At 72.9% G+C, this 225238-nt stretch carries 218 protein-coding genes and 2 pseudogenes (2 of these 220 cut by a window edge); 103 read left to right on the top strand and 117 right to left on the bottom strand.

The features are described from left to right. Positions 1-382 carry the 3' portion of an SDR family NAD(P)-dependent oxidoreductase gene (locus ACFPM7_RS12420; protein ID WP_378247203.1) on the top strand. Its footprint begins 362 nt before the window's first position, so the window shows 382 of its 744 coding nt (coding positions 363-744); its start codon lies beyond the left edge, outside the window; its stop codon occupies positions 380-382. 234 nt (positions 383-616) lie between these two features. Here ACFPM7_RS12420 and ACFPM7_RS12415 read toward each other — a convergent pair whose 3' ends face one another. The 4 genes from ACFPM7_RS12415 to ACFPM7_RS12400 form a co-directional block, all read right to left on the bottom strand. After that, positions 617-2320: an ABC transporter ATP-binding protein gene (locus tag ACFPM7_RS12415; protein WP_378247201.1), complete on the bottom strand. Its 1704-nt coding sequence runs from the start codon at positions 2318-2320 to the stop codon at positions 617-619. Further along, the gene (locus ACFPM7_RS12410) at positions 2317-3945 is read right to left on the bottom strand and encodes an ABC transporter transmembrane domain-containing protein (RefSeq protein WP_378247199.1); all 1629 of its coding nucleotides are present in this window, start codon (positions 3943-3945) and stop codon (positions 2317-2319) included. Before ACFPM7_RS12410 ends, ACFPM7_RS12415 begins: the two co-directional genes overlap by 4 nt. A 145-nt stretch (positions 3946-4090) precedes the next feature. After that, entirely contained in the window at positions 4091-4294 is a 204-nt protein-coding gene (locus tag ACFPM7_RS12405) for a DUF397 domain-containing protein (RefSeq protein WP_378247197.1), read from the bottom strand. A 5-nt stretch (positions 4295-4299) separates the two neighbouring features. Next, a complete protein-coding gene (locus ACFPM7_RS12400; RefSeq protein WP_378247195.1) occupies positions 4300-5160 on the bottom strand; it encodes a DUF5753 domain-containing protein in 861 nt (286 codons plus the stop codon). Positions 5161-5378: 218 nt separating this feature from the next. Between ACFPM7_RS12400 and ACFPM7_RS12395 the strand changes: the two genes are divergently transcribed. From ACFPM7_RS12395 to ACFPM7_RS12380, 4 genes and pseudogenes are all read left to right on the top strand, one after another. Beyond that, a complete protein-coding gene (locus ACFPM7_RS12395) occupies positions 5379-5843 on the top strand; it encodes a hypothetical protein (RefSeq protein ID WP_378247193.1) in 465 nt (154 codons plus the stop codon). A 99-nt stretch (positions 5844-5942) separates the two neighbouring features. Continuing rightward, a pseudogene (locus ACFPM7_RS12390) lies at positions 5943-6345 on the top strand (glycosyl hydrolase family 18 protein); the annotation flags it as partial. Positions 6346-6399: 54 nt separating this feature from the next. Next, the gene (locus ACFPM7_RS12385) at positions 6400-6732 is read left to right on the top strand and encodes an ArsR/SmtB family transcription factor (RefSeq protein WP_378247191.1); all 333 of its coding nucleotides are present in this window, start codon (positions 6400-6402) and stop codon (positions 6730-6732) included. Continuing rightward, positions 6729-7358, top strand: a complete 630-nt coding sequence (locus ACFPM7_RS12380) for an SRPBCC family protein (protein WP_378247189.1) — start codon at positions 6729-6731, stop codon at positions 7356-7358. The genes ACFPM7_RS12385 and ACFPM7_RS12380 overlap by 4 nt, the downstream gene beginning before the upstream one ends. Positions 7359-7407: 49 nt before the next feature. On the opposite strand, the gene ACFPM7_RS12375 is transcribed toward ACFPM7_RS12380, so the two are convergent. The 4 genes from ACFPM7_RS12375 to ACFPM7_RS12360 form a co-directional block, all read right to left on the bottom strand. Next, positions 7408-7791, bottom strand: coding sequence for a VOC family protein (locus ACFPM7_RS12375; protein WP_378247187.1), 384 nt, complete (start codon positions 7789-7791; stop codon positions 7408-7410). A gap of 119 nt (positions 7792-7910) precedes the next feature. Then, the gene (locus ACFPM7_RS12370; protein WP_378247185.1) at positions 7911-9494 is read right to left on the bottom strand and encodes a glycoside hydrolase family 13 protein; all 1584 of its coding nucleotides are present in this window, start codon (positions 9492-9494) and stop codon (positions 7911-7913) included. 202 nt (positions 9495-9696) lie between these two features. Beyond that, positions 9697-10704, bottom strand: coding sequence for a LacI family DNA-binding transcriptional regulator (locus tag ACFPM7_RS12365; RefSeq protein ID WP_378247184.1), 1008 nt, complete (start codon positions 10702-10704; stop codon positions 9697-9699). 73 nt (positions 10705-10777) lie between these two features. Beyond that, positions 10778-12385, bottom strand: coding sequence for an ABC-F family ATP-binding cassette domain-containing protein (locus tag ACFPM7_RS12360; protein WP_378247182.1), 1608 nt, complete (start codon positions 12383-12385; stop codon positions 10778-10780). 54 nt (positions 12386-12439) lie between these two features. Here ACFPM7_RS12360 and ACFPM7_RS12355 point away from each other — a divergent pair, with 54 nt between their 5' ends. Then, on the top strand, positions 12440-13024 hold the full coding sequence (locus ACFPM7_RS12355) for a phosphatase PAP2 family protein (protein WP_378247180.1): 585 nt from the start codon (positions 12440-12442) through the stop codon (positions 13022-13024). A gap of 106 nt (positions 13025-13130) precedes the next feature. After that, entirely contained in the window at positions 13131-13286 is a 156-nt protein-coding gene (locus tag ACFPM7_RS12350; protein WP_378247178.1) for a hypothetical protein, read from the top strand. On the opposite strand, the gene zapE is transcribed toward ACFPM7_RS12350, so the two are convergent. Further along, complete coding sequence (gene zapE, locus ACFPM7_RS12345; protein WP_378247176.1) at positions 13276-14298, bottom strand: cell division protein ZapE; 1023 nt, start codon at positions 14296-14298, stop codon at positions 13276-13278. The genes ACFPM7_RS12350 and zapE overlap by 11 nt on opposite strands. Before the next feature lie 87 nt (positions 14299-14385). Here zapE and ACFPM7_RS12340 point away from each other — a divergent pair, with 87 nt between their 5' ends. From ACFPM7_RS12340 to ACFPM7_RS12285, 12 genes are all read left to right on the top strand, one after another. Continuing rightward, positions 14386-15102, top strand: a complete 717-nt coding sequence (locus ACFPM7_RS12340) for a pyrimidine reductase family protein (protein WP_378247174.1) — start codon at positions 14386-14388, stop codon at positions 15100-15102. Further along, a complete protein-coding gene (locus ACFPM7_RS12335; protein ID WP_378247172.1) occupies positions 15103-15630 on the top strand; it encodes an RNA polymerase sigma factor in 528 nt (175 codons plus the stop codon). It begins immediately after the preceding gene. After that, positions 15627-16157 (top strand): hypothetical protein, encoded by a 531-nt coding sequence (locus ACFPM7_RS12330; RefSeq protein WP_378247170.1) that lies wholly within the window; start codon positions 15627-15629, stop codon positions 16155-16157. The genes ACFPM7_RS12335 and ACFPM7_RS12330 overlap by 4 nt, the downstream gene beginning before the upstream one ends. 100 nt (positions 16158-16257) lie before the next feature. After that, the gene (locus ACFPM7_RS12325) at positions 16258-16743 is read left to right on the top strand and encodes an Asp23/Gls24 family envelope stress response protein (protein ID WP_378247168.1); all 486 of its coding nucleotides are present in this window, start codon (positions 16258-16260) and stop codon (positions 16741-16743) included. Next, positions 16743-17066, top strand: coding sequence for a hypothetical protein (locus ACFPM7_RS12320; protein ID WP_378247166.1), 324 nt, complete (start codon positions 16743-16745; stop codon positions 17064-17066). The genes ACFPM7_RS12325 and ACFPM7_RS12320 overlap by 1 nt, the downstream gene beginning before the upstream one ends. Next, a complete protein-coding gene (locus tag ACFPM7_RS12315; RefSeq protein WP_378247164.1) occupies positions 17063-17308 on the top strand; it encodes a hypothetical protein in 246 nt (81 codons plus the stop codon). Before ACFPM7_RS12320 ends, ACFPM7_RS12315 begins: the two co-directional genes overlap by 4 nt. 33 nt (positions 17309-17341) lie before the next feature. Beyond that, positions 17342-17521, top strand: a complete 180-nt coding sequence (locus tag ACFPM7_RS12310; RefSeq protein ID WP_378247162.1) for a hypothetical protein — start codon at positions 17342-17344, stop codon at positions 17519-17521. Between the two features lies 1 nt (position 17522). Continuing rightward, a complete protein-coding gene (locus ACFPM7_RS12305) occupies positions 17523-17939 on the top strand; it encodes an Asp23/Gls24 family envelope stress response protein (protein ID WP_378247160.1) in 417 nt (138 codons plus the stop codon). Positions 17940-17942: 3 nt separating this feature from the next. After that, on the top strand, positions 17943-18476 hold the full coding sequence (locus ACFPM7_RS12300) for a DUF6286 domain-containing protein (RefSeq protein WP_378247158.1): 534 nt from the start codon (positions 17943-17945) through the stop codon (positions 18474-18476). Then, positions 18473-18610, top strand: a complete 138-nt coding sequence (locus tag ACFPM7_RS12295; RefSeq protein ID WP_378247156.1) for a hypothetical protein — start codon at positions 18473-18475, stop codon at positions 18608-18610. The genes ACFPM7_RS12300 and ACFPM7_RS12295 overlap by 4 nt, the downstream gene beginning before the upstream one ends. Then, positions 18607-19191 (top strand): alkaline shock response membrane anchor protein AmaP, encoded by a 585-nt coding sequence (locus tag ACFPM7_RS12290; protein ID WP_378247154.1) that lies wholly within the window; start codon positions 18607-18609, stop codon positions 19189-19191. The genes ACFPM7_RS12295 and ACFPM7_RS12290 overlap by 4 nt, the downstream gene beginning before the upstream one ends. A 17-nt stretch (positions 19192-19208) precedes the next feature. Then, positions 19209-20297, top strand: coding sequence for an ATP-dependent DNA ligase (locus ACFPM7_RS12285; protein WP_378247152.1), 1089 nt, complete (start codon positions 19209-19211; stop codon positions 20295-20297). Here the strand turns inward: ACFPM7_RS12285 and ACFPM7_RS12280 are convergent. Further along, a complete protein-coding gene (locus tag ACFPM7_RS12280) occupies positions 20284-21183 on the bottom strand; it encodes an EamA family transporter (RefSeq protein WP_378247150.1) in 900 nt (299 codons plus the stop codon). The genes ACFPM7_RS12285 and ACFPM7_RS12280 overlap by 14 nt on opposite strands. Positions 21184-21275: 92 nt before the next feature. Between ACFPM7_RS12280 and ACFPM7_RS12275 the strand changes: the two genes are divergently transcribed. Together ACFPM7_RS12275 and ACFPM7_RS12270 are read left to right on the top strand one after the other, a co-directional pair. Then, the gene (locus ACFPM7_RS12275; protein WP_378247148.1) at positions 21276-22778 is read left to right on the top strand and encodes an alpha/beta fold hydrolase; all 1503 of its coding nucleotides are present in this window, start codon (positions 21276-21278) and stop codon (positions 22776-22778) included. Further along, entirely contained in the window at positions 22775-23563 is a 789-nt protein-coding gene (locus ACFPM7_RS12270; RefSeq protein WP_378247146.1) for an endonuclease/exonuclease/phosphatase family protein, read from the top strand. Before ACFPM7_RS12275 ends, ACFPM7_RS12270 begins: the two co-directional genes overlap by 4 nt. 1 nt (position 23564) lies before the next feature. Here ACFPM7_RS12270 and ACFPM7_RS12265 read toward each other — a convergent pair whose 3' ends face one another. After that, the gene (locus ACFPM7_RS12265) at positions 23565-23783 is read right to left on the bottom strand and encodes a hypothetical protein (RefSeq protein ID WP_378247144.1); all 219 of its coding nucleotides are present in this window, start codon (positions 23781-23783) and stop codon (positions 23565-23567) included. 83 nt (positions 23784-23866) lie between these two features. Further along, positions 23867-24913, bottom strand: coding sequence for a DNA polymerase domain-containing protein (locus tag ACFPM7_RS12260; protein WP_378247142.1), 1047 nt, complete (start codon positions 24911-24913; stop codon positions 23867-23869). Positions 24914-24986: 73 nt separating this feature from the next. Here ACFPM7_RS12260 and ACFPM7_RS12255 point away from each other — a divergent pair, with 73 nt between their 5' ends. From ACFPM7_RS12255 to ACFPM7_RS12235, 5 genes are all read left to right on the top strand, one after another. Then, entirely contained in the window at positions 24987-25277 is a 291-nt protein-coding gene (locus ACFPM7_RS12255) for an SdpI family protein (RefSeq protein ID WP_378247140.1), read from the top strand. 10 nt (positions 25278-25287) lie between these two features. Continuing rightward, a complete protein-coding gene (msrB, locus tag ACFPM7_RS12250; protein WP_378247138.1) occupies positions 25288-25713 on the top strand; it encodes a peptide-methionine (R)-S-oxide reductase MsrB in 426 nt (141 codons plus the stop codon). A 220-nt stretch (positions 25714-25933) separates the two neighbouring features. Then, a complete protein-coding gene (locus tag ACFPM7_RS12245; protein ID WP_378247136.1) occupies positions 25934-26830 on the top strand; it encodes a TIGR04222 domain-containing membrane protein in 897 nt (298 codons plus the stop codon). A 39-nt stretch (positions 26831-26869) separates the two neighbouring features. Then, positions 26870-27673: an MbnB/TglH/ChrH family RiPP precursor modification enzyme gene (locus ACFPM7_RS12240; protein WP_378247134.1), complete on the top strand. Its 804-nt coding sequence runs from the start codon at positions 26870-26872 to the stop codon at positions 27671-27673. Next, a complete protein-coding gene (locus ACFPM7_RS12235; RefSeq protein WP_378247132.1) occupies positions 27670-27987 on the top strand; it encodes an SCO6045 C-terminal-like domain-containing protein in 318 nt (105 codons plus the stop codon). The genes ACFPM7_RS12240 and ACFPM7_RS12235 overlap by 4 nt, the downstream gene beginning before the upstream one ends. A 258-nt stretch (positions 27988-28245) precedes the next feature. Here ACFPM7_RS12235 and hemQ read toward each other — a convergent pair whose 3' ends face one another. The 3 genes from hemQ to hemE are packed head-to-tail and all read right to left on the bottom strand — an operon-like array spanning position 28246 to position 31415. Next, complete coding sequence (gene hemQ / locus ACFPM7_RS12230) at positions 28246-28938, bottom strand: hydrogen peroxide-dependent heme synthase (protein ID WP_378247130.1); 693 nt, start codon at positions 28936-28938, stop codon at positions 28246-28248. Positions 28939-28956: 18 nt separating this feature from the next. After that, positions 28957-30324 (bottom strand): protoporphyrinogen oxidase, encoded by a 1368-nt coding sequence (gene hemG, locus ACFPM7_RS12225; protein WP_378247128.1) that lies wholly within the window; start codon positions 30322-30324, stop codon positions 28957-28959. Next, on the bottom strand, positions 30324-31415 hold the full coding sequence (gene hemE / locus ACFPM7_RS12220; protein WP_378247126.1) for a uroporphyrinogen decarboxylase: 1092 nt from the start codon (positions 31413-31415) through the stop codon (positions 30324-30326). Before hemE ends, hemG begins: the two co-directional genes overlap by 1 nt. A 116-nt stretch (positions 31416-31531) precedes the next feature. On the opposite strand from hemE, the gene ACFPM7_RS12215 reads away from it, so the two are divergent. Continuing rightward, positions 31532-32092 (top strand): DUF3000 domain-containing protein, encoded by a 561-nt coding sequence (locus tag ACFPM7_RS12215; protein WP_378247124.1) that lies wholly within the window; start codon positions 31532-31534, stop codon positions 32090-32092. Between the two features lie 59 nt (positions 32093-32151). Beyond that, positions 32152-32784 carry a type 1 glutamine amidotransferase family protein gene (locus ACFPM7_RS12210; RefSeq protein WP_378247122.1) on the top strand — a complete coding sequence of 211 codons (633 nt, stop codon included), beginning with the start codon at positions 32152-32154 and terminating at the stop codon, positions 32782-32784. Positions 32785-32828: 44 nt separating this feature from the next. On the opposite strand, the gene ACFPM7_RS12205 is transcribed toward ACFPM7_RS12210, so the two are convergent. From ACFPM7_RS12205 to ACFPM7_RS12195, 3 genes are all read right to left on the bottom strand, one after another. Next, a complete protein-coding gene (locus tag ACFPM7_RS12205) occupies positions 32829-37388 on the bottom strand; it encodes a CshA/CshB family fibrillar adhesin-related protein (protein ID WP_378247120.1) in 4560 nt (1519 codons plus the stop codon). Positions 37389-37482: 94 nt separating this feature from the next. After that, positions 37483-39948 (bottom strand): M14 family zinc carboxypeptidase, encoded by a 2466-nt coding sequence (locus tag ACFPM7_RS12200; protein ID WP_378247118.1) that lies wholly within the window; start codon positions 39946-39948, stop codon positions 37483-37485. Between the two features lie 150 nt (positions 39949-40098). Further along, positions 40099-41160 (bottom strand): dipeptidase, encoded by a 1062-nt coding sequence (locus ACFPM7_RS12195; protein ID WP_378247116.1) that lies wholly within the window; start codon positions 41158-41160, stop codon positions 40099-40101. A 258-nt stretch (positions 41161-41418) separates the two neighbouring features. Here ACFPM7_RS12195 and ACFPM7_RS12190 point away from each other — a divergent pair, with 258 nt between their 5' ends. The 7 genes from ACFPM7_RS12190 (at position 41419) to ACFPM7_RS12160 (ending at position 50286) form a co-directional block, all read left to right on the top strand. Then, a complete protein-coding gene (locus tag ACFPM7_RS12190; RefSeq protein WP_035282988.1) occupies positions 41419-42135 on the top strand; it encodes a response regulator in 717 nt (238 codons plus the stop codon). A 98-nt stretch (positions 42136-42233) separates the two neighbouring features. After that, complete coding sequence (locus tag ACFPM7_RS12185) at positions 42234-43463, top strand: HRDC domain-containing protein (protein ID WP_378247113.1); 1230 nt, start codon at positions 42234-42236, stop codon at positions 43461-43463. Between the two features lie 183 nt (positions 43464-43646). Further along, positions 43647-45032, top strand: coding sequence for a Gfo/Idh/MocA family protein (locus ACFPM7_RS12180; protein ID WP_378247111.1), 1386 nt, complete (start codon positions 43647-43649; stop codon positions 45030-45032). 11 nt (positions 45033-45043) lie between these two features. Next, a complete protein-coding gene (locus ACFPM7_RS12175) occupies positions 45044-46003 on the top strand; it encodes an NEW3 domain-containing protein (protein ID WP_378247109.1) in 960 nt (319 codons plus the stop codon). A gap of 187 nt (positions 46004-46190) precedes the next feature. Further along, positions 46191-46865 carry a TetR/AcrR family transcriptional regulator gene (locus tag ACFPM7_RS12170; RefSeq protein ID WP_378247107.1) on the top strand — a complete coding sequence of 225 codons (675 nt, stop codon included), beginning with the start codon at positions 46191-46193 and terminating at the stop codon, positions 46863-46865. 110 nt (positions 46866-46975) lie between these two features. After that, a complete protein-coding gene (locus tag ACFPM7_RS12165) occupies positions 46976-48187 on the top strand; it encodes a thiolase family protein (protein WP_378247105.1) in 1212 nt (403 codons plus the stop codon). After that, positions 48187-50286, top strand: coding sequence for a 3-hydroxyacyl-CoA dehydrogenase NAD-binding domain-containing protein (locus ACFPM7_RS12160; protein ID WP_378247103.1), 2100 nt, complete (start codon positions 48187-48189; stop codon positions 50284-50286). The genes ACFPM7_RS12165 and ACFPM7_RS12160 overlap by 1 nt, the downstream gene beginning before the upstream one ends. A 59-nt stretch (positions 50287-50345) precedes the next feature. On the opposite strand, the gene ACFPM7_RS12155 is transcribed toward ACFPM7_RS12160, so the two are convergent. After that, the gene (locus ACFPM7_RS12155) at positions 50346-50627 is read right to left on the bottom strand and encodes a PIN domain-containing protein (protein WP_378247101.1); all 282 of its coding nucleotides are present in this window, start codon (positions 50625-50627) and stop codon (positions 50346-50348) included. A gap of 201 nt (positions 50628-50828) precedes the next feature. Between ACFPM7_RS12155 and ACFPM7_RS12150 the strand changes: the two genes are divergently transcribed. Next, the gene (locus tag ACFPM7_RS12150; protein ID WP_378247099.1) at positions 50829-51647 is read left to right on the top strand and encodes a DUF72 domain-containing protein; all 819 of its coding nucleotides are present in this window, start codon (positions 50829-50831) and stop codon (positions 51645-51647) included. On the opposite strand, the gene ACFPM7_RS12145 is transcribed toward ACFPM7_RS12150, so the two are convergent. Both ACFPM7_RS12145 and ACFPM7_RS12140 read right to left on the bottom strand, forming a co-directional pair. Further along, a complete protein-coding gene (locus ACFPM7_RS12145) occupies positions 51628-52731 on the bottom strand; it encodes a sensor histidine kinase (RefSeq protein WP_378247257.1) in 1104 nt (367 codons plus the stop codon). The two genes, ACFPM7_RS12150 and ACFPM7_RS12145, sit on opposite strands and share 20 nt — an antisense overlap. A gap of 36 nt (positions 52732-52767) precedes the next feature. Continuing rightward, entirely contained in the window at positions 52768-53433 is a 666-nt protein-coding gene (locus ACFPM7_RS12140; protein WP_378247097.1) for a response regulator transcription factor, read from the bottom strand. Between the two features lie 55 nt (positions 53434-53488). On the opposite strand from ACFPM7_RS12140, the gene ACFPM7_RS12135 reads away from it, so the two are divergent. After that, positions 53489-54136: a class II aldolase/adducin family protein gene (locus ACFPM7_RS12135; protein ID WP_378247095.1), complete on the top strand. Its 648-nt coding sequence runs from the start codon at positions 53489-53491 to the stop codon at positions 54134-54136. Here the strand turns inward: ACFPM7_RS12135 and dxs are convergent. Further along, on the bottom strand, positions 54131-56053 hold the full coding sequence (dxs, locus tag ACFPM7_RS12130; protein WP_378247093.1) for a 1-deoxy-D-xylulose-5-phosphate synthase: 1923 nt from the start codon (positions 56051-56053) through the stop codon (positions 54131-54133). The two genes, ACFPM7_RS12135 and dxs, sit on opposite strands and share 6 nt — an antisense overlap. A gap of 194 nt (positions 56054-56247) precedes the next feature. On the opposite strand from dxs, the gene ACFPM7_RS12125 reads away from it, so the two are divergent. Continuing rightward, positions 56248-56991: a hypothetical protein gene (locus ACFPM7_RS12125; protein ID WP_378247091.1), complete on the top strand. Its 744-nt coding sequence runs from the start codon at positions 56248-56250 to the stop codon at positions 56989-56991. Here ACFPM7_RS12125 and ACFPM7_RS12120 read toward each other — a convergent pair. Together ACFPM7_RS12120 and ACFPM7_RS12115 are read right to left on the bottom strand one after the other, a co-directional pair. Continuing rightward, positions 56988-58169, bottom strand: a complete 1182-nt coding sequence (locus ACFPM7_RS12120) for a class I SAM-dependent RNA methyltransferase (protein WP_378247089.1) — start codon at positions 58167-58169, stop codon at positions 56988-56990. The two genes, ACFPM7_RS12125 and ACFPM7_RS12120, sit on opposite strands and share 4 nt — an antisense overlap. Continuing rightward, positions 58166-60169 carry an APC family permease gene (locus tag ACFPM7_RS12115; RefSeq protein WP_378247087.1) on the bottom strand — a complete coding sequence of 668 codons (2004 nt, stop codon included), beginning with the start codon at positions 60167-60169 and terminating at the stop codon, positions 58166-58168. Before ACFPM7_RS12115 ends, ACFPM7_RS12120 begins: the two co-directional genes overlap by 4 nt. A gap of 129 nt (positions 60170-60298) precedes the next feature. On the opposite strand from ACFPM7_RS12115, the gene ACFPM7_RS12110 reads away from it, so the two are divergent. Then, positions 60299-60964, top strand: a complete 666-nt coding sequence (locus tag ACFPM7_RS12110) for a potassium channel family protein (RefSeq protein ID WP_378247085.1) — start codon at positions 60299-60301, stop codon at positions 60962-60964. Beyond that, positions 60964-61623: a potassium channel family protein gene (locus ACFPM7_RS12105; RefSeq protein WP_378247083.1), complete on the top strand. Its 660-nt coding sequence runs from the start codon at positions 60964-60966 to the stop codon at positions 61621-61623. Before ACFPM7_RS12110 ends, ACFPM7_RS12105 begins: the two co-directional genes overlap by 1 nt. Here the strand turns inward: ACFPM7_RS12105 and ACFPM7_RS12100 are convergent. From ACFPM7_RS12100 to ACFPM7_RS12090, 3 genes are all read right to left on the bottom strand, one after another. Beyond that, positions 61614-62561, bottom strand: a complete 948-nt coding sequence (locus tag ACFPM7_RS12100; RefSeq protein ID WP_378247081.1) for an acyl-CoA desaturase — start codon at positions 62559-62561, stop codon at positions 61614-61616. The genes ACFPM7_RS12105 and ACFPM7_RS12100 overlap by 10 nt on opposite strands. Before the next feature lie 166 nt (positions 62562-62727). Next, on the bottom strand, positions 62728-63438 hold the full coding sequence (locus ACFPM7_RS12095; RefSeq protein ID WP_378247079.1) for a DUF3159 domain-containing protein: 711 nt from the start codon (positions 63436-63438) through the stop codon (positions 62728-62730). Positions 63439-63452: 14 nt separating this feature from the next. After that, entirely contained in the window at positions 63453-63830 is a 378-nt protein-coding gene (locus ACFPM7_RS12090) for an OB-fold nucleic acid binding domain-containing protein (protein ID WP_378247077.1), read from the bottom strand. A gap of 101 nt (positions 63831-63931) precedes the next feature. Between ACFPM7_RS12090 and ACFPM7_RS12085 the strand changes: the two genes are divergently transcribed. Beyond that, positions 63932-64633 (top strand): alpha/beta fold hydrolase, encoded by a 702-nt coding sequence (locus ACFPM7_RS12085; RefSeq protein WP_378247075.1) that lies wholly within the window; start codon positions 63932-63934, stop codon positions 64631-64633. 139 nt (positions 64634-64772) lie between these two features. Here the strand turns inward: ACFPM7_RS12085 and ACFPM7_RS12080 are convergent, their stop codons facing one another. Both ACFPM7_RS12080 and dut read right to left on the bottom strand, forming a co-directional pair. Further along, positions 64773-65408, bottom strand: a complete 636-nt coding sequence (locus ACFPM7_RS12080) for a DUF3710 domain-containing protein (protein ID WP_378247073.1) — start codon at positions 65406-65408, stop codon at positions 64773-64775. Next, positions 65409-65885 carry a dUTP diphosphatase gene (gene dut / locus ACFPM7_RS12075; RefSeq protein ID WP_378247071.1) on the bottom strand — a complete coding sequence of 159 codons (477 nt, stop codon included), beginning with the start codon at positions 65883-65885 and terminating at the stop codon, positions 65409-65411. Between the two features lie 24 nt (positions 65886-65909). Between dut and ACFPM7_RS12070 the strand changes: the two genes are divergently transcribed. After that, positions 65910-66374, top strand: a complete 465-nt coding sequence (locus ACFPM7_RS12070; protein ID WP_378247069.1) for a DUF3093 domain-containing protein — start codon at positions 65910-65912, stop codon at positions 66372-66374. A 23-nt stretch (positions 66375-66397) separates the two neighbouring features. Here the strand turns inward: ACFPM7_RS12070 and ACFPM7_RS12065 are convergent, their stop codons facing one another. After that, positions 66398-66706: a DUF4193 domain-containing protein gene (locus tag ACFPM7_RS12065; RefSeq protein WP_378247067.1), complete on the bottom strand. Its 309-nt coding sequence runs from the start codon at positions 66704-66706 to the stop codon at positions 66398-66400. 523 nt (positions 66707-67229) lie between these two features. On the opposite strand from ACFPM7_RS12065, the gene cei reads away from it, so the two are divergent. Continuing rightward, positions 67230-67907, top strand: coding sequence for an envelope integrity protein Cei (gene cei / locus ACFPM7_RS12060; RefSeq protein ID WP_378247065.1), 678 nt, complete (start codon positions 67230-67232; stop codon positions 67905-67907). Between the two features lie 19 nt (positions 67908-67926). On the opposite strand, the gene ACFPM7_RS12055 is transcribed toward cei, so the two are convergent. Continuing rightward, positions 67927-68757, bottom strand: coding sequence for an inositol monophosphatase family protein (locus ACFPM7_RS12055; RefSeq protein WP_378247063.1), 831 nt, complete (start codon positions 68755-68757; stop codon positions 67927-67929). A 59-nt stretch (positions 68758-68816) separates the two neighbouring features. Between ACFPM7_RS12055 and ppgK the strand changes: the two genes are divergently transcribed. From ppgK to ACFPM7_RS12035, 4 genes are all read left to right on the top strand, one after another. Continuing rightward, a complete protein-coding gene (gene ppgK, locus ACFPM7_RS12050; RefSeq protein WP_378247061.1) occupies positions 68817-69611 on the top strand; it encodes a polyphosphate--glucose phosphotransferase in 795 nt (264 codons plus the stop codon). 204 nt (positions 69612-69815) lie between these two features. Next, entirely contained in the window at positions 69816-71156 is a 1341-nt protein-coding gene (locus ACFPM7_RS12045) for an RNA polymerase sigma factor (RefSeq protein ID WP_378247059.1), read from the top strand. A 128-nt stretch (positions 71157-71284) separates the two neighbouring features. Beyond that, positions 71285-72988 (top strand): hypothetical protein, encoded by a 1704-nt coding sequence (locus tag ACFPM7_RS12040; protein WP_378247057.1) that lies wholly within the window; start codon positions 71285-71287, stop codon positions 72986-72988. A gap of 278 nt (positions 72989-73266) precedes the next feature. Further along, positions 73267-73446 (top strand): DUF7455 domain-containing protein, encoded by a 180-nt coding sequence (locus ACFPM7_RS12035; RefSeq protein WP_378247055.1) that lies wholly within the window; start codon positions 73267-73269, stop codon positions 73444-73446. Positions 73447-73554: 108 nt separating this feature from the next. Here the strand turns inward: ACFPM7_RS12035 and ACFPM7_RS12030 are convergent, their stop codons facing one another. From ACFPM7_RS12030 to ACFPM7_RS12010, 5 genes are all read right to left on the bottom strand, one after another. Beyond that, a complete protein-coding gene (locus ACFPM7_RS12030; RefSeq protein WP_378247053.1) occupies positions 73555-74730 on the bottom strand; it encodes an ROK family transcriptional regulator in 1176 nt (391 codons plus the stop codon). Positions 74731-74745: 15 nt separating this feature from the next. Further along, entirely contained in the window at positions 74746-76164 is a 1419-nt protein-coding gene (locus ACFPM7_RS12025) for a sugar ABC transporter permease (protein ID WP_378247051.1), read from the bottom strand. Positions 76165-76180: 16 nt separating this feature from the next. Next, positions 76181-76954: an ATP-binding cassette domain-containing protein gene (locus ACFPM7_RS12020; RefSeq protein ID WP_378247049.1), complete on the bottom strand. Its 774-nt coding sequence runs from the start codon at positions 76952-76954 to the stop codon at positions 76181-76183. 73 nt (positions 76955-77027) lie between these two features. Then, on the bottom strand, positions 77028-78158 hold the full coding sequence (locus ACFPM7_RS12015; RefSeq protein ID WP_378247047.1) for a sugar ABC transporter substrate-binding protein: 1131 nt from the start codon (positions 78156-78158) through the stop codon (positions 77028-77030). A gap of 674 nt (positions 78159-78832) precedes the next feature. After that, positions 78833-80566 carry a DEAD/DEAH box helicase gene (locus ACFPM7_RS12010; protein WP_378247045.1) on the bottom strand — a complete coding sequence of 578 codons (1734 nt, stop codon included), beginning with the start codon at positions 80564-80566 and terminating at the stop codon, positions 78833-78835. Between the two features lie 144 nt (positions 80567-80710). Between ACFPM7_RS12010 and ACFPM7_RS12005 the strand changes: the two genes are divergently transcribed. After that, positions 80711-81847 (top strand): YihY/virulence factor BrkB family protein, encoded by a 1137-nt coding sequence (locus ACFPM7_RS12005; protein ID WP_378247043.1) that lies wholly within the window; start codon positions 80711-80713, stop codon positions 81845-81847. On the opposite strand, the gene ACFPM7_RS12000 is transcribed toward ACFPM7_RS12005, so the two are convergent. Continuing rightward, a complete protein-coding gene (locus tag ACFPM7_RS12000) occupies positions 81844-82086 on the bottom strand; it encodes a DUF3039 domain-containing protein (protein ID WP_378247041.1) in 243 nt (80 codons plus the stop codon). The genes ACFPM7_RS12005 and ACFPM7_RS12000 overlap by 4 nt on opposite strands. A 48-nt stretch (positions 82087-82134) precedes the next feature. Between ACFPM7_RS12000 and ACFPM7_RS11995 the strand changes: the two genes are divergently transcribed. Further along, the gene (locus ACFPM7_RS11995; RefSeq protein ID WP_378247255.1) at positions 82135-83046 is read left to right on the top strand and encodes a pseudouridine-5'-phosphate glycosidase; all 912 of its coding nucleotides are present in this window, start codon (positions 82135-82137) and stop codon (positions 83044-83046) included. 70 nt (positions 83047-83116) lie between these two features. Here the strand turns inward: ACFPM7_RS11995 and ACFPM7_RS11990 are convergent, their stop codons facing one another. The 3 genes from ACFPM7_RS11990 to ACFPM7_RS11980 are packed head-to-tail and all read right to left on the bottom strand — an operon-like array spanning position 83117 to position 85648. Further along, entirely contained in the window at positions 83117-84064 is a 948-nt protein-coding gene (locus tag ACFPM7_RS11990; protein ID WP_378247039.1) for an ABC transporter ATP-binding protein, read from the bottom strand. Continuing rightward, positions 84061-84864, bottom strand: a complete 804-nt coding sequence (locus tag ACFPM7_RS11985) for an ABC transporter permease (protein WP_378247037.1) — start codon at positions 84862-84864, stop codon at positions 84061-84063. Before ACFPM7_RS11985 ends, ACFPM7_RS11990 begins: the two co-directional genes overlap by 4 nt. After that, entirely contained in the window at positions 84857-85648 is a 792-nt protein-coding gene (locus tag ACFPM7_RS11980) for an ABC transporter permease (protein WP_378247035.1), read from the bottom strand. The genes ACFPM7_RS11985 and ACFPM7_RS11980 overlap by 8 nt, the downstream gene beginning before the upstream one ends. Positions 85649-85755: 107 nt before the next feature. Here ACFPM7_RS11980 and ACFPM7_RS11975 point away from each other — a divergent pair, with 107 nt between their 5' ends. Beyond that, positions 85756-86643, top strand: coding sequence for a carbohydrate kinase family protein (locus tag ACFPM7_RS11975; RefSeq protein WP_378247033.1), 888 nt, complete (start codon positions 85756-85758; stop codon positions 86641-86643). Here the strand turns inward: ACFPM7_RS11975 and ACFPM7_RS11970 are convergent. Further along, positions 86630-86965, bottom strand: coding sequence for a DUF3099 domain-containing protein (locus ACFPM7_RS11970; RefSeq protein WP_378247031.1), 336 nt, complete (start codon positions 86963-86965; stop codon positions 86630-86632). The genes ACFPM7_RS11975 and ACFPM7_RS11970 overlap by 14 nt on opposite strands. Before the next feature lie 80 nt (positions 86966-87045). On the opposite strand from ACFPM7_RS11970, the gene ACFPM7_RS11965 reads away from it, so the two are divergent. From ACFPM7_RS11965 to ACFPM7_RS11950, 4 genes are all read left to right on the top strand, one after another. After that, entirely contained in the window at positions 87046-87783 is a 738-nt protein-coding gene (locus ACFPM7_RS11965; RefSeq protein WP_378247029.1) for a class I SAM-dependent methyltransferase, read from the top strand. 10 nt (positions 87784-87793) lie between these two features. After that, complete coding sequence (gene dtd, locus ACFPM7_RS11960; protein WP_378247027.1) at positions 87794-88219, top strand: D-aminoacyl-tRNA deacylase; 426 nt, start codon at positions 87794-87796, stop codon at positions 88217-88219. Between the two features lie 180 nt (positions 88220-88399). Continuing rightward, the gene (locus tag ACFPM7_RS11955; protein WP_378247025.1) at positions 88400-89368 is read left to right on the top strand and encodes a sigma-70 family RNA polymerase sigma factor; all 969 of its coding nucleotides are present in this window, start codon (positions 88400-88402) and stop codon (positions 89366-89368) included. A 353-nt stretch (positions 89369-89721) separates the two neighbouring features. Then, the gene (locus ACFPM7_RS11950) at positions 89722-91407 is read left to right on the top strand and encodes a fumarate hydratase (RefSeq protein WP_378247023.1); all 1686 of its coding nucleotides are present in this window, start codon (positions 89722-89724) and stop codon (positions 91405-91407) included. Positions 91408-91462: 55 nt separating this feature from the next. On the opposite strand, the gene ACFPM7_RS11945 is transcribed toward ACFPM7_RS11950, so the two are convergent. The 5 genes from ACFPM7_RS11945 to ACFPM7_RS11925 all read right to left on the bottom strand — a co-directional run bounded on the left by ACFPM7_RS11945 (position 91463) and on the right by ACFPM7_RS11925 (position 96446). Next, entirely contained in the window at positions 91463-92305 is an 843-nt protein-coding gene (locus ACFPM7_RS11945) for a M23 family metallopeptidase (protein ID WP_378247021.1), read from the bottom strand. Between the two features lie 385 nt (positions 92306-92690). Then, positions 92691-93233: a hypothetical protein gene (locus tag ACFPM7_RS11940; RefSeq protein WP_378247019.1), complete on the bottom strand. Its 543-nt coding sequence runs from the start codon at positions 93231-93233 to the stop codon at positions 92691-92693. A 267-nt stretch (positions 93234-93500) separates the two neighbouring features. Then, positions 93501-93968 carry a hypothetical protein gene (locus ACFPM7_RS11935; RefSeq protein WP_378247017.1) on the bottom strand — a complete coding sequence of 156 codons (468 nt, stop codon included), beginning with the start codon at positions 93966-93968 and terminating at the stop codon, positions 93501-93503. 4 nt (positions 93969-93972) lie between these two features. Then, positions 93973-94953, bottom strand: coding sequence for a winged helix-turn-helix transcriptional regulator (locus ACFPM7_RS11930; protein WP_378247015.1), 981 nt, complete (start codon positions 94951-94953; stop codon positions 93973-93975). Then, positions 94950-96446 carry a carotenoid oxygenase family protein gene (locus ACFPM7_RS11925; protein WP_378247013.1) on the bottom strand — a complete coding sequence of 499 codons (1497 nt, stop codon included), beginning with the start codon at positions 96444-96446 and terminating at the stop codon, positions 94950-94952. Before ACFPM7_RS11925 ends, ACFPM7_RS11930 begins: the two co-directional genes overlap by 4 nt. Positions 96447-96529: 83 nt before the next feature. On the opposite strand from ACFPM7_RS11925, the gene ACFPM7_RS11920 reads away from it, so the two are divergent. The 3 genes from ACFPM7_RS11920 to ACFPM7_RS11910 are packed head-to-tail and all read left to right on the top strand — an operon-like array spanning position 96530 to position 98215. Continuing rightward, positions 96530-96793, top strand: coding sequence for a hypothetical protein (locus ACFPM7_RS11920; protein WP_378247011.1), 264 nt, complete (start codon positions 96530-96532; stop codon positions 96791-96793). Further along, positions 96787-97425 (top strand): hypothetical protein, encoded by a 639-nt coding sequence (locus tag ACFPM7_RS11915; RefSeq protein ID WP_378247010.1) that lies wholly within the window; start codon positions 96787-96789, stop codon positions 97423-97425. The genes ACFPM7_RS11920 and ACFPM7_RS11915 overlap by 7 nt, the downstream gene beginning before the upstream one ends. Positions 97426-97456: 31 nt before the next feature. Continuing rightward, complete coding sequence (locus tag ACFPM7_RS11910; RefSeq protein WP_378247008.1) at positions 97457-98215, top strand: hypothetical protein; 759 nt, start codon at positions 97457-97459, stop codon at positions 98213-98215. A 22-nt stretch (positions 98216-98237) separates the two neighbouring features. On the opposite strand, the gene ACFPM7_RS11905 is transcribed toward ACFPM7_RS11910, so the two are convergent. The 3 genes from ACFPM7_RS11905 to ACFPM7_RS11895 are packed head-to-tail and all read right to left on the bottom strand — an operon-like array spanning position 98238 to position 102971. Then, complete coding sequence (locus tag ACFPM7_RS11905) at positions 98238-100901, bottom strand: bifunctional acetate--CoA ligase family protein/GNAT family N-acetyltransferase (RefSeq protein ID WP_378247006.1); 2664 nt, start codon at positions 100899-100901, stop codon at positions 98238-98240. Beyond that, positions 100901-102076 carry an acetoin utilization protein AcuC gene (locus ACFPM7_RS11900; protein ID WP_378247004.1) on the bottom strand — a complete coding sequence of 392 codons (1176 nt, stop codon included), beginning with the start codon at positions 102074-102076 and terminating at the stop codon, positions 100901-100903. The genes ACFPM7_RS11905 and ACFPM7_RS11900 overlap by 1 nt, the downstream gene beginning before the upstream one ends. A 46-nt stretch (positions 102077-102122) precedes the next feature. Further along, on the bottom strand, positions 102123-102971 hold the full coding sequence (locus ACFPM7_RS11895; RefSeq protein ID WP_378247002.1) for a sulfurtransferase: 849 nt from the start codon (positions 102969-102971) through the stop codon (positions 102123-102125). A gap of 77 nt (positions 102972-103048) precedes the next feature. Here ACFPM7_RS11895 and ACFPM7_RS11890 point away from each other — a divergent pair, with 77 nt between their 5' ends. Genes ACFPM7_RS11890 through galE form a run of 3 tightly spaced genes read left to right on the top strand, consistent with a single transcriptional unit; the run spans position 103049 to position 105913 of the window. Next, the gene (locus ACFPM7_RS11890) at positions 103049-103744 is read left to right on the top strand and encodes a metal-dependent transcriptional regulator (RefSeq protein ID WP_378247000.1); all 696 of its coding nucleotides are present in this window, start codon (positions 103049-103051) and stop codon (positions 103742-103744) included. A gap of 14 nt (positions 103745-103758) precedes the next feature. Further along, positions 103759-104937, top strand: coding sequence for a galactokinase (galK, locus tag ACFPM7_RS11885; RefSeq protein ID WP_378247253.1), 1179 nt, complete (start codon positions 103759-103761; stop codon positions 104935-104937). 16 nt (positions 104938-104953) lie between these two features. Next, complete coding sequence (galE, locus tag ACFPM7_RS11880; RefSeq protein WP_378246998.1) at positions 104954-105913, top strand: UDP-glucose 4-epimerase GalE; 960 nt, start codon at positions 104954-104956, stop codon at positions 105911-105913. A gap of 501 nt (positions 105914-106414) precedes the next feature. On the opposite strand, the gene ACFPM7_RS11875 is transcribed toward galE, so the two are convergent. From ACFPM7_RS11875 to ACFPM7_RS11865, 3 genes are all read right to left on the bottom strand, one after another. Further along, positions 106415-107470: a DUF4192 domain-containing protein gene (locus tag ACFPM7_RS11875; protein WP_378246996.1), complete on the bottom strand. Its 1056-nt coding sequence runs from the start codon at positions 107468-107470 to the stop codon at positions 106415-106417. Positions 107471-107594: 124 nt separating this feature from the next. Next, entirely contained in the window at positions 107595-108434 is an 840-nt protein-coding gene (locus tag ACFPM7_RS11870) for a M23 family metallopeptidase (RefSeq protein ID WP_378246994.1), read from the bottom strand. 104 nt (positions 108435-108538) lie between these two features. After that, positions 108539-110335: a Xaa-Pro dipeptidyl-peptidase gene (locus tag ACFPM7_RS11865; RefSeq protein ID WP_378246992.1), complete on the bottom strand. Its 1797-nt coding sequence runs from the start codon at positions 110333-110335 to the stop codon at positions 108539-108541. Positions 110336-110458: 123 nt separating this feature from the next. Here ACFPM7_RS11865 and ACFPM7_RS11860 point away from each other — a divergent pair, with 123 nt between their 5' ends. Beyond that, the gene (locus tag ACFPM7_RS11860; RefSeq protein ID WP_378246990.1) at positions 110459-111985 is read left to right on the top strand and encodes a DUF4139 domain-containing protein; all 1527 of its coding nucleotides are present in this window, start codon (positions 110459-110461) and stop codon (positions 111983-111985) included. Positions 111986-112020: 35 nt separating this feature from the next. On the opposite strand, the gene ACFPM7_RS11855 is transcribed toward ACFPM7_RS11860, so the two are convergent. Both ACFPM7_RS11855 and ACFPM7_RS11850 read right to left on the bottom strand, forming a co-directional pair. After that, complete coding sequence (locus tag ACFPM7_RS11855; protein ID WP_378246988.1) at positions 112021-113490, bottom strand: FG-GAP repeat domain-containing protein; 1470 nt, start codon at positions 113488-113490, stop codon at positions 112021-112023. 73 nt (positions 113491-113563) lie between these two features. Continuing rightward, entirely contained in the window at positions 113564-114457 is an 894-nt protein-coding gene (locus tag ACFPM7_RS11850) for an LLM class flavin-dependent oxidoreductase (RefSeq protein WP_378246986.1), read from the bottom strand. 53 nt (positions 114458-114510) lie between these two features. On the opposite strand from ACFPM7_RS11850, the gene ACFPM7_RS11845 reads away from it, so the two are divergent. From ACFPM7_RS11845 to ACFPM7_RS11830, 4 genes are all read left to right on the top strand, one after another. Further along, positions 114511-116517, top strand: a complete 2007-nt coding sequence (locus tag ACFPM7_RS11845; RefSeq protein WP_378246984.1) for a prolyl oligopeptidase family serine peptidase — start codon at positions 114511-114513, stop codon at positions 116515-116517. A gap of 112 nt (positions 116518-116629) precedes the next feature. Then, positions 116630-119596: an SNF2-related protein gene (locus ACFPM7_RS11840; protein WP_378246982.1), complete on the top strand. Its 2967-nt coding sequence runs from the start codon at positions 116630-116632 to the stop codon at positions 119594-119596. Beyond that, a complete protein-coding gene (locus tag ACFPM7_RS11835; RefSeq protein WP_378246980.1) occupies positions 119589-120404 on the top strand; it encodes an SWIM zinc finger family protein in 816 nt (271 codons plus the stop codon). The genes ACFPM7_RS11840 and ACFPM7_RS11835 overlap by 8 nt, the downstream gene beginning before the upstream one ends. Then, positions 120401-121432, top strand: a complete 1032-nt coding sequence (locus tag ACFPM7_RS11830; protein ID WP_378246978.1) for a DUF2293 domain-containing protein — start codon at positions 120401-120403, stop codon at positions 121430-121432. The genes ACFPM7_RS11835 and ACFPM7_RS11830 overlap by 4 nt, the downstream gene beginning before the upstream one ends. Here ACFPM7_RS11830 and ACFPM7_RS11825 read toward each other — a convergent pair. From ACFPM7_RS11825 to ACFPM7_RS11805, 5 genes are all read right to left on the bottom strand, one after another. Next, positions 121425-122351 carry a neutral zinc metallopeptidase gene (locus ACFPM7_RS11825; RefSeq protein WP_378246976.1) on the bottom strand — a complete coding sequence of 309 codons (927 nt, stop codon included), beginning with the start codon at positions 122349-122351 and terminating at the stop codon, positions 121425-121427. The two genes, ACFPM7_RS11830 and ACFPM7_RS11825, sit on opposite strands and share 8 nt — an antisense overlap. A gap of 26 nt (positions 122352-122377) precedes the next feature. Beyond that, positions 122378-123325 carry a hypothetical protein gene (locus ACFPM7_RS11820; RefSeq protein ID WP_378246974.1) on the bottom strand — a complete coding sequence of 316 codons (948 nt, stop codon included), beginning with the start codon at positions 123323-123325 and terminating at the stop codon, positions 122378-122380. 117 nt (positions 123326-123442) lie between these two features. Further along, a complete protein-coding gene (locus tag ACFPM7_RS11815; RefSeq protein WP_378246972.1) occupies positions 123443-126244 on the bottom strand; it encodes a vitamin B12-dependent ribonucleotide reductase in 2802 nt (933 codons plus the stop codon). Positions 126245-126332: 88 nt separating this feature from the next. Next, positions 126333-126818 carry a transcriptional regulator NrdR gene (gene nrdR, locus ACFPM7_RS11810; protein ID WP_378246970.1) on the bottom strand — a complete coding sequence of 162 codons (486 nt, stop codon included), beginning with the start codon at positions 126816-126818 and terminating at the stop codon, positions 126333-126335. 415 nt (positions 126819-127233) lie between these two features. Then, positions 127234-127680, bottom strand: a complete 447-nt coding sequence (locus tag ACFPM7_RS11805; protein WP_378246968.1) for a LysM peptidoglycan-binding domain-containing protein — start codon at positions 127678-127680, stop codon at positions 127234-127236. A gap of 183 nt (positions 127681-127863) precedes the next feature. On the opposite strand from ACFPM7_RS11805, the gene lexA reads away from it, so the two are divergent. Continuing rightward, entirely contained in the window at positions 127864-128598 is a 735-nt protein-coding gene (gene lexA / locus ACFPM7_RS11800) for a transcriptional repressor LexA (protein WP_378246966.1), read from the top strand. A 6-nt stretch (positions 128599-128604) separates the two neighbouring features. On the opposite strand, the gene ACFPM7_RS11795 is transcribed toward lexA, so the two are convergent. The 3 genes from ACFPM7_RS11795 to ACFPM7_RS11785 form a co-directional block, all read right to left on the bottom strand. Further along, positions 128605-129591, bottom strand: coding sequence for a hypothetical protein (locus ACFPM7_RS11795; RefSeq protein ID WP_378247251.1), 987 nt, complete (start codon positions 129589-129591; stop codon positions 128605-128607). Between the two features lie 118 nt (positions 129592-129709). Further along, positions 129710-131161 carry a GTPase HflX gene (hflX, locus tag ACFPM7_RS11790; RefSeq protein ID WP_378246964.1) on the bottom strand — a complete coding sequence of 484 codons (1452 nt, stop codon included), beginning with the start codon at positions 131159-131161 and terminating at the stop codon, positions 129710-129712. An 88-nt stretch (positions 131162-131249) separates the two neighbouring features. After that, positions 131250-131738: an ArsR/SmtB family transcription factor gene (locus tag ACFPM7_RS11785; protein ID WP_378247249.1), complete on the bottom strand. Its 489-nt coding sequence runs from the start codon at positions 131736-131738 to the stop codon at positions 131250-131252. A 108-nt stretch (positions 131739-131846) separates the two neighbouring features. Between ACFPM7_RS11785 and ACFPM7_RS11780 the strand changes: the two genes are divergently transcribed. After that, complete coding sequence (locus ACFPM7_RS11780) at positions 131847-133103, top strand: MFS transporter (protein ID WP_378246962.1); 1257 nt, start codon at positions 131847-131849, stop codon at positions 133101-133103. Between the two features lie 59 nt (positions 133104-133162). Here ACFPM7_RS11780 and ACFPM7_RS11775 read toward each other — a convergent pair whose 3' ends face one another. After that, positions 133163-134710 carry a DUF349 domain-containing protein gene (locus tag ACFPM7_RS11775; protein ID WP_378246960.1) on the bottom strand — a complete coding sequence of 516 codons (1548 nt, stop codon included), beginning with the start codon at positions 134708-134710 and terminating at the stop codon, positions 133163-133165. A 228-nt stretch (positions 134711-134938) separates the two neighbouring features. On the opposite strand from ACFPM7_RS11775, the gene ACFPM7_RS11770 reads away from it, so the two are divergent. The 3 genes from ACFPM7_RS11770 to dapF all read left to right on the top strand — a co-directional run bounded on the left by ACFPM7_RS11770 (position 134939) and on the right by dapF (position 137438). Further along, positions 134939-135625: a class III extradiol dioxygenase subunit B-like domain-containing protein gene (locus tag ACFPM7_RS11770; RefSeq protein WP_378246958.1), complete on the top strand. Its 687-nt coding sequence runs from the start codon at positions 134939-134941 to the stop codon at positions 135623-135625. Next, positions 135622-136515 (top strand): tRNA (adenosine(37)-N6)-dimethylallyltransferase MiaA, encoded by an 894-nt coding sequence (miaA, locus tag ACFPM7_RS11765; protein WP_378246956.1) that lies wholly within the window; start codon positions 135622-135624, stop codon positions 136513-136515. The genes ACFPM7_RS11770 and miaA overlap by 4 nt, the downstream gene beginning before the upstream one ends. Before the next feature lie 104 nt (positions 136516-136619). Next, positions 136620-137438: a diaminopimelate epimerase gene (dapF, locus tag ACFPM7_RS11760; protein ID WP_378246954.1), complete on the top strand. Its 819-nt coding sequence runs from the start codon at positions 136620-136622 to the stop codon at positions 137436-137438. A 36-nt stretch (positions 137439-137474) separates the two neighbouring features. On the opposite strand, the gene ACFPM7_RS11755 is transcribed toward dapF, so the two are convergent. Together ACFPM7_RS11755 and miaB are read right to left on the bottom strand one after the other, a co-directional pair. After that, positions 137475-138020 carry an Rv2732c family membrane protein gene (locus tag ACFPM7_RS11755; RefSeq protein WP_378246952.1) on the bottom strand — a complete coding sequence of 182 codons (546 nt, stop codon included), beginning with the start codon at positions 138018-138020 and terminating at the stop codon, positions 137475-137477. Beyond that, entirely contained in the window at positions 138017-139510 is a 1494-nt protein-coding gene (gene miaB, locus ACFPM7_RS11750) for a tRNA (N6-isopentenyl adenosine(37)-C2)-methylthiotransferase MiaB (protein WP_378246950.1), read from the bottom strand. Before miaB ends, ACFPM7_RS11755 begins: the two co-directional genes overlap by 4 nt. A gap of 39 nt (positions 139511-139549) precedes the next feature. Here miaB and ACFPM7_RS11745 point away from each other — a divergent pair, with 39 nt between their 5' ends. Beyond that, positions 139550-140494, top strand: a complete 945-nt coding sequence (locus ACFPM7_RS11745; protein WP_378246948.1) for a TAXI family TRAP transporter solute-binding subunit — start codon at positions 139550-139552, stop codon at positions 140492-140494. Here ACFPM7_RS11745 and ACFPM7_RS11740 read toward each other — a convergent pair. Both ACFPM7_RS11740 and ACFPM7_RS11735 read right to left on the bottom strand, forming a co-directional pair. Then, positions 140491-141891, bottom strand: a complete 1401-nt coding sequence (locus ACFPM7_RS11740; RefSeq protein ID WP_378246946.1) for a sensor histidine kinase — start codon at positions 141889-141891, stop codon at positions 140491-140493. The two genes, ACFPM7_RS11745 and ACFPM7_RS11740, sit on opposite strands and share 4 nt — an antisense overlap. 44 nt (positions 141892-141935) lie before the next feature. Continuing rightward, positions 141936-142613 carry a response regulator transcription factor gene (locus ACFPM7_RS11735; RefSeq protein WP_378246944.1) on the bottom strand — a complete coding sequence of 226 codons (678 nt, stop codon included), beginning with the start codon at positions 142611-142613 and terminating at the stop codon, positions 141936-141938. Positions 142614-142789: 176 nt separating this feature from the next. On the opposite strand from ACFPM7_RS11735, the gene ACFPM7_RS11730 reads away from it, so the two are divergent. The 4 genes from ACFPM7_RS11730 (at position 142790) to ACFPM7_RS11715 (ending at position 146026) form a co-directional block, all read left to right on the top strand. After that, on the top strand, positions 142790-143518 hold the full coding sequence (locus tag ACFPM7_RS11730; protein WP_378247247.1) for an amino acid ABC transporter ATP-binding protein: 729 nt from the start codon (positions 142790-142792) through the stop codon (positions 143516-143518). A 53-nt stretch (positions 143519-143571) separates the two neighbouring features. Next, entirely contained in the window at positions 143572-144459 is an 888-nt protein-coding gene (locus ACFPM7_RS11725; protein ID WP_378246942.1) for a glutamate ABC transporter substrate-binding protein, read from the top strand. A 65-nt stretch (positions 144460-144524) separates the two neighbouring features. Continuing rightward, on the top strand, positions 144525-145181 hold the full coding sequence (locus ACFPM7_RS11720) for an amino acid ABC transporter permease (protein ID WP_378246940.1): 657 nt from the start codon (positions 144525-144527) through the stop codon (positions 145179-145181). Positions 145182-145183: 2 nt separating this feature from the next. Next, positions 145184-146026 carry an amino acid ABC transporter permease gene (locus ACFPM7_RS11715; RefSeq protein ID WP_378247245.1) on the top strand — a complete coding sequence of 281 codons (843 nt, stop codon included), beginning with the start codon at positions 145184-145186 and terminating at the stop codon, positions 146024-146026. A gap of 54 nt (positions 146027-146080) precedes the next feature. Here ACFPM7_RS11715 and ACFPM7_RS11710 read toward each other — a convergent pair whose 3' ends face one another. From ACFPM7_RS11710 to ACFPM7_RS11680, 7 genes are all read right to left on the bottom strand, one after another. Then, positions 146081-146827, bottom strand: coding sequence for a succinate dehydrogenase/fumarate reductase iron-sulfur subunit (locus ACFPM7_RS11710; RefSeq protein ID WP_378246938.1), 747 nt, complete (start codon positions 146825-146827; stop codon positions 146081-146083). Between the two features lies 1 nt (position 146828). Continuing rightward, positions 146829-148733, bottom strand: a complete 1905-nt coding sequence (locus ACFPM7_RS11705; RefSeq protein ID WP_378246936.1) for a fumarate reductase/succinate dehydrogenase flavoprotein subunit — start codon at positions 148731-148733, stop codon at positions 146829-146831. A gap of 38 nt (positions 148734-148771) precedes the next feature. Further along, positions 148772-149557, bottom strand: a complete 786-nt coding sequence (locus tag ACFPM7_RS11700) for a hypothetical protein (protein ID WP_378246934.1) — start codon at positions 149555-149557, stop codon at positions 148772-148774. 34 nt (positions 149558-149591) lie between these two features. Then, the gene (locus ACFPM7_RS11695) at positions 149592-149867 is read right to left on the bottom strand and encodes a hypothetical protein (protein WP_378246932.1); all 276 of its coding nucleotides are present in this window, start codon (positions 149865-149867) and stop codon (positions 149592-149594) included. Positions 149868-150085: 218 nt separating this feature from the next. Then, positions 150086-150544: a regulatory protein RecX gene (locus ACFPM7_RS11690; protein WP_378247243.1), complete on the bottom strand. Its 459-nt coding sequence runs from the start codon at positions 150542-150544 to the stop codon at positions 150086-150088. Positions 150545-151173: 629 nt separating this feature from the next. After that, complete coding sequence (gene recA, locus ACFPM7_RS11685) at positions 151174-152217, bottom strand: recombinase RecA (RefSeq protein ID WP_378246930.1); 1044 nt, start codon at positions 152215-152217, stop codon at positions 151174-151176. A 180-nt stretch (positions 152218-152397) separates the two neighbouring features. Continuing rightward, positions 152398-152592 (bottom strand): DUF3046 domain-containing protein, encoded by a 195-nt coding sequence (locus tag ACFPM7_RS11680; RefSeq protein ID WP_378246928.1) that lies wholly within the window; start codon positions 152590-152592, stop codon positions 152398-152400. A 35-nt stretch (positions 152593-152627) separates the two neighbouring features. Between ACFPM7_RS11680 and ACFPM7_RS11675 the strand changes: the two genes are divergently transcribed. Beyond that, positions 152628-152753, top strand: a complete 126-nt coding sequence (locus ACFPM7_RS11675; protein ID WP_378246926.1) for a hypothetical protein — start codon at positions 152628-152630, stop codon at positions 152751-152753. A 6-nt stretch (positions 152754-152759) separates the two neighbouring features. Here the strand turns inward: ACFPM7_RS11675 and ACFPM7_RS11670 are convergent, their stop codons facing one another. Next, positions 152760-154709 (bottom strand): Hsp70 family protein, encoded by a 1950-nt coding sequence (locus tag ACFPM7_RS11670; protein WP_378246924.1) that lies wholly within the window; start codon positions 154707-154709, stop codon positions 152760-152762. Positions 154710-154904: 195 nt separating this feature from the next. Here ACFPM7_RS11670 and ACFPM7_RS11665 point away from each other — a divergent pair, with 195 nt between their 5' ends. Genes ACFPM7_RS11665 through ACFPM7_RS11655 form a run of 3 tightly spaced genes read left to right on the top strand, consistent with a single transcriptional unit; the run spans position 154905 to position 161037 of the window. Then, a complete protein-coding gene (locus tag ACFPM7_RS11665) occupies positions 154905-159488 on the top strand; it encodes an ATP-dependent helicase (RefSeq protein WP_378246922.1) in 4584 nt (1527 codons plus the stop codon). 29 nt (positions 159489-159517) lie between these two features. Next, a complete protein-coding gene (locus tag ACFPM7_RS11660) occupies positions 159518-160234 on the top strand; it encodes a VOC family protein (protein ID WP_378246920.1) in 717 nt (238 codons plus the stop codon). Next, the gene (locus tag ACFPM7_RS11655; protein ID WP_378246918.1) at positions 160231-161037 is read left to right on the top strand and encodes a phosphotransferase family protein; all 807 of its coding nucleotides are present in this window, start codon (positions 160231-160233) and stop codon (positions 161035-161037) included. The genes ACFPM7_RS11660 and ACFPM7_RS11655 overlap by 4 nt, the downstream gene beginning before the upstream one ends. A gap of 283 nt (positions 161038-161320) precedes the next feature. On the opposite strand, the gene ACFPM7_RS11650 is transcribed toward ACFPM7_RS11655, so the two are convergent. Next, positions 161321-162073, bottom strand: coding sequence for a maleylpyruvate isomerase family mycothiol-dependent enzyme (locus ACFPM7_RS11650; protein WP_378246916.1), 753 nt, complete (start codon positions 162071-162073; stop codon positions 161321-161323). Then, positions 162070-162480 (bottom strand): SAV_6107 family HEPN domain-containing protein, encoded by a 411-nt coding sequence (locus ACFPM7_RS11645; protein WP_378246914.1) that lies wholly within the window; start codon positions 162478-162480, stop codon positions 162070-162072. Before ACFPM7_RS11645 ends, ACFPM7_RS11650 begins: the two co-directional genes overlap by 4 nt. 185 nt (positions 162481-162665) lie before the next feature. Between ACFPM7_RS11645 and ACFPM7_RS11640 the strand changes: the two genes are divergently transcribed. Next, entirely contained in the window at positions 162666-163187 is a 522-nt protein-coding gene (locus ACFPM7_RS11640) for a YbaK/EbsC family protein (protein WP_378246912.1), read from the top strand. Then, a complete protein-coding gene (locus ACFPM7_RS11635; protein ID WP_378246910.1) occupies positions 163184-163753 on the top strand; it encodes a GNAT family N-acetyltransferase in 570 nt (189 codons plus the stop codon). The genes ACFPM7_RS11640 and ACFPM7_RS11635 overlap by 4 nt, the downstream gene beginning before the upstream one ends. Here ACFPM7_RS11635 and ACFPM7_RS11630 read toward each other — a convergent pair. Beyond that, complete coding sequence (locus tag ACFPM7_RS11630; protein ID WP_378246909.1) at positions 163750-165414, bottom strand: DUF885 domain-containing protein; 1665 nt, start codon at positions 165412-165414, stop codon at positions 163750-163752. The genes ACFPM7_RS11635 and ACFPM7_RS11630 overlap by 4 nt on opposite strands. Positions 165415-165504: 90 nt before the next feature. Between ACFPM7_RS11630 and ACFPM7_RS11625 the strand changes: the two genes are divergently transcribed. After that, positions 165505-166194, top strand: coding sequence for an LppM family (lipo)protein (locus ACFPM7_RS11625; protein WP_378246907.1), 690 nt, complete (start codon positions 165505-165507; stop codon positions 166192-166194). Between the two features lie 15 nt (positions 166195-166209). On the opposite strand, the gene ACFPM7_RS11620 is transcribed toward ACFPM7_RS11625, so the two are convergent. Continuing rightward, complete coding sequence (locus tag ACFPM7_RS11620) at positions 166210-167094, bottom strand: methylenetetrahydrofolate reductase (protein ID WP_378246905.1); 885 nt, start codon at positions 167092-167094, stop codon at positions 166210-166212. 186 nt (positions 167095-167280) lie between these two features. Between ACFPM7_RS11620 and ACFPM7_RS11615 the strand changes: the two genes are divergently transcribed. From ACFPM7_RS11615 to ACFPM7_RS11600, 4 genes are all read left to right on the top strand, one after another. Beyond that, complete coding sequence (locus tag ACFPM7_RS11615) at positions 167281-168351, top strand: polyprenyl synthetase family protein (RefSeq protein WP_378247241.1); 1071 nt, start codon at positions 167281-167283, stop codon at positions 168349-168351. 1 nt (position 168352) lies between these two features. Further along, on the top strand, positions 168353-169888 hold the full coding sequence (gene crtI, locus ACFPM7_RS11610; RefSeq protein WP_378246903.1) for a phytoene desaturase family protein: 1536 nt from the start codon (positions 168353-168355) through the stop codon (positions 169886-169888). A gap of 86 nt (positions 169889-169974) precedes the next feature. Continuing rightward, on the top strand, positions 169975-171342 hold the full coding sequence (locus tag ACFPM7_RS11605; RefSeq protein ID WP_378246901.1) for a hypothetical protein: 1368 nt from the start codon (positions 169975-169977) through the stop codon (positions 171340-171342). Positions 171343-171390: 48 nt separating this feature from the next. After that, complete coding sequence (locus tag ACFPM7_RS11600) at positions 171391-172320, top strand: phytoene/squalene synthase family protein (protein ID WP_378246899.1); 930 nt, start codon at positions 171391-171393, stop codon at positions 172318-172320. On the opposite strand, the gene ACFPM7_RS11595 is transcribed toward ACFPM7_RS11600, so the two are convergent. Beyond that, positions 172289-172654, bottom strand: coding sequence for an Rv2175c family DNA-binding protein (locus tag ACFPM7_RS11595; RefSeq protein WP_378246897.1), 366 nt, complete (start codon positions 172652-172654; stop codon positions 172289-172291). The genes ACFPM7_RS11600 and ACFPM7_RS11595 overlap by 32 nt on opposite strands. A gap of 140 nt (positions 172655-172794) precedes the next feature. On the opposite strand from ACFPM7_RS11595, the pseudogene ACFPM7_RS11590 reads away from it, so the two are divergent. The 3 genes and pseudogenes from ACFPM7_RS11590 to ACFPM7_RS11580 all read left to right on the top strand — a co-directional run. Further along, a pseudogene (locus ACFPM7_RS11590) lies at positions 172795-173811 on the top strand (protein kinase domain-containing protein); the annotation flags it as partial. Positions 173812-174327: 516 nt separating this feature from the next. Further along, positions 174328-175365, top strand: coding sequence for a PASTA domain-containing protein (locus ACFPM7_RS11585; RefSeq protein WP_378247239.1), 1038 nt, complete (start codon positions 174328-174330; stop codon positions 175363-175365). An 81-nt stretch (positions 175366-175446) separates the two neighbouring features. Then, positions 175447-176715 (top strand): wax ester/triacylglycerol synthase family O-acyltransferase, encoded by a 1269-nt coding sequence (locus ACFPM7_RS11580; protein ID WP_378246895.1) that lies wholly within the window; start codon positions 175447-175449, stop codon positions 176713-176715. Between the two features lie 2 nt (positions 176716-176717). Here ACFPM7_RS11580 and ACFPM7_RS11575 read toward each other — a convergent pair whose 3' ends face one another. Next, positions 176718-176996 carry a hypothetical protein gene (locus ACFPM7_RS11575; RefSeq protein WP_378246893.1) on the bottom strand — a complete coding sequence of 93 codons (279 nt, stop codon included), beginning with the start codon at positions 176994-176996 and terminating at the stop codon, positions 176718-176720. Positions 176997-177155: 159 nt separating this feature from the next. After that, positions 177156-178544 (bottom strand): class II 3-deoxy-7-phosphoheptulonate synthase, encoded by a 1389-nt coding sequence (locus ACFPM7_RS11570; RefSeq protein ID WP_378246891.1) that lies wholly within the window; start codon positions 178542-178544, stop codon positions 177156-177158. A gap of 128 nt (positions 178545-178672) precedes the next feature. Here ACFPM7_RS11570 and ACFPM7_RS11565 point away from each other — a divergent pair, with 128 nt between their 5' ends. Next, positions 178673-179683, top strand: coding sequence for a DUF2891 domain-containing protein (locus tag ACFPM7_RS11565; protein ID WP_378246889.1), 1011 nt, complete (start codon positions 178673-178675; stop codon positions 179681-179683). On the opposite strand, the gene ACFPM7_RS11560 is transcribed toward ACFPM7_RS11565, so the two are convergent. The 5 genes from ACFPM7_RS11560 to ACFPM7_RS11540 all read right to left on the bottom strand — a co-directional run bounded on the left by ACFPM7_RS11560 (position 179653) and on the right by ACFPM7_RS11540 (position 184260). Then, positions 179653-180477: a phosphotransferase gene (locus ACFPM7_RS11560; RefSeq protein ID WP_378246887.1), complete on the bottom strand. Its 825-nt coding sequence runs from the start codon at positions 180475-180477 to the stop codon at positions 179653-179655. The genes ACFPM7_RS11565 and ACFPM7_RS11560 overlap by 31 nt on opposite strands. Further along, positions 180474-181832: an amidase family protein gene (locus ACFPM7_RS11555; protein WP_378246885.1), complete on the bottom strand. Its 1359-nt coding sequence runs from the start codon at positions 181830-181832 to the stop codon at positions 180474-180476. Before ACFPM7_RS11555 ends, ACFPM7_RS11560 begins: the two co-directional genes overlap by 4 nt. A 72-nt stretch (positions 181833-181904) precedes the next feature. Beyond that, a complete protein-coding gene (locus tag ACFPM7_RS11550) occupies positions 181905-182930 on the bottom strand; it encodes a 6-phosphofructokinase (RefSeq protein ID WP_378246883.1) in 1026 nt (341 codons plus the stop codon). A 102-nt stretch (positions 182931-183032) separates the two neighbouring features. After that, entirely contained in the window at positions 183033-183530 is a 498-nt protein-coding gene (locus tag ACFPM7_RS11545) for a polyadenylate-specific 3'-exoribonuclease AS (protein WP_378246881.1), read from the bottom strand. A 16-nt stretch (positions 183531-183546) separates the two neighbouring features. Further along, on the bottom strand, positions 183547-184260 hold the full coding sequence (locus ACFPM7_RS11540) for a lysophospholipid acyltransferase family protein (RefSeq protein WP_378247237.1): 714 nt from the start codon (positions 184258-184260) through the stop codon (positions 183547-183549). A 143-nt stretch (positions 184261-184403) separates the two neighbouring features. Between ACFPM7_RS11540 and ACFPM7_RS11535 the strand changes: the two genes are divergently transcribed. Further along, positions 184404-185165 carry an alpha/beta hydrolase gene (locus ACFPM7_RS11535; RefSeq protein ID WP_378246879.1) on the top strand — a complete coding sequence of 254 codons (762 nt, stop codon included), beginning with the start codon at positions 184404-184406 and terminating at the stop codon, positions 185163-185165. After that, positions 185162-185632: a hypothetical protein gene (locus ACFPM7_RS11530; protein WP_378246877.1), complete on the top strand. Its 471-nt coding sequence runs from the start codon at positions 185162-185164 to the stop codon at positions 185630-185632. The genes ACFPM7_RS11535 and ACFPM7_RS11530 overlap by 4 nt, the downstream gene beginning before the upstream one ends. A 36-nt stretch (positions 185633-185668) precedes the next feature. On the opposite strand, the gene ACFPM7_RS11525 is transcribed toward ACFPM7_RS11530, so the two are convergent. The 7 genes from ACFPM7_RS11525 to ACFPM7_RS11495 all read right to left on the bottom strand — a co-directional run bounded on the left by ACFPM7_RS11525 (position 185669) and on the right by ACFPM7_RS11495 (position 191531). Then, positions 185669-187414 carry an AIPR family protein gene (locus ACFPM7_RS11525; protein WP_378246875.1) on the bottom strand — a complete coding sequence of 582 codons (1746 nt, stop codon included), beginning with the start codon at positions 187412-187414 and terminating at the stop codon, positions 185669-185671. Between the two features lie 101 nt (positions 187415-187515). Further along, the gene (locus ACFPM7_RS11520) at positions 187516-188418 is read right to left on the bottom strand and encodes an ROK family protein (protein WP_378246874.1); all 903 of its coding nucleotides are present in this window, start codon (positions 188416-188418) and stop codon (positions 187516-187518) included. Beyond that, complete coding sequence (locus ACFPM7_RS11515) at positions 188415-188771, bottom strand: hypothetical protein (RefSeq protein ID WP_378246872.1); 357 nt, start codon at positions 188769-188771, stop codon at positions 188415-188417. Before ACFPM7_RS11515 ends, ACFPM7_RS11520 begins: the two co-directional genes overlap by 4 nt. Then, complete coding sequence (locus tag ACFPM7_RS11510; protein ID WP_378246870.1) at positions 188768-189871, bottom strand: ArsA family ATPase; 1104 nt, start codon at positions 189869-189871, stop codon at positions 188768-188770. The genes ACFPM7_RS11515 and ACFPM7_RS11510 overlap by 4 nt, the downstream gene beginning before the upstream one ends. Continuing rightward, a complete protein-coding gene (locus ACFPM7_RS11505; protein ID WP_378246868.1) occupies positions 189871-190308 on the bottom strand; it encodes an SRPBCC family protein in 438 nt (145 codons plus the stop codon). The genes ACFPM7_RS11510 and ACFPM7_RS11505 overlap by 1 nt, the downstream gene beginning before the upstream one ends. 19 nt (positions 190309-190327) lie before the next feature. Then, positions 190328-191116: a metallophosphoesterase family protein gene (locus ACFPM7_RS11500; RefSeq protein WP_378246866.1), complete on the bottom strand. Its 789-nt coding sequence runs from the start codon at positions 191114-191116 to the stop codon at positions 190328-190330. Between the two features lie 10 nt (positions 191117-191126). Then, positions 191127-191531, bottom strand: a complete 405-nt coding sequence (locus tag ACFPM7_RS11495; RefSeq protein WP_378246864.1) for a polyketide cyclase / dehydrase and lipid transport — start codon at positions 191529-191531, stop codon at positions 191127-191129. Positions 191532-191619: 88 nt separating this feature from the next. Here ACFPM7_RS11495 and ACFPM7_RS11490 point away from each other — a divergent pair, with 88 nt between their 5' ends. Further along, complete coding sequence (locus tag ACFPM7_RS11490; RefSeq protein ID WP_378246862.1) at positions 191620-193392, top strand: AMP-dependent synthetase/ligase; 1773 nt, start codon at positions 191620-191622, stop codon at positions 193390-193392. Here ACFPM7_RS11490 and ACFPM7_RS11485 read toward each other — a convergent pair. From ACFPM7_RS11485 to ACFPM7_RS11460, 6 genes are all read right to left on the bottom strand, one after another. Then, positions 193380-194504 (bottom strand): glycosyltransferase family 4 protein, encoded by a 1125-nt coding sequence (locus ACFPM7_RS11485; RefSeq protein ID WP_378246860.1) that lies wholly within the window; start codon positions 194502-194504, stop codon positions 193380-193382. The two genes, ACFPM7_RS11490 and ACFPM7_RS11485, sit on opposite strands and share 13 nt — an antisense overlap. A gap of 172 nt (positions 194505-194676) precedes the next feature. Continuing rightward, on the bottom strand, positions 194677-196023 hold the full coding sequence (locus ACFPM7_RS11480) for a gluzincin family metallopeptidase (RefSeq protein ID WP_378246859.1): 1347 nt from the start codon (positions 196021-196023) through the stop codon (positions 194677-194679). 77 nt (positions 196024-196100) lie between these two features. After that, entirely contained in the window at positions 196101-197108 is a 1008-nt protein-coding gene (locus ACFPM7_RS11475) for a C40 family peptidase (RefSeq protein ID WP_378246857.1), read from the bottom strand. A gap of 385 nt (positions 197109-197493) precedes the next feature. Next, the gene (locus ACFPM7_RS11470) at positions 197494-197682 is read right to left on the bottom strand and encodes a hypothetical protein (RefSeq protein ID WP_378246855.1); all 189 of its coding nucleotides are present in this window, start codon (positions 197680-197682) and stop codon (positions 197494-197496) included. 155 nt (positions 197683-197837) lie between these two features. Next, positions 197838-199589, bottom strand: a complete 1752-nt coding sequence (locus ACFPM7_RS11465) for a D-alanyl-D-alanine carboxypeptidase family protein (RefSeq protein WP_378246853.1) — start codon at positions 199587-199589, stop codon at positions 197838-197840. A gap of 16 nt (positions 199590-199605) precedes the next feature. Further along, entirely contained in the window at positions 199606-200976 is a 1371-nt protein-coding gene (locus tag ACFPM7_RS11460) for an NYN domain-containing protein (protein WP_378246851.1), read from the bottom strand. Positions 200977-201059: 83 nt separating this feature from the next. On the opposite strand from ACFPM7_RS11460, the gene ACFPM7_RS11455 reads away from it, so the two are divergent. Continuing rightward, positions 201060-202760, top strand: coding sequence for a DEDD exonuclease domain-containing protein (locus ACFPM7_RS11455; protein WP_378246849.1), 1701 nt, complete (start codon positions 201060-201062; stop codon positions 202758-202760). Positions 202761-202898: 138 nt separating this feature from the next. On the opposite strand, the gene ACFPM7_RS11450 is transcribed toward ACFPM7_RS11455, so the two are convergent. Beyond that, complete coding sequence (locus ACFPM7_RS11450) at positions 202899-203180, bottom strand: Lrp/AsnC family transcriptional regulator (protein ID WP_378246847.1); 282 nt, start codon at positions 203178-203180, stop codon at positions 202899-202901. A 52-nt stretch (positions 203181-203232) separates the two neighbouring features. Here ACFPM7_RS11450 and ACFPM7_RS11445 point away from each other — a divergent pair, with 52 nt between their 5' ends. After that, positions 203233-203643 carry a YbaB/EbfC family nucleoid-associated protein gene (locus tag ACFPM7_RS11445; RefSeq protein WP_378246845.1) on the top strand — a complete coding sequence of 137 codons (411 nt, stop codon included), beginning with the start codon at positions 203233-203235 and terminating at the stop codon, positions 203641-203643. 1 nt (position 203644) lies between these two features. Here ACFPM7_RS11445 and ACFPM7_RS11440 read toward each other — a convergent pair whose 3' ends face one another. The 5 genes from ACFPM7_RS11440 to ctaE all read right to left on the bottom strand — a co-directional run bounded on the left by ACFPM7_RS11440 (position 203645) and on the right by ctaE (position 208869). Beyond that, positions 203645-204502 (bottom strand): tat pathway signal sequence, encoded by an 858-nt coding sequence (locus ACFPM7_RS11440; RefSeq protein ID WP_378246843.1) that lies wholly within the window; start codon positions 204500-204502, stop codon positions 203645-203647. Positions 204503-204580: 78 nt separating this feature from the next. Beyond that, positions 204581-206260, bottom strand: a complete 1680-nt coding sequence (qcrB, locus tag ACFPM7_RS11435) for a cytochrome bc1 complex cytochrome b subunit (RefSeq protein ID WP_378246841.1) — start codon at positions 206258-206260, stop codon at positions 204581-204583. Then, on the bottom strand, positions 206257-207393 hold the full coding sequence (gene qcrA / locus ACFPM7_RS11430; protein ID WP_378247235.1) for a cytochrome bc1 complex Rieske iron-sulfur subunit: 1137 nt from the start codon (positions 207391-207393) through the stop codon (positions 206257-206259). The genes qcrB and qcrA overlap by 4 nt, the downstream gene beginning before the upstream one ends. Continuing rightward, positions 207387-208184 (bottom strand): cytochrome bc1 complex diheme cytochrome c subunit, encoded by a 798-nt coding sequence (gene qcrC / locus ACFPM7_RS11425; protein ID WP_378246839.1) that lies wholly within the window; start codon positions 208182-208184, stop codon positions 207387-207389. The genes qcrA and qcrC overlap by 7 nt, the downstream gene beginning before the upstream one ends. Positions 208185-208239: 55 nt before the next feature. Further along, entirely contained in the window at positions 208240-208869 is a 630-nt protein-coding gene (ctaE, locus tag ACFPM7_RS11420; protein WP_378246837.1) for an aa3-type cytochrome oxidase subunit III, read from the bottom strand. A gap of 212 nt (positions 208870-209081) precedes the next feature. Between ctaE and ACFPM7_RS11415 the strand changes: the two genes are divergently transcribed. Continuing rightward, positions 209082-209492 carry a hypothetical protein gene (locus tag ACFPM7_RS11415; RefSeq protein WP_378247233.1) on the top strand — a complete coding sequence of 137 codons (411 nt, stop codon included), beginning with the start codon at positions 209082-209084 and terminating at the stop codon, positions 209490-209492. Then, the gene (gene trpD / locus ACFPM7_RS11410) at positions 209489-210538 is read left to right on the top strand and encodes an anthranilate phosphoribosyltransferase (protein ID WP_378247231.1); all 1050 of its coding nucleotides are present in this window, start codon (positions 209489-209491) and stop codon (positions 210536-210538) included. Before ACFPM7_RS11415 ends, trpD begins: the two co-directional genes overlap by 4 nt. On the opposite strand, the gene ACFPM7_RS11405 is transcribed toward trpD, so the two are convergent. From ACFPM7_RS11405 to ACFPM7_RS11380, 6 genes are all read right to left on the bottom strand, one after another. Then, positions 210535-211584 carry a hypothetical protein gene (locus ACFPM7_RS11405; RefSeq protein ID WP_378246835.1) on the bottom strand — a complete coding sequence of 350 codons (1050 nt, stop codon included), beginning with the start codon at positions 211582-211584 and terminating at the stop codon, positions 210535-210537. The two genes, trpD and ACFPM7_RS11405, sit on opposite strands and share 4 nt — an antisense overlap. Positions 211585-211675: 91 nt before the next feature. Beyond that, positions 211676-212677, bottom strand: coding sequence for a 2-hydroxyacid dehydrogenase (locus tag ACFPM7_RS11400; protein WP_378246833.1), 1002 nt, complete (start codon positions 212675-212677; stop codon positions 211676-211678). Then, entirely contained in the window at positions 212670-213842 is a 1173-nt protein-coding gene (locus tag ACFPM7_RS11395) for a pyridoxal phosphate-dependent aminotransferase (protein ID WP_378246831.1), read from the bottom strand. Before ACFPM7_RS11395 ends, ACFPM7_RS11400 begins: the two co-directional genes overlap by 8 nt. Before the next feature lie 241 nt (positions 213843-214083). Next, complete coding sequence (locus ACFPM7_RS11390; protein ID WP_378246829.1) at positions 214084-214482, bottom strand: cytochrome c oxidase subunit 4; 399 nt, start codon at positions 214480-214482, stop codon at positions 214084-214086. A 19-nt stretch (positions 214483-214501) separates the two neighbouring features. Continuing rightward, complete coding sequence (ctaC, locus tag ACFPM7_RS11385; RefSeq protein WP_378246827.1) at positions 214502-215467, bottom strand: aa3-type cytochrome oxidase subunit II; 966 nt, start codon at positions 215465-215467, stop codon at positions 214502-214504. A gap of 137 nt (positions 215468-215604) precedes the next feature. Beyond that, positions 215605-216087 (bottom strand): hypothetical protein, encoded by a 483-nt coding sequence (locus ACFPM7_RS11380; protein WP_378246825.1) that lies wholly within the window; start codon positions 216085-216087, stop codon positions 215605-215607. 117 nt (positions 216088-216204) lie between these two features. On the opposite strand from ACFPM7_RS11380, the gene asnB reads away from it, so the two are divergent. Next, entirely contained in the window at positions 216205-218133 is a 1929-nt protein-coding gene (asnB, locus tag ACFPM7_RS11375) for an asparagine synthase (glutamine-hydrolyzing) (protein ID WP_378246823.1), read from the top strand. 52 nt (positions 218134-218185) lie between these two features. Here asnB and map read toward each other — a convergent pair whose 3' ends face one another. Continuing rightward, complete coding sequence (map, locus tag ACFPM7_RS11370) at positions 218186-218950, bottom strand: type I methionyl aminopeptidase (protein ID WP_378246821.1); 765 nt, start codon at positions 218948-218950, stop codon at positions 218186-218188. A gap of 54 nt (positions 218951-219004) precedes the next feature. On the opposite strand from map, the gene ACFPM7_RS11365 reads away from it, so the two are divergent. After that, on the top strand, positions 219005-219253 hold the full coding sequence (locus ACFPM7_RS11365; RefSeq protein WP_378246819.1) for a helix-turn-helix domain-containing protein: 249 nt from the start codon (positions 219005-219007) through the stop codon (positions 219251-219253). Positions 219254-219314: 61 nt separating this feature from the next. Here ACFPM7_RS11365 and ACFPM7_RS11360 read toward each other — a convergent pair whose 3' ends face one another. Further along, complete coding sequence (locus ACFPM7_RS11360) at positions 219315-220250, bottom strand: carbohydrate kinase family protein (RefSeq protein ID WP_378247229.1); 936 nt, start codon at positions 220248-220250, stop codon at positions 219315-219317. Between the two features lie 170 nt (positions 220251-220420). On the opposite strand from ACFPM7_RS11360, the gene ACFPM7_RS11355 reads away from it, so the two are divergent. Further along, entirely contained in the window at positions 220421-220588 is a 168-nt protein-coding gene (locus tag ACFPM7_RS11355) for a hypothetical protein (protein WP_378246817.1), read from the top strand. 55 nt (positions 220589-220643) lie between these two features. Here the strand turns inward: ACFPM7_RS11355 and ACFPM7_RS11350 are convergent, their stop codons facing one another. Both ACFPM7_RS11350 and ACFPM7_RS11345 read right to left on the bottom strand, forming a co-directional pair. Beyond that, a complete protein-coding gene (locus ACFPM7_RS11350) occupies positions 220644-221006 on the bottom strand; it encodes a HesB/IscA family protein (RefSeq protein ID WP_378246815.1) in 363 nt (120 codons plus the stop codon). Positions 221007-221127: 121 nt separating this feature from the next. Next, the gene (locus tag ACFPM7_RS11345) at positions 221128-222240 is read right to left on the bottom strand and encodes a glycerate kinase family protein (RefSeq protein WP_378246813.1); all 1113 of its coding nucleotides are present in this window, start codon (positions 222238-222240) and stop codon (positions 221128-221130) included. Positions 222241-222285: 45 nt separating this feature from the next. Here ACFPM7_RS11345 and ACFPM7_RS11340 point away from each other — a divergent pair, with 45 nt between their 5' ends. Together ACFPM7_RS11340 and ACFPM7_RS11335 are read left to right on the top strand one after the other, a co-directional pair. Further along, entirely contained in the window at positions 222286-222933 is a 648-nt protein-coding gene (locus ACFPM7_RS11340) for a DUF3043 domain-containing protein (RefSeq protein ID WP_378246811.1), read from the top strand. 49 nt (positions 222934-222982) lie between these two features. Then, entirely contained in the window at positions 222983-223972 is a 990-nt protein-coding gene (locus tag ACFPM7_RS11335; RefSeq protein WP_378246810.1) for an aldo/keto reductase family protein, read from the top strand. Between the two features lie 54 nt (positions 223973-224026). Here the strand turns inward: ACFPM7_RS11335 and ACFPM7_RS11330 are convergent, their stop codons facing one another. Continuing rightward, positions 224027-224857 carry a DUF397 domain-containing protein gene (locus ACFPM7_RS11330; protein WP_378246808.1) on the bottom strand — a complete coding sequence of 277 codons (831 nt, stop codon included), beginning with the start codon at positions 224855-224857 and terminating at the stop codon, positions 224027-224029. Between ACFPM7_RS11330 and ACFPM7_RS11325 the strand changes: the two genes are divergently transcribed. Further along, positions 224856-225238, top strand: the 5' portion of a protein-coding gene (locus tag ACFPM7_RS11325) for a hypothetical protein (protein WP_378246806.1). 91 nt of this gene lie beyond the right edge of the window; only the first 383 of its 474 coding nucleotides appear in the window; it begins with the start codon at positions 224856-224858; its stop codon lies off the right edge, out of view. The two genes, ACFPM7_RS11330 and ACFPM7_RS11325, sit on opposite strands and share 2 nt — an antisense overlap.

The raw sequence follows: 225238 nt of genomic DNA, 5'->3' as shown, positions 1-225238 counted from the left end.
GGCCGCCGCGGGGATCATGGCCCGGCAGGGTGGGGGGTCGGTGACGCATGTGGCGTCGATCCAGGCGCATGCGCCTGCCGAGGGGCATGCGCACTACTGCGCGTCGAAGGCCGCCGTGGTGATGCACGCCCGGTCCGCTGCGTTGGAGTACGGGCGGGTGGGGGTGCGGGTGAACTCGGTGTCGCCTGGGTTGGTGGATCGGGAGGGGTTGGACTGGGAGGAGGGGGTTCGGCGGTGGCGTGAGGTGGTTCCGTTGGGGGAGTTGGTTCCGGCTTCGGCTGTGGGGGATGTTTGTGTGTTCCTGGCTTCGCCGATGGCCGCGTTTGTCACGGGGCAGGATGTTTGTGTTGATGGGGGGATGACCGCTCGTCCGCCGTGGTGATGTTCCGTGGTGGTTGCGTTGGGTGGGCGGGGTCCGGTGGGGTGGACAGGATGAGCAGTGGCCCCCGGGCCAGCTGCCCCGCTCACCTCAGCCTCACCCAGCCCCGCACAACCTCGCCTCATGTGCCCGGCCCCGCCTCGCCATCCTCACCTGTGTCCTGGCCTGCCCTGCCTCGCCTTGCCCTACGTCGCCTTCCTCACCCCGCCCTGCCCTACCTCACCTTCCTTCCCTCACTCAATCCCCCCCATGCCACGAGCGCCACAGTGCCGCGTAGGAGCCACCGGCAGCCAACAGTTCCGCAGGCGTGCCCAACTCAGCGATCCGCCCCCGATCCACCACCGCCACCCGATCAGCGGCGTCCGCAGTGTGAAGCCGGTGGGCGATGGCAATGACCGTCCGTCCGGTAAGGACAGCGGAAAGGGCCCGCTCGGCGGTTCGAGCGGAGTGTGGGTCCATCACCGAGGTTGCCTCGTCCAAGACGACGGTGTGCGGGTCGCGGAGGGCGACTCTGGTCATGGCTATCAGTTGGGCGTGGGCGGGGGGTAGGGCGGCCAGGGGGGTGTCCAGGTCGGGGGTGGTGGGCCAGCCGATGGTGGTGAGGGCGGCGGTGAGGGTGTGGTCGTCGGCGTCCGGGGCGGCGATGGCCAGGTTGTCGCGCAGGGTTCCGCGGAAGATGTGGTGTTCCTGGGAGACCAGGACGACCAGGGCGTTTCGGGTGGCGGGGTCCAGGTCGGCGACCGGAACGCCGCCGAGGAGGACTCGGCCGGCGCGGGGGCGCTCCAGGCCGGCGATCAGTCTGCCTACAGTGGACTTCCCTGCCCCGGACGGGCCGACGATCGCCAGGCGTTCCCCCGGGCGGACCTCCAGGTCGATGCCGTGCAGGACGTCTTTGCCGGGGATGTAGGCGAAGCGCACGCCGCTGAGGGTGACGCGGTCGTCGGCGGGGGTGGTGTCGGTGGTCGGGTCGGGTGGGGTGGCGACGCCCGCGATTCTGGAGAGGGCGGCGGCGCTGCCCTCCACCTGCTCCAGCCATTGGGCGATGCGGCTCAGCGGATCGGCCAGCTGCCAGGCGTACAGGGCGGCGGCGGCCACCTCGCCGACGGTCAGCCTGCCGTGGAAGGCGGCCACGCCGCCCGCGGCGAGCACGAGGACGTGCGCCACCCGGTGGGAGAGGTCAACGCTGAGGAACACGCGCAGGCGCAGGGCGAGGGTGCGCATCCGGGCGTGGTAGACGGTGTCGATGGTGGCGTCGGAGTCGGCGACGCGGGCCTCGGCCAGGCCGAGCGCGCCCACCGTGCGCGCGCCTTCCGCCGTGGCGGACATGCTTTCCGCCACCGACGACGTCGCCTCGCCGTGCGCCAGGTACGCGTTCCTGCCGCGCTTGCGGTACCAGCGGATGCCGAGCACGACCACCGGCAGCGTCACCAGCCCCGCGACCCCGAGCAGCGGATCGACCAGGACGAAGACCGCGGTGAACAGCAGCAGGGCCTCCGCGGCGGCGAGGACCAGGTCCGGGGCGGCGTCGCGCAGGGCCACACCGACGGTGCCGACGTCGACCGTCGACCGGGTCACCAGGTCGCCGGTGCCCGCCCGCTCCACCACCCGGCTCGGCAGCGCCAGGACCCGGTCGAGGAACTGCTCGCGCAGCCGCGCCGTCGCCCGCTCCCCCAGCCGGTGCGCCGCCAGACGCGACGCCCTGACCAGCAGGAGCTGCGCGACGGCGAACCCGGCGACCGCTGCGGCGAGCAGGTCGACCCGCGCCCCGGGCGACCCGGCGGTGTCGATGATCCGCCCGAGCAGCCACGGGCCCGCCAACCCCGCCGCCGTCGCCGCGACCATCAACCCCAGCACGACGGTCAGCGCCCCGCGCTCCCCCCGGACCAGCCCGAGCAGTTCCCCGCGCGTCGCGGCCTCGTCGGCCACGGGAAACGCCGTCACCGGTCCACCGCCTCGCGGTAGGCGGGCAGCGCCATCAGTTCCTCGTGGCGTCCTTCCCGATCGCCGAAGCGGACCCTGTCGGCGTGGCGCAGCAGCAGCGGCGAGGCGGTGAACAGCACTGTCGTGCGCCCCTTGCGGCACGCGGCGATCCCGGCGCCGATGGCGGCCTCGGTGTGCGCGTCCACCGCGGAGGCCGGCTCGACCAGAATGAGCACCTCGGGGTCGGCGTGCAGGGCGCGGGCGAGGCGGACGCGCTGGCGCTGGCCGCCGGAGAGGTCCGAGCCCTGGCCCTGCACGACGGTGTCCAGGCCGTGCGGGAGGCCGTCGACTATGTCCTCGGCCGCCGCCGCCCTGATCGCCTCGCTCGGGTCGCCGCCGCCGAGGACGGCGCGCAGCGGGCCGGGGAACAGGTGGGCGGAGTCGTCGGCCAGCAGCACCCGCGACCGCAGGTCGGCGACGTCGGCCACCGGGACCCCGCCCCAGGTCGCACCGGGCCGGTAGCCCGCGAGGCGCTCGGGCGCGGCGGGGTCGGCGGCCACGACGGCGGTCAGCTCGCCCGGCAGGGCCGTGATCCCCGACCGGTCCACCACGACGGCCCCCTCGGGCACCGGCGTCGTCCCCGGCTCGGGCACCGGGACCGTCAGCACCTCGACCACCCGCGCCGCCGACACCAGGCCCCGCGCGAGGTCGTCGGCTCCTTCGACGAGGAACGCCACCGGGACGACCAGGATCGCCACGTAGCCGTAGACCGCGACGACCTCGCCCGCCGTGACCTCCCCGGACGCGGCCATCCGCGCCGCGATCCAGGTGACGGCCGCCAGGAACAGCGCGGGCAGCCAGGCCGCCGCCGCGTACACCCAGCTGGTGATCGCCCCGACCCGGTACCCGTCGGCGACCAGCTCCCGGGACTCGGCGCGGTAGCGGCTGCTGAACTCCGCGCCGCCGCCGATCCCGCGCAGCACCCGCAGCCCGGCCACGATGTCGGCGGCCCGTGCGGTCAGCGCGCCCTGCCGCTCGCGGTAGCCGACCTCGCGCTCGCGCAGGCCCGCCAGCAGCGGCCCCAGGGACAGCGCGATCACCGGAACGCCCAGCAGGACGACGATGGCGAGCAGCCAGGAGATGCCGAACAGCACCACCGCCGTCAGCGCGTAGGCGGCCACCGCGCCGACACCGGGGCCGGTCAGCGTCATCACCCTGGCGACGCGGAGGATGTCGGTGGCCTGCACGCTCGCCAGGTCGCCCGCCGAGAGCTTGCGCGGGAACTCCGCGCCCAGCCGGGCGGTGTGGCGCACCACGACCTGCACCGTGCGGTACATCGCGTCGCCGCGGGCGAGCGTCATCGTCCGGTGGCGGAGCCAGGCCAGCACCGCGCTCGCCACTCCCGCGGCCAGCAGCGCCGCGATCCACCACGCGAACGCGGCGGTGTCGCGGGCGTCGATCGCGTCCAGCGCGCGGGAGACGAGGTAGGGCGGCAGGATGAGCCCGCACATCCACAGGCTCCCCCAGAGCGAGCCCGCCGCCGTGTGGCGCTTCTGCGCCAGGACCAGCCACCACAGGAAGCGCCCCGGGCTCCGGGCGTCCGGCTCCCCCGGGTCGGCGTAGGGCACCCGATGTCGTTCCCCCATGACCCCAATCTACCGATGGCGACGGTCACTCAGGTGCGGCATCATCGAATCGGGCGTCCGGCGAACGAGTGCCCCGGTCCACGCTGCGTGTGGACCGGGGCACTGTCGTTCACCACACCGGTTCAGCCCGGCGGGCGGTGTTCACTCAGCGGAGTCCGCCGGTGAACGCGGACCACGCCCCGGCCGGGAACACCAGCACCGGGCTCGCCCCGGCCAGCTTCGTGTCCCGCACCCCGACGACGGCGGCGGTGGACGGTCCTACTTCGACACACCCGTTCTCGGCGCTGTAGGTCGACTTGCGCCACGGCGTCCCGGCGGGGAGGCCGCCCGCGACCTCCTGGTACCTCATGGGATTCATAGCTCCTTCGCTATTCGGTGGATGTACGCCGGAGAGTCCGCTGGGCTGATCGCCTGCACCCGCAGCCTGGAGAGGGCGTTGCGGTAGCGGGTGATCTGCTCGGACTCCTCGTAGTAGTAGCCCTGCACCCGCGTCTCCGCGAAGACCACTCCCGAGTCGCTCTCCAGCTCGGCCGGGAACGTCAGCACGCTGAACGCCCCGTCGACCCCCACGTGCGCGCCCGCGGAGAACGGCAGCACCTGAAGCTCGATGTTCGGCCGTTCGGCCAGTTCCAGCAGAGAGCCTAGCTGTGCACGCAGGGTGTCCCGACCGCCTACCTCCCACCGCAACGCGGGCTCGGCGATGATCCGCCAGAGCAGCGGAGGTGACTCTGGGTCCAGCACTTCACGCTGACGGGCGAGGCGGAGATCAACCTGTCGGTCGATCTCCGCCTCGCCCAGTTCCGGCCGCAGCGCGCGGAAGACGGCCCTGGCGTAGTCGGCGGTCTGGAACAGTCCGGGGACCACCTGCGCGTCGAAGCTCTCGACCTGCGCGGCGCTGTGCTCCATACCGAGGAAGAGGGTGAAGTAGTCGGGCACGGCGTCGCCGAACCCGATCCACCAGTCACGCCCCTTCTTGGCCCGCTGCCGCAGCTCCAGCCAGAACTCGATGCGCTCGGCGACGCCGTAGAGCTCCAGCAGCCGCTCCAGCTCCAGCGGCCCCGGCAGCGAGCGCCCCACCTCCATGTGCCCGATATTGGTGACGCTGCCGCGGATCGAGGCCGCGGCCCGCTCCCGGCTGATGCCCGCGCCCTCGCGGAGCTTGCGCAGCTCGAACGCGATCCAGCGCTTCAGCACGGTCGGACTGCTGGCGACCACAGTGGACCTCCCTCGTCTGGCACCCCGGACAGCCTGCCGCATCGGCCGTGTCTGGTAGTTCACCCAATCGAAGGACTCGCCAATGTAGTGGACTACAACTTAGCGTTTCCCGGGTGGGAGTCCGGCTCCCGCCCGGGGAGCCCCGTCCGCTCCCGGACGCCCAGTCGCCGCAGGCGGGCGCTCCCCGGCTGACGACGTCCGGAAAGGGGCAACCGCGAGTGACGTTCCGCAACGCGCCCCAGGCCCGGACGCAGGCGCCGCATCCCCCGAGCGGCGGCGCCCCGTCGGCCGGTCCGCGCGTCGATCCCCCGACCGCCGTCCCGCACGTCGACCCGTCGACCTCCCGGCACGGCGGTGCATCCGCGGACCGGCCACCACACTCCGCCCACGAGCACGAATCCGCCCACCCCGGCGACGTCCGCGACTTCGCCCGGCACCTGCTGTCCACCGGCTGGACCAGGCACCCCGCCGACTTCGCCGCCTTCCTCGCCACCCGGACCTGGGCGGACGACTCCGCCGACACGGTCGCGGTCTTCGACCCCGCCCACGTCCACGCCTTCCGGGAAACCCCCGAGGGCACAGTGGTCTGGCTCTTCGACGGCGACCTGCCGTCGGTCCGCCGAGCCGTCGACGGCCTCGGTCCGCCTGGACGGCACGTGCGCATCCCCGCCCAGAAGACCTGAGCAAGGCCCACACAGCCGAGCCGAGAACAGCCGTCAGAGCTGAGCCTCACTCAGGCTTGTGCATCCGCCCCCCGCCGACGACACCCAGCCCCGACCGCCGCCGACTACGCGCGCCCGTTCTCCGCCGCCCAGTCGGTCGACGGAGTCGCCGATACCGGAGTGGGAACCGTTGCGGGGCAACCTGAACCAGCTGCGCACGCTCAAGGCGCCACACGCTGCTGCCTGCCGAGTTCCGCAAGCAGCTCGACGAGCTGGGCGCCACCACGGGCAAGCGCTACGAGCTGCATGCCTTGACCCGGCCGACCCCGCCGAGGTGGCCTCGGGCCGGGAGGTGCCGGAGACCTTCCAGCACCTCGACGTCGCCATCGTGCAGGGCTACGACTTCCACGGCGCAGGCGGCGACAACTCCTGGGAGCCGAACCGCACCGGCCACCAGGGCAACCCCCACCCGGACGCCGACGACCCGCACCCGACCGAGTTCAGCGTCGAGACCGCCGTCAGCACCAGATTGCGTTAGCGATTGCTTATATAAGTTCCTACTGATAATGTCCCGACCGTGCACGCGTTCGATGTCCTCGGCGACCCCGTCCGACGCCGCATCCTGGAGCTGCTCGCCGACGGCGAGCGGACATCGGGCGCGGTGTCGGCGGTGATCCAGGAGGAGTTCGGCATCACCCAGCCCGCGGTCTCCCAGCACCTGAGGGTGTTGCGGGACAACGGCTTCACCACCGTCCGCCCCGATGGCGCCCGACGGCTCTACTCGGTGAACACCGACCCCCTCCGCGAGGTCGACGCGTGGCTGCACAGGTTCCGGCGGTTCTGGACACCGCACCTGGACGCCCTGGCCACCGAGCTGGCCAGGGGCCGCCGCGAGAGAGGACAACCATGATCGACGTCGACCACCAGATCAGCTCCGTCACCCGCACACTCGGCACCCGGACCCTGGAGGCGGGCGAGGCGCGGGTCTTGACCATCTCCCAGACCTACAAGTCCGACCAGGCCGACGTGTGGGACGCCCTCACCAACCCCGAACGCCTGCCCCGGTGGTTCCTGCCGGTGACCGGCGAGCTGGCCGTGGGCGGCAAGTACCAGCTGGAGGGCAACGCGGGCGGCACCGTCGAGCGCTGCGACGCGCCCCGCTCGTTCGCGGCCACCTGGGAGTTCGGCGGCGAGGTCTCCTGGATCGAGGTCACCCTGACCGAGGTCGACGGCGGGACCCGCTTCGCCTTGGAGCACGTCGCCCACGTCAAGGACGAGCTGTGGGAGACCTACGGGCCGGGCGCGACCGGCGTGGGCTGGGACGGCGCGGTCATGGGCCTGGGGCTGCACCTGGGCGGGGCGAGCCCGCTGGACCCGGCGGACTTCATGGCGTGGGCCGGGTCCGAGGAGGGGCTGCGGTTCAACAAGTCCGCGAGCGACAAGTGGGCCGAGGCGAGCATTGCCGCCGGGACGCCGCCCGAGCAGGCGTGGGCCGCGGCCGAGCGGACGACGGCCTTCTACACGCCCGAGTCCTGACGCGGTCCGGCCTTCCCGCCCCGGCGGGCGGAGCGGGAAGGCCCGCCGGCTACGAGCCGGAGCCGTAGGAGCGGGTCAGGACCTCCATGTTGTGGCCGTCGGGGTCCTCGAAGTAGAAGCCGCGACCGCCGTCGTTGGTGTTGATCTCGTTCTCCTGCCGGTGGTACGGGTCCGCCCAGTAGGTCCGGCCGAGGGCCACCACGCGCGCCAGGACGGCGTCGAAGTCGGCGTCGGGGACCTTGAAGGCGTAGTGCTGCGCGGCGATCTCACCGCCGGACTCGTAGTAGTCCAGAGTCAGGTCGTGGGCCAGCGGCACGGTCAGGAACGGTCCGAACGGCACCGGGGCGGGCAGGCCGAGCACCTCGGTGATGAACGCCGCCGACGCGCTCTTGTCGGTGGCGTGGACGATGGTGTGGTTCAGCTCTACGGGCATTCACTCCCCCTTGATCATGTGTCCCCACCACCGTAGAACCTCCAGTGCGCTGGATGTCCAGGACGCGATGGCGGGCCGGGGGCGCCGCGCGCGGGCAGCGGCGCCCCCGGCCCCGTCTGTCAGCGGGCGACCCAGACCGTGGTGTCCGGCGGGAGCGCGCCGTCCAGCGGCCCGCTGGCCATCAGCACCTCGCCGTCGGGCAGCGCGACCGACTCGGCGGACAGGTTCACCACGCACACCAGGTTCTCCCTGGTGAAGGCGAGCACCCCCGGGGGTTGGTCCACCCAGGTCAGCGCGCCGTCGCCGAGCAGGTCCCGGCGCAGGCGCAGGGCCGCCCGGTAGAACTCCAGCATCGAGGCGGGGTCGCCGTCCTGGGCGGCGGCGGTGAGCGGCCCCCAGTCCCCGGGCTGGGGCAGCCACGGCGCGGCGCCGGTGTCGTTGAACCCGTAGGGCGGGGCGTCCCCCGACCACGGCAGCGGGACGCGGCACCCGTCGCGGCCGATGTCCGCGCCGCCGGTGCGGGCGAACACCGGGTCCTGGCGCACCTCGTCGGGCAGGTCCTCCACGTCGGGCAGGCCCAGTTCCTCGCCCTGGTAGACGTACAGGCCGCCGGGCAGCGCCATGGCCAGCATCGCCGCGGCCCGCGCCCGGCGCACCCCCAGCCCGCGGTCGCTGGGCGCGCCGTGCTGGCGGTCCTCGAAGCCGAAGGAGGTGTTGTCGCGCCCGTAGCGGGTGACGTGCCGGGTGACGTCGTGGTTGGACAGCACCCAGGTGGCGGGCGCGCCGACCGGCGCGTGCGCCGACAGGGTGGCGTCGATGCAGCCGCGCAGCTTCTCCGCGTCCCAGGCGCAGGACAGGAAGTCGAAGTTGAACGCCGAGTGCAGCTCGTCGGCGCGCAGGTAGCGGGCGAAGCGCTCGGGGTCGGGCAGCCACATCTCGCCGACGAAGACCCTGGGCTCCGCGTAGGAGTCGGCGATGCCGCGCCAGCGCCGGTAGACCTCGTGGACGCCGTCCATGTCCGAGAACGGCAGCGGAATCTGCGCGCGGCCGTGCACGTCCGGCAGGTCGGGGTCCTTGACCAGGCCGTCGGCGACGTCGATGCGGAAGCCGTCGACGCCGCGGTCGAACCAGAACCGCAGCACGTCGTCGAACTCCGCGTGCACGCGCGGGTCCTGCCAGTTGAGGTCGGGCTGCTCGGGGGCGTAGAGGTGCAGGTACCACTCGCCGTCGGCCACCCTGGTCCACGCCGGGCCGCCGAAGCGGGACTGCCAGTCATTGGGCGGCTCCGCGCCGTCCTCGCCGCGGCCGGGGCGGAACCAGAACCGCTCGCGCGCGGAGCTGCCCGGACCGGCGGCCAGCGCCTCGGCGAACCACGGGTGCCGGTCGGAGCAGTGGTTCGGGACGATGTCGATGATGACCCGCAGGCCGTGGGCGTGGGCCTCGCCGATGAACAGCTCGGCCTGCTCCAGGGTGCCGAACGCGGGCTCGATGTCGCGGTAGTCGGCGACGTCGTAGCCGGAGTCGGCCATCGGCGACGGGTACCACGGGTTGAGCCAGATGGCGTCGACGCCGAGCGCGGCGATGTGCCCGAGCCGGGCCCGCAGGCCGGTCAGGTCGCCGGTGCCGTCCCCGTCGCCGTCGGCGAAGCTGCGCACGTAGACCTGGTAGATCGCCGCGCCGCGCCACCACGCGTGTCCGCTCACGCGAACCCCCTCCTCGCTGTCGGCCGTGTGGCCGTCCGCTCGACCGGGCGTGCTCTCCCGGAAGTATGTGAGCGGTACCATACGATCAGCCGACATCCTGACGCAAGAACTTGACATGCGTCCGTAAAACTTCCACAAGGTTGGTCTATCGTTCGACAGCGCAAAGGCCGGACGCCACGCGCCCGGCCTTCTCGTGCCACCCTCAGCCGCGCGGCGGCGCCGCGGACCCCCTGACCACCAGCTCCGGCTCGAACAGCAGCTCGCCGGTGGGCACCGGGGCGCCGGCGATCTGCGCGGCGAGCAGGTCGACCGCGGCCCGGCCGATCGCCTCGATCGGCTGGCGGACGGTGGTCAGCGGCGGGTCGGTCGCCGTCATCAGCGCCGAGTCGTCGAACCCGATCACCGAGACGTCGTCGGGGACCGACAGCCCGAGCCTGCGCACCGCGCGCACCGCGCCGAGCGCGATCGGGTCGCTGGCGCAGATGAGCGCGGTGTAACCGCGCTTGACGAGCGCCGTCGCCGCGGCCTGGCCGCTCTCCAGCGAGAACATCGTGTACTCGACAGCGCCGTCGGGGCCGTCCACGACATCGCCCGCGCAGTCGCGCAGCGCGGCGAGCTTGCGCCGCGACGGCACGTGGTCGGGCGTGCCGAGCACCGCCCCGATCCGCTCGTGCCCGAGCGAGACCAGGTGCGCGTAGGCCTGCTCGACGGCGACCCGGTCGTCGCAGGAGACCGTCGGCAGGCCGAGGTCGTCCACCGAGGCGTTCACCAGGACCGTGGGCAGCTTGCGCCGCACGAGCTGCTGGTAGTGGTCGTGCTGGCCGTCGGCCATCGCGTAGAGCCCGCCCGCGAAGACCACGCCGGAGACGTGCTGGTCCAGCAGCAGGGTCAGGTAGTCGGCCTCGGGGACGCCGCCCGCGGTCCTGGTGCACAGCACCGGGGTGAACCCGCGCTGGGCCAGCGCGTTGCCGACCACGTCGGCGAACGCGGGGAAGATCGGGTTCTGCAGTTCGGGCAGCACCAGGCCGACCAGGCGCGCGCGCTCGCCGCGCAGCTGCGTCGGCCTCTCGTAGCCGAGGACGTCCAGGGCGGTGAGGACCGCGCTGCGGGTCACCTCCGACACCCCGGGCTTGCCGTTGAGCACCCGGCTCACCGTCGCCTCGCTGACGCCGACCTTCTCGGCGACCTCGGCCAATCTCCGTCGTGACATGCGCGCAAGCATAGATGCATCAACGCAAGTAGATGACACCGGATTACGGTGATTTGCACCTGCTTGCGCTGGCTTACCGCTTTACCCGGGTCTCGTCCCACACCGGCGCGGCGTGCTCGACCACCGAGCCGTCGGAGCAGAACACCAGGTACCGGTCGAACGACTTGGCGAACCACCGGTCGTGCGTCACCGAGACCACGGTGCCCTCGTAGGCCTCCAGCGCGTCCTGCAGCGCCTCGGCCGAGTGCAGGTCGAGGTTGTCGGTCGGCTCGTCCAGCAGCAGCATCGTCGCCCCGGTCAGCTCCAGCAGCAGCACCTGGAAGCGCGCCTGCTGCCCGCCCGAGAGCGTCTCGAACCGCTGGTCCCCGGCCGCGGCCAGGCCGTAGCGGCTGAGCACGCCCGCCGCGGCGCCCCGGTCGAGGCCCGCGCGGTCGCCGTCGCCGTGCCAGAGGATGTCGGCGAGCGTGCGGCCCAGCCACTCGGGGTGGTGGTGGGTCTGGGCGAACAGCCCCGGCCGCACCCGCGCGCCCAGCCGGAACACCCCGGTGTGCGCGACGGTGTCGCCCGCCAGCAGGCGCAGGAAGTGGCTCTTGCCCGACCCGTTCGCCCCCAGCACCGCGACCCGGTCGCCGAGGAACAGCTCCAGGTCGAACGGCCGCATCAGCCCGCTCAGCTCCAGCCGCTCGCAGGTCAGCGCCCGCACCCCGGTGCGACCGCCGCGCAGGCGCGGCACCACCCGCTGCGGGCGCGGCGGCACCGGCGGCGGACCCGCCTCCTCGAACTTGCGCAGGCGGGTCTGCGCGGCGCGGTAGCGGCTGGCCATGCCGTCGCTCATCGTCGCGGCGCGCTGCAGGCTGCGCACCAGCTCCTTGAGCTTCTCGTGCTCCTCGTCCCAGCGCCGCCGCTGCTCCTCGACGCGCTCCCAGCGGGCTTGCCTTGCCTGGGCCCAGCCGGCGAAGCGCCCGGCGTGCGTCCAGGCCGTCCCCGCCTCGACGGTCACCACGTGCGTGGCGACCGCGTCGAGCAGCTCGCGGTCGTGGCTGATCAGCACGACCGCCTTGTCCGTCTCGGCCAGCCGGGCCTCCAGCCAGCGCTTGCCGGGGACGTCGAGGTAGTTGTCCGGCTCGTCGAGCAGCAGCACCTGTTCGCGCCCGCGCAGCAGCACCTCCAGCACCAAGCGCTTCTGCTCGCCGCCGGAGAGGGTGCGCACCTCGCGCAAGCGCGCGGTGTCCCACGGCCGCCCCATCGCCGCCACGGTGACGGTGTCCCACAGGACCTCGGCGTCGTATCCGCCCGCCTCCTCGTAGGCGATGAGCGCGGAGGCGTAGCGCATCTGGGTGGGCTCGTCGTCGGCCTCCATCAGCGCCAGCTCGACGGCGTCCAGCTCGGCCGCCGCCGAGCGCAGGGCCGGGGGCGCGACGGCGAGCAGCACGTCGCGCACGGTGCGCTCGTCGCGCACCGAGCCGATGAACTGCGGCATCACCGCCAGCCCGCCGCGCACTGTCACGCCGTCTGCGGGCAGGTCGCCGCTGAGCATCCGCAGCAGCGTCGTCTTGCCCGCGCCGTTCTCCCCCACCACGGCCACGACCTGCCCCGCCGACGCGCGGATCGCGACGTCGCCGAACAGCGTCCGTCCGTCGGGCAGCGTGCACGCCAGTCCGGACGCCTCAAGGAAACCCATGCCCCGGATGATCCGCCGGGCACCGGCCGCCGCGCGAGCGGTTTACTGGACGGCATGCTGTGGGCGCTCGCGGGGGCGGCCGCCATGGTCGGCCTCGGCCTGGTGGTCGGCGACGGTCCGACCGCGGCCGACACGTGGGTGGCCCAGCGGATCGGCGGCCCGTCGCCGCTGCTGGACACCCTGAGCCTGACCACGCACCCGGTCGCCGTCATCGCGATCATCACCGTGATCGTGGGGCTGACCGCGCGCGAGCACCCCCGCGTCGCCCTGCTCGCCGTCGCGGGCCCGGCGGTGGCCGTCGCGCTCAACACACTGGTGCTCAAGCCGCTCTTCGGCCGGGTGATCGAGGAGTATTACGCCTACCCGAGCGGCCACACCGCGTCACTGGTGGCCGCCCTCGCCCTGCCGGTGATCGTCGCGGGCGCGCGGTGGATCGCCGTCGTCGTGCCGCTGGTGCTCATCGCCGGGGTCGCGATCGTCGGCATGGGCTACCACCACGCCACCGACGTGCTCGGCGCGGCGCTGTGGTCGACGGCGGTCGTGACCTTCCTGTGGGGGACGCTCACGCGATCCGGACATCGGCGACTTTCCCTCGCGAAACGGCGCTCAGTAGCTGATTCACCCGGCGAGATCACCTGATGTAGCGAAAGGACCACCGTGCGCCGTTACGCACACGAGGGCGTACCGTGCGTAACCTGGGCGAAGCGATCAACGCTGCGGCGATCAACTCGGCGAAAGGACGGCGGTGACCGACACCCCCATCTACGACCAGGTCAGGCGCGAGCTGCGCGAGCGAGGCGAGCCCGAGCGGCCCGCGGGTCGGTCCCGCGAGGACGGTGTCTCGGTGTGGGCGCTGATCGATCAGCACCGCCCCGGCGAGGGCAGGCGCGCTAGGCGGTGACGGCGTCGCGGGAGAGGGCCACGAGCCTGCTCACCGCGCGCAGGTACTTCTTGCGGTAGCCGCCGCGCAGCATCTCCTCGGTGAACAGCTCCGACAGCGGCGCCCCGGACACGACCACGGGGACGGCCCGGTCGTAGAGCCGGTCGGCGAAGGCCACCACCCGCAGCGCCACGTCCTGCCCGTCGAGCGGCCGCACACCCCGCAGGTGCACCGCCGCCACGCCCTCGACCAGCCGCCCGTACTTCGACGGGTGCAGCCTGCCCAGGTGCGCGCAGAGGTCTCCGAAGTCGTCCAAGGTGGACCCCGGCAGCGCGGCGGCGCGCGCGGCCAGCGCGGCGTCGGCGACCGGGTCCGGGGCGTCGGGCAGGCCGCGGTGGCGGTAATCCGGCCCGTCGACGCGCACCACGTCGAAGCGCGCGGAGAGCGCCTGGATCTCGCGGAGGAAGTCGTCGGCGGCGAAGCGGCCTTCGCCGAGCTTGTCCGGCAGGGTGTTGGAGGTGGCGGCCACGCGCACGCCCGCGTCGGTCAGCTGGGCCAGCAGGCGGGTCACCAGCATCGTGTCGCCGGGGTCGTCCAGCTCGAACTCGTCGATGGCCAGCAGCCGGTGCCCGCTGAGGCGTCGCACGGTCTCGCCGAAGCCCAGCGCCCCCACCAGGTGCGTCAGCTCCACGAACGTCCCGTACGCCTTGGGCCCCGGCGCGGCGTGCCACAGCGAGGCCAGCAGGTGCGTCTTGCCGACGCCGAACCCGCCGTCGAGGTAGAGCCCCGGCTTGCCCCCAGACTGCCCGCCGCCGCCGAAGATCCTGCGCACCAGCGACCGCTTCGCCGGGGCGCCGATCCGCGCGGCGAAGGCGCGTCCCGCCGCCACCGCCGCCGCCTGGCTGGGCTCGTCCGGGTTGGGCACGTAGGTGTCGAAGGAGACCGCGCCGAAGCGCGGCGGCGGGGTCAGCGCGGCGACGATCTCCTCGGGCGCGAGCACGGGCTCGCGCTCGGCGAGGCGGGGCGGTGCCATGCGGGCAGCGTAGCGGCGTGCTGGGATTGACCAGTGCACATGCTGTGGCCCCTCCCCCCGGTATCCCCAGGTCAGCCGCCACCGGCTGTGGTGGACGACACCGCGCTGGAAGCCCTCTACGACTACCCGCCCGCGCTGAGCGCGCCGTTCGTGCAGGTCAACTTCGTCGCCAGCGCCGACGGCGGGGCCGAGTTGGCCGGGACGTCGGCGGGGCTGTCCAGCCCCGGCGACCGGGCGATCCTCGCGCTGGGCCGCGACCTGGCCGACGTGGTGCTCGTCGGCTGGGGCACCGCATCGGCCGAGGGCTACCGCGGGATCAAGCGCCGGGAGCTGCGCGACCGCAGGCGCGCGGCGCGCGGGCTCTCCGAGGTGCCGCCCATCGCGGTGGTCAGCGGCCGCTGCTCGGTCCCGGCGGACTCCCCCCTGCTCACCGACACGCTGGTGCCGCCGATCGTGATCACCTGCGGCTCCGCGCCGCCGGAGCGCAGGCGCGCGCTGGCCGACGCGGGCGCGGACGTCGTCGTCGCGGGTGACGACGGGGTCGACCCGGCGGCGGCGCTGGCCGCGCTGGCCGAGCGCGGGCTGCTGCGGGTCTGCTGCGAGGGCGGACCGGTGCTGTTCGGCGCACTGGTCGCCGCCGACCTGGTCGACCAGCTCAACCTGACCGTCTCCCCCGTGCTGGCGGGCGGCGGCGCGACCAGGATCGCCGCGGGCACCCGGCCGGACGCGCCGACCCGGTTGGCGTTGGAGTCGGTCGCCACCGAGAACGGCTTCCTGATGCTGCGCTACCGCAGGAGCGGCTGAGTGGACGACGAGGCGCTGGCCGCTAGGGCCGCCGCGGGCGACGCCGCGGCCTTCGACGCGCTCGTGCGCGCCCACACGGATCTGATGTACCGGGTCGCGCTGCGCGTGTGCGGCGACCCGACCGACGCCGAGGACGTCGTGCAGGAGGCCTGGATCGCCGCGTGGCGGGCGCTGCCGGGCTTCCGCGCCGACGCCAAGGTCTCCACCTGGCTCTACCGGGTGGTCTCCAACACGGCCTTGGCCCACCTGCGGCGCAGGAAGACCGCGGTCTCCCTGACCGAGGTCGACGTGGTGGACGCCCGGCCCACCCCCGAGGGCCAGACCCTGCTGCAGGAGCGCGCCGCCGCCGTGCACCGGGCGATCGCCGCGCTGGAGCCCTCCCAGCGGATTCCCCTGGTCCTGCGCGAGCTGGAGGGCCTGTCCTACGCGGAGGTCGCCGAGGTGCTCGGCGTCGACACCACCGCCTTGCACCGCAGGCTGCACCGGGCGAGGGTGGCCCTGCTGGCGAAGCTGAAGGAGTTGCGATGACGGCATTGCCATGCGGAACCCCGGCGGCCGAGCTGCTGCGCCTGACCGCCGACGGCCGCGAGGCCGACCCCGGGCTGGCGAACCACGCGGCCGGCTGCCCGCACTGCACCGCCGAGCTGGCCGCCTTGGACGCGGACTGGTCCGGGGTGCGCGAGGCCGCGCGCGAGCGGCCCCGGACGCCGCCGGGTCTGGCCGACCGCGCCCTCGGCGCGCTCAGCGGGGTGCGGGCGGCCCCGGGGAGCTACCACGACATCGCCGACGGCGTGCGCGTCGCGGACCGGGTGGTGGTGCTCATCGCCCGGCGGGCCGCGGCCGACGCGCTCGACGGGCTGGGGTCCGTCCGGGACGTCCACACCGGGCAGAACAAGGTCCACATAGGACTTGCCGTGCGCTGGGGCGTGGCGGCCGACACACTGGCCGAGCGGGTGCGGACCGCGGTGCTCGCCGCGCTGGCCAACCAGGTCGGCCCGGTGGTCTCCGCGGTGGACGTGCAGGTCAACGACGTCCTCCCTCCCCCGTTCGGGTGACTTGCCGGGAGATTCCCGGGAGGAGTGGCATCTCAAGGTGTGCAGGCGACGAAGAGGGTTCGTCGTCCAATCACCTCCACGGGGAAGGGAGCTGCCAGACATGGCACAGCCCAGCACCACCAAGGCCCAGCCGACCGAGACCGCGCCGGTCCCGCGCACCGGGGGCGTCCCGGCGCGGCTCGCCGACGAGCAGGCGCAGGGCAAGACCACCATCGCCTCCGGTGTGGTGCAGAAGATCGCGGGCATGGCCGCCCGCGAGGTGTCCGGAGTGCACGCCCTCGGCGGCGGCGTCTCCCGGGCGTTCGGGGCGATCCGCGAGCGCATCCCGGGCGCGGGCACGGTGTCCACTTCGGGCGTCGCGGTCGAGGTGGGCGAGAAGCAGGCCGCCATCGACCTCGACGTCGTCGTGGAGTACGGCGCCGGGATCGTGGAACTGGCCCGCGCCGTCCGGCGCAACGTGATCACCGCGGTCGAGCGGATGACCGGCCTGGAGGTCATCGAGGTCAACATCGCGGTCAACGACATCCACCTGCCCGACGAGAACGGCGGCGCGGAGGAGACCCCGCAGCAGTCTCGGGTGGAGTGATGCCCGGTCTCGCCGACCGGATCGGCGCGGCGGTCCGCGCGCACCCCTCGGTGACCCGGCTCGACGGCGGTCCCTTCGGGACCGTCTCGACCGCGCTGCCGGGACGGCGCGTCATCGGCGTCGCGGTCCGCGGTGCGGTCGGCGGGCCGGACGAGGGCGAGGTCAGCAGCGGCGGCCAGGGGGTCACCGGGGTGGAGGTGTCGGTCGTGCTGCGCGCCGACCGTCCCATCCCCCCGGTGCTGGCCGAGCTGCGCGACCTGGTGCGTGCGGAGGCGGGCCCGGTGGCCGTCGACGTCCACGTGTCCGATGTGGAGGAATCGTGAGCGGTGGGCGGCGGGAGAACGACGAGTACCGGGCCTTCATCCGCGCGCACCACCCCGACCGCGGCGGCGACCCCGCCGCGTTCGCCGAACGGCTCGCCGAGCTGCGGGCCCGCCGCGGCCGAGACCCGCGCTTCGAGGCGCCCGTCGTCGGCGGCGCGGGTCCCCGGCGCGGGCTCCGCGGCATCACCGACAAGCTGCACCGCTGGTACCTGCGCCGCTACCGCAAACCCAGGGTTCGTTGACGAGCCCCAGGACTGGGGCGCTGAAGGGGAGACATGAACGCCACCCAGACCGGGATCATCGCCGGTCTCATCCTCGGCCTGGCCGCCACGCAGGGCTTCCTCGCCTTCCTGGTGACCTTGGCCATCGGCTTCGTCGGCCTGGTCGTCGGCCGGGTCATCGATGGCGAGCTGGACCTGTCCGACGTGTTCGCGGGCAAGGGCAGGGACCGCTGACGTGGCCCCTGTGGACACCGCCGCGGCGCCGGCGCCCGCCGGGACCGCCGCGGCCCCAACGGCCCCAGCGGCCCCAGCGGTCTCCGACGGGGCCGATCGCGGCACGCTCACCATCGCGCCGGTCGTGGTCCGCAAGGTCGCCGAGCACGCCGCCGACAGCACGCCCGGAACCGCCCGCACCACGCGGACCCTCGGCCTCGGGCAGCACGGCGCCACCGCCGAGGTCGACGGCGACGGCCCCGGCGTCGACGTGCGCCTCGAACTCGCCCTGAACTACCCCGCCGCCGTGCGCGCCGTGGCCGACGCCGTCCGGGCGAAGGTCACCGAGGACGTCGAGCGGATCACCGGCTACCGCGTCCGCGGCGTCTCCGTCGTGGTCACCGGCCTGGTGCCGCCGACCCACAACCGAGTGGAGTGAGCCGTGCGCGTGTTCGTGAGGATCGTGGCCGCGCTGCTGGCGCTGGCCCTGGCCGCGGCGGGGACGCTGCTCGCGCTGGAGGTGGGCTGGCTGTGGCTGCGCCCGACCGAGGGCCCGCTGCTGGTGCCGTGGCCGGACTGGCGCGACCGGCTCGCCGAGGTGTCCTGGGAGTCCACGCCGGTGCAGGTCACCGCCTGGATCACCGCCGTGGCCGGGCTGGGGCTGTTAGTGGCCGCGCTCTCGGCGCGCAGGCGAGAAGTCGTGCTGGCCGACCCGGCCCCCGGGGTGAGCGTGCGCACCTCGCCGCGCTCGCTGGCCCGCATCGTCGGGACCAGGGTCCGCGCCGAGGACGGGGTGCGCGGCGCGTCGGTGACCGCCACCGCGAAGAAGATCAGGGTCCGCGCGACGAGCAGGCTGGTGGGCGAGGAGCAGCTGCGGCCCCGGCTCACCGGCGTCGTCGGCGACCTGCTCACCGACCTCCCGCTGGTCCGGGTGCCGCGGGTCAACGTCGTCGTCGACTCCCCGAGGGACCGATGACCGCGCCCGCCACCTCGACCACCGCCGGGCTGCTGGCCTTGGCCCCCGAGCGGGCCGTCAGCGACGCCGTCGCGCTCGCCGCCCCCGGGGTCGCCGACCGCCGGGCGCCAGAGACACCGGAGAAGGACTCGTGAAGCCGCCGTCCGTGCGGGCCGTCGCCCGCTCTTACCGCACCGAGCGCGGCCTGACCGGCCTCGTCGGCGCGCTCGCCCTGCTGGCCGGGGCCAGTGCGCTCGTCGTCGGGGCCGGGCTGCTCGGCCAGGGCAGGGCGCGCAGGCCGGTGCTCGACCCGGTCGCCGTCGACGTGATCACCTCGTGGCCGGTCACCTCCCGCCTCGTCGCCATCGGCGTCGGGCTGCTGTTCCTCCTCGCCGGGGTGCGGCTCGCGCTGCGCGCGCTGCGCCCCGAGCGCCACCCGAACCTGGACCTGACCGACGACCTGACGGTCACCTCCGGCGCGCTGGCCGAGGCCATCGCCGCCGACGCCGAGCGGGTCGACGGGGTCGACCGGGCCAAGGTGACCGTGGTCGGCGACAAGGACCAGCCCGCGCTGCGGCTGAGCCTGTGGCTGGTCGACGGCTGCGACGTCAAGGCCGTCTGGCGCGAGCTGGACGACCCGGTGCTGAGCCGGGCGCGCGAGTCCCTCGGAGTGGCGAGCCTGCCGACGGCGGTGCGTGTGGAGATGGGCGCGGCGAAGCGGACACGGGTGCGGTGATCAGGCAGGATGGGCCCGTGGCCCTCCCGCTGACACCGCCGGTGCAACCGATGCTCGCCAAGGCCGTGCCGTCCATCCCGGACGACCGGGACCTGGTCTTCGAGCCCAAGTACGACGGCTTCCGCTGCCTGGTGTTCCGCGACGGCGACGAGGTCTTCCTGCAGTCGCGCTCGGGCAAGCCGCTCAACCGCTACTTCCCCGAGGCCGAGGCCGCGCTGCGCGAGGCGCTGCCCGAGCGCTCGGTCCTCGACGGGGAGCTGATCGTCGACATCGACGGCAAGCTCGACTTCGATCGCCTCGCCGAGCGCATCCACCCCGCCGCGAGCCGGGTGGCGATGCTCTCGGAGAAGACCCCGTCGCGGTTCATCGCCTTCGACATCCTCGCCGTGGGCGACGAGGTGCTGCTGGAGACCCCGACCGTGCGCAGGCGCGAGGTGCTGGAGGGCGCGCTCACCCTGGGCGAGCGCGTCCACCTGACCCCGGTGACCCGCGACGCCGACCTGGCCCGCCGCTGGTTCGAGATCTTCGAGGGCGCGGGCCTGGACGGGGTCATGGGCAAGCCCGCCGACGGCGAGTACACCCCGAACAAGCGCACCCTGCTCAAGTTCAAGCACTCGCGCACCGCGGACTGCGTCGTGAGCGGGCTGCGCTGGTACAAGGACACCGAGCCGGGCGAGGCCGTCGGGTCGCTGATGCTGGGCCTGCACGACCACGAGGGCACGCTGCACCACGTCGGCGTGGTCGGGTCGTTCCCCGCGGCGCGCAGGCGCGAGCTGGCCGAGGAGATGGCCGAGCTGATCCCCGGCGGCGCGCAGGCGCACCCGTGGGTCGCCGACAACCCCGACCACGAGCTGATGCGCATGCCCGGCGCGGTCAGCCGGTGGCGGACCACAGAGCAGCCGTGGGTGCCGCTGCGGCTGGAGCGGGTCGTCGAGGTCGCCTACGAGCACACCGAGGGCGGATACCCCGGCCGCTTCCGGCACACCGCGCAGTTCCGCCGCTGGCGGCCCGACCGCGAGCCCGCCTCCTGCACCTACGAGCAGCTGGAAGAGCCCGCCCGCTACGACCTGGACGCGGTCCTGCGCGGCGAGGTCAAGGAGCGTTAGCCGACCTGGTCGCGCCCGCCGAGGCCGCCACGACCAGGCAGATCGCCACCCACTGCACGGGCGCGAGCAGCTCGCCGAGCAGCGCCAGCCCGGCCAGCGCGGCGACGGCCGGTTCCATGCTCATGAGCACGCCGAACACCCTCGGCGGGATCTTGCGCAGCGCCTCCAGCTCCAGCGAGTACGGGATCACCGAGGACAGCAGCGCCACCGCGAGCCCGGCGAGCAGCACCGTCGGCGACAGCAGGGCCGTGCCCGCGTCGGCCACGCCGAACGGGACCACCAGCGCCGCGGCCACGACCATGCCCAGCGCCAGACCGGTGCCGTCGCTCGTGCGGCTGCCCAGCTTCGCGCTGGCCAGGATGTAGCCCGCCCAGCAGGCGCCCGCGCCGAGGGCGAGCAGCACGCCGACCGGATCGATGTCGCCGCCGCCCCTGGCCAGCAGCACCACGCCGCCCGCGGCCATCAGCGCCCAGAGGACGTCGCGCAGCCGCCGCGAGCCGAGCAGGGCGACCGCGAGCGGGCCGAGGAACTCGATGGTGACGGCGACGCCCAGCGGGATGCGGGCGAGCGAGAGGTAGAACAGCAGGTTCATGGTGCCGAGCACCACGCCGTACACGACGACGACGCCGAGCGTCTCGCGCTTGATGGTCGGTCGCCAGATCAGCAGCAGGATGAGCGCGCAGAACACCAGCCGCAGCGCCACCACGCCGGTGGCCCCCGCACTGGTGAACAGCGTCTTGGCCACCGCGCCGCCGACCTGCACGCTGATGATGCCGAGCAGCACCTGCACGGTCGGCGGGATCGACCCCGTCAGCCGCGGGGTCGCGGCCAGCCGGCCGAACCACCGCCAGGACCTGCCCGCGTCTTCCATGTGCGCCACGACCACCCGGCCATGCTATGTCGGCTGTTCACGGTGCTCTCACCCCCTGGGAGGCAGGCTGGGGCCCAGGAAGTCAGGCAGCTCTCGGAGGTGGGTGCGTGAGGCGGTTGGTCACCGGGGTCGTGGTGGCCGCGCTGCTCTCGGCGTGCACGGCGGGCCCGTCCACCCGGCCCGCGATCGTGGTCCGCGGCGGCGACGCGTTCACCCCGCCTACCGACGCCCTGCCCGCGCCCGCCCCGGTGCCGCCGCTGGGCGAGCCCGGCCCCGGCTCGGTGCGCTGGAGCGAGTGCCCGCCGGAGACCGAGGCCGCCTTGGCCGCGCTGCCCCAGCCGCCGACGGCGGAGATCTCCTGCGGGCAGGTCAACGGCGTCGTCGACTCCCCCTACTCGCCCGGCCGCGGCACGCTGCGCATCCGGGTGCTGCGCGCGGGCACCGGCGAGATCCCGGTCGCGGTGTTCACCGACGCCGACGGCCTGCCGGGCACCGTCTACGCCGCGCGGCTCGCCTCCCGCATGCCCGAGGACTTCCTCACCCGCTTCTCCCTGATCGGTGTCGACCGCCGGGGCACCGGCGACTCGTCGCCGGTGCGCTGCCTGCCCTCCGACATCCGCGAGGACCTGCTCACCGCCGACCCGCGCGCGCTGGCCGTGGACGAGTGGATCGACCTGGCGCGCAGCTCGGGGCAGAACTGCTCGATCGCGCTGGAGCGCAGGCTGCCCGCCCTGGACACCTGGCGCACCGCGGCCGACGCCGACGCCGTGCGCACGGCGCTGGGCATGGACCACCTGCACGCGATCGGCGTCGGCGAGGGCTCGCGGGTGCTGTCGGTGTACGCCGAGCGCTACCCGGAGCGCGTCGGTCGGATGGTGCTCGACGGGCACCCGGACCCCGACGACGACGCCAGAGCCGTGGCGGCGGGCATCGCCACCGGCGCCGAGGCGGCGCTGGACGCCTTCGCCGCCGACTGCGTCACGAGCGGCTGCCCGCTGGGCGCGACCGCCCGCGAGGCGGTCATCGAGGCGCTGGACGGCCCGGACCCCGGCCTGCTGCTGCGCGGGGTCCACATCGGCCTGCGCGACCGGACGGCCTGGCCGGAACTGGCCGAGGCCGTCGCCGCGGCGCGCGGCGGCTCCTACGACGCCCTGCTGGAGTACACCCGCCCGCTGGTGCAGGACACCGACGAGGTGCCCGCCCGCTTCGACGGGACGCTGGTGCTGCGCTGCAACGACACCAAGTCGCGGCTGGCGACCGAGCAGATCGAGAAGACGGCCTCGGAGCTGAACGAGCGCTACCCGGTGTTCGGCGCGCTGGCCGGGCAGTGGCTGGCGCTGTGCGGGCCGTGGCCAGTGTCGTCCAAGCCGGTCCCGCAGACCACGGCGAAGGCCGCGCCGCCGATCGTGGTGCTGGCCACCGCGAGCGACCCGGTGACGCCGCTGGAGGGCACCGATCGCGCCGTGCGACGCATGGCCACCGCCGTCGGCGTGACGTGGCAGGGCGCGGGCCACGGGGCGCTCGCGGTGTCCCCGTGCGCCACCGACGCCGCGACGGCGTTCCTGCGCGAGGGCACCGTGCCCCGCGACGGGACGGTCTGCCCGCCGTGACCCCGCTGCTGCTGGCGCTGCTGCTGCTGGCGGGCACACCCGTGGGCGCGCGTCCGGTGGACATCACGGTCGCCACCTTCAACATCCACAGCGGTGTGGGCGCCGACGGCGCGCTGGACCTGGCCAGGACGGCGGCGGCGATCCGCGCGAGCGGCGCCGACGTGGTCGGGCTCCAAGAGGTCGACGTGCGCTGGTCGGCGCGCAGCGGATTCGCCGACCAGGCCGGCGAACTGGGCCTGGCGCTGGGGATGCGCGTGCACTTCGCGCCGGTCTACGACCTGCCCGGCCCGCCGCGCAGGCGCTTCGGCGTCGCGGTGCTGAGCAGGCTGCCGGTGGCGGAGGTGGCCAACCACGAGATCACCCGATGGTCCACACAGGACTCCTCGGTCGGGTCGGCGCCGGGCTTCGCCGAGGCGGTCGTGCTGGCGCGCGGGCGACCGGTGCACGTCTGGGTGACACATCTGGACTTCCGGCCCGACCCCGCCGTCCGCGCCCGCCAGGTCGCCGACATGCTCGCCACCGTCGGCGAGCGGGGGACGCACGTGCTGCTGGGCGACTTCAACGCCGAGCCCGGGGCGCCCGAGCTGGACCCGCTCTGGGAGCGCTTCACCGGCGTACAGCCCGGACCCACCTACCCGGCGGACGCCCCCGACCTGCGGCTGGACCACATCGCGGTGTCCGATGACGTCGAGGTGCTCGGGTCCAGGGTGCCCGCGACGGGATCATCGGCGTCGGCGGAGGCCTCGGATCACCGGCCGGTGGTCGCGGACCTGCGGATCGGGTGACTCAGGCCTCGTCGTCCTCGCGGAGCCGGTACTCGCAGCCCAGCTCGACGGCGTAGGAGAGGTCGTAGTGGTGCACGATCTTCGGCCCCTCGTGCAGGTGCACGTGGGTGACCGTCTCGCGGGGCGCGCTCGGCGCCGGGACCGTGTCGACCCGGCCGTCGAGGGGCCCGCCGACGTAGCGCACCAGGTAGTCCGTCACGTCGAGCCTCCTCTCCTCCATCTGCCGAGTGTAGGCACGCGGACTGACGTTTCCGGCTCGCCGAACGGTCGAAATGCCCATCATTCGACCGGATGGAGCAACTTCTAGTCGTCGCGCGCTTTGGAGGGCTGCACGCGCTTGGGCTCGCCCTCCATCTTCGGGTACTCCGGCGGGTACGGCAGGTCGCCCTCGCCGCGGTCGCGCTGGTCGCGCTCGTACATCTCCAGCAGCGGCTCCAGGCCGAAGGCCTGCTCGGCGACGCCCGCGTGCAGGTCCCCCACCTCGGCGAAGCGGGCGGGCATGGTCAGCGCGGAGAAGTCCTCCGGGCGCGCGTCGTCCAGCTCGTCCCAGGTCAGCGGCGCGGACACCAGCGCGCGCGGGGTCGGGCGGATGGAGTAGGCCGAGGCGATCGTGCGGTCGCGGGCCATCTGGTTGTAGTCGAGGAAGATCCGCTCGCCGCGCTCCTCCTTCCACCACTTCGTGGTGATCCGCTCAGGGTTGCGTCGCTCCAGCTCGCGGCCGAGGGCGATGACCGCCCGGCGCGCCTGCACGAACGTCCAGCGCGGCTCCACGGGCACGTAGAGGTGCACGCCGCGGCCGCCGGAGGTCTTCGGGAAGCCGACCATGCCCAGCTCCGCCAGCAGCGCCCTGGCCTCGTGCGCCATGGCGACCGCGTCGGCGAAGTCGGTGCCCGGCTGCGGGTCGAGGTCGATGCGCAGCTGGTCGGGCCGGTCGACGTCGGCGCGGGTGACCGGCCAGGGGTGGAAGGTCAGGGTGCCCAGGTTCGCCGCCCACACGACGACGGCCAGCTCGGTGGGGCAGACCTCGTCGGCCGGGCGGCCGCTGGGGAAGGTGATGCGCGCGGTCTCCACGTAGTCGGGGGCGCCCTTGGGCACGCGCTTCTGGTAGAACGCGTCGCCGCGGTGGTCGGCCCTGGTGGAGAGCTTGGCGCCCTCGACGACCCCGCCCGGCCAGCGCTCCAGCGTCGTCGGCCGATCCCGCAGCGCGCCCAGGATGCCGGGGCCGACGGACAGGAAGTAGCTCACGACGTCGCGCTTGGTGATGCCCAGCTCGGCGAAGTACGGTTTGTCCGGGCTGGACACCCGCACCGCGCGGCCGTCGACGTCGAACTCCTCGGCTGCTGCTGCCACCGGCGCAGCCTACCGCCGGGGCAATCACCGCGCGGCCGACGACATCGGGCCCACGGCGGGCTACCGTGGGGGCATGGCCCAGGACGAACCGCGGGACCGGTTCAGCGACGAGCTGCTGGGACTCGACCGCGACGACCCCGAAGCGCAGGCGTTCGCCGCCCACCTGGACCGCGTCGAGCGGGTCCGCCCCAACTACACCGTCGAGGGATACCTCGGCGGCGTGTCCGACTTCGCCGAGTCCGCCAACCGGCTCGGCGGCCACTACCGGCTGACCGCGGGCATCCTCGTCGCGCTCATCCTCCTCGGCGTGCTCATCGCGGCGTGGGAGTCGCTCGCGTTCATCGTCCTGCTGCTCCTGGGCTAGCGTGGAGACCATGGAACCCGTTGTCGGAGCCACCCCTCCAGTGGTCAAGTCCGAGCAGCAGTGGCGCGCCGAGCTGAACCCGGCCGAGTACCGCGTCCTGCGCGAGGCGGGCACCGAGCCCGCCTTCACCGGCGAGTACACCGACACCAAGACCTCGGGCGCCTACCACTGCCGCGCGTGCGGGGCCGAGCTGTTCCGCAGCGAGACGAAGTTCGACTCGCACTGCGGCTGGCCGTCGTTCTTCTCCCCGCTGGCCGGTGACCGGGTCATCCTGCGCGAGGACCGCGCGTACGGCATGGTGCGCACCGAGGTCATCTGCGCCACCTGCCACAGCCACCTCGGTCACGTCTTCGAGGGCGAGGGCTACCCGACGCCCACCGACCAGCGGTACTGCATCAACTCGATCAGCCTGCGCCTGGTGCCCGACGAGCAGTAGTCGCGCGCTCACGGCCGGCTAACCTAATTCCTCCACAGGGCTTCCCTAAGTCTTGCTCAAGCTGCCTTGTGCTATCGGTCACACCGCAACAGCATTGTCCCCGGACGATCAATCCTGATCGGACGAACGAGGGGATGGGCGGTGCGGTCCGTGACGTGACCAGCGGCGGCGTGAAGCCTCCGGGCGCGCAGGGAACCGCCTGCCCGGTGAGGGGGTACCGATGGAACCGTGGGGCATCAACGGGCCCGACTTCCTGCGGATCTATCTGGTCGGCTTCGTGTTCGTGCTGCTGTTCGCGGCCGCGGTGCGCATCACCGCGCGGGCCGGGGACGCGGTCGGCAGGTCGGCGGCGGGGACCATGTCCGCCGACCTGCTGTCGGTGCACGAACTGGCCTACCTGGCCGGGGGACAGCGGCGTGTCGTGGAGACCGCCGTCGCACGACTGCTCGACCTGGGAAAGCTCAAGGCGGGCAGGCACGGGGCGGTCCGGGTGGTGGCGGGGGCCACGGCGACGGACACGGTCGACCGGGAGGTCATGGCCAACGCCGAGCGCTACCGGGCGATACGCCCACTGGTCGACCGGGTCGGTCGCGGCGATGCCGTTCGAGGGGTGCGGACGTCGCTGACCGCCAAGGGGCTGCTGGTCGACGGAGGAGCGGTGCGGGCGCGGCTTGCCGCGGTGCCCGCCGTGGTGCTCCTCGTGGTGGGTATCGCGCGGTGGGTGAACGGCTTGGCGCAGGGCTTCCCGGTCGGCTGGCTCACGATGGGCCTGCTGATCACCGCACTGGTCACGGTGGTGCTCTACCGGGCCCCGCTCGGCGAGCGGACCTACGCGGGCGAACGGGTGCTCAAGCAGGCCAAGGAAGCACGCAACGACCCGTCGGCCATCGAGGCCGCCGTCCTCGGCGGCGCGACCGTGGCCGTGCTGTTCGGCGGCCTCACGGCCTATCCCGACCCGGAGATCAGCTCAGCGCTGGCGACGGTGAAGGCAAGCAGCGGCGGCGCGTCGTCGGGCGGCGGGACCGGGTACACGTGCGGCCACGCGTCGTCGTGCTCCAGCGGCGGTGGCAGCAGCTGCGGCGGCGGGGGCGGCTGCGGCGGGGGTGGCGGCGGGTGACCGGGGGTTGAGACGGCGAGCGGGGGCATGATGGACGCCATGGGAGCACTGGGAGTGGGCATCGGCTGGCGGTCGGAGATCGACCTGACCGTCGAACGCCTGCCGGGTGTGGATTTCGTGGAGGTCGTGGCGGAGAACATCCCCCACGGCACCCTCCCGGAGTCCCTCCGGATACTCCGCTCCCGAGGCGTCCCCGTGCTCCCGCACGCCGTCTCCCTGTCCCTCGGCGGCGCCGACCCCCTGGACACCACCCGCGTCGAACACCTGGCAGGCGTGGCGAACGCCCTCGACGCCCCGCTGGTCAGCGACCACGTCTGCTTCGTCCGCGCGGGCGACTTCGACTCCGGCCACCTGATGCCGGTCCCCCGAACGCACGAGGCCCTGGACGTGCTGGTGGAGAACGTCAACCAGGCCCAGCGCATCCTCGGGGACGTCCCCCTGGCCCTGGAGAACATCGCGGCCCTGCTGGAATGGCCCGACGCCGAGCTGACCGAGGCGCAGTTCCTCGGGGAGCTGACCTCACGGACGGGCTGCCTGCTGCTGCTCGACGTGGCCAACATGTGGGCCAACGCCCGCAACCTCGGCCACGACACCGATGCCCTGCTGGACGACCTGCCACTGGAGAGAGTGGCCTATGTGCACGTCGCAGGCGGCTACGAACATGACGGCGTCTACCACGACTCCCACGCCCATCCGGTTCCACACCAGGTGCTGGACCTGCTGGCCGACGTGTGCGCGCGGGTGAGCCCTCCCGGCGTACTGCTGGAACGAGACGACCACTACCCAACCGACGACGACCTGGCCGCCGAACTCGCGGCGATCCGCAGGGTTGTGACGGCTTGAGCGCGCGGGAGGAACTGGGGCGGCGGCAGGAGGAACTGCTGCGGGCGCTGCTGGCGGGCGGGGTGGCCCCTGAGGGCTTCGATGGGCGGATGCTCGCGGTGGAGGCCCGGGCCCTGCTGAACAAGCGTCGGCGCGTGAACGCCCTGCTGGACCCGGAGACGGCGGCTGAGCTGGGTGAGCGATACCGAGAACTCTTTGACGAATGGGCAGCGGCCAACCCCCGCAAGACCGGCACCCGGGGACGGGCTGACGCTGCCGCTTTCCGCGCTTGGGCTCTGCCCCCTCAGAAGCGCCGCTGGTGGCAACGGCGCTGAGGCGCCTCCCCAACCACCCACTCGACGCCACCCCGGACTGCCAACCCGGACTGCCAACCTCCGGGCCTAGGCTGCCGACCACCCTCCCAACGCCACGCGCGTCCTGAAGTACGTAACCCACCCTCCCCCATCCCCCTCACCAATCCCCCCGACAGGCCTCTCCCCCACCACATCCAACGTGCGATGCCTCCCCTCACTCCCCGCCGGTTGTCGGTGGACCCGGACGACGCCGGCCCCGCCCACCGACAACCAGGAGGTTCACGGCAGGTTGGTCACCAGCTCCGCCGCGGGCAGCCGAGTCCCGGTGTAGAACGGGATCTCCTCGCGCACGTGCAGACGCGCCTCGGTGCCGCGCAGGTGTCGCATCAGGTCCACGATGCGGTGCAGTTCGTCCGCCTCGAACGCCAGGATCCACTCGTAGTCCCCGAGGGCGAAGGACGCCACGGTGTTCGCCCGGACGTCCGGGTAGTCGCGGGCTTCCTTGCCGTGGTCGGCGAGCATCTTGCGGCGCTCGTCGTCGGGCAGCAGGTACCACTCGTAGGAGCGGACGAACGGGTAGACGCAGATGTACTTGCGCGCGTCCTCGCCCGCCAGGAACGCCGGAATGTGGCTGCGGTTGAACTCGGCCGGGCGGTGCAGGGCGACCTGGCTCCAGACCGGGGTGGAGGCGCGGCCGAGGGCGGTGCGGCGGAAGCCGGTGTAGGCGGCCTGGACTTCCTCGATCGCCTCGGAGTGCCACCAGATCATGTAGTCGGCGTCCGCGCGCAGGCCCGCGACGTCGTAGACGCCCCGGACCTCGACGCCCTTGTCGGGGAGGGCGTCCAGGTAGGACTGGGCCTCGGCGGCGGTGGGGCCGCGGTCGGCGGGCAGGGCTCCGGGGGTGATGCGGAAGACCGACCACATCGTGTAGCGGATCGTGTCGTTCAGTTCGGCGTAGTTCAGGCGGGCCATGCCGTCATCGTCCCACTCTCAGGGCGCGAGGCCGAGGTGGGCGGCGACACGCCGGGCGGCGGTCTCGCCCGTGCCGACGCAGGCCGGGACGCCGACGCCGTGCAGGGTCGCGCCCGCGACGGCCAGGCCGGGGACGGCGGACACCGCGGCCTCGATCCCGGCGACCAGGTCCGCGTGCCCGACGCCGTACTGGGGAAGTCCGCCGCCCCAGCGCTGGACCACCGCGTCGAGCGGTTCGGCGGTGACGCCCGCGAGGTCGGCCAAGTCGGAGCGGACGGCTTTGACCAGCTCGGGGTCGGTGAGGCGCAGCGCGCCGTGGTCGCCGAGCTTGCCGACCGAGCCGCGCAGCAGCACCGGGCCGCCGCGGCCCCACTTCGTGGTGGAGTAGGTGAAGGCCTTCACCGCGAACGGCCTGCCGTCGGAGCGGCGCTCCCCGGCCCCGACCAGCACGCCGGAGGTGCCCGGCAGCTCGGTGCCCTCGGGCAGGGCCAGCGCCACGACCGCCATCGACGCCAGCTCGACCTCGGCGTAGCCGGCGGACGCGGCGGGCACGACATCAGCGAGCAGCCTGCGGGCGCTCGGCGCGGGGACGGCCAGCACGACGGCGTCCGCGGTGACCTCGGGCAGCGCGCGCTCGGGGCTCGCCGCGCCGAGGCTCAGCCGCCAGCCGCCCGCGGCGCGGGCCAGCGAGCGGACCACGGTTCCGGTGCGCACCTCGACCCCCGCGGCGAGGGCGTCGACCAGCGCGCCCATTCCGGCGTCCGGGGTGGCGAACACCGGCTCACCGGTGCTGGGGCGCACGACCGCGCGGGCGGCGGCGGTGAGCGAGGTCGCGCCCGCGTCGAGGGCGGCGGCGACGGGCGGCATGGTGGCACGCAGCCCCAGCCGGTCTACGCGGCCCGCGTAGACCCCGCCCAGCAGCGGATCGACCAGCCGGTCGGTCAACTCGTCGCCGAAGCGCGCGCGCAACAGCGGGCCGAGCGCGGTGTCGCCGTCCAGGCGCAGCGGGGCCAGCGCGGACTCGGCCTCGACGCGGCGCAGGCCGTCGGCGGTGAGCAGGCCGGCGACGGCGGCCGGGTCGGCGGGCAGGCCGAGCATCGTGCCGCCGGGCAGCGGCCGGGTGGACCCGCCGGCGTGGACGGTCGAGCGGGCCGCGGTGGGGTGGCCGGTGGCCAGGCCCAGCTCGGCGGCCAGGGCCGCGGCCTCGGGGCGGCGGTTGAGCCAGGCCTCGGCGCCGACGTCCAGCCTGGTCCCGGCGATGTCGACCGTGCGCAGCTTGCCGCCGAGGCGCTCGGCCTGCTCGAAGACGGTGACCTCGGCGCCGAGGGCGCGCAGCCGGTGGGCCGCGGTGAGCCCGGCGACGCCCCCGCCGACGACGGCGATCATCAGCGCACCGGCAGCCCGTGCAGGTGCTCGACGAGTCGGGTGATGACGGTCGGGTCGGTCTGCGGGAGCACGCCGTGGCCGAGGTTGAAGACGTGGCCGTCGGCGGCCCTGCCCTCGGCGACGATCCGGTCGGCGTGCGCGCGGACGGCCTCGTCGCCCGCGAACAGCACCGCCGGGTCGAGGTTGCCCTGCACGACCGTCGGGGAGCCGTCCCTGGCGACCCGGCTGACGGCCTGGTCGAGCGGGGTGCGCCAGTCGACCCCGACGACGTCGGCGCCCGCGTCGCGCATCGCGCCCAGCAGCGAGCCGGTTCCGACGCCGAAGTGGATGCGCGGGACACCGGCGTCGGCGACGTCGGCGAGCACGCGGGTGGAGTGCGGCAGGACGAACTCGCGGTAGTCGCGCTCGGACAGCGCGCCCGCCCACGAGTCGAACAGCTGCAGCGCGTCGACGCCAGCGGCGAGCTGCGCGCGCAGGAAGCCGGTGGTGATGCCCGCGAGCTTGCCCAGCAGCGCGTGCCAGGTGTCGGGGTCGGAGTACATGAGGGCCTTGGTGTGCTCGTGGTTGCGGCTGGGGCCGCCTTCCACGAGGTAGGAGGCCAGGGTGAACGGCGCGCCCGCGAAACCGATGAGCGGGGTCTCGCCGAGCGCGGCGGTGAGCAGCCGGACGGCCTCGGCGACCGGCGCGACGGCGGCCGGGTCGAGCTCGGAGAGCGCGTCGACGTCGGCGCGGGTGCGCACGGGGTGGGCGACGACGGGACCGGTGCCCGCGACGATGTCCAGGTCGATGCCCGCGGCGACCAGCGGCACGACGATGTCGCTGAACAGGATCGCGGCGTCGACGCCGTGGCGGCGGACCGGCTGCAGCGTCACCTCGCAGACCAGCTCCGGCTCGAAGCAGGCCTTGAGCATCGGGATGCCCGCGCGGATCTCGCGGTACTCCGGCAGCGAGCGGCCGGCCTGGCGCATGAACCACACCGGAACGCGGCTGGGGGTGCCGCCGCGGGCGGCGACCAGGAACGGGGCGTCGGGGAGGTGCCTGCGGGCGCCGGTCTGGATGTCCCCGTGCTGGATGTGCGCTGTCTCAGTCATGGCCTGCCAATCGTGCCACGGGTCCACTGGGAGCGGTCCACTCGCACCGTGGGTTGCGGTATTGGTCGGCGCGCCATCCCCGCTCACCGACTCGGGTGGTCCTACAGTTACCAGTCGTGACCGAGACGCCAGCGCCTGAGATCTTCGTCCGGGCCGTCGCGGCGCTGCGCTCGCTGCGCCCGCGTCGGGAGCTGAGCCTCGCCGAGGTCCGCGCGCCGCAGCGCCTGGCCCCGTTCGCCTACGCCCTGACCGCCGAGGCCGACGGCCCCGGCGACGTCCACGCCACCGGCAGGCTGATCCTGCTGCACGACCCGGACGGCCAGGACTCGTGGGAGGGCGTGCTGCGCCTGGTGGCCTACGTCCGCGCCGAACTCGACGCCGAGCTGGCCGACGACCCGCTGCTGCCCAGTGTCGGCTGGTCCTGGCTGACCGACGCCCTCGCCGCGGCCGCTGCCCCGCACACCGCCCTGGGCGGCACCGTCACCGACACCTCCTCGGCCCGCTTCGGCGACATCGCGGGCCCGGCCCGCACCGACGACCTGGAGCTGCGCGCGTCCTGGACTCCGCTGACGGAGCACCTGGTCCCCCACGGCGAGGCCTTCTGCGACCTGATGGCCAGCGTGGTGGGCCTGCCGCCAGTCGGCGTCGCCCTGTTCAGCCAGCGCCAAGGCGACTGAGCGACGGCGCCCAGGCCAGGACAACCGGGATTGTCGGTGCTCAGCGCTAGCTTTCCGACATGACGAGCGCTCACCTCTACGTTCTGGACACGATGGCCGACTGGGAGGTCGGCTACCTGACCGCCGAACTCAACACCGGCCGCTTCTTCGCCGAGCCGGGCAGCGCGCTGCCGGTCCGCACGGTGGGCGCCACCCGCGAGCCGGTGCGCACGATGGGCGGGCTGACCATCACGCCGGACCTGGCCCTGGACGAGCTGGCCCCCGAGGAGAGCGCGCTGCTGGTCCTGCCCGGCGCCGAGCTGTGGGACACCCCCGAGCACGCCCCGGCGATCACGACCGCGGCCCGCTTCCTCGACGCGGGCGTCCCGGTGGCCGCGATCTGCGGCGCGACCATCGCCCTGGCCGCTGCGGGCCTGCTCGACAGCCGCCCGCACACCAGCAACGACCTGGACGCCCTCAAGCAGCTGGCGCCGGGCTATCGGGGCGAGGGCTACTACTCGACCGACGTCGCGGTCGCCGACGGCGACCTGATCACGGCCAGCTCGGTCGCCCCGGTGGACTTCGCCCGCGCCGCCCTGCGCAGGCTCGGCGTCATGACGCCGCAAGCGCTTGAGGCCTGGTACGGCCTGTTCTCCACCCAGCGGCCGGAGTACTTCCACGCGCTGCTCTCCGCCGTCCCCCACCCGGCCTGACACCGCGGTGACGGGGTCCGATCACGACCCCGTCACCGCCTGCCTCACCCGCGCCTGCGCGAGAGCAGCAGCGCCCACATCCCCATGAGCACCAGCCCGGCCCCGATGCCCAGGCCGACCCCCACCGACGCCCCGGTGTCGGGCAGCGGCGGCACGTCCGGGTCCGGCTTCGGCGGCTTGGGCCTCGGCGGCACCGGCGGCTCCGGCACCACGGCGGGGACCTCGGTGGAGTCCGGCGGCGACACCACGGTCCCGCCGTCGGGTGTCCGCCCGCCCGCGGTCGCGGTGTTGCGGACGACCCCGCCGCGGATGTCGCGGGCCTTCACCACGTACTCCCCGGTGCACACCACGCTCTCCCCGGGCGCGAGCGGCCCGCTCGGACAGCTCGCCGTCACGGCCGGATCGTTGATCACGACGTCGGAGACCGTGACCGCGCCGGTGTTGCGCACGGTGAACGTGTAGGCGATCGTCTCTCCCGGCGTGGCCTTGCCGTCGCCGTCGCGGTCCCGCAGGGACGCGGCCTTGTCGAGGCTTAGGCGGGCCTTCGCCCCCAGCTCCGCGACAGCCGTGGACCGGTCCACGACGACATCGTCGGCGGGTGTCAGCCCGGTGACCACCGCTGTGTTGTCCACCCTGCCCGCATCGATGTCGGCCTGGGTCAGCACGTACGGATCGGCCGTGCACTCCACCGACGCCTTGGGGGCCAGCGGCCCGGCCGGGCACGTCACCGGGCCCAGCTTCGCGTCGGTCACCCGCACGTCGTGCAGCGTGACCGCGCCCGGGTTGGTCACGGTGAGGCGGTAGCGGATCGCGTCCCCGGCGTCGACTCCGCCGCCGTCGCGGTCGACGATCTCCGCGACCGCCTTCTCCAGGCCGATCGCCCCCGACGCGCGGATGGCGGTCTGTGTGGAGTCCTTGGCCGTGACGTCGACCCCGGACGGGTCCGTGCCGGTGGCGGTGGCGGTGTTCTCCACCACGCCCGCGTCGACGTCGGCCTGGGTCAGCGCGTACGGATCGGCCGTGCACTCCACCGACGCCCCCGGGGCCAGCGGCCCGGCCGGGCACGTCACCGGGCCCAGCTTCGGGTCGGCGACCGCCACGGGGTCGAGCGTGACGTTGCCGGTGTTGGTCACGGTCAGCCCGTACCGGATCTCGTCACCGGCGTCCACACCGTCGCCGTCCACATCGACCACCGGCCCGGAGGTCTTGTCCAGCCCGATGTCGCGCACCGCCGGGATCGGGACCGTCGCGCTGTCGTCGCCGGAGACCGTGCCCCCGGACGGGTCGGTGCCGGTCGCCGTGGCCGTGTTGGGAACCTCGCCCGCGTCCACGTCCGCCTGGGTCAGCACAGAGGCGGCGGCCGTGCACTCCACCGACGCCCCTGGGGCCAGCGGCCCATCCGGGCACGTCACCGGACCCACCTTCGGGTCAGCGACCGCGACCGGGTCCAGCGTCACGTTCCCGGCGTTGGTCACGGTGAACCCGTAGGCCACGGTGTCGCCGGCGTCGAGGCCGCCGCCGTCGACGTCCTCGACCGAGTCCACCGACTTGACCAGCGAGATCAGCGGCGCCCGAACCACGGCCACCGTCGCGGTGTCCGAGGCCACCACCGGCACCAGCGAGGGCGGCAGCCCCTCCACCGTCGCCTCGTTGTCCACCCTGCCTGCGTCCACATCGGACTGCTTGAGCACGTAGGGGGCGGCCGTGCACTCCGCGGACGCCCCGGGGGCCAGCGGCCCGGCCGGGCACGTCACCGGGCCCACCTTGGAGTCGGAGACGGTGATCGGGTCCAGCGTCTGGTTGCCGGTGTTGATCACCGTGAACCAGTACCCGACGGTGTCGCCCGCGTCGTGTCCGTTGCCGTCGACGTCCTGCACCGCCGAGGCCATCTTGACGATCCGCACCGACGGCTGCTCCGCGATCGGCACCACGACGCTGTCCTCGGCCGTGACGGGCTCCCCCGACGGCGGGGTCCCGGTCGCGGTGGCCGTGTTCTCCACCTCGGCCGCGTCGACGTCCTCCTGCGTCAGGACGTACGCCGCCGCCGTGCACTCCACCGACGCCCGGGGGGCCAGCGGCCCGGCCGGGCACGTCACCGGACCCGCCTTCGGGTCAGCGACCGTGACCGGGTCGAGCGTCACGTTCCCGGTGTTGGTCACCAGGAACCCGTAGGTCACGGTATCCCCGGCGTCCGGCCCATTGCCGTCTACATCGGACACCGCTGACGGCGACTTCACCAGCGAGAGCGCCGGGAGCGCCACGACCGACGTGCTGGTGTGGTCGGTGCTGGTGGCCTTCCCGCCGTCCGGGGCGGTGCCGGTCGCGGTGGCGGTGTTGGACAGCACGCCCGCGTCGACCTCGGCCTGCGTCAGCGCTCTGGTCACCGGGTCGCACGAGACCGAGGCCCCGGGCGCGAGCGGCCCGGCCGGGCACGTCACCGCGCCCACCACCGGGTCGGACACCACGACCGGGTCCAGCGGCACGTTCCCGGTGTTGGTGACCTGGAAGGAGAACTCCAGCGTGTCACCGGCATCGGGGCCGTTGCCGTCGCCGTCGACCAACTCGCCGACGGACTTGTCGAGCACCAGCGCCCGGGTGACCGGGATCGGCGTGGTGGTCGAGTCCGTGCTGGTCACCGTCTTGCCCGACGGCGCGGTCCCGGTCGCGGTCGCGGTGTTGACGAGCGTGCCCGCGTTGACCTCGTCCTGGGTCACCGGCCGGGCCACCGGGTCGCACACCACCGACGCCCCCGGCGCGAGCGGCCCGGACGGGCAGGTGACCGGACCCACGACCGGGTCGGACACCACGACGGGGTTCAGCGCCACGTTGCCGGAGTTGGTGACGGTGAAGCCGAAGGTGACCGTGTCGCCCGCGTCGGGCCCGTTGCCGTCGACGTCGGTCAGCGGCCCGGCGGTCTTGGTCAGCAGGACCGCCGGCCGCGCGAGGGTGTTCGTCACCGTGCACTGGACCTGGTCGTCGGCGTCCAGCGCGGGCAGCGCCCACTCCGGCGCCGATCCGGTCACCGCGACAGCGTCCCCGGTGATGCCATCCACACAGGACACCGCGGGCACGTAGTCGGCCAGGTTCGCCGACGCGCCGGCCACATCGGCGATCCGGTAGCCCGAGCCCGGCTCGACCGCCACGGCGCCCGAGGTCGCCGAGGTCTGCTCGCCCGCGGTCGTGGCGCTCGCCACCTCGGCCCCGTTCCTGGTGGCCCGCACGGTGAACTGGTCGTCGCCGTCGGCACGCGCGGGCAGCGACTTGGTGACCGTGATCGTGGGCACGGCGACGCGCAGCGCGTGGTCCTCGGCCTCGCCGGAGAGCGCGACACCGCTGGCCGAGGCGAGGTCGGCGGCCGACGAGGCGATGCGCAGCCGCAGGTAAGTGGGCGCGTCGAGGGCGGGGCGGACGTCGGCGGGCACGGTCCACACCAGCTCGGCCGAGCCCGTGCAGGGTGTCAGCCCCGAGCGCTCGCCCGCGCCGAACGCGCCGTCGCGGTTCCAGTCGAGCCAGCCCGCCACCGTCGCGGTTCCCGTGCAGGCGGCCGTGACCGCGTAGGTGCCGCCCGCCACCACCTCGATCGTTCCGGGATCGGTTATCGCGTCCTCGTCGTCGGGCGGGCCGAAGACGCCGTTGCCGGTGGTGTCGTCGCCGGTGGCGCCAGGACCGGCCAGCACCGCGTCCTCCGGGTCGACGGTGGCGCCCAGGCGGACCGGCGGCTGGGCGCTCGCGCCGAGCTGGAGGTCGGGACTGTGCGAGAGCACTGTCGTGCCCGCCGGGATGGTGCCGCCGGAGAAGCCGTACTGCTCCAGGTGCACGGCCTCGCCGTAGCTCGCGGGGGCGTCGCCGCGGTCGAAGGACAGCACGACGCCGAGCGCGATCGCGGTCTGCCCGCCGCCGCGGAACCGGACGTTCGCCGAGGACGCGCCCTCCATGAACCCGACGACGGCCGGACCGGCCGCGCACGTGGCTGTCGAGCGGCCGAAGGTGAGGGTGTTGGCCGCTGAGCGGGTCAGCTCGGTCTGCCCGGAGCAGCCCGCCGAGCGGTAGCGGTCGATCACCCGCCAGGTGGCCGACTGCGGGATGGTCGCCTCGATGAACTCGTTGCCCTGGGTCGCCATCTGCTCGGCGTCGGCCAGCACGAGCCCGCCGAGCGGGAACGGGGTGCCGTTGAGGGTGCCCGAGCAGGAGAAGTCGAAGGTGACGATGCGGTTGGACGTGCCGAGGCCGACAACGAGCTGGTTGGCCCCGCCGGTGCCGCCGACGTTGTACATGTCGTCGAAGCCGTCGCCCTGCCAGGAGCCGGGGCGGTACCCGTAGAGGTTGTTGGCGCCCGCGTTGCCGCTGATGCCCGACACCGAGCAAGTGACGGCGATCGTCTGGTCGCCGACGGTCCGCGTCTGCGTCTTGCTGAACCCGGCGTCGGGCAGCGCCGTCCCGTGCGCGCCCCACGAGAACCAGTCGATGGCGCCGAGGAAGCGGCCCGCGCCGCCGGTGGCGAACTCGGCGTGCGCGGGCCGGACCGAGACCACCGTCAGGACCAGCGCCAGCAGGGCGGTGAGAGCGACTGCGACCCCAGCACGAGCACACGCCAACCGAGCCACAGCCACTCCCCTAACCGTCCAAGGTCACCTCGATCAGTGGAGTAAGGCGGACATCAGCCCGCAACCTGGATCTTCGCTGTTCACCCGCACGTGTTCAGCGGCGGCGCTTGCCCTCGCGCGCGGACCTCGTGCACACCTCGCCGACGTCGAGGGTCTGGCCGCGGTCGACGAAGACCTCGGCGATCCCGACGAGCCTGCCGCGCTTGTCCGAGCAGGTCAGCGTGTAGGGCTCCTTCGGGCCGTAGATCGGCGGCAGCGGCGAGGCGAAGTCGACCCGCAGGCCCGACCAGTCGTCGGGGGCGGCGGGGTCGGCCTGCTCGTAGTTGACCATCACCGCGCGGTAGTCCCCGGCGGGCGGGTCGAACATCACCGCGGCCTCGGCATTGGTGCCGCCACTGGCCGAGGTGGCCACCACCTCGTCGGCGGAGTTGAGGACGTAGAGGTCCCAGTCGGTGCCTGCGGTGCCCCACCCCACGGAGACGGTCAGCTTCCCGTTGTCGGCCGCGGGCAGGCCGCTCACCCGGAACGGCACCACCTCGGCGGTCTGGTCGATGGGGTAGCTGGGGTTCTCCGCGGGGATGCCCGGCGGGTTGGCCAGCGTGATCGCCGCCTGCGGCGGGGCCTGGGGCTCGCGGCCGTAGCGCCCGGCGACGAACGGCCGGGTCGAGGGGTTGACCGCCCAGCTGAAGCGCCCGCCGTCGGCGACGAGGTCGGAGGTGAGCGTGTCGGTCACGTAGAGCGGCGCGCCCACCGACCCGTCCGGCTGCCGCACCGGGGAGGTCGGCGTCTGGAAGGTCTTGCGCAGCTGGAGCTTGTGCCCGCGCGGCGCCGAGCCGATGAGCGTGGAGTGCGCGGCCGGGTCGGCGGCGTTGGCCAGCATGTCCAGGAACGCCGCCCGGTTGCCGCCGCGGCCCGCGCCCGCCGCAGGGGCCAGGCCCGCGTACTCGGCGACGACGCCGTCGGCGAAGGGCGGGTGGAACTCGTTCGGGCCGATCTCGAAGGTGAAGCCCCAGCCGCCGGTGGCGAAGTAGGACCAGTCCTCGGTGGAGCCCGTGGTGTCGTAGAGCTGCCAGGACGGCTGGCTGGTGTAGCCGTTGCGGCTGGCCATCAGGTCGCCGAGCGCCTTGTAGGCGGGCTCGTCGAGCGGGGCGCGGACGTCGGCGACGCCGGGCACGCGCAGCACCAGGTTGGAGTAGGTGTGCAGGGTGATCAGGTTGGTCACCTGCCGGGTGGACACCAGCGCCCGGACGTTGCGGGTCTCCGGCTCGGAGAACGGCCCCGAGCCGCGGAAGGTGTCGCTGGACCAGGACGAGGACGCGCCCGCGCCGCCCCAGAAGCCCGCGTAGTTGCGGTTGGGGTCGGTGCCGCGCAGCCTGCCCGCCGGGTTGGCCGCGCAGGTGCCGGTGCGCATGTTCTCCGGCGAGTCGCTGACGTTGCAGTTCTTGCGCTTCATCTCGTAGTCGAAGCGGGAGAAGTCCCCGCGCGGCTCGGCCTCGCGGGAGACGGAGAAGCCGTCGGGGTTGACGATGGGCACCACGACGTTGCGGGTCTTGCCGACCAGCGAGCGGATGCGGGCGTCGCGCTGGTAGCCGGTGACCAGCTCGTGCGCCCACTCCATGGCGTGCTCGCCCGCGGGCCACTCGCGCGCGTGGTGCACGCCCATGAGGAAGTTGACGGCCTTGCCGTCGGCGAGGTCGTGGACGTCGGTGGCGATCTCGACGCCGACGACGTCGCGGCCCTCCCAGGTGCGCTCGGGCAGGGTGAAGGCCCGGACCAGGTCGGGGTGGCGGCGGGCCAGCTCCTTGATCTCGTACTCGTAGTCGTAGAGGTGGCGGTAGGTGGTGCGGCCCGAGGGCAGCGGCGAGCGGTCGGTGCGCCGGTCGTAGGCGCGGTCGGTCTCGGCGTTGGCGATGGAGCGGGCGGAGATGTCGGCCCGGACGACTTCACTGGCCAGCCCGCTGCCCGCGAGGGTGCGGCGGTCGGCGTCGGTGGCGATGACGACCTCGACGCCGGTGGCGTCGGCCTTCTCGGTGACGTCGAGGTCGAGGGCGAGGAGCCGGTCCTTGTGCGCCCGGGTCGGGGTGGCGACCCGGACGATGTCGGCGCGCTGCGGCGCGGCGGTCGCGGGCGCCACGGCGAGGAAGTCGACGCCGAGGCGGACCTGGCCCGCCGAGCCCGCGTAGCGGCAGGCCTGCACGGTCAGCCGCTGCCCGGCGGTCACGAAGCCCTCGGCCAGCTCGACCGAGCGCAGCGCGGCCGACGCGGCGACCAGCGCGCCGGTGGCCTGGTCGAAGACGGCGACGTCCCAGTCGCCGACGCCGCCGCCCTGCGGGGCGAGGCGGGCCTGGAGGAGTCCGTCGACGCCCGAGGTGACGTCGCGGTGGGCGGTGCCCCGGGTGCCCGCGCGCAGCGGCGCGTCGAAGCAGCTGCGGGCGATGGCCTGGTTGGCGCGGAGCACGCCGTCGTCGGCGGCGGCCGGGGTGCCTGCGAGGCCTGCGATCACGGCCCCGGTGAGTCCGAGCGCGGCCGCTGTGCGCAGCGCGCCTGAGGTTCGGTTCACGCCTGTCCTTTCGCGGAAGAACGTCTGGCCCGGCTGACGCTAGGCAGGTTCGATCACGCGGATAGGCCTTACCGGTTGCCAGATGTGACCGCGGGGAGGCGCACCGGCACTTTTTACCTGTTGCCAGTTTTCTTCGTTGCCGGTTACCGCTTACCGCCGGTCGGCGGCGGCGTCTTCGGCCGCTTGGAGCACTCGTAGGACGTTACGGCCAGCAACCTTGGCGCAGTCGGACGCACTCCATCCGCGCTCCAGCAGAGCCGCGAACAACTCGGGGTAGGAGGCGACGTCCGGCAGGCCGTCCGGCATGTCCGGGCACCCGTCGTAGTCGCCGCCGACGCCGATGTGGTCGACCCCGACGACCTCGCGCGCGTGGTCGAAGTGGGCCACGACGTCGGCGATCGTCGCGCGCGGCGCGGTGGCGCCGGAGCCGCCGTCGACGTCGGCGACGGCCTGCGAGACGAACTGCGGCACGAAGGTCACCATCAGGACACCGCCGTTGCCGGGAAGGCGTTCCAGCACGTCATCGGGCACATTTCGGACGTGGTCGGTGACCGCGCGGCAGGACGAGTGGCTGAAGATCACCGGAGCGGAGGCGACGTCGAGGGCGGCGTGCATGGTGGTGGCCGCGACGTGGGACAGGTCGACCAGCATGCCGAGCCGGTTCATCTCGGCCACGACCCGCCTGCCGAAATCGGACAGGCCGCCGACGGCGGGGACGTCGGTCGCCGAGTCCGCCCAGGGAGTGTTGTCGTTGTGAGTCAGGGTCATGTACCGGACGCCGAGGCGGTGCAGGACGCTGAGGACCCGCAGCGACCCGCCGATGGAGTGGCCGCCCTCCGCGCCCAACAACGACGCGACTTTCCCCTGGTCGAAGGCACTTTCGACAGCTTCAGCCGTTTGGGCTAGCGCGAGCTGGTCCGAATGCCGGGCGATGATCTCGTGCGTGAGGTCGATCTGCTCCAGCACGGCGGTGACGGCCTCGGGCCCGCTGAGCGAGCTCGGAACGTACACCGACCAGAACTGTCCGCTCACCATTCCCCGCCGCAACCTCGGCAGATCGGTGTGCGTGGACGACTGCTCGACGGTCAGGTCGACGGCGGAGAGGTCCGAACCGAATCGATCACGGAGCGTCCACGGCAGGTCGTTGTGGCCGTCGACCAGCGGGGCCTGCGCCAGGACGGCGCGCGCCGCCTCCAGATGGGGGTTGACCACTACCCGTGACTCCGTTTCATCGTGTAGCTAGACCCTTCCGTTACGTCACCACCTGGCGAGTCACCCGAACGTGTTACGAAAACTGCCGTCTGTCACAACCCGATCGGATACATACCCGATTGATCGTCCCGCTAACCCGCTTGGGCGGCTAGGCTGCCCCTGTCGACACCACTTTCGGTCCAACGGCGGCGCGGCTGTTTGGTCGAAAGTCCCAGTGCCGGTCGGGGGGGCAACGACCGACTCCAGGGAGGTAGTGACGTGGCTGCCGTCGGCTTAGGTCAGGCCGTTCGAACCACGCCAGCCGGCTCCTTGCCGGCCAACATGGTCCCGCACCCGCGGGAAGAGCTGTTCTCAGTGCTGGTGGTCGATGACCACCCACTGTTGAGGGAGGCGATAGCAGCCCGACTCACCCAGATGGGTGCGGGCACTGTGCACGAGGCCGCCACGGTGGCCGAGGCGAGGGCGCGAGCGCAGGCCACCGGGCCATGCGACTTGGCGATCCTCGACCTGGGTCTGCCGGACGGTAGCGGGATCGAGCTGGTCACGGAGCTCCGCAGCCACGGTTGGCCGCGGATCGTCGTGCTCGCCTCGTCCGACGACCCCTACGCCGTTCGATCGGCCTTCCAGGCGGGCGCTCAGGCCTACCTGCTGAAGTCCGCGTCGCCGGTGGTGGTGACCGACGGAGTCCGTCGCGTGCTTGAGGGTGGCGTCTACGCCGACCCGAGCGTCGCGCCGGTCCTCGCGACGGGCACCAGGGTGCCGGGCACCGACAACACCCCGCGCGAGCTCTCGGCGCGCGAGGTGGAGGTGCTCCAGCTGGTCGCGGACGGGCAGTCCAACAAGGAGATCGGCGAAGCGCTGAACCTGTCAGCCTTGACGGTGAAGTCGCACCTTTCGCGGATCGGCCGCAAGTTGGGTACCGGCGACCGGGCCCAGATGGTCGCCCTCGCCATGCGCGCGGGCGTCATCCGCTAGGCATCAGCGGTCGTGTGGCTGGGCTGGGCATGGCCCAGCCACACGACTGCTGCTGATTCACGCGCCGCAGGTGGGCGCGTGCCGTAGGGTCTTGCGCCGTGACCACATCCGGCCAGGGACCCGACGTCATCCCCGTTCCGCTCACCGAGCCCGCGGACGGCACCCCGGACGTGGTCGCCGACGCCGCAGCGCTCGACGCCGCAGCGGCGGCCATCGCCGCGGGCGCGGGTCCGATCGCGGTGGACACCGAGCGGGCCTCCGGCTACCGCTACTCCCAGCGGGCCTACCTGGTCCAGGTACGCCGCGAGGGCGCCGGCACCTTCCTCATCGACCCCGTCGCGCTGGACGACCGCATCGATCCGCTGATCGAGGCGCTGTCAACCGACGAATGGGTACTGCACGCCGCCTCCCAGGACCTGCCGTGCCTGGCCGAGCTGGACCTGCGTCCGCCGAGGCTGTTCGACACCGAGCTGGCGGGCAGGCTCGCCGGGTTCGAGCGCGTCGCCCTCGGCACGCTGGTCGAGCGACTGCTCGGCTACCACCTGGAGAAGGGCCACGGCGCGGCCGACTGGTCCCGCAGGCCGCTGCCGATGGACTGGCTGAACTACGCCGCCCTCGACGTCGAACTGCTGGTCCCGCTGCGCGACGCGCTGGAGAAGGAACTGCGGTCGCAGGGCAAGCTCGACTGGGCGCTGGAGGAGTTCGAGGCCTTGCGCACCGCTCCCCCGGCCCCGCCGCGCAAGGAGCCGTGGCGGCGCACCTCCGGCATCCACGGCGTGCGCAACGCGCGCGGGCTCGCGGCGGTCCGCGCCCTGTGGGAGACCAGGGACGGGCTGGCCCGCCAGCGCGACATCGCCCCCGGCCGGGTCCTGCCGGACAGCGCGATCATCGCCGCGGCCGCCGCGAACCCCGAGGACGAGTCGGCGCTGCTGCAACTGCCGGTCTTCCGCGGCCGCGCCCAGCGCCGCATGTCCGGCACCTGGCTGCGGGCCCTGCGCACCGCGGCCCGGCTGCCCAAGTCCGAGCTGCCCGACCCGTCCCCGCCGAACGACGGTCCGCCGCCGCCCAACCGCTGGGCCGACAAGGACCCCGACGCCGCCGCCCGCCTCGGCGCGGCCCGCGCCGCGCTCGCCGCGCTGGCCGAGGCGCACACCCTCCCGGTGGAGAACATCCTGCAGCCCGACCTGGTCCGCCGGACCTGCTGGCAGCCGCCGGAGTCCGTTGACGCCGAGTCGGTGGCGGGCGCGCTGCGCGCGGGCGGGGCCCGCGAGTGGCAGATCGCCTTGGCGGGCCCTCCGCTGACCGAGGCGCTGCGCGCCAGCGCGTAGTCCCCCACCTCTCGACGCCCGCAAGCGCCTGTGCGCTCGCGGGCGTTTCTGGCTGCGCTTCTTTTCAGCCTCGATGCTTGAAGATGATGGAAAGTGGATGATTCAAAGCAGTTCTTGACATCTTTCGCGCGTCAAAGCACAGTCATGAGCATCCCTGCGACCCCCCACTGGGAGTGGTGATCGATGACGGACATGCTCAACGTCTCCCGACGATCCCTGTTCGGCGGCGCGCTCGCCGCGGGCGCGTTGGCGGCGATGCCCGCGGTGGCGACGGCGGCCCCGGACCGCGCCGGCGCCGACCCCAAGCGCAAGCGCGGGCAGCAGACCATGATCGGCGTGCCGTTCGAGGAGCACCGCGAGGTCAGGGTCGGCCTGGTCGGGCTCGGCAACCGGGGTCGCGGCATGCTCGACAGCTGGGCCGCGGTGCCCGGCTGCGTGATCACCGCGGTGCACGACGTGCGCCGCGACCGCGCCGTCTCCGCCGCGGACAGGCTGGTCTCCCTCGGCAAGCCGCGCCCGGCCGTGCACGGCACCGACACGTCGCTGTTCAGCGCCGACGACGTCGACTTCGTCTACATCGCGACGCCGTGGGAGTTCCACCACGCGCAGGGCAAAGCGGCGCTGCTGGGCGGCAAGCACGTGGGCGTCGAGCTGCCGATCGCCACCGAGCTGGCCGAGCTGTGGGACCTGGTCGACACCAGCGAGCGCACCCGCAAGCACCTGTTCCTCATGGAGAACTGCAGCTACGGCCGCAACGAGCTGGCCATGCTGAAGATGGCGCACGAGGGCGTCTTCGGCGAGATCACCAACGGCCACGGCGGCTACCTGCACGATCTGCGCGAGCTGCTGTTCTCCGACAGCTACTACACCGACGCGTGGCGCAGGAAGTGGCACACCCGCAGCACCGCGAGCTTCTACCCGATGCACGGCCTCGCGCCGATCGCGGCGTGCATGGACGTCAACCGCGGCGACCGCTTCACCACCCTGGCCGCCACCGCGACCGCCCCGCGCGGCCTCGCCGACTACCGCGCCCGGCACGTGCCCAAGGGACACCCGTCGTGGAACGAGACCTACGTCAACGGCGACCTGGTCACCTGCCTGATCGAGACCGAGCGCGGGCGGGTCATCCGCGCCGAGCACGACGTCAGCTCGCCGCGGCCCTACAGCCGGATCAACTCGCTGGCGGGCAGCCGCGGCATCGTCGAGGACTACCCGGCGCGGATCTACCTGGAGCCCGACCACGGCGGCCACGCCTGGCAGGACTTCCGCCCGTACCGCGACCGCTTCGACCACTGGCTGTGGAAGACCATCGGGGAGAACAACCCGGGCGGGCACGGCGGCATCGACTACCTGCTCCAGTGGCGCATCGTCAACCAGATGCGGCTGGGCCAGGTGCCCGACATCGACGTCTACGACTCGGCGGTCTGGTGCTCGCCGGTGCCGCTGAGCGTGCAGTCGCTGGAGCGCGGCGGAAAGCCCGTGCGCGTGCCGGACTTCACCAGGGGCCAGTGGATGGTGCCGAGGGTGGGCCTGGACTCCCGCCCGACCCCGATGCCCGCGACCGTCTGAAGGGGACGATGATGCGCGCACGACTCCTGCTCCTGCTCGCCGCTCTGGGCATCGCCCTCGCGGTCCCCGTCCCGGCCGCCGCGGCGGCCTCCGGCGTCGCCGTCGAGATCGGCGCCGTCGACCTCGACGGGCCTGCTGTGTCCACTGTGGAGGTCACGGTGCGCAACGGCGGCACGGCCAAGCTGTCGAAGCTGACCGTGACCTTCACCGCCCCGATCGGCTGGACCACCTATCCGGCGTCGCGCTCGGTCAAGGGCTCGCTGTCACCGGGCCGCACGGCGACGGTGGAGTTCCTCGTGCACGTCCCGGAGCGCCCCGCCGCGTTCACCGTGCGCCAGTTCTCCGCGACCGCCACCTACACCGGCGGCGACGGCGCCCGCATCGCCGCCGGCACCCGCCTGGAGCGCTCGGGCACGCCGCTGGCGAACCTGCCCGCGGCGTTCGGCGGTGTCGCGGTCTCCTCGGAAGCCGACCCGGCGAAGGGCGACTTCGACGGCTCGGGCAACTCGTTCTCCGCCGAGAAGCTCGCCGAGGCGGGCATCACCCCCGGCGCGGCGGTGACGGCCCTGGGCGCGACCCTGCGCTGGCCGTCCTCGCCGGTCGGCACGCCGGACAACGCCGCGGGCGGCGGCAAGACCATCGAGTTCACCGGCCAGGGCGGCAAACTGGTCTTCCTCGGGTCCGGCTCCAGCACGAGCGCCACCAGCACGGTGACGGTCTGGTACACCGACGGCACCAGCACCACGGCCACCCTCGGCTTCCCGAACTGGTCCTTCCAGGACGCCGGCGCCCACGGAGCCACCCTCGTTGCCTCCTCCACCGGCCGCAACCGCCCCAACGGCTACGGCGACGCCGCTTACCAGTACCGCGTCTTCGCCAACTCCATCCCACTCGACCCTGCCAAGACGGTGGAATTGGTGACCTTGCCCAACAACGGCGCGGTCCACGTCTTCGCCCTCGCCACGGCCTGACCCCCGACCCATCCGTTCCCAGCCCGTCCCGTTCCCAGCCCGTCCCGCGCTGCTCCCCGGAGCACCGCGGGCCGGGCTGGGCCGGTTTCCGCCCGCGACGCCGAAGGCCGGAGGGTTCGGAGAGCGGCGCGCCGAGTCGAGAGCGGTGCTCTCGGATGTGAGCAGTGATCCGCGTACAGTGCGGATCATGACGGGTGGGCGGACGGCACGGGCCAGGGCGCGGGAGGACATCGCGCAGGAGATCGCGGCGGAGGCGCGCAGGCAGCTGCGGGAGCAGGGGCCGCACAGCCTGTCCCTGCGGAGTGTGGCACGGGCCCTGGGGTTCGCGTCGTCGGCGCTGTACCGCTACTTCCCGAGCAGGGACGAGTTGCTGACCGCGCTGATCGTGCAGGCCCTCGACGCGCTCGGGGACGCCGTCGAGGCCGCCGATCAGGGACTCGGCGACGGGGCCACCCGGCGCGCGCGGTGGACGACGGCCTGCGGCGCGTTCCGCGCATGGGCGAAGACCAACCCCGCCGAGTACGCCCTCATCTACGGCTCCCCCGTCCCCGGCTACCAGGCCCCGCGCACCACCGTCGCCCCCGCCATGCGCCTGCCCCGGCTCCTGGCGGCCATCGCCGCCGACGCCCCCGACGCCTTCGCCACCCCTCGCCTCCGCGACCAGATCGCCGTCGTCGCCCGGGAACTCGGCTCCCCCATCGCCCCCGGCGCCATGGTCACCGTGACCACCGCGTGGGCCCAGCTCATCGGCCTCGTCAGCGCCGAGCTTTTCGGCCAGTTCACCGGCCCCCTGGCTCCCGCCGACGACCTTTACGCCGCCGCCGTCGAAGCCCAGGCCGACGCCCTCGGTTTCGCAGGCTGAACCCGCCACCGGAGGGTGTCGGACGACACGCCCCACGGTGCCGTGCTACTCATCGGTAACATTGGCTACGATGGTTACCGGCTAGTAGTCCAACCCTCGAAGGAGCACTCGTGGCAGCACCCGAGCGCGCCGTTCGGACCGTGGTCTTCGTCGACGGTGTGCGCACGCCGTTCGGCAAGGCCGGGCCGAAGGGCATGTACGCCGAGACCCGCGCCGACGACCTCGTCGTCAAGGTGATCAGGGAGCTGCTGCGCAGGCACCCCGAACTGCCCCCGGAGCGCGTTGACGAGGTCGCCGTCGCCGCGACCACCCAGATCGGCGACCAGGGCCTGACCATCGGCCGCACCGCCGCCCTGCTGGCGGGCCTGCCCAAGTCCGTCCCCGGCTTCGCCATCGACCGCATGTGCGCGGGCGCGATGACCGCGGTGACCACGACCGCCAGCGGCATCGCCTTCGGCGCCTACGACGTCGTCATCGCGGGCGGCGTCGAGCACATGGGCCGCCACCCCATGGGCGAGGGCGTCGACCCGAACCCGCGCATCGTGGCCGACAAGCTGGTCGACCCGACCGCGCTGGTCATGGGCCAGACCGCGGAGAACGTGCACGACCGCTACCCGCACCTGACCAAGCAGCGCTGCGACGAGTACGCCGCCCGCAGCCAGGAGCGCTACGCCGACGCCGTCAAGGCGGGCAAGATCGGCCCCGAGCTGGTCCCCGTCGCGACCCGCTCGGCCGAGCTGGGCTGGGGCCTGGCCACCGAGGACGAGCCGCCGCGCCCCGGCACCACCGTGGAGACGCTGGCGGGCCTGAAGACCCCGTTCCGCCCGCACGGGCGCGTCACCGCGGGCAACGCCGCCGGCCTCAACGACGGCGCGACCGGCTGCATCCTGGCCGAGGAGGCCACCGCCCGCGAGCTGGGCCTGCCGGTCGGCATGCGGCTGGTGGGCTACTCCTTCGTCGGCGTGGAGCCCGAGGTCATGGGCATCGGCCCGGTCCCGGCGACGGAGAAGGCGCTGGCCCGCGCCGGTCTGTCCATCGAGGACATCGGGCTGTTCGAGCTGAACGAGGCGTTCGCCGTGCAGGTGCTGGCCTTCCTCGACCACTTCGGCATCGCCGACGACGACCCGCGCGTCAACCAGTGGGGCGGCGCGATCGCCTGCGGCCACCCGCTGGCCTCCTCCGGCGTGCGGCTGATGACGCAGCTGTCGCGCCAGTTCGCCGAGCGCCCCGACGTGCGCTACGGCCTGACCTCCATGTGCATCGGCATCGGCATGGGCGGAACGGTCATCTGGGAGAACCCGCACTGGAACGGGGAGAAGTGATGTTCACCAAGGACGAGGCCGCAGCCGCCTTCCCCGACGAGGTCGTGACGAAGGCCGTCACCCGCGTGCTCACCGCGCCGGGCATCGGCAAGGTCGCCCTGATCACCATCGACAACGGGCACGACCACACCCGTCCGTCGACCTTCGGCCCGCAGAGCCTGGTGAGCCTGAACGAGGCGCTGGACGCCGCGTTCGCCGCCGAGCCCGCCGCGATCGCGGTGACCGGCAAGCCGTTCATCTTCGCCGTGGGCGCCGACCTGTCCGGTGTGGAGCAGGTGGCCGACCGCGCGCTGGCGCACAAGATCGCCGAGGCCGGGCACACCGTGTTCCGGCGGTTCACCGACTCCCCGGTGCCGACCTTCGCCTTCGTCAATGGCGCGGTCATGGGCGGCGGTCTTGAGCTGGCGCTGTCCTGCCACTACCGCACGCTGAGCGACAACACCGCCGCGATCGCGCTGCCCGAGGTGTTCCTCGGCCTGTTCCCCGGTTGGGGCGGCACGCAGCTGCTGCCGAACCTGATCGGCCCGGACGCCGCGGTCACGGTGATCTTCGAGAACGCGCTGTCGCAGAACCGCATGCTCAAGCCGAAGCAGGCCGTCGAGCTGGGCATCGTCGATGCGCTGCTGGGCTCGGCCGACTTCATCGAGCGGTCGCTGGCCTGGGCGGCGGGCGTGCTGGCCGGCGAGAAGCCGCAGCGCCGCGAGATCGACCGCGGCGAGGGCTGGGACGCCGCCGTCGCCCGCGCGAGGCGGATCGTGCAGGACAAGACCAAGGGCGCCTCCCCCGGCGCGCTCAAGGCGCTGGAGCTGCTGGAGCTGGCCCGGGAGAACGACCTCGACCGCGGCTACGCCGCCGAGACCGAGGCGCTGGCCGACGTGCTCATGTCCGACGCCCTGCGCGCGGGCCTGTACTCGTTCAACCTGGTGCAGAAGCGCGCCAAGCGGCCCGCGGGCGCGCCGGACAAGGGCCTGGCCCGCCCGGTCACCAAGGTCGGCATCGTCGGCGCGGGCCTGATGGCCTCGCAGATGGCGCTGCTGTTCGCCCGCCAGCTGAAGGTGCCGGTGGTGCTCACCGACATCGACCAGGCGCGCGTGGACAAGGGCGTGGCGTACGTGCACGGCGAGGTCGACAAGCTCGCCGCCAAGGGCCGGGTGTCCGCCGACGGCGCGAACCGGCTCAAGGCGCTGGTCAGCGGCTCGATGGACAAGGCGGCCTTCGCCGACGCGGACTTCGTCATCGAGGCCGTGTTCGAGGAGATGGGCGTCAAGCAGAAGGTGTTCGCCGAGGTCGAGGCGCACGTCAGCGAGACCTGCGTGCTCGCGACGAACACCTCGTCGCTGTCGATCACCGAGATGGCCTCGACGCTCAAGCACCCCGAGCGCGTGGTCGGCTTCCACTTCTTCAACCCGGTCGCGGTCATGCCGCTGCTGGAGATCGTGCGCGCGGAGAAGACCGACGACGCGACCCTGGCGACGGCGTTCTCGGTGGGCAAGTCGCTGCGCAAGTCCTGCGTGCTGGTCAAGGACGCCCCGGCGTTCGTGGTCAACCGCCTGCTGACCCGCTTCATGGGCGAGGTCGTGCGCTCGCTGGACGAGGGCACCCCGTTCGAGGTCGCCGACAAGGCCACCGACGACCTCGGCCTGCCGATGACCCCGCTGGTGCTGCTGCAGCTCGTCGGCCCGGCCGTCGCCCTGCACGTCGCCGAGACCATGCACCGCGCGTTCCCGGACCGCTTCGGCGTCAGTGAGAACATGAAGCGCTTCGTTGAGGCGGGCAAGACCGCGGTGTGGCAGTGGGACGCGACCGGCACGCCGTCGGTCGACCCCGAGGTGGCCGCGCTGTGGCAGTTCGGCGACAACCCGCTCACCGGCGAGGAGGTCCGCCAGCGCGCGCTGGAGGGCGTCGCCGAGGAGATCCGGATCATGCTGGACGAGGGCGTCGTCGCCGAGGCCCAGGACATCGACCTGTGCATGATCCTCGGCGCGGGCTGGCCCTTCTGGCTGGGCGGCGCGACCCCGTTCCTGGACCGCGAGGGCATCGCGGAGAAGGTCAACGGCAAGCCGTTCCTGGCCCAAGGCGTGGCTTCCGTCCCGGCCTGACCGGGTGAACCTCGGCCCCGGGCGCTCGGTGAGCGCCCGGGGCCGAGGTCACGAAGGGGTCAGACGGGGACGACGTCCACCAGCCGGACGAGCCCGCACAGAGTGCCGTATTGCCTGGCGGCGACAAGGCCGAAGTCGACGATGTCGCACTGATCCAGTGTCCAGTAGAACCGATCGTGCCGGGCGGACCGCTGCAACGGGTCGCTCGTGTTGGGGCCTTGGGCGAGTTCGGCGATCGTCACCGCGCTCACGAACAGCTCATCGTGTGCCCGCCGCCCGAGGTCGACCACCTCGATGTCGATCCCCACCGAGGTGTCCAGCAGGACGCTCACGCCGGCCATGCCGTGTCGTCGGGGTCATCTGGGCCGAAGAAGTCATCTTCTGGTCACTGTGAAGCTCTCGCCTGCCTCTACCCGCCGCATGATCACCGCATTGTCATTGCGTAGTTCGCGCCGGCTGATGCTCTCGCTCACGCATCCAGCCCAGCAAAGTGCTACCCATGTGCTCCAGCTCGTTTCACCTGCGGGAGGCATCATGTCCCCGTGGCCGGGCAGATCTGGATCGGGACGTCGGGGTGGGTGTACCCGCACTGGCGCAAAGGGGCGTTCTACCCGCAGGGGACGACGCAGAAGAAGGAGCTGGGGTACCTCTCCGCGCGCGTGCGGTCGGTGGAGATCAACGCGTCGTTCTACTCCCTGCAGAAGCCCTCCAGCTACGAGTCGTGGAGTGCGCAGACCCCCGAGGACTTCGTCTTCGCGGTCAAGGGGTCCCAGTTCGTCACCCACATGAAGCGGCTGCTGAACCCCGAGGTGACGCTGCCGAACTTCTTCGCCTCCGGCCTGCTGGCCCTGGGCCCCAAGCTCGGCCCGATCCTGTGGCAGCTGCCCCCGAACTTCCGCTTCGACGTCGACCGCGTGACCGCCTTCCTCGACGCCCTCCCCCGCACCACCGCCGAAGCCGCCGCCCTCGCCGAGCACCACGACGAGCGCCTCGACGGCCGCGCCCACACCACGACCGACGCCGACCGCCCGCTGCGCCACGCCTTCGAGGTCCGCAACCCCACGTTCGTGTGCCAGGAGTTCACCGACCTCATGCGCGAGAAGGAGGCCGCGATCGTGGTCGCCTCGGCGGCGGGTGAGTGGCCGCAGATCGAGGAGGTCACCGCCGACTTCATGTACCTGCGCCTACACGGAGACGAGGACGTGTACTCCAGCGGCTACCCCGCCAAGGCGCTCGACGACTGGGCCCGCAAGATCCGCGCCTGGCGCAGGTCGGGCGATGTCTACGCCTACTTCGACAACGACGCCGAGGGCCACGCCCCCCACGACGCCCAGAAGCTCCTCAGCCGCCTGGAGCGCTGACCGGCAGGCCCGCGCGCAGGGCGGGCAGGTTCACCGTCACCACCAGGCCGCCCCCGGCCACCGCCTCGGCGGCCACCACGCCCCCGTGCGCCCGCACCACCGCCCGCACGATCGAGAGGCCCAGCCCCGTCCCCCGGTGCGCCGTGCGGTCCACCCCGCCGCGCCGGAACGGCTCGAACAGCGCCTCCACCCGGTCCGGGGCGACCACCGCGCCGGAGGACGCCACGCGCAGCTCCGTCCACAGCTGGTCCCCCGACGTCCGCACGTCGATCCAGCCGCCGTCGTTGTTGTGGCGCACGGCGTTCTCCAGCAGGTTGCCCGCCACCCGCTCCAGCAGCGCCGAGTCGCCCAGCACCACCGCGGGCTCGGTCAGGAAGCGCGCCGTGATCCGGCGGGCCTCGGCGTCGCCCTGCGTCGAGCGCCACGCCGAGGCGACCACCGCCGCCAGGTCCACCGGGCCCGTCGCGCCGACGCCCAGGCCGTCGGTCCTGGCCAGGACCAGCAGAGCCTCGACCAGCTGGCCCGCGCGCAGGGTCGCCGCGCGGGTGACGTCGGCCATCCGGCGCAGCTCCTGCACGGATGCGTCCGGGTCGGCGAGGGTGACGTCGAGTTCCGTGCGGATCACCGCCAGGGGGGTGCGCAGCTCGTGGCTGGCGTTGGCGACGAACTGGCGCTGAGCGGCGAAGGCGGCCTGCAGGCGGTCAAGCATCGCGTCGAAGGTGTCCGCCAGCTCGGCGACCTCGTCGCGGGGGCCGCGGTGGTCGATGCGCGAGCCGAGGGACTCCACCGACAGCCGGTGCGCCGTCGCGGTCACCTCGCGCAGCGGGCGCAGCACCCGGCCCGTCACCACCCACGCCAGCAGGCCGGTCGAGGTCACCACGCACACCATCGCCACCGAGCCCGCCAGCAGCAGCCGTCTGCGGGCGTCGGCGGCGAGCGCGGCGCCGAGCTGCTCAGCCTCCACGGGCACCCCGCCGACCAGCACTGTCTCCCCCGGCGGCAGCGACGGCACCGAGGCCACCACGCCGCCCGCCAGCACCCACCCCAGCCAGAGCAGCAGCGCGCTGACCAGCGCCACCAACATCGTCGTCAGCAGCGTGATCCGCTCGCGCAGCCCCACCTACTTCGCCGCGCGCACCCGGTAGCCCGAGCCGACGACGGTGTCGATCAGGCCGGGGTCGCCGAGCTTCTTGCGCAGGGTCATGACCGTGACCCGCACCGTCGTGGTGAACGGGTCGGCGTTCTCGTCCCAGACGCGCTCCAGCAGCTCCTCGCTGCTCACCACCGACCCGCGGGCGGCCAGCAGCACCTCCAGCACGCCGAACTCCTTGCGGGTCAGCTCCACCGGCTCGCCCGCGCGGCTCACCGTGCGCCGGGCCGGGTCCAGCTCAAGGTCGCCCGCCACCAGCACCGGCGGCGTCACCGGGGTCGCCCGGCGGGCCAGCGCCCGCACGCGCGCGACCAGCTCGGGGAAGGCGAACGGCTTGGCGAGGTAGTCGTCGGCGCCCAGGGACAGCCCCTCGACCCGGTCGGCGACCGCGTCGCTGGCGGTCAGCATCAGCACGCGGGTCAGCGCTCCGGAGGCGACGATCTCCCGGCACAGCTCGTCGCCGTGCATGCCGGGCAGGTCGCGGTCGAGGACGACGACGTCGTAGCGGGTGATGCTGGACTTCTCGTGCCCTTCGTCGCCGTCGAGGGCGACGTCCACCGCCATCCCCTCTCGGCGCAGGCCGCGGGCGATCGCCTCGGCCAGGGGCTCCTCGTCCTCCACTATCAGGATTCGCACCCCACAACGGTGCCACACCTGCCGCTGGACCGTCCCGATTGGGCATGATCGGCCCATGAAGCTGCGTGCGGTGCGCGAAGAGGTGGCCAGGCAGGCCCGTCGGCTGGCGGCCGAGGGCATGGTGCTGGGGACGGCGGGCAACGTCAGCGCCCGCAGCGGCGACCTCGTCGCGATCACCCCGACGGGCGTGCGGATGGCCGAGGTCCGGGCCGAGCAGATCACCGTGGTCGACCCCGACGGCGAGGTGGTCGACGGCACCCTGGCCCCCACCTCGGAGCTGGACCTGCACCTGGGCGTGTACCGCCGCTACCGCGCGGGCGCCGTCGTGCACACGCACGCCACCATGGCGACGGCGGTGTCCCTGGTGGTGGACGAGCTGCCCTGCGTCCACTACCAGCTGATGGACCTCGGCGGCACCGTCCGCGTGGCCCCGTACCGCACCTTCGGCACCCCGGAACTGGCCGAGGCCGTCCTCGACGCCCTGGACGGCCGCTCAGCCGCCCTCATGGCCAACCACGGCGCCCTCACCCACGGCGCCGACCTGGCCACCGCCACCGAACGCGCCCTGCTCCTGGAGTGGGGCTGCACCCTCTACTGGCGAGCCGCCACCCTCGGCACGCCCCGCACCCTGGACAGGGCGGAGCGCGCCGAGTACCAGGCGCAGGTCTCGAAGCTCTCCTACGGGCGCGTCCGGGAGCTATAGCTCCGGACGCACCTGCTCGGGCCGCTCCGCCGCCTCGCCGCGGACGATCAGGTCCGATGCCCAGCCGGTCACCCTGCGGGCGACGTCCTGGGCGGTCAGGCCCAGCCGGGAGAGGACCTCGTCGCGGCTGCCGTGGTCGTGGAAGGTGTTGGGGATGCCCAGGTCGCGCAGGGGGACGTCCACGTCGGAGTCGCGGAGCAGGGCGGCCAGCGACCAGCCGAAGCCGCCGTGGCGGCCACAGTCCTCGACCGTCACGACCAGCTTGTGCTCGGCGGCCAGCTCGGCCAGTTCGACCGGGACCGGGGTCACCCAGCGCGGGTCGACGACGGTGACGCCGATGCCCTGGGCGGCCAGGCGCTCGGCCGCGGCCAGGCCGAGGCCCGCGAACGAGCCGACGGTCACCAGGAGCACGTCGGCGGACTCGCCGGGCTCGCGGAGGATGTCGACAGCGCCGCGGCGGGCCACCGCCGGGACGTCGTCGGCGACGGCGGCCTTCGGGAAGCGCAGCACCGTCGGGCCGTCGTCCACGCCGACGGCCTCGCGCAGCTCGGCGCGCAGGGTGCCCGCGTCGCGCGGGGCCGCGATGCGGATGCCGGGGACCATGCCCAGCATCGACAGGTCCCACATGCCGTGGTGGCTGGCGCCGTCCGGGCCGGTGATGCCCGCGCGGTCCAGCACCACCGTGACCGGCAGCCGGTGCAGGGCCACGTCCATCAGCATCTGGTCGAAGGCGCGGTTGAGGAACGTCGAGTAGATCGCCACGACCGGGTGCAGGCCCGCCATCGCCAGGCCCGCGGCCGAGGTGATGGCGTGCTGCTCGGCGATGCCGACGTCGAAGACGCGCTCGGGGAAGCGCTCGGCGAACGGGGCCAGGCCGGTGGAGCGCAGCATGGCCGCGGTGATCGCCACGACCTCCGGGCGCTCGGCGCCGACCTGGGCGAGCTCGTCGGCGAAGACGTGCGTCCAGGTGGTGCCCCTGGTCTTGCGCGGGGCGCCGGTGTCCGGGTCGATGGGGTCGGTCTGGTGCATCTGGTCGAACTCGTCGTTCTCGGCCAGCGGGTAGCCGTTGCCCTTGCGGGTCACCGCGTGCACGATCACCGGTCCGCCGAAGTCGCGGGCGCGGCGCAGCGAGGCCTCCAGCGCCTCCACGTCGTGGCCGTCGACCGGGCCGAGGTACTTGATGCCCAGGTCCTCGAAGAGCACCTGCGGGCTCAGCGCGTCCTTGATGCCGCGCTTGGCCGCGTGCAGGGCCGCGTAGAGCGGCTTGCCGAGGACCGGGGTGCCCTGGAGCACCCGCTTGCCGCCCTCCAGCGCGCGCTCGTAGACCGGCTGCAGGCGCAGCGAGGTCAGGTGGTCGGCCAGGCCGCCGATGGTCGGGGAGTAGGAGCGGCCATTGTCGTTGACGACGATGACCACGGACCTGTCCTTGCCCGCGGCGATGTTGTTCAGCGCCTCCCAGCACATGCCGCCGGTGAGCGCGCCGTCGCCGACGACGGCGACGACCGTGCGCTGCTCGCCGCGCAGCTCGTAGGCCTTGGCCATGCCGTCGGCGTAGGACAGCGCCGTGGAGGCGTGGCTGTTCTCCACGAAGTCGTGCTCGCTCTCCGAGCGGCACGGGTAGCCGGAGACGCCGCCCTGCTGGCGCAGGTCGTCGAACGCCCCGCGGCGGCCGGTGAGGATCTTGTGCACGTAGCCCTGGTGGCCGACGTCCCAGATCATCGGGTCCTGCGGGGAGTCGAACACCCGGTGCAGGGCGATCGTCAGCTCCACGACGCCCAGGTTGGGCCCGAGGTGGCCGCCGACCCGGGTGACCTTGTCGACCAAGAACGACCGGATCTCGACGGCCAGGCGGTCCAGCTCCTCGCGGGTGAACCGCCGCAGGTCGGCCGGTCCGTGCACGGTGTCCAGCAACGTCACCGAGTCGTCACCTCGTCCTCTCAAGCCCTCGACTGCTTAGCGGGGGGTCCTCTCGGACTTACCGGCCAGTCTACGAGCCGGTTGTGAAGACCCGCCGCGCCGTCCGGGGCCGATCACTGCGCGGCCGCTGCTCCGGACGGGTAAGGTTTGGCCCGCACGATAGGGGGAAAGGGTTGCCGGTGGGGGACGAACGGGTGTCCGAGCCGAACATGGCCATGACCGCGGCCGAACTGACCCGGCTGACCAAGCAGGTCGGCCGCGCGATGGTGGCGGTCGCGGGGCCTCGGTGGCAGAAGCTGCGAGCCGAGTACCGCTCCGTCGGGCGGCACGTCGAGGTCGACTTGATCGTTACCGGTGCGGACGGCGTCCCGGTGTCGGTGCGCCCGCCCGCCGAGATGGTCGAGGGGCTGCGGACGCTGCGCGGCGGGATGTACCGGGCCGGGCGCGGGACGTGGATCTCGGCGGTCTACGAGATCGAGCCCCCGGGCGACTACGCGGTGGAGTTCGAGCCCGATGTCGAGCCCCCTTGGCGGCGCGTTCCACCCCCGATCGGGTTCACCGACGAACTGCGCTTCTTCCCCCGTGAGGATGGCCACATTCCGGAGTGGCTGCGCGAACGGGTACAAGCGGCGGCCGGGCCGGCCACGCCCGCTCACGGCACCCCCGTTCCCGCCCCCGGAACTCCTGGTCAGGGCTTCCCCGGTCCGGGTGGTCCCGGGCCGCGTCCCGGCGGCCCCGTGCCGCCCTTCCCGCCGGGCTCCTCGGGTCCGCCGCCGTTCCCGCCCGCTCCCCCGGGATCGCCGCCGTTCCCGCCCGGTCCACCGCAGCGCCAGGGACCGCCCCCCGGCCCGCCGCCGCAGGGCCCGCCGACGCCGCCGTGGGGCCAGCCCCAGCAGCAGCAGCGACCGCCGGGCTGGGCACCCCCTCCAGCTCCCTAGCGGGCCAGCAGCGCCACGCATTCCACGTGGTGGGTCATCGGGAACGCGTCGAAGGCCCGGAGATCGCGCAGCGCGTAGCCGAGGCCCGCGAAGGTGGCGACATCCCTGGCCAGCGCGGCCGGGTCGCACGCCACGTAGACCACGCGGGCGGGCTCGCGGGCGGCGATCGCCGAGACCACCTCGCCGCCCGCGCCCTTGCGCGGCGGGTCGAGGACCACGACGTCGGGGGCGGGCAGCTCCTCCGCGGCCAGGACGTCCTCGACCTTGCCCGCGAAGACGCGGACCTGCGGCAGGTCGGCCAGGTTCTCCGCGCCGTGCTCGGCGGCCGGGCGGTCGGCCTCGACCGCGACCACCGTCGCCGCGCGCCGGGCCAGCACCGAGGCGAACAGGCCCGCGCCCGCGTAGAGGTCCCAGGCGCAGCCGCCGTCGGGCACGTCGGCCCAGCGCTCGACCACCTCGGCGAGCACGTCGGCGGCGTCCGGGTGGACCTGCCAGAACCCGTGCGCGTCGACGCGCCACTCGCGGCGGGCGGCCAGCTCGGTCGACTCCGGGGCGCCCACGACGTGGCGGACCCGGCGACCGCGCTCGGTCAGCTCGGCGATGTGGGTGCGGCCGGTGGAGTCCACCGAGACGGCGACCTCGGCGCCGGTGCGCCACGTGCGGTCGACCACCTCCTCGACCGTCCCCGGCGCGGCGATCACGCAGTCGGCGATGGGGATCACCCGGTGGCTGCGGTGCGCGCGGAAGCCCGCGCGCCCGGAGCGGTCGACGGCCAGGCGCGCCCGGGTCCGCCAGTCCCCGAGCCCGCCGGGCAGGTCCTCGACCTCGACGTCCCACTCGACACCGCCCAGCCGGGAGAGCTGTTCGGCGACCACGGCCGCCTTGAGCCCGCGCTGCGTGCCCGCGTCGGCGTGCTGCCAGTCGCAGCCGCCGCAGCCCTTGGGCCGGGCGTACTCGCAGGGCGGCGCCACCCGACCGGGAGCGGCCTGGAGCACCTCGACCGCGTCGCCCCGGCAGAACGAGCCGCCCTTGTCCTCGGTGATCTCCACGACGACGCGCTCGCCGGGCAGCGCGTGGCGCACGAACACCACGCGGCCCTCCACCCTGGCCACGCAGTGCCCGCCGTGGGCGACCGCGCCCACCTCGGCCTCGACCCTGCGCCCGGTCCACTCGCTCACTTGCGCTCCTCGTCTCCGGTGAGGCCGCGGCGGATGGCGCCGGGCGTGATGGTGTCGCGCTCGTTGACCTTGCTGGAGGAGTCCAGCTGCCACGGGACGCTGGTCACCATGACCCCGGGCTGGAACAGCAGCCTGCCCTTGAGCCGCAGCGCGCTCTGGTTGTGCAGGAACTGCTCCCACCACCGGCCGACCACGTACTCGGGGATGAACACGGTCACGACGTCGCGCGGGTTGTCGGAGCGGACGCGCTTGACGTAGTCCAGCACGGGCTTGGTGATCTCCCGGTACGGGGACTCGATCACCTTCAGCGGGACGGTGAAGTTCTCCTTGTTCCACGCGGTGACCAGGCGCCGGGTGTCCACATCGTCCACGTTGACCGTCACCGCCTCCAGGACGTCCGGCCGGGTGGCGCGGGCGTAGGCGAGGGCGCGCTTGGTCGGCAGGTGCAGTTTGGACACCAGCACGATCGCGTGCACGCGCGAGGGCAGCACCGACGGGCGGTCGGCCTCGGCCTTGATCAGCTCGTCGCTGACGCGGTCGTAGTGCCTGCGGATCGCGGTCATCAGCGCGTAGAGCCCGCCCATCGCGGCGATGGCGATCCACGCGCCGTTGGTGAACTTGGTGATCAGCACGACCACCAGCACCGAGGCGGTCATGAGGAACCCGAACCCGTTGATGGCCCGCGAGCGCCGCATGCGTCCGCGCTCGGCCGCGTCCTCCTCGGCGGCCAGCTTGCGGTTCCAGTGCCGGATCATGCCCAGCTGGCTCATGGTGAACGAGACGAACACGCCCACGATGTAGAGCTGGATGAGCTTGGTGACCTCGGCGTCGAAGGCGATCACCAGCACGATCGCGAAGCCCGCGAGGCCGACGATGCCGTTGGAGAAGGCCAGCCGGTCGCCGCGGGTGTGCAGCTGGCGGGGCAGGTAGCGGTCCTGGGCGAGGATCGAGCCGAGCACGGGGAAGCCGTTGAACGCGGTGTTGGCGGCCAGCACCAGGATCAGCGCGGTGACGATGGTGATGAAGAAGAAGCCGGGCCGGAAGTCGCTGAACACCGCGTCGGCGATCTGGGCGACCATCGTCTTCTGCTCGTAGCCCTCGGGCGCGCCGGTCAGCTGCGTCTCGGGGTGCTCGGCGATCTTCACCTCGGTGACCTGGGCCAGGACGATCAGGCCCATCAGCATGGTGACGGCGATGCCGCCCATCAGCAGCAGCGTCGTCGCCGCGTTGCGCGCTTTGGGCTTGCGGAAGGCGGGCACGCCGTTGCTGATCGCCTCGACGCCGGTCAGCGCGGCGCACCCGGAGGAGAACGCGCGCAGCACCAGGAACGCCAGCAGCAGGCCGGTCAGCTCGCCGTGGTCGGCGTTGATGCCGAACTCGGCGCTCTCGGCGGGCATCTCCTCGCCCCGCACGAACGCCCGGAACAGACCGAAGACGATCATGCCGACGATGCCGACCATGAACGCGTAGACCGGGATGGCCAGCGCGGTGCCGGACTCGCGGATGCCGCGCAGGTTGACCGCGGTGAGCAGGACGATCGCGGCGACGGCGAACTCCACCTTGTGGGTGGCCACGTACGGGATGGCCGAGCCGATGGTGGCCGCCGCCGAGGCGATCGACACCGCGACGGTGAGGATGTAGTCCACGAGCAGCGCGCTGGCCACCGTCAGCCCGGACTTGCGGCCGAGGTTGACCGAGGTGACCTCGTAGTCGCCGCCGCCGGAGGGGTAGGCGTGCACGTTCTGCCGGTAGCTGGCGACCACGGCCAGCATCACGACCACGACGACGATGCCCACCCACGGCGCGAACGTGTACGCCGACAGGCCCGCCACCGAGAGCATCAGGAAGATCTCCTCGGGCGCGTAGGCCACCGAGGACATCGCGTCCGAGGCGAAGACGGGGAGCGCGACGCGTTTGGGCAGCAGCGTGTGCGCCAGCCGGTCGCTGCGGAACGGCCGCCCTACGAGCAGGCGTTTCGCCGCCGTGGAGAACTTGGACACGGGAGCAGAGAGTATGCCGTCCCCACCCCGCCCCCACGTCGGCACCGGTAGGTTCTGCTGTGTCGTCGGCGAGCGGTCGCCGGGATGTCCGTTATGTCGGGCGACGCGCGAGTACACAGGAGAGTCACCGTGCACGTGGTGATCATGGGCTGCGGCCGGGTGGGGGCCTCGATGGCCGCCGCCCTGGAGCGCCTGGACCACACCGTCGCCGTCATCGATCGCGACCAGCAGGCCTTCCGCAGGCTCGGCCCGGACTTCCACGGCCAGCAGGTCGTCGGCGTCGGCTACGACCGGCGGGTGCTGATCGCGGCGGGCGTCGAGCGGGCCGGGGCGTTCGCCGCGGTCTCCAGCGGCGACAACTCCAACATCATCTCGGCTCGGGTGGCGCGGGAGACCTTCGGCGTCGAGCACGTCGTGGCCCGCATCTACGACCCCAAGCGCGCCGAGGTCTACGAGCGCCTCGGCATCCCCACGGTGGCGACCGTCCCGTGGACGACGGACCGCCTGCTGCGCACCCTGCTTCCCGACGGCGTCGCCTCGGCCTGGCGCGATCCGACGGGCAAGGTGGCGCTGCTGCTGGTGCCGCTGCACGAGGACTGGGTCGGCCGCAGCGTGCGCGAGTTCCAGCAGGCCACCGGCGCGCGGGTCGCGTTCGTCATGCGGTTCGGCACCGGCGTGCTGCCGACGGCCAAGACGGTCATCCAGGCCGACGACCAGGTCTACGTGGCGGCTCAGTCCGGCACGGTCAGCGACGTGACGGCCGCCGCGGCGGCGCCGCCGGAGGAGGGCAACTGATGCGGGTCGCGATCGCCGGGGCGGGCGCGGTCGGCCGCTCGATCGCCCAGGAGCTGGTGGCCGGTGAGCACCAGGTCATGCTCATCGAGCGGGACTCCGAGCAGTTCGAGCCGCACACCGTCGAGCAGGCCGAATGGGTGCTGGCCGACGCGTGCGAGGTCTCCTCGCTGGAGGAGGCCGGGCTGCAGCTGTGCGACGTCGTCATCGCCGCCACCGGTGACGACAAGGTCAACCTGGTCGTCTCGCTGCTGGCCAAGACCGAGTTCGCGGTGCGCCGCGTCGTGGCCAGGGTGAACAGCCCGGCCAACGAGTGGCTGTTCACCGCGGCGTGGGGCGTCGACGTGGCCGTGTCCACCCCGCGGGTGCTCGCGGCGATGGTCGAGGAGGCGGTGAGCGTCGGCGGGCTGGTGCAGCTGCTGACCCTGCGCCAGGGCCAGGCGAACCTGGTCGAGATGACCCTGCCCGACGACACGCCGTGGGCGGGCCGCCCGGTGCGCGACGTGAAGCTGCCCCGCGACGCCGCGCTGGTCACGATCCTGCGCGGCGGCCGGGTCATCGTCCCGCAGGCCGACGACCCGCTGGAGCCGGGCGACGAACTGCTGTTCGTCGCCTCGGCCGACGTGGAGCCGCAGATCCGGGCGGCGTTCGCTCAGGCCTGAGCCTTCTCCACCCGCAGCTTCTCGATGCGCTCGGGCGTGGGCCAGCGGACGTTGCTCGCCCAGCCCAGCTTCTCGAAGATCCAGATCACCCGTGCGGAGATGTCCAGCTGGCCGGGCAGCACGCCGTGCCGGGCGCTGGTCGGGTCGGCGTGGTGGGTGTTGTGCCACGACTCGCCGAAGCTGATCAGCGCCAGCGGCCAGACGTTGGCCGAGCGGTCGCGTGAGCGGAACGGGCGCTCGCCGAGCATGTGGCAGATCGAGTTGACCGCCCACGTGGTGTGGTGCAGCAGCGCGACCCGGACGATGCCCGCCCAGAAGAACGCCGTCAGCGCGCCCTGCCAGGACCAGGTGATGAGCCCGCCTAGGGCGGCCGGGGCCAGCATGCTGATGATCGTGAGCACCGGGAACAGGCGGTCGACGCGGCGCAGGTCGTCGTCGGCGAGCAGGTCGGGGGCGAAGCGCTCGGCGTTGGTGCGGTCGCGGTCGAACAGCCAGCCCATGTGCGCGTGCCAGAAGCCGCGGACGACCGCGATCGGGCCGGTGCCGAACAGCCACGGCGAGTGCGGGTCGCCCTCGCGGTCGGAGAACGCGTGGTGGCGGCGGTGGTCGGCGACCCAGTCCACGACCGAGCCCTGCGCGGAGAGCCCGCCCGCGACGGCGAGCGCGACCTTCAGGCCGCGGGTGGCGCGGAAGGAGCCGTGGGTGAAGTAGCGGTGGTAGCCGACCGTGACGCCCAGCCCGCTGATGATGAAGAAGAAGGCGCCGATGGCGATGTCGGTCCAGCCCAGCCCCCACCCCCAGGCGAACGGCACGGCCGCGGCGAGCGCGGCCAGCGGGATGAGCAGGAACAGGTACACGCTGATGTGCTCGGCGTTGCTCCGGCGGCGGCCCAGCAGCGGCTTCGGTGCGGGCGGCGGGGGTTTGACGGCTGTCGTCAAGAAGTCACCTCTCGGGGTCGACGTCTCCCCCAAGACGTTCCTACGGTTACGTAACCGTAAGTCTAGGGGCGTGAAAAGACCGCGAAGCCGAATGTGGTGGAACTCTTAGGCAGCCCTCAGGTGGGATCACCTCAGGCGGGGCCGGGTCAGCGCGGGCTGGGCCGCCTCAGGCGGGGTCGGAGTACTTCTCCCGGAGACGGGCCTCGACGTCGGCGTCGGACTCCTCGGCCGCTTCCCGCTCCTTCTGGCGCGCGGTCGACTTGCGCACCGCCCACACCGTCACGGCGAGGGCGATCGCGAAAAGCGGGTACCCCATGGCGAGCTTGGCAAACGCCAGCCAACCGGTCAGGTCCTCGTCGTAGAGCCACTTCTGCACGATGAACCGGGCGGCGAACACCGCGACGAACGTGAGCGTGGCCAGGTCGTAGGCCCGCCGGGCGACCGGGTCCTGCCGCCAGCTCTGGCCGAGGCCGTTGAGCAGCGACCACACCACGCCGACCAGCGGCCTGCGGATGATGATCGACACCAGGAACACGCCGCCGTAGACGAGCGCGGTCCAGATGCCGAAGAGGAAGAACCCCTTCGCGTCGCCGGTCTGGTAGGCGATGAACACCGCGATGCCCACGCCGAAGAACCCGGAGATCGCCGGCTGCAGCGGCTCCTTGCGCACCACGCGCAGCACGGTGATCAGCGCGGCGGCGCCCAGCGCGGCCCAGATGGCCGGGTTGAGCCCGAAGAAGGCGTTGGCCAGCACGAACACCACGACGGGGACGCTGGAGTAGATCAGGCCGCTGATGCCGCCCATCTGCTCGAGCAGGGTCTCCTGGCGCTCCTCGTCCGCCGGGGTCTTGGGGTCGGCGGGCTGGGGATTCGTCATGGGTCCTTCGCGGGTCAGGTAGTGGCCAGCAGCTCGTAGTACGGGTTGTACAGAACTTTCCGACCGTCGCGAACAGCGATCCTACCCCGCGCCTTCACGGTGCGGCCGGTCTCGATGCCGGGGATGCGCCGCCTGCCGAGCCAGACCAGCGTGACGCCGTCGGTGCCGTCGAACAGCTCGGCCTCCACGGTCGCGACCGCGTCCTTCGGCGAGAGTTCCACGCTGCGCAGCCTGCCGCAGAGCGTCACCTCGTCACCGGAGGCGCAGTCGCACGCGCGCTTGGCGCCCTGCGCCGCGGATTGCGTGGAGAGGTCGTCGGCGTCGAGTTCGGCGACGTCGGTGGTCAACCGTTTGACGAGGCGGTGCCACGCCCCGTCCCCCTTCATGCCCATGGTGGATCCGCTCTGTGGTGGGGTCGGCCCCGACTGCACGACCCGTGCACAATCAGCGTAACCGCGTGGGGTACCGGAGGAACAAGGAAAAGGGCGTCAGTGTGACCCAGCAGCCGACAGCCGTGCTGCTCCCGGGTACCGGGTCGGACGAGGTGTTCGTCCGGTCCGCCCTGGAAGCGCCGACGTCCGCGCTGGGTGTGCGCCTGGAGATGCCCGCGCCCGTCCCCGGGGCCGGCCTCGCCGAAGCCTACCTGGCCGCGCTGGACCGCGCAGCGGAACGCGGTCCGGTGATCGCGGGCGGCGTGTCCTTCGGCGCGCACGTCGCGGCGCTGTGGGCGGTGCGGAATCCGGGACGGTGCGCCGGGGTGCTGCTGGCGCTGCCTGCCTGGTCAGGCGCACCCGCGGACGCCCCGGCCTCCCTCGCCGCCCGCTACAGCGCCGCCGACGTCCGCGCCCGCGGCCTGCCCGCGGCGCTCGCCTCGGCGGTGCGCGGCGTGCCCGCCTGGCTCGCCGCCGAGCTGACCCGCGCCTGGACCCGCCACGGCGACGGCCTCGCCGACTCGCTGGAGGCCGCCGCGGCGTACCCGGCGCCGGAGCTGGCGGACCTGGCGGCCCTGGACGTCCCCGCGGGCGTGGCCGCCTTCACCGACGACCCCATCCACCCGCTGCCCGTGGCCCAGGCGTGGGCGGCGGCGCTGCCGCGCGGCGTCCTGCGCTCCCTGCGCATCGAGACGATGCGCGCGGACGTGGAATCCCTTGGCAGGGCGGTGGTGCTCGCCTACCTGCGCTCGGCCGAGGGCTAGGCCGTGTTTCAGATGTGATGTCACCGGTGACCCGGTCGAAGCGGTCCCCGACAGCTCCACTTCACAACCAGAGGCCTTCACCTGTCTTCACGACAGGCCGTCACCCCTCACACCGGAACACCGTCCCTGGACATCACAGCTAGCCCTGGCCCTGGCCCTCTTGGGCGGCGGCGATGTGCTGGGCGATGGCGGGCGGCAGCTCCAGCGGGAGCGGGGTGCGCACCGGCATCGGGGAGGTGCCCCGGTCGACCACCGTGCGGCGCAGCAGCTCGCGGAGGGCTTTGGCGCTGTGGTCGGCCAGCTCGGGGGGACCGGCCACGACACCGCGCAGCATCCAGCGGGGGCCGTCCACGCCGACGAAGCGCAGCGCGGCCTCGCCGGTCGAGGCGGCCAGCTCCTGGCCCCAGTCGCCGACCGTGCTGTGCACCTGGGCTCCGTCGGTGCGGAGCTGGTCGGCCAGTTCGCCGCAGATCTCGCGCCACAGGCCGCCCGAGCGGGGGGCGGCGTAGGCGGTGACGGTGAGCTGGCCGATCTGGGTCAGGATGTGGACCGCGCGGACCGGGCCCGACGGGTCCATCTCGACCTGGAGCTGGGCGCCGTCGGGGACGGGGAAGCGTACGGAGCCGAGGTCGAGCCTGGGCAGGTCGTCCTCGGGCGCGTCCTGGGCGTCGTGGGGGCCCTCGGAGAGGTCGGCCACCTCGACGGGGGTCGGCTCATCGACCTCCTCGACGACCGGCGCGGGCTCCTCGCGCTTCTTGCGGCCGAACAGTGCCACCTACTCCTCCGTCCCCTGGCCTGCCGCGAGCACCGCGTGCCCGCCGGTCGAGCCGTAGCCACCCGCGCCGCGCTCGGTCGCACCGAGCGCGGGCACCTCCCGGAATACCGCGTGCTCGACCCGCTGCACAACCAGCTGGGCGATGCGATCGCCCCGGCGCAGCGAGATCGGGGTACGCGGGTCGTGGTTGACCAGGCACACCCTGATCTCGCCCCGGTAGCCCTCGTCGATCGTCCCCGGGGTGTTGACGACGCTGAGGCCCGTGCGGGCGGCCAGGCCGGACCTGGGGTGCACGAAGCCCGCGTGGCCGGGCGGCAGCGCGATCGCCACGCCCGTGCCGACCACCACCCGCTCCCCCGGCTCGATGACCACGTCCGAGGTGGTCACCAGGTCGGCCCCGGCGTCGCCGGGACGGGCGTAACCGGGCAGCGGGACACCCGGATCGAGCCGGGTGAGCAGGACCTCGACGCTGGACACGACCGGCGAGACTACCCTGGTGCCGTGGGACAGACCCCGAGCACCGTGCGCACGGCGCACGCCGAGCGCCTCTACGTGACCTGGTACTGGTGGCCGCTGCCGCTCATCGCCGCAGGCCTGCTGGCCGCCGAGGTGCACATGGGCTACCCCGGCGTGCGGGCGTGGCTGCCCTACGTCGTGCTTCTGCCGCTCGCCCTGCTGATGATCTGGCGGGCCGGGCGCACCCGGGTGGCCGTCGAGGACGGCGAGCTGCGCGTCGGCGACGCGCGGCTGCCGCTGGAGTTCGTCGGCGAGGTCGAGGTGTTCCCCAAGACCGGCAAGCGCGCGGCGCTCGGCCCCAACCTGGACCCGGCCGCGTACCTGCTGCACAAGGGCTGGGTCGGGCCGCTGGTCAGGGTCAGGGTCGACGATCCCGCCGACCCCACCCCCTACTGGCTGTTCAGCACCCGCCACCCCGAGCGCGTGGTCGCCGCCCTCAAGAAGGGCTAGCCGCGCTCCGGGCGGGCGGTGGCTCACGCGCAGTCGCGGCAGACGTAGAGCCCGCCGTTCTCCTCGGAGAGCCTGCTGCGGTGGTGCACGAGGAAGCACTTGGAGCACGTAAACTCGTCGGCCTGCTTGGGTACGACGCGGACCGTCAGGTCCTCGCCGGACAGGGCCGACAGGTCCGCGCCTGGCAGCTCGTAGCTTTCCGCAGTGTCCGACTCGTCGACATCGACGACGCCGGATTGCGTCTCGTTTCGCCGCGCCTTGAGCTCCTCGAGAGAGTCCTCGGCGAGGTCATCGGCCTCGCTGCGGCGTGGTGCGTCGTAGTCGGTCGCCATCTTCCTTCACCCCTGCGGTCCTTCAGGACGTAAGTCGTGTCGCTGGACAACGTTCCAGCGCCGCGTTTTGTGCCCGGCCGCCATCGTGACGGTCGTCTCCCCGCACCACCGGCCCGCCGGATCTTTCGGGATCGATTCGGCAGCGGCGGTGTGGTGCGGGAAGCGCGCAGAGGGTAGCCCATCCCTCCGGGGCGCATGCATCGGATTGGCAACCGCGGGTTTGCCGGCCGTACTTCGGTGGGACCCGAACACCACCCGCCTGGGTGGGATGGTGTTGCCGCCGCCTCGTCCGCGTGGTGCGATCTCGATGGAGCGTCACTGTACGCCATCGGATCATCGCTCGCGGCGATGAGGCGGCCCTGGTGGCCGCCGATTGTCACAGGAGCGTTGCACCGGGGTGGCCGAATGACATGACGATCTTGAGACCGAATAGGCTGAGCAGCAGCGTTGGCGCCAATCCGGGGGTGGGCCGCATGGGGCAGTCGAGGAGGGCCGGGACGTGTCCGGGCAAGGCGTGAGAAGGGTGGCGGCGGCACCGCGCTACCGCAAGCGGCGGCCCTTGCCCGCGCTGGCCTTCCTGGGCGTCCTGGCGATCGCCGCGGGCGTGGTGTGGATGCAGGTCCTCAACGGCGTCGACAAGAACCAGGCCGACGCGCGGGCGTGCCCGCCGTCCCCGGTGCCCGCCGAGGCCCTCAAGGACGTGGTGGCCCCGCTCGGCGAGGTGCTGCCGCAGGACGCGCTCGACGGCACCGCTCCGGCTCCCGCGCGCAACGCCCTCGTCCGGGTGCTCAACGCCAGCGGCCAGAACCGGCAGGCGACCTCGGTCACCGAGGCGCTGCGCGAGCAGGGTTTCTCGAAGCTGGCCGACCCCGACAACGACCAGCTGTACCCGGAGGGCGCGCTGGCCTGCCACGGCCAGATCCGCTTCGGCGCCCAAGGCGTGTCCGCGGCCAGGACGCTGAGCCTGATGGTCCCGTGCGCCGAGCTGATCCGCGACGACCGGCAGGACGCCACCGTCGACTTCGCCGTCGGGCAGCGCTTCGACCACTTGAGCCCGCGCCCGGAGGGCCGCAAGGCCCTGGAGCAGCTCGCCCAGTGGGCCAAGAGCAACCCCGACCAGCAGGGCGGCCTACAGGCCAACGGCAAGGGCCCGAAGCTCTCCGCCGACCTGCTGACCGCCGCCCGCGACGTCCGCTGCTAGGGCGCCTGGTCCAGGCGACTCATCCGCCTCGGCGCTCCGCGCCCATTCCGGCGTCGGCGCACGCGCGCGCCAGGTCGTCGGCGATGGCCGGGGCCGCGGCGAAGACCGCCGAGTCACCGAGGCCGTGCTCGCCGGGCAGCCGCACGACCGCGCCCGCCTCTTCGGCGATGAGCGCCCCGGCCGCCCAGTCCCACGGCGACAGCCAGCTCTCCACGTAGGCGTCGACCCAGCCCGCGGCCACCGCGCACAGGTCCAGCGCCGCCGACCCGCCCCGGCGGATGTCGCGGACCACGCCCAGCAGCTCGGCCACCACCGCGGCGTGCGCGAGCCTGCGGTCGCGGTCGTAGGCGAAGCCGGTGGCCAGCAGGGTCAACTCCAGCGACGCGGGCGCCGAGACCGACAGGCGAACCCCGTCCAGCCAGGCCCCGTGCCCGCGCGCGGCGCTCCACCGCCGCCCGCTCACCGGCTCCACGACCGCGCCCGCCACCGACCTGCCGCCGACCTGCGCGGCGATCGACACGCAGTGCGACGGGTGCCCGTAGAGGTAGTTCACCGTGCCGTCGATCGGGTCGACCAGCCAGGTGACGCCGTCACCGAGCGCGCCGCCGGTCTCCTCGCCGTACACGGCGTCGCCGGGGCGCAGCTCGGCCAGCCGGGCTTTGATCAGCTCCTCGGCCGCGGTGTCCCCCGCGGTGACGACGTCGGTCACCGTCGACTTGGTGGCGACGTCGCGGACGGCCTCGGCGCGCACGGTCCGCGCGAGCTGGGCGGCCTCGTCGGCGACTGTCAACGCGATGTCGGCGAGGTCCTGTTCCGTGATACCCACCCGGCTATCGGACCACAGACGCATCCCAGCGGCTAACCTCTGCGGAAAAGTGGTTCTGAATCGATTAGAAGGGACCCGCGCTGATGGCAGCACCAGCCCGCGGCTTCGGAGTGGATGTCGGCGGCTCCGGCATCAAGGGCGGCGTGGTCGACCTCGCGGCGGGCCAGCTCGTCGGCGACCGGGTCCGCGTCGACACCCCGCAGCCCTCGACGCCGGACGCGGTGGCCGACGTGGTCGCCGGGATCGTCGCCGACTTCGGCTGGGACGGCCCGGTCGGCGTCACGCTGCCCGCCGTCGTCAAGCACGGGGTGGCCCAGACCGCGGCGAACATCGACAAGGCGTGGATCGGCACCGACGCCGCCGCGCTGTTCGCCGAGCGGCTCGGCAGGCGGCCCCAGGACGTGGTCGTGCTCAACGACGCCGACGCCGCGGGCATGGCCGAGATCCGCTACGGCTGGCCGGGCGACCAGTCGGGCGTCGTCGTGCTGCTGACCTTCGGCACCGGCATCGGCACCGCGCTGTTCCTCGACGGCAAGCTCGTGCCCAACACCGAGTTCGGCCACCTGGAGGTCGACGGCCACGACGCCGAGACCCGGGCCGCGGCCTCGGTGAAGGAGGAGGAAGGCCTGTCCTGGGAGGAGTGGGCACCGCGGGTCTCGCGCTACATCTCGGTCCTGGAGAACCTGATCTGGCCCGACCTGGTGATCGTGGGCGGCGGGGTCAGCAAGAAGGCGGAGAAGTGGATTCCCATGCTGGACGTGCGCACGAAGGTCGTCGCGGCCGAACTGCGCAACGCCGCGGGCATCGTCGGCGCTGCCGCCGCGGCCGTTGAAGCGGCTCCGACCAGCGCGGATGCCGCGGTGTCCGTCAGCGGGTAGCCCCGTCCGCGGCGGGGGCGGGCCGAGCCGCCGCCCCCGCCGCGGACGTGCCGAGGGGGTCGGCTCGTCCCTCACCCGCCGGATGCGTCGCTACAATGGAACGCGGCCCTCCCGAAGGGCTCTCCCCGAACTCCGACCGAGACCAGGCGTGATCAGCTCTTTTCGCCTGGGATCGTCGCGATGGACCGTTCTGAAAGGGCGTACGTGGCAGCCGCACGAACCGCAACCCGGCGCTCGACGGCGTCGGCGAGCACCGCCAAGACGACCAAGGGCGCACCGGCTTCCGACGAGGAGCCGCAGGACGCCGCTGGCACAGCGACGACGGCGAAGAAGGCCGCCAAGCCCCGGGCGACGACCAAGAAGGCGGCGGGCCCCAAGACCGCGGCCAAGGGCAGCGCCAAGAAGGCCGGGGACGGCGCCGACGGCGATGAGCCCGAGGAGCTCGAAGGCTCCGACAACCCTGACCTCTCCGACCTCGAAGAGGTGGAGGTCGACCCGGTCGACGAGACCGTCGACGCGGTCGAGGTCAAGGAAGAGGAGAAGGAGACCAAGGACGGCGACTTCGTCTGGGACGAAGAGGAGTCCGAGGCCCTCCGCCAGGCCCGCAAGGACGCCGAGCTCACCGCCTCGGCCGACTCGGTCCGCGCCTACCTCAAGCAGATCGGCAAGGTCGCCCTGCTCAACGCCGAGGAGGAGGTGGAGCTCGCCAAGCGCATCGAGGCCGGGCTCTACGCCGCCGAGCGCGTGCGCAAGGCCGAGGACGAGAACGAGAAGCTCCAGCCGCAGATGCGGCGCGACCTGCGCTGGATCGTCCGCGACGGCGAGCGCGCCAAGAACCACCTGCTGGAGGCCAACCTCCGCCTCGTGGTCTCGCTGGCCAAGCGCTACACCGGACGCGGCATGGCGTTCCTGGACCTGATCCAGGAGGGCAACCTGGGCCTGATCCGCGCGGTGGAGAAGTTCGACTACACCAAGGGCTACAAGTTCTCCACCTACGCCACCTGGTGGATCCGCCAGGCGATCACCCGCGCGATGGCCGACCAGGCCCGCACCATCCGCATCCCGGTGCACATGGTCGAGGTCATCAACAAGCTCGGCCGCATCCAGCGCGAGCTGCTCCAGGACCTGGGCCGCGAGCCCACCCCGGAGGAGCTGGCCAAGGAGATGGACATCACCCCGGAGAAGGTGCTGGAGATCCAGCAGTACGCCCGGGAGCCCATCTCGCTCGACCAGACCATCGGCGACGAGGGCGACAGCCAGCTCGGCGACTTCATCGAGGACTCCGAGGCCGTCGTGGCCGTGGACGCGGTGTCGTTCACGCTGCTGCAGGACCAGCTCCAGTCGGTCCTGGCGACGCTGTCCGAGCGCGAGGCAGGCGTCGTCCGCCTGCGCTTCGGCCTCACCGACGGCCAGCCGCGCACCCTGGACGAGATCGGCCAGGTCTACGGCGTCACCCGCGAGCGCATCCGCCAGATCGAGTCCAAGACCATGTCGAAGCTGCGCCACCCGTCGCGCTCGCAGGTCCTGCGCGACTACCTGGAGTAGAGCGACCGCTGTTCACCGGAAGGGCCGTCCCGTCGGGGCGGCCCTTCCGCGCGTCTCGGTTCGGGGGCGGGGCGTAGCGGCAGGCCGGTGGCGGGCGATGTCGTGGGGGCAACCCGCTGGAGGTGCCCATGCGCGCGCTCGCCGTCGCCGCTGTGCTGTTCCTGGTGGGGGTCCCGCTCGCGGGAGCCCAGACCGCCGCCCCGGTGGAGGTGGTGGACGCGGGGACTCCGGTGGTGCTGAGCGGGGAGCCGGAGCCGGTGCGGCTGCTCAACACCACGGGGCGGGCGCTGTCGGTCGGGGTCGCGGCGACGGCTCGCTCGGCGGACCGCAGCGAGGTGGGGATCGAGGTCCGGCAAGGGGACTCGGTGGTCTCGGCGGTGGAGGTGGGGCCCGGCGGGGACGTGTGGCTCTCGCTCGACCTCGTCGGCGCGGCTCCGACCGAGGCGATCTCCGGATACTTCGTCGCGACCGCGGATCAGGTGGCGGTGCGCAGGCCGATCACGGTGCGGGCCGCGGAGGCCGCGGCAATCGTGCCGTCGGTCGAGTCGTGGGAGGTCGACTGGGCGCCGTTGCTACCCAGTTCCGACGCGCGGCCGCTGCCGGGGCGGGTGCCGTCGACGGCGTGCCCGGACGGGGCTGAGCGCAGCGCGCCGGTCGTCTCCGGGCACGACACGGCGACCGTGACGGCCCGCTGCGCGGGCGGCGCGCTGGTGCTGGACCTGTCGGGGGTGCCGTCGGGGTGGCCGTCGCTGGGCACCGGCGAGTACGCGGGCACGCTGGAGTTCGGCGACAAGAAGCTCGCGGTTTCCGTCGGGGTGTCGTCGTCGGTCGTGGCGGCGCTGGGCTGGCTGCTCGCGGGCATCGTCGCCGCCATCGCGGGGACCACCTACGCCGCCGACCGCAGCCCCTACAACGGGCGCAGGAACGCCATCAGAGCCATTCAGGAGCCTGGCGACGGCCCGCTCCGGGACCGGGTCTCGGTGGCGAAGCGGAAGCTCACCGACGAGCTGGCGGACACCCGGCCGAAGCTCCCGCGCAGGCTGCTTCCCTGGCCCGAGGGCCGCCACGCCGACCGCCTCACCGCCGTCGACACCGACACCAAGCGCCTGCGCGAGGCTGCCGCGCTCACCGGCCCCTACGAGGACGGCGCGCGGGCCTTGGCGGCGAACGGCCCCGCTCTCGCCACCCGGTTCCCCGGCATGGCCGAGCGCTTCGCCGCGCTGCTGGACCCACCGCCAGACCTCACCGCCGCCGCCCTCGCCGACCTGGTCGCCGACACCGCCGCCATCCCGGCGCTGCTCGCCCTGGTGGCCGACCTGGAGCGGATGCGCGGGGTCGTCGCCGAGACCGCGCCCCGCTCCCGGGCCCGGCACGAGGCCCGGCTGCGCCTCAACCAGCTCGTCGCTGCGCTCGGCAGGCTCGAACGCCCGACGGAGGTGGCCGGGCTGCGCGCCGATGTCGCCGAGACGACCGCGCTGGTGGACCGCCTGGTGGAGGTCGGCCCTCTCCCCCGGGGCGAGCTGGGCGTGCGGGAGATGGCACTGCCCGGAAAGGCGTTCGACGTCGTGCGGGCGGTGTTCGACGGCATCGGCGACATCGTCGCCGGGACCGGGAAGACCGCGATGGTGGTGCGCGACGCGGCGGCGGCCGTCGTCGCGGCCGTGGTGGCCCTGTGGAGCGGATTCGCGGCCCTGTACGTCACCGCCGACACCTGGGGGTCGCTGTGGGACGTGCTCGCCGCGGTCACGTGGGGGGCGGCGGCGACCGCCGTCAGCGGACCGCTGCTGACCGCGATCCGGCGGGTCGGGTCAAGTCGGCAACCGGGTGATTGACCAGTCGATTGTGTGCTCGACCACCGTTCGCCCGTGGTGAACGCAGGTCATCGTTCCCATTACCTGATCATGGTAGCGGTGCGTAGTTTTGCCAGGACCTGGGCTTACGCGGCTCAGCGCCTGTGCGTTAAGCAACCGTGACTCAGCGAATTCCAGGCATTGGGAACACTGCCATTCGCCCGCGCGTCTGTAAGAGTAGATGTGCGGGCACGGCGGCAACCGGACCCGCGCCGAAGGGCACCGGAGCCACCCGGTGCCGGGACGGAGGGAGATTTCCCATGACGACCACGACGCTCACCCGCCCCGAGCTGACCGCTGTCGACCGTTGCGACAGGTGCGGTGCGGCCGCCAAGGTCCGCGCCGTTCTCCCCTCCGGGGGCGAGCTCCTGTTCTGCAACCACCACGCCCGCGCGCACTCCGAGCGCCTGCGCGAGATGGCAGCGCAGATCGAGGGCTGAGAAGCCTCTTTCCTTCGTCCACCGATGGGCGGCATCCGGACACGGGTGCCGCCCATCCGCCTTCCAGGGTCCCCCGACCGCCTGACAGCCGGCCGGTCACGGCGCTGATCAGACCGTGTCCAGCACCGGCTCGAAAGCCAGCTCCGCCGCCCCGACGAGCTTGGAGTCCGCGCCCATCGTCGAGGACAGGATGCGGGTGCCGCCGATGGCCCTGCTGACCAGGCTGCGCCTGCCGACCTCGTCGCCGACCCGGGTCACCAGCCGCACCGGCAGCGAAGTGAACAGATCGCCCAGCACCACCAGCTCGGGGCTGAACGCGTTGACGATGTTGCCCAGCCCCAGCACCAGCCACTCGCCGAACTCGGCCAGCTTGCGGTCGGCCTCCGCGGGCTCGGCGGCCAGGGCGCGCAGCTCGGCGACGACGGCCCCGCGCGGCGAGCCCTCGGGCAGCTCCAGCGCGCGGCACAGGGCCAGCTCGCCGACCTCGGTCTCCCAGCAGCCCCGCGCGCCGCAGTGGCAGCGGCGCCCCGACGGGTTGACCACCATGTGCCCCAGCTCGCCGATGTAGCCCAGCGTGCCGCGCAGGGTCGAGCCGTCGGAGATGACACCCGCGCCCACGCCGATGTCGGCCGAGACGTAGACCGCGTCCTTGGCCCCGCGGGCCACACCGCGCAGGTGCTCGGCGAGGGCGGCGATCTCGGCGTCGTTGCCGATGCGGATCGGCATGCCCAGGGCCGCGCCGAGCCGGTCGCCGAGGGCCACCTCGGTCCAGCCGAGGTTCGGCGCCTCGTGCACGAAGCCGTCGGAGCGGCGCACCACTCCGGGCACCGAGACGCCCACCGCGATCATCCGCGCGTGCAGCTCGTCGGCCAGCACCCTGGCCGACTCGATCACGTGGGTGATGACCTCGTCGGGCTCGCGGGCCCGGCCGCGCAGGTTCCAGCTGTTGCGGCCGAGCATCTCCCCGCCGAGGCCGACCAGGGCCATGGCGACGTGCTCGACCTTGATGTCGACGGCGAGCACCACCGCGGCCAGCGGCTGCGGCAGCACCAGCAGGGAGGGCCGCCCCGCGCCGGACCGCGCGCGGGGCACCCGCTCCTCGACGATCCCGGTCTCGGCGAGGCCGTCGACCAGGGCCTTGATGGTGCTGCGGTTGAGCCCCAGCTCGGTGGCCAGTTCGGCGCGCGTGGTGGGGCCCTCGATGTGGAGCCTGCGCAGCAGGGCGGTGCGGTTGTGCCTGCGCACCTCGTCGGGTCGCGCGCCCGCCGTCGGTGTGCTGGTCACGTCCTGATCCTCCTGCTACCTGCTCGCGACCGCCGCCCGCCTGCGGGACAGCGCGTCCACGGTCGCCGCGAGCAACAGTACGAGCCCGGTCACGATGTTGACGACGGCCGCGGGCTGCGACAGCAGGCCCAGACCGTTCTCCACCGTGGCCAGCACGAGCCCGCCGATGACCGCGTGCACGACCTTGCCGCGCCCGCCGAAGAGTGACGTGCCGCCGATGACGGCCGCGCCGACGGCGAACAGCAGGGTGTTGAGCCCGCCCGCCTGCGGGTCGACCGAGCCGACCTTGGACGAGTACACGATCGCACCGAGGGCGGCGGCGGAGGAGGCGACAACGAAGACGCTGGCCCGGATCTTGCTCACATTGATGCCCGCGCGGCGCGCGGCCTCGGCGTTGCCGCCGACGGCGTAGATGTGGCGGCCGTAGCGGGTGCGGTTGAGCACGTAGGTGCCGATGACCAGCAGCGCGAGCACGATCGGCACGACGTAGGGCACGCCCTCGATGACCACGAGGTCGTTGGGCGAGCGGTTCAGGCACAGCGCCCAGGTGGCGAGGGCGCCGATCACCGCGACGGCGGCGACCTTGGCCGCGACCACCGGGGTGGGCGGGGTGACCAGGCCGCGGCTGGAGCGCAGGAAGTGCTCGCCCAGCACGACGGCGGCGTACCCGCCGACGGCGACGAGGAACAGCACCCAGCTGCCCCACACCGGGAGGTTGCCGTTGGCCACGGCGAACAGCGTCGGCTGGGTGCCGATGCCGAACACGCCGCCCTCGCCGATGAACTGCAGGATGACGCCCTGCCAGGTGATGAACAGCGCCAGCGTCACCACGAACGACGGCATGCCGATCTTGGAGACCAGGAAGCCGGTGATCACGCCGATCGCCGCGCCGACCGAGAGCGCCAGCAGCATCTCGATCCACGGGTTCGGCGGCGCGCCGACGAGCGCGATGGCCGCGGCGATCGCGGCGAATCCCGCGCCCGCCCAGATGCGCATGAGCACGGCGAGCGCGATGGCGGCGATCATGCCGCCGACGAAGACGTAGAAGACGGCGTCGCCCATGCCGCCGAGCAGGTTGCCCGAGCGCACGTAGTGCATCGCCATCACCGCCGCGCACACGCCGGAGGCGGTGCCTGCCGACAGGTCGATCTCGCCGAGGAGCAGGACGAACACCAGCCCCATGGCGATGATCATCTTGCCCGCGCCCTGGGCGAGCAGGTTGGCGACGTTGTCGAGGGTGAGGAAGTAGTCCGACATCACCGCGAAGGCGACCACGAGCACGGCGAGGCCCAGCACGGCGGGCAGCGAGCCGAGCTCGCCGCCGCGCAGCCGGGCGAAGTAGTCGCGCACGGCTTCGCCGGTGGACTGCTTCGTGGTGTCGATGCCGAAGTCGGAGATGGCGCCTTCCTTGGCGGCCACGGGGGTTTCAGACATGTGGGATGGCTCCGGCTCAGACGGTCGCGGATTCGGGGCGGGCCAGGCCCAGGTCCCCCGAGCGGCCCGCGGTGATCAGCTCGACGACCTGGGAGTGGGTGACGTCCCTGGTCGGGACCTCGGCGACCATGCGGCCGAGGTAGAGGGTGGCGATGCGGTCGGCGACCTCGAAGACGTCAGCCATGTTGTGGCTGATGAGGACAACGCCGAGGCCCTGCTCGGCGAGCCTGCGCACCAGGTCGAGCACCTGCCGGGTCTGCGCGACGCCGAGCGCGGCGGTGGGCTCGTCCAGCAGGACGACCTTGCTGTCCCAGAGCACGGCCTTGGCGATGGCCACGGTCTGGCGCTGACCGCCCGACAGCGACGAGACGGGGGTGCGCACGGACTTGACGGTGCGCACCGACAGCGACGCCAGGGTCTCCCGCGCGGCGCGCTCCATGTCGGCCTCGTCGAGCAGCCAGGCCCCGCCGCGCTCGCGGCCGAGGAACATGTTCTGCACGATGTCGAGGTTGTCGGCCAGCGCGAGGTCCTGGTAGACGACCTCGATGCCCAGCTGGGCGGCGTCGCGCGGGCCGTGGATGGTCACCTCGTCGCCGGCGAAGCGCACGTGGCCGCTGTCCATCGGGTGGATGCCCGCCACGCACTTGACCAGGGTGGACTTGCCCGCGCCGTTGTCACCGACGAGCGCGGTGACCTCGCCAGCCCGGACGGTGAAGTCCACGTCGTGCAGCACGTGGACGGGGCCGAAGCTCTTGTTGAGCCCGGTGATCTCAAGGATCGGGTCGCTCATGGCCGGTTCTCCTCAGGGGCCGCCCCCCGGCGCGCGTCGGGGCGCTGCGCCGGGGGGCGGTTGCTGGTGCGGACTAGCTGATGCCGAGCTCGGAGCAGACGGAGGCGAGCTCGCCGCCGCAGATGTCGGCGGCCGGGACGTAGCCCTGGTCCACGACGTCCTTCACGTTCTCCTTGGTGACCAGCACCGGCTCCAGCAGGACCGACTTGACCTTGCGGTTGCCCTTGGGGTCGTCGCTGCTCTGGCCGGCGAGCGCGTCGGCGCCCGCGGTGTCGCCCTTGGCCAGCGCGGCGGCCAGCTTGGCGGTGGCCTCGGCCTCCTGCTTGATCGGCTTGAACACGGTCATGTACTGGTCGCCGCGCAGGATGGCCATCAGGCCGTCCGGGGTGGCGTCCTGACCGGTGACCGGGACCTTGCCGTTGAGCCCGCTCTTGCGCAGCACGTTGATGACCGCGCCCGCCAGACCGTCGTTCGCGGCGACGACGCCGTCGACCTTCCCGCCGTTGGCGGTCAGGATCTGCTCGAAGGTCGTGCCGCCCTTCTGGTTGTCCCAGTTGTCGATCGCCTGCTCGCGGACCAGCTTGAGGTCGCCGGACTCGAACTTGGGCTTGAGAATGTTCTTCTGCCCGTTGGCGAAGAGGGTGGCGTTGTTGTCGGTGGGGGCGCCCTCGATCATGATGACCTGCGCGCCCTTCTTGTCACCGAGGGCGTCGACCAGGCCCTGCCCCTGCAGCTCGCCGACCTTCACGTTGTCGAAGGACACGTAGTAGTCGGAGGAGCCACCGAGGTTGAGGCGGTCGTAGTCGATGGTGGGAATGCCCCGCGCCTTGGCCTTCGCGGCCACGGAGGAGCCGACCTCGCTGTTGATCGAGGCGATGACGAGCACCTTGACGCCCTGGCTGATCATGCTGTCGGCGAGGGTCGTGAACTTCTGCACGTCACCCTGCGCGTTCTGCACGTCGGCGTCGAGGCCCTGGGCCTTCATCGCCTCTTCGATCATGGGCTTGTCAAAGCCCTCCCAGCGCGCCGAGGACGCGGTCTCGGGCAGGATCACCCCGACCTTGATCCCGTCACCGGCCGGTGCCTGCGTCTCGCTCTGCCCACCCCCCGCGGGCGGGTTGCTGGACTGGTTGGCCCCACACGCCGTCATGGCCAACGAAAGCCCAAGCCCCGCCGCCACCAGCGCAAGAGTCTTGCTGCGCATCGGAAGTCCCTTTCACGATGGGTACCCGCCGCTGCCGGGCCCAGGCGCCGTCGGGTGAAATGTTGTGCGGCACAACATATGCCGGGCGACCCGGTTCGGCAAACGGTACTGATTCGATTCAGACCCGGTTGGGCGGACACGTTTTGGCAACGGTCCCGGAACTTTGGCGCAATGTGCTGACTCTGCGTAGCGACTGCGTTGCCGAAAGGAGTTGCCCTACCGGCTTCCATCAGCCGCCCTGCGCCTCCAACCCCAACCCTCCACCGCAAGCCCCCTCCACCTCCGCCACGACCTGCCGCTACAAGCTCCCCCACCTCCGCCACGCCCCAGCCTCCGCCACAACCTTCCCCTCCTTGCCCAACCTCACCCCACTCGCAACCAGAACCCAAAACAACTCAACACCACCACCCACCCATCACAACGCGCCCCTGCCAAATGTCCGATGGGGTGGAGTGATTTCCGCGGGGAGAGAAGGGGGCGCTGCAGAAATCACTCCACCCCATCGGACACACCCCCCAACCCCGGCCCCCAACCAGCACAGGAACACCCCGCCGGGCCCCGGATCCGCGAGTGAGCGGCTGGTCCGATGGGCAGTTGAGCGGGGGCGTGTCACATTAGCGGGTCGACGGTAGCTGGAGGACCTGGAATACAATGCGAGGATTCTTGTAGCGCCTTTACCAAGAGCGCAAAGTGGCAATTCGCTCTTCCAGCTGTTCCACGGTGGCCATCGCCGTAGGCGGGCCGCCACAGACCCTGCGGAGTTCGTTGTGCAGCGATCCGTGGGACTTGCCGGTCCGGTGGTGGGCCATGCCGATCAGCGCGTTCAGTTCCTTCCGCAACGTCGCCAGGCGCTCGCCGACGCTCTGCGGACGAGCCACCGGGGCCGCCGGGGGAGGCGCCTCCGCGGCGGACTTCGAGCGGGCCGCCACCTGGGAGTCCTGGCGTTTGCGCAGCAGAGCGCGGACCTGGTCGGGTTCCAGCAGGCCCGGCAGGCCCAGGTACTCCTGCTCCTCATCCGATCCCGAGAACGCCGCCGTCCCGAACGATGAGCCGTCGTAGATGACCTGGTCCAGCTCGGCTGAGGCGCCCAGTGACGTGAAGGCCTTCTCCTCGTCGCCGAGTTCGTCCTTGGTGCGGTTGGCGTCGGCGAGCAGGCCGTCTTCCCAGCCGTCGTTCTCGCGGTGGGGTTTGCCGAGGACGTGGTCGCGCTCGGCTTCCAGTTGGCTGGCCAGGTCCAGCAGGACGGGCACCGACGGGAGGAAGATGCTGGCCGTCTCCCCCGGCTGCCGGACTCGCACGTAGCGGCCGATGGCCTGGGCGAAGAACAGCGGGGTCGATGCCGAGGTCGCGTAGACGCCGACCGACAGGCGGGGGACGTCCACGCCTTCGGAGACCATGCGGACCGCGACCAGCCAGCGGGAGGTTCCCTCGGAGAACTCCGCGATGCGGCCGGAGGCCTTGGGGTCGTCGGACAGCACGACCGTGGGGGGTTCGCCGGTGGTCAACTCCAGGATCTTGGCGTAGGCGCGGGCGGACTCCTGGTCGGAGGCGATCACCAGGCCGCCCGCGTCCGGGACGTGCTGGCGGACCTGGGTGAGGCGCAGGTCGGCGGCGCCCAGGACCGACGGGATCCACTCGCCGGTCGGGTCAAGGGCGGTGCGCCAGGCGCGGGCCGTCTGCTCGGCGGTCATGGGTTCGCCCAGGCGGGCGGTGAACTCCTCGCCCGCGCTGGTGCGCCAGGACGCCTCGCCGGAGTAGGCCAGGAAGATCACCGGGCGGACGACGCTGTCGCGCAGGGCGTCGGAGTAGCCGTAGGTGTGGTCGGCGCGGCTGCGCAGGAAGCCGCTGCCGTCGGGCTCGTAGTCGACGAACGGGATCGGGGAGTCGTCCGAGCGGAAGGGGGTGCCGGTCAGGGCCAGGCGGCGCACGGCCGGGGTGAAGGCCTCGCGGATCGCGTCGCCCCAGCTCTTGGCGTCGCCGCCGTGGTGGATCTCGTCCAGGATGACCAGGGTCTTGAACTGCTCGGTGCGCACCCGGTGCAGGGCGGGGTGGGCGGCGACCTGGGCGTAGGTGACCGCGACGCCGCGGAAGTCGCGGGAGGTGGCGCCCATGGAGTTGGTGAAGCGGGAGTCGATGGGGATGCCCGCCATGGCCGCCGACTGGGCCCACTGGTGCTTGAGGTGCTCGGTCGGGGCGACGATCACGATCCGCTCGACTGTGCGGTCGGCCAGCAGCTCGCTGGCGATGCGCAGGCCGAAGACGGTCTTGCCCGCGCCCGGCGTCGCCACCGCGAGGAAGTCCTTCGGCCTGCGGGTCAGGTACTTGGTCAGCGCGCGCCGCTGCCAGGCGCGCAGCGGACGGGCGGCAGGCACCGCCGCGACGTCCAGTTCCGCTTCCGCCTGGGTCACTCCCCGACCGCCCCTCTCACACCCCCGGACACGACAACGCCCTCAGCGGAGACCGACGAGGGCAACCACGAGAGTACCCGGGCCCGTTCGGACACGCGGAGCGGACTTTGCCCGTCGGTCGGGCCGAACCGCCGCCGATGGGACATGCTTGTCACCGAAATGACCACCCAGGACGACACCCAAGGCACGCCCGCGAAGCGCCCCGGCCTCGCGCGGCTCACCCTGTCCAAGGCGTGGAACGGCAACCTGTTCTCCGAGGCTGCCGAGGCCGCGTTCTGGCAGGTGCTGTCACTGCCCCCGCTGCTGCTCGGGCTGCTCGGCATGCTCGGCTTCGTCGCCGACTGGCTCGGCCAGGACGTCACCAGGGCCGTCGAGGCCGACATCATCGAGATCTCGCGCACGGCGTTCAGCGAGAGCGTCGTGACCCAGATCATCCAGCCGACGGTGTCGGACATCCTCACCGTCGGCCGCGGCGAGATCGTCTCCGTCGGCTTCCTCATCTCGCTGTGGGCGGGCTCGTCGGCCATGTCGTCGTTCGTCGACGCCATCTGCGTCGCGCACGGCCAGTACGGGGTGCGCGGCGACGTGTGGCAGCGGGTGTTCGCCCTGCTGCTGTACATGGCGAGCCTGGCGATCCTGCTGGTCGGGCTGCCGGTGCTGGCGCTGGGACCGGACATCCTGCCGAACTTCTTCCCCACGTCCTGGCGGCCGACGATCTCGGCCTGGCTGGACATCGCCTACTACCCGGCGATCGGGATCATCCTGGTGCTGGCCCTGGCCACCCTCTACAAGGTCGCCCTGCCCAGGAAGCTGCCCTGGCACCGCGGGCTGCCCGGCGCCGCCCTGGCGATGGCCGTCTTCCTGCTCTCCAGCATCGGCCTGCGCCTCTACATCTCGTGGATCACCACGACCGGCTACACCTACGGCGCGCTGGCCACGCCGATCGCGTTCCTGCTGTTCGCCTTCTTCATCGGCCTGGCGATCACCATCGGCGCCTACTTCAACGCCGCGATCCAGGACATGTGGCCCGCGAGGATGACCAAGCGGCAGCGCCGCAAGTGGCGGCGGCTGGAGATGGACAGGGCGAATGAGCGCAGGCGCTCGGAGGAGTCCGTCCGCGCGTGGGAGACCGAGGGCGGCGCGTCCGAGCAGGGGCCCGTCAACGGCGCGGGCGTCCCCGTGGAGGGGACCCCGCTGCCGGAGAGCAAGCCGGACAGCCCTCAGCGGGAACCGAGGGCCGAGAACCCGCGCAGGCCGAAGCGGGCCGAGGAACGGTCCTAGGCCTTCATCCGCTCGTAGATCTTCTTGCAGTCCGGGCAGACCGGGGAGCCGGGCTTCGCCGACTTGGTCACGGGGAAGACCTCGCCGCAGAGGGCGACGACCATGGTCCCCATGACCGCGCTCTCCACGACCTTGTCCTTGCGGACGTAGTGGAACATCTTCGGCGTGTCGTCGCCGGTGGTCTCGGTGCCCTCCGGACGGGTGTCGACCTCGGGGAGGGTCTGGGTCGGTGCGCTCACCCCACCATGATGCCCCACGTGCTGCCGGAGTCGGCCCGGTGCCCGATGATGCCGGTCGTGAGCATCGAACTGTCCGCCGAGGTCGCCGCCGCGGTGGCCGACGGCCGCCCTGTGGTCGCCCTGGAGAGCACCCTGCTGGCCCACGGCCTGCCCGCGGGCCGAAACCACGAGGTCGGGGTCCGGTTGGAGCGCGTCGTGCGGGACGCGGGCGCGGTTCCGGCGACCATCGCCGTGCTGGACGGCGTCGCCAGGGTCGGCCTCGACGCCGACCAGCTGGCCAGGGTGTGCGGGGGCGGGCTGGCCAAGCTGTCGCTGCGCGACCTCGGCGCGGCGGCGGCGCTGCGCCGCGACGGCGCGACGACGGTGGCCAGCACCGCGGCGCTGGCCGAGCGGGCGGGCATCGGCGTCTTCGCCACCGGCGGCCTGGGCGGCGTGCACCTGGGCATGCCCGGCGAGCAGGCCTGGGACGTCTCGGCCGACCTGGACGTGCTGGCCTCCACCCCGGTCACCGTCGTCTGCTCGGGGGTGAAGTCGGTGCTGAACATCGCCGCCACCGTCGAAGTGCTGGAGACCCGCTCGGTGCCGGTCCTGGGATACCGCACCGACCGCTTCCCCGCCTTCTACCGGCGCGAGTCCGCCTTCACCGTGCCGTGGCGGGTGGACACCCCCGCCGAGGCCGCCGCCGTCATCGCCGCGCACGCCGAGCTGTCCTCCAGCGGCGTGCTGCTGGTCAACCCGGTGCCCGCCGAGCACGAGATGGACGCCGAGCTGCACGAGCGCCTGCTCACCGGCGGGATGGCCCTGCTGCGCGAGCGCGGTGTGCGCGGCAAGGACGTGACCCCGGTGCTGCTGGAGCACTTCCACACCGCCAGCGAGGGCGTGAGCCTGGAGTCGAACGTCGAACTGGTGGCCGACAACACGCGGGTGGCCGCCGAGGTGGCGATCGCGCTGGCGGGCTAGATCCGGATCACCCGTACCGCTCGCGCGATGCGAACGACCTTCCTTGTCCGCGTGAACTGGCACGGTCGACCTAACCGCGGTACAGGCGGGCGATGACGTCGTCGATCTCCGGTTCCTGGACCGACAGGTCGCGCAGCGGCACGGCCTGGGCGAGGGCGGCGACGACCTCGCCCGCCGCCGCGCCGGTCAGGGCCAGCCGCACGCGCCTGCCGTCGTTCTCCACGGCGGTGACGTGCGCGCCCGGCAGCTCCACCCCCGGCCACACGGCGTCGAGGTCGGCGACGATCTCGCGGCGGGAGCCGTAGCGGGAGTGCAGTTCGTCCAGAGTGCCGTCGTGGACGACGCGGCCGTGGTCGATGACGACCAGCCGTTTGCAGAGCTTCTCGATGTCGGCGAGGTCGTGGGTGGTGAGCACGATCGTGGCCTCGCCCGCCTCGTGCACCTCGGCGAGGAATCCGCGGACGGCCTGCTTGCTGAGCACGTCGAGGCCGATGGTGGGCTCGTCCAGGAAGAGGACCTCCGGGCCGTGCAGCAGCGCGGCGGTCAGCTCGCCGCGCATGCGCTGGCCGAGGGAGAGCTGGCGGACCGGGGTCTCGGCGAACTCGTCCAGGCCCAGCAGCGCGGTGCAGCGCCGGAGCCGGGCGGCGTGGTCGGCGGCGGGCACCCGGTAGATGTGGCGCAGCAGGCTGAACGACTCGGCCAGCGGCAGGTCCCACCACAGCTGCGAGCGCTGCCCGAACACCACGCCGATGCGCCGGGCGAGCGTGGTGCGCCGCGGCACCGGCTCCAGCCCGCACACGCTGACCGCGCCCGCGCTGGGCGTGAGCACGCCGGTGAGCATCTTCAGCGTGGTCGACTTGCCCGCGCCGTTGGGCCCGATGTAGCCCAGCAGCTCCCCGCGCGCGACGGCGAGGTCGACACCGTCCACCGCGGACACGACGTGCTTCTCTCTGCGCAGCCTGCCCGCCTTGCGGCGGACGGTGAAGTCCTTGCGCAGCCCTGACGCTTCGATGATCACGATCCCGTGCTCCGGTAGTGGCGGACGCCGACGCGCCACGCGGCGGCGGCGAGGACGGCGGCGACGGCGGCGGTCAGCGGCGAGCACCAGCGCAGCCAGTCGGGCGTGCCGAGCGGGTCGGGCACGTCCAGCAGCGCCAGCGCGGGCAGGTAGGCCACGAAGGCGAGCCCGATGCCGAAGGAGAAGATCCGGGAGAAGGCGCTCTCCCCGTACATGGTCAGCGGGTAGGAGGTGTAGTCGCGGCCGCCGTAGGTGACGGAGTTGGCGACCTCGCCGGACTCCACCCACCAGAAGGCGATCGTGGCGCCGATGACGAACAGGCACCCGAACAGCACGCACGCCGCGACCGGGGCGATGACGGCCAGACCGACCTTCGCCGCGCTCCACTGGATGTCCGAGACGGCCAGCCCGATGCCGTAGACGACCAGGCCCTGCACGATGCGGCCGAACTTGCGCGGGGCGACGTTGCTCGCCAAGAGCTGCCCGAGCGCGGACAGCGGACGCAGCAGCAGCGCGTCGAAAGCCCCGCTGCGCACCAGTTCCCGCAGCCGCTCGGCGTTGCCGAAGGTCAGGTCGGCCAGCGCGAAGGCCAGCGAGGCCAGGCCCGCGATCAGCAGCACCGCCTGTCCGCCGAACCCGCCAAGGCCCCCGGTGACGGAGAACAGGATGAAGACCGTGGCGATGTCCAGCCCGGCGATGACGGTGCTGAAGACCAGGTCGACGGTGAACGACGTGCGGTACTGCGTCTGGCTGCGCACCTGCGCCTTCACGATCTGCCAGTAGACGCGCCGGTCACCCACCCTGGACCACCAGCCTCCCGGTCGCGCGGCGCTGCACCAGCCCGCACAGCGCCAGCAGCCCGATCGCCCAGGCGATCTGCCCGCCCAGGATGAGCGCGGCGTCCCCCCGCGCGACGACGATGTCGGCGGTGGCCTGCAGCAGCGACGGGAACGGCGTGCCCACCCAGAGCACCACCCGCAGCCACTCGGGCAGCACGGCGAGCGGGAAGTACAGGCCGCTGCCGACGGTGGCCAGCACGCCCCAGGCGGCCATGGCGCCCCGGGTGTCCATCAGCCAGAAGGCACTCAGTCCCACGAGGTAGCGCCCGGCGAAGCCGACGAAAGCGGCGGCCACGAGCGAGACAGCGGCGAGCAGGTAGGTGTGCGGACGCTGCGGCAGGTACATCTCGAAGAACACCAGCCCGGCCGCGAACGGCGCGGTGAACCGGATGAGCAGGGCGAAACCGACCCGGCCGAGGTCGGTGCACAGGTAAGTCCACATCGGATTCACTGGCCGGAACAGGTCGGTCACGACGTCGCCGGTGCGCACCCGCTCGGCGATGTCCAGCGGCGTCCAGAAGCTGACGGCGGCGAGCATGCCCTGCCCGACCCAGACGTAGGTGACCAGCTGCTCGGCGTCGTAGCCGCGCAGCGTGCCGCCCGCGGCGGCGGCGACGGACAGCAGGATGTAGCAGCGCAGGAAGCCGAACACGGTGTTGGTGACCGTCCCGGCGATGGTCGCCTGCCGGTAGGTGGCGTATCGGCGGAAACCGGCCCTGACCATTGCCCACGACGCGCGCGGCACGGCGATGGCCTCCTCGGCGTGGTGGTGGGGGACGGCCCGCGACGCCGGGCCGGGTAGCTTTCTACCGCATCGCGCCGGGCGGCGCAGCGGGTTTGTCGGGAGTGCTGATGGGCGGGTTTCCACCAGGGGCGGCGCCGAGGGTCGTGGTGGTCGGGGACACGGCGCTGGACGTCGTCGCGCGGCCGGACGGGCCGGTGCGGCACGGCCAGGACACCCGGGCGGCCATCGCGCTGACCCCCGGCGGCGCGGGCGCGAACACCGCGGCCTGGCTGGCCCACCTCGGCGTCGAGGTCACGCTGGTGGCCAGGGTCGGCGCGGACGCGGCCGCCGCTCAGGTGCGCGCCGAGCTGGGCGCGCGTGGCGTGCGGTGCGCGTTCACCGAGGACCCGGCCGCGGCCACGGGCTGCGTGGTGGTCCTGGTCGATCCCGAGGGCCAGCGCAGCATGCTCCCCGCGCGCGGGGCCAACGCCCGCCTCTCCCCCGCCGACCTGTCCCCCGACGTGCTCCCCGGGGCGGCCCACCTGCACCTGTCCGGCTACGTCCTACTCGACGCGTCCTCCCGCCCGGCGGGCCTGCACGCGCTGGCCGCCGCCCGCGCCGCGGGGCTGACCACCTCGGTCGACCCGCAGGCCGCGGCCCTCATCGAGGACCCGGCGGCGTTCCTCGAGTGGGTGCGCGGGGTGGACCTGCTGCTGCCGAACGCCGACGAGCTGGCCGCCATCGGCGACCCGGCCGACCTGCTCGGGTCGGTGCGCGCGGTGGCCGTGACCGCGGGCGCGGAGGGCGCGCGCTGGATCGACGCGGGCGGCGAGGTGCGGGTGCCCGCCGCGGCTGCGGAGTGCGTCGACACCACGGGTGCGGGCGACGCCTTCGACGCGGGTGTGCTCGGCGCGTGGCTCAGCGGCGCGGACCCGGAGTCCGCGCTGCTGGCGGGTGTCGCGGCGGGCGCCGAGGCCGTGAGCCGGGTCGGCGCGCAGCCGCTCAGCCCTCGATGACCTGCCGGGGACCGGCCTCGATCTGACCGACGTCGCGCTGGTAGCGGTTGACCGTCTCGGCCCTGCGCGGCGGGCGGTCGTTGGCGATGAGCACCGCCACCCACGGCAGCGGGATGGACAGCGCGACGAAGCCGAGGGCGAGCCACCAGGTCTCGTGGAAGATGCCGGCCAGCAGCAGGCAGGGCAGCCGCAGCGACATCATGATCATGTACTTGCGCTTGCGCGCGGCGAACTGGTCTTCGTACGAGGGTTCGGCCTCGGTGATCAGCACCGCGGTGTCGTCCCGTTCGGGATGCTTCACGACACCACCTCCGCACACCATGTTCCCACTCCACAGCCGAAGATGCGCCATCCGGGTGGAGATGCATGGGGAATCACCCCGATCCCGGTAGAAACGAGGTCATGACGCTCGATTCGGTCGAGACGAGACCGCGGGCGCCGCTGCCGCGCCCGGACGCGCCAGGGGTGCGGCTGCGCCACCGGGTGACGGAGGCGAACCTGCTCCGCCACGCCGGCGGGCCGCAGCGGGTCCTCGACGTCGCGGGCGGCGGGGGCACCGAAGCGGTGCGGCTGGCCCTCGCCGGGCACGAGGTCACGGTGCTCGACCCGGCGGGCGCGATGCTCTTCTCGGCGAAGGCGCACGCCGAGGAGCACGGCGTCGCCGACCGGGTGCACGTGGTGCAGGCCACCGCCGAGGACGCCCCCGAGCTGTTCGGCGAGCACGACTTCGACATCGCGCTCTGCCACAACCTCGTCCACTTCGCCGACGACCGCCTCGCCCTGCTGCGCGCGCTGGCCGCGCCGGTGCGCGAGGGCGGGCTGCTGTCGGTGCTGGCCCCCAACCCGGTCTCGACACCGCTCTACGCCGCGCTGAAGCGCCACGACCCCGAGCGCGCGCTGCGCGAGCTGGACGGCCCCCTCACCACGTGCACGGTCGAGGAGGTGCGCGCGGACCTGTCGGCCGTGGGCACACCGGTGGCCGGCTACTACGGGGTGTGCTGCGTCGCCGGCTACCTGCCCGTCGAGGAGCTGGCCGACCCCGAGTCCTTCGCCAAGGTGGTCGAGTTGGAGCTGGCCATGTCCGCCCGCGCCGAGTACGCGCGGACCGCCCGCTACTTCCACCTGGTCGCCCGCGTGTGAGCATGCGACCGTGAGAGCGGTCGTCGCCCGGGTCACGCGGGCCTCTGTTGTCGTCGCCGACGAGGTCGTCGGCCGGATCGATGAGCCCGGTCTGCTCGTCCTACTCGGCGTCCACGTCGACGACGGCCCGGACAAAGCGGACGTGATGGCGCGCAAGCTGCACGAGCTGCGGGTGCTGCGCGACGAGCAGTCCTGCGCCACGACGGGGTCCCCGCTGCTCGTGGTGAGCCAGTTCACCCTCTACGGGTCCACGCGCAAGGGGCGCAGGCCGTCGTGGACCGAGGCCGCCCGGCCCGAGTCGGCCGAGCCGTTGGTCGAGGCGGTGGTGGCCGCGCTGCGGGCGCGCGGCGCGGTGGTCGAGACCGGGCGCTTCGGCGCCGCGATGGCGGTCGAGAGCGTGAACGACGGACCCTTCACGGTTCTCGTGGAGGTGTGACGCGACGGAGTGCCCGGTTTCTCCTGTCCCGGGTGGACGGTCGCGGATTCTCAGCGAAACCTCAGCTGAAAGCCAACAACCCCCAGGTCGCGGGGAGCGTCATCACATCAGCGGCGGGAACGAAAACCCACCGCGGCACGTTGGGAGTGTCAGAACCACCGCGACAGGGGGAGGAGCACCATGACGATCCCGCACCAGCGCCAGTCGGCAACCGCCTTCGAGGCCGACCTCGACGCTCAGGGGCCTGCGGCCGACTTGGTCCGCGTGTACTTGAACGGGATCGGCCGCACCGCGCTGCTCAGCGCCGAGGAGGAGGTGGAGCTGGCCAAGCGCATCGAGGCGGGGGTCTTCGCGCAGCACATGCTCGACACCACCGACCCCGGCGCCGCCCGCAGGGGCGAGCTGCGCGCACTGGTCCGCGACGGCCACCAGGCCAAGAACCACCTGCTGGAGGCGAACCTGCGGCTCGTGGTCTCGCTGGCCAAGCGCTACACCGGCCGCGGGATGCCGCTGCTCGACCTGATCCAGGAGGGCAACCTGGGCCTGATCCGCGCGGTGGAGAAGTTCGACTACACCAAGGGCTTCAAGTTCTCCACGTACGCCACCTGGTGGATCCGCCAGGCGATCACCCGGGGGATGGCCGACCAGGGCCGCACCATCCGCCTGCCCGTCCACCTGGTCGAGCAGGTCAACAAGCTCGCCAGGATCAAGCGCGACCTGCACCAGCGCCTCGGCCGCGAGGCGACCACCGAGGAGCTGGCGGGCGAGGCGGGCATCGCCCCGGAGAAGGTCTCCGACCTGCTCGACCACGCCCGCGACCCGGTGAGCCTGGACATGCCCGTCGGCGCCGAGGAGGACGCCCCGCTGGGCGACTTCATCGAGGACGGCGAGGCCACCGACGCCGAGACCGTGGTCATCTCCGGCCTCCTGCAGGAGGACATGCGCCGCGTGCTGGGCACCCTCGACGAGCGCGAGCAGTCGGTCATCCGCCTGCGCTACGGCCTTGACGACGGCCAGCCCCGGACGCTGGACCAGATCGGCAAGCGCTTCGGCCTCTCCCGCGAGCGGGTCCGCCAGATCGAGCGCGAGGTCATGTCCAAGCTGCGCCAGGGCGAGCGCGCCGAGAAGCTGCGCGCCTACGCGAGCTGAGCCGCCGACGGGGGCCGGGAGCCGTTCCGGCCCCCGCGGCTGCCTGCAAGAAATCCGGTCGTCGCGAGCAACCCTTTCGGGGGCTGTTCCGTCACTCATATAGACGCGTTGACATGTGACTGGGCTCACGTGCACTGTCTACCTGCAGCGCAACGCTGGAGAAGCTTCGCGAGTCGGGCCTTCGGGTCCGCCTCGTCGCGACGGGAGGTCGGGGCGGCCGGGGGCCGCCCCGGCCTTCCGGCTTTCCGGGCTCTGACGATCCGCAGATCACACCGCTCCCCCGGCCTCGCCGCACCGGCCACGAGGTACGTTCAGGGACATTCCCCGGACGCGCGCAAGGGAGCCGCTGCACCGTGACCACCACCAGGACCACCGCCAAGACCACCGCCACGGATTTCGACTACACCGACGTCCTTCCGCTCGGGCCGGACACCACGACGGAGTACCGGCTGGTCAGCCAGGACGGCGTGCGGGTCGTGGAGGCGGCGGGGCGGCGGTTCCTGCAGATCGAGCCCGAGGCGGTCACCGCGCTCGCCAAAGAGGCGATCAAGGACATCCAGCACCTGCTGCGCACCTCGCACCTGACTCAGCTGCGCGCGATCGTCGATGACCCCGAGGCCTCCGGCAACGACCGGTTCGTCGCCATGGACCTGCTGCGCAACGCCTGCATCTCCGCGGGCGGCGTGCTGCCCATGTGCCAGGACACCGGCACCGCGATCATCATGGGCAAGCGCACCGAGAGCGTGCTGACCGGCGGGACCGACGAGCAGGCGCTCTCCCGCGGCGTGTTCGAGGCCTACCAGGAGCTGAACCTGCGCTACTCGCAGATGGCGCCGGTCACCTTCTGGGACGAGAAGAACACCGGCACGAACCTGCCCGCCCAGATCGACATCCACACCAAGCCGGGCACCGACCCGGTCTACGAGTTCCTCTTCATGGCCAAGGGCGGCGGGTCGGCCAACAAGACCTTCCTGTACCAGGAGACCAAGGCCGTGCTGAACCCGAAGCGCCTGGCCTCCTTCCTGGACGAGAAGCTGCGCGGCCTCGGCACCGCGGCGTGCCCGCCGTATCACCTGGCCGTGGTCGTCGGCGGACTCTCGGCCGAGCAGAACCTCAAGGTCGCCAAGCTGGCCTCGGCCCGCTACCTCGACACCCTGCCCACCGAGGGCTCCGCGCTCGGCCACGCCTTCCGCGACGTCGACCTGGAGCAGCAGGTGCTGGCGATGACCCGCGAGTTCGGCATCGGCGCGCAGTTCGGCGGCAAGTACTTCTGCCACGACGTGCGCGTCATCCGGCTGCCCCGGCACGGCGCGTCCTGCCCGGTGGGCATCGCGGTCAGCTGCTCGGCCGACCGGCAGGCCAAGGCCAAGATCACCCCCGAGGGGGTCTTCCTGGAGCAGCTGGAGCGCGACCCGGCCCGCTTCCTGCCCGACGTGCAGGGCGAGGACCTCTCCGACGAGGTCGTGAAGGTCGACCTGACCCGGCCGATGGCCGAGATCCGCGAGACGCTGTCGAAGCTGCCGGTGAAGACCAGGCTGTCGCTGTCGGGCCCGCTGGTCGTCGCCCGCGACATCGCCCACGCCAAGATCAAGGAGCGGCTGGACGCGGGCGAGCCGATGCCGCAGTACCTGCGCGACCACCCCGTCTACTACGCGGGCCCGGCCAAGACCCCCGACGGCTACGCCTCCGGCTCCTTCGGCCCGACGACCGCGGGCCGCATGGACTCCTACGTCGAGCAGTTCCAGGCGGCGGGCGGCTCCATGGTCATGCTGGCCAAGGGCAACCGCTCCAAGCAGGTCACCGACTCCTGCGCGGCGCACGGCGGCTTCTACCTCGGCTCGATCGGCGGCCCGGCGGCGCGACTGGCCCAGGACTGCATCAAGAAGGTCGACGTCCTGGAGTACGCGGAGCTGGGCATGGAGGCGGTCTGGCGCATCGAGGTCGAGGACTTCCCGGCCTTCGTCGTGGTGGACGACAAGGGCAACGACTTCTTCGCGGGCACCACGCAGCCGACGCTGCAGATCTCCTTCCGGCGCTGACTGGACGCGAACGGCCCCCATCCGCGGTTCTCCGGGTGGGGGGCCGTTCGCCGTCTCAGGTCAGCGGAGCGCCGCGCTCTGCCATCCAGGAGACCGGGTTGACCTTGCGGCCGCCGTCGACCCACACCTCGAAGTGCAGGTGCGGCCCGGTCGACTGGCCGCGGTTGCCCATCGTCGCGATCTGCTCGCCCGCGGCCACCTTCTGGCCCTCGGACACCAGCGACTCGTTGATGTGGCCGTAGACGGTGATGGAGCCGTCGTTGTGCTGCACGCGCACCCACAGCCCGAAACCGCTGGCCGGGCCGGACTCGATCACGGTGCCGGAGGCGGCCGCGCGGATCGGGGTGCCGATGGAGTTGGCGATGTCGACGCCGTAGTGCGTGGTGCCCCAGCGGGCGCCGAAGCCGGAGGTGAAGGTGCCGACGGCGGGCTTGACCCAGCCCTGCGAGGACAGCGCCTTCTTGCGCGCGGCCTCCTTCTTGGCGGCCTCGGCCTCGGCCTTGCGGGCCGCCTCGGCTTCGGCCTTCTTGCGCTTCTGCTCGGCGACGCGGGCCCTCTCGGCCTCGGCGGCCTTGCGCTGGCGCTCGCGGACGGCGTCGGCGCGCTCGACCCGGTCCAGTTCGGGGACGGCCATCCGCGCGGCGGCGGGGACCAGGGAGGGGAATGCGCTGACGGCCTGCGGGGCCGTGTCCGTGCTGAACGACATGGGGAGCACGTCGGGGATGGGGGACCCCGCCTGCTCGACCTCAAGGGCGTTCAGGAGGGGTGCGCCGACGGCGACGACGACGCCCGCCGCGGCGACGGTGGCCACCAGGTGGCCGGTGGGGAACGCGGATTTCTTGCGGTGCCTGCCCCCGGCGCGTGGCGCCGGGCTGGGACTGTGGCCCTCGCTGGGCATGGGTTGGTGCCTTCCGTCTCGGGGAGGTCCGGACGAGCACCGGGCGGGGGATCCCGGGTGGGCGGCAGGCGGGGGAACCCGCCGTCCACACGCTCGTTACCGAACCGTGACGAACGCCGAGACGCTAACCGAGCGTTCCCCGGTTAGGCAAACGTTGATGTGACCTACGCCATTTTCGCAGCTAGCCGGCGAGTGATTCGCCGACTCCGGCTACGCAGCGTGTGCTAGGTCCCGTCGAACGGGATCGTCCGATCAGGTGATATCGGTCGTGACCAGGCGTGACACCGCCCCCGCGGACACCAGCCCGCAGGGGCGACTCAGTGGCCATATCGGACGTTCCAGGCGGATTCAGGTTGCCTGTGACGTGACGACGATCACATCCTGATTAGCCCAGGGTGAGGACAACCTGACGGTCTCCCAGCGCGTCCGGGAGCGCGACCGAGACCGGCATGGGGGTCACGACGGTCGCGCAGACCTGCCCCTCCGGACCGCCCTGCGGCTGCGCCATCGGCGCGATCGCCAGGGTCACCCTGGCCGCGTCGGCGGACTCGACGGTGGCTTCCATGATCGTGCACGGATCCGGCGCCATCGCGAAGAACTGCACGGACCGGTCATCCTGGGACACCCAGACCCGCCGCTCGGGGTACTGATCGGCGGGCAACGCCTTCGCGTCGACCCGCTCGGGCGGGAGGACCTCCAACCCCGGCGGAACCACGACCCCCGACGGACCGGTGGTGATGACGGGCTTGGGCGGGTCGACCGGCTCGGTGGGAGGGTCGAGCGTGGGCTTGGGGGGCATGGTGAGGGACGGGGGTGCGGACGAGGCGTCACCGACCGGGATCTCCGGGGTGCCGCCCGCCTGCTGGGCGCCGCAGGCTGCGGTGGCCAGCAGGACCAGCAGCGCGGCGGGGATCAGGGAACGCTTCATGAGTGGAGGACGGTACTGGACGGCGGTCGCGTTGCAGGAACGGACTGATGAACCTATTCAGTGGATTGACTGCACCGGTTTCGGGCCTTGCCTGATCCTGCGGCGGTCCCTACTTCAGGTCCCGCTCGGTCCCTGCCCCGGTCCCGTTCGTCTCCGTCTCTCCGTTCCCTCTCTCCTGCCTCTGTCGGCCCTCCTACCCCAAGACAAGGCGGTGCCCCGGCCTGCAGGGGCAGTACAGGCCGGGGCACGAGGCGGTGGGGAGAGGGGTCAGGACTTGCGCTGCTCCGACTTCAGGACCACCTCGCGGTCCCCAAGCGGCTGGTCCAGCTCGACGGCGACCTTCACGAACCGGATGTCCATGGTGCACATCTCGGCCTTCTCCGGGGTCGTCTCCACGATGGTCAGGACGACCTGGTCGGCGGCCTGGGAGGTGACTTCGGCGCTGGCCTTGCCGCAGCCGCCCTCCTGGGCGCTGAGGCCGACCGTCTTGCCGCCGTCGGCGGTCCAGGCTTCGACCGGGTAGCCCTCGGGGAGGGCTTGCGCCTCGATCTGGGTGGCGGGGAGCGGGTCGGAGCCTGCCGGGGGGACTCGTCCGGGCTGGTTCGCCGGGTCGTCGGCGGGGGCGGACTGGGCGGGGGGGACCGGTGCCTGCTCGGGCGTGGTCTGCGGGGTGCCGCAGGCCGTGGCAACCGCGAGGAAGGCGGTCCCGACGAGGATGCCGATGCGTCGGTTCATGTGCTCAGGACGGAATGGCCCCGTGGCGGGGTTGCATGGCGGAGCCGGGCAGTACCGCGATGTCGCGGCCCGCCAGCGCGCCCGAGCACTCCGAGCAGCGCAGGAGCACCGAGAACGGGTGGTCGGAGTCGCGGTGTTGGAAGATCACGGCGGGGCCCTCGGGGGCCAGGAACCAGCGCTGGCCCCACTCGATGGCGGACATGACCACCGGGAAGAAAGCCCTGCCCTTGTCGGTCAGGTGATACGAGGAGCGGTCTCCGCGTTCCTCGCCGGTGGGGAGCAGGACGTCGATGGCCTGGAAGCGGCGCAGGCGGTCGGCGATGACGGTGGCGGGGGCGCCGAGGCGGCGCTGGAACTCCGAGAAGCGGTGGGCGCCCAGGTAGGCCGCGCCCATCATGGCCGCCGACCAGCGGTTGCCGACCAGGACCCTGGTCTGCGGGAAGAACCCGGGGCCCAGCGCCGACGAGCCGCTGGAGCGGCGGCGCATGGTGGTGTTCGGGGCCGAGCGCGGCCAGGAGCCGCTGGGGCCGAAGCGGCCGGTCACCTCGCGGGGCTCGACCATCTCCCCGCAGCAGGCGCAGGCCATCAGCGGGTCGAAGCGGCGGCCGCAGCGGCGGTGCACCAGCACCGGCACCGGCTCGGCCTGGCCGTGCGCCCAGGTGCTCTCCCAGCCGCAGATGGCGGCCATCATCGGCCACAGCGAGATGCCGCGCGGGGTGAGGCGGTACTCCTGGCGCAGCGGCTTGTCGGTGTAGGCGGCCTGTTCGAGGATGCCGACCTCGCAGATGCGCTTGAGCCGGTCGGACAGCACCGCGCTGGAGATCGGCAGCAGGTCCTGCCATTGCTGGAAGCGGGTGACGCCGTCACTGAGGGCGTAGCGCAGGATCAGCAGCGTCCACTCGTCGGCGGTGATGCCGATGGACCAGGCGATGGCGTTGTCGCCGCCCTCGCCGAGGGTGGTCGGGCTGTCCGGCGGGTGGATCACGGCAGCTCTGCCCCCGCGCGCCAGCCGGGCAGGGACTCCCCGGCCGCCCAGGTGCTGTGCGTGCCGCTGCTGACGCGCTCGGGCAGCGCGACCCTGGCGACCGGGCCGTCGCCGACGCGGGCGGCGTCGAACACCAGGCACTCCGAGCGGTCCTCGGCCATGTCCGTGGTCATCGTGATCAGGTACCCGTCGTCCTCGTCGCGTGCACCCGCCCGGGGTGCGAACGCGGCCTCGCTGCCGAACACCCCTGGCCCGTAGCGGTATCCGTCTTCGGCGCCGGTGCGCAGGTCGTGGCGGACCAGGCCGTCGAAGAGGAACCAGCCGGGCGCACCGGTCGAGGCGTACACGTAGCGGTACGGCTTGGCGGCGAACCCCGGGTTGATCATACCGAACTCGGTGACCGACTCGCTGAGCCGCTCCTCCTTGACCTGCCCGGTCGCGAGGTTGAGCCGCCAGCGGTGCAGCCGGGTCTGCATGGCGTCGAAGGAGAGCATGCGGAACATGCGCGCGTAGCGCTGGTCGCCCCCGAACGGCGCGCCGCGCCCGTCGGGGCTGCCCTGGAAGAAGCCGTCGAGGACGATCTCGTCGCCGTCCTCGTAGGCGTTGGTCCAGTGCAGGACGTAGGTGGTGTCGGCCTCGAACCACCGCACCTCGGTGCCCTTGCGCGGGATGACGCCCAGGCGCATGGGCATGTCGCGGTGGTAGCGGGCGGCGTACTTGCCGTGCCGCAGCGCCTCGGGGTCCCAGAACAGCGGGCAGTCGTTGAGGATGGCGTAGTTCTCGGTGTAGGCCATGTCGTGCGGCAGGCGCGGTCCGGGCAGCTCGACGGGGGTCTGGTGCACAAGTCGGTTATCGGCGTCGATGACGCCGTAGTTGAGGTAGGGGGCCTCGGTGCCGTAGTTGAAGAACAGCATCTCGCCGGTGCCCTCGACCACTTTCGGGTGAGCCGAGACGCCCATGGCCGGGAAGTCACCGTGCCAAGTGGACTTGCCGAGGTCGTCCAGGGTCATCGGGTCGAGGCGGTACAGCTCGCCGCACTGGTAGAAGCTGGTCAGGGCCACCCCGGCGTGCACGACGATGTCGGTGCTGGAGGCGTCCTTCATCCGGCCCCTGGCGCCCCAGCCGTCCGGGCGCAGCGCCGACTCCGGCTTCTCGGCCAGGCCCGCCCATAAGGAGCGGCCCGCCTCCTGCTCGGCGCGGAAGCCGTCGGTGCGGACGAACCGGTTGCGGTAGAACGCCTCACCGTCGCGGAAGCCCACCAGATGGACCAGTGCGTCACCATCGAACGGGTGATAGTTGGTGATGGCCGGGTGAACCGGGTTCTCGGTGTTGCGCAGGTAGACGCCGTCGAGGTCGGCGGGCAGCTCGCCGACGACCTCCAGGCCGACCGCCGAGCGCTCCACCGCCTGCGGACGCCATGGTCCGCTGCGGTAGGGGTGGTCGTCATCGTCGGGCAGGGTGCTCAGCACCCTGCCAAGGACCTCAACGTCCACTCAGGACTCCTCACTTGCCCGCGCCGGAACTTCGAGACTACAACTGTCGAAGTGAGCAGGCCAGGGCGCATGAAGGAGGACTTGTGAACCAGGCGTACGTCCTGGACTACGTCCGCACCGCCCGCGGCCGGGCCACCCCGCGCGGCGGGCTGCACCACCTGAGCCCGTTGGAGCTGGTCACCGGCCTGCTGCGGGCCCTGGCGGCGCGCACGCCGGAGCTGGCCGACGGCCTCGCCCAGGACGTGGTCCTCGGCTGCGCGCACCCGCACGGCGAACAGGGGTCGAACCCGGCCCGCGCGGCGACGCTGCTGGCGGGCTGGGCGACGGGGTCCCCGGCCTGGTGGTGAGCCGCTCCTGCGCCTCGGGCATGGACGCGGTCGCGATCGCGGCGGCCCGCGTCCGCGCCGGGGACGCCCCGCTGCTGGTGGCGGGTGGGGTGCAGAGCGTGTCCAGGGTTGCCGCCGACAGCGGTCCGCTGCGCGCCGACGTCGGCGTGGTGCGGCGGGTCGGGGCGGTCGAGCCGGGCGTGGCCGCCGACCTCAGCGCCACCATCGACGGCTTCGGGCGCGCCGAGCTGGTGCGCCCCGCCACGACGGCCGGAACGCTCGCCGCGCTCCCGCCCGCCTACACCGACGCGGGCGCCGACGGCCAGGACGAGCTGGCCCTGTCGACGCGCGCGTGGCCCGGCCGCGTCGAGCACCGGCACACCGCGGGGACCTCTCCCCCGCCCGCCGACGCCGCCGCGCTGCTGCTCATCGGCGACGAGCGCGCCGCGCGCCGCCTGGGGATCGCCCCGCGGGCGCGGATCACCGCCACCGCGGTCGCCGCGCACGACCTGGTCACCGCGCTGACGGCGGGCCAGGAGGCGATGGCCGAGGCGCTGCGCCGGGCCGGGCTGCGGCCCGCCGGGGTCGACGTCGCGGGGGTGAGCGCGCCCGCGGGGCTGGGGATCGGGCTGACGCTGGACCGTTCCGGCTGACATCATCAGGGTCCATGGGGTGTGTGGGGGAATGAGGCTGTGGCCCGCGGGGGTGGCGGCGCGCTGGGCGAATCCGGACCACGCGCGCAGCCGTCGGTGGTTCTGGCCGGAGGACCGCCTCGGCGCGCTGGGCTTCGCGCGGTCGGTCATCGGCATCGCCACGATCGTCGCCGTCAGCTGGGGCACGCGCCCGCCGTTGGAGGTGGTGCAGGACGAGTGGTGGGGCAAGTCGGTCACCAACATCGTGGTCGCGCTGGGCCTGGTGCCGGTGCTGATGCTCCTCGTGCGGCTGGCCAACCGGGGACGGGACGTGCGACTGCGCTGGTGGGAGGTGGTGAAGCGGGTCCTGCTGATGGCCGTCACCACGTTCGCGCTGATGGCGCCGATCATCCTGGGCGTGCAGAACCAGCACAGGCTCGACGAGCTGACCACGTGGGCACAGGGGCAGTCGGCCGGGGTGAAGCTGGTCGTCGGGCTGAGCGGCCTCGCGGGCACCCTCCTGGCGATCGCCTACGCGCTGTGGGTCGCCGCCTACGTCATCACCGTCGCGGTGTGGGCGCTGCGGACCAGCCTGTGGTCGGGGGTGTTCCACCCGCTGCTGGCCCCGGTGACCGCCGCCGCCCTGGTGGTGCTGACGACCGGCTACCAGCTCATCGAGGCCGACACCAAGGGCCTGGAGCGCGGGACGTGGCTGGTGCTCACCCTCGGCGGCCTGGCCACGACGCTGGCCCTCGCGGCGGCGGAGTACTCGGCGCTGCGCCGCGGCGGCGCGCGCTGGCGGGTGGCCTGACCCGCGCCCGGCTGCCGTGGGCTCAGACCCGGGTGCTGAGATCCCGCAGCCTGCGCGGCCCGGTGTCGTGGCGCGACGGCGGCGGCCCGACGGTGACGCGCCCGCTCGTGGCGTAGGCGCCCGCGGGCGAGGCCAGGATCGGCTCCAGCTCCAGTCCGCGCACCTCGGGCACGTCCTCGGCGAGCGCGGCCACGCGCAGCACCAGTTCGGCGAGCGCGTCGAGGTCGGCGGGCTCGCCGCCGCCGTAGCCCGCCAGCAGCGGCGCGGCCTTGGGCGCGCGCACGAGCGCGGCGGCGTCGGCGTCGGTCAGCGGCAGGGCGCGGTAGGCGCGGTCGCCGAGCAGGTCGCTGATGAGCCCGGCGAGCCCGAAGGACACCAGCGTGCCGAACGACGGGTCGTCCTGCAGTGCGATGCTGCACGAGGTTCCCTTGGGCGCCATGCGCTGCACGTACACCTCGTCCACACCGGACACTTCGCGCAGCTCGGCGTAGGCGTTGCGGATGCCGTCCTCGGTGGTCAGGTCGAGCCGGACGCCGACGAGGTCGCTGCGCCTGCGGTACTGCCTGCTCGCGGTCTTCATCACCACCGGCAGCCCGAGCGAGGAAGCCGCCCCGACCGCCGCCGCGGCGTCGGAGACCACGCGGAAGGGCATGACGCCGATGCCGTAGGCGGCCAGCAGCGCGAGCACCTGCTCGTCGGGCAGCTCGACCTCGGTCCCGCCGGAGTCCTCCAGCGCCCGCGCGACGATGGCGAGCGCGGCGTCGCGGTCGACCTCGGGGCGGGTGAACTCCCCGCGCGGGGTGGTGCGCCAGCGCGCGTAGTTGGTGGCCCTGGACAGGGCCAGGACGGCGCGCTCCGGGCTCGGGTAGCTGGGGATGGAGCCCTTGCCGGGCGCGCCGTCGGGGCCGGGGACGGCCAGCGACGCCGGGATGCCCTCGGCGGCGAGGAAGGTCGAGACGATCGGCTTGCGCGCGCCGACGGCGGCCTCGCGCAGGGCGGCGGCGTAGGCCGTGCCGGGGATGGCCAGCGGCGGCACGAACACCACGATCAGCGAGTCGACGTCGGCGCGGCCCAGCTCGGCGGCGACGGCGGCAGCGAAGGCGTCCGGCCCGGCCTGCGCGCCGACGTCGACCGGGTCGCCCGCCAGGCGCATGCCCTGGGCCAGCGCGGTGTCGGCGGCCAGGACGCCGATCGCGGTGGAGTTGCCGACGACGGCGACCCGCTCGCCGTCGGGCAGCGGCTGGTGGGCCAGCAGCAGCGCGGTGTCGAAGAGCTGGGCGATCGACTCGACCCGGATGACGCCCGCCTGCTCGAACAGCGCCTGCACGCTGGCGTCGTCCACCGCGACCCCGGTCGCGGCGAGCGCGGGCAGCACGGCGTTGCGCCCGGACTTCACCGCCACGATCGGCTTGCCGCGGCCGAGCCTGCGGGCGAGCCGGGCGAACTTGCGCGGGTTGCCGAAGGACTCCAGGTAGAGCAGCACGACGTCGGTGTTCGGGTCGGTCTCCCAGTACTGGAGCAGGTCGTTGCCGGAGACGTCGGCGCGGTTGCCCGCGCTGACGAAGGTCGACAGGCCCAGCCCGCGCGCGGCGGCGTCGGCCAGGATCGCGGTGCCGAGGGCGCCGGACTGGCAGAAGAAGCCGGTGCGGCCGGGGCCGGGCAGTGTGGGGGCGAGGGTGGCGTTGAGCCGCACGGCGGGGTCGAGGTTGACCACGCCGAGCGCGTTGGGGCCGACGACGCGCATGCCGTGCGCGCGCGCCTCGTCGACGAGCCTGCGCTCCGCTCCGCGCCCGTCGGGCCCGGTCTCGCCGAAGCCGGAGGACACCACGACGAGCGCCTTGACCCCCTTGGCCAGGCAGGCGTCCATGACCTCGTCCACCCCGGCGGCGGGCACGGCCACCACCGCGAGGTCGACCGGGTCGGGGATGTCGAGCACCGACGGGTAGGCCCGCACGCCGCGCACGGACGGGTGCTCGGCGTTGACCGGGAACACCGGCCCGGCGAAGTCGGCGGCGAGCAGGTTCGAGAACACCGCGTACCCGATCTTGGTCGGGTCGGTGGACGCGCCGATCACCGCGATGGAGCGCGGGTGCAGCAGGTTGTGCACGCTGCGCGCCTCGGCCCGCTGCTCGCGCGCCCTGGCCACCGCGACCGAGGCGTCGGTCTGGTCCACGGCGAACTCCAGGTGCAGCACACCCTCGTCGAACTCGCGGCTGACCTGGTAGCCGGCGTCGCGGAACACCCGCACCATCTGGGCGTTCTCGGCGAGCACCTCGGCCTCGAACCCGGCCAGCCCGCGCTCGCGGGCGGCGGCGGCGAGGTGCTCCAGCAGGATCGAGCCGAGCCCGCGGCTCTGGTGGGCGTCCTCCACGACGAAGGCGACCTCGGCGGAGTCGCCGCCGGGCAGCCGCTCGTAGCGGCCGACGGCGATGATGTCGTCGCCGAGCATGGCGACGAAGGCGACGCGGTCGTGGTGGTCGACGGTGCTGAAGCGCCGCAGGTCCTTCTCGGGGATGCGCGGGTAGGGGCCGAAGTAGCGGAAGTAGCGGGTGCGCTCGGAGAGCCTGCCGTGGAAGGCGAGCAGCGCGTCGGCGTCGGACGGCACGATGGGTCGCAAGTGGACGGTGCCGCCGTCGGAGAGGACGACGTCGGCCTCCCAGCGGCGCGGGTAGTCGTAGGGGTCCATCAGTCGCGGGGGTCGTCGGGGTCGAGGCCGTGCAGCGGGAACACCGCGCGGCGCACGTCGCGGATCACCGCGTCGACCCGGTCGTCGGCGCCGCCGCTCCACGGGGTGAAGGACGGGTCGGCGCCGTCGCCCATGGTCAGCGGGAGTTCCGCGCGCGGGGCGACCTTGCGCACGGTGTTCAGCCACTCGGTGGGCAGGCGCGTGTCCGGGGCGAGGTCGCGGTCGAGGACGGCGGCCAGCAGGTGCGTCCAGGAGCGCGGCACGACCCGCAGCAGCTCGTACCCGCCGCCGCCGGTGGCCAGCCACTTGCCGCCCGCGTAGCGCTCGGCCAGGTCGCGCAGGGCCAGGTAGGTGGCGCGGTGGCCGTCGACCGACAGCGACAGGTCGGCCAGCGGGTCCTCGGCGTGGGTGTCCACCCCGCACTGGGTGACGAGCACCTGTGGCTCGAACGCGGCCAGCAGCGAGGGCACGGTGGCGTGGAAGGCGCGCTGCCAGCCCGGGTCGGTGGTGCCCGGCGGCAGCGGGATGTTGACCGAGGTGCCCTGGGCCGCGCCCGCGCCCAGCTCGGTGACCGCGCCGGTGCCGGGCCAGAGCGTGGCGGGGTGCTGGTGCAGGGAGACGGTGAGCACGCGCGGGTCGTCGTAGAAGGCGGCCTGCACACCGTCGCCGTGGTGGACGTCGACGTCGATGTAGGCGACCTTGTCGAAGCCGTTGTCCAGCAGCCAGGAGATGGCCACGGAGCAGTCGTTGTAGACGCAGAACCCGGCGGCGTGGTCGCGCATCGCGTGGTGCAGCCCGCCCGCGATGCTGACCGCCCGGTCGGCCGACCCGCTCGCGATCGCCCGCGCCGCCCGCAGCGATCCGCCCACGACCAGCGCGGACGCGGCGTGCATCTGGCCGAACACCGGGTTGTCGGCGGTGCCGAGGCCATGCCCGACGTCCCACCCGACCATCGGCGCCTCGCGGACGGCGTCGACGTAGGCCATGGTGTGCGCGCGGGCCAGGTCGGCGTCGTCGGCGGGCTCGGGGGGCAGCGGGGTGACCCCGTCGAGCACCCCGAGCGCGCGGGCCAGCCGCATGGTCAGTTCCAGCCGGATCGGGTTGAACGGGTGGTCCCCGCCCATGTCGTACCCGAGCAATGCGGCGTCCCAGACCACGGCGGCGCGTTCACCCATGCCCCGACCCTAGTGCCCTGGCGGTTCCTCGGCCGTCGGCGCGGGGTCAGGGGTTGGGGCCGGTGGCGACCGGGCGCCCGGCGTCGGCGCACCAGTGCGACCACGAGCCCGCGTAGAGCGCGGCGGGGGCGTTCGGGGCGGTGACGCCCGCGACCTCCAGGGCGAGCACCAGCGAGGCCGCGGTGATGCCGGAGCCGCAGTAGGCGCCGATCTCGCCGCCGCTCACGCCGAGGGCGGTGAACCGCTGGGCCAGCTCGGTCGGGGAGTGCCAACGGCCCTCGGCGGTGGTGTTGCCCGCGAAGGGGGCGTTGAGCGCGCCGGGGATGTGGCCTGCGCGCGGGTCCATCGGCTCGACCTCGCCGCGGTAGCGCTCGGGGGCGCGGGCGTCGAGGAGGGTGCCATTGGCCGGGAGGGCGGCAGCGTCCTCGGCGGTCAGGACCGGCATGGCGCCGGGGCGCACGGTGATGTCGCCGGGGGCGGGGGTCTCCTCGCCGGTGGCCACCGGGAGTCCTGCCGCGGTCCACGCGGCGTAGCCGCCGTCGAGGACGGCGACCTGGTCGTGGCCCGCCCAGCGCAGCAGCCACCAGGCGCGGGCGGCGGCCATCGCGTTGTCGGCGTCGTAGACGACCACCGGGCGGTCCTCGCGCACGCCCGCGGCGCGCAGCGCGGCCTGCAGGTCGGCCGGGTCGGGCAGCGGGTGGCGGCCGCCGTCGCCGGGCGGGGCGGCGAGGTCGGCGTCGAGGTCGACGAACGCGGCCGCGGGCAGGTGGCCGGCCAGGTAGTCCGGGCGGCCGTGCGGGCCGCCGAGGCGCCAGCGGACGTCGAGGAGGACCGGGGCGGTGGGACCGTCCAGTCGGGACGCGAGGTCCGCCGGGCTCACGAGGCTGCGTGTCACCCCGCCATCCTGCCGGCGGTCGCGGACCGCGCCTGTTCTGACAACGATTAAGATGTGGGGGGACGAAGGGGACAGGCGTGAACGAGCTCATCGACACCACCGAGATGTACCTCCGGACCATCTACGAGCTGGAAGAGGAGGGCGTCGTCCCCCTGCGCGCCCGCATCGCCGAGCGCCTGGGCCAGAGCGGCCCGACGGTCAGCCAGACCGTGGGGCGCATGGAGCGCGACGGCCTGGTCGTCGTCGCGGGCGACCGCCACCTCGAACTGACCGATCATGGCCGTTCCCTGGCCATCGCCGTCATGCGCAAGCACCGGCTCGCCGAGCGGCTGCTGGTCGACGTGATCGGCCTGGAGTGGGAGCAGGTGCACGCCGAGGCCTGCCGCTGGGAGCACGTGATGAGCGAGGCCGTCGAGCGCAAGCTCGTCACCCTGCTCGGCCACCCGACGACCTCCCCGTACGGCAACCCGATCCCGGGCCTGGACGAGCTGGGCGCGGGCGACCCGGCCCCGCCGGTCGAGGCGGGCCTGGTGCGCCTGGACGAGGTCGCCCGCCGCGGCGGCGGCAGCGCCGAGGTGCGCCGCATCGCCGAGCACATCCAGCCCGACTCCGAGCTGATGTCCACGCTCAAGCACGCGGGCGTCGTGCCGGGGCACGTGGTCGCCGTCACCGCCACCCGCGGCGACGGGGCGGCCATCGAGGTCACCGGGGACGGCGGCACGGGGACCTTCTCCTCGGCGGTGCTGCACGCCGTCTTGGCGCTGCCGAAGTGACGGGCGGTCCTCGCCTGGGTGGCGGTTTCCCCACCCAGGCGGACCGGGCCGCCGCCGCGTTCTCCCGTCAGTACGGACGATCCCCCGAAGGTGTCTGGTCAGCCCCCGGCCGGGTGAACCTGATCGGCGAGCACACCGACTACAGCGACGGTTTCGTCCTGCCGTTCGCGCTGCCGTTCCGCTGCGCCGTGGCCGCCTCCCCGCGCACCGACGGGATGCTCGCGGTGACCAGCGTCGGCGACGACGGCCACCCGCAGGTGGCGCGGCCGGTCGCCGTCGCGGACCTGGAACCCGGCCTGGTCACCGGGTGGGCGGCGTTCCCCAGCGGCGTGGCGTGGGTGCTGCGCTCCCACGGCGTCGCCCGCGGGGCCGACCTGGTGGTGACCGCCGACGTGCCCGCGGGCGCGGGCCTGTCGTCCTCGCACGCGTTCCAGTGCGCGGTCGCGCTCGCCCTGCTGGGCCTGGCGGGCCGCTCCCCCGGCGCCGCGGGCGGCCCGACCCTCGACGAGGTGGCCCGCTGGGTGCAGCGCTCGGAGAACGACTTCGTCGGCGCGCCGACCGGCCTGCTCGACCAGACGGCGTCGCTGCGCTGCGTCGCCGCGCACGCGCTGTTCCTCGACGTGCGCTCCGGCGCGGGCGAGCAGGTGCCGTTCGACGCCCCCGCGCACGGCATGGAGGTGCTCGTCATCGATACCCGCGCCAAGCACTCGCTGGCCGATTCCGCCTATGGCGACCGGCGCAAGGGCTGTGAGCGCGCCGCCGACCTGCTGGGCGTGCCCGCCCTGCGCGACGCGGTGGCCGCCGACGTCGACCGGGTGCCCGACGAGCTGAAGCCGCTGGTGCGCCACGTCGTCACCGAGAACGAGCGGGTGCTGCGCGCCGTCGCGCTGCTGCGGGCGGGCGAGCTGGCCGCCATCGGCCCGCTGCTGAGCGCCTCGCACGCCAGCCTGCGCGACGACTACGAGGTGTCCTGCCTGGAGCTGGACGTCGCGGTCGACGCGGCGCTGGCCGCCGGGGCGCTGGGTGCGAGGATGACCGGCGGCGGCTTCGGCGGGTCGGCCATCGCGCTGGTCCCGCTGGAGCGCTCGGCCTCCGTCCGCGCCGGGGTGCGCACGGCCTTCGCCGAGCGCGGGCTGACCGAGCCGCGCCTGTTCGCCGCGTCCCCGTCAGCGGGCGCGGGACGCGACCACTGATCTTGGGAGTGCAACCGTGAAGCTGCTCGTGACGGGCGGGGCGGGCTACATCGGCAGCGTGTGCGCCGCGCGGCTGGTCGAGGCCGGACACGAGGTCGTCGTGGTGGACGACCTGTCCACCGGCCACGAGGACGCGGTGCCCGAAGGCGCCCGCTTCGTCCACGCCGACTTGGCCGAGGCCGCGCCCGACCTGCTCGCCGACGGCTTCGACGGGGTGCTGCACTTCGCGGCGAAGTCGCTGGTCGGCGAGTCGATGCAGGACCCGGCCAAGTACTGGCAGGGCAACGTGGTCACCTCGCTGCGGCTGCTGGAGGCGATGAAGGAGGCGGGCACCCCCCGCCTGGTCTTCTCCTCCACCGCCGCCACCTACGGCGAGCCGGAGTCCGTCCCCATCGAGGAGACCGCCCCGACCCGCCCGACCAACACCTACGGCGCCTCGAAGCTGGCGATCGACCACGCGATCACCTCCTACGCCGCCGCCCACGGCCTGGCCGCGGTGAGCCTGCGCTACTTCAACGTCGCGGGCGCCTACGGCCGCTTCGGCGAACGCCACACCACCGAGACCCACCTGATCCCGATCGTCCTGCAGGTCGCCTCCGCCCGCCGCGACCGCATCGCCATCAACGGCGCCGACTACCCCACCCCGGACGGTACCTGCGTCCGCGACTACATCCACGTGGTCGACCTCGCCGACGCCCACCTCCTGGCCATCGACCACGCCGCCGCGGGCCGCCACCAGATCTACAACCTGGGCAGCGGCACCGGCTTCTCCAACCGCGAGGTGGTCGAAACCTGCCGCGAGGTCACCGGCCACCCCATCCCCACCGACTTCGGCCCCCGCCGAGCAGGCGACCCGGCAACCCTCATCGCCTCCTCAGCCGCCGCGATGGCGAACCTCGGCTGGAAGCCCGAACGCACCGACCTCCCGACGATCGTCGCCGACGCGTGGGAGTTCACCCAGAAGCACCTGGGCTAGCCCATCGCCAGAGCGGCGTTCGGCCACGATGGTCTTCATCGTGGGATCACCCGCCGAGGCCAAAGCGCCTGACTTCGCCGAACTCGCGACCATCGCGGCAGCCGTACCCGCCGCGATGGTCGCGAGTTCGCCGTGGTGTCCGGTCTGAACTCGGCAATCACGAGACTGCTCTGCGGCGTAAGGGAAACCAGGCACGGGTCTACCGTGCGCCGACCAGCTTCCCGGTCTGCCGACGCCTTGCCGCGGGTCCGGTCGGGCGGGCGCGAGAACGAATCAGTGACGCCGCGCGGTGGCGGGTGAGGGCGCGCGGCTCAACGCATCCGTGGCGTCGCATCCGACCGCATGGTCGTTCCGGCCGGGGCACGCCTGCGCGGGTACCTCGCGCAGGCGTGCGCTGGACGCCGACTACCCGGCGGACGCGCGGGACGTCCTCAGGAACTCGATCACGCTCACCTCGGGACCGCCCGGGACCGGCGTTCGTCACGCCAGCGGGCGCCGTGGTCAGGTTTCGCCTGCTTGGGTGAGGATGGTGCGGAGTTCTCGGGGGGTCATGGCTCCGTCCAGGGCGGCGGTGAGGAGGCTGGCGAGGGTGTGGGCCGGGCGGGACTGGAGGGCGATGTCCAGGGCTACTCGGGCCAGGGAGCCGTTGCCGCGGAGGTAGGCGGAGACGGCGAGGAAGCAGGCGGGTTCGGCGCGGTCGGGTGGGGGTAGGGCACGGACCAGGTAGGTCCAGAGGCGTTCGGCGGCGGGGGCTTGGGGGGTGAGGGCCAGTTGTTGGCAGTGGCCGCGGATCTCGCTGTCGTAGAGGGCTACGGCCAGGTCGGCGAGGGTCTCGTCGGGGAGGGTGGGGAGGTTGTCGGCGGGGGGTGCGTGGACGTGGAACATGTCCAGGACCATGTCGTCGTAGGCGTCGATGGGGTCGTCGTCGGGGGGATCGGTGGTGAAGGCGGCCAGGGCCGCGTCCACAGTGGAGCGGGTGGGGGGATCGGCGTCGGCGCGGGTGTCGATGAGGAGTTCGCGGCGGTCGAGGGCGTCTTGGGGGTCGGGGGCGAGGGTGGCGGCCAGGGCTTCGCGGCTGGCGTACTTGACGGCGCCGCGGACGAGCATGCCGACGCCGAAGGGGGAGGTGTCAGGGTCGGGGACCTGGCCTGCGCAGCCGCGGTGGTCGTAGCAGCGCCAGTGGATGTCGCGTTCGACCTCGGCGACCCAGATGGCGTGGTCGAGGGAGACCGACGAGCGGCGGAAGGTGCGGGCGAGGTCGGCGACGAAGCGGCGGTGCGGAAGCGCTTGCGGTGAACCGCCGCCACCGACGACGACGGCCACCGCGCTCGCGGCGCCGTGCCCGGCGGCCAGCCTGGCCACGTGCCCGGCCATCTGGGCGCGGTGGCGTTCCGGTGGGAGGTCCAGGCGCAGGACGGCGCCGATGTGCGGGGACTCGGTGTCCACCAGGGTGATCAGGACCAGGGAGTCCTTGGGGTGGAAGCCGAGCAGGTGCGGGATGGCGGCGATCAGGTCGCCGCCGTCGAGGGGCAGGGTCGCGTCGAGTGCGGTGGTCATGCCTCCACAGTGACGACGCCGCGCACCCGCTCGCCACGGCGATCCGCGCCTGTGGACAACTCAGGAAACACCTGTGGACCGGCCCGAACCGGGCCGGTCCACAGTGGAAGCAGCAGCGGCGGAATCAGCCGCAGTGCTGGAAGGGGCTGGTGAAGGACTGGCCACCCGCCGAGCCGCCCCACTTCACGCACTTGCCCGCCGCGGATTTGACCACCGGGCCGGCGTAGTAGGAGAACGACCCGGAATCCGTGCTCCGGGTCCCGCCCTGCACCTCAAGGAACGCCGACACCGCCGACGCCGAGCCGACCGACGTGTGCTTGATCGTCACCACGCAGTTGTTGCCCGACTTGTACAGCAGGTACACCCGCCCGGCCGTGCCCAGTGCCGCCGAGTTGATGACCGAGTACCCGCTGCCGCACACCTCCTGCGGCGTGTACGGGTTCGAGCTGCCCCCGCCGCAGTTCTGGCTGGTGTAGTTCTTGGTGCCCCAGTACAGGGCCGTGGCGCCGTTGAACTTGATCCGCTGCGGCGACCCGTTGAGCAGCTGCTCGAAGTGCAGGTGCGGCCCCGAGGAGCCACCGGTCGTGCCGACGTCGCCGATGCGCTGCCCACGCGAGACCTGCTGGCCGACCGACACCCGCTGCGCCGACAGGTGCGCGTACCGGCTGCGCCAGCCGGAGCCGTGGTCGATCTCGATCCAGCGCCCGTAACTGCTCGACCCGGTGTTCTCCACCCGGGCCACCCGCCCGCCCGCGCTCGCCACGACGGGGTCGCCGTCGTCGTTGGCGCGGTTGAAGTCGATCGCGTTGGCGGGGCTGTGGGCGGTCCTGGTCTGGCCGGACCACACCTGACCGCACGGGAAGGGCAGTTGGAACGCGGGCGCCGCGGATGCGACGTTCCCCCCGGTGAGGAGGAACGTCGACACCAGCGCCGCGGCGCCCGCCAGGGATAACAGTCTGCGCATCAGCTACCTCCGGTTCGATGAGGACAGCCGATCCGACCACGGATTCCCCGTGGAGTGGAAGACCTCCCGGGCAATCCTGTGGTGCGCTTGTTTCCAACTAGGGGTTACCCCAGTGCATCGATAAGGGCTCCCCGACCGCCCACCACGGGCAGGGTGATGCCGCTCTTGCCCAGATCGACGGTGATCCCCGCGCCCGGCAGGGGCCGCAGCGTGTAGTCGTAGTCGCTGGACAGCACGACGATGCCCACCTGGTGACCGGCGGCGAACACGTAGTCGTCAGGCTCGAAGTTCACCCGGATGCCGTAGGCGTGCCCCGGCTTGACCGCCGTGGTGCGCCAGTGCGAGTTCCGGTTCTGCGGGTCGGCCCAGCCCCGGGTGACGACCTTGGCCGTGCCGTCGGGGGCGCGGTCGACCAGCAGCACGGTCACGTTGGCCGCCGGACGGCTAAAGGACAGCCGCAGGTCGGCGCGCACGGTCCCGCTGATGCGCAGAGCGCCGTCCAGGGCGGGCGTGGCGTAGGAGAGCCGGTGCGGCGAGGTCGCCGCGGCGGCGAGCTCCTCGGCCTTCTTGGACGAGTCGTCGGTCAGCGACTCGCGGCCCTTGCCCTTGCGCAGGGCCAGGCCGCCGGTGGTGACGCCACCTGCCGTCGGATGCACCTCGACGCCGCGGGTGCCCGGGGCGGGCCACTCGGCCTCCGAGGTCCACGTGCGGTCTTCGCGCTGGATGGTGGACTTGTTCTCCCGCTCGACGCCGTTGTCCACGTCGTAGAGGTAGTGCGACATCCACCGGTTCAGCAGCACCAGCCACGGGTCCCGGTTGACGCTGTAGGGGTCCGAGTGGCCGAACTGGTGCAGCCAGATGCGGTGCTCGACACGGTGCTTCTTTAGCGCCTCGTACCACTGGCTGACGTGGCGCATCTTCACGTTCCAGTCGTTGAGCCCGTGCACGGCGAGCACGGACGCGCGGACCTTGTGCGCGTCGTTGAGGTAGTTGCGCTCGTCCCAGAAGGGACTGTAGTCGCCGGTCACCCGATCCTGCTCTGCGACAAGCTCGTCGACGACCGCCCGGCAGACCTCGCGGTTCTCCCTGGTCAGGACGTACTCGGCCAGCACGTCGGCGTCCTCGCCCTGGTAGCCGCCGGGGGCGACGACGGCGCCATCGGAGCGGTAGTAGTCGTACCAGTTGGAGATGGCCGCGATCGGGACGATGGTCTCCAGCCCGCGCACGCCCGTGGAGGCGACCGCGTTGGGCAGGGTGCCGTTGTAGGACACGCCCATCATGCCGACCTTGCCGGTGCTCCAGCGCGCGCTCACGCGCTCACCGGCGGCGTCGGTGCCGCGGGCGCGGCCGTTGAGCCAGTCCACGACCGAGCGCGCCCCGATCGTCTCGTTCTCCCCGCCCGTGGTCGGGCAGCCGGTGGACTTGCCGGTGCCGAGCGACTCGGCGTAGACCACGGCGAAGCCGCGCGCGGTGAAGTACTGCTCGTAGCGCCACGTGATCGCCGGGCTCGGCCCGACCGACGAGCGGACCTCGCCGCGGCCCGCCTTGGGGCCGTGCCTGCCGGGCACGTGCAGCTCGACGTCGACGTTGTGGTTGGCGACGTCGTTGCCGCCCGAGTAGTAGGGACTGGCCTGGTAGACGACCGGGACCTTCATCCCGGCCTCGGTCGCGCGCGGCCGGACGACCTCGACGTAGACCTGGTCGTGGCGGCCGTCGGCGTCGCTGTCGACCGGGGCGGTGACCCACAGCGACTCGCGGACGACGTCGGCGGGGTCGAACACGGGCTGTGCCTGCCCGTCGGTGAACACGGGGGCGGGTGGGTCGGCCTGCGCCGTCGCGGGCACCGCGGGCAGCGATACCAGGGCGGCGATGGCGATGACGGCGGATCTCGCGCGTCTCATAACCAGCTCCAAGCAGGGGTGGACAGGTCGAACAGCACCTTCACCGGCCCCGGGAGCGGTGTCAAGGGGCCGACCGGCTGGTCCACAGAGGACTAGGCCCGCGGAGCGGGTAGCCTCGCGGACGTGATCCGACTCGACGCGCCGATCGCGGCTGTGACCGTCTACCCGGGACAAGCCAGGGTGACCAGGCGGGGCAGGGTGACCCTGCCCGGCGAGGACACCCGCGTGCTGGTCACCGGCCTGCCCGCGCTGCTGCACCCGGACTCGGTCCGGGTCGCTGGATCAGGTGAAGCCGCGGTGCTCGGCGTCGACGTGGTGCCCGAGCGACACGCCCGCCCGAGCACCGCCCCCGAGCTGCGCGAGCGCGCCGAGGCCCTGGACGCCGCCCTGGCCGAGATGGCCGACACCGACACCGCCTACGGCACCCGCGTCGACCTGCTCACCGGCGTCGCCCGGCGCTCCTCCGGCGCGCTGGCGACCGCGCTGGCCAGGGGCGACGCCGACCCGGCCAGGGTCGCCGCCGCGGGCGCGGGCCTGGCCGAGGAGCTGAGCCGGGTGCTGGCCGAGCGGCGCGACCTGGCGCTGGCCCGCGAGCGGGTCGCCGAGGAGCGCGCCGAGGTGCAGCGGCTGCTGGCCGACGTGTCCAGCGAGCCCGACAGGGTGGCCGTCGCGGTGGACCTCTCCGGGTCCGGCGAGGTGGACCTGGAGGTCTCCTACGTCGTCGACGGCGCGGGCTGGGAGTCGACCTACGACGTGCGCCTGACGGGCGAGCGGCTCACGGTGACGTGGTTCGCCCTGGTCAGGCAACACTCCGGCGAGGACTGGCCGGAGTGCGAGCTGGCGCTGTCGACCGCCCGGCCCGCCGCCGGGGTGGCGGTGCCCGAGCTGGACCCCTGGTACCTGGACGTGCTGAGCCCGGTGGTGCCGATGGCGCTGAGCGCGCCCGCCCCCGGCATGTACGCGGGCGCGGCGGTGTCCAAGCGCTCCGCGGTCGCCGAGGTAGCCCTCGACACCGCCGCCGTCGAGCACGGCACGACGGCGACGACGTACCGCCCGCAGCGCCCCGTCGCGGTCCCCGCCGACGGCTCCTCGCACCGCGCGACGGTCGCGGTGCTGGAGGTGGACGCGCGCGTCGACCACGTGACGGCTCCCGTGCAGGGCCCGGAGGTCTACCTGCGGGCCACGGCGGTCAACACCTCCGAGCACACGCTGCGCCCCGGCCGCGCCGGGCTGTTCCACGACGCCGAGTACGTCGGGGTGACGGCGCTGGAGCCGTGGGCGCCCGGCGAGGAGCTGGAGCTGGCGCTGGGCGTGGACGACCGGGTGCGGGTGGAGCGCGAGCTGGTGCGCCGCTCGGCGGGCAAGGCGGTCCTGGGCGGCACGCGCAGGCTGGAGGCCGCCTACCGGACGACAGTCGCCAACCACGGCCCGCGCGCGGCCAGGGTCGCTGTGGTCGACCAGGTGCCGGTCTCGCGGCACGAGTCGGTCGTGGTGCGGGATGTGACCCTGCGCCCCGAGCCCGCCGAGCGCGACGACCTCGGCCGCCTCACCTGGCGCCTCGACCTCGCCCCCGGCCAGCGCGCCGAGCTGGAGCTGGCCGTGCGGGTCGACGTCGCCAAGGGCACCAACCTCTCCGGCTGGCGGGACTAGGCCGTGTCCCGCGTGCCCCACATCGGAAACACGGCCTAGCAGCTCACCCCGCCCAGCAGGGCGCGGCAGGTGATCGAGGCGGTGTCGTTGGCCGGGTTGGCGTCGGCGGGGGCCGAGGTCGTCCTGGTGACGGTGACCGCGCCGGTGCCCGAGCCCAGCAGGGCCGAGGAGAGCCGGACGGTGCGGGTGGCGGTCGTGCCGTGCGGGATGGCGGCGATGTCGCAGGTCACGGTGCGCGCGCCGGTGTCGACCGCGCAGCCGGAGGCGACCGGGGAGCGCAGGAACGACGGATAGCTCAGCCGCAGCCTGGCCGAGGTGAAGCCGCCGTCGGCGGTCGCGGTGATCGTGAAGGTGAGCGAGTTCGCCGTCATGGCCACGCGCAGGTCGGCGCGGACCTCGCTGGTGTTGCGCAGCATCGAGACGTGGTTGGCGAAGGCGTTGGCGACCAGGACGTCAGGGGTGCCGTCGCCGGTCAGGTCGCCGACGCGCACGCCCTGCGCGCCCGCCCCGGCGGCCAGGTCGGTGCGGCCGGAGAGGGTGCCGTCGCCCGCGCCGAGCAGGGCGGTGACCGTGCCGGTGACCGCGTTGGCGACGACGACGTCGGTGTGGCCGTCGGCGTTGAGGTCGCCGGTGGCCAGGCCGCGCGGCGACTGCCCGACCTGGTGGGCGGTGCGCGCGGTGAACGTCCCGTCGCCGCGCCCGCGCAGCACCGACACCGTGCCCGCGGCCGCGTCGGCGGTGATCAGGTCGGTGCGGCTGTCGCCGTCGAGGTCGGCCGCGGCGATGGCGAAGGGCTGGGCGCCGACGGCCGCGGTGGTGAACGCGGCGAACCCGCCGCCGCCCGTGCCGCGCAGGACCGACACCGCGTTGGCGCTGACGTTGGCCGCGACGATGTCGGGCACCTGGTCGGCGTTCACCTGCGCGATCACCACGCCGAACGCCGCACCCGCGACGGCGTGGTGGACCGGCGGGGCCAGGGTGCCGTCGGCGCGCCCGGCCAGCACCGAGACGGTGGCCGCGCCGGTGTTGGCGGTGACCACGTCGGCCCGGCCGTCGCCGGTGACGTCGCCGACGGCGATGGCCTGCGGGATCGGCCCGGCCGCGTGCTCGCGCTTCTGGCCCAGCGTGCCGTTGCCCGCACCGGGCAGCACGACGACGAGCCCGCGCACGTTGTCGGTGACCGCGACGTCCGGGCGGCCGTCGCCGGTCAGGTCGGCCACGGCGACGTCGGAGAGGCCCGTGCCCGCCGGGTAGGACACCGCGGGCGCCATGCCGGAACCGGCGTTGAGCAGCACCGACACGGTGCCCGCGCTGGCGTCGGCGGTCACCGCGTCGAGGTCGCGGTCGCCGTCGAGGTCGCCGACGGCCACTCGGAAGGGGTTGCTGCCGGTGGTGTGCTCCGACGCCGCCGCGAACCGCGCGGGTGGCGGCGCCGCCGACGCGGACGGCCCGACGGCGGCGAACACCGCGAGCCCGGACAGCGCCAGAACCCAACCCCTGCGCATCGGCGCTCCTCCCTGGTGACTCCCGGGAGGAGTCGGGCGGGCACGGAGCGTTGTTTCTAGACCGAACGGGTGGTCACGGAGCGAGACCGGCGAGGACGTCCTCGGCGCGGCGCAGCGATTCGGCGGGATCGGCGTCCGGCGAGCCGATCGACGGGTCGAAGTTGAGGTCGACGAACACCTCGGTCACGCCCTGCCCGGCGAGGTCGGCGAAGTCGCCGCGGATCTGCTCGACCGAGCCGGTCAGCGGCTTGTCCCGCTCCCCCACCCGCACCACGCCCCGGCACACGAAGCGCAGCGCGGCCGGGTCGCGTCCGGCGTCCTCGGCGGCGGCGCGGACGACGCCGATCGAGGCGCCGAGTTCGGTGAGGTCGGCGCGGCTGCTGCTCACCCAGCCGTCGGCCAGCCTGCCCGCCCTGCGCAGCGCGGGCTCGGCGGTGCCGCCGAGCAGCAGCGGCGGACCGCCCGCGCGCACGGGGCGCGGGGCCATCGTGGTGGGCGGGACGCGGTAGAACTCGCCGTCGTGCTCGACCACGTCGTCGGTCCAGAAGCGGCGCAGCAGCGGCAGGTACTCGTCCGCGCGCCTGCCCCTGGCCCTGCGGTCGGCGCCGACGGCGACGTACTCCTCGTCGGCCCAGCCGATCCCCACGCCCGCGTCGACCCGGCCGCCGCTGAGCACGTCGAGCGTGCCGAGCTGCTTGGCCAGCAGCGGCGGGGCGAAGAACGGCAGGTTGAGCACCGCGATGCCCAGCCGGACCCGCGACGTGCGCGCGGCGAGGTAGGCCACGGTCGAGACGGGGTCCAGGACGCTGCGGTACGTCTCGCCCCAGGACCCGTCGGGCGGGGAGAGCAGCCGCTGGAAGGTCCACAAGGAGGCGTAGCCCAGTTCCTCGGCCCGGGTGGCGACCCTGTCGATGGTCTCGGGCGTTGCCCACGAGCCGGACACCGGCGCGGCGAATCCGATCAGCACGCCCGCCACGTTACCTCCGCGCTGGTCAGCGCGCCGGTGGCAGACTGGCGACCATGACGAACCTGGACGACCCCTTCCAGTGGCTCGAGGGCGTGACCGACGCCGACGCCCTGGGCTGGGTCCGCGAGCGCAACGCCGAGACCACGGCCGAGCTGACCGGAGGCGAGCGCTTCACCGACCTGGAGCGGGAGATCCTGGAGGTGCTGGACGCCGACGACCGCGTCCCGTACCCGCGCAGGCGTGGGGACTTCCTCTACAACTTCTGGCAGGACGCGGCCAACCCGCGCGGCGTGTGGCGGCGCACCACCCTGGAGTCCTTCCGCACCGATTCCCCCGAGTGGGACGTGCTGCTCGACATCGACGCCCTGGGCAGGGCCGAGGACGAGAACTGGGTGTGGAAGGGCGCGGCCGTCCTGCGCCCGGACTACCACCTGGCGCTGGTGGAGCTGTCGCGCGGCGGCGCGGACGCCACCGAGGTCCGCGAGTTCGACCTGCGCACGCGCGCGTTCGTCGACGGCGGATTCACCTTGCCCGAGGCCAAGACCCGGGTGGGCTGGATCGACGCCGACACCATCTACGTCGGCACCGACTTCGGCGAGGGGTCGCTGACCACCTCCGGCTACGCCAGGGTGATGAAGCGCTGGACGCGCGGCACCCCGGTGACCGAGGCCGTCACGGTCTTCGAGGGCAAGCCGGAGGACGTCTCCGCCTTCGCCTACCGCGACCACACCCCCGGCTTCGAGCGCGACTTCGTCGGCCGCTCCCCGGACTTCTTCACCAGCGAGGAGTTCCTGCTCGGCCCCGGCGGCGAGCTGTCCCGCATCGAGGTCCCCGACGACGCGTCGACGTCGGTGCACCGGGAGTGGCTGCTGATCCACCCCCGCACCGACTGGACGGTCGGCGGCACGACCTATCCCGCGGGCTCGCTGCTGCTCGCCGACTTCGACGCCTACATGGCGGGCGGCCGCGAGATCACCATGGTCTTCGAGCCCGACGCGCACACCTCGCTGCAGGGGTGGTCGTGGACCAAGAACTACCTGGTGCTCAGTGAGCTGCAGGACGTCAAGAGCCGCCTTGAGGTGCTGACCCCGGGCACCTGGGAGCGCGCCGAGCTGCCGGGCGCGCCGGAGGTCGGCTCGGCGCACATCGTCGACACGGACCCGGACAGCTCGGACGAGTACTTCCTGGAGTCCAGCGGCTACCTTCAGCCGACGACACTCGTCTACGGGGTCGTCGGCGGCGACGCGGCCGTGGTGAAGCAGGCGCCCGCGCTGTTCGACACCTCGGGGCTGACGGTGTCCCAGCACTTCGCGACGTCGGACGACGGGACGAAGGTGCCGTACTTCGTGGTGGGCGACGGGACGCCGGGCCCGACGCTGCTCTACGGGTACGGCGGCTTCGAGATCGCCCTGACGCCGGGCTACAGCGCGTCGATGGGCCGGGCGTGGCTGGCTCGGGGCGGGACGTACGTGGTGGCCAACATCCGCGGCGGCGGCGAGTACGGGCCCGCGTGGCACCGGGCGGCGCTGCGCGACAAGCGGATGCGCGCGTACGAGGACTTCTCGTCGGTGGCCAAGGACCTCGTCGCACGGGGGGTGACCACGGCCGCGCAGCTCGGCATGCAGGGCGGCAGCAACGGCGGCCTGCTCGCGGGGGTGATGCTGACGCGGTACCCGGAGCTGTTCGGGGCCGTCGTGTGCCAGGTCCCGCTGCTGGACATGCGCCGCTACCACATCCTGCTGGCCGGGGCGTCGTGGATGGCCGAGTGGGGCGACCCGGACGAGCCCGCGGACTGGGAGTACCTGCGGCACTACTCGCCATACCATCTTGTCCAGAGTGGACGGACGTACCCGCCGGTGCTGTTCGAGACCTCGACGCGCGATGACCGGGTGCACCCGGGGCACGCGCGGAAGATGGCGGCCCGGATGGTGGAGCAGGGGCACGCGCCTTGGTACTACGAGAACATCGAGGGCGGGCACGGAGCGGCGGCTGACAACAAGCAGCGCGCGTTCATGGCGGCGCTGGCGTGGGAGTTCCTGCTGCGGTCGCTGGCGGATTAGGGCGGGGAACGGGTCGCTCGACCGCCGGTGGCGGTCGAGCGACCCATGTCCCGCGCACGCCGGGCTGGATGCTCGACGCGGCCTGTCGGGGGCGTTGGTTACAGTCATCGGCGTGTTGGCGTTGCACTGCATCGGGACGGCCGATGGCCGGATCGTGCTGTGGGCCGAGGACGCCGCACGCCCTGATCGGCGGCCTGGGAAGGCCGGTCGCCAGGCCGCCCCGCACCCCTTCGCGGTTCCCGGAGGTGAACTCGCGGAGCGGCTGGGGGTCAGCGGCGAGGAGGTGTCGGTGCGAGCGCTGCTGCCGTCGTACCCCTCCGCGCCGGTCCCCTCCCCCGAGCTGGTGCGCGATCCCCTCGCGGGTCACGGTCAGCCGCGAGGAACAGTGAAGCTGCGGCCGTGGCTGGTCAGTGGCCTGGCCACCACCGCGACCGTGCCCGAGCCGGAGGACGTGCGCCTCGGCAGCGGCGCGCGCTACCTCTGCGCCGTCCGCGAGCTGGCCGAGGACCTGGTCAGCCGGGGCCGGGTGCTGCCCGCGATCACCGCCACCGGCGCCGCGCGCTGGCGGCCCGCCCCGACCGGGGCCGACTCGGCGCGGCTGGCGCGGTTGCGGGAGTCGATGCCGCCCGCCGTGCGCGCCGACGGGACACCCGCGCCCGCCGTTCTCACCGCCGTGCTCAACACCCTCGTCGACGCCATCGCCCGCGAACGCCTGGGCGAGCTCGACCTCGCTCCCGGCGGGCTGGTGCCCGACGCCGCCGTCGCGGTGCACGCGCTGTTGGAAAGCCTCACCGGCGACCCCGTCCTCGGCACGCCGAGCCTGCCCACCGAGCGGCTGGCCGGCGCGCTCGACAGCTGGCGGGCCAGCGCCTCGCACGACGGACCCGTGCGGGCCTGCTTCCGGCTGCGCTCCCCCGAGGACGAGCGCGGCGACGACTGGGCGGTGGAGTTCCTGCTCCAGGCCGCCGACGACCCGAGCGTGCTGGTGTCCGCCCGGCAGGTGTGGGACGGCGCGGAGAACGTGCTGCGGCGGTGGGTGCCCCAGCCCGCCGACCTGCTGCTGGCCGAGCTGGGCCGGGCGGGCCGGATCGTCCCGGAGGTCGACCGGGCGCTGCGCGGCACGCACCCCACCGGGCTCACCGTCGACACCGCGGGCGCGCACGCCTTCCTGACCCGCGCCGCCGAGCTGGACCAGGCCGGGTTCGGGGTGCTGCTGCCGTCCTGGTGGCAGACCGAGGCCGCGCAGGTCGGGCTCAGGCTGACGACCAGCCAGCCCGGCCAGCCCGGCGTGGTGTCCGGGCAGAGCGCGATGGGCCGCGACGAGCTGGTCGAGTACCGCTGGGACATGGCCGTCGGCGACGCGACGCTCACCGCCGCCGAGCTGGACGCGCTCGCCAAGGCGAAGGTGCCGCTGGTGCGGGTGCGCGGTCGCTGGGTGCACCTCGACCAGCGCAGGCTGGCCGCGGGCCTGGAGTTCCTGCGGCACCAGGCCGAGGGCAGCACGTCGGTCGCCACCATCATGACGCTGGCCGCCCTGCCCGCCGACGACCCGCTGCTGCCCGCCCCGGTCGTCGGCATCGACGGCGACGGGTGGCTGGCCGACCTGCTCAACGGGCGCGTCGAGTCGCGCCTGGAGCCGGTCAAGGCCCCGCCCGGCTTCGGCGCCGACCTGCGCCCCTACCAGCAGCGCGGCCTGGCCTGGATGGCGTTCCTCGACCGGCTCGGCATGGGCGCCTGCCTCGCCGACGACATGGGCCTGGGCAAGACGGTGCAGCTGCTGGCGCTGGAGGCCATGGCCCGCGCCGACGGCCCGCGCCCGCCGACGCTGCTGGTGTGCCCGATGTCGCTGGTCGGCAACTGGCAGCGCGAGGCCGAGAGGTTCGCCCCCGACCTGCGCGTGCACGTCCACCACGGCGCCGACCGCGGCAGGCTCGCCGACGCCGAGGCCGACATCGTGATCACCACCTACAACCTGCTCGCCCGCGACAACGCCAAGTTCACCGAGGTCGAGTGGGACAGGGTCGTGCTGGACGAGGCCCAGAACATCAAGAACAGCGCGTCGCGGCAGTCGCGGGCGGCGCGCGCCGTGCCCGCCCGCCACCGCATCGCGCTGACGGGCACGCCGGTGGAGAACCGCCTCGCCGAGCTCTGGTCCATCATGGACTTCGCCAACCCCGGTCTGCTCGGCTCGGTGCACCGCTTCCGCGCCCGCTTCGCCGTGCCGATCGAGCGCTACGGCGACGAGGACGCCGCGACCCGCCTTCGCCGGGTCACCGGCCCGTTCGTGCTGCGCCGGGTCAAGACCGACCCGACCATCATCAGCGACCTGCCCGACAAGGTCGAGATGAAGCAGCTGTGCAACCTCACCGCCGAGCAGGCTTCCCTCTACCAGGCCGTCGTCGACGACATGATGGGCAAGGTCGAGGAGTCCGAAGGCGTGCAGCGCAAGGGTTTGGTGCTCTCCACGATCACCAGGCTCAAGCAGGTCTGCAACCACCCCGCCCAGTTCCTCGGCGACGGCTCGCGCATCGCGGGCCGCTCCGGCAAGCTCGCCCGGCTGGAGGAGACCCTGGAGGAGGTGCTGGCCGACGGCGACCGCGCGCTGGTGTTCACCCAGTTCGCCGCGTTCGGCGGGATGCTCGTGCCGCACCTGGCCGCCCGCTTCGACACCGAGGTGCTGTTCCTGCACGGCGGCACCCCGAAGGCGCGCCGCGACGCGATGGTCGAGCGCTTCCAGTCCGGCGAGGGGCCCTCGATCTTCCTGCTGTCGCTCAAGGCGGGCGGCACCGGCCTGACGCTGACCGCGGCCAACCACGTGATCCACCTGGACCGGTGGTGGAACCCGGCGGTGGAGGACCAAGCGACCGACCGCGCGTTCCGCATCGGGCAGCGCAAGGACGTGCAGGTGCGCAAGCTGATGTGCATCGGCACGCTGGAGGAGAAGGTCGACGCGATGATCGAGCGCAAGAAGGCGTTGGCCAAGCTCGCCGTCGGGGCCGGCGAGGACTGGCTGACCGAACTGTCCACAGCGGACCTGCGCGAGGTCGTGTCCCTGTCCGCGGAGGCCGTCGGTGAGTGAGGACGAGTGGTGGCGGGACGGCCCGCCCGCGCGGCTGATCAAAGTGGAGAACGGGCTGCGCGCGCGCAGCCTGCGCGGCGACATCGCGCGCACGTGGTGGTCGCGGCGGTTCATCGAGGTGCTGGAGGGGCTCGGCCTCGGCGGGCGGCTGGAGCGCGGCAAGCGCTACGCCCGGCAGGGGCAGGTGGTCAGCATGGCGCTGTCGCCGAGCATCGTCGTGGCGACGGTGCAGGGTTCGCGCCCGGCTCCCTACCGGGTGCGGATCGGACTCAAGGCGTTCACCGCCGAGCAGTGGCGCACGGTCGAGCAAGCGCTTGCGGGTCAGGCGCTGTACCTGGCGAAGCTGCTGGCGGGCGAGATGCCGACCGGCATCGAGGAGGTCTTCGAGTCCGTCGGCCTGCGGCTGTTCCCGACCAGCTTCGCCGAGCTGTCGATGGAGTGCTCCTGCCCGGACTGGGAAGTCCCGTGCAAGCACCTCGCGGCCACCTGCTACCTGCTCGCCGAGTCCTTCGACACCGACCCGTTCGAGATCCTGGCCTGGCGCGGCCGCGCCCGCGACGAGCTGCTCGACGCCCTGCGCTCGCGCCGCGGCCAGGCCCCGCCCGCCGAGCCGGAGACCGACCCGCTGCCCGATGACCCGGCGGCGTTCTGGGCCGCGGGCCCGGTCGTGCCCGCCGCGCAGCCGCCCGCGCCCACCGCGCCCGGCGCGGTCCTCGACCGGCTCGACCCGCTGCCGGTGCTGCTGCGCGGGCGTCCGCTCACCGAGTACCTGCGGCCCGCCTACCGAGCGTTCGCGGAGGAGCGGTGAGCGCGCTGTCGACCCGGGTGCGCACGGTCGCCGAGGAACTGGTGCGGCGCAAGGGAACAGTCGCCCCCGTCGAGGTGCTGGTGGGCATCGGCTGGCTCTCCACGCGCACGGTCGACGCGTGGCGCCACGGCAAGGTGCCGCGGCTGGACGCGGTCGCCGCGGTGCCGCCCGCCCGCCTCGCCGAGGCCCTCGACCTGCTGCGCGACTGGGCCCGCGGGCGCGGCCTGGAGCCGTCGCTGGTGGACTACGCCGCGGCCACGCTCGGCGCGGGCGCGCTGCGCTTCGCCGACGACGACACCCCGTTCCGCACCCACTGGACCGATCCGTCGCTGACCCCCGCCCGCCGCGCCCGCATCGAGGCCCGCGCGAACGCGGTGCCCGACCCGGTGGCGCACAAGGCCGACAAGCGCTGGCACTGCGCGCTGTGCCGCGAGAGCGGCGACTACCACTTCACCGAAGACGACCAGCCGGTCTGCCTCACCTGCGCGGACATGGACCACCTGGTCTTCCTGCCCTCCGGCGACGCCGCCCTCACCCGCAGGGCCCGCGCGGCCAGCGGTCTCGCCGCGATCGTCATGACCTGGCACAAGCCCCGCAAGCGCTTCATCCGCTGCGGCACCCTGGTAGAACGCGCCGCCCTGGAAACCGCCGAGGTCCAGTGCCTGGCCGACGAAGACGCCCGCGAGCGCCGCAGGCTGCGCGACCGGGCCCGCCGCGACCTGGCCGACGTCGCCCTCACCGCGGCCTTCGCCGCCCGGGTCGCCGAACTCTTCCCCGGACTGCCCGCCGAGCGCGCCCACGCCATCGCCGAGCACGCCGTCGTCCGCAGCAGCGGCCGGGTGGGCAGGTCAGCCGCGGGCAAGGCCTTGGACGAGCACGCCGTCACCCTCGCCGTGGTCGCCGCCATCCGCCACGAGGAGACCGACTACGACGCCATGCTCATGGCGGGCGTCCCCCGCGCCGTGGCCCGCGAACGCATCCGCGACACCGTCGAGGTGGTCCTCTCCCGCTGGCGGGGCACTAGCTGATCGCCGACCGCGGCGCCGACCACGTGTCGCAGTCGGCCGCGGAGGCGCCCTGGTATCCCGCCTGGGCCCAGAACAGCTGGTTGTCGGCGCTGCCGTGGCTGTCGGAGTCGTCCACCAACGAGAAGCCCTCGACGGCCAGTTCCGCCAGGTCCCCGTCGATGTCGCCCCGGTTCGCCGCGGCCGCCAGGAACAGCCCCGCGAAGCAGTTGGCCTGCAGCTCGACCCGGCGTGAGAGCTCCAGCGACTCGGACTCGTCCGCGCGCCGCTCCCGCCGGTCGGAGGTGCTGAGGATGCCTGCCAGCGCCTGCACGTGGTGGCCGTACTCGTGCGCCAGGACGGCAAGGTGCAGGGCGGGCTCGTCGCCCGCGTCGGCGACCAGCCTGCTCCTGGGCATCGAGATGACCTCGTCCTCGGCGCAGTAGAACGCCACGGCCTCGTCCTCGTCCGGCGCGAAGCCGCACTCGCCGCTCGGGGAGTCGTCCACCGTCAGCTCCGGGGTGCGCACCGGCTTGCCCGCCGCCTCCAGCGGCCCCGCCCAGGCCTGGTCCAGGCACTCGATCGCGTCCCGGTAGTAGCCCGCGAGCGCGGTCGCGTCGGTCGCCAGCTCGGGCAGCTCGCAGGCCACCTCGCCCAGCGGCGTGGCCTCCTGCATGAGCCGGTTGCGGGCGTTGGTGTCGAGCGTGGCCCTGGCCTGACCCTCCTCGGGCACCACCTGGCCCCCCACCGCCACCGCGACCCCCTCGACCACGGTGCCGAACCCCACCGACGTCCCCCGCCCCACCACGGCGATCGCCAGCACCCCGACGATCACCGCCGCGAAGATCGTGACCAGCACGATCGGCCGGTTCTTCTCCACGGGCTGCCCGATGTGCGCGGTCTGCACGGGCGGCATCCCGCCCCACCCGCCCGGCTCGCTCATCTCCACCCCCACGTCCACCGGCGATGCTACAGCCGGGAAACGCCCGTCCCGCGCGCGAGCACAGCGGCGTACCCCTCCGCCAGGTCCCCCGGCCACCGCGTTCCCCCAGCGGCCAGATGAGCGGCGATCACCGAGGCGGTGTCGAATCGGGCGCGGGTCAGTTCCCGGTGGGCGAGCTGGCGCAGATGGGCGCGCAGCACCGGCACGGCGTGCTCGTATCGATCGAGGGTGGCGCCCATGTTCTCCGCCTCGGCCATGGTGGCCAGGACCGTCCCGAGGTGGTCGGCGAGGTCCGGGTCGTCGGCGACCTCGTGCAGTGCCGCCGCGACCGCGACGGTCCCCGCGTAGTAGCGGCCGAGATGGTCCCCGACCACCGCCCGTCGTCGCAGCCACCGGCGGATCACCGGGTCGTCGGCGAGCGCGCACAGGGCCTCGACGGCGTGGACCCTCCCCCACCCGCCGACCCGGTCGGCCAGCCACAGCAGCGCGTGCGGGTCCAGCCGCACCAGGGCGCGGACCGCTCCGGGGCCGAAGTGGTGCGACAGCAGGCCGATGGTCTGGATCAGCGGCACGTCCGCGGGCTTCGCGACCGTGCCCAGCACCGCCAGGCCGACGGAGACCGCGCACCGGTCCGCGCTGTGCCGGACGAGCCACCGACCCGTGCGCCGGGCGCGAGCCGGATCGGCGCGACCGACCACGGCGGCGATGCCCTCCCCACTGTCCGGGTGCCACCCGGCGGTGTGGAGGGCTCCGACCACGCCGGCGGGCCGCGCGGAGGGGTCGGCGAAGTACGCGGCCACCACCGCGGGTGCGGCCGACGACCTGTCACGGCTCCTGTCACGGCTCCTGGGGTGGTCGGCGAGGTCCGGCAGCGGACACCCATCACGGTGGAACGGGGCGTCGGGGGACGCCAGGTGCAGGCGCATCGCATGGTCGTACAGCGGGATGCCGGACTCACCGGCGGCGGCGCCCATCAGGCGGCGGGGAACTCGATTCGCTGGTCCATGCGCGGCATGGTGCCAGACATCGCGGCCCGCGGACAAGGAAAGGGGAGCCGGTCGGATGACCGGCTCCCCCTCACCACAGGACGGCTAGCTGCACCCGGAGGTCGAGCCGCAGCCCTCGCACAGGTAGCAGGAGCCCGCGGGGCGCATCTTCGTGCCGCAGGTCATGCACAGCGGGGCGTCGGCGACCTTGCCGAGGTGCAGCTCCAGGAGTTCGGTGGAGCTGTGCGCCTCCTGGCCCTTCGGGGACTCGATCTCGGCGACCGGGGTCGCGTCGACCGACGTGCGCAGGCCCTCAAGATCCACATCGGACTGTCCGCTGTAGTCGGAGGCGACCTGGGCGGTGCGCTCGGAGGCGGTGAAGATGCCGAGCTGGGCGCGCTTCTCGTAGGGCAGGTAGTCCAGGGCCAGCCTGCGGAACAGGTAGTCCAGGACGCTGGTGGCGATGCGGACGTCGGGGTCGTCGGTCATGCCCGCGGGCTCGAAGCGCAGGTTCTGGAACTTCGAGACGTAGAACTCCAGCGGGATGCCGTACTGCAGGCCCACCGAGATCGACATCGAGAAGGCGTCCATGACGCCCGCCAGGGTGGAGCCCTGCTTGCCCAGCTTGACGAAGATCTCGCCGAGGCCGTCGTCGGGGTAGGAGCCCGCGTGCAGGTAGCCCTCGGCGCCGCCGACGGTGAAGGACACCGTCTGCGACGGGCGCTTCTTCGGCAGGCGCTTGCGGACCGGGCGGTACTCGACGACCTTCTCCGGCTCGGCGGCGGCCGTGGACTTGGCGCCCTTGCCCGCCGAGAGCGGCTGGCCGACCTTGCAGTTGTCGCGGTAGATCGCCAGCGCCTTGAGGCCCAGCTTCCAGCCCTGGAAGTAGATCTCCTGCACCTCCTCCACCGTCGCCGACTCCGGCATGTTGACGGTCTTGGAGATCGCGCCGGAGATGAACGGCTGCACCGCGGCCATCATCCGCACGTGGCCCATGGGCGCGATCGAGCGCTCGCCCATGGCGCAGTCGAACACCTCGTAGTGCTCGGTGCGCAGGCCGGGCGCGTCCACGACGTGGCCGTGCTCGGCGATGAACTCCACGATCGCCTCGACCTGCTCGGCCTGGTAGCCCAGCGCGGACAGCGCGCGCGGCACGGTCTGGTTGACGATCTGCATGGAGCCGCCGCCGACCAGCTTCTTGAACTTGACCAGCGCCAGGTCGGGCTCGATGCCGGTGGTGTCGCAGTCCATCATCAGGCCGATGGTGCCGGTGGGGGCGAGCACGCTGGCCTGCGCGTTGCGCCAGCCGTTGCGGGCGCCGACCTCCAGCGCGGCCTGCCACTCCCGGGTCGCGACGCGGTGCACCGCGGCGTCGTCGCGGTGGTAGGTGCGCACGAGGTCGTTGGCCGCGGCGTGCTTGCGCATGACCCGCTGGTGCGCGTCGGCGTTGCGGGCGTAGCCCTCGTACGGGCCGACGACGCCCGCCAGCTCGGCGGAGCGGCGGTAGGCGGTGCCGGTCATCAGCGAGGTGATCGCCGCCGCCAGCGCGCGCCCGCCGTCGGAGTCGTAGGCGTGGCCGGTGGCCATCAGCAGGGCGCCGATGTTGGCGTAGCCGATGCCCAGCTGGCGGAACTTGCGGGTGGTGTCGCCGATGGGCTCGGTCGGGAAGTCGGCGAAGCAGATCGAGATGTCCATCGCGGTGATGACGAACTCGACGGCCTTGACGAACTTCTCCGCGGCGAAGGTGCCCTCGTCGGTCAGGAACTTCATCAGGTTCAGCGACGCGAGGTTGCAGCTGGAGTTGTCCAGGTGCATGTACTCGCTGCACGGGTTCGACGCGGTGATCCGGCCGGACTCGGGGCAGGTGTGCCAGTCGTTGATGACGTCGTCGTACTGGATGCCCGGGTCGGCGCACTCCCACGCGGCCTTGGCGAGCTTGCCGAAGAGGCCCTTGGCGTCGATCTTCTCGATCGTCTCGCCGGTGGTGCGCGAGCGCAGCCCGAACTGGCCGCCCTGCTCGACGGCGTTCATGAACTCATCGGAGACGCGGATGGAGTTGTTGGCGTTCTGGTACTGCACCGAGGTGATGTCGGAGCCGCCGAGGTCCATGTCGAAGCCCGCGTCGCGCAGGACGCGGATCTTCTCCTCCTCGCGGGCCTTGGTCTCGATGAACTCCTCGACGTCGGGGTGGTCGACGTCGAGGACGACCATCTTCGCCGCGCGCCGGGTGGCGCCGCCGGACTTGATGGTGCCCGCGGAGGCGTCCGCGCCGCGCATGAACGACACCGGGCCGGACGCGGTGCCGCCGGAGGACAGCAGCTCCTTGGAGGATCGGATGCGGGAGAGGTTCAGGCCCGCGCCCGAGCCGCCCTTGAAGATCAGGCCCTCTTCCTTGTACCAGTTGAGGATCGAGTCCATCGTGTCGTCGACGGCCAGGATGAAGCAGGCGCTGACCTGCTGTGGGGAACTGGTGCCGACGTTGAACCAGACCGGCGAGTTGAAGCTGAACACCTGGTGCATCAGCATCCAGGTCAGCTCGTGCTCGAAGACCTCGGAGTCGGCGGGCGTGGCGAAGTAGCCGTGCTTGTCGCCCGCGGCGGTGTAGGACTTGACGACGCGGTCGATCAGCTGGCGCAGCGAGTGCTCGCGGACGGGGGTGCCGACGGCGCCGCGGAAGTACTTGCTGGTGACGATGTTGGTGGCGTTGACCGACCAGAAGTCGGGGAACTCGACGCCGCGCTGCTCGAAGTTGACCGAGCCGTCGCGCCAGTTCGTCATGACGACGTCGCGGTGCTCCCAGGTCACCTCGTCGTAGGGGTGGACGCCCTCGGTGGTGAAGACCCGCTCCAGGCGCATCCCGCGCGCCGGTGTGGTCGTCTCCGCAGGCGTCCCCACGGTCTCCGTCATGACAACTCCCTCGTGTGCGGCCACGTCCGGGCTCCCCGTCCGATGCGGCCTGGTCTGCTTGTGTGCCCGGGTCTGGGGGCGTCGCCGCCTACTCACCTCGGGCTTCGTCTTCCCCGCCTGCCTGGCGCAGCATCACGGCGCGCAGGTCGGCGATCTCCTTCTCGAAGTCCTCCACCGACGAGAACGACCGGTACACCGAGGCGAACCTCAGGTAGGCGACCTCGTCGAGTTCGCGCAGCGGTCCGAGGATGGCCAGGCCCACCTCGTGGCTCGGCACCTCCGCCGGGCCCGTCGCGCGGATCGTCTCCTCCACCTTCTGGGCCAGCACCTGGAGCTGGTCCTCGTCCACCGGCCTGCCCTGGCAGGCCCGCCGCACACCGCGGACGACCTTCTCCCGGCTGAACGGCTCGGTGACCCCGGAGCGCTTGACCACGGCGAGCACGGCTTCCTCGACGGTGGTGAACCGCCTGCTGCACTCCGCGCACGAGCGGCGCCTGCGGATGACCTGGCCCTCGTCGACTTCCCGGGAGTCAACGACCCGCGAATCGGGATGACGGCAGAACGGGCAGCGCATCCGAACCCTCCCAGCACAAACAAGCCCTGCCGGGAACGACCACTCTTGGTGATCGAGATGTGGACAGCGCTTCTTCTTCGGTGGACAACCTGTGGATAACTACACCGATGTAACCACTAGATCTAGTGGTAGACCGTAGCCACACACCGAAGATGGAGCAACTTAGGGCGTGCCGTGTCCCACGAGAGAGAATGTATCGAATTGATAACGTGAGACCCGTTGCCGGGCCGTCACTTTTAGTCACAAGTCCTGCGTCGGCGGACACTTCATACAACGCACACCGACCGCTATCCATGCCGGGCGTCGGCCACACGGAAGCTCGACGGCGCGACACGCCGGAGCGGGCACTACAGCACCAGATGGTGTGATTCAGCTAACAAGCGGCCTACGCCGCGGTGGACATCCGATGAACCGGTCAGCCGCGCGCCGAAGGGACCGTCAGGGGCTGGCCGGCGTAGACGACCGTCTCGGACAGGCCGTTCAACTCGATGATGCGCTCGACCACAGCGGACACATCGCTGCCCGGCGCCATGCGCACGGCCACATCGGACAGCGACTCACCCACTCCGACCCTGGCCACCGCCGTCGTCTCGGGAACGGTCGACTCGGCCATCGACCCGGCGAAGGCGCCGAAGCCGTAGACCAGGGCGGCGACCGTGAGCGCCACCGCGACGAGCAGCGCCACCGGCATCGACGAGCGGCGCGGCCCGCAGTCGGGCGCGGCGACGACGCGCGGGGCGCCGACCGGGCGGCGCCGGGTCGGCGGCCTCGGGCGCCCCAGCCCCACCCGCCGCGCGGGCGCGACGTGCCGCGCCGGGGCATCGCTCCTGGCCGGAGAACCGGTGGTCAGCATCGCCGCCATGGCAACCTCCTCGAACTGCCGTTCGATCGAACGTCCGTGCGAATGTGTACCACCAGGCACCGACAATTTCCAGACTTGCGCGGCGTGTCGCTCGAACAGGTGTTTGATCTCCGCAGGTCATCGGACTACCGTCGAGACCGGACATGATCGCCGGGTGACCGGCAGCAGGAGGAGGACAGCGCAGTGGCAGGCACGAACGGTCGCACCGGCACCCCGAAGCGCAAGCCCACGGCGCGCGGCGCGGTGCGCAAGTTCCCCGAGCCCGATTCCGACGGCGCTGAGCTTCCGCTTCGCCAGCGCCAGGTGCTTGAGGTCATCAGGTCCTGGGTCCAGCGCTTCGGCTACCCGCCCAGCGTCCGCGAGATCGGCGAGGCCGTCGGCCTGACCTCCACGTCCTCGGTGGCCTACCAGCTGCGCGCGCTGGAGGAGAAGGGCTACCTGCGCCGCGACCCGAACCGGCCGCGCGCGATCGGCGTCCTGCCCGCCGACGCCTCCGCCGCCCAGCTCGCAGGCGAGACCCCGGTGGAGGCCGAGCGCGGCCCGGCCCCGACCTACGTCCCGATGGTCGGCCGCATCGCCGCCGGTGGCCCGATCCTGGCCGAGCAGGCCGTGGAAGAGGTCTTCCCGCTGCCCAAGGAGCTGGTCGGCGAGGGCTCGCTGTTCATGCTCAAGGTCGCGGGCGACTCGATGATCAACGCCGCGATCGCCAACGACGACTGGGTCGTCGTGCGCCAGCAGCCCGCCGCCGAGAACGGCGACATCGTCGCCGCCATGATCGACGGCGAGGCCACGGTGAAGACCTTCAAGCGCCGCGACGGCCACGCCTGGCTGCTGCCGCAGAACGACGCCTACGAGCCCATCCCGGGCGACGAGGCGACCATCCTCGGCAAGGTCGTGGCGGTGCTGCGGCGCCTCTAGAAGTCCCTAGGCCCTCCTGGTCGAGCGGCGGTGCATGACCAGCAGCAGCAGGCCCACCACCACGGCCGTCACGCCGATGGCGGGAATGGTGGCCAGGCCGTTGTCCTCGGTCGCCGGCGCCGCCCTCGGTTCGTCCCCGCTCGCGGGCGCCTCGGGGGTCGGCTCAGCGCTGGTCTCCGCCGAGCTGGTCCCCTCAGCCGGCTGGGGTTCGGGCGCTTCGACACCGGAGACCGTGCGGACCGGTGAGCCGACGCCCTCCGACATCGAGACCAGCGTGCCGTCCGGCTCGATCGCGATCGCCTCACCCTGCGCCTCGTTCGGCAGCGGCACGCGCACGGGCTCGTTGCCCAGCGCCGCGACGACGTCGCCGTCCCGGGCGGGGTAGACGTAGGCGTCGGTGTAGGTGCGCAGCACGACGACAGTCCCATCAGGACTCACCGCGCCGCCGGTCACCAGCACCGAGCCGACCGCGCTCGGCACCGGTCCCCCGGTGGTGTCGGTGGGGCGCAGGGTCAGCGAGCCGACGTGCTCCAGCGGCGTCGGTCCCGGGCTGGCCAGCTCGCCCTGGGGCCGGTAGATGTCGGCGGTGCCGAACGGGTTCTTGGTGACCACGTGCGGCACACCGTCGCGGGAGAGCAGCAGCGCCTCGGCGTCGCGCGCGCCGTCCGGGTAGGTCAGCCGGTGCACGGTGGACTTGCCCGCCGGGGTGAGCGAGATCAGCGCGATCGTCTTGCGCTTCTTGTCGTTGTCGCCGATGTCGGCCAGCCACAGCGTGCCGTCCTGCGCGCGGGCCAGGTCCTCCACGTCATAGGGGTCCGACGGCCCGGAGATCACGTCCTCCACATCGCACGAGCGGTTGAGCACGTACACCGTGGACCGCGTTCCGCCGTCGTTGACGACGTACCAGCGCTCGCCGTCGGAGACCGCCCCCGAGACCTCGGCCAGCCGCTCGTCGGCCAGCGTGCACGCCTCGACCGGCTGACCCGGCGCCATCACCGTCCCGGCGAGCGCCACCGCCACCGCCACCAGCACCGTCGTACCTCCCCTGTCGCCACCACCGTACGCGGAAACGACGAAGGCCCCGGCCGGAGCCGGGGCCTTCGATGCCAGGTCAGGCGCGGGTGCGGTCCACCGTGTACGCCGCGAGCACGCTCGCGAGGTCGGGCTTCACCCGGACGCGCAGGTGGGTTCCCACGTCCGTGTGCTCGGTGGAGAGCACGGTGCCCTCGCGGTGGATGCGGGCGGACAGCTCGCCGCGCTCGTAGGGCACGAGCACGTCCAACTCCTTGTCCGGGCGCGGGATCAGCTCGGCCACGCGCTCGCGCAGCTCCTCGATCCCCGCGCCGGTGTGCGCCGAGACGAACACCGCCCCCGGGATCAGGTGCCGCAGCCGGGCCATCGCGAGGTCGCCCGCGGCGTCGGTCTTGTTGACCACCACCAGCTCCGGCGGCATCGCCGTCTCGTGCTTGCTGCCGATGTCGCCGAGCACCTCGCGCACGGCGTTGATCTGCCACTCCGGCATCGGGTCGGACCCGTCGACCACGTGCACGATGAGGTCGGCGTCGGCCACCTCGTCGAGCGTGGTGCGGAAGGCCTCCACCAGCTGGTGCGGCAGGTGCCGCACGAAACCGACGGTGTCGGTCAGCGTGTAGGTGCGCCCGTCCGGGGTCTCGGCGCGGCGGGTCGTCGCGTCGAGGGTGGCGAACAGCGCGTCCTCGACCAGCACACCCGCGCCGGTCAGCGCGTTGAGCAGGCTGGACTTGCCCGCGTTGGTGTACCCGGCGATGGCCACGCTGGGCACCTCGTTGGCGACCCGGCGCCCGCGCTTGGTGGCGCGGACGGTGCCCATGGCCTTGATCTCGCGGCGCAGCTTGGCGATCCGGGCGTGGATGCGCCTGCGGTCGGTCTCCAGCTTGGTCTCACCGGGACCGCGCAGACCCACACCGCCGCCCGCGCCACCCGCGCGGCCACCGGCCTGCCGGGACAGCGTCTGGCCCCAGCCGCGCAGCCTGGGCAGCAGGTACTGCAGCTGCGCCAGCTCGACCTGCGTCTTGCCCTCCTTGGAGCGGGCGTGCTGGGCAAAGATGTCCAGGATCAGCGCTGTGCGGTCGATGACCTTGACCTTGAGCCGCGCCTCCAGCTGCTGCAGCTGCGACGGGGACAGCTCACCGTCGCAGATCACGGTGTCGGCGCCGGTCGCCACGACGATCTCGCCGAGTTCGGTGACCTTGCCCGAGCCGATGTAGGTGGCCGAGTCCGGCTTGTCGCGCCGCTGCACGAGCCCTTCGAGGACCTCAGAACCCGCCGTCTCGGCCAGCCTGGCCAGTTCGGCGAGCGAGGCCTCGGACTCCAGCGCCGTCCCCTCCGTCCACACCCCGACGAGCACGACCCGCTCCAGGCGGAGCTGCCGATACTCGACTTCGGTGATGTCCTGGAGTTCGGTGGACAGGCCCGCCACGCGGCGCAGCGACGACCGCTCCTCCAGCTCCAGTTCACCGTGGGAGAGGTCAGCCGGGACATCCGGGAAGCGGCGGTCTTCTGGCTGAATGAATTCCTCTGTCACTAGGGTGAACACGTCCTTCGCGGTCGGTGCCGGATCGGTTCCGGCGGTCTTTCCATGGTCGCACGGTTCTACGCCCATTACGACCGCATTATTCCCCCGGATAGAAGGACACGTATACCGCTGTGCGCGGCTCACCTGGAGCTAGGGGCCGCGAGGCGAAGTCGTCGAGCACTTCTCCGATGCGCCTGGACAGCTCGTCGCGGCCCGCTTGGTCGACCTGCACCACCAATCGGGACTGGCGCAGGTCGGCGAAGTCGACGGCGGCGACTTCGGCCAGGAATGCCTGCAGTATCGCCTCGGCCACGGGGCTGTGCGCCTCCGCCGGGTCGTCCAGGGTCCACGAGCGACCGGTCGAGCGGTAGGGGATCTCCCGGGCGCCCCGGTTGCCCCGGCGGGCGGGCAGCGCCTCCAGGAATCCGGTGTCGACCAGTTTGCGCACGTGGTGCAGCGTCGTGGCGGGGTCGCGGTCCAGGCGGGTGGCGATCTCCCGGTTGGTCAGCGGGCGCTGGTGGGTCAGCCGGATGATCCGCAGCCGCACGGCTGAGGCAAGGGCGGCGACCTCCGCGTCGGTGGCCATCGTCCGGGCTGGTCGGGATTCGCTCACGGAGGTGATCCTAGGTGCCGCCGCCCGGTGCCACCACGAAGTGATTGACACTTTCCAATCACTTGGGCCATCCTGGCCGCCATGGCTGCCACCCTGCGTCACCACACCGACTTCAAGCGCCTCTGGGTGGGCGACACGATTGCCCAGCTCGGGACCAACGTCGGCACGATCGTGCTGCCGCTGCTGGCCGTCGGGCTGCTCAACGCCTCGGCCTTCGAGATGGGCCTGCTCACGGCCGCGGAGTACGCGGCGTTCCTGCTGATCGGTCTACCGGCGGGCGCCTGGGTGGACCGGATGCGGCGCAGACCGATGATGATCAGGATGGACCTGGCGCGGGCGGCGCTGCTCATCACGGTGCCGGTGGCCTGGTGGCTGGACGCGCTGACCTTCGGCCACCTGGTCGTCGTCGCGCTGCTGGTCGGCGCCTGCACGGTCTTCTTCGACGTCGGCTACCAGTCCTACCTGCCCTCGCTGGTGGGCCGGGAACTCCTGGTCGAGGGCAACGCGAAGCTCCAGGCCAGCCACTCGGTCGCCTTCACCGCGGGCCCGGCGCTCGGCGGCGGCCTCGCCCAGCTGATCGGCGCGGCGTCGGCGCTGGTGACCACCGGCGTCGGATACCTCGCCTCGGCGTTCTTCCTGAGCCGGATCAGCGCGGCCGAGCCGGAGCCGCCGCGCCCGGCGACGCGCGACCTGCGGGTGGAGGTCATGGAAGGCCTGCGGTTCGTGCTGGGCAACCGCTACCTGCGCTCGATCGTGGGCTGCACGGCCACCTGGAACCTGTTCAACGGCGTGAACGCGGCCGTCATGGTGCTGTTCCTGGTCAACGACATCGGGCTCAACGAGGGCTCGGTCGGCCTGGTGGTGGGGCTGGCGGGCGTCGGCGGCATCCTCGGCGCGCTGCTGGCGGGCCGGATCGGGCGGCTCCTCGGCCAGGCCAGGACGATCTGGGTGGCCGCGGTGGTCAGCGCGCCGTTCGGCCTGCTGTTCCCGCTGGCCGAGCCGGGCCCGATGCTGGTGGTCGCGGTGGCGGGCTTCCTCGTGGTGCAGGCGATGGGCGTGGTCTACAACGTGGCGCAGGTCAGCTTCCGGCAGACCATCTGCCCGGACCGGCTGCTGGGGCGGATGAACGCCAGCGTGCGGTTCATCGTGTGGGGAACGCTGCCGCTGGGCGGGCTGCTGGGCGGGGTCCTCGGCGAGTGGGTCGGGGTGCGCGAGACGGTGTGGGTGGCCGTCATCGGGTGGGCCGCCGCCGCGCTCTGGGTGGTGCTGTCCCCGCTGCGCGCGTTGCGCGACCTGCCAGGTCAGCAGGACGAGCCCGCGGACAAGGTCGCGGGCTAGCCCGCGAGAACGGCGATGGGCCCCGGTCGGTGTCGACCGGGGCCCATCGCCGCTGACTGCTAGCGGGTCGCGACCGCCTGCTCGGCGGCGGCCAGCCACTCGCGCCACTGGGCGGCCTGCGACTCCGCCTGCTCGGCGCGGCGCTTGTCGCCGGCGGCGCGGGCCTTGGCCGCCTGCGCCTCGAACTGCTCGACCCGCTCGCGGAACTGCGCGGCGCGGGCCTCGGCCTCGGGGTCGGTGCGCCGCCACTGCGCGTCGGCGGCGGTGCGGACCTTCTCCTCGACGGCGCGCAGCCTGCCCTCCAGCTCGCGGATGCGCTCGCGCGGGACCTTGCCGATCTGCTCCCAGCGCTCCTGCACCTTGTGCAGCGCGGAGCGCGCGGCCTCCAGATCACCCTGCGGGTTGATCTTCTCGGCCTCGGCCAGCAGCTCTTCCTTGAGCTTGGCGTTCTCGGCGAACTCGGCGTCGCGCTCGTCGAAGACCGCGGAGCGGCGGGAGAAGAACTTGTCCTGCGCGGCCCGGAACCGCTGCCAGAGGGCGTCGTCGGCGTCCTTCGGGGCGCGCCCGGCCGCCTTCCACTCCAGCATCAGGTCCTTGAAGCGGCCCGCGGTCGGGCCCCAGTCGTCGGACTCGGAGAGCTCCTCGGCCTCGGTCACCAGCTCCTGCTTGCGCGTCTTGGCGGTCGAGCGCTGGCGGTCGAGGTCGGCGAAGTGCGAGCCGCGGCGGCGGCTGAAGGTGTCGCGGGCCTTGGCGAAGCGGCGCCACAGCTGCTCGTCGGTCTTGCGGTCGACGCCCTTGATCGTCTTCCACTCGTCCAGGATGGCGCGCAGGCGGTCGCCCGCGACCTTCCACTGGGTGGACTCCTCGGAGATCTGCTCGGCCTCGGCCACCAGCTCCTGCTTGCGGGCCACCGCCTGCCCGCGCGCGGCGTCGCGGGCCACCTTGGCGTGCTCCATGGCCACGCCCGCCTTGGCGAGCAGGTGGTCGATGCGCGCCGACAGACCGGCCAGGTCGCCGACCACGTGAGCCTCGGCCAGGGACTCCTGGATGTGCTTGGCCGAGGTCGCGGCCTGCTTCGGGTCGCCGGAGCCCGAGGCCAGTCGCGCGGCCAGCAGCTCCACCTCGGTGCGGATGTCGTCGAAGCGGCGGGCGAAGTGGGCCAGGCCCTCTGCGGGCTCACCGGCCTGCCAGGAACCGACCGCGCGCTCACCGTCGGCGGTGGTGACGTAGACGGTGCCGTCGGCGTCGACGCGGCCCCACTTTCCGGGGTTGTCGGAGGCGAGCGCCGCGGGCGGCACCTCGCCCTCGGCGGCCGGAGCCGGGGCCGGGGCGTGCGCGATCGCGGCCACCGCGTCGGGGGCGGGAGCCGGGTGCGACTCGGCGGCGGCGACCGGGGCGGGGGCGACCGGGGCGTGTGCCTCCGGGGCGGCGGGCTCGACGGGGGCCGGCAGGTCCGCCGCCGGCGCTTCCGCCGGTTCGGCTGCGGGTTCGGCCACCGGCGCCGCGGTGGCCTCGGGTGCGGTGGCGACCGCGACCTCTGCCCTCGGCGCGTCCGCGCTCGGACCGCTCTCCGTGACGGCCTGGGGGTTCTCCTGCTCGTCGGTCATGTGGCCGGCTCCTCCCGCCTGCGTGCCCGCTGCGTCCGCGGGCGCCCCGCTCGCGCGGGGCCCAGCACTGTGCGTACGGCCTTGTGGGGCCGAACTGCCTGGGCGCATTCAAACAGGTCAGCCGCCACCTGGGTATCCCGAGGGCCGCACTGGTGGACATCGTGCCGCAAAGTCGCGCCCGCGTGGGTCGCGAACGGGGAGATTCTGCGGCGGTCGTACCCTCGGGCCGTGATCTCGCGCGTCGCTGTGCTGCCGCATCCGCCGCTGCTGGTGCCCGAGCTGCTCGGCGGCGGCGACGCGGAGGCCGACGCCGTCCGCGCGGCCTGCCTGGCCGTCGCCGGGGAGCTGGCGGCCTGCTCCCCGAGCTGGACGGCCGTCGGCGTGGGGGCCTCACCCCCCTCCGGGGTGGGCACCTTCGCCCCCTTCGGCGTGGACGTGCGGGTCACGCTGCGTGACGAGGACGGCGCGCCGGACCCCGGCTGGCCGCTGTCGGCGCTCATCGCTGGCTGGCTGCGCGGGCAGGTCGGCGCCCGCGAGGTCGACCTGCGCACAGTGGCCCCCGACCTCTCCCCCGACGCCTGCGCCGAGCGCGGCCGGGAGCTGATCGGCGCGACCGCGCTGCTGGTCCTCGGCGACGGCTCGCACCGGCACGGTCCGCGCTCCGTCGGCCGCCCCGACGAGCGCGCCGCGGCCTTCGACGGCCGCGTCGCCCGCGCCCTCGCCGACGCCGACCCGCACGCCCTGCTGGCGCTGGACCCGGCCGAGGCCGCCGAGCTGGGCGCGGTGGGCCGCGCGCCCTGGCAGGTGCTGGCGGGCGCGGTGCTGGCCGACGGCAGGCGCTGGCGGTCCACCCGCGCACAGGCGCTGACCCCGTTCGGCGTCGCCTACCACCTGGCCGTCTGGGAGCCGGTGTGATCGCGGTCGTCGGCCCGACGGCCACCGGCAAGACCGACCTGGGCGTCGCCCTGGCCGAGCGCTTCGGCGGCGAGGTCGTCAACGCCGACGCGATGCAGCTCTACCGCGGCATGGACATCGGCACCGCCAAGGCCACCGCCGCCGAGCGCCGCGGCGTGGCGCACCACCTGCTCGACGTGCTCGACGTGCGCGAGACGGCCTCCGTCGCCGCCTACCAGCGCGACGCGCGGGCCGCCGTGGCGGACATCGCCGCGCGCGGCGGGGTCCCGGTGCTGGTCGGCGGCTCCGGCCTCTATGTGCAGGCCGTCCTGGACGACCTGGAGTTCCCCGGCACCGACGCGGGCCTGCGCGCCGCGCTGGAGGCCGAGCTGGCCGAGGTCGGGGCCGCGGCGCTGCATGCCCGGCTGAGCGGCCTCGACCCGGTCGCTGCGGGGGTGATCCTGCCCAGCAACGGCCGCCGGATCGTGCGCGCGCTGGAAGTCATCGAGCTGACCGGCCGCCCCTTCTCGGCGACCATGCCCCGGCCCGGCCCGGCCCGCTACGGCGCGGTGCTCATCGGCGTCGACCGCGACCCCGCCGAGCTGGATGCCCGCGTCGACACCCGCGTGACCCGCATGTTCGCCGCCGGCCTGGCCGAGGAGGTGCGCACCCTGGAGTCCCACGGCCTCCGCGAGGGTCGCACCGCCTCCCGGGCCCTGGGCTACCAGCAGGTCCTGACCGCCTTCGACACCGACGGCGACCTGACCACCGCCGCCGAGGAGACCGCCCGCGCCACCCGCCGCTTCGTGCGCCGCCAGCGCTCCTGGTTCCGCCGCGACAAGCGCGTCACCTGGCTCGACGCCGCCCGCCCCGACCTCCTCGACGCCGCCAGCGCCCTCGCCCACCGGTAAGCTCGACCCCGCCCGCCCGCGGCGCACACCCCTCCCGCCCGGGGGCAGACCCCCAGGTCACAAACCCATCGGCGGGGCACCGACAGAAACGGACCACGCTCGACATGCCCATCCCGTTCCGCAAGGGCCACGGCACGCAGAACGACTTCGTGCTGCTGCCCGACCCCGACGGCGAGCTCGACCTGACCGAGGCCCGCGTGCGCGCCCTGTGCGACCGCCGCCGGGGGCTCGGAGCCGACGGCGTGCTGCGGGTCGTGCGGACCAAAGCCGTTCCCGACGCCCCGGAGGGCATGGACGGTGACGTGTGGTTCATGGACTACCGCAACGCCGACGGGTCGGTCGCGGAGATGTGCGGGAACGGGGTGCGGGTGTTCGCCCGGCACCTGGTCGAGCACGACCTGGTCGAGGCGGCCGAGTTCCCGGTGGGGTCGCGGGCGGGGGTGCGCGCCGCGACCGTGCGCCCGGACGGCCAGGTCACCGTCGAGATGGGTCCGGTGCGGCTGCTCGGCACGTCGACCGCGACCGTGGGCGGGCGGGCGTACGAGGGCGTCGGCGTGGACGTCGGCAACCCGCACCTGGCCTGCGCGGCCGAGGACGTCGCGGGCCTGGACCTCACCGCCCAGCCCGGTTTCGACGCCGACGCCTTCCCGAACGGGGTGAACATCGAGTTCATCGCCCCCGCGGGGCCCGGCGCGATCCGCATGCGCGTGCACGAGCGCGGCGTCGGCGAGACCCGCTCCTGCGGCACCGGAACCGTCGCCGCCGCGGCCGCCGCGCTGGGCGGGGCGGGCGAGCTGACCGTGCACATCCCCGGCGGCACCGTCCACGTGACGGTCACCGCGACCGGCTCGACCCTGACCGGGCCCGCCGAGTTCGTGGCCGACGGGGAGATCAGCGACGAGTGGTGGGCGGCCCAGTCCTGAGCAGCCCAGTCCTGAGCAAGCCCAATCCTGAGCAGGTCAGTCCTGAGCGGCGTGGGTGGCCGACGGCTCGGGGCGTGACCAGGCCGTCTTGAACCACAGCGTCGCCACCACGGCCATCGCCGCCGCGGTGATGACCATGCCGATGCCGGGGCCGGGCGAGTCCAGCCCGGCCGCGGACTGCCGGGTCCAGATGGCCAGCATGCCGTCCACGGTGGCGAACCAGCCGCCGATCGCGCACACCCAGGCCAGCACCCACCGCCGGGTCACCAGCGCCAGCACGGACGTGCCGATGCCGAAGGCCAGCGAGGTCGCCGCGAACAGCCTCGGCACCATGCCCGCCTTGCCCGCCGCGTCTCCGGTGCCGAAGAGGACCTCCCAGCCCGCCGCCGAGCCCATCCACGGCAGCAGATGGCCGATCATCAGCGCGAACACCCCGACGGCCAGGACGACCGCGCGCCCGCCCAACTCGTCCATGGTGCGCGCGGCGCGGCGCTCGGCGGCGCTCACCGGGGTGCGCAGGTCCTCCGGACGCGGGCCGGGGACGCGGCGCTCCCCGGGGCGGACGTCCTCCTCGGGGGTCATCGGAGCGCACATCCCGTCGTCTCGGCCGCAGCGGGCGGGGGCGTGCCGAAGCCCGGCAGACCGAGGCCGACGCCGTTGGTCTTCGGGCGCAGTCCCGCCTCGTGGTTGTCGCCCGCCCTGGTGCGCCGGTGCGAGACCAGCGGGCCGTCGGCGACCAGGTGGTGCGGGGCGGCGTAGGTGACGGCGACCTCGACGATGTCGCCGGGGCGCACGTCGTCGGCCCTGGTGAAGTGCACCAGCCGGTTGTCGCGGGCACGGCCGCTCATCCGGCGGGTGTCGGCGTCCTTGCGGCCCTCGCCGGTGGCGACGAGCACCTCCAGGGTCCGGCCGACCTGCTCCTTGTTCAGCTCCCAGGCGATCTCGCCCTGCAGCTCCACCAGGCGCTCGTAGCGCTCTTGCACGACCTGCTTGGGCAGCTGGTCGGGCAGCTCGGCGGCCGGGGTGCCGGGTCGCTTGGAGTACTGGAAGGTGAAGGCGCCGGAGAAGCGGGCCTGGCGGACGACGTCGAGGGTGGCCTCGAAGTCGGCGTCGGTCTCGCCGGGGAAGCCGACGATGATGTCGGTGGTGATCGCCGCGTCCGGCATGGCCGCCCTGACCTCGTCGAGGATGGCCAGGTAGCGGGTGGAGCGGTAGGAGCGGCGCATGCGGCGCAGCAGGTCGTCGGACCCGGACTGCAGCGGCATGTGCAGCTGGTGGCAGACGTTCGGCGTCTCGGCCATGGCGGCGATGACGTCGCTGGTGAAGTCCTTCGGGTGCGGCGAGGTGAACCGGACCCGCTCCAGGCCGTCGATGTCGCCGCAGGCGCGCAGCAGCTTGCCGAAGGCGTAGCGGTCGCCGAACTCCACACCGTAGGAGTTGACGTTCTGCCCGAGCAGCGTCACCTCCAGCACACCCTCGGCGGCCAGCGCCTTGACCTCGGCGAGCACGTCGCCGGGCCTGCGGTCCTTCTCCCGGCCGCGCAACGAGGGCACGATGCAGAACGTGCACGTGTTGTTGCAGCCGACCGAGATCGACACCCACCCCGCGTAGGCGGAGTCGCGGCGCGCGGGCAGCGTCGACGGGAAGGTCTCCAGCGACTCCAGGATCTCGACCTCGGCGCGCCGGTTGTGCCGGGCGCGGTCGAGCAGCACCGGCAGCGAGCCGATGTTGTGCGTGCCGAACACGACGTCGACCCAGGGCGCGCGGCGCACGATCTCGCCGCGGTCCTTCTGGGCCAGGCAGCCGCCGACGGCGATCTGCATGCCCGGGTTCGCGGTCTTGACCGGCGCGAGGTGCCCGAGGTTGCCGTAGAGCTTGTTGTCGGCGTTCTCGCGGACCGCGCAGGTGTTGAACACGACGACATCGGCGACCCGGTCGGACCCGGCCGCGACGTAGCCAGCGTCCTCCAGCAGCCCGGAGAGCCGCTCGGAGTCGTGGACGTTCATCTGACACCCGAAGGTGCGAACTTCATAGGTGCGCATCTCAATCGCCGAGGGTACGCGTCGGCGCATCGCGCCCCGGTGGCCACCCGCGTCTGGCACGATCAGCCGATGAGCAGGTGGCGGCTGGCGGGAGCCCTCGTGGCTGTGCTGGCGCTGCTGGCCGCCTGCAACACCGGCTTCGAGGACGTGCGGCTGCGCATCTCCGGGGGCCCGGAGCGGGGCGTCTACTCCTCGCTGTCCGGCGCGCTGGCCGACGCCTGCGCCGCGCGTCTGGGCATGCCGCGGCCGGAGGTGATGGTCTCGGCGGGCTCGCCGGAGAACCTCGACCGCCTGGTCAACGGTGAGGCGGACGTCGTCTTCAGCGCGGCGGACGTGGCCACCTCCGACCGGCCGGGCCCGCGCAAGCCGATGGCGCTCGCCCGCCTCTACAACGACTACCTGCACCTCGTGGTCGGCGACGACCAGAGCCAGGCGCGCGAGCCCATCGCCAAGGTCGGCGACCTGCTGGGCAAGCGGGTCTCGATCGGCGGGCGGACCTCGGGCGTGGCGGTGATGGCCGGGCGGGTGCTGGAGACGGCCGGGCTGACCGGCGACAACGCCCCCGAGCTGCACCACCTCACGTTGAACGACTCGATCGAGGCGTTCAAGCGCGACGAGATCGACGCGTTCTTCTGGTCCGGCGGCCTGCCCACCGAAGGCATCTCCAAGATGCGCGCGGACAACGTCGACTTCCGGCTGGTCGACCTCACCGATGTCCTGCAGCGCCTCACCGACCGCTACCCGGTCTACAACGCCGAGCTGATCCCGCCGTCGACCTACCGTCTGCAGGGCAGCGCGGTGAACACCCTGTCGGTGCCGAACTACCTGCTGGCCACCGACGCCATGTCTGATGACCTGGCCACCGCGCTGGTCAAGACCCTGTTCGACGCCCAGCCCGCCCTGGTCGAGGCCAACAAGGCGGCCACCGCCATAGACATCCACTCCGCGATCGAGACCCACCCGGTGCCCCTGCACCCCGGCGCGTTCCGCTACTACCGGGAATCGAAGATCTAGAGAGCGCGGGCGGGCAGCAGCGCGGTGACCCGCAGCCCGCCGCCGTCGGGCAGCTCCAGCCGCAGCTCGCCGCCCGCGTTGGCCACGATGCGGCTGACGATCGCCAGCCCCAGGCCGGAGCCGGGCACGTTCTGGTGGGCGTGGCTTCGCCAGAACCGGTCGGTCGCGCGCTCCAGCTCCTCCGGCCGCAGGCCCGGCCCGTGGTCGCGCACCGACAGCTCGACGCTGTCGTCCGCGCAGGCGACCAGCACCCGCACCTGCTCACCGGACGGGGTGAACTTGAGGGCGTTGTCGAGCAGCGCGTCGAGGATGGCGTCGACCCCGCGCGGCGGGGCGAGGGCGAGCACGTCGCCTGCCAGGCCCTCGATGTCCAGGTCGATGCCGCGGGCCGCGGCGACGACGTCCCAGTCGCTGACCCGCTCGGCCACCACCTGGTCGACATCGATGGGCACCAGGTCGCCGCCCGCGCCCTCGGCGCGGGCCATCGCCAGCAGCTCGTCCAGGATGCGCTTGAGCCGGTCGGCCTCGGCGGCGGCGGCCACCCGGTGCACCTCGGCGGTCTCGTCCACGTGGCCTTCCAGGTTGGCCAGGCGCAGCTTGAGCGCGGTCAGCGGGTTGCGCAGCTGGTGGGAGGCGTCGGCGACGAAGGCGCGCTGGGCGGCGAGGGTGTCGGCGACGCTGGCCGCCATCTGGTCGAAGGAGCGCCCGAGCTGGCGCAGCTCGGGCGGGCCGTGCGCGCTGCCCACCTGCTCGACCTCGCGCCCGCCGACGACGGAGCCGACCAGCGCGCCGGTGGCCTCGTCGAGCCTGCGCACGGGCCGCAGGATCCACTGGATGACCGGCACGGCGACCAGCAGCGCGAGGGCGAACGCGGCCACGCCGCCCGCGGCGATGAGCAGCCACGTCCAGAGGACGCGGCCGCGGCTGCGGTCGGTGGGCGAGACGGTGACGACCGCTCCCCGGACGTCGGTGTCCACCAGGACCGGCGCGGCGAGCACCAGCGGGCTGTCGTCCCAGGGCATCAGCAGCTCACCGGCGTTCGGCCGCCGCCCGGCCAGCGCCTCGCTGAGCTGGCTCTGCACGACCGGGTCCCCGATGTCGACCTCGCTCTCGCCGTTGCGCCCCGACCCCACCTGGACGCCGCTGTCGCGGTCGACCACGACCACATCGATGCCGTAGATCTCGTGATAGCGCCGCAGCTCGTCCTGCATCGAGGCGGGCTGGCTGTCGATGAGCGGGCGCTGGGCCATCGAGGCGTAGTGGTTGATGTCGGTCAGCCGGTCGAGGAACAGGTCGCGCTGCTCGGCGCCCGCCACCGACAGCGCCAGCGGCACGCCGAGGCCGAAGACGACGAGGGCGACCAGGAACCAGACCATGCCCAGCAGCCGGGTCCGCATGCCACCCCCCGATCTCCGACGGCCGTGTCAGCGCCCAGGATGCCTCACTCGGACCGCTCGGGTTTGTCCGCCAGTCGGTAGCCGACCCCGCGCACGGTCTGCACCAGGTCCATCCTGCCGAGCTTGGTGCGCAGGTTGGCCACGTGGACGTCGAGGGTGCGGTTCTCCGCCGCGCCCGAGCGGCCCCACACCTCGGCCAGGATGTGCTCGCGCGAGCAGACCGCGCCGCCCGCGCCGACGATGAGGCCGAAGACGTGGAACTCCTTGCGCGAGAGCGCGACCGGCTCACCGTCCACAGTGACTTCGTGGCGGTCGAAGTCGATGCGCACGCCGCCGATGCTCGCCGAGCCGCCCGCCCCGGTGGCCGCGGGCGCCTTGCGCCTGCGCACGGCCTGCACCCTGGCCACGAGCTCGTCCACGTCGTAGGGCTTGACCAGGTAGTCGTCGGCCCCGGCGCGCAGCCCGAGGATGCGATCGTCCACCTCGCCGCGGGCGGAGACCACGATGACGGCGACGTCGCTGGCCGCCCTGATCTGTCGACACAGGACGATGCCGTCCACGTCGGGCAGGCCGAGGTCGAGCAGCACGACCTCGACATCGGCGACCGCCTCCAGCACGCCCGCGCCCGAGGCCAGCCTGCGCACCGCCAGCCCTCGCCGGGTCAGCGCCGGGACGAGGGCATCGGCCACCCGGTCGTCATCCTCCACGAGCAGCACTCGCAACGCGTGTCCCTCCTGATCGCCGCACCCGGGTGTGACAGAGTTGAGACCCTAAGTGTTGCTCAAGCCTGGTGGACTAGGACGGCCGTCGGAGTAGGTTTCCGACAATCCGCCCGCCCACCATCGCCAGAACGCGCTCGTGGAGGACCCGCATGACCGCCCAGAACCCCGCTCCGCCGATGATCCGGATGGAGTCGGTGAACAAGTTCTTCGGCCCGCTGCACGTCCTCAAGGAGATCAACCTGGAGGTCCCCCGGGGCCAGGTGGTGGTCGTCCTCGGGCCGTCTGGATCGGGAAAGTCGACGCTCTGCCGGGCCATCAACCGGCTGGAGCCGATCAACTCCGGCACCATCGAGGTCGACGGCAAGCCGCTGCCCGCCGAGGGCAAGGAACTGGCCAGGCTGCGCGCCGAGGTCGGCATGGTGTTCCAGAGCTTTAACCTCTTCGCCCACAAATCGATCGTCGAGAACGTCACGCTCGGCCCGGTGAAGGTGCGCAAGCAGCCTGCCGCCGAGGCGCGCAAGACGGCGATGGAGCTGCTGGAGCGCGTCGGCATCGCCAACCAGGCGGGCAAGTACCCGGCGCAGCTCTCCGGCGGCCAGCAGCAGCGCGCGGCCATCGCGCGGGCGCTGGCCATGAAGCCCAAGGTCATGCTCTTCGACGAGCCGACCTCCGCGCTGGACCCGGAGATGGTCCAGGAGGTGCTCGACGTGATGACGACGCTGGCCAAGGAGGGCATGACCATGCTCGTGGTCACCCACGAGATGGGCTTCGCCCGACAGGCCGCCAACCGGGTGATCTTCATGTCCGACGGCGAGGTCGTCGAGGACAGCACCCCCGAATCCTTCTTCACCGCCCCCAAGTCCGGGCGCGCGAAGGACTTCCTCGGCAAGATCCTGACCCACTGAGGACGCACCCCAGGCGTGCCCCCGCACGCCCGAACATTCTGGAGTGGAGATCGATGAAGTTTCGTAGCCTGGCGGCGGGCCTGCTGGTCAGCGCCCTCGCGCTGACGGCGTGCGGCAAGGAGGGCTCCCCCTCCGGCGGCGGCACCAACCCCGCCCCGTCCGCCGACGCCGGCGTGACCGTCGAGGGTTCGCCGACCTTCGACAAGATGAAGTCCGCCGGCAAGGTCGTCATCGGCGTCAAGGAAGACCAGCCGAACCTCGGCTACAAGGACCCGACGACCAACGAGTACTCCGGCTTCGACGTCGAGATCGCCCGCCTGATCGCGGCGAAGCTCGGCTTCGACGCCTCGAAGATCGAGTACAAGGCCATCCCGTCGGCCGGTCGCGAGCAGGCGATCATCAACGGTGACGTCGACTACTACGTCGGCACCTACACCATCAACGACAAGCGCAAGCAGCAGATCTCCTTCGCCGGACCGTACTTCGTCGCCGGCCAGGACCTGCTGATCAAGGCCGACGACACCGCGATCACCGGCCCGGAGACCCTCAAGGGCAAGAAGGTCTGCTCGGTCACCGGCTCGACCCCGATCCAGCGCGTCCGCGACGACAAGCTGACCGAGGACGCCAACATCGTCGAGCTGCAGACCTACTCGCAGTGCGTCACCCAGCTCGACCAGGGCCAGGTCCAGGCCGTCACCACCGACGACGCCATCCTGAAGGGCTACGCCGCCCAGGAGCCCGACAAGTTCAAGGTCGTCGGCAAGCCCTTCTCCGAGGAGCCCTACGGCATCGGCCTGCCCAAGGACGACAAGGCCCTGCGCGACAAGGTGAACGACATCCTGGAGGCCGCCTTCACCGACGGCACCTGGAAGTCGATCTACGACACGACGCTGGGCAAGTCCGGCTCCCCCGCCGAGCCGCCCACCCTCGACCGCTACTGATCACCCGCTGAGCGGCGCCCGCGGTTCGCGGGCGCCGCTCAGTCACACTTGGACCGGGGAGTCCGATGGACGTTCTGCTCGACAACACCGACATCTTCATTCGGGGTTTCCAGAACACTCTGCTGCTGTTCGCCTTCTCCGCCGTCGCGTCGTTGATCCTCGGCACCGGCCTCGCCATGCTGCGGGTCAGCCCGGTCCCGGTCTTCCGCGCCGCGGGCGCCACGTACGTCACCATCGTCCGCAACACCCCGCTGACGCTGGTCTTCTTCTTCTTCGTCTTCGCGTTCCCGCTGCTGAAGATCATCAGCCAGGACGACTTCACGCCCTTCCTCGGCGCGGTGATCGCCCTGTCGCTCTACACCGCCGCGTTCGTCTGCGAGGTCATCCGCTCGGGCATCAACACCGTGCCCGCGGGCCAGATGGAGGCCGCGCGCGCGGTGGGCCTGACCTTCGGGCAGACCCTGACCTCCGTGGTGCTGCCGCAGGCCACCCGCTCGGTCGTGCCGCCGATGATCAGCACCTTCATCGCGCTGCTGAAGAACACCACGATCGCCTCCGGCTTCTCCGTGGTGGAGGCGGGCGCGATCCGCGACTACCTGTCCGAGCGCGGTGAGGACGTGCTGGTCGGGCTGCTCTGGGTCGCCGTCGCCTTCGTCGTCCTCGTCATCCCGCTGACGCTGCTGCAGCGGGTTCTGGAAAAGCGCTGGAGCGTGGCCCGGTGAGCGTGAACACCGCACTGTTCGACTTCCCCGGCCCGAAGGCGCGCACCCGGCACCGGCTCTACGCCGTCGTCGGCATCTCCGCGATCGTGGCGTTCGTGGCCTTCGTCGTCTGGCGCTTCGCCGACTCCGGCCAGTTCGAGGCCAGGCGCTGGGAGTGGATCCAGTACGAGGCCATCCAGGTCGCCCTGCTCGAAGCGCTGCTCAACACTCTCCGGGCGTTCGCGGCGGGCGCCGTGCTCGCCCTGCTGTTCGGCGCGATCATGGCGGCGGGCAGGCTGTCCGACCACGCGATCCTGCGGGTGCCCGCCACGGCGATCGTGGAGTTCTTCCGCGCCGTGCCGCTGGTCATCCTGATCTTCGTCTTCCACTACGGCCTGAGCCTCGGCAGCCCGTTCTACTCGGTGGTGCTCGGCCTGACCCTCTACAACGGGGCGGTCTTCGCCGAGATCTTCCGCGCGGGCATCCTGTCGCTGCCGCGCGGGCAGAGCGAGGCCGCCTACGCCGTCGGCATGCGCAAGACCCAGGTGATGAACCTGGTGCTGCTGCCGCAGGGCCTGCGCGCGATGCTGCCGGTGATCGTGAGCCAGATGGTCGTCCTGCTCAAGGACACCGCGCTCGGCTTCCTGATCACCTACGAGGAGTTGCTGCGCTACGCGCGCTACCTGGGCAGCTTCGCCGAGTTCGGCAGGCCGCTGGTCCAGCTGACGTTCGTGGTGGCCGCGATCTACATCGTGATGTGCCTGCTGCTGACCTGGCTGGCCAACTACCTGGGCAAGCGCGAGCGGCGCAGCAAGAAGCACGTCGACCACGGCGACATCCTGGACAAGGAAGTCGAGCGGGTCTGACGGACGCGGAAAGGCCCCCGGGGAAGATCCCCCGGGGGCCTTTTCCATGCTGGGTTAGCGGCGGAACAGCTTGTTGCCCAGCCACACGATCGGGTCGTACTTGCGGTCGGCGACGCGCTCCTTCATCGGGATCAGCGCGTTGTCGGTGATCTTGATGTGCTCAGGGCAGACCTCGGTGCAGCACTTGGTGATGTTGCAGTAGCCGAGGCCGTGCTCGTCCTGGGCCTGCTGGACCCGGTCGGCGGTGTCGAGCGGGTGCATCTCCAGCTCGGCCATGCGCATGAGGAAGCGGGGGCCCGCGAAGGCCTCCTTGTTCTCCTCGTGGTCGCGGATCACATGGCAGGTGTCCTGGCACAGGAAGCACTCGATGCACTTGCGGAACTCCTGCGAGCGCTCCACGTCGATCTGCTGCATCCGGTACTCGCCGGGTTGCAGGTCCTTCGGCGGGGTGAACGAGGGGATCTCCCGCGCCTTGGTGTAGTTGAAGGACACGTCGCACACCAGGTCGCGCACGACCGGGAAGGTGCGCATCGGGGTCACCGTGATGACCTCGTCCTCGGTGAAGGTCGACATGCGGGTCATGCACAGCAGGCGCGGGCGGCCGTTGATCTCCGCCGAGCACGAGCCGCACTTGCCCGCCTTGCAGTTCCAGCGCACGGCCAGATCGGGCGTCTGCGTGGCCTGGAGCCGGTGGATGATGTCGAGGACGACCTCGCCCTCGTTCACCTCGACGCTGTAGTCCTGCAGCTCGCCTGCGTCCGCGTCGCCGCGCCAGACCTTGAACTTCGCGGTGTAGGCCACGTCAGGACGTCCTTCCGGGGTGCTCGACCAGCTCGGCGTCGGTGTAGTACTTCTCCAGCTCCGGCAGCTCGAAGAGCTCCAGCAGGTCCTCGCGCATCGGCACCTGCTCCTTGGGCGTCACCTCGACGTCGGGGACGAGGCCCTCGCCGCTGGTGGAGCAGACCAGCAGCGTGTTGCGCCACTTGTTGTCCATCTGCGGGAAGTCGTCGCGGGTGTGGCCGCCGCGGCTCTCGGTGCGCAGCAGCGCCGCCCGCGCCACGCACTCGCTGACCAGCAGCATGTTGCGCAGGTCGATGGCCAGGTGCCAGCCGGGGTTGAACTGGCGGTGGCCCTCGACGACGACCTTGTCGATGCGGGCGCGCAGCGCCTGCAGCGTGGCCAGCGCCTGCTCGATCTCCTCGGACTTGCGGATGATGCCGACGAGGTCGTTCATGGACTGCTGCAACTCGTTCTGCAGCGTGTACGGGTTCTCCGCGTCCTCGCTGGGGTCGAACGGGGCCAGCGCCGCCTTCGCCGCGGCATCCACATCGGACTGCGCGACGGTGGGCCGGTCGGCGAGGGACTGCACGTAGTCCGCGGCGCCGAGCCCGGCGCGGCGGCCGAACACCAGCAGGTCCGACAGCGAGTTGCCGCCGAGGCGGTTGGAGCCGTGCATGCCGCCGGAGCACTCACCGGCGGCGAACAGGCCGGGCACGGTGGCCGCGGCGCTGTCCGGGTCGACCTCGATGCCGCCCATGACGTAGTGGCAGGTCGGACCCACCTCCATCGGCTCGGCGGTGATGTCGACGTCGGCCAGTTCCTTGAACTGGTGGTACATCGACGGCAGCCGCTTGCGGATCTCCTCGGCGGGCAGCCTGCTGGCGATGTCCAGGAACACCCCGCCGTGCGGTGAGCCGCGGCCCGCCTTCACCTCGGAGTTGATCGCGCGGGCGACCTCGTCGCGGGGCAGCAGGTCCGGGGTGCGCCGGTTGTTCTCCTGGTCGGTGTACCAGCGGTCGGCCTCGTCGGGCGCGTCGGCGTACTGTCCCTTGAAGACGTCCGGGATGTACTCGAACATGAACCGCTTGTCGTCGGAGTTCTTCAGCACGCCGCCGTCGCCGCGCACGCCCTCGGTGACCAGGATGCCCTTGACGCTGGGCGGCCAGACCATGCCGGTCGGGTGGAACTGGACGAACTCCATGTTGATCAGCGTCGCGCCCGCGCGCAGGGCCAGCGCGTGGCCGTCGCCGGTGTACTCCCAGGAGTTGGACGTGACCTTGAAGCTCTTGCCGATGCCGCCGGTCGCCAGCACCACGGCGGGCGCCTCGAACAGCACGAACCGGCCGGACTCGCGCCAGTAGCCGAAGGCGCCCGCGATCCGGTCGCCGTCCTTGATCAGCTCGGTGACGGTGCACTCGGCGAAGACCTTGATGCGGTGCTCGTAGTCGCCGAACTCGGCGTGGTCCTCCTGTTGCAGCGACACGATCTTCTGCTGCATCGTGCGGATCAGCTCAAGGCCGGTCCGGTCGCCGACGTGCGCCAGGCGGGGGTAGGTGTGCCCGCCGAAGTTGCGCTGGCTGATGCGGCCGTCGGCGGTGCGGTCGAACAGCGCGCCGTAGGTCTCCAGCTCCCAGACGCGGTCCGGGGCCTCGCGCGCGTGCAGTTCGGCCATGCGCCAGTTGTTGAGGAACTTGCCGCCGCGCATCGTGTCGCGGAAGTGGACCTGCCAGTTGTCGTTCGCGTTCGCGTTGCCCATCGACGCCGCGCAGCCGCCCTCGGCCATCACGGTGTGCGCCTTGCCGAACAGGGACTTGCAGACGACCGCGACGCGCAGGCCGCGCTCGCGGGCTTCGATCACGGCTCGCAGTCCGGCGCCCCCGGCACCGATCACTACAACGTCGTACGGGTGCCGCTCGACCTCGGTCATGCCTCAGTAGCTCTCTTCTGATGTGGTGGGGTGGGCGCTCAGGAGATGATGCGCAGGTCGCTGATGGCGCCGCTGGCCACGAGCATCACGTAGAGGTCGGTGATGACGAGGGAAGCCAGGGTCACCCAGGCCAGCTGCATGTGGCGGACGTTGAGCTTGGAGATGACCGTCCACAGCTTGTAGCGCACCGGGTTCTTGGAGAAGTGCTTGAGCCGCCCGCCCGCGACGTGCCTGCACGAATGGCACGACAGGGTGTACGCCCACAGGAGCGTCACGTTGACCAGCAGGATGATCCCGCCGAGACCCAGGCCGTGGGTCAGCGCGAGGATCATGTCGTAGGTGTTGAGGATCGAGATGAGGACCGCGACGTAGAAGAAGTAGCGGTGCGCGTTCTGGATGATCAGCGGGAACCGCGTCTCACCGGTGTAGCGCTCGTGCGGCTCGGCGACGGCGCACGCCGTCGGCGACTGCCAGACCGAGCGGTAGTACGCCTTGCGGTAGTAGTAGCAGGTCAGGCGGAAGCCCAGCAGGAACGGCAGGGCCAGGAAGCCCAGCGGGATCCACCCCGGCAGCTCCGGCAGCGGAGTGCCGAGGTGGCTCGACCCCGGGAGACAGCTCTCGCTGATGCACGGCGAGTAGAACGGCGTCAGGTACCCGTACTCGGGGACCCAATAGGCCGATCCCCAGAACGCGCGGACTGTCGCGTACACGACGAATGTGGCCAGGCCCAGGTTGGTCAACAGCGGTGGCAGCCACCACCGGTCCGTCCGCAGGGTCTTATCCGGGATGCGGGCCCTGGTGGGGGCGCCGACGCCTGACTTCATGCGCGTCCTCGTCGTTGAGTGGTGGGGAAGGGAGCTAGCGCTGATAGCCCCCGACGCCCTCGTCGTCCGCGCCCTGCCACAGCGCGGGGTCATAGGGCGTGTCCGGCACCACGACGACGTCCTCGGCTTGCCTGGGCGACGGAGTCGCGACTGGCCGCACCAGTTCGCTCGCGTCGATGTCGAGCCGGTCGACGTCGTTGGCCAACCTGCGCACGGCCGGGACGTCGCCGTACCGCGCCCGCAGCGCGCCGACGCACTGCCGCAGCTGGCCGATGGTCCGCTGCAGCTCCGTGTACTCCGTGCTCGACATTGTCCGCACCTCCGTAGACCGGTCGGGTCGTGGTGGCCGCGCCCGGTTGCCCGGGCCCGGCACCCGCTTGCCGCCGACTCTGCCGTGCCGATGCCAGGTGTGACAAGTACCACAGGGTGCGCGCCAGAGCGTCACCGAACGGCTACGAAGCCGCCTTCGGGGCCTGTGATATCACTCACAAACCCCCGTTGGGCTGGGAAAACACCGAACCCTCATGATCAATCCTCGGGCTCGTCCAGCCCCTCGGCGCCGAGTTCGGCGCGCACCACCCGATAGGCCATCCCCTGGCCGTACCCCTTGCGCGCGAGCATGCCGACGAGCCGCCTGATCTTGGCCTGCTCGTCCACTCCGGACATCGCCCGCAGCCGCTTGCGCACCAGCGCGGCAGCCCGCTCCTCTTCGGCGTCGTCGTCCACGGCGTCGACGGCCTCGGTGACCACCGAGCTGTCGACCCCGCGCCGCTTCAGCTCCACGGCCAGCGCCCGGCGGCCGAGGCCCTGGTTCTCGTGGCGGGAGCGCACCCACATCGCGGCGAACGCGGCGTCATCGATGAGTCCCGCGGTGTCGAACTTGCCCAGGACCACCTCGGCGACGTCGTCGGGGATCTCCTTGCGGCGCAACGCCTGCGCCAGTTCCAGGCGGGTGTGGGCGCGCATGGCCAGCAGCCGGTAGCAGATCTCCTTGGCCTTGACCGCGGGGGCGACGTCCTCCTCGCGCTTGGCCCTGCGCTCGGCGCGCTCCTGCCCGCGAGAACCCCAGCGCTTCCCCGCCCCGGCGGACTTCTCGGCGGACGGCTCGTCCGCGAGCGCTCCCCCGGCGGACGGCTCCCCGGCAGCCGGCTCCTCGGGCGCGCGGCGGCGTGTCTTCGGGCCGCCACCGCGCCGCTCGGCCCGTTTGCGCGGCGCGGCGGGATCGGCCCACCCGTCGTGCGCGGGCGCGGCCTTCCGCGCCACCTCCCGCGCGCCCCCCTGGGCGCGCACGGACTCGACCCACGCCTTGGCGTCGACCACGGCCCGCTCGCCCCCAGCGCCCCGCGCGGACGCGCCTCCAGCGCCCTCCGCGACCCGAGTACGCGCGGCGGCTTCGGCCGCCTCCGCACTCTCAACGGGCGACGGGCTCTCAACGGGCGACGGGCGCGGCGAAGCAGCGGGTTCGGCCGCCCACGGGTCGTCACCGGGCGGCTCAGCCGCCCGCTCCCCCGGGCCGCTGTCGGCCGGGGGCGGGGTGTCGTCCCAGCCCGCGACGGCGTCCGGGGGCCGGGCCGGAGTGGCCACCCAGTCCGCTGGCCACTCCGCCCGCCCCGACATCAGAAGTCGACCGGCGCCGGGGCGGTGGTCTCCTCGGCGTCCAGCTTGGGCCCGATGCCCAGCTTCTCCTTGATGCGCTTCTCGATCTCGTTGGCCACGTCCGGGTTCTCCAGCAGGAACTTGCGGGCGTTCTCCTTGCCCTGGCCCAGCTGGTCGCCCTCGTAGGTGTACCAGGCGCCGGACTTGCGCAGGATGCCCTGCTCCACGCCCATGTCGATCAGCGAGCCCTCGCGGCTGACGCCCTTGCCGTAGAGGATGTCGAACTCCGCCTGCTTGAACGGCGGGGCGACCTTGTTCTTCACGACCTTGACGCGGGTGCGGTTGCCGACCGGCTCGCCGCCGTCCTTGAGGGTCTCGATGCGGCGCACGTCCAGGCGCACGGAGGCGTAGAACTTCAGCGCCTTGCCGCCCGTCGTCGTCTCCGGCGAGCCGAACATGACGCCGACCTTCTCGCGCAGCTGGTTGATGAAGACCGCGGTGGTGCCGGAGTTGGACAGCGCGCCGGTGAGCTTGCGCAGCGCCTGGCTCATCAGGCGGGCCTGGAGGCCGACGTGGCTGTCGCCCATCTCGCCCTCGATCTCCGCGCGCGGCACCAGGGCGGCCACGGAGTCGATCACCAGGATGTCGAGCGCGCCGGAGCGGATCAGCATGTCCGCGATCTCCAGCGCCTGCTCGCCGGTGTCGGGCTGGGAGACCAGGAGGGCGTCGGTGTCGACACCGAGGTTCTTGGCGTAGTCCGGGTCCAGGGCGTGCTCGGCGTCGATGAACGCGGCGATGCCACCGGCCCGCTGGGCGTTGGCGACCGCGTGCAGGGCGACGGTGGTCTTACCGGAGGACTCCGGGCCGTAGATCTCCACGACCCTGCCCCGGGGCAGACCGCCGATGCCGAGCGCGACATCGAGGGCGATGGACCCGGTCGGGATGACCTGGATCGGCGCCCGGGTTTCCTCGCCCAGGCGCATCACCGAGCCCTTGCCGAAGTTCTTGTCGATCTGGGCTAGGGCCAGTTCTAGGGCCTTGTCCCGATCGGGCGCTGCTGGCATCGTCGTTCCACCTTTTCGAGGCTGCTTCGTGCTCACGTCCTTGACGCTACGGGCAGGGGCCGACGTTTCTCCGCAGGCGTTCCGGACCTGTGGACAACTGCACCCGTCGCGGGGACGAATGGTAGCGAACAGGTGTTCGAGCCCGCCCATCGACACGCCGCCCGTGCGGCGGGGCTGGGGCTAGCGCCGCTCGGCGGGCACCTCGAAGGAGTCGCAGACGGCCCGCCAGATCTCCTTGGTGGAGATCCCGGCGTCGAGGGCCTGGTCGACGGTGCGGCTGCCCAGAGCTGCGAAGACGTGGTCGCGGGCGATGGTGTCGGCGCGCAGCGGGCCGAACTCCTCGGCGAGCCGCGAGCGGAAAGCGGTGATGCGCATCGATGGCCAGTCTAGGGCCACCTAGACTGGCCATCGTGTGGCTAGCTCAGTTCGGACCGCCGTCCGAGACCGAATCCCTGCTGATGGACATCGCGATCGTCGGCGCGCTCATCGCCGCGATCGTCACCGGGCTCATCGCCTACCGCAACCGGCGGCGCTGACCCGGCTCAGCCGGTGCTGCCCGGCTTGATGTTCTTCTCGAAGTAGTCGGCGAGGTTGACGCTGTTCTCGTCCGGCGTGAGCAGGGCGACCGACCCCATGATCGGCGTGTCGTCCACGCTGAACAGCAGGATGCCCGCGCCCCGGACGATCTCCACCTCATAGTAGGTGCCGCTGAGGTCGCCGCCGCTCCACTTGCCGGTCTTGGCCTGGTTCTTGCTCTCACCCATGCCGGTGAAGACCGAGTCGATGTTCTGCTCGACGAGGTCGGCGGAGTCGAAGTGGTAGTACAGCGCCAGGTAGCCGTCGGGGAGCTTGCACGTGCCCGACTTGGCGCCCGGGGTCGCGATGGACCGGCCGGTGATGCTGATGCCCTCGGAGCACTCGGCGTCCTGGTGGACGTGGCCCGCCACCTCGCGCATGCAGGCGGTGAACCCCGAGCTGTCGGTGCCCTGGTCGCTGCAGTCGGCGGCCAGGTTCCCCGAGTCGCCGCCCGAGGTGGCGATGATGATGCTGACCACGCCGATCACCACCACCGCGACGACCGCGGTGGCCATGTACCAGAGCCGGTTGCCGCCGCTGCTGCTCTTGCGCGGCGCGGACACGGCGTAGGCGGGCGTCGGCTGCGACAGCGGGCCCACCGCGACCGGGGTGGGCCCGGACTGGGGAGCGGGCACCGGAATCGGCGCCGACGGAGGGTTCTGGACCGGGGTCGGCTGCGACGGCGGCGGGCCGGGGCGCTGCGGCGCGCGCGACGGGTACTGCTGCTGCGCGGGAGTGCCACCGGTCTGCGGCTGGGCCGAGAAACCACCCGTGCGGGGCACCATCGTCTGGGTCCGCTGCACGGTCTCGATGGCGCCGCTCATGTCGCCGGTGCGCATCGTGACGCCCTCCTGGGGCACGTGGTGCGCGCCGAGGGCGACAGCGGTCTCCGGCTGGTCGAGGCTGGTCGGCACGACCCGCAGCTGCTCGGCGATCAGGGTCGCGATGAGCGGGATGCGGCTGGAGCCGCCGACGAGGTAGATCCCGGCGAGCCGGTCGGGGCCCATGCCGGTGGAGCGGATGGTGGCGGCCAGCAGCTCGACGCTGCGCAGCAGGCCCGGCCGGATCAGCGCCTCCAGCTCGACCCGGGTGACCAGCACGTCCTCGAACGGCTCCGGCAGCGGCACCTCGGTCTGCGGGTGCCGCGACAGCGCCTCCTTGGCCGCCTTGACGTCCTCGCGCAGGGCGCGCTGGGCGCGGCGGTCCCCGGTGGACTCCGGGCGCAGCAGCCGCTGCCAGCCCGCCGGGTCGCGGTGCGAGATCTGCCTGCCGACGTGCTCCAGCAGCGCCTGGTCGACGTCGAGGCCGCCGAGGTCGGGCAGGCCGGCCTCAGCCAGCACGGCGAAGCCCTTCTGGGTGGCGCCGACGACGGCGACGTCGAAGGTGCCCGCGCCGAGGTCGTAGACGGCGAGCGCCTGGTTGGGGGCCAGCTTCTGGCCGGGAAAGGAGGCGAAGTGGGCCGCGGCGGCCACCGGCTCGGGGACGAGCACCAGGTTGGAGCCCATGCCCGCCTGCCGGGCCGCCGACAGCAGGACGTTGCGGCGGACGGGTCCCCACTGGGCGGGGTGGGTCAGCCGGACCTCGTCGGGCTTCTTGCCCGCGAGCTGGCGCGAGGTCTCGTCGGCGACCCTGCGCAGCACCCCCGCGAGCGCGTCGGTCACCGGGACGACGACGTCGCCGAGCAGCAGCGTGCCCTCGTCGACGCGGCGCTTGGGGTTGGGCTCGAACCGCGAGGGGTCCAGCCGCGCCCGCCGCTCGGCGTCGCGCCCGACCACGAGCCCGCCGTCCTCGGCGGCGAACACCGCGGAGGGCATCATCGACGACCCGTCGACGTCCACCACGCGCGGCGGACGACCATGCGCGGCCAGCACGGCGACCGTGTTCGACGTGCCGAGATCCACGGACAGGACGTTCACTGCTCTCCCCTCGGTCGTGCACACCCCTGACCGCGCTCGGCGCGGCCACCCCCGGGTTGTCGGGGGAGATGCTGCCATGCCCGCCACGATCCGTGGTCATGGTCCCGGCAAGTGCCTGTGCGAACCGTCGACCCGGAGCCGGTCGCCTGTGGACAACTTCCGACGGCCGTCGGTGGTCTGGGTCAAGATGGGGGTGTGAGCAGCACCGACGTCCCGGACGTCCTCGATGTGTTCAGCCCGGCGACCCGGCAGTGGTTCGCCGGGGCCTTCGCCGCGCCCACCGAGGCACAGGCCGGGGCGTGGCGGGCCGCGGCGGCGGGCGAGCACGCCCTGGTCGTCGCCCCCACCGGCTCGGGCAAGACGCTGGCGGCCTTCCTGTGGGCGCTGGACAGGCTGGCCGCGGAGACGCCGCCGCAGGACGCCAAGCGCCGGTGCCGGGTCCTGTACGTCTCGCCGCTGAAGGCCCTCGCGGTGGACGTGCAGCGCAACCTGCGCGCCCCGCTGGCCGGGATCAGGCAGGCCGCGCACCGGCTGGACCTGCCGGAGCCGGACATCACCGTCGGCATGCGCACGGGCGACACCCCCGCCGACGAGCGCCGCCAGTTCGCCAGGACACCGCCGGACGTGCTGGTCACCACGCCGGAGTCGCTGTTCCTGATCCTCACCTCGCAGGCGCGCGAGTCGCTGCGCGGCGTGCGCACGGTGATCGTGGACGAGGTGCACGCGGTGGCGGGCGGCAAGCGCGGCGCGCACCTGGCGCTGTCGCTGGAGCGGCTGGACGCGCTGCTGGAGGCGCCCGCGCAGCGCATCGGGCTCTCGGCGACGGTGCGCCCGGTGGAGGAGGTCGGGGCCTACCTGTGCGGTGGCAGGCCGGTCACGGTGGTGCGGCCGGGCACGGGCAAGACGATCGAGGTGCGCGTCGAGGTGCCGGTGGAGGACATGGGCAGGCTGGACGAGCAGCCCCCGCCCTCGGAGGAGGACGGCATCCGCCCGCCCCCGCGCAACACGATCTGGCCGATGGTGGAGAAGCGCGTGCTGGAGCTGGTCCGCGCGCACCGATCGACCATCGTCTTCGCGAACTCGCGGCGCCTGGCCGAGCGGATGACGGCCCGGCTCAACGAGCTGGCCGAGGAGCAGGCCCCCGACCTCGACCGCTTCCCGGCCGAGGCGATCGGGCAGTCCGGCCTGGCCCGCACGACGGTGCCGGTGGTGGCGCGGGCCCACCACGGGTCGATGTCGCGCGAGCAGCGGACCTCGGTCGAGGAGGACCTCAAGGCGGGGCGGCTGCCGTGCGTGGTGGCGACGTCGTCGCTGGAGCTGGGCATCGATATGGGCGCGGTCGATCTGGTGGTGCAGGTGGAGTCACCGCCGACGGTGGCGGCCGGGCTGCAGCGGGTCGGGCGGGCGGGCCACCAGGTGGGCGCGGTCTCGCGCGGGGTGATGTACCCGAAGTTCCGCGGCGACCTGGTCTCCTGCGCGGTGGTGGCCGAGCGCATGGCAGGCGGCGCGATCGAGGCGGTGCGCTATCCGCGCAACCCGCTGGACGTGCTGGCCCAGCACATCGTGGCGATGACGGCGGTCGAGGCGTGGTCGATCGATGAGCTGGCCTCGGTGGTGCGCCGGGCCGCGCCGTACGCGGCGCTGCCGGACTCGGCGCTGTTCGCGGTGCTGGACATGCTGGCGGGCCGCTATCCGAGCGAGGAGTTCGGCGAGCTGCGGCCGCGCATCACCTGGGACAGGGTCAACGGCGAGCTGCGCGGCCGGCCGGGGGCGCAGCGGCTGGCGGTGACGTCGGGGGGCACGATCCCCGACCGCGGGCTGTTCACGGTGATGACGCCGGGCGACGAGGGGCGGCCGGGCTCGCGGGTCGGCGAGCTGGACGAGGAGATGGTCTACGAGTCGCGGGTGGGCGACACCTTCCTGCTGGGCACCTCGGCCTGGCGGGTCGAGAACATCACCCACGACCGGGTCATCGTCACGCCCGCGCCGGGCGAGCCCGCCCGGATGCCGTTCTGGAAGGGCGACTCGCCGGGGCGGCCGCTGGAGCTGGGCCGGGCGCAGGGGGCGTTCGTGCGCGAGGTGTCCTCGGCCGAGCCCGCCGCGGCCCGCGAGCGCGCGGCGGCGGCGGGCCTGGACGAGTGGGCCACCGACAACCTGCTGGCCTACCTGGCCGAGCAGCGCGAGGCCACCCGCCACGTCCCCGACGACAGGACGCTGCTGGTCGAGCGCTTCCGCGACGAGCTGGGCGACTGGCGGCTGGTGGTGCACTCGCCGTTCGGCGCGCAGGTGAACGCGCCGTGGGCGCTGGCCATCGGCGCCCGGCTGCGCGAGCGGCGCGGGGTGGAGGCCCAGATCGCGCACTCCGACGACGGCATCGTGGTGCGGCTGCCCGACACCGTCGACGACTCCGGCCAGGAGCTGGTCGCCGGAGCCGACGACGTGGTCCTCGACCCGGAGGAGGTCGAGCAGGTGGTGGTCGCCGAGGTGGGCGGCTCGGCGCTGTTCGCGGCCCGCTTCCGCGAGTGCGCGGCCCGCTCGCTGCTGCTGCCGCGCCGCGACCCGCGCAGGCGGACCCCGCTGTGGCAGCAGCGCCAGCGCTCGGCGCAGCTGCTGTCGGTGGCCTCGAAGTACGAGCAGTTCCCGGTCGTGCTGGAGGCGATGCGCGAGTGCCTGCAGGACGTCTACGACCTGTCTGGCCTGCGCGAGCTGATGTCCGACGTGCGGGCCCGGCGGGTGCGGGTGGTGGAGGTGCGCACGGAGTCGGCCTCGCCGTTCGCGCGCAGCCTGCTCTTCGGCTACATCGGCATGTTCCTCTACGGGGAGGACGTGCCGCTGGCCGAGCGGCGCGCGGCGGCGCTGTCGCTGGACAGCGCCCTGCTGGCCGAGCTGCTGGGCTCGGAGGCCATCCGCGAGCTGCTGGACCCCGAGGTGGTCGCCGAGGTGGAGCGCTCGCTGCAGCGGCTCACCCCCGAGCGCCGGGCCCGCCACGCCGAGGACGCCGCCGACCTGCTGCGCTTCCTGGGCGACCTGGCCGAGGCCGAGGCCGCCGAGCGCGGCGTGGAGCCGGAGTGGCTGGTCGAGCTGGAGCGGGCCCGGCGGGCGCTGCGGGTGCGCATCGGGGGGCAGGAGCGGTTCATCGCCGTGGAGGACGCGGGCCGGGTGCGCGACGCGCTGGGCACCGCGCTGCCGGTGGGGGTGCCGGAGGCGTTCACCGAGCCGGTGCCCGACCCGCTGGGCGACCTGCTCTCGCGCTACGCCCGCACGCGCGGTCCCTTCCCGGCCGCCGAGGCCGCCGAGCGCTTCGGGCTCGGTGTCTCGGTGGTCACGGGCGTGCTGGAGCGGATGGCCGGGTCGGGTCGGCTGGTGCGCGGCGAGCTGCGCCCCGGCGGCACGCACACCGAGTACTGCGACGCCGACGTGCTGCGCAGGCTGCGCCGAGCGTCGCTGGCCCGGCTGCGCGCGGAGGTCGAGCCGGTCGAGCCCGCGGCGCTGGGCCGTTTCCTGCCCGGCTGGCACGGCATCGGCCGGTCCCGGCGCGGCCTGCCGACGGCCGACGACGTGCTGTCGGTGGTGGAGCAGCTGGCGGGCGCGCCGCTGCCCGCGAGCGCGCTGGAGTCGCTGCTGCTGCCCGCCCGGCTGCCCGGCTACAGCCCGGCCCTGCTGGACGAGCTGACCTCGGCGGGCGAGGTGACGTGGTGCGGCACGGGCTCCCTGGCAGGCGGTGACGGGTGGGTCGCGCTGGCCCCGGCCGACGTCGCCGACCTGCTGCTGCCGGAGCTGGAGGAAACGGTGCCGGACACCCCGCTGCACGGGGCTGTTCTGTCCGCTTTGGATGGTGGGGCGCTGTTCTTCCGCCAGCTCGCCGACCGCGCGGGCGCCGTCCTGCTCGACGGCGGGGCCGAGACGCCCGGCGACGTCGACGTGATCACCGCCCTGTGGGATCTGGTGTGGGGCGGGCTGGTCACCAACGACACCCTGGCGCCGCTGCGCGCGGTGGTCACCGGCAAGGGCGCGGCCCACCGGGCCCGCCGGTCCGCGCCCCGGGGCCGCTACGCCCGCCTGCGCACCGCGCGCCCTGACATGCCGAGCCGCTCCGGCCCGCCGACGGTCGCGGGCCGCTGGTCGCTGGCCCCGGCCCGGGTGGCCGACCCCACCCGCCGCGCCCACGCCCGCGCCGAGTCCTTCCTCGAACGCCACGGCGTTCTCACCAGGGGAGCCCTGGACACCGAGCGGGTGACGGGCGGCTTCAGCGGCGTGTACAAGGTCCTGCGCGCCATGGAGGAGTCGGGGCAGATCATCCGCGGCTACGTGGTCGACGGCCTGGGCGCGGCCCAGTTCGCCAACCGCGGCGCGGTCGACCGCCTCCGCGCCCTCTCCCGCCCCGACGGCTCCCCTGGTGCCGCCCCCGCGCTCGACGCGGTGGTCCTCGCCGCCGCCGACCCGGCCCAGCCCTACGGGGCCGCCCTCGCCTGGCCGGAAGCCCTCGGCGCGAGCGGCCACCGCCCGGCCCGCAAGGCGGGGGCGATCACCGTCCTGGTGGACGGCACCCCGGCCCTCTACCTCGAACGCGGCGGCCGAAGCCTGCTCTCCTTCACCGAGGACACCGCGGCCTTGCGCGCCGCCGCCGCCGCACTCACCCAGGCGGTGCGCGACGGCTGGCTCTCCGACCTGTCGGTCCAGCGCGCCGACGGCGAGACAGCGCTGACCTCCGCGCTCGCCGAGACGTTGCGGGAAGCGGGGTTCCGCGCCACACCGAAGGGATTGCGCTTGCGCGGCTGACCCCCGCGGCGGTGGGCTAGCGTGCGTCCATGGCGACACGTCTGGTCAGTGTGGTGATCGATGCCCGGGACATCCGGCGGCAGGCGGACTTCTGGTCCGCCCTGCTCGGCTGGCCGTTCACCTCCATCGATGCCGACGAGGCCGACGTCGAACCCCCCGGCGGCCCCGTGGACCTCGTCTTCGTCCCCGTCCCCGAGCCGAAGGCCGCCAAGAACCGCCTGCACCTCGACCTGTCCTCGTCCTCGCTGGAGGACCAGGCGGCGATCGTCGCCCGCGCCGAGGCCCTCGGCGCCCGCCGGATCGACGTCGGGCAACGCGACGTCCCGTGGATCGTCCTGGCCGACCCCGAGGGCAACGAGTTCTGCGTGCTCGAACCCCGCCCCGAGTACACCGACAGCGGCCCGCTCGCCGCCATCGTGGTCGACACGACCGACGTGACGGCGTCCGCGGCGTTCTGGACCGCGGCGGCAGGCTGGGACCTCGCCCGCTCGGCGGACGCCTTCGCCTCGCTACGCCACCCCGAGAAGCGCGGCCCGTGGCTGGAGTTCCTCCCCGCCTCCCCCAAAACGGTCAAGAACCGCGTACACCTCGACGTCGCCCCGTTCCCCGACTCCACCACCGAAGCCGAGTCCAACCGCCTCCACACCTTGGGCGCCACCCCTGTCGACATCGGCCAACACGACGTCTCCTGGACCGTCCTCACCGACCCCCAGGGCAGCGAATTCTGCGTCCTGAGCCCCCGATGACCCTCCCCGCGTCCATCCGCAAGCTCCTCCCCCACGACCCAACTCCCCTCGGCGGCGGCCTGGACAACACCGTCTACACCTCAGGCAATCTCATCGTCCGCATCGCCAACAACCCCAACCCCGACGCCCTGCGCCGCGAAGCCGCCCTGCTCACCGCCATCGCCGACCTCCCAGTCGCCACCCCCGTCCCGGTGGCCGTGGACGACGACGCGGGAATCCTGGTCTACCACCGCCTCCCCGGCACACCTCTCCTCCACCGCCCGCGCACCGCCGCCACACTCGGCCCCTCCCTGGGCAAACTCCTCTCCGCCCTCCACAGCGCTCCCATCCCCCCGACCACCCGCACCGACGACACCCCTCTCACCGACTGGCTGACCGACACCGCCGACACCTACCCCGCCGCCGCCCCCGCCCTCACCCCCACACAGCGCCGAGCCGTCGAGCACTTCCTGGCAACACCCCCTCCCGCCCCCGCGAGCCCCCCAGTCCTCACCCACAGCGACCTCGGCGCCGAACACCTCCTGATCGACCCCGACACCGGCGCCCTCACCGGCATCATCGACTGGACCGACGCCACCATCACCCACCGAGCCGTCGACTTCGGCAGGCTCTACCGCGATCTAGGCCCCACCACTCATTCCGAGGTCCTCGCCCACTACAGTCCCGAATGGACAGAAGCAGACGAGCACCTCACCCGCTTCTTCGCCCGCTGCACCCTCATCGAGGACCTCGCCTACGGCCTCACCACCGCCCGCCACACCTACCTGAGCGCCGCACTGGCCAACTTCTCCCACACCTTCTGACCCCACAACCCACACCCCCACCGACCGCACACGTCGCCGACCACCCACTTTCCAGCCGCATCCGGCCCCGTGTCTGCCGGACCGTGGGCAAGCCAGTGGACGGCAGGCAAAGCACGCAGGCGACAGGCGGGCGAGCACGCTGCAAGCGGGACAGGCGGGCGAGGCAGGCAGGAGGCGGCGGCAAGGCAGACAGGTGGCAGACGGGAGACAGGTGGCAGAGGAGAGGGTGGGGAGGGCGCTGCCCACTACGCCCTCCCCACCCATGCGGGGGCACCGTTCCCCGCTACTTGGTGGCCAGTCTCAGCAGAGCCCAGAACTGGGCGATGGCGTCGAAGTCTCCTTCCTGCACCACTGACCGGTCGTAGACCGGGCGGCGGCCCCACAGCCACAGGTACATCTCCATCGGCGCTCCGGTGATCCGGGCGTCGCCGGGGGTGTCGGTCTCGGTCGATGTGGTGCCCCACGGGTCCATCGTGGCCAGCCAGGACCGGGGGCCGGAGCGGACCGAGACGGTGGTGTGGCGGGTGCCTGCTACGCCTCGGTCGGTGAGGCGGTGGGTGAACCAGAGGGTCAGGACCTCGTCGATGCCGTCGAGGGCCAGGGAGTCGGTGACGGGGGTCAGGTCGCGGGACAGGGCGGACTCGATGTCCATGCGGTGGACGGTGGACTCGTGGGCCATGCGCCGCCGCCAGAAGCCGTACGTGCCGTCCTGGGGGTGCCAGGTCTCGCACGGGGTCGACGGGGGGTGGGCGGCCAGTTCGCCGAGTAGGGAGCGCAGGCCGTCGCGGAGGTAGTCCTCCACCGGCTGGCCCTCGTCGGGCTGGCGGGGCCAGATCGAGGGGCGGGTTCCGGTGCGCAGCCAGGTGACGACCATGCGATAGACGCTGCCCAGGTGGCGTGCCGTCTCCCCGACCGTGAGGCCGGGGCAGCCGGGCACGGGACGGTCGTGGTCGACGCCTTCGGCGGCCGCCGCCGCGCGGGTGCCTTCGCGTTCCACCACGTCGAGCAGGTCGTCCTGGGTGAGGTCCCGGGTCACCTCCTCGACCCGTGGACGGTGCGGTGCACGAGGGCGACGAACATGCCCGCCTGGCGGGTGAGGTCGTCGGCGGCGCGCGGGCCGACCCGGTCGACCAGGCCCGCCTGCACGGCGGCGCGGGTGCCAGAGCAGGAGGCGAAGAACGCCGCCCACTCGCGCATCTCCGGGGCGACCGACGACAGCAGCGTCCACACGCTGGTGGGCTTGGCCCGGCCCCGGTGCGGCCTGCCGCGCACGGCCAGCAGCGCCGCCGCGGCGCGCAGGGCGCTGAGGTAGGCGTCGGCGTAGCGGTAGGCCGGGTGGGGCTGGCGGACCGCTTCGCGCATGCCCTCCTCGGCCTGGCGGAGCAGGGCTACCGCGGTGGGCGGCACGGCCGGGGTGACGGGGAAGTCCAGGGTGCTGGTCACGGGGGACTCCTCTCCTCGACTGGACCGCGTGGGCCGCCGAGGGGAGCCGGCGGGGACCCGGCGGCGGGGCGCTTCCCCCGCACCCGCCGCCGGAGCCTTATCGAACCTTTGTTCGATACTAGCACCATAACCGCAGGCAGGAGGTCCATCAACCGGCCGAACCCGGAAGGTGATCTGATGGAGCGGTGACCACACTCGACCACCCCGCCGTGCGGGTGATCGCCGCGGAGCTGCGGGCCCGCGGGATGACCGGGGCCGCCGACGGCATCCGCTTCCTCCACGAGGACATGCGCACCGCGGCCGCCGCGGCCGCCGCGCTCGGCGTCGACGTCGGGGCGATCGCCAACAGCCTGGTGTTCGCCGCCGACCACGGGGGGCGCAAGCTCCCGCTGCTGGTGCTCACCTCCGGCGCGCACCGTGCCGACCCGGCCAGGCTGGCGGCGCTGACCGGCGCGGACTCCGTCGGCCGTGCCGACCCGGCGTTCGTGCGCGCGCACACCGGGCACGCCATCGGCGGGGTCGGGCCGCTCGGGCACCCCGCGCCGCTGCGCACCCTGGTCGACGTCGCCCTGGCCGGGCACCCGGTGGTGTGGGCCGCGGCGGGGCACCCGAAGTCGCTGTTCCCGACCACCTACGCCGATCTGCTCGCCCTCACCGGGGGCACCGCTGCGGCCGTGGCGGCGGGAGAGGATGATTCCGTTCCGTGACCGCAGCCCCGTCCCCCCACGTGCAACGGTTCGCCGCGCTCACCGCCGACGAGCTGCGCGCACGGCTGCGCGAGGCGCTGGACCTCTACGTCACCGCCATGCGCTACCCGGCGGGCACCGCCGAGCAGCGGGCCCCGATGTGGCTGGCGCACATGATGCGCGAGGGCTGGCGCTGCGTCGCCGCGCTCGACGCCGCCGACCGGCTGGCCGGCATCGCCTACGGCTACCGCGGCGCGCCCGGCCAGTGGTGGCACGAGCAGGTGCGCCGCGGGGTCACCGAGCAGCGCGGCGCGCCCGTCGCCGACCTGTGGATGTCGGACTACTTCGAGCTGACCGAGCTGCACGTGCGCCCGGAGAGCCAGGGCGCGGGGGTGGGCGCGGAGCTGGTCACCCGGCTGCTCGACGGGGTGCCCAGCGCGCACGTGCTGCTGTCCACCCCGGAAGGCCCGTCACGGGCGTGGCGGCTGTACCGCAGGCTCGGCTTCACCGACGTCCTGCGGCACTACCGCTTCGCGGGCGACCCGCGCCCGTTCGGGGTGCTGGGCCACCCGCTCCCCCTTCCCTAGAAGGAGGCGAGCCGCTCCCGCAGGGTGTCCAGGCCCATCGCGCCCATCTCCAGGGCGTACTTGTGGAAGGCCTTGAGGTCGAAGTCCGCGCCCTTGCGCGCCTTGACCTCGTCGCGCGCGGCCAGCCACAGCCGCTCGCCGAGCTTGTAGGACGGCGCCTGGCCCGGCCAGCCGAGGTAGCGGTCGACCTCGTCGGCGATGCAGTCGGGGTCGGTGATCGTGCGGGTGCGCAGGAACTCCAGGGCCAGGTCGGCGTTCCACTTCTCGCCCTCGTGGAAGCCGGTGCCCTTGGGGATCTCCAGGCCCAGGTGCACGCCCAGATCGATCACCACGCGGGCCGCGCGGAACATGTGCGCGTCGAGCATGCCGAAGAGGTCGCCGTCGTCGTCGAGGTAGCCGAACTCGCGCATCAGCCGCTCGGCGTAGAGCGCCCAGCCCTCGCCGTGCCCGGACACGAACACCTTGGTGCGCTGGAAGCGGTTGAGCGAGGCAGCCTGGTCCACCGCGGTCGCGATCTGCAGATGGTGGCCCGGCGCGCCCTCGTGGTAGACGGTCGTGACCTCGCGCCAGGTCGAGTAGTCGGTCTTGCCCTCGGGCACCGACCACCACATGCGGCCGGGGCGGCTGAAGTCCTCGGTGGGGCCGTTGTAGTAGGCGCCGACGACGCCGCCGGGCGGGGCGATCAGACACTCCAGCGCCATGACCCGGTCCGGGATGTCGAAGTGCACGCCGCGCAGGTCGGCCATCGCCTGGTCGGAGAGGCGCTGCATCCAGGCCTCGAACGCGTCCTTGCCCACCACCCGGTAGCGCGGGTCGGCGTCGAGCGCGGCGGCGGCGCCGGAGATCCCGGCGCCCGGGGCGATGCGCTCGGCGAGGCGCTTCATCTCGGTCTCCACCCTGGAGAACTCCGCCCAGCCCCACTCGTAGGCCTCGTGCAGGTCGATCTCGGCGCCGAGGAAGTACTTCGACCAGAGCCGGTAGCGCTGCGGGCCGACGGCGTCGTCGGCGGGCGCGCGCGGGGCCAGTTCGCCGGTGAGGAAGTCGGCCAGCTCGGCGTAGGCCGATGCCGCGGCGGTCGCGCCCGCGTCGAGGTCGGCGCGCAGCGCGGCGCCCACCTCCGCGTCCTTGACCAGGGCGCTGAAGTGGCCGTCGGCGGCGGTGCGGCACTGCTCGGCGGTCTTGGCGACCTGCCGGAGCGCGGGGGTGGTCCCGGCGTCGGCCGCGGCCAGCAGCGCGACGCGGTAGCCCGCCAGCGCGTCCGGGATGGCCGCGAGGCGCTTGGCCACGACCGCCCAGTCCTCGGCGGTCTCGGTGGGCATCAGGTCGAAGACCTGGCGCACGTCCTGCGGCGCGGAGGCGATCACGTTCAGCGGCGCGGTCAGCTCGCCGGCATCGTGCAGGGCGACCTCGGTGCCGACGCGCTCCAGGAACACGGCCTTGGCGTCGGCCTGCGACTTGTCGGCGGGGTCGGCGGCGGCGACGGCGGCCAGCGCGCGCCGGGCCACCTCGGCGCGGGCGGCCACGCCATCCGGCGACAGGTCGGTCATCCGGTCGTCGTGGCCGATGATGCCGTCGAAGGTCGCGAACACCGGGTCGAGGGCCGCCATGTCGTCGACGAAGGAATCGCTGATCGTGTGCACATCGCCATGTGAGGACGCCATGGCGCGCACGCTACCGGCCGGTCGCACCGACTCCGCACGGGATCGGCGTCCGGCGGCGGGTGGTCTGGACAGGTAGGGCAGGATGGCCGCGTGCACCTCAGCGCCTCCCCCTCCCGACACCGTTTCCGCAGGCAGACCGTCGTCGCCGTGCTGATGGCGCTCGTCGCGCTCGCGCTCTCGGGGTGCGTCCGGGTGCAGGCGGCGCTGGCCCTGTCGGACAAGGACACCGTCTCCGGGCAGCTCGTGATCGCCGAGGTGCTGCTGCGCCAGGGCGACAAGGGCCCTGAGCTGACCATCGCGCCGGAGCTGGCGGCCAAGGTCAAGGCGGCGCCGTACTCCGCCGACGGCTACGTGGGCAGCACGGTCAGCTTCCAGGACCTGACCTTCCCCGAGGTGAGCCTGCTGACCCAGACCCTCACCCCGGGCGGGCAGTACCGGCTCAGCTTCCGCCGCTCCGGCAACCTGGTGACGATGGCGGGCTCGGTCGACCTGAGCGAGCTGCCTGCCGACCGCGCCGACGTGCAGCTCAAGGTCGCCTTCCCGGGCGCGATCCTGCAGACCAACGGCGTTGACGAGGGCGGCACGGTCGCCTGGTCGCCCAAGCCGGGCGCGGTCACCGAGTTCCTGGCGACCATCGAGTACGACGACCAGTCCGGGGTGTCCTGGACGAAGTGGGTGACCATTGTCGGCGCGGGCGCGGTGGCCGTGGCGATGCTGGTCCTGCTGCTGGCGCTGTTCACCCACCGCCGCGACCGCAGGCCCGTGATCCGGCAGAACTGACCCGGGACGGACCGGTCAGCTCCGGACGGGCACCAGGCCGAGCCTGCCGACCACCTCGCGCGTCGCCTTCGAGCGGTTGAACGTGTAGAAGTGCAGGATGTCGACGCCCTCGGCCAGCAGCCGCTGACAGGTCTCGGTGACGATGTCGATGCCCTCGGCGCGGAACGCCTTCGCGTCGCCGACCAGCGGGTCCAGCCGCCTGGCGATGGCCGCGGGGACGGGCGAGCCGGACAGCTCGACGGTCTTGGCGAGCACCTTCGGCGTGGTCATCGGCATGACGCCGGGCAGCAGCGGGGTCTGGCAGCCCGCGGCGGCGATGCGGTCGCGCAGGCGTAGGAAGTCCTCGGGCTGGAAGAACAGCTGGGCGATGGCGAAGTCGGCGCCCGCGTTCAGCTTGCGCACCAGGTAGCGGGTGTCGGTGTCCAGGTCGGCCGAGCGCGGGTGGCCGTACGGGAAGGCGGCGACGCCGACGCAGAAGTCACCGAGGTCGCGGACCAGACGGACCAGGTCCTCGGCGTACTCCAGGCCCCGCGGGTGCTTGACCCACTCGCCCATCGGGTCCCCCGGCGGGTCCCCGCGCATGGCCAGCACGTTGCGGATGCCCTGCTCGGCGAACCAGCCGATGACGTTGCGCAGCTCGGCGACGGAGTGGTTGACCGCGGTCAGGTGGCCCATCGAGACCAGGTCGGTCTCCTGGGCGAGCCTGCCGGTGGTGCGCAGCGTGCGGTCGCGGCTGGAGCCGCCCGCCCCGTAGGTGACCGACACGAACGCCGGGTCGAGGCCCTCCAGCTCGCGGATCGCGTTCCACAGCCGGACCTCGTCGGCCTCGTCGCGCGGCGGCATGAACTCCACCGAGAACCCCGCGCGCCCCGTTGTGATCCGCTCCACGACCGTGGTCATGGTTTACAGGGTATCCACCTGGCGGGACGTCGCCCAGTGGGTGGACGTGCTGTTCCAACAATCGGTATTGCGGTGCTCAACGGCACCCCCGGGCTGCGCGTGTGCCCCGCCACAGCGGACGATAGCGGGGTGCAGCAGGCGCTCCGATCCCTCCCCCAGCCGCCCGACGAGCCCACAGGTGGCCCCATCGAGGGCCCCATCGATGAGGCGGTGCCCGCCCACGTCGAGCGGGCGCTGACCGAGTACCTGGCGACCCGGCACTCCGACATGGCCGAGGCGGCCCCCTCGTTCGGCTCGGCCGTGGCCTCGCTGGCCGGGTTCGTGCTCGGCGGCGGCAAGCGGCTGCGCCCGACGTTCGCCTGGTGGGGCTGGCGCGGCTGCGGCGGCGCGGGCGACGGCGCGGACGCGCGCTCGGTACTGCGCGGGGTGAGCGCGCTGGAGCTGATCCAGGCGTGCGCACTCGTGCACGACGACCTGATGGACGCCTCGGCGATGCGCCGCGGCAAGCCGACCGTGCACGTGGAGTTCGCCGAGCGCCACCGCGAGCAGGGCTGGCTCGGTGAGGCCGAGCGCTTCGGCGCCGCCGCCGCGATCCTGCTCGGCGACCTGGCCCTGGCCTGGGCCGACGACATGTTCGCCACCTCCGGCCTGGACGCGGGCAGGCTGGCGGCGTCGCTGCCGCCGTGGCAGGCGATGCGCTCGGAGATGCTGGCCGGGCAGTACCTGGACGTGCTCACCCAGGCCCGCGGCGACGAGACGGAGGCGACCGCGCTGGCCGTGGCCAGGTTGAAGACCGCCGCCTACACCGTCGAGCGCCCGCTGCACCTGGGCGCGGCGCTGGCGGGCGCGCCCGCGCCGGTGGTCGCGCAGCTGCGCGCCTTCGGCGCGGACATCGGCCTGGCCTTCCAGCTGCGCGACGACCTGCTCGGCATGTACGGCGACACCGAGGTCACCGGCAAGCCGGCAGGCGACGACCTGCGCGAGGGCAAGCGCACGCTGCTGATGTCGCTGGGCATGGCCGACCCGGCGCGCGCGGAGCTGCTGCGCGCCGCGCTCGGCGACGACGACCTCACCCCCGAGACCCTGGCCGACGTCCGCCAGGCCCTCGTGGACTCCGGCGCGGTCGCCGAGGTCGAGCGGCGCATCGACGCGCTCACCGAGACCGCGCTGGCCGCCCTCGACCGCGCCGACCTGGCCGCGCCCGCCGACCGGGTGCTGGCCGACCTCGCCGTCGCGGCGGGCCGCAGGAGCAGCTGACGTGCGCACCATCGGCGGGCGCACCGACCACGTCGTGGTGGTCGGCGCCGGCCTGTCCGGGCTCTCGGCCGCCCTGCACCTGGCGGGCGCGGGCAGGCGGGTCACGGTCCTGGAGTCCGCCGAGACGCCGGGCGGGCGGGCCGGGCAGGAGCTGATCGCCGGGCACCGGGTGGACACCGGCGCGACGGTGCTCACCATGCCCGAGCTGGTCGATGAGGCGCTCTCGGCCGTCGGCGGCTCGCTCTCCGAGATCGACCTGGTCAAGCTCGCCCCCGCCTACCGCGCGCACTTCGCCGACGGCAGCACGATCCACCTGCACACCGAGGCCGAGGCGATGGAGGCCGAGGTGCGCAGGGTGGCCGGGCCGCGCGAGGCGGCGGGCTACCGGAGTCTGCGGACCTGGCTGACCTCGCTCTACCAGGTGCAGCGCGAGCGCTTCATCGGCGCCAACTTCGACTCCCCGCTCGACCTGCTCGGCCCGGACCTGGCCCGGCTCGCCGCGCTCGGCGGGTTCGGCAGGCTCGGCCCGGCGGTGGCCAAGCACCTGTCCGACGAGCGGCTGCGCAGGCTGTTCTCCTTCCAGGCGCTCTATGCCGGGGTGCCGCCGAGCCGCGCGCTGGCCGCGTACGCGGTGATCGCCTACATGGACACCGTCGCGGGCGTGTACTACCCGCGCGGCGGCATCGGCGCGGTCGCCGAGGCGATGGCCGCCGCGGCCGGTCGCGCGGGCGTCGCTTTCCGCTACGGCACATCCGCGGCCTGGCTGGAGCGCGTCGGCAGCCGGGTCGGGGCGGTGCGGACCACGGCGGGCGAGCGGATCGCCTGCGACGCGGTGGTGCTCACCGCCGACCTGCCCGCCGCCTACCGGCTGCTGGGCATCACCCCGCGCAGACCGCTGCGGCTGCGCTTCTCGCCGTCGGCGGTCGTGCTGCACACCAGCGCGCCGCGCGGCTGGGCGCCGCTGGAGAACCGCCTGGGCCACCACACCGTGTTCTTCGGCGGCGCGTGGGAGCAAACCTTCGCCGAGATCACCCGGCGCGGGCGGCTGATGCGCGATCCGTCGCTGCTGGTGACCCGCCCCACCGCGACCGACCCCACGCTGGCCCCGGCGGGCCGGGAGCTGGTGTCGGTGCTGGCGCCGTGCCCGAACCTCGCCGTCGGGCCGATCGACTGGCGCAGGGTCGGCCCGGTCTACCGCGACGAGCTGGTCGCCGAACTCGACCGGCGCGGGCTCACCGGGTTCGGCGCGGACACCGAGGACCTGCGCCTGGTCACCCCGGCCGACTGGGCCGCGGCCGGGCTCGCCGAGGGCACCCCGTTCTCGGTGGCGCACACCTTCGCCCAGACCGGCCCGTTCCGACCGCGCAACCTGGTGCCGGGGGCCGACAACGTGGTGCTCGCGGGCAGCGGGACGACGCCGGGCGTGGGCATCCCGCCGGTGCTGATCTCGGGCAGGCTCGCCGCGCAGCGCGTCACCGGCGGGCCCGCGCGGGTGCGCCGCGCCCGCGGCGCGCGGCGCACCGTGAGCGGGATGTGAGTCCTAAGCTGCTCCCCGGAGCGGCCGTGCGGCCATAATGCAGGATGCGGCCGAGTCGGGCGGCCGGGCTGAGCAGGGAGCGGCGCATGCGGATGCGGCACTGGCGGATCGGAGCGGCGGTCGCCGCGGGAGCCGTGTTGGCCGCGTGCACGGCGCCGACGCCCGGAACACCGGTCGCGGCGCCGATCGTCCCGGCGGGCACTGCGCAGACCGCCGCCCAGGCGCTGCTCGACCTCGCCGAGTCCGGAGCCGTGCGCTACCGGGGCACCATGACCGCGTCCGGCACCGACATCGCCTTCGACATCGTCGCCGCCCGCACCGGCGAGGTCTCCGGCAAGATCCGCATCGATGACCAGCCTGCCGACGTGCTCGTCGTCAACGACACGATCTACCTCAAGGGCGCGGCGGCGTTCTGGGACGGGGTCTCCGGCATCGGCGGCGCGGGCCGGGGCAAGTCGTTCGCGGGCCGCTGGGTGCAGACCCCCAGCGGGGTGCTCGGCGTGGAGTTCGGCGGCGTGTTCGGGCCGGAGGCGCTGAGCAGCCAGCTGGCGATGGGCGCCGACGAGGCGGGCGACGCGCCGTTCGCCGACGCCGAGCTGACCCGGGTCGGCCGGACGTCCGCGGTCCAGGTCGACACCGCGGGCGGCACCCTCTACCTGGCCGCCGACGCCCCGCACGGGGTGCTGAAGGTGGAGGCCGACAAGCTCGGCCGCTCCGATGTGACCAGCGCCCGCGATGTCGTCGCCGAGGTCACCGACGCCTCGGCGGGCCTGAGCGGGCTCTACGGCGGCATCGCCAAGGCCGCCGACGCGCTCGCCGCCCCCGTCGACGCCCTCACCACGGTCACCGAGGGCGAGCACAACTTCGACAAGTGCGGCGCGGACAGCTGCTCGATCGTGGTGCGGTTCACCAACTCCAGCAAGCTCACCGTCGAGGTGTCGGTGCGCGGCACCTGGCAGGGCGACGGGGCGCCGCTCGGGGTGTGCGACGCCAAGGCGGGGCCGGTCGCGCCGGGCAAGCAGGGCGAGGCCCGCTGCACGCTGGGCACCGCGGAGTGGAAGGCGTTCTACCAGCGCGCCAACTCCGTGCCCGGCAACCACCCCTACAGCGTCGAGTGGTCGACGCTGGTGCTGGCCGACGCGCCCGACCTGGCCAAGGTCAAGGAGCGGGCGGCGATCGCGCCCGCCATGCAGTCCGGGGCCAAGGAGGGCTCCCACGTCGTCTACGCCCTCGGCTACGGCGCGGGCGAGGTGTGGAAGTACGGGGTCGCCGACGGCAAGACCTGGGAGGAGCACGCCTCCCGGCAGATCGCGGCGTGCCTGACCGCGACCAAGGCGCTGTGCGACGTGGACCTGGTGACCGCGACCGACAGTGCGATCGCGGGCTACGGCCTGCTCGGCGAACTGGTCGCGGGCACGTGCCCGGCGGGGCAGTGGGCGGCCTGTAAGCGCTGACACAGGCGGCCGGGACCCCGGCCGCCGCTGTGCGAGGATGCGCCCGCCATGCCTGTCGACCCCGAGCTGCACGCCGCCTACCAGGCCTGCAAGCGCATCAACGCCCGGCACGGGCGCACCTACTTCCTGGCGACCCGGCTGCTGCCACCCGCGCGCCGCCCCGCGGTGCACGCCCTCTACGGCTTCGCCCGGCTCGCCGACGAGATCGTCGACGACCCCGGCCCCGACCCCGTCGCGGCGCTGGACGCGCTCGCCGCCGACCTGCGCGCCGCGCTGGCCGCGGGCACGCACGCCACCCCGGTGCTGGCCGCGCTGGCCGACACCGTGCGCGGCTACGCCATCGATCCCGCGCTGTTCCAGGCGTTCCTGCGATCGATGCGGATGGACCTGACCGTCACCGACTACCCGGACCTCGCCGCGCTCGCCGAGTACACGCACGGCTCGGCCGAGGTGATCGGGCTGATGATGCTGCCCGTGCTGGGCACCGTCGGGCCGGTCGCCGACGCCGAGCCCGCCGCGGCGGCCCTCGGCGAGGCCTTCCAGCTCACCAACTTCCTGCGCGACGTCGGCGAGGACCTCGACCGGGGGCGCGTCTACCTGCCCGCCGACCACCTCGCCGCGTTCGGCGTCGACCGGCAGCGGCTGCTGGCCACCCGCGCCGTCGGCGGGGACCGGCCGGTGCGGCGGGCCGTCGCGCACCTCGTCGCGCACACCCGCGCGGTCTACCGCGCGGCGCTGCCGGGCATCGCGCTGCTCGACCCCGTCGCGCGGCCGTGCGTGGACACCGCGGCGCGGCTCTACGCCCGCATCCTCGACGAGATCGCCGCCGCCGGGTACGACGTGCTGACCCGCCGCGCGGTGGTGCCGCGGCGGCGCAGACTGGCCGTCGCCGCGCCCGGTCTCGCCAGGGTCGTGGCAGCCCGGGTCGCCGCCGGGACAGGGCCGGTCAGAACCCCAGCGCCTGCGCCCGCCGCTTGACCTCGCGGCCGCGGTTGTCGCGCAGCGCGTCGATCGGGCGGCCGGGCAACGAGTCGTCGGCGGTGAACAGCCAGCGCAGCGTCTCCTCCGGGCTGAAGCCCGCGTCGTGCAGCACCGTGATGGTGCCCTGCAGACCCTTGACGACCTCGGCGTCGGCCAGGAACGCCGCGGGCACGGCGAGGACGCCGTCACGGCGCAGAGCGATCAGGTGGCGGTCGCGCAGCGCCTGGCGGACCCGGGTGATGGGCTGGTCGAGGCGGGCGGCGACATCCGGCAGCGGCAGGACCTCAACGTCGGGGTCGAGCACGTCGCCTGCGGCGGGAACGGAACTCACGGTTGTCCACTGTGCCACATCGGCAACCGGCCGGGCCCCCGCCGTTGTGAGTCCGGCGTGAAATCGCCGGGCTCGGCCACGCGGACGCGCGCGCGTCCGTACGATCGACCACTGTGCGGGAGACGGGTCTGATCGGGGCGCTGCTGGAGCAGCGCTACCGCGTGGACGCTCCGCTGGCGCGCGGCGGCATGTCAGCGGTCTACCGGGGCGTCGACACCCGGCTCGACCGTCCGGTCGCGATCAAGGTGATGGACCCTCGCTTCGCCGCCGACCGCAGCTTCGTGGAGCGCTTCGAGCGCGAGGCCCGCTCGGCCGCCCGCATCCACCACCCGAACGTGGTGGCCGTGCACGACCAGGGCCTTGACGGCGACCACGTGTACCTGGTCATGGAGCTGGTCGACGGCGGCACGCTGCGCGACCTGCTGCTGGAGCGCGGCGCGCTGCCCCCGCCGCTGGCGGTCTCGATCCTGGAGCCGGTGCTGGCCGCGCTGGCCGCCGCGCACGCCGCGGACTACGTCCACCGCGACGTCAAGCCGGAGAACGTGCTGATCGGCTCCAACGGCGTGGTGAAGGTCGCCGACTTCGGCCTGGTCAGGGCGCTGTCGAGCCCGGGTACGACGAAGAGCAGCGTCATCCTGGGCACCGTGTCGTACCTGTCGCCGGAGCAGGTCACCACCGGCGCGGCGACCCCGCGCGGCGACGTCTACTCGGCGGGCATCCTGCTCTACGAGATGCTGACCGGCGCGCCGCCGTACGTCGGCGACAACCCGCTGTCGGTGGCCTACCGCCACGCCAACGACGACGTCCCCGCGCCCAGCGCGCTCGTCCAGCGCCTGCCGCAGGCGCTGGACGAGCTGGTGCTGCGGGCCACCCGCCGCGACGCCCAGGTCCGGCCCGCCGACGGCGCGGCGTTCCTGGCCGAGCTGCAGCGCGTGCGCGCGGTGTCGGCACTGCCGAGGATGCGCGTCCCGGTGCCGGTGCCGCAGCCGGTGTCCTCCGCGCCCCCGGTCGCCGTCCCGCTGGTCGGTGCCCCGTCGCCCGGCGCCCCCGCCGAGCCGCGACGCGCACCCGAGTCCGCTTCCGAGACCCACTCAGCGCAGACCCGCTCAGCGCAGGCCAAGTCCGCGCCGGTCCCGTCCGCACCGCCCCCGCCCGCGTCGGCCCCCGCCGGCTTCTCCGCACCGCCCCCGGCCCTGCCCGGCTTCTCCGCTCCACCCCCGACCGCGCCCGCACCCACCGGTTTCTCCGCACCACCTCCGTCGGCACCACCTCCGTCGGCACCACCTACTTCGGCACCGGTCCCGGCGGCACAGCCCCCGGCCCTCGGTCCGGCCGAGCGGAATCCCTCCGCGCCGCCGCCGGACGCCGCGGCCAGCCCGGACCCGGCCGCGAGCCCATCTCCCGCCGCCGAAGACGCAGGCGCCGCGAAGGACGCCGAGAACACCGGGAACGCAGGAACCGCCGGGGACACCGACAGCTCCGAGGACGCCAAGGACACCAAGGTCGCCGAGGGCACTGGGGGCACTGGGGGCACTGAGGACGCCGAGACCGTGCGGGTCGACCAGCCGACCGCGCGCACCGTCGCCCCCGTCGACGACCCCGAGGCCACGATCCGGGTCAGCCCGGTGGCGCTGGCCTCGGCGGGCGTCGCCGTGCGCGGCCCGGCGACCGTCATGCGCCCGGCGCCCGGGTTCAGCGCGGCAGGCCCGCAGGGGACCAGGGCGATGCTGCGCTCGGACCTGGAGAAGGTCATCGAGGCCGCGCAGCCGCCCCCGCCGACCGGGCCGCAGCCGATCCCGCCGCAGGCCTCCGGGCCGCAGCCGAGGTCGAACACCCGCCGGTTCGTGCTCATCGGGATCATCGGCGTGCTGGTGCTGGGCCTGCTCGGCGCGGGCACCTGGTGGTTCACCTCCGGCCGCTACACCGCGGTCCCGCCGCTGACCGGCCAGGACGTCGCCGCCGCCGAGACCTCGGTCCGCAACGCCGGGCTGACCCCGTCGGTCACCCGGCAGCGGCACAACGAGATCCCGCAGGGCGTGGTCATCAGCACCGAGCCCGGCGAGGGCGCCGAGGTGCTGCGCGGCGACCCGGTGCAGCTGGTGGTGTCCTCGGGCAGGCCGGTGGTGCCGGACGTCGCGGCGGGCGCCGACCCCGCCCAGGCCGAGGCCGCCATCAAGGAGAACGGGCTGCAGCCGCAGCGCGACGACGCCGTCAACGTGCACGACGAGCAGGTGCCGGTGGGGATGGTGGTGCGCCTGGACCCGCCCGCCGGGACGGCGCTGGACATCGGCCACCGGGTCGTCATCGTGCTGAGCAAGGGCCCTGCCCCGAAGCCGGTGCCCGAAGTGCGCGGGCAGACCCGCGACGAGGCGTTCGGCAATCTGACCAACCAGGGCTTCCAGCCCGCCGACGGCACCCCGGAGTTCGCCGCCGACATCGACGGCGGCCGCGTCATCCGCACCGATCCGCCCGCGGGGACGACCATCCCGGCCGACGGGAACAAGCAGGTGACCGTCGTGGTGTCCAACGCGGTCTCGGTGCCCGACCTCGGTGGCCTGACGGTGCCCGAGGCGCAGGCGAAGCTGGCCGAGGTGGGGCTGGCGCTGGAGCTGCAGCCGTTCTCCAACGGCGGCGGGCGGGTCATCACGCAGGGACCGTCGGCGGGCAGCCGGGTCCAGCCGGGCTCGAAGGTGCAGGTCTTCGCCTTCTAGCGCGCGGTGTGACGAACTCGATGGTGTGATCCGACCCCCTCGGGTAACCCGGAGGACACGTGCGTTTGGTGTCGTAGGGGAATGGCCACTCGTGCGAAGTCCCCGCTGACGAACCTGGACGTCGCGTTCCTGTGCATGGAGCGGCCGGACACCCCGATGCACCTCGGCGCGGTCGGCGTGTTCCGGCCTACTTCCACTGTGGACGGTCCGGCACTCGGCAGGCTGCTAGCCGCCCGCGCCGCCGCCATCCCGGCGCTGCACCGGGTGGTGCGCCGCTCGCGCCTCGGCGGCGCATCGTGGACCGAGGCGGAGGACTTCCGCGCCGAGGACCACGTGCGCGTGTTCCGGCTGCCGGGCGACCTGCTGGCGAGCTACACCGGCGCGTGGCAGGCCAGTCCGCTGGACCTGCGCAAGCCGCCGTGGGAGCTGCACGTGCTCACCGGCCTGCCCGGCGGCGACTTCGCGGTGCTGCTCAAGCTGCACCACGCCTTGGCCGACGGCGCGGGCGCGCTGGCCATCGCCGCGGGCCTCTTCGACGGCCTCGCCACGCCTCCCGAGCAGCCGCCGCCCGCACGCGACCGCGCCGCCGAGCTGAGCGCCCTGCCCGGCCTGCTGCGCTCCACCGCGGGCATCGCGGGCGACGTGCTGCGCACCGTCCGCGCGCCGTGGTCGGCCCCGCTGGCCGCCCCCAGCTCCGCGGGCCGCCGCTTCGCCATGGTCGGCCTGGACGCCGACGACATCCGCCACATCCGCCGCGCCCACGGCGGCACCGCCAACGACGTGACCCTCGCCGTCCTCGCGGGCGGCCTGCGCTCGTGGCTGGCCGACACCGACCGCCCGGTGGCGGGCATGCGCGCCCTGATCCCGGTCAACACCCGCTCGCGCGGCGGCGAGGGCGGCAACCAGCTCTCCGGCTACGTCTGCGACCTCCCCGTCCAGCTGGCCGACCCGCTGTCCCGGCTGCGCGCGGTCCGCGCGTCGATGGACTCCTGCAAGCGCACCGGCACCGCCCGCGGCGCGGGCGCCCTGCCCCTGCTGGCCAACCGCCTCCCCGCCGCCCTGCACCGCATCGGCACCGGCCTGGCCGCCCGCGGCGCCCCGATGCTCTTCGACACCGTGATCACGACGGTCGCCCTGCCGTCCATCCCGCTGTCCATCGATGGGGCCGACCTGCGCGCCGTCTACCCGGTGGTGCCCCTGGCGTCCGGGCACCCCGTCGGCATCGCCATCTCGCCCTACCGCGACGGCATCCACATCGGCCTCAACGCCGACGCGTCCTCAGCCCCCGATGTCGACCTGCTGGCCACCGCGATCGCCAAGTCCGCTGTAGAGCTGCACGAGCGCTGCTGAGCTCAGAGCAGGGTCGCGGCGAGGAAACCCGCGTAGCAGCCCGCCGCCGCCCACGCGAGGCCGCGGCCCACCCGCGGCGCGGCGTCCGCGGCGAACAGCCCGGCGACGCAGGCCAGCAGCGCCCAGCACGCCGGGTGCCCCCACCGGATGAGCGCCAACCGGACCCCGGTCGCCTCCGCGGCCCGCGCGGGCACGACCACCACCCACAGCACGGCCAGCCCCACTGCCACGACCGCCCCGACGACACCGACCACCCGCCGGTGGCGCTCCCACCACTTCACTGGCTCTTCTCCCTGGTCCGGTCCTGTGCGCCCCCCCGTTCGCCGGCGGGAACCCGCGGGGCGCGAGCGCAGCCTAGGGCCGATCACCCCCGCCCGTCCCGACTTCGGACGAGCCGATGCCCCGGCGCGGGGCGCGCCGGGGCATCGGGAGCGCACGGGTCAGGAGCGGAGCATCTCCGCGACCAGGAAGGCCAGCTCCAGCGACTGCTGGGTGTTGAGCCTGGGGTCGCAGGCGGTCTCGTAGCGGCCCGCGAGGTCGGCGTCGGAGATCTCCTGGGCGCCGCCGAGACACTCGGTGACGTCCTCGCCGGTCAGTTCGACGTGGATGCCGCCGGGGTGGGTGCCCAGTCGCCTGTGGACCTCGAAGAAGCCCTGGACCTCGTCGACGATGCGGTCGAAGTGGCGGGTCTTGTAGCCGGTGGAGGACTCGTGGGTGTTGCCGTGCATCGGGTCGCACTGCCAGATGACCTTGTGCCCGGACGCCTCCACCTTCTCCACGATGGCGGGCAACACGTCGCGGACCTTGCCGTTGCCCATGCGGCTGATCAGCGTCAGGCGGCCCGGGGTGTTGTGCGGGTCGAGGCGTTCGACGTACTCGACGGCCAGCTCGGGCGTCGTCGTCGGGCCGATCTTGAGGCCGACCGGGTTGGACAGCAGCTCGGCGAAGGCGATGTGGGCGTCGTCGAGGCCGCGGGTGCGCTCGCCGATCCACAGGAAGTGCGAGGACAGGTCGTAGAGCTTGGGCTCCTCGCCGCGGGTGTCCAGGCGCAGCAGCGCGCGCTCGTAGTCCAGCAGCAGCGCCTCGTGCGAGGCGTAGACCTCGGCGGTGTGCAGGGAGCTGTCCTCGACGCCGCAGGCGCGCATGAAGCGCAGGCCGCGGTCGATCTCGGTGGCCAGCGCCTCGTAGCGCTCACCGGCGGGCGAGGTGCGGACGAAGTCGCGGTTCCAGTCGTGGACCAGGGCGAGGTCGGCCATGCCCGCGCCGGTCAGCGCGCGGACCAGGTTCATCGCGGCGCTGGCGTTGGCGTAGGCGCGGACCATGCGGCTGGGGTCCGGGACGCGGGCCTCGGGGGTGGCGACCAGGGAGTTGACGATGTCGCCGCGGTAGACCGGCAGGCCGAGCGCGTCGGTGCCCGCCGAGCGCGGCTTGGCGTACTGGCCCGCGATGCGGCCGACCTTCACCACCGGCAGGCTCGCGCCGTAGGTGAGGACGACGGCCATCTGCAGCAGGGTGCGGATGTTGCCGCGGATGTGCGGCTCGGTGTTGTCGGCGAAGGTCTCGGCGCAGTCGCCGCCCTGGAGCAGGAAGGCGCGGCCCAGCGCGACCTCGGCGAGGCGGCCGTGCAGGCGATCGATCTCGGCGGGGACGGTGATCGGCGGCACGCTCTCCAGCACGGCGCGCACCTGCCGCACGTGCTCGGCGTCGGGCCACTCCGGCTGCTGGGCGGCCGGGCGGGCGAGCGCCTCGTCCAGTCGGGCGCGCATCGCCGGGGGAAGCGGCGGCAGCTCGGGAAGGGTGTCCACCGGCACGTCGACGGTCCAGTTCACGTGCCTCAGCGTAGGCCGTCGTCCGGTTCGCCCGAACACCGGGACACCGCTCCCAACCGGTGGACATCGCGGCTTGCAGGGTGGTACAGCCCTGGTCGAGATCCACTTGCAGGAGCAATCATCCGAGGGTGACCCCGGACCTGGACCCCGCCCGCCTCCTCGCGACCGCCACCGCCAACATCCGCCGCGACTACCCGGTCCACTGGACCCACCTGATCGGCTCCGCGGCCGACCTGCGGCCCCAGCGCGAGCTGCACCCGGTGTTCGCGGGCTCCTACGACTGGCACTCCTGCGTGCACCAGACCTGGCTGATGGCCCGCCTGCTGCGGCTGCGCCCCGGCCTCGACGGCGAGGCCGACGCGGTCGCCGCGCTGGACGAGCTGGTCACCGCCGAGGGCGCGCGGGTCGAGGCGGCGTTCTTCGCCTCCCCGGAGGGCGCCTACTGGGAGCGCGCGTACGGGTGGGCATGGCTGTTCACGCTGGCGGCCGAGCTGCGGCTGTGGCCGGGGGGCGCGCGCTGGTCGGCCGCGCTGGAGCCGCTGACCGAGGTCCTGCGCTCGCGCTGGCTGGGGTGGCTCAAGGGTGCGCGGCTGCCGGTGCGGGTCGGCACCCACACCAACACCGCCTTCGCCATCGGCCTCACCCTGGACGCCGCCCGCGCCACCGGCGACGACGAGCTGGCCGCCTCCTGCGTCGAGGCCGCCGAACGGTTCTACGCCGCCGACCGCGGCTACGGCGGCTTCGAGCCCAGCGCCGCCGACTTCCTCTCCCCCGCCCTGGTCGAGGCCGATCTCATGCGGCGGGTCCTGCCCGCCGCCGGTTTCGCCGAGTGGCTCGACGGCTTCCTGCCCGATCTGGAGTCCGAGCGCTGGAGCGGCCTGCGCAACCCGGTGGAGGTCGACGACCCGAGCGACCCGTACGGCTCGCACCTGTCCGGCCTGGCGCTGTCGCGGGCGTGGTGCTGGCGCGGCATCGGCGAGGCGCTCCCCGATGGGCACCGCTACGCCGAGCCGGCCCGGGAGGCCGCGTCCGCGCACCGGGACCTGGGCCTGCGCTACGTCTTCGGCTACGGGTACGCCGCCGAGCACTGGCTGGGCACCTTCTCGGCCTACCTGGACCTGGGGGCGCTGCGCGCGTAGTCGAGAAGCTCACCGGTCGGCCTGCCCTGGCGGTGCGCGCCCAGGGCGACGATCGCCGCGACCGCGCGGCACCAGCCCTCCAGCCGCTCGGGCCGCAGGGCGGTGGCGGCGAGGAGCGCGTCCCGCCTGCGCTCGATCCCCTCGCCGCCGAGGACGTGGTCCACCGCGTCGAACTCCGGTTCGCCGACGGTGCCGTGCGGGTCGATGACCACCGCCGCTCCGCCTGGCCCGACCAGCACGTTGCCCGCGTGCAGGTCGCCGTGCAGCAGCACGTGCCGGTCGACCGAGGACGCCATCTCCCGGCAGCGCCGCCCCGCGGCGGCCAGGTCCTCGGCCGTCACGGGCCCGTCCGGCCGAGCCCGCCCGACGAACGACGGCGCGCCGGGCCCCAGGCGCGGGCGGTCCACCACGGGCACGGAGTGCAGGTCGGCCAGCAGCGCCGCGAACTCCCCGACCGGCGGCCACCCCGGCTCGCCCGCCACCCACTCCACCACGAACGCCCCGCCCCCGGCCGCCAGCACCGCGGGCACCCGCCCGCTCGGCAGGAACGCGCGCAGCACCGCAACCTGCGCGCGCGCCCGCTCCACGTCCGGGAACACCTTGAGCACGACCGGCGCGCCCGCGCGCACCGCGGCGACCGAGGCCGCCGAGTTGCCGCCGGGCAGCGGCTCGCCCAGGTCGAGGTCCCACTCCCCCGCCAGCCGCCGCAGCAGCGCGGGCAGCCCGTCGAGCCAGCCGCGCACCCGCTCGCCATAGCGGCGCAGCAGCCTGCGCTCGACGTCGGCCAGGGTCACAGCCCGGGGCGTCGGTCGGTCCACGGGTGGGCGCGCTCGTACTGGCCCGACAGCGACAGCAGCAGGCGCTCGCTGTCCGCCGGTCCGATGAGCTGCACGCCGATCGGCATCCGCGCGGAGTCCACGGCGACCGGCACGGCCGCGGCCGGGTAGCCCAGGACGTTCCAGGTCGGGAAGTAGGAGACGTGGACGGCGACGGGCGGCAGCGTCGTCGACGCGCCGCTGCCGTGGTAGCGGCCGATGCGGGTGGGCCGCCGCGTCCAGCCCGGCTGGAGGATCACGTCGTGGTCGGCCCAGAACCCGGCCATGCGCTCGTGCAGGCCTGCCTCGGCGGCGCGCACCCTGGCCAGCACGCGGTCGGGGATGCGGGCGCCGAGCGCGGCGATGCGGCGGGTCCTGGGCTCCACCAGCTCCGGGTGCGGCAGGGAAGCCACGTCGTCGGCGATGCCGCGCAGGTAGCGGGTCATGAACTGGGGCGAGGGGCGCGCGCCCAGCGGGGTGCTGGTCTCGGTCACTCGGTGACCCAGGTCGCGGAGGCGGTCGGCGGTGTCGGCGACGGCGCGGCGGTACTCCTCCGACATCGGCGGGCGCCCCACCGGGGTGCCCCACACCAGCGCGACGCGCAGCGGCTGCGGCGGCGCGGCCACGGCCCCGACCAGGCCGTCCTGGGCAGCCATCACCTCCACGACGGCGGCGGCGTCGGCCACGCCCCGGCCGATCGCGCCCAGGCCCGACAGTCCGTGCCACAGCTCGCGGGACGGGGCCAGCGGCACCATGCCGCGACTGGTCTTGAGGCCGAAAACGCCGGTGGCGCAGGCGGGCATGCGGACCGAGCCACCGCCGTCGGAGGCCGTCCCCGCGCCGACGACGCCCGCCGCGACAGCCGCCGCGGTGCCGCCCGACGAGCCGCCCGGGGTGTAGTCGGTGTTCCACGGGTTGCGGGTGGCGCCGTAGGTCATGGTCTCGGTGAACGGCCACAGGCAGCGGTCCGGAGTCAGGGTGCGGCCGACGAGGACCGCGCCCGCGGCGCGCAGCCGGGCCACCGCGGCGGAGTCGGCGGTGGCGTCGGGCCACTGCCGCGGCCCGCCCATCGCGGTGAAGTCGCCCTCGACATCGATGTCGTCCTTGACCGCGATCGGCACGCCGAGCAGCGGGGTCGACTCGCCTGCGTCGATGCGCGCCTGGGCCGCCTCGGCGGCCTCGCGCGCCGAGTCGTAGACCCGGCGGAACGCGTTGAGCACCGGGTTGACGGCGTGCAGCCGCTCCAGCACCGCGTCGAGGAGTTCCGGGGCGCGCACCGACCCCTCGCGCAGCGCCCGAGCCTGTTCGTAAGCCCCCGCCCACAGCAGTTCCATGCCGAAACCCTAGTGGGCGGACACGCGGAAGCGCCCGCCCCGGACGAAGGGACGGGCGCTTCCGGGGCGTGCTTATCCGAAGAAGACCTCGGCCTCGGCGTAGCGCTCGGCCGGGACGGTCTTCAGCTCGGCGGTGGCCTCGGCGAGCTTGACCCGCACGATGTCGGTGCCGCGCAGCGCGACCATCACGCCGAAGTCGCCGTCGGCGACCGCGTCCACCGCGTGCAGGCCGAACCGGGTCGCCAGGACGCGGTCGTAGGCGGTGGGCACGCCGCCGCGCTGGGTGTGGCCGAGGACGACCGCGCGGGACTCCTTGCCGGTGCGCTTGGCGATCTCGTCGGCCAGCCAGGTGCCGATGCCGCCGAGGCGCACGTGCCCGAAGGCGTCCTTCTCGCCGGTCAGCAGCACCTCGTCGCCGCCCTCGGGCAGCGCGCCCTCGGCGACGACGATGATCGGCGCGTACTCGCGCTCGAAGCGCCGGGTGACCCACTCGACGACCTTGTCGACGCTGAAGGGCCGCTCGGGGACGAGGATGACGTTCGCCCCGCCCGCCAGGCCCGAGTGCAGCGCGATCCAGCCGGCGTGGCGGCCCATGACCTCCACGACCAGGGCGCGGTGGTGGGACTCGGCGGTGGTGCGCAGCCGGTCGATCGACTCGGTCGCGATGTGCACCGCGGTGTCGAAGCCGAAGGTGTAGTCGGTGGCGCCGAGGTCGTTGTCGATCGTCTTCGGCACGCCGACGACGCCGATGCCGTCGTCGGTCAGCTTCTTGGCGACGCCGAGGGTGTCCTCGCCGCCGATGGCGATCAGCGCGTCCACGCCCTGGTCGGCGAGCACGGCGCGGATCTTCTCCACGCCCCCGTCGACCTTGTAGGGGTTGGTCCGCGAGGAGCCCAGGATGGTGCCGCCCCTGGTCAGGATGTCCTCGACGTCGTCCAGGACGATCGGCCTGCTGATCCCTTCGATCGGACCGCGCCAGCCGTGCCGGAACCCGACGATGTCCCAGCCGTGGGCTTCGATGCCCTTGCGCACCACAGCCCGGATGACCGCGTTCAGCCCAGGACAGTCACCGCCGCCGGTGAGCACGCCGACCCGCATGGGGAATCCCTCCGCTTGAGTTTCGATTCAGTGACAGCCGTCACCGCACAGACTGCCAGGTACTGAATCGTTGAAGCAACAGGGGGTCCAGTGGCTGGAAGATCACTTCCCGGAGCGGGTCCGCCGGTGCTCCTCGATGACCTGCCAGCGCACCAGGTTGTGCCGGGCGTCGGCCAGCGCGTCGTGGGCGTCGGCGGGCGGCGGCGGCAGCGTCGGCTTGCCCGCGTCCTCCCAGCGCTGGCGCAGCTCGCGGGTGAAGCGCGGCAGCTCGCGCGGCATCGCGGGCATGGCCCCCCACAGCTGCCCGAGCGCGACGTGGTCGTAGGCGCTGAACCATGCCCACAGCTCGATGCGGCCCTTGCCCGCGGTGAGGAACGCCATCAGGTCGCGGCGGATGGCCGCCCGGTCCCGCCAGGCCCGGTCGGCGGGCGAGGGGAGCTTGTCGAGCACGTTCTCCCGCACCCACGGCCCGGCCTTGTCCGGGTTGAACTCGGTGGAGACCGCGTAGAACTCCCGGCCCTGCTCGTCGACGACACCGATCGACACCAGGTCGATGGTCGTTCCGTCCTCGATGAACTCGGTATCGTAGAAGTACCGCACCCGAAGACCCTATAGGTCAGCTCGCCCGGGACTCGGGAAGCCGGTCCGGTAGCGGTTGCGCCTGCTCCTTGGCCTTCGCCGCGTACATGTCGACGTACTCCTGGCCGGAGAGTTCCATGAGCGCGTACATGATCTCGTCGGTGATGGAGCGCTCGATGAAGCGGTCCCCGTCGAGGCCGGAGTAGCGGGAGAAGTCCAGCGGCTCGCCGACCTTGATCCGGATCTTGGTCGGGCGCCACATCTTGGAGCCGATGGGGTTGGCCTTGTCGGTGCCGAACATCGCGATCGGCACCACCGGGACACCGGCCTGCAGGGCGATGCGGGCGATGCCGGTCTTGCCGCGGTAGAGGCGGCCGTCGGGCGAGCGGGTGCCCTCGGGGTAGATGCCCATCAGGTTGCCCTCGCGCAGCAGCCGGACCCCGGTGTCGAGGGCGGCCTGGGCCGCGGAGGCGCCGGAGCGGTCGATCGGGATCTGGCCGACGCCGGTGAAGAACGCCTTCTTCAGCCTGCCCTTGATCCCGGGCTCGGTGAAGTACTCGATCTTGGCCGGGAAGGTCACCCGGCGCGGGACCATCAGCGGCAGGAAGAACGAGTCGGACACGGCGAGGTGGTTGCTGGCCAGCAGCACACCGCCCTCGGCCGGGATGTTCTCCTTGCCCTCGATCTCCGGGCGGAAGAAGATCCTCAGCACCGGGCCGAGCAGGACGTGCTTAATCAGCCAATACAGCACGGGCGTCATCTCCTGTCCGACCTGCGGCCTCCGGCGATCAAGCCTACTGCGCACGGTAACGCGCGGCGGCGTGGTGGAGATGGTCCGGTCATCCCCCGCGTTTTCCGTGCGACCATGGCGGGCAGAGCTTGAGGAGGTCTCCGGTGCCCGCGATCCCAGGCGGCGAGCAGTTCGCGCACGACGGTTCCACCGAGATCGGGGTGCTGCTCAGCCACGGTTTCACCGGCTCCCCGTTCAGCATGCGGCCGTGGGCCGATCAGCTGGTGGCCGAGGGCTTCAGCGTGCGCGTGCCGCTGCTGCCCGGCCACGGCACCCGCTGGCAGGACATGAACCGCACGACCTGGCCCCAGTGGTACGGCGCGGTCGAGTCGGGATTCCTGGAGCTGCGCGAGCGGTGTTCGCTGGTCTTCGCCTTCGGCCTGTCGATGGGCGGCACGCTGTGCCTGCGCCTGGCCCAGAACCACGGCGACGCGGTGGCGGGCCTGGTGCTGGTCAACCCGTCGGTGATGTCGCTGCGCAAGGAGATGGCGCTGCTGCCGGTGCTGTCGCGGATCGTGCCGTCGGTGCGCCCGATCAGCGACGACATCGCCAAGCCGGGCGTCACCGAGCACGCATACCCCCGTACCCCATTGCGTGCGCTGGCGAGTCTGACCAAGCTGTGGGGTGCGGTGCGCACCGACCTTGGCGCGGTGACGTCGCCGCTGCTGCTGCTGCACTCAGCGGTGGACAACGTCGTGGAGCCGGAGAACGCGAAGGTGGTGCTGGCCGGGGTGAGCAGTCCGGACGTCACCGAGGTCGTGCTGGAGAACAGCAGGCACGTGGCGACGATCGACAACGACGCAGACCTGATCTTCTCCCAGAGCGTGGCCTTCGCCAAGCGCGTGGCGGCGGGAGACCGGGCGTGAACGGGCGCGACGGGGCGGAGGACTCCCCCCAGGACATCGACGCCGCCTTCGCCCAGATCGTCGCCGACCTCCAGCGCGAAGGCATCGGCCGCTCCCTGCCCGAGGACGAGCCCCGCCGCCGCCCGGCCGCTCCCGCGCCCGCCCCGCCGGAGGAGGAGCCGCGCCCCGCCGAGGCGTCCTGGCGCGGCTACACCGGCGAGTACGACACGTTCAACGACAACGAGGACGAGCACTACGAGCCGCCGGAGCCCCCGCCGCTGCCCCGGCTGCGGTGGCCGACGGTGCTGGCGATCGGGCTGATCGTGGCGGGCGTCGTCCTGCTGCTGCTGCCCGCCGTCACCGCCCTGGACGGCCGCTTCGCCACCCCGGTCGGCCTGCTGGGCCTGGCGGGCGGCATCGCCCTGCTGCTCCTGCGCGCCCGCACCACCTCCCGGCTCGACCCCGGCGAGGACGGGGCCGAGGTCTAGCCGCGGCTATCGCGTGCCCCACATCTGAAACACGGCCTAGGACCGCTTCGCGGGCTGCAGGGCCGAGAGCAGGTCCTCGACGAACGCCGTCCCTTTGGCGACCTTGTCCGCGGGATCGCCCACCTTCCGCTGGAACGCGGCGAACCGCTCCTGCACGAAGGTCCAGCAGGAGTCGAGGTCCGCGTCGGCGATGTCTGCGCCGGCCGTGACCACCTTGGCCAGTTGTTTGGGGGACCGGACCGGTGAGCCGACGAGCTTCGTCGCGGCCACCATGGCCACGTGGAACTTGAAGTTGGTCCGTTCTTGGGTGCTGATGCCCACCTCGCCCGATGACAGGAAGGCGTCCACCGACCGCTGCGCCCGCGCCAGCCAGAGATACACCTCGACGGGGACCTCCTTCGAGAAGATCTTGCGGTAATCCTCGTTCTTCTTCAACAAGCTGGATGGGCGGGCCCGGGAGTCGTCCGGACGCCCCAACCCCATCGCCATCACCGCCTGTGCCAGGAACGGGATGCTGACGATGCGCTCCGAACTGCGGCCGCTGTTGCGGTAGAAGTTCTTCCTGCGGTCGTAGAACCAGTCGTTGCCGAGGAAGAACGCCTCGATGTCGCGCTGGATGTCGTCGGTCGCGCGCAGCGACGCGGCGGGCACCGACGTCTGCCTGTTCGTCGCTCGGATCACCTGGTCCCGAGTGGCCTGGTCATCCCCGGTGACCAGGATCCGAACCAGGACCGAGCGGCCGAACGCGGGGTGGTCCGGCTCCACGGACCGCAGGACGCTGTAGATCGTGTGCGAGGTCTGCAGGCCGTTCACGACCTGGACGTCGTCCAGCGAGTACGTCTTCCCCACCGCGCTGGCCTTCGAGCAGACGATGGTCACCCCGTTGTTGAGCCACCAGAAATCTGGAGCTGCCGGGTCCTGCAACGAGTCCCTTATCTCCCGATTGACCTCGACGTCGCCTTGGTAGTCGCGAACATTCCAGTCGAAGATGTGCCTGCGGAGTTCGCCCGCATTGTCGGTCAGGAACGTCATGTAGTCGCGAAGGCGCACCAAGGCGACGTGGCTGTTCTCGCTCGTCGCGCTTTCCACGTAGGTGAGCTCAGTCGTGTAGGACGAGACGGTGTTGGCCCTCTTCCAGAGTTCGGCCGACCCCATGAACTCGACCTTGCCCACCGCGCCGGGAATCACGGCCGACAGCTGCCCCTCCAGATCCCGGGCTTTGATCTCCACCTTGGTGTTGATGGCGTTCGCGCCGGAGGTGCGCCCTCTGGTGGCGTACACGAAGGTGACCTCGACCTGCGGATGACGAGTGGCCAGCGTGCGCAGGGCTGTCCGGAAGAAGCCGGTTCGGAGCACCGTGGTGGGCGAGTACAGGCGGAGCAGGTCTTCCTCCGCCTCGGACAGGCTCAGCAACCTGCCCGCCGCGTCCGAGGCCTTCTCTATCGCTGTCTCGGTGAAGGAGACTTCCCGCTTCGCCTGCACCAGCCAGAGTTCCAGCTTCACCCCGACGGGGACCCTCGTCGCGACAAACCCCGGCTGGAGGATCTCACTGTCCTCGGAAAGGAGAATGCCGCCGAGGAAGACGTAGATCGCGTCGAGGGCGCCGTCGTTGCTGCCGCCGACCACGCCGTCCGCGATCTCTTCCGATGACAACTCCCGCCCGTGGAGAGCTTGTTCAGCGGCGAACAACTCGAATGCGTCGTCTTCTCTGATTGGTACCGATCTCTCGGCCTGCCGTTGGGCGAGGACTTGGTCGAGCAGAACCAATTCGTTGTCGGCCACAGCCCGCATGGTTTCACAGGGAGAATGACGAGGCGAGCATTCGGGGTTTCCAATTCCTCCCGCTCGGTCCAGTTGAACGGGTTCTCCGCCCGGCGCCGGGGCTAGCCGAGCTTCTCGGCCGCCAGGACGGCCGCGCCGATCATGCCCGCGTTGTCGCCCAGCTGGGCGGGCCGCACCCGCGCCAGGGGCCGGTGGCCGGAGCCGGTGACGGTCTTGGCGTAGTGGTCCCGGGCGTCGTCCAGGAACAGTTCGGCGGATTCGGAGACGCCGCCGCCGATGGCGATGACCTCCGGGTCGTAGACGTCGGCGGCGATGGCCAGGCCCTCGCCGAGCCAGTGCGCCAGGTCGGCCATCGCGCGGACGGCGGCCGGGTCGCCGGTGCGGGCGGCGGCGGCGACCTTGCGGCCGGTCAGCGGGGGCGCGTCGGCCGGGCGCAGGGACGCGGCGGTGGCGGCGAGGGCGGTGCCGCTGCAGTAGCGCTCCCAGCAGCCCTCCTTCCCGCAGCCGCACGGCCTGCCGTTGGGGACCAGGCGCAGGTGGCCGAGTTCGGGTGCCACGCCGTGGGCGCCCCGGAAGACCCGCCCGTCGATCAGCAGGGCGCCGCCGATGCCGGTGCCGAGGGCGACCATCAGGCCGACGGATGCGCCCGCGAGCGCGCCGAAGCGGTGCTCGCCGACGGCGGCGGCGTTGGCGTCGTGCTCCAGCAGGACGGGCAGGCCGAGGCGCTCGGCGACGCGGTCGGCGACCGGGGCCGCGCGCCAGGGCAGGTGCGGGGCGAACATTACGCCGCGCTGGTCGGCGGTGATGAAGCCCGCGACGGCCAGACCGACCGCGTCGACCGGGTGGCGCTCGGCCAGCGAGCGCACCACGGAGGCGATGACGTCCTCCAAGGCGGTCTCCTCCGGCGGGGTCAGGCCCCTGGCGGTGTCGAGCACCTGGCCGTGCTCGTCGACCAGCCCGGCCCGCACGCTCGTCCCCCCGACGTCGACGCCGATGGTCCTCACGTGCGGCGGACCGGGATGCGCTGCACCCGGCCGGACTCCGGCGGCGGCTTCGGCGACGGGGTGAAGCCGGGCATGTGCGGGGCCGCCTCCGGGGACCAGCGGTCGGCGAGCACCGCGCGGAAGAGGGCGATCAGGTCGGCGAGGCGGTCCAGGCTCTGGGCGGCCAGCGCGGAGGGCTCGCCGCGCACGAGGGCGATGACCGCGCACAGCGGGCACCAGTCGCAGGGCGCGGGGCCGTGGTCGTCATGTTCGCTGGTGGCGACCCGGTCGAGCCAGGGCGCGGCCTGGTCGGCGACGGCGGCGAAGAGCAGGGTGAGTTCCTCCGCCAGCCTGCTGCCGGGGTCGGTCGTCACGGGTGCTCCTCGTCGCCGGGGGCGAACCGCACGACGAGGCCGGTCGCGGTGGCCTCGGCGTCGGTGACGGCGTGCCGACGGAGCATAAGCGGCAGGGCGATGAGCCTGCGCACGCCGTCCACGGTCACCACGAGGTCGTCACCGACGCGCGCCAGGTCCAGCGCGGCGGATTCGGTGAGCGGGAAGGCGACGGTGAGCAGCTGGTCGGGGCCGTCGGCGGCGATGGCCAGCAGCGGGGCGCGCTCGGCGCCTGCGGCCAGCGGGTCATCGGAGCCGTAGAGCTCCTCGGCGAGGGCGCGCAGCGCGGGCAGGCCGACCGGTTCGGCGGATCGGTGCTCCACCACGTGCAGCGGCAGTGCGAGGTCCAGTTCGGACAGAACGGCGTCCTGTTCGGACCGGCGGACCTTGAGCCAGTTCGCCGCGGGCCCCGACCACCGCCGGGGCTTGGGGACCAGCCGGTTGGCGATCAGCGCGTCGACGGCGATCCCGCGCAGCGCCAGCGCGGTCAGCGTCCTGCGGGTCTCGGCGACGACCAGCCGCTCCGGGGTCAGCACCAGGCGCACCCCGGTCACCGCCGGATCGGCCAGCACCGAGCGCAGCCGCGCCATCCGCTCGGCCAGCTTGCGCAGCTCGCCGAAGCGCCCCAGGTACCCGGCCGCCGCCTCGGGCAGGGCCAGCAGCCGCAGGGTCTCCGCGGTCGGCCCGCAGTCGACCACCACGGCCTTCCACGGCCCGTCCGCGGCCAGCCGCACGACCTCCGAGAGCGCCAGCAGGTCGTCGACGCCGGGCAGGACCGCCAGCTCCTCGGCGTCGATCGCCTCGATCCCGAGCCCGGCGAACAGCGCCCGCGCCTTGGCCCGCAGCGCGGGCCAGGACTTGTCGGCCAGCGCGCGGGCGTCGATGTGCGCCGCCCACAGCCCGCGGTCCACTTCGGACGGCTCAGCGCCGAGGCGGGCGCCGAAGGCGTCGGCGAGCGAGTGCGCCGGGTCGGTGGAGACGACGAGCGCCTTGTCCCCGGAGTCCGCGACGCGGGCGGCCGTCGCCGCGGCCAGGGTGGTCTTGCCGACCCCGCCCTTCCCGGTGAACAGCAGGAGGCGCATCAGTCCTGTTCGACCCGGCGCTTGAGCTCCTTGAGCGCGATGTCCATGATCATCTTTTCGGCCTTGCGCCGGAACAGCCCGATCATCGGCACCGACAGCTGCACCGACAGGGTGTAGGTGACCTCGGTGCGCCCGGCCCGCTCGCTGAGCTGGTAGCGGCCCTTCTGCGACTTCTGCATGCCGCCCTTGACCAGCTCCCAGTCGACGGCGAGACCGTCGTCGGACCAGGTGTAGGCGAGGGTGTACTCATCCTTGAACACGCCCGCGTCGAGCACGAAGTCGACGCGCTCGGCACGGCCGTCGGCGTCGGTGGACACCACGGAGGTGGACTTCACGGCGTTCGCCCACGACGGGTAGGCCGGGAAGTCGGCGATCACCGCCATGATCCGCTCAGCCGGAGCGTCGACGACGATGGACTGGGTGGACTCGTCGGCCATGAGCGCAGAGGCTACCCGGTCACCAGCGCAGGACGTACGGGGTCTCGGTGCGCTTGAAGTGCCCGACGTTGGCGCACTCGGTCCCGGCGAAGCGCATCCGGGGGCACAGCGGCTGGTGCACGTGCCCGTAGAGCGCCCACCTCGGCCGGTCGGCGAGGATCTTGGCCACCAGCCCGGCCGAGCCGATCTCGGCCCGCCTGGCGACCGCGTCGTAGGTCAGTTCGGCCAGGTCCGGCGGCGCGTGGCTGCACAGCACGTCGACCGGCTCCAGCGCGGCCACCGCGGCGTCGTACTCCTCCGGGGCGCGCAGGTAGGCGCTGAACACCCCGGCCCGCGACGGCGTCAGCCCCGCGGGCAGCACCGCCCCACCGACGAACCCGAAGCGCAGCCCGCCGATCTCGACCACGCCCCCGTCGATGACCTGGACCCCGGCGCGGGCGAAGTCCGGCCACATCTCCGGCAGGTCGACGTTGCCGGGCGTGGCGTAGGTCGGGGCGGGCAGCGCGGCGAACAGCGCCTCGTACTGCTCGCGCACGGCCTCGCGCACCCGCTCGCGCGCATCGGCCAGGCCCGACCAGAGCGTGCGCGCGTAGGCGCCCGCCTCCCCGGGACGCCCGTCGCGGCGCAGCCTGGCGAACTCGCCGACCAGCTCGGGCCCGAAGATCCGGCCGAAGATGCCGCCGCCGTGGTCGTGGTAGTCCACGAAGTCGACCAGGTCGCCGAGCACGACGAGGGCGTCGGCCCCGTCGCCCGCCCGCTTCAGGGCCTCGACGTTGCCGTGCACATCCGAGACGACGTGTACCCGCACGAGATCGAGACTAGGACACCGCGCTCGGAGGCACCGCTGCCGCTGCGGGCGCGCAACCGGGTGCCCGCCCCTGCTCCAGGGCACCCTTGAGCCGGAACGCGAGCGCCTTGGCGGCGAGCTGGCGGCGGGTCCGCTCCTGGCGCGCGCGCCGCGGGGTCGGCTCGCCCGGCAGATCGGCGCGCAGGAAGTAGTGCACGAGGGTGCCGTCCAGCATCGGCTCCAGCCAGACCTCCATGGTCCCGGTGAGCGCGCCCGTGACGGTCCAGCGCAGCCCCTCGGCGCCGCGGTCGGCGTACACCGATGGGGTGAGATCCGGCCAGAACCCCGGCCACGCGGCCGGGTCGGCGAAGGCGGCGGCGACCGCGGAAGGCGGCGCGACCACGAAGGTCTCGTCGGCGACATCGATCTGCGGCACCCCAGCAGGATGCCAGACCGGATGAGCGCGCCCGGCGGGCGCGGGGCTAACTTGGTCGTTCCAGACGGACACGATCACGGAGGGTCCCGTGCGCGAATACGGCGTGCCCGCGGTCGGCGCGGTGGCCGACGACGAGAGCCTGACCGACATGGTCTGGGCCAACGCCGAGCGCTTCGCCGACGCGGTCGCCTTCCGCAGGCGGGTCGACGGCACCTGGCTCGACGTCACCACCCGCGAGTTCGCCTCGCAGGTGCTGGCCGTCGCCAAGGGCCTGATCGCCGCGGGCGTGGGCCCCGGCGACCGGGTCGCGCTGGTCTCGCGCACCCGCTACGAGTGGACGCTGCTCGACTTCGCCGTCTGGGCGGCGGGCGGGGTGACCGTGCCGGTCTACGAGACGTCCTCGGCCGAGCAGCTCGCCTGGGTGCTGGCCGACTCCGGGGCGCGCGCCGTCGTCGTCGAGGACGACGGGCACCGGCGCACCGTGGAGAGCGTGGTCGACCGGCTCGGCGAGGTCGTGCGGATCTGGCAGATCGAGCCGGGCGGCGCCGCCCCGGCGCTGGACGAGCTGACCGCGCTGGGCGCGGAGGTCGCCGACGCCGACGCGCACCGCCGCAGGCGCTCGGTCGGCTCGGCCGACCTGGCGACCCTGGTCTACACCTCGGGCACCACCGGCAGGCCCAAGGGCGTCGAGCTGACCCACGCCAACCTGCTGGCCGAGCTGCGCGCCGACATCGCCGCCTTCCCCGAGCTGCTGCGGCCGGGCAACTCGATGCTGGTCTTCCTGCCGCTGGCCCATGTCTTCGCCCGCGCGATCTCGCTGTGCTGCGTCTACGCGCGCACCACCCTCGGGCACCTGCCGGACGTCTCCACCCTGGTCGCCGACCTGGCGGGCTTCCGGCCGACCTTCGTCGTCGCGGTGCCCAGGGTGTTCGAGAAGGTCTACAACTCCGCGCGCGCCACCGCCGCCGCGGCGGGCCGCGGCCGGGTCTTCGAGCTGGCCGAGGACGTCGCGGTGCGCTACAGCCAGGCGCTGGACTCCGGCACGGTGCCGCTGGGGCTGCGCGCCCAGCACCTGGCCGCGAGCCGCGCGGTCTACAGCCGCCTGCGCGGGGTGCTCGGCGGGCGCTGCGTCGCGGCGATCTCCGGCGGCGCGCCGCTGGGCGAGCGGATCGCGCACTTCTTCCGCGGCATCGGCGTGCCGGTCTACGAGGGCTACGGCCTGACCGAGACCGCGGCGGCGATCTGCGTCAACACGCGCTCGGCGTTCCGCGTCGGCACGGTCGGGCGACCGGTGGCGGGCGCCACGGTGCGCATCGCCGACGACGGCGAGGTGCTGCTCGGCGGCCCGATGGTCTCCGCCGGGTACTGGCGGGGCGCGCGCACCGGAGACTGGTTCGCCACCGGCGACCTCGGCTCCCTGGACGCCGACGGCTACCTGCGCATCACCGGCCGCAAGAAGGAGCTGATCGTCACCGCGGGCGGCAAGAACGTCGCCCCGGCCGGGCTGGAGGACCGCCTCCGCCGCCACCCGCTCGTCAGCCAGTGCCTGGTGGTCGGCGACCGCCGCCCGTTCATCGCCGCCTTGGTGACCCTGGACCCGGAGTTCGCGGGCGCGTGGGCGGCCGAGCGCGGCATCTCCCCCGACGCGCTGCCCGCCCACCCCGCCCTGCGCGCGGAGCTGCGCAAGGCCGTGGACGAGGCCAACGCCCCGGTGTCCAAGGCCGAGTCGATCCGCGAGTTCACCGTGCTGCCCAGGGACTTCACCGAGGAGGCAGGCGAGGTGACGCCCAGCCTCAAGCTGCGCCGCGACACCATCCTCAAGACCTGGGCCGAGACGGTCTCGGCGATCTACGAGCGGTAGGCCCCTGAGCCCGAGAGCAGCCGCTCCAGGCGGGTCGTGCGCTCGCGCCACGTCCACGCCCTGCGCATCCACTCGCGCCCGGCCGCGCCCATCGAGCGGGCCCGCGCCGGGTCGGCGAGCAGCGCCCCGACCCGCTCGGCGACCTCGGCCACCGAGCGCCCGTCGACGACGTGCCCGGTGTGGCCGTCGTCCACGGTCTCCGGCGCGCCGCCGGAGTCGCCCGCCACGACCGGCAGCCCGGTCGCTGCGGCCTCCAGGAAGACGATGCCCAGCCCCTCGACGTCCAGGCCGCGCCCGTGCGTGCGGCACGGCATGGAGAACACGTCGGCCGCCGCGTAGTGCGCGGGCAGCTCAGACCACGGCACCGACCCGGTGAACACCACGTGCTCGGCCACCCCGGCCTGCCGGGCCAGCGACTCCAGGGTCGAGCGGTACGGCCCGCCGCCGACCAGCAGCAGCGCCGTGCCCGGGACCCGCTCGCGCAGCGCGGGCAGCGCGCGGATCAGCACGTCCTGGCCCTTGCGCGGCATCAGCCGCGACACGCACACCACGACCGGGCGCTCACCGAGGCCGTGCCGGGCGCGGATCTCCGCGCGCGCGGCGTCGTCGGGGCGGTAGAGGTCGGTGTCGACGCCGGAGGGCAGCAGCTCCAGCGCCGCCCCCGGCCCGAACGCGGCGGCGAAGCGGGAGCGGGTGTAGCGGCTGACGTAGGTGACGACGTCGGTGGTCGAGCCGATGCGGCGGATGGCCTGGCGGGCCAGCGGCAGCATCGACCAGCCGACCTCGTGGCCGTGCGTGCTGGCCACCGTGCGCTCCGCGCCGAGCCGCCCGAGCAGCGCCAGCGGCGCGGCCGCGCCGTACCAGACGGTGCCGCAGCCCTCGGCGCGCACGATCTCCCGCGCGCGGCGGGCCACCGACGGCGTGGGCAGCATCAGCGAGCCGCGGTGGCGCACCACCGGGAAGGGCTGGCGCGCGTCGAACTCGGCGGCGCCCTCCCAGTCCGGCGCGTACACCACGAGGTCGTCCAGCCTGGTGGCGAACGAGTGCAGGTATGCCTGGATGCCGCCAGGCCGGGGCGGGAAGTCGTTGGTCACCAGCAGGGTCCGGCGCATCCGCCCAAACTAGTGCCTCGACCCAGAACCTTCACCCTGCCTCGACATGCCCACGACGCGCCTGGCCGAGCCGCCGCAACGCCCGCGGACAACCAGTACGAGGACGCCCCGTCGACTCACCCAGCCACGCCGTGGCCACGCCGAGACACGGCCAACGTTCTGGGTCGGGGCACTAGCCGAGCACGCTGTCGAGGTAGTCACGCCACTGGGCCAGCAGCGCGGGCCGGTCCAGGCCGATCGCCGCGCGCAGCAGCTCGTCGGTCTGGGCGGCCGAGACCGGCCCGGCGCCCGCCAGCGACCGGTAGAGCGCCACCAGCTCGGACTCGCCGTAGCGCTCGGCGATGAACCGGGCGATCGACCACGCCTGCTGGTAGGCGAGGTCGAGTTCCTTGCCCTCGCCGCGGAAGGAGCGGTCCTCCGGCAGCGCGGGCGGCGCGCCCGACGCGGCGACCAGCATGGCCAGGTCCGGCGCGCCCTGGGCGAGGGTGAGCCCGCTCTCCCGGTAGCCCACGTAGTCGGCGAAGCCCTCCAGCAGCCACATGGGCGAGCCGTCCACGGTGTGCCCGCGCGCGGCGACGTGGGTGATCTCGTGCCGCAGGACGACCTTCAGCGAGGCCAGCGACAGCGCCCGCGACCCGACCGGGCTGAGCACCACCCGCTGGCCGACGGCCGAGCGGGTCGCGCTGTCGACCCGGTCGGCGGTGGCCACCGCGACCACCGACTCCACCGGGAAGTCCGGCCCGACCATGGCGCGCATCTCCGCGGGGCTGTCCGGCAGCAGCAGCGCGACCTTGCCCGACCAGTCCCCGCCCCAGATCCGCGACACCGAGCGCACCGCCGGGTCCAGCTCGCGGACCAGCCGGTCCACCATGGCCTGGCTGCCGGGGTGGGCCACCACGACGCCGAACTCGGTGGTCACCACCTGGCAGGGCCCGAAGTCCCACGGCCCGCGCCAGCTGGGCCTGCCCAGCTCCGACAGCGCCGAGTCCGAGTGCAGGTACCAGGTGTCGCCGCGGCGGGCGAAGAGGTAGCCGAGGTCGCGGCTGGTGGGGGTGGTGTCGACGCCGCTGAGCCCGTAGCGCAGCTTCACCCCGGGCGCCCACAGCTCCGCGGCGGTGGTGTCGGCCTCGGGCAGGTCGGTCAGGTCGAGCACGTCGGCGGCGTCGACCGCGTAGGACCAGTGCGACAGCGGCACGTCGGCGAGGTTGTCGAACAGGTCGGCCTGCGCGTCGCGGAACCACGCCTCGGCCTTCGGGTCGACAGTGGCCATGAAGGCGTCGAGGTCGCCGCCGCGGACCGCGGCCGCGCGGCGCTCCAGCAGCGCGCCCACCGCGTCGCCGCGCACGGCGTCGACCGCGGAGGGCTCGGCGGGCGGGACCGCGCCGAGCGGCTGGCCCTGGCCCGACTGCCCGGGGGACGGGACCTGCTGCGCCGGCAGCGACACCAGCGCGATGCCCGCGGCGGCCACGACCGCCATCACGGCGCCGAGCCACACCCGGACGGTCGCTCTGGAGGACATCCCGCAGATCGTACTCAGGGAACGTGAACGGGTCCCCGGCCATCCGGCCGGGGACCCGTCACCAGCAGGTCAGCGCGTCAGCCGACGACGCGCTTCGCGCCGAAGTAGTCGCTGCCGCCGCCGTCGATGGTGTCGACCTTGACAGGCACGCCGTAGGTCGAGGCGTGCACCATCTTGCCGCCGCCGATGTACATGCCGACGTGGTGGATCGAGCTGGCGCTGCCGCCGTAGAACAGCAGGTCGCCGGGGAGCAGTTCACCGCGGGAGACGGACTTGCCGACGCCGTACTGCGCGCGGCTGGAGCGCGGCAGCTCAACACCCGCGGCCCGGTAGGAGTAGACCATCAGGCCGGAGCAGTCGAAGGAGCTCGGCCCGGTGGCGCCCCAGACGTAGGGGTCGCCGCGCTGGTCGAGGGCGGTCTGCATGGCGACGCCCGCGGCTCCGGGCGGGGCCAGGTAGACGCCGTCGTCCTCGGGGCCGACCAGCTCGGCGTTCTGGTCGGCGGTGAGGCGCTGGCGGGCCTGGTCGACCTCGGTGATGCGCTTGCGCAGGTCCGACTGCTTCTTCTCGATGTCCTTGACGAGCTTCTCGGCGTCGGCCTTGGCCTTCGCCGCGCGCTTCTGCCCGTCCTCGGCCTGCTTGCGGGCCTCCTCGGCGGTGTCGACCGCGGAGGTGTACTTGGACAGGGCCCGCTCGCTGTCGGAGGCGAGCACGTTGAGCGCGGAGGCGCGCTCCAGGAAGTCGTCCGGCGAGTCGCCGGTCAGCAGCGCCGAGATCTTGTTGAACCGGGCGCCCTGGAAGGAGGCGCTGGCCAGGTCGTCGACCTGGCCGCGGAAGGACTCCTCCTGGGCGAGGGCCTTCTTCTCCAGCGCCTTGGCGTCGCGGACGTCCTTGAGCGCCTTCTGGTGCTCGGCGTTGCGCGCGTCCAGGTCGTCCTTGGCCTTGAGGAGGTCCTCGTTGACCTTGGCGGCCTCGTCGTTGAGCTTCTTGTACTGCGCGACGGCCTCGGAGACCGTCGACGGGGGCTGGGCCATGGCCGGTGCGGGGGAGAAGCTCACCACCGCGACGACGGCTGTGACGCCCATAGCGCCCTTCAGGGCCCGCTTGAGTCGATGCGACGACACGTCGCGCGCACTCCTTCGTCCTATGACCGCCGCGCCGGTCGCGCCGACCGCCGGGGGATGCGGTCCGGCCCCTCGTGGGGGCCGAGCGAGGCAGCGATCCCGCGTCGCCACCTCGGGGTAGGTGACGGGCGTCCGCGGAAATCTCGGACAGGTTACGAAACGTGAGCCGGGCCGTCCACCGACCGAGCTGCGAACGCGTCCGGATTCGCGCCAAACCCCCAACGGAGCAGTGCTGATTGCGTTGTGTGATGAGTGCAACAGCCCAGTTCACCCACACGATTAACCGCTCACCGACGCATACCCACCACTCGGCGAGCGGTCGATTTCACCCGGGCGTGTCGTCGTTTCAGGCGGACTTCTCGATCGGGATCAGCCGCAGCCGCGGGATCATCCCGGCCTCGGCGAGCGCGTCGATGGCGGCCCGCTCCGGGCTGTCCAGCTCCACGGTGGGCGGCGCGCCCAGCAGCACGCTGACCACGCAGTCGCGGCAGGCGTCCTCGGCGCGGACCTCGCACCGGTCGCAATCAATGATCATGGCCGGAACTCCTCTCCCTGCTCGTCGTGGATCACGCTAGGGAGGGGGTACGACAATTCCGGACGGCTGCGGACAACACCTCGGCCGCACGCGTGATCACACCGAGATCACGACAGTGATCACGTCCGAGATCACGTCTGAGATCACGTCCGAGATCAACCTGTGTATTCCCAGTGCCACGGCTCCTCGCGCCCGCGTCCGGGCTGGGCCCACGCCGGATTCGACCAGCCGAACGCGCCCGCGTTCGCGGCCAGCCAGCGGTATTGCGGCGACCCGAACGATTGCGCGCCACCGCAGAGGTCGACCGCCATTCCCCAGCCGTGGTTGCTCGTGCCCGGCACGGCCGCCAATGCCGGTTTGGCCCCGTACAGGCGCACCTGGGCGGCGAAGGTCCGATAGGAGTCGGTGATGCACAGCGGCCCGCCGAACGCGCCCGCGAACGCCTGCGACATCGCCTGGTAGGCCGCGGCGGCGTCGCAGCGCAGCGCGTGCGTGCCGACGCCGATGCGGCACAGCGCGGCCTGCGGGATCAGCCCGTTGGGGTAGCCGCCCCACGCCCCCGCCGCCTCGCCGGGACCGCGCGGCGGCAGCCGCACCGAGCCGCAGCGCCAGGTCAGCCCGCCCGGCTCGGCGGCGGGCGCGGGCCGGGCGGCCCGCTGCCCCAGTGCGGGCCTGGCGAAGCCGACGACCGAGTCCGCGCCGGGCAGGTCGGTGACCACCACCCCGGCCAGCCGCGCGTCGGCGGCGAGCATCGTGCGCCCGTCCAGCACCACGCCCACCGACTGCACGCCGAGCCGGGCGGGTCCGACGAAGACCAGGTCGCCCGGCTGGGCGTCGGCGGCCGGGACCGGGGCGATGCGGGCGTACTGCTCGCCGATCCCGCCGGGGACGTCCTTGAAGACCGCCTTGACCAGACCGTCGCAGGAGTAGGCGAGCGGCCCCTCCCCCTTGTCCGGCACATACGGCCTGCCGAGCGCGCCCACTGCGGCGTCGACGGCGGCGACGGTCTCCGCGGGCAGCACGAGCAGGCGCTCGCCGCCGGGCAGCACCGCCTCGGCGACGCCCGGCTGCGGCCCGTCCTGGCCCGGCAGGGCGCGCAGCGAGGGCGGCAGGCGCGCCGGGTCGCGCAGGGCGGACCCCGGCGGCGGCCGGATGCCCGCGGCGGCCAGCCGGTCGGTGTAGGCGCGCCAGTTGGCCGCCGTGCGCTCGTTGCGCTCACGCTGGGCCTTCTGAGCGGCGATCACGGCGGCGTCGGTGTCGGCGATGCGCCCGCGCATCTCGCTGGAGACCGCCGCGGCCCGGTTGCTCGCGTCGTCGGTGCGCCGGTCCAGCTCGGCCTTGCGGCGGGCGGCGGCGTCCTGGGCGTCGGTGGCGGTGCGCTCGGCGGCGCGCGCGTCGTCCTGGCGGCGCACGGCGGCGGTGAACGTGCCGTCGGTGTCGGCGCGCATGCGCTCGACCATGGCGCTGCCCTGCAGGAAGTCGGCCGGTCCCCCGGCGGTCAGCAGCACCTGCAGGCCGCCGGGCCGCGACTGCACGGCCAGCAGCGCGGCGGTGAACCGGTCGACCTCGCCCTGGCGGCCTGCGACGACCTCGTCGGCGGCGACCCGCTCGGCGGTGGCGGCCTCGGCGTCGCGGGTGGCCGCGCGCAGGTCCGCCTCGGCGGCGCGGACGAGGCCGGAGAGGTCGGCCAGCTCCTTCTGCACGTCGGTCGCCGTGCGCTGCAGGGCGGCGACGGCCGGGTCGGCGAACGCCTCGCCGGGTCGGGGGTCGGGCACCACCGCGCCCGGCCCCGCGCCCGCCTCCGGCGGCCGGGGCGGCTCGGTCTGCTGGGCCGCTGCCGGCCTGCCGAGCAGCAGCACGACCGCGGCCATCGCGGCCAGCACCCTCACCACCATCAACCTGGACAACGAGTGGCTCCGCCGATCAGATGCGGACGAGCCGGGCCAGCAGGACCGCCGAGGGCACCGGGTGCGCGCCGCGCCTGCGCACCGAGTCGGCCACCGCCCGGTCCGAGGTGGCCACCACGACCGGCCTGCCCTCGGGCTCGGCGGTGACCAGCGCCCGGATGACGTCGTCGGCCAGCACGCCGGGGTCGCTGAAGAGCACCCGCACCCCGCGCGGGGCCGCCACCGGCACGGCGACCACGCCCGCGCCGTCGAACACCAGCGTCACCTCGGCCGAGGTGCGCGCCGCCAGCGAGGCGAGCTGGCGCACGAGGCGGTCGCGCTGGTCGGCCAGCGACAGCTCGGGATAGCCGGTCTTGGTGACGTTGTAGCCGTCGACCACCAGGTGCACCGACGGCAGCGCCAGCAGCCGGTCCAGCGCGGCGGGGTCCTCGACCCGGCCCGCCACGCCCTGCGCCGCCGTCGCGCCGCGCACCAGGTCGGCCGGGCGCGGGCCGCCGCCGCCCAGCGCCAGCTCGCGGCGCAGGCCGGTGACCGCGCCGTCGAGGGTGTCCACGAGCAGCGCCAAGCGCACCTCGTCGGCCTGGCGGGCCTCCCTGGCGGACTGGCGGGCGATCTCGGCGTCGGTCTCGGCGCGCTCGGCGCGGGCCCGCTCGGTCTCCACCCGCTCGCGCTCGCGGTCGCGCTGGTCGGTGATGGCGGCGACCTCGGCGGCCACCTTCGCGCGCAGGTCGGCGGCCTCGGCGCCGGCCGCCGCGGCGGCGTCCTTGGCCTCGCGCAGCTTCACGCCCTGCTCGCGCAACCGCTTGCGCAGTCGTTCCAGCTCGGCCTCGACCTCGGCGCGAACCTGGTCGGCCGCGCCCGCGGAGTCGTCCAGCAGGGCCTGCACGCGGGCCAGCTCGGCCTCCGCCTTGCGCAGCCGCGTCACCGCCGCGTCGCGCTCGGCGCGCAGCGAGGAGTCCGAGACCCGGCGGCCCACCAGCTCGACGTAGTGCACCGCGGAGTCCTCGCCCAGCAGCACCGCCGCGGCCGCGGCGGCCACCGGGTCGGAGCCGCCGACGTTGAGCGCGGGCCCGCGGTTCTCCTTCGTCCAGGTCAGCACGGCCGTGCGGAAGGCGGCGTTGTCGTGCAGCGCGCCGATGATGGCCCCGCCGCCGAGCTTGGCGCGCTTGGCCGGGGCGAAGCGGGCCACCGCGCGCAGCGCCGTGGGCACGTCGACGGCGGGCAGCGCGCCGACAGCCTCGGCGCCGATCTCGGCCAGCCGGGCCCGCACCGGCTCCGGCAGGGCCGCCCAGTCCACAGTGGAGTTCCCAGGGTCGCCGCCATCGCCCTGCTCGGGGGCCGGGGGCGGCGGGTCGGCGGGAGCTGCACCCGGGGGCGGCTGGACCATCTCTCCAGAGTAGTGGGGGACGCCTCGGTCGCAGAGCCGGCGCGGCCCGATTCTGTCAGTGCTGTGATCTAGCTTCGCCGGTGATGACCGGACAGCTGACCTTCGACGAGCTCGGCACGCCGCTGCGCGAGACGACTTTCGTGGTCTTCGACCTGGAGACCACCGGCGGCAGCCACGAGGCCGACGCCATCACCGAGTTCGGCGCGGTGAAGGTGCGCGGCGGCCGGGTGCTGGGCGAGTTCGCCACCCTGGTCGACCCCGAGCGCGGCATTCCGCCCGAGGTCGTGGCCCTGACGGGCATCACCGAGGTGATGGTCTCGGCGGCGCCGCGGCTGAGCGAGGTGTTGCCCGCGTTCCTGGAGTTCGCCGCCGGGTCGGTGCTGGTCGCGCACAACGCGGGCTTCGACGTCGGCTTCGTCCGCTCGGCCTGTGCCCGGCTCGGCTACGCCTGGCCGAAGCCGACGGTGGTCTGCACGGTCAAGCTGGGCAGGCGGGTGCTCAGCCGCGAGGAGGCCCCCAGCTGCCGCCTGTCGGCCCTGGCGGCGCTGTTCCGCGCGGAGACGGTCCCGATCCACCGCGCCCTCGCCGACGCCCGCGCCACCGTCGACGTGCTGCACGGCCTGCTGGAGCGGGTCGGCTCGCTCGGGGTGCAGTCGCTGGAGGAGCTGATCGGCTACCTCCCGGAGGTCACCGACACCCAGCGCCGCAAGCGCACCCTCGCCGAGGACCTGCCGAACGAGCCGGGCGTGTACCTCTTCCGCGGCCCGTCGGAGGAGGTCCTCTACGTCGGCACGGCCTCGGACCTGCGCCGCCGCGTCCGCCAGTACTTCACCGCCGGGGAGACCCGCCGCAGGCTGCGCGAGATGGTCGCCCTGGCCGTCCGCGTCGACCACGTGGTCTGCGCGCACTCCCTGGAGGCCGAGGTCCGCGAGCTGCGCCTCATCGGCGCCCACAAGCCCGCCTACAACCGCCGCTCGAAGAACCCCCACAACGCCTGGTGGGTCGCCCTGACCGACGAGCCCTTCCCCCGCCTGTCCCTGGTCCGCACCCCTCGCGAAGGCGCCCTGGGCCCCCTGCGCAGCCGCACCCTGGCCGAGGACGCCATGCACGCCCTCACCCAGGCCACCGGCATCCGCCCCTGCTCCGTCCGCATCCCCGCCCGAGCCCCCTCGGCCACCCCCTGCGCCCTGGCCGAACTGGACCGCTGCAAAGCCCCCTGCGCGGGCCTGCAAACCGCCGCCGAGTACTCCCCCTCGGTCGAGGACCTGACCAACCTGGTCGCAGGCGCCCACACCACTGCCCTGCACACCCTGGAAACCCGCATCCTCGACCTCTCCACCGCCCGCCGCTACGAAGAAGCCCGCACCACCCGCGACCGCATGAGCACCCTCATCCGCTCCCTGGACCGCGCCCAGCGCCTGTCATCCCTGGCCCGCATCGCCGAACTCATCGCCGCCCGCCCCGACGGCACCGGCGGCTGGGAGTTCGCCGTCATCCGCCACGGCCGCCTGGCCTCAGCAGGCACCGCCCCCCGAGGCGTCCCCCCCATGCCGGTAGTGGACGCCCTGGTGGCCAGCGCCGAAACCGTCTTCCCCACCACCGCACCCCTCTACGGCGCGCCCCCAGAGGAAACCGCCACCATCCTCCGCTGGCTCAACCGCCCCGGCACCCGCCTTGTCAGAACCACCACCCCCTGGTCCGAACCAGCCCACGCCGCCGCAACCTGGCACCCCTGGCTGGAACGAGCCGACCACGCCCGCACCCGCCAGTACACACAGGACTGACACGACCTGGCGATCGGAGAGAACCGCCCACCAGGCCCTCCCCGCGCAAGGGGCCTCTGCCACCTGTCCGACGGGGTGGAGTCGCTTCGGACCCACCACGACACACCGCCACGGAACCCCCACGGACCCGCGGAACAGCTACCCCTCGCCCCCAATAGCGAACGCCGCCTCAGTGTCCCGCGAAGAGTACGACCGAAACGCGATATGCGTATCCGTGTCCACAACCCCCGCAACCTTCCCAATAACCCCCGGCACCAGATCAGCCAGCGCCTCGTGATCCCCCACCCGAACCACCGCGATCAAATCCACATCCCCCGCGCAGGAATACACCTCACTGACCCCCTCAACATCAGCGATCGCCTGCGCCGTCTCCGGAATCCGATCCGTAGCGGCCTTGATCAACACAATCGCGGTAACCATCCCACGTCCTCTCGATGCCGAGAACCACCATAATCCCCGCTACCCTGACCCCGTGCAGACCCCGGACGAGTGGCTCGCCGACTTCGAGCGCAAGGTGGCCGACCTCCAGCAGAAGGCCACCGACTTCAAACGCGACATCGAGTCCGCGGGCACCACGCGGACATCCGAGGACAAGTCCGTCACCGTGACAGTCGCCCCCAACGGCGCCCTCCTCGACCTCCAGCTGACCGACGCCGCCACCGGCAAGCCCGCCGCCGAACTGGCCCAGGAGATCCTGCGGACCGCCCGCCAGGCCCGCCAGAGCGCCGCGAACTCCGTAGCCGAGGCGTTCGTCCCCATCGGCGGCGACCGGGACACCGTCCAGCGCATCGACACCCCCGAGGAAGAGCGGCCCCCGGCGGCGCCCGAGACCGACGACTACAGCGAGAACCGCATCTTCGGCTCCGAGCAGCAGAAGTGGTGAGCTAGAACCGCCCGCCGAACAGCAGCCGCGCCGCCTCGGACGTGGTCTGCCTGCCTTCGTCGTACCCGCCCTCGCCGCGCAGGTCGTTGAGGATCACCACCGTGTAGCGCTCGGCGGGTCCCACGAAGCCGATGCTGTTCATCACCCAGCCGCCCGCCTCGTCGGCCCAGCCGTTCTTCGCCCCCGGCCGCGCCGCCGGGCCCGCGTCCCACACGCCCCACCGCTGGTTCGAGGCGACCGCGCGCATGCGCTCGACCAGGTAGGCGCGGTCGGCGGGCGCGGACTCGGCCAGGACGTGGGTGAGGAGCCGGTCGAGGTCCTCGGCTGTCGTCTTCTGGAAGCCCCAGTACGGGTACACCCGGCCGAACCCGGCCTGCGGGCGCAGCGAGATCAGCCCGATCCGGGGAAAGCGCTTGTTGAACACCGTGTGGTCCTCGCCCGAGAAGCGCATCCACAGCGTGGTGGCGGCCTTGTCGTCGGAGTCGAAGAGCATCGCGCCGATGGCGGCGCGGTCGGCCGGGGTGAGGGTGATCTCCTCGGCGCGGTCGCGGGCGAGCAGGTCGGCGGCCATGGCCAGCTTGATGGTGGAGGCCGTCCAGATCATGGTCCCGGAGTGCTCGTTGCGCCAGAGCAGCCCCTGCTCCCGGTCGCGCACCACCAGCGCCGTCACCCCGGGACGCCCGTCGACGTAGGCCTGCGCGGCGCTGAAGCGGCGCTGGAAGTCGCAGTCGAAGCCGGACTCGGGGAAAGGGCAGTCCACGGACGGGGCGCTCGCCACAGCTGGTCCCTCCACGGGGTTCGACGGGGTGCCGCACGCGGCCAGCAGCACCAGCATGGCCCCCAAGACCCGTCCGATCACCGCGACACGCTACCGCGCTCGGACAGCGAGAAGGGCGGCCCCCGGAAACCGGGGACCGCCCTTCGTCGCTGTCGTGCGCTAGAGCTTCTTCGTCGGGTCGTCGTCGGTGGCGATCTGCTTGCCGGTCTCGGTGGGACCGGCCTCGATCCCGGCGGCGCCGTGGCCGTGCTGGGCCGCGCGGGCGCGGGCCAGGGCGGCGGTCTCCTCCGGCGGGTCCGGCGTGAGCCAGGAGCCCTGCACCGGCTCGCCCGCCGAGCCCAGCTTGTTCATCTTCTTCGGCACCGCGGCGCCCTGGTACTCCAGCGGGATCGGGTGGCCGTGGTCGTCGACCGGGCCCAGCGGCTGGTGCACCTCGATGAACTCGCCGTGCGGCAGGCGCTTGATGATGCCCGTCTCCACGCCGTGCTCCAGCACCTCGCGGTCGGAGCGCTGCAGGCCCAGGCAGATCCGGTAGGTGATGAAGTACGCCAGCGGCGGCAGCACCAGCAGGCCGATGCGACCCATCCAGGTGGTCGCGTTCAGCGAGATGAAGAACTTCTCGGCCAGCACGTCGTTGGCCGCCGACAGCAGCGACACCATGAAGTAGGTGATCGCCATCATGCCGAGGCTGGTCCGGACCGGGACGTCGCGCGGACGCTGCAGCAGGTTGTGGTGCGCGTAGTCCTTGGTGAACCGGCGTTCGATCCACGGGTAGACCGCGGCCACACCGCAGAGCAGCGGCAAACCCAGCATGAACGGGAAGAACGACGCCGGGATCGTGTAGTTCCCGAGGTAGATCTCCCAGGCGGGCCACAGCCGGATCAGACCGTCCGTCCAGCCCATGTACCAGTCGGGCACGGTGCCCGCGGAGATGTAGGCGGCGTTGAACGGGCCGAGGTTCCAGATCGGGTTGATCTGGAAGAGCCCGCCCATCATCGCGCAGACACCGACGACGACGGCGAAGAAGCCACCCGCCTTGACCGCGAAGACCGGCATGATCCGGACGCCGACGACGTTCGTCTCTTTGCGCCCGACTCCGGGGAACTGGGTGTGCTTCTGGTACCAGACCAGGGCCAGGTGCACGCCGATCAGCGCCAGGATGATGCCTGGCAGCAAGAGGATGTGCATCGTGTAGAGCCTGGGGATGATCTCCGTGCCCGGGAACTCGGCGCCGAAGGCCAGCCAGTGCACCCAGGTGCCGATGACCGGCAGCGTCAGGATCAGCCCGGACATGATCCGCAGACCCGCGCCGGAGAGCAGGTCGTCGGGCAGCGAGTAGCCGGTGAAGCCCTCGAGCGCGCCGAGCATGAACAGCAGGATGCCGATGACCCAGTTGACCTCGCGCGGGCGGCGGAACGCACCGGTGAAGAACACCCGGAACATGTGCGTGACCAGGGCGGCCATGAACAGCAGCGCCGCCCAGTGGTGCATCTGCCTGGCGAAGAGGCCGCCGCGCACGTCGAAGGCGATCTCCAGGGTCGACTCGTACGCGCGCGTCATCTCGACGCCGCGCATGTTGTCGAACGAGCCCTGGTAGATGACCTCCTCCATCGAGGGGTCGAAGAACAGGGCCAGGTAAGTGCCCGACAGCAGCAGGATGATGAAGCTGTAGAGGGCGATCTCACCGAGCAGGAACGACCAGTGGGTCGGGAAGACCTTGTTGAGCTGGCGGCGCATGCCGCCCGACATGTGGTACCGGTCGTCCGCCCATTTCGCCGCGCCGCCCGCCGCCCTGGCGATGATCGGCTTCGGCTTCGTGGGAGATGTGATCGCGCTCATGACTTCCTCTCCCAGAACGCGGGCCCGATGGGCTCGATGAAATCGCTCCTAGCGTAAAGGGCGCCGGTCTCCTCATCCAGAGCGATGGGAAGCTGCGCGAGCTTTCGGGTCGCCGGACCGAAGACCGGCTTCGCGTACTGCAGAGCGTCGAACTGCGACTGGTGGCACGGGCACAGGATGCGGTTGGTCCGCTGCTCGTACAGCGAGGTCGGGCACCCGAGGTGGCTGCAGATCTTCGAGTAGGCGAAGAAGTCGCCGTAGTTGAAGTCCTCCTGGCCCTGGTGCTTGATGACGCGCGCGGCGTCCTCGGGGCGCAGGCGGATCAGCATGACCGGGTTGTCGGAGCGCTTGAGGGCCACCGCCAGGGCGTGGTCGTCGTCGCGCTCGGACTCGCGGAACGGGTAGACCGTCTCCATGCCGCCCGCGTCCAGGTCGCCGGGCTTGACCAGCACGACCTCGTGCGGGTCGCCGGTGTGGCGGCGCAGGTAGACGCGCTCGCCGCCGACCTCCTGCCACCCGGTGTGCCACAGCGACTCCTTGCTGTCGCTGTGCTTCCACGGGTCGCGGACCAGGCCGCCGATGGCGAAGACACCCAGGCCGAGCCCCATGACACCGGCGCCGGCACCGAGCGTCGCCTTGATCATCGGACGGCGGGTGATGGTGCTGCGGTTACCGGCGTCGGCCAGCTCGGCGATGATCGTGGCCTTGTCGACCTCGCTCGAACCGCCGTCGTGGCGCTGCTGCACCGCGACCTCGTGCGGGATGAACTTCTTCGTGTAGACCAGCACGCCCACGCCGACGCCGAGGATGCTCAGGCCCAGCGTGGCGCCCACCAGCGGGGTGTACAGCGAGTAGGCGAAGTGGCCGGGGTCGGAGGCGGCGACGTACTCGTTCGGCCAGAAGATGAACACGCCGATGAACGCCAGGCCCGAGAGCGCGGCGATGGCGAACCAGAGGGCCACCAGGCGCTCGGCGCGCTTCTCGGCGCGGGTGCCCTTGACCGGCCACGGGTCCGGGTACTCGACCAGCTCGACGCCGTCGAGCTTCATGCCGAGCTTGACCAGGTCCTCGCGGGACATCTCGGCGAGCTCTGCCTGGGTGGGCAGCTGCTCGGGGTTCTTGGCACTCACGATTTCGCCCCAATCCACAGGGTGATGCCCACCAGCGCGGCGATGCCGACGATGAACGCGATAAGCCCCTCGGACTGGGGGCCGAGGCCGCCGAGGGCCTCACCGCCGGGATTGTTCTTGCCGTCGGTGACGGAGTTGACGAAGGCGACGATGTCCTTCTTCTCCTCCGGCGAGAGCTGGCGGTCGGAGAACTTGGGCATGTTCTGCGGGCCGGTCAGCATCGCCGCGTAGATCTGCTCCTCGGTGACGTTGTCCAGCTTGGGCGCGAACTTGCCCGAGGACAGCGCGCCGCCGCGGCCGGTGAAGTTGTGACACGAGGCGCAGTTGAGGCGGAACAGCTCGCCGCCGCGGGCCGGGTTGTCGCCGACGAGCGCGGCGCCCTTCTCGGCGGGCAGCTGCAGGCCGCCGCCCTTGGACTGCACGAACGCCATCAGGGCGTCGATCTCGTCCGGGCTCAGCTTCGGGGGCTTGCGCTCGGCCTGGGCCTCCTGGCGCACCATCGGCATGCGGCCGGTGGAGGTCTGGAAGTAGACCGCCGCGTCGCCGATGCCGATCAGGCTCGGACCGCGGTCGGTGACCCCTTCGAGGTTGGACCCGTGGCAGGAGATGCAGGTGTTGTTGTAAATCTGCTCGCCCTTGCGCAGCAGGGCCGGGTCGGCCTGCGCCTGGGCGACCGGCGGCTCCGGGGTCAGGGCGCTGTAGAGGAAGCCGACCGACAACAGGGCGAAGGACAGGGCCAAGAACCCGGCCACCCGCCTGTGCAGCTTCGTCCGGCTGCGGAGTTTGTTGATCATTGAGCGGCAACCCTTGCTGTCAGTCCGGCGAAGCAGTGGTGGGAGCGCGCGGTCATCAGGGCACCAGGTAGATGATCGCGAACAGGCCGATCCACACGACGTCGACGAAGTGCCAGTAGTAGGACACGACGATCGCCGAGGTGGCCTGGGCGGGGGTGAACTTGCTCAGCCGGGTCCGGATGAGCAGGTACACGAACGCGACGAGACCGCCGATCACGTGCAGACCGTGGAAGCCGGTGGTGAGGAAGAAGACCGTGCCGTACGCGCCGGACGGGATGGTGATGCCATCGTTGACCAGCTGGAAGTACTCGTACGCCTGGCCGCCGACGAAGATCGCGCCCATCACCAGCGTCAGGATGTACCACCTGCGCAGGCCGAACACGTCGCCGCGCTCGGCGGCGAAGACGCCGAGCTGGCAGGTGAACGACGACGCCACCAGGATGATGGTGAACGGCAGGGCGAGCGGCAGGTTCAGGTGGATCGGCTCGCCGGTCGCCTCCAGGATCGGCGGCCAGACACCTGTGTCGTTCTGCGCCTTGACCGTGAAGAACATGGCGAACAGACCGGCGAAGAACATCAGCTCGCTCGACAGCCACACGATGGTGCCGACGCTGACCATGTTCGGCCGGTTCAGCGAGTGGATGCGCTGACCGATGGAGGGAGCTGCTGCTGTCACGGGCAGCATTATGTCTTGCGGGTAACCCGTGCGCCCGGTCGGGTCATGCGTGCACCGCGTCACAGTCTCATTGATCAGCGCATGTGCCGCGACGTGCGCAGACCCGGCACCCGCCGGAACCGCTTAATGCGCGTGAAATGCGGGGCAGGACGGCTTACGGTCGCTCATCGTGAGCCCGATAACATCGGACTCGCCCGACCGGCCCCCGCGTGGAGGACGCCATGACCGACCAGCCCATGAAGATCCTGGTGTTCAGCCACCGCCCCGAGGTGCGCGAGACGATCGTCACAGCCGTCGGGCGCAGGCCTGCCGCCGACATCGGGCGCGTGACGTTCGTCGAGGTCGGCAACGTCTCCGAGGTGCTGATGGAGATGGACTCCGGCCACATCGACCTGGCGATCCTCGACGGCGAGGCGCAGCCGACCGGCGGCATCGGCCTGTCCCGCCAGCTCAAGAACGAGATCGCCGACTGCCCGCCGATCGTGATCGCGGTCCGCCGCAGGGACGACCGCTGGCTGGCGACCTGGTCGCAGGCCGACGCGGTGATCGTGCACCCGCTGGACCCGCTGACCGCCGCCGAGACCGTCGCCGACGTGCTGCGCACCAAGCGCCTGCCCGTCCTGCGCGGCTGACTCCCGTGGCGCCGACCTGGCCGGGCCTGCTCAACCGGCTCATCGCCGGGCAGGACCTGGCCGCCGAGGACACCACCTGGGCGATGGACCAGATCATGTCCGGGGCGGCCACCCCGTCGCAGATCGCGGGTTTCGCGGTGGCGCTGCGGGCCAAGGGCGAGACGCCCGCCGAGGTCGCTGGCATGGCCGAGGGCATGCTGGCCCACGCCCGGCGGGTGCGGGTCGACGGCCACGCGGTGGATGTCGTCGGCACCGGCGGCGACCAGGCGCACACGGTGAACATCTCCACGATGAGCGCCCTGGTCACCGCGGCCGCGGGCGTCCCGGTGGTCAAGCACGGCAACCGGGCGGCCTCGTCCAAATGCGGCACGGCCGACGTCCTGGAGACCCTGGGCGTCGTCATCGCCCTGAGCCCGGAGGCCGTGGCCCGCTGCGTCCGGGAGGTCGGCATCGGTTTCTGCTTCGCCCCCGCCTTCCACCCCGCCCTGCGCCACGCCGGTCCCACCCGCTCCGAGCTGGGCGTTCCCCTGGTCTTCAACATCCTCGGCCCGCTGACGAACCCCGCCCAGCCCCGCGCGGGCCTGGTCGGCTGCGCCAACGCCCGCCTGGCCCCCGTGGTGGCGGGCGTCTTCGCAGGCCGCGGGGCCAGCGTCCTGGTCGTCCGCGGCGACGACAACCTGGACGAGATCACCACCACGACGACCACCCGCGTGTGGGCGGTCTCGGGCGGCACGGTCCGCGACGAGGTGATCGACCCCGCCCGCCTCGGCATCTCCCCCGCCACCCCGGCCGACCTGCGCGGCGGCGACGCCGACTTCAACGCCGCCGTGGTCCGCGACCTCCTGGCGGGCAAGCCGGGCCCGGTCCGCGAGGCCGTCCTGGTCAACGCCGCGGGCGCCATCGCCGCCTACCGGGGCCTCACCGACGACCTCCACGCCGACCTGGCCGCCGGTCTGGGCACCGCGGCCGAGGCCATCGATTCCGGCGCGGGAGCGGCCCTGCTGGACCGCTGGGTGTCCCTCTCCCGCTCGCTGGCCACGGCCTAGCCGAGCAGCCCGGCCAGCCGCTCGGCCGGGTACGGGGTCTGCCTGCTCTCGGCCCGGAAGCGGCGGAAGAAGTCGGTCATCACCGCGGCGACCGGCGCGTGGCGGAGCAGGATCGGCCTCACCCACCCGGGGACGCCCGCGGGTGGCTCCCCCCGCGCGCACGCCCGCAGGAACGCCCCCAGCTCGTCGCCCCGGAGCCCGAACAGCTCGACGACGAGCCAGACCACCAGCTGGGTGAGGGCGTAGCAGCGGTCGTAGCCCCGGTGCCCGGCGCGGAACGCGGCCTCCGCCCCATCCACGGCGAACCCCGAGGAGAGCGCGAGACCGAAGTCGGCGAAGTAGAGGCGCTCGCCGTCGGTCAGGATGTTCTGGAAGTGGGCGTCGAAGTGCAGCACCCCGCGCGCGTCCAGGAACGAGGTCCCGGCCAGCAGCTCGCGCTCGACCATCGCGCACGCCCGCTCGGCGGCGCGCTCCCCCGCCGCCACCTGGGCGCGCAGCCAGTCGTGCAGGGTGTGCGGGACGTGCTCCAGGAACAGCGCCACGCTCGCCCTGGCGTCCCGCAGCCCCTCGATCCGGTCGCGGACACCCGGCCCGCCGCCCCAGTGGTCGACCGCGTGATCGATGTCGGCCAGCTCCCCGGACAGCGGCAGACCGGGGTGGGCCAGCACCCGCCAGTGGTAGGTCAGCGGGAACCCGTCGTACTCACCCGCGAGCACCCACTCGGTGGTCATGGCGTGCACGGCCACCTCCCGCCACACCCCGAACCCCGGCGACCCCACGTCCCCCACGCCGTAGTGGCAGAAGGCGGGCAACCCGAACAGGTTCGCGGTGCTGCCGGCGTTCTCCGGCCGCGCCTCCCTGGCGGTCACCGGCACCCGCTTGACGAAGACCGGCGTGCCCCCGACATCCACCACCGCCGCCGTCCCCCCGATGCCCTCCCCCAGCGGGACCGCGGTCGCCAGCAGGTCGACCACCTCCCGGTCGTCCAGCCGGGACAACACCGCGGCGGTCGCCTCGTGAGCGGCCGCCCGCCGACCACCGCTCACCGGGGCACACCCATCACCCCGAGCTTGCGGCCACCGACCTCCACCACGGCCGGGCAGTGGCAGGCCGCGCCCGCGCGCGGCCTGCCGCCGCTCATCCGAGCACGTCCGGATTCAGCAGGTCGCGCGGTCGCCCGCCGGCAAGCCCCGCCGCCAGGTTCTGCACCGCCCGCAGCCCCATGGCCTCCCGAGTCCCCACCGTCGCGCTCCCCAGGTGCGGGACGATCGTGACCGAGTCCAGGTCCAGCAGCTCGGCGGTCACCTCGGGCTCCCGCTCGAACACGTCCAGCCCCGCGCCGAAGATCTCCCCCTCCCGCAGGGCGACCGCCAGCGCCGCCTCGTCCACCACCGGACCGCGCGCGGTGTTCACCAGCACCGCCGACGCCTTCATCTTCCGGAACGCCGAGGCCCCGAACAGGTGCCGGGTGTCCGGCGTCAGCGGGCAGTGCACCGACACCACGTCGGAGGAGGCCAGCAGCTCGTCGAAGCCCACGTGCCGCGCCCCCAGCGGCGCGGCGATCTCCTCGGGCAGCGGGCGTGAGTTGTGATAGACAACCCGCATCCCGAACCCGAGCGCGCGGCGGGCCGTCGCCTGCCCGATGCGCCCGCAGCCGACGATGCCCAGGACGCGGCCGTGCAGGTCCTGGCCGAGCATCATCCTCGGGTCCCAGATCCACGGCGTCCTGGCCCGCAGGAAGCGGTCGCCCTCGGCCACCCGGCGCACGCAGGCCAGGATCAGCGCCCAGGCCAGGTCCGCGGTCGCCTCGGTCAGCACGTCGGGGGTGTTGGTCACCAGCACCCCGCGCCGCGTGCACTCGGGGATGTCGATGTTGTCCACCCCCACCGCGTGGTTGGCCACGATCCGCAGGCCGGGTCCGGCCGCGTCCAGCAGCTCCGCGTCCACACGCTCGGTCAGCACGGTCACCAGGCCGCTGACCCCCGATGCCCGGCGCAGCAGGTCCGGGCGCGGCATCGCCGTCGGCGGTCCCTCGTAGACCTCCACCTCCCCGAGCACCTCCCCGAGCACCTCCCCGAGCCCGTCGAGGGCGGACATCGCCGCGTCGACCATGCGGCGGGTCACCAGGACGTCAGGCACGGGCCACCTCCGCGGCCAGGTCGGCGAAGGCGCCGAGCGCGGCCTTGATGTTGTCGTTCGAGTTGGCGTACGAGAACCGAAGATAGCCCTTGCCGTACTCGCCGAAGGCCGTCCCCGGCAGCACCGCCACGCCCGCCTCGCGCAGCAGCCGGTCGGCCAGCTCGCCCTCCGAGAGGCCCAGGCCGGTGATGTTCGGGAACGCGTAGAACGCGCCGCCGGGGCGCACGCAGGTCACGCCGGTGATCGCGTTGAGGCCGTCGACGACCAGGTCGGCGCGCTCGGCGAAGGCGGCGCGCATGCGGTCGACCTCGTCCATCGGGCCCTCCAGCGCCGCGATGGCGGCGTGCTGGCTGAACGCCGAGGTGCAGGACACCGAGTTGATGACCAGCCTGCTCACCGGCTCGACCAGGGCCGGGGGGAAGACGCCGTAGCCCAGCCGCCATCCGGTCATGGCGTAGGTCTTGGACCAGCCGTCGAGCAGGATCGTGCGCTCGGCCATGCCGGGCACGTCCAGCACGCTGTGGTGCTCGCCGCCGTAGCGCAGCGCCCAGTAGACCTCGTCGGAGAGGACGGTCAGGTCGTTCTTGATCGCGATTTCGGCGATGGCCTCGACCTGGGCGCGGTCCAGCGCGCTGCCGCACGGGTTGTGCGGGGAGTTGAGGATCAGCAGCTTGGTCCTCGGGGTCACCAGGGACGCCAGCTCGTCGGGGTCGACGGTGAAGCCGTTCTCCTCGCGCAGCGGCACCGGCACCGGCGTGGCCCCGGCGAAGGCGGCGATGGAGGCGTACATCGGAAAGCCCGGGTCGGGGTAGAGCACCTCGTCGCCCTCCTCGCAGAGCGCGAGGATCGCGAAGAACATGATCGGCTTGGCGCCGGGGGTGACGATGACCCGGTCCGGGGTCGTCTCCATCCGCCCGTCCCTGGCCAGCGCGGCGGCGACGGCCGTGCGCAGCTCCGGGATGCCCGGCGCGGGCACGTAGTGGGTCATGCCCCGTTCCAGCGCGGCGCGGGCGGCCTCGGCGATGTGGGCGGGGGTGTCGAAGTCGGGTTCGCCGATCTCCAGGTGAATGACCGGCGTGCCGGCAGCCTCCAGGGCCTTGGCCTTGGCCAGCACCTCGAACGCGGACTCGGTGCCGAGGCGGGACATCCGGCTGGCGAGCTTCACACGCGTCTCCTGTGGTCGGGCCGCGCGGGATCGCCGGGCGGCTGGGTCCGGTCGCCCGCGATCGTGCCGCCGCGGCGGCGGTCCGACGATCAGCCGGGAACACCGCCGGGCACACCGGGCGCGGACGCGGAATTCTTTCCGCCATCCGACCTTCGCACGAGAAGAACGCTGGTCAAAGCGCTGCATAAAGTGAAAAGACCGCGGCCCAGGTGGGCCGCGGTCCTGTACTGATCAAGAACGGTCAGTCGTGGTCCGGACGGGTGTGGTACTCGAAGACCAGCCCGCCGATGGCGATGAGCACCAGCACCATGGCGATCACCAGCAGCCAGATCTGCCAGAACGCCAGCGCCAGGCCCGCCAGCGCCGCCGAGGCGGCCAGCGCCACCGGCCAGTAGCTGCCGGGGCTGAAGAAGCCCAGCTCGCCCGCGCCGTCGCTGATCTCGGCGTCCGGGTTGTCCTCCGGGCGCTGGGCCAGGCGGCGGGCGATGAAGTGGAAGTACGAGCCGACGATCAGCGACAGGCCGCCGCTCAGGATCAGCCCGACCGTGCCCACCGGCTCCTTCGCCCAGAACCCGTAGACGATTGCCGACAGGAAGAAGAAGACGGTGGTGACGTCGAATACCCGCGCTTCGACCTTCATAGCTGGCAGTTCCTTCGCCTCAGGAGCCGGACGCGGAGCGTGCGGTGCGGTCGGTGTTGAACGGCGTGGTGGTCACCGCGTAGGGCTCGCACAGCTCGCCGCAGTTCAGCTCGGTCAGCGCCTCGGCGTTGGTGTAGCCGCGGCCGGTGGCCGGGTTCTCCTGCTGCCGCAGCTGCATGTACCGGTCGAACACGTCCCCCGGGACCGCCCTGACCTCGAAGTTCATCACCGCGTGGTAGGTGCCGCACAGCTCGGCGCAGCGCCCGACGAACGACCCGGGCTTGTCGATGGTGTTCTGGAAGTCCGAGTCCTGGTTGTTCTTGTCCGGGTGCGGGAAGACGTCGCGCTTGAAGAGGAAGTCCGGCACGAAGAACGAGTGGATGACGTCGGTGGCCCGCAGGCGGTACTCGATGACCCGGTTGGTGGGCAGCACCAGCATCGGGATCTCCGCGGAGGAGCCGATGGTGCGCACCGTGGTGTCGCCAGGGGCCTTGGGCTCCTGCTGGACACCCGAGGCGTCCTTGTAGGAGATGTGGTCGAACTCCCAGTTCCACTGGAAGGCCACGACATCCACGACCACGTCCGGGTCGTCGGTCTCGGCCTGCACGTAGTTCTGGGTGGTGGCGGTGAAGTAGAAGAGCACCACCACGATCACGACCGGGATTCCGGTGTAGATCAGTTCGAGGAAGTGGTTGTACTGGAACTGCTTGGGCAGCTGGTCGCCGCGCTTGCGGTGGGCGATCACCGGCCACAGGATCAGCGCCCAGGTGATGACGCCGATGACCAGCGCGGCGATGACCGACCAGGTCCAGAACACGCGCATGCTCTCGGCCTGCGGGGTGACGCCCTCGGGCCACCCGAAGCGCAGGACGTCGTTGTTGATCGAACAGCCGGTGGCCAGCACCGCGACGACCGCGACCAGCCCGGCCAGCTTGGCCGCCCGTGCGATGCGGTTCCCGGGCCTGGCGGCCTGGCGTGTGCCCACTGCGCGATCCTCCTCGACGCGATGACTCCGCGCTCCCCCGGGGAAAGGCGATAAACGCCTGTCCAGGGAGCACCCGGAGCCTAGCCCAGCGACCCCAGTCACACCCGGAGAGGGTGAGCTGACCTAGGTCACACCGATCAACACCGCAGCGCGAACTCCCCGCGCGGGACTTCCTCGTTGCGGTTGACGTCCTCGTCGTACACCAGCACCGCGGCCGCCTCGGCCAACTCCTTCAGGGTGAAGTCGACCGTGCCGATGTCGCCGCTGCCGTTGCGGTCGCCCGAGGTGGCCTCGCTGCTCACCGTGACGACGACCTCCATGTCCTCGGCGTAGGGCCGCAGGATCGACTCCCGGCCACCGTCGGAGATGCCCGCCTCCCGCACCCATCCCGGTCCCGGCTCGGTCAGGTCGAGTTCGACCTCGGCGCCCTCCAGTGGCGCGACCGGCCGGTAGTGCAGGCTGATGCCGCTGGAGGTGACGTCGACCTGGGCAGGAGCGTCGCCGCACCAGGTGATCACGACAACGGGCAGCAGCCCGTTGTCGGCGGGCAGCGCGCCCACCCGGGGAGAAGCGCAGGCGGTCAGCGGGATCAGCGCGAGCGCGATGGGAAGCAGTCGCATACGCCGATCATGGACCAGACCCCCGTCACCGCGGGCGTGGGCGGTCCGCGCCGCCGGTGCCGCGCCCGGCATACTGGCCCCTCCCCCGCCCGCATTACGAGAGGTGCGCGAGTAGCCGTGTGCGGTCTCATTGGCCTGATCTGTCCCTCTGACATGGACGCGGCCGCCGCCCGGTCGGCCGTCGGCTCGGCCATGCGGTGCCAGCGCCACCGGGGGCCCGACGAGAGCGGCACCTGGACCGGCGGCGAGGCCGTCTTCGGCTTCAACCGGCTCTCCATGATCGACATCGAGCACTCGCACCAGCCGCTGGTGTGGGGTCCGCCGGAGACGCCGCAGCGGTACACGCTGCTGTTCAACGGCGAGATCTACAACTACCTGGAGCTGCGCGCGGAGCTGACCGCCAAGTTCGGCGCCCGCTTCCGCACCGACGGCGACTCCGAGACGATTGTCGCGGCCTACCACTACCTCGGCGAGGCCGCGGTGTCCCGGCTGCGCGGCATGTTCGCGTTCCTGATCTGGGACAACGCCCGCCACACCCTCTTCGGCGCGCGCGACCCGTTCGGCATCAAGCCGCTGTTCTACGCCGTCGGCCCCGGCGGCGCGGCCTTCGCCAGCGAGAAGAAGTCGCTGCTGGACCTGGCCCCGGTGCTGGGCATCCCGCTGGAGCTGGACAAGCGCGCCCTGCAGCACTACCTGACGCTGCAGTACGTGCCCGAGCCCGCGAGCCTGCACACCAAGATCCACCGCATCGAGTCGGGCACCGCCTTCACCCTCAGCCCCGGCGACGAGCCCAGGACGCGGCGCTACTTCACCCCGCGCTTCACCCCCCGCCCGGTCACCGGCCCCGCCGACGCCGAGCAGCTGCACCAGCGCATCGCCGACGTCATGGCCGACTCGGTCCGCATGCACATGCGCGCCGACGTCACCGTCGGCTCGTTCCTCTCCGGCGGCATCGACTCCACCGCCATCGCCGCGATGGCCAAGCAGCACAACCCGGACCTGATCACCTTCACCACCGGCTTCGAGCGCCAGGGCTACTCCGAGGTCGACGTGGCCGCCGAGTCCGCCGCCGCGATCGGCGTGAAGCACGTGGTCAGGACGGTCTCGGCGCCGGAGATGATGGAGGCCCTGCCGCTCATCGTCTGGTACCTCGACGACCCGGTGGCCGACCCGGCGCTGGTCCCGCTGTGGTTCATCGCCCGCGAGGCCCGCAAGCACGTCAAGGTCGTGCTCTCCGGCGAAGGCGCCGACGAGCTGTTCGGCGGCTACACCATCTACCGCGAGCCGCTGTCGCTGGCGCCGTTCGAGCGCGTGCCCGGCTCGCTGCGCAAGCTGCTGGGCAAGGTCTCCACCAAGATCCCCGAGGGCACCCGGGGCAAGGACCTGCTGCGCCGCGGCTCGCTGTCGCTGGAGGACCGCTACTACGGCAACGCCCGCATCTTCCGCGACGACCAGCTGGCCCCCGTCCTGCGCACCTTCGACCCGCGCGTCGGCCACGCCGACCTCACCGCCGGGCCGTACCGCGAGTCCGAGGGCTGGGACCCGGTCACCCGCATGCAGCACGTCGACCTCTACACCTGGCTGCGCGGCGACATCCTGGTCAAGGCCGACAAGATGACCATGGCCAACTCCCTGGAACTGCGCGTGCCGTTCCTGGACCCCGAGGTCTTCCGGGTCGCCTCGCAGGTCCCGCTGGAGCAGAAGATCACCCGCGAGACCACGAAGTACGCCCTGCGCCAGGCCATGCGCCGAGTGGTCCCCCCACACGTCCTCAACCGCCGCAAACTGGGCTTCCCGGTCCCGATCCGCCTCTGGCTGCGCGAGGAGATGCACGACTGGGCCCGCGCCATCGTCATCGACTCCCAGACCGACGCCCTGGTCGACAAGAACGCCGTCATGCGCATGCTCGACGAGCACCGCGCGGGCAGCCTGGACCACAGCCGCCGCATCTGGGCCCTGCTGGTCTTCATGCTCTGGCACGGCATCTTCATCGAGCGCCGCATCCGCCCGGTGATCCCGGAGCCGCACTACCCGGTCAAGATCTGACGCGCGAGCAAAGAGGGGGCCTGCCACGCGGCAGGCCCCCTTTGCTGTGCGGTCAGGCGGTGAGGATCACCGGGCCGTCGGCGGTGATGGCGATGGTGTGCTCGGCGTGGGCGGCGCGGCTGCCGTCGCTGGTGCGCAGGGTCCAGCCGTCGTCATCGGCGTAGTACTTGTCGGAGCCGCCCTGGTGGACCATCGGCTCGATGGCGATGACCAGGCCCTCGCGCAGGCGGTAGCCGCGCCCGGCCTTGCCCTCGTTGGGCACCGACGGCGACTCGTGCATGGACCGGCCGATGCCGTGGCCGCCGAAGTCCTCCGGCATGCCGTAGCCGCCCGCCCTGACCACCGTGCCGATGGCGTGGGTGATGTCGCCCATCCGGTTTCCGGGCACCGCCGCGGCGATGCCCGCGGCCAGCGCGCGCTCGGCGGTCTCGATCAGGTCGAGGTCGTCCTGGCTCGCGGTGCCGACGACGAAGGACATCGCCGAGTCCCCGTGCCAGCCGCGCACGTGCGCGCCGAAGTCGATGCTCAGCAGGTCGCCGTCGCGCAGCGCGGTCCGGTGCGGGATGCCGTGGACGATCGCGTCGTTGACCGACGTGCACAGCACCGCCGGGAACGGCGTCGGCGCGAACTGGGGGTGGTAGTGCTGGAAGGACGACCCGGCCCCGTGCGCGGCCAGCACGCCTTGGGCGACCTCGTCCAGCTCCGCCAGTGTCGTCCCCACGGCGGCGGCCGCCTTCACCGCGGCCAGCGCCTCGGCGACGACCCTGCCCGCTTCACGCATCGCCTGGATCTCCGCAGGCGTCTTCAACTCGACCATGGGGATAACAATACCGGTATTGTTATCCCGGTCAACTCGGCTACACTCGACCCCATGGTCCGACCCCCGCTGACCCGCCAGGAACGCGAACGCGGCGAGCGGCTCGCCCGCACCCTCCGCGAGGCCCGCGGTGAGCGCAGCATGACCGAGGTCGCGGCCACCGCGGGCGTCTCGGTGGAGACCCTGCGCAAGATCGAGAGCGGCCGCGTCCCCACCCCGGCGTTCTTCACCATCGCCGCCCTGGCCGCGGCGCTGGGCATCACCCTGGACAGCCTGGCCGACACCCGGATCCCGACCGGATAGCACCGGACAAGCACAGCGGGTGGCCTCCCCGAGAGGAGGCCACCCGCTGTGGTGTCCAGGCTCAGCCCGGCAGGATCGCCGCGATCTCGTCGGCGGCCTCCTGGCCGTAGGCGCCCGCGATGCGGGTCACCGCGGTCGCCTTGTCGAAGGTCCACTCCTGGGTGCCGATCGTCTCCAGGACCAGCACCGCGATCAGCGAGCCGAGCTGCGCCGAGCGCTCCAGGCCGAGGCCCTGGGTGACGCCGGCGAGGAAGCCCGCGCGGAAGCCGTCGCCGACGCCGGTCGGGTCGGACTTGGCGGTCTCCGGGACGGCGCCGACGTGGATGCTCGTGCCGTCGGCCGAGACTAGCTCCACGCCCTTCTCGCCCAGGGTGGTGACGCGCAGGCCGACCCGCGACATCACCTCGGCCTCGGTCCAGCCGGTCTTCTGGCGCAGCAGCTCCCACTCGTAGTCGTTGCTGAACAGGTACTCCGCGCCCTCCACGAACGAGCGGATCGCCGCGCCGTCCATGCGGGCCATCTGCTGGGAGGGGTCCACGGCGAAGCGGTAGCCGCGCTGGCGGCACTCCTCGGCGTGGCGGACCATGCCCTCCGGGTCGTCCGGGCTGATCAGGACCAGGTCGAGGTCGCCCGCGTGGGCGGCGATCGGGGCCAGCTCGATGTTGCGGGACTCGGCCATCGCGCCCGCGTAGAACGAGGCGATCTGGTTCATGTCGTCGTCGGTGGTGCAGACGAAGCGCGCGGTGTGGGCGACCTCGGAGACGTGCACGCCCGCGCAGTCGACGCCGTGGCGCTCCAGCCAGGAGCGGTAGTCGGCGAAGTCCGCGCCGACCGCGCCGACGAGGACCGGCGAGCAGCCGAGCACGCCCATGCCGAAGGCGATGTTCGCGCCGATGCCGCCCCGGCGGACCACCAGGTCGTCGACGAGGAAGCTCAGCGAGACCCGGTGCAGCTGCTCGGCGACGAGCTGGTCGGCGAACCTCCCGGGGAAGTGCATCAGGTGGTCGGTGGCGATGCTTCCGCTGACGGCAACGGGCACGAGGCACTCCCTTGTCTCGGGCAGGTCGTCTGGCCGACACCACCCGAGAGGGTGGCGTTGGATCACTGTTCGACACTACCGGGGCGTACCTCTAGGAACGCTCGTCCCTGCGTGCTTAATGTGCGCGGATGAGCACAGTCGAACCGGAGACCATCGGCGACCTGATCGCCGACTGCGACTCGATCCCGTCCACGCTGACCTCGGCGAACGCCCTTCCGGGTCCGCGCGCGGCCGCGCCGTGGTCGGTCGATGAGACGTGCCTGGCCCAGGTGGCCGACCTGGAGGCGTACGTCTGAGCACAGCCAAAGGGCCGCGACCGGGTGCTGGTCGCGGCCCTTCGGTGCGTCTGGCCTAGTTGAACGAGTCGCCGCAGGCGCAGGAGCCGCCCGCGTTCGGGTTGTCGATCGTGAAGCCCTGCTTCTCGATCGAGTCCACGAAGTCGATCACGGCGCCCTGCAGGTACGGGGCGCTCATCCGGTCCACGGCCACCTTGAGGCCGCTGAAGTCCTTCATGAGGTCGCCGTCGAGGCTGCGCTCGTCGAAGAACAGCTGGTAGCGCAGACCCGCGCACCCACCCGGCTGCACCGCGATGCGCAGGTGCATGTCGTCGCGGCCCTCCTGGTCGAGCAGGGCCTTGGCCTTGCCCGCGGCGGCGTCGGTCAGCACCACACCGTGGGTGGTGTCCTCGGTGGTGTTCTGCTGAGCGGTCGTCATCGTTCTCCCTCGGACGGTCCGGTACACCCGTCTTAACAGGGTACGCGCGGGCTTCTATTCCCAGCTTCTCTCCCATGGTGGCACACCCGCCCGCGACGGGGGCAACCTTGTAACGGGCAACTCAGCGCCACTGCCGGGCGACGTGTTCGGCCAGATCAGCCAGGGTGGCCGCGGGGTCGGCCATGGCCTGCTCCACCGAGCCCACGTGCTGGGACACCGAGTGCACCTCGGCGATGCCCACCGACGCGGCCTGCGTGCGCCCGACGCTGGCCTGCCCGGACAGCGCCAGGCAGGGAACGCCCCGCTCGGCGGCCGCGGCGGCCACCCCGGTCACGAGCTTGCCGCGCAGCGACTGCCAGTCGAAGCTGCCCTCGCCGGTGATCACCAGGTCGGCCCCGGCGACGGCCGAGTCGAGCCCGGTCGAGGCCCGCACGAGCCCCGCGCCGGAGGTCGGCACCGCGCCGATGGCCAGCAGCGCCGCCCCGAGCCCGCCCGCGGCGCCCGCGGCCTCCACGTCGGCGATCGGCTTGGACCGGTCGGCGAGCACGTCGGCCCAGCGGGTCATGCCCGCCTCCAGCCGCGCGACGGCCTCGGCGTCGGCGCCCTTCTGCGGGCCGAAGGTGACGGCCGCGCCGTGCTCGCCGAGCAGCGGGTTGGTGACGTCGCTGGCGGCCACGACCTCGTCGAGCCCACCCAGTTCGAGGTCGCCATCGATGCGCGCGCAGCCCGCCAGCGCCGACCCGCCGGTCGGCAGCGGCGCACCGTCCTCGCCGACGGCGATCGCGCCCAGCGCGGCGAACAGGCCCGCGCCGCCGTCGGTGGTGGCCGAACCGCCGAGGCCGATGACGGCGCGGCGGTATCCGCGGTCGCGGGCGGCGGCCAGCAGCTGGCCGACCCCGTAGGTGGTGGCCCTCTCGCACGACTCGGCGCGCCGGTCCTTGGGCACCAGGTGCAGGCCCGCGGCCTCGGCCGACTCGATGTAGGCGGTGCCGTCGTGGCCCAGCCAGGTCGCCCGGACGGGCTCGCCGAGCGGGCCGGAGACGGTCTCGGTGTGCAGCTCGCCGCCGAGCGCGGCGTGCAGCACCGCCACGAACCCGGGGCCGCCGTCGGCGAGCGGACGAAGGACCACGTCGTGTTCCGGGGCGCCTCTGCGCCAGCCGTCGGCGATCGCCGAGGCGGCTTCCGCCGCCGTCAGGGTCCCGCCGAAGCAGTCCGGGGCTATGACCACTCGCACAAGCCGGAGCATAGCGATCACCGGGGTTGTCATACCCTTGTCGGTGTGAGGTTCCTTCGCCGCAACTCGACCACCGACTCCGCCGAGCAGGCCGAGGAGTCGGCCGTCACGGTGGGTGAGAACCCGGTGCCCAAGGGCTACACCCCGAGCAAGGGCCGGGCCACCCCCAAGCGCAACGAGTCCGAGCGCAAGCGCGGCCCGGTCGCGCCGCCGCCGAAGACCACGCGCGAGGCGATCCGCCGTTCCCGCGGTTCCAAGGAGGACCGCAAGGCGATGGCGGCCAAGCGCCGCGAGCAGCGCGTCCAGCAGCGCGAGCGGATGATGGCAGGCGACGACAAGTACCTCATGCCGCGCGACCGCGGCCCGGTGAAGGCCTACATCCGGGATCTCGTGGACTCCCGCCGCAACCTGCTGGGGCTGTTCATGCCGCTGGCCGTTGTGGTGTTCGTCGCACTGCTGTTCCCCGCCGTGATCGTGCAGTACTGGGCGACGCTGTTCTGCCTGATCATGCTGGTGGCCATGATCTTCGAGGCCATCCTCAACGGCCGCCGGGTCGCCAAGCAGGTCAGGGCCCGGTTCCCGAAGGAGACGATCCGCGGCTTCGGCATCGGCTGGTACGCGTTCGTGCGCGCCACGCAGCTGCGGCGCATGCGCGTCCCGAAGCCGCGCGTCCGGGTGGGCGAGGCGGTCTAGACCCGGCCGTGGCGGGCATTTAGTTCGCACGGCGAACTATGCTGGGCCCATGGAGTTTCGTCGTCTCGGCCGCAGCGGCCTGAACGTCTCGGAGATCTCGTACGGCAACTGGCTCACCCACGGCTCACAGGTCGAGGAGGAGGCGGCGCAGGCCTGCGTGAAGGCGGCCTTGGCGGCCGGGATCACCACCTTCGACACCGCCGACGTCTACGCCAACACCAAGGCGGAGTCGGTCCTCGGCCGGGCCCTCAAGGGCGAGCGCCGGGAGGGCCTGGAGATCTTCACCAAGGTCTTCTGGCCGACCGGCCCCGGCGGCCCCAACGACCGCGGCCTCGGCCGCAAGCACATCATGGAGTCCGCGCACGCCTCGCTGCGCAGGCTCGGCACCGACTACGTCGACCTCTACCAGGCGCACCGCTACGACCGCACGGTGCCGCTGGAAGAGACGATGACCGCCTTCGCCGACCTCGTGCGCCAGGGCAAGGCCCTCTACATCGGCGTCTCGGAGTGGAACGCCGAGCAGATCAGCCGGGGCGCGGCCCTGGCCAGGGAGCTGAACGTCCCGTTCATCTCCAACCAGCCGCAGTACTCGATGCTGTGGCGGGTCATCGAGCCGCAGATCGTGCCGGTCAGCGAGCGCGAGGGCATCTCGCAGATCGTCTGGTCGCCGATCGCCCAGGGTGTGCTCACCGGCAAGTACAAGCCGGGCGCCGAGCCCCCGGCCGGGTCCCGCGCGACCGACGAGGCGGGCGGCAAGAACATGATCTCGCGCTGGCTGCGCGACGACGTGCTCACCGCCGTGCAGGGCCTGACCCCGCTCGCCGAGCAGGCCGGCCTGTCGCTGGCCCAGCTGGCGATCGCCTGGGTCCTGCAGAACCCGAACGTCGCCTCGGCGATCATCGGCGCGTCTCGGCCGGAGCAGGTCACCGAGAACGTCAAGGCGGCAGGCGTGAAGCTGGAGGACGACCTCCTGGCCAAGATCGATGAGGTCCTGGAGGGCGTGGTCGAGCGCGACCCGACGCTGACCGTCACCCCCTGACCTGACACGCGCGTCAGCCCCCGCCGGAAGTGCTCGGCGGGGGCTGACGCGTGTTCAGAGCCTGGTCAGGAAAGCCCGGAAGGCGGCGGCGTCAAACCGCAGCGCTCCCCGGTCACGGGCCTTGGTGTCCCGGACCCGGGTCTCGCCGGGGGCGACCGACACCTCGACGCACTGGTCCTGCGATGCCGACCTACTGCTCTTGCGCCACTCCACTGAGTTCCCACTTCCGGCCGATCTTTCGCCGTCGTAGTAGAACAGGGTCATGGACCCCGCGCTCGCCGGATAGGGACCAGCGCTGAACGGGATCACCCTGACCGTCGTGGCATGGTCCCGACCGGCGGCCAGCAACCTGTCGAGCTGCTCGACCATCACGGCGGAGCCGCCGACCACCCGGCGGAGCGCGCTCTCGTCGATCAGGGAGACCAGCCGGAGAGGCCGGTCTTCCCGACTGCGCAGGGCTTGCCGCTCGTGCCGTTCGGCCGGAGCCGCCTTGTTCCACTCCTCCGGGTTGTCCCTGATGTGGTTTCGCAGCGCCAGCGCCTCGGTGTAGGGCCTGGTCTGCAACATCCCGGGGATGACCGCCGTGTCCAGGGTGCGCTCGACGTCGGCTTCCATCTCGTCCAACCGGAACCGCCGGTAGGCCACCGGGAGCGCCTTGGCGAAGCTGACCGCCGAGGTCGGGACGTCGGCGATCTCCCAGAGCGTGAGCGCCTGCGTCCGCTGCTCGTCCGTCGCGCCCACCAGCCCCAGGACGGCGAGCACGACCGGCCAGCCGGGCAACGCGTCCCCGGACAGCAGCCGGAAGATCGTCGGCCGCGGGCACCTGACCTGCCGGACGAGGTCGTCCACCTGCAGGCCCGACTGCTCGATCAGCGGCTCAGTCATGCGCGCAGATCTGGTGCCCTACATCGCCTCGTGGACGGGCGAGGTAGTGGCGAAGCCCGACATCGTGGAACACCCGAGCGGCCTCGGGATCGCCTTCCGCGACGAACAGCTCATCGACCGCGACAGCCGAGGCGTCCTCTGGGACCGCTACTCCGTCCGGCAGGGCGAGGGCACACCGCGCTACGCCGACATCCACCCCGCACGCCAGCGCCGCGCCATGCGCGTGCTGCTGTGCCAGGTCTGCGGCGGCCAGGCCGACACCACCCCCGACGGCGTCCTCTGGCTGCTCCCCGCCGAATCCACCTGGCCGGGCTGGCCTTCGGTCCACGGCGTCTCCGGCCTGCGCTACCGCGCGGCCCTGCCCCACCCGGTCGTCACCGG

Origin of the sequence: Actinokineospora guangxiensis (assembly GCF_042657845.1) — a bacterium.
GTDB lineage: Bacteria > Actinomycetota > Actinomycetes > Mycobacteriales > Pseudonocardiaceae > Actinokineospora > Actinokineospora guangxiensis.
The sequence above is the reverse complement of the archived record's forward strand: the minus strand, read 5'-3'. Positions and strand labels throughout refer to the sequence as shown.

Coding starts and splice junctions, on each gene's coding strand:
- ACFPM7_RS12410 (WP_378247199.1), bottom strand. CDS start 3,945: ATGGGGGAACGACATCGGGTGCCCTACGCCGACCCGGGGGAGCCGGAC.
- ACFPM7_RS12405 (WP_378247197.1), bottom strand. CDS start 4,294: ATGAGGTACCAGGAGGTCGCGGGCGGCCTCCCCGCCGGGACGCCGTGG.
- ACFPM7_RS12380 (WP_378247189.1), top strand. CDS start 6,729: ATGATCGACGTCGACCACCAGATCAGCTCCGTCACCCGCACACTCGGC.
- ACFPM7_RS12375 (WP_378247187.1), bottom strand. CDS start 7,791: ATGCCCGTAGAGCTGAACCACACCATCGTCCACGCCACCGACAAGAGC.
- ACFPM7_RS12365 (WP_378247184.1), bottom strand. CDS start 10,704: ATGTCACGACGGAGATTGGCCGAGGTCGCCGAGAAGGTCGGCGTCAGC.
- ACFPM7_RS12360 (WP_378247182.1), bottom strand. CDS start 12,385: ATGGGTTTCCTTGAGGCGTCCGGACTGGCGTGCACGCTGCCCGACGGA.
- ACFPM7_RS12355 (WP_378247180.1), top strand. CDS start 12,440: ATGCTGTGGGCGCTCGCGGGGGCGGCCGCCATGGTCGGCCTCGGCCTG.
- zapE (WP_378247176.1), bottom strand. CDS start 14,298: ATGGCACCGCCCCGCCTCGCCGAGCGCGAGCCCGTGCTCGCGCCCGAG.
- ACFPM7_RS12330 (WP_378247170.1), top strand. CDS start 15,627: ATGACGGCATTGCCATGCGGAACCCCGGCGGCCGAGCTGCTGCGCCTG.
- ACFPM7_RS12325 (WP_378247168.1), top strand. CDS start 16,258: ATGGCACAGCCCAGCACCACCAAGGCCCAGCCGACCGAGACCGCGCCG.
- ACFPM7_RS12320 (WP_378247166.1), top strand. CDS start 16,743: ATGCCCGGTCTCGCCGACCGGATCGGCGCGGCGGTCCGCGCGCACCCC.
- ACFPM7_RS12310 (WP_378247162.1), top strand. CDS start 17,342: ATGAACGCCACCCAGACCGGGATCATCGCCGGTCTCATCCTCGGCCTG.
- ACFPM7_RS12295 (WP_378247156.1), top strand. CDS start 18,473: ATGACCGCGCCCGCCACCTCGACCACCGCCGGGCTGCTGGCCTTGGCC.
- ACFPM7_RS12265 (WP_378247144.1), bottom strand. CDS start 23,783: ATGGAGGAGAGGAGGCTCGACGTGACGGACTACCTGGTGCGCTACGTC.
- ACFPM7_RS12255 (WP_378247140.1), top strand. CDS start 24,987: ATGGCCCAGGACGAACCGCGGGACCGGTTCAGCGACGAGCTGCTGGGA.
- msrB (WP_378247138.1), top strand. CDS start 25,288: ATGGAACCCGTTGTCGGAGCCACCCCTCCAGTGGTCAAGTCCGAGCAG.
- ACFPM7_RS12245 (WP_378247136.1), top strand. CDS start 25,934: ATGGAACCGTGGGGCATCAACGGGCCCGACTTCCTGCGGATCTATCTG.
- ACFPM7_RS12240 (WP_378247134.1), top strand. CDS start 26,870: ATGGGAGCACTGGGAGTGGGCATCGGCTGGCGGTCGGAGATCGACCTG.
- hemQ (WP_378247130.1), bottom strand. CDS start 28,938: ATGGCCCGCCTGAACTACGCCGAACTGAACGACACGATCCGCTACACG.
- hemG (WP_378247128.1), bottom strand. CDS start 30,324: ATGATCGCCGTCGTCGGCGGGGGCGTCGCCGGGCTCACCGCGGCCCAC.
- hemE (WP_378247126.1), bottom strand. CDS start 31,415: ATGACTGAGACAGCGCACATCCAGCACGGGGACATCCAGACCGGCGCC.
- ACFPM7_RS12210 (WP_378247122.1), top strand. CDS start 32,152: ATGACGAGCGCTCACCTCTACGTTCTGGACACGATGGCCGACTGGGAG.
- ACFPM7_RS12180 (WP_378247111.1), top strand. CDS start 43,647: ATGACGGACATGCTCAACGTCTCCCGACGATCCCTGTTCGGCGGCGCG.
- ACFPM7_RS12175 (WP_378247109.1), top strand. CDS start 45,044: ATGCGCGCACGACTCCTGCTCCTGCTCGCCGCTCTGGGCATCGCCCTC.
- ACFPM7_RS12170 (WP_378247107.1), top strand. CDS start 46,191: ATGACGGGTGGGCGGACGGCACGGGCCAGGGCGCGGGAGGACATCGCG.
- ACFPM7_RS12160 (WP_378247103.1), top strand. CDS start 48,187: ATGTTCACCAAGGACGAGGCCGCAGCCGCCTTCCCCGACGAGGTCGTG.
- ACFPM7_RS12155 (WP_378247101.1), bottom strand. CDS start 50,627: ATGGCCGGCGTGAGCGTCCTGCTGGACACCTCGGTGGGGATCGACATC.
- ACFPM7_RS12145 (WP_378247257.1), bottom strand. CDS start 52,731: ATGTTGGTGGCGCTGGTCAGCGCGCTGCTGCTCTGGCTGGGGTGGGTG.
- ACFPM7_RS12135 (WP_378247095.1), top strand. CDS start 53,489: ATGAAGCTGCGTGCGGTGCGCGAAGAGGTGGCCAGGCAGGCCCGTCGG.
- ACFPM7_RS12105 (WP_378247083.1), top strand. CDS start 60,964: ATGCGGGTCGCGATCGCCGGGGCGGGCGCGGTCGGCCGCTCGATCGCC.
- ACFPM7_RS12095 (WP_378247079.1), bottom strand. CDS start 63,438: ATGACGAATCCCCAGCCCGCCGACCCCAAGACCCCGGCGGACGAGGAG.
- ACFPM7_RS12090 (WP_378247077.1), bottom strand. CDS start 63,830: ATGGGCATGAAGGGGGACGGGGCGTGGCACCGCCTCGTCAAACGGTTG.
- ACFPM7_RS12065 (WP_378247067.1), bottom strand. CDS start 66,706: ATGGCGACCGACTACGACGCACCACGCCGCAGCGAGGCCGATGACCTC.
- ACFPM7_RS12055 (WP_378247063.1), bottom strand. CDS start 68,757: ATGCGTCTGTGGTCCGATAGCCGGGTGGGTATCACGGAACAGGACCTC.
- ppgK (WP_378247061.1), top strand. CDS start 68,817: ATGGCAGCACCAGCCCGCGGCTTCGGAGTGGATGTCGGCGGCTCCGGC.
- ACFPM7_RS12040 (WP_378247057.1), top strand. CDS start 71,285: ATGCGCGCGCTCGCCGTCGCCGCTGTGCTGTTCCTGGTGGGGGTCCCG.
- ACFPM7_RS12035 (WP_378247055.1), top strand. CDS start 73,267: ATGACGACCACGACGCTCACCCGCCCCGAGCTGACCGCTGTCGACCGT.
- ACFPM7_RS12025 (WP_378247051.1), bottom strand. CDS start 76,164: ATGTCTGAAACCCCCGTGGCCGCCAAGGAAGGCGCCATCTCCGACTTC.
- ACFPM7_RS12020 (WP_378247049.1), bottom strand. CDS start 76,954: ATGAGCGACCCGATCCTTGAGATCACCGGGCTCAACAAGAGCTTCGGC.
- ACFPM7_RS12015 (WP_378247047.1), bottom strand. CDS start 78,158: ATGCGCAGCAAGACTCTTGCGCTGGTGGCGGCGGGGCTTGGGCTTTCG.
- ACFPM7_RS12005 (WP_378247043.1), top strand. CDS start 80,711: ATGCTTGTCACCGAAATGACCACCCAGGACGACACCCAAGGCACGCCC.
- ACFPM7_RS11995 (WP_378247255.1), top strand. CDS start 82,135: ATGCCGGTCGTGAGCATCGAACTGTCCGCCGAGGTCGCCGCCGCGGTG.
- ACFPM7_RS11975 (WP_378247033.1), top strand. CDS start 85,756: ATGGGCGGGTTTCCACCAGGGGCGGCGCCGAGGGTCGTGGTGGTCGGG.
- ACFPM7_RS11970 (WP_378247031.1), bottom strand. CDS start 86,965: ATGGTGTGCGGAGGTGGTGTCGTGAAGCATCCCGAACGGGACGACACC.
- ACFPM7_RS11965 (WP_378247029.1), top strand. CDS start 87,046: ATGACGCTCGATTCGGTCGAGACGAGACCGCGGGCGCCGCTGCCGCGC.
- ACFPM7_RS11955 (WP_378247025.1), top strand. CDS start 88,400: ATGACGATCCCGCACCAGCGCCAGTCGGCAACCGCCTTCGAGGCCGAC.
- ACFPM7_RS11945 (WP_378247021.1), bottom strand. CDS start 92,305: ATGCCCAGCGAGGGCCACAGTCCCAGCCCGGCGCCACGCGCCGGGGGC.
- ACFPM7_RS11940 (WP_378247019.1), bottom strand. CDS start 93,233: ATGAAGCGTTCCCTGATCCCCGCCGCGCTGCTGGTCCTGCTGGCCACC.
- ACFPM7_RS11935 (WP_378247017.1), bottom strand. CDS start 93,968: ATGAACCGACGCATCGGCATCCTCGTCGGGACCGCCTTCCTCGCGGTT.
- ACFPM7_RS11910 (WP_378247008.1), top strand. CDS start 97,457: ATGAGGCTGTGGCCCGCGGGGGTGGCGGCGCGCTGGGCGAATCCGGAC.
- ACFPM7_RS11905 (WP_378247006.1), bottom strand. CDS start 100,901: ATGGACCCCTACGACTACCCGCGCCGCTGGGAGGCCGACGTCGTCCTC.
- ACFPM7_RS11900 (WP_378247004.1), bottom strand. CDS start 102,076: ATGGGTGAACGCGCCGCCGTGGTCTGGGACGCCGCATTGCTCGGGTAC.
- ACFPM7_RS11875 (WP_378246996.1), bottom strand. CDS start 107,470: ATGACCACCGCACTCGACGCGACCCTGCCCCTCGACGGCGGCGACCTG.
- ACFPM7_RS11870 (WP_378246994.1), bottom strand. CDS start 108,434: ATGCGCAGACTGTTATCCCTGGCGGGCGCCGCGGCGCTGGTGTCGACG.
- ACFPM7_RS11865 (WP_378246992.1), bottom strand. CDS start 110,335: ATGAGACGCGCGAGATCCGCCGTCATCGCCATCGCCGCCCTGGTATCG.
- ACFPM7_RS11855 (WP_378246988.1), bottom strand. CDS start 113,490: ATGCGCAGGGGTTGGGTTCTGGCGCTGTCCGGGCTCGCGGTGTTCGCC.
- ACFPM7_RS11845 (WP_378246984.1), top strand. CDS start 114,511: ATGACGAACCTGGACGACCCCTTCCAGTGGCTCGAGGGCGTGACCGAC.
- ACFPM7_RS11825 (WP_378246976.1), bottom strand. CDS start 122,351: ATGAGCGAGCCGGGCGGGTGGGGCGGGATGCCGCCCGTGCAGACCGCG.
- ACFPM7_RS11820 (WP_378246974.1), bottom strand. CDS start 123,325: ATGGGCGCCGCCGCCGGTGAGTCCGGCATCCCGCTGTACGACCATGCG.
- ACFPM7_RS11815 (WP_378246972.1), bottom strand. CDS start 126,244: ATGACGGAGACCGTGGGGACGCCTGCGGAGACGACCACACCGGCGCGC.
- nrdR (WP_378246970.1), bottom strand. CDS start 126,818: ATGCGCTGCCCGTTCTGCCGTCATCCCGATTCGCGGGTCGTTGACTCC.
- ACFPM7_RS11805 (WP_378246968.1), bottom strand. CDS start 127,680: ATGGCGGCGATGCTGACCACCGGTTCTCCGGCCAGGAGCGATGCCCCG.
- ACFPM7_RS11795 (WP_378247251.1), bottom strand. CDS start 129,591: ATGGCGCCGGGTCAGCCGGTCGAGGCGTGCACGCTGGCCGACGAGCGG.
- ACFPM7_RS11785 (WP_378247249.1), bottom strand. CDS start 131,738: ATGGCCACCGACGCGGAGGTCGCCGCCCTTGCCTCAGCCGTGCGGCTG.
- ACFPM7_RS11780 (WP_378246962.1), top strand. CDS start 131,847: ATGGCTGCCACCCTGCGTCACCACACCGACTTCAAGCGCCTCTGGGTG.
- ACFPM7_RS11775 (WP_378246960.1), bottom strand. CDS start 134,710: ATGACCGACGAGCAGGAGAACCCCCAGGCCGTCACGGAGAGCGGTCCG.
- dapF (WP_378246954.1), top strand. CDS start 136,620: ATGCCCATCCCGTTCCGCAAGGGCCACGGCACGCAGAACGACTTCGTG.
- ACFPM7_RS11755 (WP_378246952.1), bottom strand. CDS start 138,020: ATGACCCCCGAGGAGGACGTCCGCCCCGGGGAGCGCCGCGTCCCCGGC.
- miaB (WP_378246950.1), bottom strand. CDS start 139,510: ATGCGCCGACGCGTACCCTCGGCGATTGAGATGCGCACCTATGAAGTT.
- ACFPM7_RS11745 (WP_378246948.1), top strand. CDS start 139,550: ATGAGCAGGTGGCGGCTGGCGGGAGCCCTCGTGGCTGTGCTGGCGCTG.
- ACFPM7_RS11740 (WP_378246946.1), bottom strand. CDS start 141,891: ATGCGGACCCGGCTGCTGGGCATGGTCTGGTTCCTGGTCGCCCTCGTC.
- ACFPM7_RS11730 (WP_378247247.1), top strand. CDS start 142,790: ATGATCCGGATGGAGTCGGTGAACAAGTTCTTCGGCCCGCTGCACGTC.
- ACFPM7_RS11725 (WP_378246942.1), top strand. CDS start 143,572: ATGAAGTTTCGTAGCCTGGCGGCGGGCCTGCTGGTCAGCGCCCTCGCG.
- ACFPM7_RS11720 (WP_378246940.1), top strand. CDS start 144,525: ATGGACGTTCTGCTCGACAACACCGACATCTTCATTCGGGGTTTCCAG.
- ACFPM7_RS11705 (WP_378246936.1), bottom strand. CDS start 148,733: ATGACCGAGGTCGAGCGGCACCCGTACGACGTTGTAGTGATCGGTGCC.
- ACFPM7_RS11700 (WP_378246934.1), bottom strand. CDS start 149,557: ATGAAGTCAGGCGTCGGCGCCCCCACCAGGGCCCGCATCCCGGATAAG.
- ACFPM7_RS11695 (WP_378246932.1), bottom strand. CDS start 149,867: ATGTCGAGCACGGAGTACACGGAGCTGCAGCGGACCATCGGCCAGCTG.
- recA (WP_378246930.1), bottom strand. CDS start 152,217: ATGCCAGCAGCGCCCGATCGGGACAAGGCCCTAGAACTGGCCCTAGCC.
- ACFPM7_RS11680 (WP_378246928.1), bottom strand. CDS start 152,592: ATGCGCATCACCGCTTTCCGCTCGCGGCTCGCCGAGGAGTTCGGCCCG.
- ACFPM7_RS11660 (WP_378246920.1), top strand. CDS start 159,518: ATGGCGACACGTCTGGTCAGTGTGGTGATCGATGCCCGGGACATCCGG.
- ACFPM7_RS11655 (WP_378246918.1), top strand. CDS start 160,231: ATGACCCTCCCCGCGTCCATCCGCAAGCTCCTCCCCCACGACCCAACT.
- ACFPM7_RS11630 (WP_378246909.1), bottom strand. CDS start 165,414: ATGGCGTCCTCACATGGCGATGTGCACACGATCAGCGATTCCTTCGTC.
- ACFPM7_RS11620 (WP_378246905.1), bottom strand. CDS start 167,094: ATGACCACGGTCGTGGAGCGGATCACAACGGGGCGCGCGGGGTTCTCG.
- ACFPM7_RS11605 (WP_378246901.1), top strand. CDS start 169,975: ATGCGGATGCGGCACTGGCGGATCGGAGCGGCGGTCGCCGCGGGAGCC.
- ACFPM7_RS11600 (WP_378246899.1), top strand. CDS start 171,391: ATGCCTGTCGACCCCGAGCTGCACGCCGCCTACCAGGCCTGCAAGCGC.
- ACFPM7_RS11585 (WP_378247239.1), top strand. CDS start 174,328: ATGCGCCCGGCGCCCGGGTTCAGCGCGGCAGGCCCGCAGGGGACCAGG.
- ACFPM7_RS11580 (WP_378246895.1), top strand. CDS start 175,447: ATGGCCACTCGTGCGAAGTCCCCGCTGACGAACCTGGACGTCGCGTTC.
- ACFPM7_RS11555 (WP_378246885.1), bottom strand. CDS start 181,832: ATGGAACTGCTGTGGGCGGGGGCTTACGAACAGGCTCGGGCGCTGCGC.
- ACFPM7_RS11550 (WP_378246883.1), bottom strand. CDS start 182,930: ATGCGGGTCGGCGTGCTCACCGGCGGCGGTGACTGTCCTGGGCTGAAC.
- ACFPM7_RS11510 (WP_378246870.1), bottom strand. CDS start 189,871: ATGCGCCTCCTGCTGTTCACCGGGAAGGGCGGGGTCGGCAAGACCACC.
- ACFPM7_RS11505 (WP_378246868.1), bottom strand. CDS start 190,308: ATGGCCGACGAGTCCACCCAGTCCATCGTCGTCGACGCTCCGGCTGAG.
- ACFPM7_RS11485 (WP_378246860.1), bottom strand. CDS start 194,504: ATGCGCCGGACCCTGCTGGTGACCAACGACTTCCCGCCCCGGCCTGGC.
- ACFPM7_RS11480 (WP_378246859.1), bottom strand. CDS start 196,023: ATGTCCTCCAGAGCGACCGTCCGGGTGTGGCTCGGCGCCGTGATGGCG.
- ACFPM7_RS11475 (WP_378246857.1), bottom strand. CDS start 197,108: ATGGGCGTCACAGCCGTCGTCGCGGTGGTGAGCTTCTCCCCCGCACCG.
- ACFPM7_RS11470 (WP_378246855.1), bottom strand. CDS start 197,682: ATGATCATTGATTGCGACCGGTGCGAGGTCCGCGCCGAGGACGCCTGC.
- ACFPM7_RS11460 (WP_378246851.1), bottom strand. CDS start 200,976: ATGGTCCAGCCGCCCCCGGGTGCAGCTCCCGCCGACCCGCCGCCCCCG.
- ACFPM7_RS11455 (WP_378246849.1), top strand. CDS start 201,060: ATGACCGGACAGCTGACCTTCGACGAGCTCGGCACGCCGCTGCGCGAG.
- ACFPM7_RS11450 (WP_378246847.1), bottom strand. CDS start 203,180: ATGGTTACCGCGATTGTGTTGATCAAGGCCGCTACGGATCGGATTCCG.
- qcrB (WP_378246841.1), bottom strand. CDS start 206,260: ATGAGCGCGATCACATCTCCCACGAAGCCGAAGCCGATCATCGCCAGG.
- qcrC (WP_378246839.1), bottom strand. CDS start 208,184: ATGATCAACAAACTCCGCAGCCGGACGAAGCTGCACAGGCGGGTGGCC.
- ctaE (WP_378246837.1), bottom strand. CDS start 208,869: ATGCTGCCCGTGACAGCAGCAGCTCCCTCCATCGGTCAGCGCATCCAC.
- ACFPM7_RS11415 (WP_378247233.1), top strand. CDS start 209,082: ATGACCGACCAGCCCATGAAGATCCTGGTGTTCAGCCACCGCCCCGAG.
- ACFPM7_RS11390 (WP_378246829.1), bottom strand. CDS start 214,482: ATGAAGGTCGAAGCGCGGGTATTCGACGTCACCACCGTCTTCTTCTTC.
- ACFPM7_RS11380 (WP_378246825.1), bottom strand. CDS start 216,087: ATGCGACTGCTTCCCATCGCGCTCGCGCTGATCCCGCTGACCGCCTGC.
- map (WP_378246821.1), bottom strand. CDS start 218,950: ATGGTCGAGTTGAAGACGCCTGCGGAGATCCAGGCGATGCGTGAAGCG.
- ACFPM7_RS11365 (WP_378246819.1), top strand. CDS start 219,005: ATGGTCCGACCCCCGCTGACCCGCCAGGAACGCGAACGCGGCGAGCGG.
- ACFPM7_RS11360 (WP_378247229.1), bottom strand. CDS start 220,250: ATGCACTTCCCCGGGAGGTTCGCCGACCAGCTCGTCGCCGAGCAGCTG.
- ACFPM7_RS11355 (WP_378246817.1), top strand. CDS start 220,421: ATGAGCACAGTCGAACCGGAGACCATCGGCGACCTGATCGCCGACTGC.
- ACFPM7_RS11350 (WP_378246815.1), bottom strand. CDS start 221,006: ATGACGACCGCTCAGCAGAACACCACCGAGGACACCACCCACGGTGTG.
- ACFPM7_RS11335 (WP_378246810.1), top strand. CDS start 222,983: ATGGAGTTTCGTCGTCTCGGCCGCAGCGGCCTGAACGTCTCGGAGATC.
- ACFPM7_RS11330 (WP_378246808.1), bottom strand. CDS start 224,857: ATGACTGAGCCGCTGATCGAGCAGTCGGGCCTGCAGGTGGACGACCTC.